The 230686-nt window shown below is 52.3% G+C and carries 204 protein-coding genes, 1 rRNA gene, 2 pseudogenes, 1 riboswitch and 1 other annotated feature (1 of these 209 cut by a window edge); of the genes and pseudogenes, 62 read left to right on the top strand and 145 right to left on the bottom strand.

The window, feature by feature from the left end:
* Positions 1–485: 485 nt before the first annotated feature.
* From GQY55_RS04310 to GQY55_RS04330, 5 genes are all read right to left on the bottom strand, one after another.
* Positions 486–965, bottom strand: coding sequence for a peptide ABC transporter substrate-binding protein (locus GQY55_RS04310; RefSeq protein WP_160038590.1), 480 nt, complete (start codon positions 963–965; stop codon positions 486–488).
* Positions 966–1129: 164 nt separating this feature from the next.
* Positions 1130–2500, bottom strand: coding sequence for an NCS2 family permease (locus tag GQY55_RS04315; RefSeq protein ID WP_160038592.1), 1371 nt, complete (start codon positions 2498–2500; stop codon positions 1130–1132).
* 157 nt (positions 2501–2657) lie between these two features.
* A riboswitch (purine riboswitch) is annotated at positions 2658–2759 on the bottom strand.
* 110 nt (positions 2760–2869) lie between these two features.
* Complete coding sequence (locus GQY55_RS04320; protein ID WP_160038594.1) at positions 2870–3331, bottom strand: RidA family protein; 462 nt, start codon at positions 3329–3331, stop codon at positions 2870–2872.
* A 62-nt stretch (positions 3332–3393) separates the two neighbouring features.
* The gene (locus GQY55_RS04325; protein ID WP_160038596.1) at positions 3394–5010 is read right to left on the bottom strand and encodes an N-acyl-D-amino-acid deacylase family protein; all 1617 of its coding nucleotides are present in this window, start codon (positions 5008–5010) and stop codon (positions 3394–3396) included.
* Between the two features lie 17 nt (positions 5011–5027).
* Positions 5028–6131, bottom strand: coding sequence for an alanine racemase (locus GQY55_RS04330; protein ID WP_160038598.1), 1104 nt, complete (start codon positions 6129–6131; stop codon positions 5028–5030).
* Positions 6132–6347: 216 nt separating this feature from the next.
* On the opposite strand from GQY55_RS04330, the gene GQY55_RS04335 reads away from it, so the two are divergent.
* Positions 6348–6620, top strand: a complete 273-nt coding sequence (locus GQY55_RS04335) for a hypothetical protein (protein WP_160038600.1) — start codon at positions 6348–6350, stop codon at positions 6618–6620.
* A 184-nt stretch (positions 6621–6804) separates the two neighbouring features.
* Here GQY55_RS04335 and GQY55_RS04340 read toward each other — a convergent pair whose 3' ends face one another.
* The 6 genes from GQY55_RS04340 to GQY55_RS04365 form a co-directional block, all read right to left on the bottom strand.
* A complete protein-coding gene (locus tag GQY55_RS04340) occupies positions 6805–7842 on the bottom strand; it encodes a YdcF family protein (RefSeq protein WP_160038602.1) in 1038 nt (345 codons plus the stop codon).
* Between the two features lie 255 nt (positions 7843–8097).
* The gene (gene guaA / locus GQY55_RS04345; protein WP_160038604.1) at positions 8098–9636 is read right to left on the bottom strand and encodes a glutamine-hydrolyzing GMP synthase; all 1539 of its coding nucleotides are present in this window, start codon (positions 9634–9636) and stop codon (positions 8098–8100) included.
* Between the two features lie 78 nt (positions 9637–9714).
* On the bottom strand, positions 9715–11919 hold the full coding sequence (locus GQY55_RS04350; RefSeq protein WP_160038606.1) for a transglutaminase family protein: 2205 nt from the start codon (positions 11917–11919) through the stop codon (positions 9715–9717).
* Positions 11920–13233, bottom strand: coding sequence for a DUF58 domain-containing protein (locus GQY55_RS04355; protein WP_160038608.1), 1314 nt, complete (start codon positions 13231–13233; stop codon positions 11920–11922).
* Positions 13230–14198: an AAA family ATPase gene (locus GQY55_RS04360; protein ID WP_160039771.1), complete on the bottom strand. Its 969-nt coding sequence runs from the start codon at positions 14196–14198 to the stop codon at positions 13230–13232. Before GQY55_RS04360 ends, GQY55_RS04355 begins: the two co-directional genes overlap by 4 nt.
* A gap of 151 nt (positions 14199–14349) precedes the next feature.
* A complete protein-coding gene (locus tag GQY55_RS04365) occupies positions 14350–15600 on the bottom strand; it encodes a polysaccharide deacetylase (protein WP_160038610.1) in 1251 nt (416 codons plus the stop codon).
* A gap of 127 nt (positions 15601–15727) precedes the next feature.
* Here GQY55_RS04365 and GQY55_RS04370 point away from each other — a divergent pair, with 127 nt between their 5' ends.
* Positions 15728–16384, top strand: coding sequence for a DedA family protein (locus tag GQY55_RS04370; RefSeq protein WP_160038612.1), 657 nt, complete (start codon positions 15728–15730; stop codon positions 16382–16384).
* 163 nt (positions 16385–16547) lie between these two features.
* Here the strand turns inward: GQY55_RS04370 and GQY55_RS04375 are convergent, their stop codons facing one another.
* The 5 genes from GQY55_RS04375 to bcp form a co-directional block, all read right to left on the bottom strand.
* Entirely contained in the window at positions 16548–18071 is a 1524-nt protein-coding gene (locus GQY55_RS04375; RefSeq protein WP_160038614.1) for a DHA2 family efflux MFS transporter permease subunit, read from the bottom strand.
* The gene (locus GQY55_RS04380; protein WP_160038616.1) at positions 18064–18519 is read right to left on the bottom strand and encodes a MarR family winged helix-turn-helix transcriptional regulator; all 456 of its coding nucleotides are present in this window, start codon (positions 18517–18519) and stop codon (positions 18064–18066) included. The genes GQY55_RS04375 and GQY55_RS04380 overlap by 8 nt, the downstream gene beginning before the upstream one ends.
* 262 nt (positions 18520–18781) lie before the next feature.
* On the bottom strand, positions 18782–20056 hold the full coding sequence (locus GQY55_RS04385) for an ABC transporter permease (RefSeq protein WP_160038618.1): 1275 nt from the start codon (positions 20054–20056) through the stop codon (positions 18782–18784).
* Positions 20057–20085: 29 nt separating this feature from the next.
* Positions 20086–20553, bottom strand: a complete 468-nt coding sequence (locus GQY55_RS04390; RefSeq protein WP_201452095.1) for a MarR family winged helix-turn-helix transcriptional regulator — start codon at positions 20551–20553, stop codon at positions 20086–20088.
* A gap of 254 nt (positions 20554–20807) precedes the next feature.
* Positions 20808–21269, bottom strand: a complete 462-nt coding sequence (gene bcp, locus GQY55_RS04395; RefSeq protein WP_160038620.1) for a thioredoxin-dependent thiol peroxidase — start codon at positions 21267–21269, stop codon at positions 20808–20810.
* A 183-nt stretch (positions 21270–21452) separates the two neighbouring features.
* On the opposite strand from bcp, the gene GQY55_RS04400 reads away from it, so the two are divergent.
* Positions 21453–22517 (top strand): LCP family protein, encoded by a 1065-nt coding sequence (locus GQY55_RS04400; RefSeq protein WP_160038622.1) that lies wholly within the window; start codon positions 21453–21455, stop codon positions 22515–22517.
* Between the two features lie 72 nt (positions 22518–22589).
* Complete coding sequence (locus GQY55_RS04405; protein ID WP_280517168.1) at positions 22590–23906, top strand: glutamate-1-semialdehyde 2,1-aminomutase; 1317 nt, start codon at positions 22590–22592, stop codon at positions 23904–23906.
* 96 nt (positions 23907–24002) lie between these two features.
* Here the strand turns inward: GQY55_RS04405 and GQY55_RS04410 are convergent, their stop codons facing one another.
* Positions 24003–24608, bottom strand: a complete 606-nt coding sequence (locus GQY55_RS04410) for a VanZ family protein (protein WP_160038624.1) — start codon at positions 24606–24608, stop codon at positions 24003–24005.
* A gap of 173 nt (positions 24609–24781) precedes the next feature.
* Between GQY55_RS04410 and GQY55_RS31770 the strand changes: the two genes are divergently transcribed.
* Positions 24782–24913: a hypothetical protein gene (locus tag GQY55_RS31770; RefSeq protein ID WP_268894990.1), complete on the top strand. Its 132-nt coding sequence runs from the start codon at positions 24782–24784 to the stop codon at positions 24911–24913.
* A 79-nt stretch (positions 24914–24992) separates the two neighbouring features.
* Positions 24993–25292: a binding site (T-box leader), on the top strand.
* A gap of 354 nt (positions 25293–25646) precedes the next feature.
* On the top strand, positions 25647–26660 hold the full coding sequence (gene trpS, locus GQY55_RS04415; protein WP_160038626.1) for a tryptophan--tRNA ligase: 1014 nt from the start codon (positions 25647–25649) through the stop codon (positions 26658–26660).
* Positions 26661–26731: 71 nt separating this feature from the next.
* Here trpS and GQY55_RS04420 read toward each other — a convergent pair whose 3' ends face one another.
* The gene (locus GQY55_RS04420; RefSeq protein ID WP_160038628.1) at positions 26732–27622 is read right to left on the bottom strand and encodes a LysR family transcriptional regulator; all 891 of its coding nucleotides are present in this window, start codon (positions 27620–27622) and stop codon (positions 26732–26734) included.
* 185 nt (positions 27623–27807) lie between these two features.
* Between GQY55_RS04420 and GQY55_RS04425 the strand changes: the two genes are divergently transcribed.
* Positions 27808–28722, top strand: coding sequence for an NADP-dependent oxidoreductase (locus tag GQY55_RS04425; protein WP_160039777.1), 915 nt, complete (start codon positions 27808–27810; stop codon positions 28720–28722).
* 112 nt (positions 28723–28834) lie between these two features.
* Here the strand turns inward: GQY55_RS04425 and GQY55_RS04430 are convergent, their stop codons facing one another.
* The 8 genes from GQY55_RS04430 to GQY55_RS04465 form a co-directional block, all read right to left on the bottom strand.
* Positions 28835–30094 (bottom strand): stalk domain-containing protein, encoded by a 1260-nt coding sequence (locus tag GQY55_RS04430; protein WP_160038630.1) that lies wholly within the window; start codon positions 30092–30094, stop codon positions 28835–28837.
* Between the two features lie 74 nt (positions 30095–30168).
* The gene (locus GQY55_RS04435; RefSeq protein WP_160038632.1) at positions 30169–31767 is read right to left on the bottom strand and encodes a response regulator; all 1599 of its coding nucleotides are present in this window, start codon (positions 31765–31767) and stop codon (positions 30169–30171) included.
* A gap of 15 nt (positions 31768–31782) precedes the next feature.
* A complete protein-coding gene (locus GQY55_RS04440) occupies positions 31783–33144 on the bottom strand; it encodes an ABC transporter substrate-binding protein (RefSeq protein ID WP_236575419.1) in 1362 nt (453 codons plus the stop codon).
* A 31-nt stretch (positions 33145–33175) separates the two neighbouring features.
* Positions 33176–34900 carry a cache domain-containing sensor histidine kinase gene (locus GQY55_RS04445; RefSeq protein ID WP_160038635.1) on the bottom strand — a complete coding sequence of 575 codons (1725 nt, stop codon included), beginning with the start codon at positions 34898–34900 and terminating at the stop codon, positions 33176–33178.
* Between the two features lie 137 nt (positions 34901–35037).
* Positions 35038–35907 carry a carbohydrate ABC transporter permease gene (locus GQY55_RS04450; RefSeq protein ID WP_160038636.1) on the bottom strand — a complete coding sequence of 290 codons (870 nt, stop codon included), beginning with the start codon at positions 35905–35907 and terminating at the stop codon, positions 35038–35040.
* On the bottom strand, positions 35904–36860 hold the full coding sequence (locus GQY55_RS04455) for a carbohydrate ABC transporter permease (protein WP_160038637.1): 957 nt from the start codon (positions 36858–36860) through the stop codon (positions 35904–35906). The genes GQY55_RS04450 and GQY55_RS04455 overlap by 4 nt, the downstream gene beginning before the upstream one ends.
* Before the next feature lie 205 nt (positions 36861–37065).
* Entirely contained in the window at positions 37066–38415 is a 1350-nt protein-coding gene (locus GQY55_RS04460; protein ID WP_160038638.1) for an ABC transporter substrate-binding protein, read from the bottom strand.
* 211 nt (positions 38416–38626) lie between these two features.
* Entirely contained in the window at positions 38627–38989 is a 363-nt protein-coding gene (locus GQY55_RS04465) for a winged helix-turn-helix transcriptional regulator (protein WP_160038639.1), read from the bottom strand.
* Positions 38990–39266: 277 nt separating this feature from the next.
* Here GQY55_RS04465 and GQY55_RS04470 point away from each other — a divergent pair, with 277 nt between their 5' ends.
* Positions 39267–39806, top strand: a complete 540-nt coding sequence (locus GQY55_RS04470; RefSeq protein WP_160038640.1) for an NAD(P)H-dependent oxidoreductase — start codon at positions 39267–39269, stop codon at positions 39804–39806.
* A 204-nt stretch (positions 39807–40010) separates the two neighbouring features.
* Here the strand turns inward: GQY55_RS04470 and GQY55_RS04475 are convergent, their stop codons facing one another.
* From GQY55_RS04475 to GQY55_RS04500, 6 genes are all read right to left on the bottom strand, one after another.
* Complete coding sequence (locus tag GQY55_RS04475; RefSeq protein ID WP_160038641.1) at positions 40011–40277, bottom strand: hypothetical protein; 267 nt, start codon at positions 40275–40277, stop codon at positions 40011–40013.
* A 111-nt stretch (positions 40278–40388) separates the two neighbouring features.
* Complete coding sequence (locus GQY55_RS04480) at positions 40389–41258, bottom strand: inositol monophosphatase family protein (RefSeq protein WP_160038642.1); 870 nt, start codon at positions 41256–41258, stop codon at positions 40389–40391.
* A gap of 297 nt (positions 41259–41555) precedes the next feature.
* A complete protein-coding gene (gene uvsE / locus GQY55_RS04485) occupies positions 41556–42557 on the bottom strand; it encodes a UV DNA damage repair endonuclease UvsE (protein WP_160038644.1) in 1002 nt (333 codons plus the stop codon).
* 32 nt (positions 42558–42589) lie between these two features.
* Positions 42590–42910 (bottom strand): hypothetical protein, encoded by a 321-nt coding sequence (locus tag GQY55_RS04490; RefSeq protein ID WP_160038646.1) that lies wholly within the window; start codon positions 42908–42910, stop codon positions 42590–42592.
* Between the two features lie 121 nt (positions 42911–43031).
* Entirely contained in the window at positions 43032–44126 is a 1095-nt protein-coding gene (locus tag GQY55_RS04495) for a D-alanine--D-alanine ligase (RefSeq protein ID WP_160038648.1), read from the bottom strand.
* A gap of 66 nt (positions 44127–44192) precedes the next feature.
* Positions 44193–45212: an amidase domain-containing protein gene (locus GQY55_RS04500; RefSeq protein WP_160038650.1), complete on the bottom strand. Its 1020-nt coding sequence runs from the start codon at positions 45210–45212 to the stop codon at positions 44193–44195.
* A 446-nt stretch (positions 45213–45658) separates the two neighbouring features.
* Here GQY55_RS04500 and acnA point away from each other — a divergent pair, with 446 nt between their 5' ends.
* Entirely contained in the window at positions 45659–48373 is a 2715-nt protein-coding gene (gene acnA / locus GQY55_RS04505) for an aconitate hydratase AcnA (RefSeq protein WP_160038652.1), read from the top strand.
* Positions 48374–48568: 195 nt separating this feature from the next.
* Here the strand turns inward: acnA and GQY55_RS04510 are convergent, their stop codons facing one another.
* The 4 genes from GQY55_RS04510 to GQY55_RS31220 all read right to left on the bottom strand — a co-directional run bounded on the left by GQY55_RS04510 (position 48569) and on the right by GQY55_RS31220 (position 51788).
* The gene (locus tag GQY55_RS04510; protein WP_160038654.1) at positions 48569–49537 is read right to left on the bottom strand and encodes a hypothetical protein; all 969 of its coding nucleotides are present in this window, start codon (positions 49535–49537) and stop codon (positions 48569–48571) included.
* 16 nt (positions 49538–49553) lie between these two features.
* A complete protein-coding gene (locus GQY55_RS04515) occupies positions 49554–50555 on the bottom strand; it encodes a hypothetical protein (protein WP_160038656.1) in 1002 nt (333 codons plus the stop codon).
* On the bottom strand, positions 50555–51460 hold the full coding sequence (locus GQY55_RS04520) for a helix-turn-helix transcriptional regulator (RefSeq protein ID WP_160038663.1): 906 nt from the start codon (positions 51458–51460) through the stop codon (positions 50555–50557). Before GQY55_RS04520 ends, GQY55_RS04515 begins: the two co-directional genes overlap by 1 nt.
* A gap of 112 nt (positions 51461–51572) precedes the next feature.
* Positions 51573–51788, bottom strand: a complete 216-nt coding sequence (locus GQY55_RS31220; protein ID WP_160038665.1) for a hypothetical protein — start codon at positions 51786–51788, stop codon at positions 51573–51575.
* Between the two features lie 668 nt (positions 51789–52456).
* On the opposite strand from GQY55_RS31220, the gene GQY55_RS04530 reads away from it, so the two are divergent.
* The 6 genes from GQY55_RS04530 (at position 52457) to GQY55_RS04555 (ending at position 60044) form a co-directional block, all read left to right on the top strand.
* On the top strand, positions 52457–53041 hold the full coding sequence (locus tag GQY55_RS04530) for a TetR/AcrR family transcriptional regulator (protein ID WP_160038667.1): 585 nt from the start codon (positions 52457–52459) through the stop codon (positions 53039–53041).
* 125 nt (positions 53042–53166) lie between these two features.
* Positions 53167–54372 carry an MFS transporter gene (locus tag GQY55_RS04535; RefSeq protein WP_160038669.1) on the top strand — a complete coding sequence of 402 codons (1206 nt, stop codon included), beginning with the start codon at positions 53167–53169 and terminating at the stop codon, positions 54370–54372.
* A gap of 311 nt (positions 54373–54683) precedes the next feature.
* Positions 54684–55082 (top strand): GntR family transcriptional regulator, encoded by a 399-nt coding sequence (locus GQY55_RS04540; RefSeq protein WP_160038671.1) that lies wholly within the window; start codon positions 54684–54686, stop codon positions 55080–55082.
* Positions 55082–56179, top strand: coding sequence for a DUF1648 domain-containing protein (locus tag GQY55_RS04545; RefSeq protein WP_160038673.1), 1098 nt, complete (start codon positions 55082–55084; stop codon positions 56177–56179). Before GQY55_RS04540 ends, GQY55_RS04545 begins: the two co-directional genes overlap by 1 nt.
* A 118-nt stretch (positions 56180–56297) precedes the next feature.
* Positions 56298–57935 (top strand): alpha/beta fold hydrolase, encoded by a 1638-nt coding sequence (locus GQY55_RS04550; protein ID WP_160038675.1) that lies wholly within the window; start codon positions 56298–56300, stop codon positions 57933–57935.
* A gap of 108 nt (positions 57936–58043) precedes the next feature.
* Positions 58044–60044, top strand: coding sequence for an alpha/beta hydrolase family protein (locus GQY55_RS04555; RefSeq protein WP_160038677.1), 2001 nt, complete (start codon positions 58044–58046; stop codon positions 60042–60044).
* Between the two features lie 165 nt (positions 60045–60209).
* Here the strand turns inward: GQY55_RS04555 and GQY55_RS04560 are convergent, their stop codons facing one another.
* Positions 60210–60950, bottom strand: a complete 741-nt coding sequence (locus GQY55_RS04560) for an IclR family transcriptional regulator (protein ID WP_160038679.1) — start codon at positions 60948–60950, stop codon at positions 60210–60212.
* 385 nt (positions 60951–61335) lie between these two features.
* On the opposite strand from GQY55_RS04560, the gene GQY55_RS04565 reads away from it, so the two are divergent.
* Complete coding sequence (locus tag GQY55_RS04565) at positions 61336–62367, top strand: alpha/beta hydrolase (protein WP_160038681.1); 1032 nt, start codon at positions 61336–61338, stop codon at positions 62365–62367.
* A 151-nt stretch (positions 62368–62518) separates the two neighbouring features.
* Here GQY55_RS04565 and folE read toward each other — a convergent pair whose 3' ends face one another.
* From folE to GQY55_RS04595, 6 genes are all read right to left on the bottom strand, one after another.
* The gene (gene folE / locus GQY55_RS04570; RefSeq protein WP_160038683.1) at positions 62519–63112 is read right to left on the bottom strand and encodes a GTP cyclohydrolase I FolE; all 594 of its coding nucleotides are present in this window, start codon (positions 63110–63112) and stop codon (positions 62519–62521) included.
* Between the two features lie 56 nt (positions 63113–63168).
* A complete protein-coding gene (locus GQY55_RS04575; protein ID WP_160038685.1) occupies positions 63169–63411 on the bottom strand; it encodes a YneF family protein in 243 nt (80 codons plus the stop codon).
* 93 nt (positions 63412–63504) lie between these two features.
* Complete coding sequence (locus GQY55_RS04580) at positions 63505–64539, bottom strand: HD-GYP domain-containing protein (RefSeq protein ID WP_160038687.1); 1035 nt, start codon at positions 64537–64539, stop codon at positions 63505–63507.
* A 54-nt stretch (positions 64540–64593) separates the two neighbouring features.
* The gene (gene queG / locus GQY55_RS04585; protein ID WP_160038689.1) at positions 64594–66369 is read right to left on the bottom strand and encodes a tRNA epoxyqueuosine(34) reductase QueG; all 1776 of its coding nucleotides are present in this window, start codon (positions 66367–66369) and stop codon (positions 64594–64596) included.
* Positions 66370–66408: 39 nt separating this feature from the next.
* Positions 66409–67014 carry a signal peptidase I gene (gene lepB / locus GQY55_RS04590; protein ID WP_160038691.1) on the bottom strand — a complete coding sequence of 202 codons (606 nt, stop codon included), beginning with the start codon at positions 67012–67014 and terminating at the stop codon, positions 66409–66411.
* 206 nt (positions 67015–67220) lie between these two features.
* Entirely contained in the window at positions 67221–67649 is a 429-nt protein-coding gene (locus GQY55_RS04595) for a GNAT family N-acetyltransferase (RefSeq protein ID WP_160038693.1), read from the bottom strand.
* Between the two features lie 481 nt (positions 67650–68130).
* Here GQY55_RS04595 and GQY55_RS04600 point away from each other — a divergent pair, with 481 nt between their 5' ends.
* Positions 68131–68745 (top strand): superoxide dismutase, encoded by a 615-nt coding sequence (locus GQY55_RS04600; RefSeq protein WP_160038695.1) that lies wholly within the window; start codon positions 68131–68133, stop codon positions 68743–68745.
* 265 nt (positions 68746–69010) lie between these two features.
* On the opposite strand, the gene GQY55_RS04605 is transcribed toward GQY55_RS04600, so the two are convergent.
* The gene (locus tag GQY55_RS04605; RefSeq protein ID WP_160038697.1) at positions 69011–69559 is read right to left on the bottom strand and encodes a TetR/AcrR family transcriptional regulator; all 549 of its coding nucleotides are present in this window, start codon (positions 69557–69559) and stop codon (positions 69011–69013) included.
* Between the two features lie 130 nt (positions 69560–69689).
* Between GQY55_RS04605 and GQY55_RS04610 the strand changes: the two genes are divergently transcribed.
* The 3 genes from GQY55_RS04610 to rrf all read left to right on the top strand — a co-directional run bounded on the left by GQY55_RS04610 (position 69690) and on the right by rrf (position 71000).
* Positions 69690–69902 (top strand): hypothetical protein, encoded by a 213-nt coding sequence (locus GQY55_RS04610; RefSeq protein ID WP_160038699.1) that lies wholly within the window; start codon positions 69690–69692, stop codon positions 69900–69902.
* Positions 69899–70765, top strand: coding sequence for a ketopantoate reductase family protein (locus GQY55_RS04615; protein ID WP_160038701.1), 867 nt, complete (start codon positions 69899–69901; stop codon positions 70763–70765). The genes GQY55_RS04610 and GQY55_RS04615 overlap by 4 nt, the downstream gene beginning before the upstream one ends.
* 119 nt (positions 70766–70884) lie before the next feature.
* A 5S ribosomal RNA gene (rrf, locus tag GQY55_RS04620) occupies positions 70885–71000 on the top strand.
* Between the two features lie 105 nt (positions 71001–71105).
* Here rrf and mutY read toward each other — a convergent pair.
* Entirely contained in the window at positions 71106–72278 is a 1173-nt protein-coding gene (mutY, locus tag GQY55_RS04625; RefSeq protein ID WP_160038703.1) for an A/G-specific adenine glycosylase, read from the bottom strand.
* A gap of 41 nt (positions 72279–72319) precedes the next feature.
* On the bottom strand, positions 72320–72715 hold the full coding sequence (gene acpS / locus GQY55_RS04630; protein WP_036707416.1) for a holo-ACP synthase: 396 nt from the start codon (positions 72713–72715) through the stop codon (positions 72320–72322).
* A 196-nt stretch (positions 72716–72911) separates the two neighbouring features.
* Here acpS and GQY55_RS04635 point away from each other — a divergent pair, with 196 nt between their 5' ends.
* Positions 72912–73472 (top strand): PadR family transcriptional regulator, encoded by a 561-nt coding sequence (locus GQY55_RS04635; RefSeq protein WP_160038705.1) that lies wholly within the window; start codon positions 72912–72914, stop codon positions 73470–73472.
* The gene (locus GQY55_RS04640) at positions 73441–74229 is read left to right on the top strand and encodes a CPBP family intramembrane glutamic endopeptidase (protein WP_160038707.1); all 789 of its coding nucleotides are present in this window, start codon (positions 73441–73443) and stop codon (positions 74227–74229) included. Before GQY55_RS04635 ends, GQY55_RS04640 begins: the two co-directional genes overlap by 32 nt.
* 102 nt (positions 74230–74331) lie before the next feature.
* Here the strand turns inward: GQY55_RS04640 and GQY55_RS04645 are convergent, their stop codons facing one another.
* The 9 genes from GQY55_RS04645 to GQY55_RS04685 form a co-directional block, all read right to left on the bottom strand.
* On the bottom strand, positions 74332–76407 hold the full coding sequence (locus tag GQY55_RS04645) for a beta-galactosidase (RefSeq protein WP_160038709.1): 2076 nt from the start codon (positions 76405–76407) through the stop codon (positions 74332–74334).
* Between the two features lie 20 nt (positions 76408–76427).
* Complete coding sequence (locus tag GQY55_RS04650; RefSeq protein WP_160038711.1) at positions 76428–77468, bottom strand: glycoside hydrolase family 53 protein; 1041 nt, start codon at positions 77466–77468, stop codon at positions 76428–76430.
* 12 nt (positions 77469–77480) lie between these two features.
* The gene (locus GQY55_RS04655) at positions 77481–78359 is read right to left on the bottom strand and encodes a carbohydrate ABC transporter permease (RefSeq protein ID WP_160038712.1); all 879 of its coding nucleotides are present in this window, start codon (positions 78357–78359) and stop codon (positions 77481–77483) included.
* 18 nt (positions 78360–78377) lie between these two features.
* Positions 78378–79274, bottom strand: coding sequence for an ABC transporter permease (locus tag GQY55_RS04660; RefSeq protein WP_160038714.1), 897 nt, complete (start codon positions 79272–79274; stop codon positions 78378–78380).
* A 227-nt stretch (positions 79275–79501) separates the two neighbouring features.
* Positions 79502–81193 carry an extracellular solute-binding protein gene (locus GQY55_RS04665; RefSeq protein WP_160038716.1) on the bottom strand — a complete coding sequence of 564 codons (1692 nt, stop codon included), beginning with the start codon at positions 81191–81193 and terminating at the stop codon, positions 79502–79504.
* Positions 81194–81297: 104 nt separating this feature from the next.
* The gene (locus GQY55_RS04670) at positions 81298–82938 is read right to left on the bottom strand and encodes a response regulator (protein ID WP_160038719.1); all 1641 of its coding nucleotides are present in this window, start codon (positions 82936–82938) and stop codon (positions 81298–81300) included.
* A complete protein-coding gene (locus tag GQY55_RS04675; RefSeq protein ID WP_160038721.1) occupies positions 82935–84701 on the bottom strand; it encodes a sensor histidine kinase in 1767 nt (588 codons plus the stop codon). The genes GQY55_RS04670 and GQY55_RS04675 overlap by 4 nt, the downstream gene beginning before the upstream one ends.
* A gap of 526 nt (positions 84702–85227) precedes the next feature.
* On the bottom strand, positions 85228–85662 hold the full coding sequence (locus GQY55_RS04680) for a BrxA/BrxB family bacilliredoxin (protein WP_160038723.1): 435 nt from the start codon (positions 85660–85662) through the stop codon (positions 85228–85230).
* Positions 85663–85780: 118 nt separating this feature from the next.
* On the bottom strand, positions 85781–87535 hold the full coding sequence (locus tag GQY55_RS04685) for a two-component system sensor histidine kinase NtrB (RefSeq protein ID WP_236575421.1): 1755 nt from the start codon (positions 87533–87535) through the stop codon (positions 85781–85783).
* Positions 87536–87803: 268 nt separating this feature from the next.
* Here GQY55_RS04685 and GQY55_RS04690 point away from each other — a divergent pair, with 268 nt between their 5' ends.
* Complete coding sequence (locus GQY55_RS04690) at positions 87804–89081, top strand: NAD(P)/FAD-dependent oxidoreductase (RefSeq protein ID WP_160038725.1); 1278 nt, start codon at positions 87804–87806, stop codon at positions 89079–89081.
* A gap of 70 nt (positions 89082–89151) precedes the next feature.
* On the opposite strand, the gene GQY55_RS04695 is transcribed toward GQY55_RS04690, so the two are convergent.
* Positions 89152–90420: an ABC transporter permease gene (locus GQY55_RS04695; RefSeq protein ID WP_236575422.1), complete on the bottom strand. Its 1269-nt coding sequence runs from the start codon at positions 90418–90420 to the stop codon at positions 89152–89154.
* A gap of 54 nt (positions 90421–90474) precedes the next feature.
* Positions 90475–91194 carry an ABC transporter ATP-binding protein gene (locus tag GQY55_RS04700; protein ID WP_160038729.1) on the bottom strand — a complete coding sequence of 240 codons (720 nt, stop codon included), beginning with the start codon at positions 91192–91194 and terminating at the stop codon, positions 90475–90477.
* Positions 91195–91428: 234 nt separating this feature from the next.
* On the opposite strand from GQY55_RS04700, the gene GQY55_RS04705 reads away from it, so the two are divergent.
* Positions 91429–91896, top strand: coding sequence for a MarR family winged helix-turn-helix transcriptional regulator (locus GQY55_RS04705; protein WP_160038731.1), 468 nt, complete (start codon positions 91429–91431; stop codon positions 91894–91896).
* A gap of 136 nt (positions 91897–92032) precedes the next feature.
* Here the strand turns inward: GQY55_RS04705 and GQY55_RS04710 are convergent, their stop codons facing one another.
* From GQY55_RS04710 to GQY55_RS04725, 4 genes are all read right to left on the bottom strand, one after another.
* Positions 92033–93571 (bottom strand): MDR family MFS transporter, encoded by a 1539-nt coding sequence (locus tag GQY55_RS04710; RefSeq protein WP_160038732.1) that lies wholly within the window; start codon positions 93569–93571, stop codon positions 92033–92035.
* A gap of 198 nt (positions 93572–93769) precedes the next feature.
* A complete protein-coding gene (locus tag GQY55_RS04715) occupies positions 93770–94351 on the bottom strand; it encodes a GNAT family N-acetyltransferase (RefSeq protein ID WP_160038733.1) in 582 nt (193 codons plus the stop codon).
* A 179-nt stretch (positions 94352–94530) separates the two neighbouring features.
* Positions 94531–94980: a disulfide oxidoreductase gene (locus GQY55_RS04720; protein WP_160038734.1), complete on the bottom strand. Its 450-nt coding sequence runs from the start codon at positions 94978–94980 to the stop codon at positions 94531–94533.
* A gap of 30 nt (positions 94981–95010) precedes the next feature.
* Positions 95011–95742 (bottom strand): DsbA family protein, encoded by a 732-nt coding sequence (locus GQY55_RS04725; protein ID WP_160038735.1) that lies wholly within the window; start codon positions 95740–95742, stop codon positions 95011–95013.
* A 309-nt stretch (positions 95743–96051) separates the two neighbouring features.
* Here GQY55_RS04725 and GQY55_RS04730 point away from each other — a divergent pair, with 309 nt between their 5' ends.
* Together GQY55_RS04730 and GQY55_RS04735 are read left to right on the top strand one after the other, a co-directional pair.
* On the top strand, positions 96052–97068 hold the full coding sequence (locus GQY55_RS04730) for an alpha/beta hydrolase (RefSeq protein WP_160038736.1): 1017 nt from the start codon (positions 96052–96054) through the stop codon (positions 97066–97068).
* Positions 97069–97305: 237 nt separating this feature from the next.
* A complete protein-coding gene (locus GQY55_RS04735) occupies positions 97306–97785 on the top strand; it encodes a GAF domain-containing protein (RefSeq protein WP_160038737.1) in 480 nt (159 codons plus the stop codon).
* A gap of 110 nt (positions 97786–97895) precedes the next feature.
* Here the strand turns inward: GQY55_RS04735 and GQY55_RS04740 are convergent, their stop codons facing one another.
* Positions 97896–99944 carry an endonuclease MutS2 gene (locus tag GQY55_RS04740; RefSeq protein WP_160038738.1) on the bottom strand — a complete coding sequence of 683 codons (2049 nt, stop codon included), beginning with the start codon at positions 99942–99944 and terminating at the stop codon, positions 97896–97898.
* Between the two features lie 574 nt (positions 99945–100518).
* Entirely contained in the window at positions 100519–102210 is a 1692-nt protein-coding gene (locus tag GQY55_RS04745; RefSeq protein ID WP_160038739.1) for a glycoside hydrolase family 13 protein, read from the bottom strand.
* Positions 102211–102519: 309 nt separating this feature from the next.
* Here GQY55_RS04745 and GQY55_RS04750 point away from each other — a divergent pair, with 309 nt between their 5' ends.
* A complete protein-coding gene (locus GQY55_RS04750; protein ID WP_160038740.1) occupies positions 102520–103800 on the top strand; it encodes an ArsB/NhaD family transporter in 1281 nt (426 codons plus the stop codon).
* A gap of 96 nt (positions 103801–103896) precedes the next feature.
* The gene (locus GQY55_RS04755; RefSeq protein ID WP_160038742.1) at positions 103897–104187 is read left to right on the top strand and encodes a hypothetical protein; all 291 of its coding nucleotides are present in this window, start codon (positions 103897–103899) and stop codon (positions 104185–104187) included.
* Between the two features lie 40 nt (positions 104188–104227).
* On the opposite strand, the gene GQY55_RS04760 is transcribed toward GQY55_RS04755, so the two are convergent.
* Positions 104228–105157, bottom strand: coding sequence for a hypothetical protein (locus GQY55_RS04760; RefSeq protein WP_160038744.1), 930 nt, complete (start codon positions 105155–105157; stop codon positions 104228–104230).
* Between the two features lie 193 nt (positions 105158–105350).
* On the opposite strand from GQY55_RS04760, the gene GQY55_RS04765 reads away from it, so the two are divergent.
* Both GQY55_RS04765 and GQY55_RS04770 read left to right on the top strand, forming a co-directional pair.
* Positions 105351–106091, top strand: a complete 741-nt coding sequence (locus GQY55_RS04765; protein WP_160038746.1) for a peptidylprolyl isomerase — start codon at positions 105351–105353, stop codon at positions 106089–106091.
* Between the two features lie 320 nt (positions 106092–106411).
* The gene (locus GQY55_RS04770) at positions 106412–107146 is read left to right on the top strand and encodes a ZIP family metal transporter (protein ID WP_160038748.1); all 735 of its coding nucleotides are present in this window, start codon (positions 106412–106414) and stop codon (positions 107144–107146) included.
* A 29-nt stretch (positions 107147–107175) separates the two neighbouring features.
* Here GQY55_RS04770 and GQY55_RS04775 read toward each other — a convergent pair whose 3' ends face one another.
* The 3 genes from GQY55_RS04775 to GQY55_RS04785 form a co-directional block, all read right to left on the bottom strand.
* Positions 107176–108357, bottom strand: coding sequence for an MFS transporter (locus tag GQY55_RS04775; RefSeq protein ID WP_160038750.1), 1182 nt, complete (start codon positions 108355–108357; stop codon positions 107176–107178).
* 204 nt (positions 108358–108561) lie between these two features.
* Entirely contained in the window at positions 108562–108873 is a 312-nt protein-coding gene (locus tag GQY55_RS04780) for an ArsR/SmtB family transcription factor (protein WP_160038752.1), read from the bottom strand.
* Between the two features lie 52 nt (positions 108874–108925).
* Complete coding sequence (locus GQY55_RS04785) at positions 108926–109402, bottom strand: MarR family winged helix-turn-helix transcriptional regulator (RefSeq protein ID WP_160038754.1); 477 nt, start codon at positions 109400–109402, stop codon at positions 108926–108928.
* A 181-nt stretch (positions 109403–109583) separates the two neighbouring features.
* Between GQY55_RS04785 and GQY55_RS04790 the strand changes: the two genes are divergently transcribed.
* Positions 109584–110849, top strand: coding sequence for a serpin family protein (locus tag GQY55_RS04790; RefSeq protein WP_160038756.1), 1266 nt, complete (start codon positions 109584–109586; stop codon positions 110847–110849).
* Positions 110850–111009: 160 nt separating this feature from the next.
* Here the strand turns inward: GQY55_RS04790 and GQY55_RS04795 are convergent, their stop codons facing one another.
* The 3 genes from GQY55_RS04795 to GQY55_RS04805 form a co-directional block, all read right to left on the bottom strand.
* On the bottom strand, positions 111010–112959 hold the full coding sequence (locus GQY55_RS04795) for an ATP-dependent DNA helicase (RefSeq protein ID WP_160038758.1): 1950 nt from the start codon (positions 112957–112959) through the stop codon (positions 111010–111012).
* A 153-nt stretch (positions 112960–113112) separates the two neighbouring features.
* Positions 113113–113988: a YwqG family protein gene (locus GQY55_RS04800; protein ID WP_160038760.1), complete on the bottom strand. Its 876-nt coding sequence runs from the start codon at positions 113986–113988 to the stop codon at positions 113113–113115.
* 235 nt (positions 113989–114223) lie between these two features.
* A complete protein-coding gene (locus tag GQY55_RS04805; RefSeq protein ID WP_160038762.1) occupies positions 114224–115162 on the bottom strand; it encodes an AraC family transcriptional regulator in 939 nt (312 codons plus the stop codon).
* Positions 115163–115344: 182 nt separating this feature from the next.
* On the opposite strand from GQY55_RS04805, the gene GQY55_RS04810 reads away from it, so the two are divergent.
* Positions 115345–116082 carry an SDR family oxidoreductase gene (locus GQY55_RS04810; RefSeq protein WP_160038764.1) on the top strand — a complete coding sequence of 246 codons (738 nt, stop codon included), beginning with the start codon at positions 115345–115347 and terminating at the stop codon, positions 116080–116082.
* 189 nt (positions 116083–116271) lie between these two features.
* On the opposite strand, the gene GQY55_RS04815 is transcribed toward GQY55_RS04810, so the two are convergent.
* The 7 genes from GQY55_RS04815 to GQY55_RS04840 form a co-directional block, all read right to left on the bottom strand.
* Positions 116272–116640 carry a VOC family protein gene (locus tag GQY55_RS04815; RefSeq protein ID WP_160038766.1) on the bottom strand — a complete coding sequence of 123 codons (369 nt, stop codon included), beginning with the start codon at positions 116638–116640 and terminating at the stop codon, positions 116272–116274.
* Positions 116641–116683: 43 nt separating this feature from the next.
* Positions 116684–117076: a VOC family protein gene (locus GQY55_RS04820; RefSeq protein ID WP_160038768.1), complete on the bottom strand. Its 393-nt coding sequence runs from the start codon at positions 117074–117076 to the stop codon at positions 116684–116686.
* A 126-nt stretch (positions 117077–117202) separates the two neighbouring features.
* A complete protein-coding gene (locus GQY55_RS04825; RefSeq protein ID WP_268894991.1) occupies positions 117203–117736 on the bottom strand; it encodes a GrpB family protein in 534 nt (177 codons plus the stop codon).
* 42 nt (positions 117737–117778) lie between these two features.
* A complete protein-coding gene (locus tag GQY55_RS04830; protein WP_160038770.1) occupies positions 117779–118378 on the bottom strand; it encodes a DJ-1/PfpI family protein in 600 nt (199 codons plus the stop codon).
* Between the two features lie 55 nt (positions 118379–118433).
* Positions 118434–119273 carry a serine hydrolase domain-containing protein gene (locus GQY55_RS04835; protein WP_236575424.1) on the bottom strand — a complete coding sequence of 280 codons (840 nt, stop codon included), beginning with the start codon at positions 119271–119273 and terminating at the stop codon, positions 118434–118436.
* Positions 119236–119481 (bottom strand): hypothetical protein, encoded by a 246-nt coding sequence (locus tag GQY55_RS31225; RefSeq protein WP_236575425.1) that lies wholly within the window; start codon positions 119479–119481, stop codon positions 119236–119238. Before GQY55_RS31225 ends, GQY55_RS04835 begins: the two co-directional genes overlap by 38 nt.
* The gene (locus tag GQY55_RS04840) at positions 119478–119924 is read right to left on the bottom strand and encodes a GNAT family N-acetyltransferase (RefSeq protein ID WP_306434059.1); all 447 of its coding nucleotides are present in this window, start codon (positions 119922–119924) and stop codon (positions 119478–119480) included. Before GQY55_RS04840 ends, GQY55_RS31225 begins: the two co-directional genes overlap by 4 nt.
* 95 nt (positions 119925–120019) lie before the next feature.
* On the opposite strand from GQY55_RS04840, the gene GQY55_RS04845 reads away from it, so the two are divergent.
* Positions 120020–120433 carry an SRPBCC family protein gene (locus tag GQY55_RS04845; RefSeq protein ID WP_160038772.1) on the top strand — a complete coding sequence of 138 codons (414 nt, stop codon included), beginning with the start codon at positions 120020–120022 and terminating at the stop codon, positions 120431–120433.
* A 79-nt stretch (positions 120434–120512) separates the two neighbouring features.
* On the opposite strand, the gene GQY55_RS04850 is transcribed toward GQY55_RS04845, so the two are convergent.
* Positions 120513–121661 (bottom strand): AI-2E family transporter, encoded by a 1149-nt coding sequence (locus GQY55_RS04850; protein ID WP_160038774.1) that lies wholly within the window; start codon positions 121659–121661, stop codon positions 120513–120515.
* Positions 121662–121664: 3 nt separating this feature from the next.
* The gene (locus GQY55_RS04855) at positions 121665–122975 is read right to left on the bottom strand and encodes a hemolysin family protein (RefSeq protein ID WP_160038776.1); all 1311 of its coding nucleotides are present in this window, start codon (positions 122973–122975) and stop codon (positions 121665–121667) included.
* A gap of 150 nt (positions 122976–123125) precedes the next feature.
* Here GQY55_RS04855 and GQY55_RS31230 point away from each other — a divergent pair, with 150 nt between their 5' ends.
* Positions 123126–123275: a hypothetical protein gene (locus GQY55_RS31230; protein WP_236575426.1), complete on the top strand. Its 150-nt coding sequence runs from the start codon at positions 123126–123128 to the stop codon at positions 123273–123275.
* Between the two features lie 24 nt (positions 123276–123299).
* On the opposite strand, the gene GQY55_RS04860 is transcribed toward GQY55_RS31230, so the two are convergent.
* The 22 genes from GQY55_RS04860 to GQY55_RS04965 all read right to left on the bottom strand — a co-directional run bounded on the left by GQY55_RS04860 (position 123300) and on the right by GQY55_RS04965 (position 150418).
* Entirely contained in the window at positions 123300–124799 is a 1500-nt protein-coding gene (locus tag GQY55_RS04860) for a DHA2 family efflux MFS transporter permease subunit (protein WP_236575427.1), read from the bottom strand.
* A 37-nt stretch (positions 124800–124836) separates the two neighbouring features.
* Positions 124837–125463, bottom strand: coding sequence for a TetR/AcrR family transcriptional regulator (locus GQY55_RS04865; RefSeq protein WP_160038778.1), 627 nt, complete (start codon positions 125461–125463; stop codon positions 124837–124839).
* A 163-nt stretch (positions 125464–125626) separates the two neighbouring features.
* On the bottom strand, positions 125627–127234 hold the full coding sequence (gene metG, locus GQY55_RS04870) for a methionine--tRNA ligase (RefSeq protein WP_160038780.1): 1608 nt from the start codon (positions 127232–127234) through the stop codon (positions 125627–125629).
* A 405-nt stretch (positions 127235–127639) separates the two neighbouring features.
* Complete coding sequence (locus GQY55_RS04875) at positions 127640–128299, bottom strand: response regulator (protein WP_160038782.1); 660 nt, start codon at positions 128297–128299, stop codon at positions 127640–127642.
* Positions 128277–130652: a sensor histidine kinase gene (locus GQY55_RS04880; protein WP_160038784.1), complete on the bottom strand. Its 2376-nt coding sequence runs from the start codon at positions 130650–130652 to the stop codon at positions 128277–128279. The genes GQY55_RS04875 and GQY55_RS04880 overlap by 23 nt, the downstream gene beginning before the upstream one ends.
* Positions 130653–130705: 53 nt before the next feature.
* The gene (gene comX, locus GQY55_RS04885; protein WP_160038786.1) at positions 130706–130879 is read right to left on the bottom strand and encodes a competence pheromone ComX; all 174 of its coding nucleotides are present in this window, start codon (positions 130877–130879) and stop codon (positions 130706–130708) included.
* 167 nt (positions 130880–131046) lie between these two features.
* Complete coding sequence (locus GQY55_RS04890) at positions 131047–131967, bottom strand: polyprenyl synthetase family protein (RefSeq protein WP_160038788.1); 921 nt, start codon at positions 131965–131967, stop codon at positions 131047–131049.
* A gap of 222 nt (positions 131968–132189) precedes the next feature.
* A complete protein-coding gene (locus GQY55_RS04895; protein WP_160038790.1) occupies positions 132190–132975 on the bottom strand; it encodes a hypothetical protein in 786 nt (261 codons plus the stop codon).
* 16 nt (positions 132976–132991) lie between these two features.
* Positions 132992–133819 (bottom strand): SagB/ThcOx family dehydrogenase, encoded by an 828-nt coding sequence (locus tag GQY55_RS04900; protein WP_160038792.1) that lies wholly within the window; start codon positions 133817–133819, stop codon positions 132992–132994.
* Positions 133803–134717 (bottom strand): thiopeptide-type bacteriocin biosynthesis protein, encoded by a 915-nt coding sequence (locus tag GQY55_RS04905; protein ID WP_160038794.1) that lies wholly within the window; start codon positions 134715–134717, stop codon positions 133803–133805. Before GQY55_RS04905 ends, GQY55_RS04900 begins: the two co-directional genes overlap by 17 nt.
* 16 nt (positions 134718–134733) lie before the next feature.
* Entirely contained in the window at positions 134734–136671 is a 1938-nt protein-coding gene (locus GQY55_RS04910) for a TOMM precursor leader peptide-binding protein (RefSeq protein ID WP_160038796.1), read from the bottom strand.
* Positions 136668–138002, bottom strand: a complete 1335-nt coding sequence (locus GQY55_RS04915) for a hypothetical protein (RefSeq protein WP_160038798.1) — start codon at positions 138000–138002, stop codon at positions 136668–136670. Before GQY55_RS04915 ends, GQY55_RS04910 begins: the two co-directional genes overlap by 4 nt.
* Entirely contained in the window at positions 137983–139083 is a 1101-nt protein-coding gene (locus GQY55_RS04920) for a hypothetical protein (RefSeq protein WP_160038800.1), read from the bottom strand. Before GQY55_RS04920 ends, GQY55_RS04915 begins: the two co-directional genes overlap by 20 nt.
* Entirely contained in the window at positions 139064–141643 is a 2580-nt protein-coding gene (locus tag GQY55_RS04925; protein ID WP_160038802.1) for a lantibiotic dehydratase, read from the bottom strand. Before GQY55_RS04925 ends, GQY55_RS04920 begins: the two co-directional genes overlap by 20 nt.
* Positions 141615–142805: a M20 metallopeptidase family protein gene (locus GQY55_RS04930; RefSeq protein ID WP_160038804.1), complete on the bottom strand. Its 1191-nt coding sequence runs from the start codon at positions 142803–142805 to the stop codon at positions 141615–141617. The genes GQY55_RS04925 and GQY55_RS04930 overlap by 29 nt, the downstream gene beginning before the upstream one ends.
* A gap of 5 nt (positions 142806–142810) precedes the next feature.
* Complete coding sequence (locus GQY55_RS04935) at positions 142811–143536, bottom strand: ABC transporter permease (protein WP_160038806.1); 726 nt, start codon at positions 143534–143536, stop codon at positions 142811–142813.
* A complete protein-coding gene (locus GQY55_RS04940) occupies positions 143533–144396 on the bottom strand; it encodes an ABC transporter ATP-binding protein (RefSeq protein ID WP_160038808.1) in 864 nt (287 codons plus the stop codon). Before GQY55_RS04940 ends, GQY55_RS04935 begins: the two co-directional genes overlap by 4 nt.
* A 107-nt stretch (positions 144397–144503) precedes the next feature.
* On the bottom strand, positions 144504–146345 hold the full coding sequence (locus GQY55_RS04945; RefSeq protein WP_160038810.1) for a YcaO-like family protein: 1842 nt from the start codon (positions 146343–146345) through the stop codon (positions 144504–144506).
* On the bottom strand, positions 146342–147439 hold the full coding sequence (locus tag GQY55_RS04950; protein WP_160038812.1) for a hypothetical protein: 1098 nt from the start codon (positions 147437–147439) through the stop codon (positions 146342–146344). Before GQY55_RS04950 ends, GQY55_RS04945 begins: the two co-directional genes overlap by 4 nt.
* Positions 147440–147461: 22 nt before the next feature.
* On the bottom strand, positions 147462–149972 hold the full coding sequence (locus GQY55_RS04955; RefSeq protein ID WP_236575428.1) for a hypothetical protein: 2511 nt from the start codon (positions 149970–149972) through the stop codon (positions 147462–147464).
* Positions 149973–150023: 51 nt separating this feature from the next.
* A complete protein-coding gene (locus GQY55_RS04960; RefSeq protein ID WP_160038816.1) occupies positions 150024–150194 on the bottom strand; it encodes a thiazolylpeptide-type bacteriocin in 171 nt (56 codons plus the stop codon).
* Positions 150195–150247: 53 nt separating this feature from the next.
* The gene (locus tag GQY55_RS04965; protein WP_156124501.1) at positions 150248–150418 is read right to left on the bottom strand and encodes a thiazolylpeptide-type bacteriocin; all 171 of its coding nucleotides are present in this window, start codon (positions 150416–150418) and stop codon (positions 150248–150250) included.
* A 329-nt stretch (positions 150419–150747) separates the two neighbouring features.
* On the opposite strand from GQY55_RS04965, the gene GQY55_RS04970 reads away from it, so the two are divergent.
* Both GQY55_RS04970 and GQY55_RS04975 read left to right on the top strand, forming a co-directional pair.
* Entirely contained in the window at positions 150748–151326 is a 579-nt protein-coding gene (locus GQY55_RS04970; RefSeq protein ID WP_160038818.1) for a DUF6609 family protein, read from the top strand.
* A 243-nt stretch (positions 151327–151569) separates the two neighbouring features.
* Positions 151570–151911, top strand: a complete 342-nt coding sequence (locus GQY55_RS04975; RefSeq protein WP_236575429.1) for a hypothetical protein — start codon at positions 151570–151572, stop codon at positions 151909–151911.
* Here the strand turns inward: GQY55_RS04975 and GQY55_RS30970 are convergent.
* The 3 genes from GQY55_RS30970 to GQY55_RS04985 all read right to left on the bottom strand — a co-directional run bounded on the left by GQY55_RS30970 (position 151898) and on the right by GQY55_RS04985 (position 154310).
* Entirely contained in the window at positions 151898–152068 is a 171-nt protein-coding gene (locus GQY55_RS30970; RefSeq protein ID WP_201452096.1) for a hypothetical protein, read from the bottom strand. The genes GQY55_RS04975 and GQY55_RS30970 overlap by 14 nt on opposite strands.
* Before the next feature lie 3 nt (positions 152069–152071).
* Positions 152072–152446 carry a hypothetical protein gene (locus GQY55_RS04980; RefSeq protein WP_160038822.1) on the bottom strand — a complete coding sequence of 125 codons (375 nt, stop codon included), beginning with the start codon at positions 152444–152446 and terminating at the stop codon, positions 152072–152074.
* A 163-nt stretch (positions 152447–152609) separates the two neighbouring features.
* Complete coding sequence (locus GQY55_RS04985) at positions 152610–154310, bottom strand: DUF4127 family protein (protein ID WP_160038824.1); 1701 nt, start codon at positions 154308–154310, stop codon at positions 152610–152612.
* A 683-nt stretch (positions 154311–154993) separates the two neighbouring features.
* Here GQY55_RS04985 and GQY55_RS04990 point away from each other — a divergent pair.
* The 3 genes from GQY55_RS04990 to GQY55_RS05000 all read left to right on the top strand — a co-directional run bounded on the left by GQY55_RS04990 (position 154994) and on the right by GQY55_RS05000 (position 158389).
* Positions 154994–155692: a collagen-like protein gene (locus tag GQY55_RS04990; protein ID WP_236575482.1), complete on the top strand. Its 699-nt coding sequence runs from the start codon at positions 154994–154996 to the stop codon at positions 155690–155692.
* Positions 155693–155971: 279 nt separating this feature from the next.
* On the top strand, positions 155972–156640 hold the full coding sequence (locus GQY55_RS04995; RefSeq protein WP_160038826.1) for a M50 family metallopeptidase: 669 nt from the start codon (positions 155972–155974) through the stop codon (positions 156638–156640).
* Positions 156641–157057: 417 nt separating this feature from the next.
* Positions 157058–158389, top strand: coding sequence for an Nramp family divalent metal transporter (locus GQY55_RS05000; protein WP_201452114.1), 1332 nt, complete (start codon positions 157058–157060; stop codon positions 158387–158389).
* 219 nt (positions 158390–158608) lie between these two features.
* On the opposite strand, the gene GQY55_RS05005 is transcribed toward GQY55_RS05000, so the two are convergent.
* From GQY55_RS05005 to GQY55_RS05030, 6 genes are all read right to left on the bottom strand, one after another.
* Entirely contained in the window at positions 158609–160033 is a 1425-nt protein-coding gene (locus tag GQY55_RS05005; RefSeq protein WP_160038830.1) for an extracellular solute-binding protein, read from the bottom strand.
* Positions 160034–160118: 85 nt separating this feature from the next.
* Positions 160119–161045, bottom strand: coding sequence for a carbohydrate ABC transporter permease (locus GQY55_RS05010; protein WP_236575430.1), 927 nt, complete (start codon positions 161043–161045; stop codon positions 160119–160121).
* Positions 161046–161048: 3 nt separating this feature from the next.
* Positions 161049–161993 (bottom strand): carbohydrate ABC transporter permease, encoded by a 945-nt coding sequence (locus GQY55_RS05015; RefSeq protein WP_160038832.1) that lies wholly within the window; start codon positions 161991–161993, stop codon positions 161049–161051.
* A 132-nt stretch (positions 161994–162125) separates the two neighbouring features.
* Positions 162126–163343 carry a GntR family transcriptional regulator gene (locus tag GQY55_RS05020; RefSeq protein WP_160038834.1) on the bottom strand — a complete coding sequence of 406 codons (1218 nt, stop codon included), beginning with the start codon at positions 163341–163343 and terminating at the stop codon, positions 162126–162128.
* Positions 163344–163458: 115 nt separating this feature from the next.
* Positions 163459–165474, bottom strand: a complete 2016-nt coding sequence (locus tag GQY55_RS05025) for a GxGYxYP domain-containing protein (protein WP_160038836.1) — start codon at positions 165472–165474, stop codon at positions 163459–163461.
* A 234-nt stretch (positions 165475–165708) separates the two neighbouring features.
* Positions 165709–167721, bottom strand: coding sequence for a glutaminase domain-containing protein (locus GQY55_RS05030; protein WP_306434063.1), 2013 nt, complete (start codon positions 167719–167721; stop codon positions 165709–165711).
* 47 nt (positions 167722–167768) lie between these two features.
* On the opposite strand from GQY55_RS05030, the gene GQY55_RS05035 reads away from it, so the two are divergent.
* The 3 genes from GQY55_RS05035 (at position 167769) to GQY55_RS05045 (ending at position 171491) form a co-directional block, all read left to right on the top strand.
* On the top strand, positions 167769–168581 hold the full coding sequence (locus tag GQY55_RS05035) for an AraC family transcriptional regulator (protein ID WP_160038840.1): 813 nt from the start codon (positions 167769–167771) through the stop codon (positions 168579–168581).
* A 287-nt stretch (positions 168582–168868) separates the two neighbouring features.
* Complete coding sequence (locus GQY55_RS05040) at positions 168869–169960, top strand: RNA-guided endonuclease InsQ/TnpB family protein (RefSeq protein ID WP_160038842.1); 1092 nt, start codon at positions 168869–168871, stop codon at positions 169958–169960.
* Between the two features lie 178 nt (positions 169961–170138).
* On the top strand, positions 170139–171491 hold the full coding sequence (locus GQY55_RS05045; RefSeq protein ID WP_160038844.1) for a sodium-dependent transporter: 1353 nt from the start codon (positions 170139–170141) through the stop codon (positions 171489–171491).
* 164 nt (positions 171492–171655) lie between these two features.
* Here the strand turns inward: GQY55_RS05045 and gndA are convergent, their stop codons facing one another.
* The 3 genes from gndA to zwf all read right to left on the bottom strand — a co-directional run bounded on the left by gndA (position 171656) and on the right by zwf (position 175371).
* Positions 171656–173074, bottom strand: a complete 1419-nt coding sequence (gndA, locus tag GQY55_RS05050) for an NADP-dependent phosphogluconate dehydrogenase (RefSeq protein WP_160038846.1) — start codon at positions 173072–173074, stop codon at positions 171656–171658.
* Positions 173075–173107: 33 nt separating this feature from the next.
* Positions 173108–173773: a fructose-6-phosphate aldolase gene (fsa, locus tag GQY55_RS05055; protein ID WP_160038848.1), complete on the bottom strand. Its 666-nt coding sequence runs from the start codon at positions 173771–173773 to the stop codon at positions 173108–173110.
* Positions 173774–173838: 65 nt separating this feature from the next.
* Positions 173839–175371 (bottom strand): glucose-6-phosphate dehydrogenase, encoded by a 1533-nt coding sequence (gene zwf / locus GQY55_RS05060; protein ID WP_160038850.1) that lies wholly within the window; start codon positions 175369–175371, stop codon positions 173839–173841.
* Positions 175372–175510: 139 nt separating this feature from the next.
* Here zwf and GQY55_RS05065 point away from each other — a divergent pair, with 139 nt between their 5' ends.
* Positions 175511–176389, top strand: a complete 879-nt coding sequence (locus tag GQY55_RS05065; RefSeq protein WP_160039791.1) for a LysR family transcriptional regulator — start codon at positions 175511–175513, stop codon at positions 176387–176389.
* 183 nt (positions 176390–176572) lie between these two features.
* Here the strand turns inward: GQY55_RS05065 and GQY55_RS05070 are convergent, their stop codons facing one another.
* Positions 176573–177427, bottom strand: coding sequence for a hypothetical protein (locus GQY55_RS05070; protein ID WP_160038852.1), 855 nt, complete (start codon positions 177425–177427; stop codon positions 176573–176575).
* A 313-nt stretch (positions 177428–177740) separates the two neighbouring features.
* Complete coding sequence (locus GQY55_RS05075) at positions 177741–177959, bottom strand: peroxiredoxin family protein (RefSeq protein WP_160039793.1); 219 nt, start codon at positions 177957–177959, stop codon at positions 177741–177743.
* A gap of 329 nt (positions 177960–178288) precedes the next feature.
* Between GQY55_RS05075 and GQY55_RS05080 the strand changes: the two genes are divergently transcribed.
* Together GQY55_RS05080 and GQY55_RS05085 are read left to right on the top strand one after the other, a co-directional pair.
* Entirely contained in the window at positions 178289–178768 is a 480-nt protein-coding gene (locus tag GQY55_RS05080) for a GyrI-like domain-containing protein (protein WP_160039795.1), read from the top strand.
* 27 nt (positions 178769–178795) lie between these two features.
* Positions 178796–179257, top strand: a complete 462-nt coding sequence (locus tag GQY55_RS05085; RefSeq protein ID WP_160038854.1) for a phage tail protein — start codon at positions 178796–178798, stop codon at positions 179255–179257.
* A 148-nt stretch (positions 179258–179405) separates the two neighbouring features.
* On the opposite strand, the gene GQY55_RS05090 is transcribed toward GQY55_RS05085, so the two are convergent.
* Positions 179406–179837, bottom strand: a complete 432-nt coding sequence (locus GQY55_RS05090; RefSeq protein ID WP_160038856.1) for a hypothetical protein — start codon at positions 179835–179837, stop codon at positions 179406–179408.
* A gap of 172 nt (positions 179838–180009) precedes the next feature.
* On the opposite strand from GQY55_RS05090, the gene GQY55_RS05095 reads away from it, so the two are divergent.
* Positions 180010–181314, top strand: a complete 1305-nt coding sequence (locus GQY55_RS05095) for a bifunctional DedA family/phosphatase PAP2 family protein (RefSeq protein ID WP_160038858.1) — start codon at positions 180010–180012, stop codon at positions 181312–181314.
* Positions 181315–181580: 266 nt separating this feature from the next.
* Here the strand turns inward: GQY55_RS05095 and GQY55_RS05100 are convergent, their stop codons facing one another.
* The 4 genes from GQY55_RS05100 to GQY55_RS05115 all read right to left on the bottom strand — a co-directional run bounded on the left by GQY55_RS05100 (position 181581) and on the right by GQY55_RS05115 (position 192474).
* Positions 181581–181901 carry a hypothetical protein gene (locus tag GQY55_RS05100; RefSeq protein WP_160038860.1) on the bottom strand — a complete coding sequence of 107 codons (321 nt, stop codon included), beginning with the start codon at positions 181899–181901 and terminating at the stop codon, positions 181581–181583.
* Positions 181902–182876: 975 nt separating this feature from the next.
* On the bottom strand, positions 182877–183659 hold the full coding sequence (locus GQY55_RS05105; RefSeq protein ID WP_160038862.1) for a hypothetical protein: 783 nt from the start codon (positions 183657–183659) through the stop codon (positions 182877–182879).
* Positions 183660–183675: 16 nt separating this feature from the next.
* Complete coding sequence (locus tag GQY55_RS05110; RefSeq protein WP_160038864.1) at positions 183676–188493, bottom strand: RHS repeat-associated core domain-containing protein; 4818 nt, start codon at positions 188491–188493, stop codon at positions 183676–183678.
* Positions 188494–188589: 96 nt separating this feature from the next.
* Positions 188590–192474, bottom strand: coding sequence for a hypothetical protein (locus tag GQY55_RS05115; protein ID WP_160038866.1), 3885 nt, complete (start codon positions 192472–192474; stop codon positions 188590–188592).
* Between the two features lie 431 nt (positions 192475–192905).
* Between GQY55_RS05115 and GQY55_RS05120 the strand changes: the two genes are divergently transcribed.
* Positions 192906–193280 (top strand): winged helix-turn-helix transcriptional regulator, encoded by a 375-nt coding sequence (locus GQY55_RS05120; RefSeq protein WP_160038868.1) that lies wholly within the window; start codon positions 192906–192908, stop codon positions 193278–193280.
* 73 nt (positions 193281–193353) lie between these two features.
* On the opposite strand, the gene GQY55_RS05125 is transcribed toward GQY55_RS05120, so the two are convergent.
* Positions 193354–194427: an SDR family oxidoreductase gene (locus GQY55_RS05125; RefSeq protein ID WP_160038870.1), complete on the bottom strand. Its 1074-nt coding sequence runs from the start codon at positions 194425–194427 to the stop codon at positions 193354–193356.
* A gap of 155 nt (positions 194428–194582) precedes the next feature.
* Positions 194583–194912, bottom strand: a complete 330-nt coding sequence (locus tag GQY55_RS05130; RefSeq protein ID WP_160038872.1) for a four-helix bundle copper-binding protein — start codon at positions 194910–194912, stop codon at positions 194583–194585.
* Between the two features lie 217 nt (positions 194913–195129).
* Between GQY55_RS05130 and GQY55_RS05135 the strand changes: the two genes are divergently transcribed.
* Positions 195130–196227 (top strand): hypothetical protein, encoded by a 1098-nt coding sequence (locus tag GQY55_RS05135; RefSeq protein ID WP_160038874.1) that lies wholly within the window; start codon positions 195130–195132, stop codon positions 196225–196227.
* A gap of 24 nt (positions 196228–196251) precedes the next feature.
* Here GQY55_RS05135 and GQY55_RS05140 read toward each other — a convergent pair whose 3' ends face one another.
* The 3 genes from GQY55_RS05140 to GQY55_RS05150 form a co-directional block, all read right to left on the bottom strand.
* Positions 196252–196503 (bottom strand): DUF2164 domain-containing protein, encoded by a 252-nt coding sequence (locus GQY55_RS05140; protein WP_328803728.1) that lies wholly within the window; start codon positions 196501–196503, stop codon positions 196252–196254.
* Positions 196504–196631: 128 nt separating this feature from the next.
* Positions 196632–197231 carry a flavin prenyltransferase UbiX gene (locus GQY55_RS05145; RefSeq protein WP_160038878.1) on the bottom strand — a complete coding sequence of 200 codons (600 nt, stop codon included), beginning with the start codon at positions 197229–197231 and terminating at the stop codon, positions 196632–196634.
* A 43-nt stretch (positions 197232–197274) separates the two neighbouring features.
* Positions 197275–198744, bottom strand: a complete 1470-nt coding sequence (locus GQY55_RS05150; RefSeq protein ID WP_160038880.1) for a UbiD family decarboxylase — start codon at positions 198742–198744, stop codon at positions 197275–197277.
* 133 nt (positions 198745–198877) lie between these two features.
* Between GQY55_RS05150 and GQY55_RS05155 the strand changes: the two genes are divergently transcribed.
* From GQY55_RS05155 to GQY55_RS05175, 5 genes and pseudogenes are all read left to right on the top strand, one after another.
* Entirely contained in the window at positions 198878–199777 is a 900-nt protein-coding gene (locus tag GQY55_RS05155; protein ID WP_160038882.1) for a LysR family transcriptional regulator, read from the top strand.
* 76 nt (positions 199778–199853) lie between these two features.
* Positions 199854–201029 carry a sensor histidine kinase gene (locus GQY55_RS05160; RefSeq protein WP_201452097.1) on the top strand — a complete coding sequence of 392 codons (1176 nt, stop codon included), beginning with the start codon at positions 199854–199856 and terminating at the stop codon, positions 201027–201029.
* A complete protein-coding gene (locus GQY55_RS05165; RefSeq protein WP_160038884.1) occupies positions 201016–201660 on the top strand; it encodes a response regulator in 645 nt (214 codons plus the stop codon). Before GQY55_RS05160 ends, GQY55_RS05165 begins: the two co-directional genes overlap by 14 nt.
* An 84-nt stretch (positions 201661–201744) precedes the next feature.
* Positions 201745–202638 (top strand): CPBP family intramembrane glutamic endopeptidase, encoded by an 894-nt coding sequence (locus tag GQY55_RS05170; protein ID WP_160038886.1) that lies wholly within the window; start codon positions 201745–201747, stop codon positions 202636–202638.
* A 12-nt stretch (positions 202639–202650) separates the two neighbouring features.
* Positions 202651–203141 (top strand): annotated as a pseudogene (locus GQY55_RS05175) (IS3 family transposase); the annotation flags it as partial.
* A gap of 97 nt (positions 203142–203238) precedes the next feature.
* Here the strand turns inward: GQY55_RS05175 and GQY55_RS05180 are convergent.
* On the bottom strand, positions 203239–204399 hold the full coding sequence (locus GQY55_RS05180) for an epoxide hydrolase family protein (protein WP_160038888.1): 1161 nt from the start codon (positions 204397–204399) through the stop codon (positions 203239–203241).
* A gap of 135 nt (positions 204400–204534) precedes the next feature.
* Here GQY55_RS05180 and GQY55_RS05185 point away from each other — a divergent pair, with 135 nt between their 5' ends.
* Positions 204535–205353, top strand: coding sequence for a helix-turn-helix domain-containing protein (locus GQY55_RS05185; protein WP_236575433.1), 819 nt, complete (start codon positions 204535–204537; stop codon positions 205351–205353).
* Between the two features lie 254 nt (positions 205354–205607).
* On the opposite strand, the gene GQY55_RS05190 is transcribed toward GQY55_RS05185, so the two are convergent.
* Positions 205608–206405 carry an SDR family NAD(P)-dependent oxidoreductase gene (locus tag GQY55_RS05190; RefSeq protein ID WP_160038892.1) on the bottom strand — a complete coding sequence of 266 codons (798 nt, stop codon included), beginning with the start codon at positions 206403–206405 and terminating at the stop codon, positions 205608–205610.
* Positions 206406–206644: 239 nt separating this feature from the next.
* Here GQY55_RS05190 and GQY55_RS05195 point away from each other — a divergent pair, with 239 nt between their 5' ends.
* The 3 genes and pseudogenes from GQY55_RS05195 to GQY55_RS05205 form a co-directional block, all read left to right on the top strand.
* The gene (locus GQY55_RS05195) at positions 206645–207517 is read left to right on the top strand and encodes a helix-turn-helix domain-containing protein (RefSeq protein ID WP_236575434.1); all 873 of its coding nucleotides are present in this window, start codon (positions 206645–206647) and stop codon (positions 207515–207517) included.
* Positions 207518–207613: 96 nt separating this feature from the next.
* Positions 207614–208486, top strand: a complete 873-nt coding sequence (locus tag GQY55_RS05200) for an SDR family oxidoreductase (protein WP_160038896.1) — start codon at positions 207614–207616, stop codon at positions 208484–208486.
* A 166-nt stretch (positions 208487–208652) separates the two neighbouring features.
* Positions 208653–208985: pseudogene (locus GQY55_RS05205) on the top strand (IS110 family transposase); the annotation flags it as partial.
* 313 nt (positions 208986–209298) lie between these two features.
* Here the strand turns inward: GQY55_RS05205 and GQY55_RS05210 are convergent.
* Complete coding sequence (locus tag GQY55_RS05210) at positions 209299–209901, bottom strand: TetR/AcrR family transcriptional regulator (RefSeq protein WP_160038898.1); 603 nt, start codon at positions 209899–209901, stop codon at positions 209299–209301.
* 431 nt (positions 209902–210332) lie between these two features.
* On the opposite strand from GQY55_RS05210, the gene GQY55_RS05215 reads away from it, so the two are divergent.
* The gene (locus tag GQY55_RS05215; RefSeq protein WP_160039799.1) at positions 210333–211109 is read left to right on the top strand and encodes an SDR family NAD(P)-dependent oxidoreductase; all 777 of its coding nucleotides are present in this window, start codon (positions 210333–210335) and stop codon (positions 211107–211109) included.
* 355 nt (positions 211110–211464) lie between these two features.
* Here the strand turns inward: GQY55_RS05215 and GQY55_RS05220 are convergent, their stop codons facing one another.
* From GQY55_RS05220 to GQY55_RS05290, 15 genes are all read right to left on the bottom strand, one after another.
* Positions 211465–212679: a TraB/GumN family protein gene (locus GQY55_RS05220; RefSeq protein WP_160038900.1), complete on the bottom strand. Its 1215-nt coding sequence runs from the start codon at positions 212677–212679 to the stop codon at positions 211465–211467.
* Between the two features lie 59 nt (positions 212680–212738).
* Entirely contained in the window at positions 212739–214031 is a 1293-nt protein-coding gene (locus GQY55_RS05225) for an ABC transporter permease (protein ID WP_160038902.1), read from the bottom strand.
* Positions 214024–214926, bottom strand: coding sequence for an ABC transporter ATP-binding protein (locus tag GQY55_RS05230; RefSeq protein ID WP_160038904.1), 903 nt, complete (start codon positions 214924–214926; stop codon positions 214024–214026). Before GQY55_RS05230 ends, GQY55_RS05225 begins: the two co-directional genes overlap by 8 nt.
* 3 nt (positions 214927–214929) lie before the next feature.
* A complete protein-coding gene (locus tag GQY55_RS05235; protein ID WP_160038906.1) occupies positions 214930–215844 on the bottom strand; it encodes an ATP-binding cassette domain-containing protein in 915 nt (304 codons plus the stop codon).
* A complete protein-coding gene (locus GQY55_RS05240; RefSeq protein ID WP_160038908.1) occupies positions 215845–216255 on the bottom strand; it encodes a GntR family transcriptional regulator in 411 nt (136 codons plus the stop codon).
* Between the two features lie 93 nt (positions 216256–216348).
* Complete coding sequence (locus GQY55_RS05245) at positions 216349–217068, bottom strand: hypothetical protein (protein WP_160038910.1); 720 nt, start codon at positions 217066–217068, stop codon at positions 216349–216351.
* A gap of 243 nt (positions 217069–217311) precedes the next feature.
* Positions 217312–218193 carry a DUF4850 domain-containing protein gene (locus GQY55_RS05250; protein WP_160038912.1) on the bottom strand — a complete coding sequence of 294 codons (882 nt, stop codon included), beginning with the start codon at positions 218191–218193 and terminating at the stop codon, positions 217312–217314.
* Positions 218194–218489: 296 nt separating this feature from the next.
* The gene (locus GQY55_RS05255; protein WP_160038914.1) at positions 218490–218954 is read right to left on the bottom strand and encodes a DUF420 domain-containing protein; all 465 of its coding nucleotides are present in this window, start codon (positions 218952–218954) and stop codon (positions 218490–218492) included.
* A gap of 32 nt (positions 218955–218986) precedes the next feature.
* Positions 218987–219895 (bottom strand): cytochrome c oxidase assembly factor CtaG, encoded by a 909-nt coding sequence (gene ctaG, locus GQY55_RS05260; RefSeq protein WP_160038916.1) that lies wholly within the window; start codon positions 219893–219895, stop codon positions 218987–218989.
* 100 nt (positions 219896–219995) lie between these two features.
* Entirely contained in the window at positions 219996–220316 is a 321-nt protein-coding gene (locus GQY55_RS05265; RefSeq protein WP_160038918.1) for a cytochrome C oxidase subunit IV family protein, read from the bottom strand.
* Between the two features lie 3 nt (positions 220317–220319).
* A complete protein-coding gene (locus GQY55_RS05270; protein WP_160038920.1) occupies positions 220320–220937 on the bottom strand; it encodes a cytochrome c oxidase subunit 3 in 618 nt (205 codons plus the stop codon).
* A complete protein-coding gene (ctaD, locus tag GQY55_RS05275) occupies positions 220934–222784 on the bottom strand; it encodes a cytochrome c oxidase subunit I (protein ID WP_160039801.1) in 1851 nt (616 codons plus the stop codon). The genes GQY55_RS05270 and ctaD overlap by 4 nt, the downstream gene beginning before the upstream one ends.
* Positions 222785–222865: 81 nt before the next feature.
* A complete protein-coding gene (gene coxB / locus GQY55_RS05280; protein WP_160038922.1) occupies positions 222866–223909 on the bottom strand; it encodes a cytochrome c oxidase subunit II in 1044 nt (347 codons plus the stop codon).
* A 395-nt stretch (positions 223910–224304) separates the two neighbouring features.
* Positions 224305–225054, bottom strand: a complete 750-nt coding sequence (map, locus tag GQY55_RS05285; protein ID WP_160038924.1) for a type I methionyl aminopeptidase — start codon at positions 225052–225054, stop codon at positions 224305–224307.
* Between the two features lie 170 nt (positions 225055–225224).
* Complete coding sequence (locus GQY55_RS05290) at positions 225225–225413, bottom strand: hypothetical protein (RefSeq protein WP_036651115.1); 189 nt, start codon at positions 225411–225413, stop codon at positions 225225–225227.
* Positions 225414–225811: 398 nt separating this feature from the next.
* Here GQY55_RS05290 and GQY55_RS05295 point away from each other — a divergent pair, with 398 nt between their 5' ends.
* From GQY55_RS05295 to GQY55_RS05310, 4 genes are all read left to right on the top strand, one after another.
* Positions 225812–226831, top strand: coding sequence for a serine hydrolase domain-containing protein (locus GQY55_RS05295; protein ID WP_236575436.1), 1020 nt, complete (start codon positions 225812–225814; stop codon positions 226829–226831).
* Positions 226832–226887: 56 nt separating this feature from the next.
* Positions 226888–227172 carry a transposase gene (locus tag GQY55_RS05300; protein ID WP_160038928.1) on the top strand — a complete coding sequence of 95 codons (285 nt, stop codon included), beginning with the start codon at positions 226888–226890 and terminating at the stop codon, positions 227170–227172.
* Positions 227173–227290: 118 nt separating this feature from the next.
* A complete protein-coding gene (locus GQY55_RS05305) occupies positions 227291–227632 on the top strand; it encodes a DUF4870 domain-containing protein (RefSeq protein WP_160038930.1) in 342 nt (113 codons plus the stop codon).
* 101 nt (positions 227633–227733) lie between these two features.
* Positions 227734–228630 (top strand): diacylglycerol/lipid kinase family protein, encoded by an 897-nt coding sequence (locus GQY55_RS05310; RefSeq protein ID WP_160038932.1) that lies wholly within the window; start codon positions 227734–227736, stop codon positions 228628–228630.
* Positions 228631–228785: 155 nt separating this feature from the next.
* On the opposite strand, the gene GQY55_RS05315 is transcribed toward GQY55_RS05310, so the two are convergent.
* Together GQY55_RS05315 and GQY55_RS05320 are read right to left on the bottom strand one after the other, a co-directional pair.
* Positions 228786–230126 (bottom strand): nucleobase:cation symporter-2 family protein, encoded by a 1341-nt coding sequence (locus GQY55_RS05315; protein WP_160038934.1) that lies wholly within the window; start codon positions 230124–230126, stop codon positions 228786–228788.
* A gap of 77 nt (positions 230127–230203) precedes the next feature.
* Positions 230204–230686: the 3' portion of a xanthine phosphoribosyltransferase gene (locus tag GQY55_RS05320; protein WP_160038935.1), read on the bottom strand. 87 nt of this gene lie beyond the right edge of the window; only the last 483 of its 570 coding nucleotides appear in the window; the start codon falls outside the window, past its right edge; it ends in the stop codon at positions 230204–230206.

Below are 230686 nucleotides of genomic sequence, written 5' to 3' on the forward strand. Positions count from 1 at the left end.
CGACCTTGCAAGCAAGGTCTAATCTCACTCGTTGTTCAGTTTTCAAAGATCAAACTTCATTCGCCATCGCCGAAGTTCTTATCGGCGACAACTTTTATATTATAACATGTCCGACTGTTTTATGCAAGCTCTTTTTAAAACTTTTTTTGAAGCACTGCTTGCTTCGAATTCATGAACATTGTTCATCCCATTTCGTGGTTCGCAACCTCATGTTTTCTTGGCCGGAATTAGAATATACCACGTACAGAAACATAATGCAACACTTTTTTACGAAAAAATTTAAACCACTGTATTTACCCGATTATGGTTGCCCTGTACCAAGAACAGCAAGAGCGAGCTCATGAGCTTCAATCATTTAAGACATACTTGCGATCCACTTTATTTCTTTTTGGATCAGAACAAGTACTTTTAAAACACACTTTGCTTTCGCTAAAGGTAAAAACGCCCCAATGATTCCTTGGTGCTCACATCCCCGTTAACTATAATTAACTTATCCAAGTGCCGTCTGCTTTTGATACTTCCCATTTCCCATTTTTGTATTCAATAATCACTTTCGTTCCAATTGCTCCATCACCAGCTCTATATTTGGATCCTTCGATAACCATTTTATTGTTTGAAATTCCAGTCTTTTCGACACGCAACAATACGCCATTAAGCACCATGGTTTTAGGGTCATATAATCCCTTCTCTTTAAGTTGCTCATAAGTCGCTTCCATTACATCAACATTGTATTTCTCAAAATACTTTAGAATTTGTTTCTTGTCTGTTTCATCCATATCATTCAAATTGCTCATGTCTATTGCAATATACTTCATACCTCCATTTAAGCCTTCATCAATCGGCATGTATGCATCTAATGCTAAACTATACAATTCCCCCATATCTTTTGAGGGATTGGCGTTTGAACATGCAGTTGTTAACGCGCAAAGTAAGATCAACCCGAGAAACAGCTTTTTAACTCTCATTTTCATCCCTCCCTTGCTTCATTAGACGGAATACTTCTTATAAATGTTTCCAGCCATCATACGAAGGAGGATAGGAAGCAGCGCTCTCTCAGATAAACCTACATAAAACAAAAAGGCCGCTCTCCACACAAAGGAAAGCGACCCTTTTCTTCTATATATATGTTTTATTCGGTTCCCAAGAACACAAAGCGGATAATTACGATAACCGCAAGCACCCACATCAACCAATGGATTTTCGCTTTGCGCTTCATAACGACGTTGGCGAAGACCGCCAAAATGACGTAGGACAAAATCCCTGCCGAAATACCGTTGGCGATCCCGCCCGTGAAAGGCATCAGGATGATGGTCAGGAACGCAGGGAATGCTTCGAAGAAATCGTCCCATTCGATGTTGCGGACCTGGCTCATCATGAGCACACCTACGACGATCAATGCCGGCGCCGTTGCCGCCGAAGGAACCACCAGGGCAAGCGGAGCGATAAACAAGGACAAAATGAACAGCACACCCGTCGTTACGGCCGTCAGGCCCGTACGCCCGCCCGCTTCTACGCCTGCGGTGCTTTCCACGAAAGCCGTAACCGTACTCGTGCCCAAAACAGCACCTGCGCTGACGCCGACAGCGTCGACCAGCATCGCTTTTCCGATCGTTTTTTCGCCCTTTTCCTTGTTTTTCATCAGTCCGGCGCGAGTGGCCGTTCCCACCAACGTTCCGAACGTATCAAACAATTCGACAAACGTGAAGATAAATACGATATCAAATAAACCGATATGAAGAGCGCCTTTAATGTCCAACTGGCCGACGGCCAGGTTCGTAAAGGAAGGAATCCAATTCGCGTGCGCCAAACCGCTCAGGTCCGTTACACCCATCGGTATGCCGATCAACGTCGTAACCACGATTCCGATGAGCAGCGCCCCCTTTACGCGCAGTACCATCAGAACAGCGATGAACAGAAGCCCGATCAAAGCAAGAAGAGCGTCTTTATGCGTAAAGAAATCGCTAAGCATCAGATTGAAGTTCGCGCCGCCAACCGGTTTGGTGGCATCCGTGCCCGCATTAACCGAAATGGAGATCAAATTGCTCAGTTTGAAGCCGACAATGGCGATAAACAAACCGATCCCGACGGTAATCGCGCTTTTCAGGTTTTGCGGCACGGCCGTCATCAGCATTTGCCGAACTTTGGTCACGGTCAAAATGATGAATACAATACCCGAAATAAATACGGCTCCAAGCGCGGCCTGCCATGTAATCGCCCCGTTCGAGCTGAGGACTACCGTCATGAAATAAGCGTTTAGCCCCATGCCCGGCGCCAAGGCGATCGGAATGTTGACGAACAAACCCATCACGATCGTAACAAGTCCCGCGCCTACCGCCGTCGCGAAAAAGACCCCCTCATTCGGGATGCCGGCTCCGCCTTCGCCCAAAAACAGACCGTTGACGAAAAGGATGTACGCCATGGCCATAAAGGTGGTGAGACCGGCAATGATCTCTGTTCTTACGTTGGTTCCGTGTTCCTTTAACTTAAAGAAACGCTCCATTTTTACAGAATCCCCCTTAGAAAATGTGTCAGGACGACAAAAAAAGCCCGCAGACCGTCATGGATCCGCAGGCATTATGCAAAAGGAAGAAAACGCCGGAATGCATGTCCTGACAAACAGCCTTAAAAATAAGGTTTGCCAAGCGCAGGCATGTTATCCGCGTCTCTTCTTTTTTCGTAGCGCCAGATCATTACGGTGATCTCGTAGAGACTCCCGGGCCAATTCCCGGGATTATACGAAAAATGATGATGTATTGTCGTTTCTTACACCATTTATTCTAGGGAGACGCGCGAAAATTGTCAATACAAAAAACGAATATTACGGCAGTTCAAACTAATTAACGTTCGGAATTAACAAATTTTATTAAATTTATTCGATTTCGACGATCAATTCGATTTCTACCGGCGTATTAAAAGGCAGCTCATTCGCGGAAATCGCGGAACGGGCATGTTTGCCTTTTTCCCCGAACACTTCGACCAAAAGCTCGGACGCTCCGTTAATGACATACGGCTGCTCGACGAAACCGTCGGCGGAATTGACGAAAGCAAGCATTTTGACGACCTGCTTCACCCGGTCCAAATCGCCCAAATGCTCCTTCAGCACGGAAATCAGGTTGATCATAACTTGGCGAGCGGCATCATACCCCTGTTCGACGGTCAGGTCGCTGCCCACTTTGCCCGTATATTTCAGCTTGCCGTTGACGCGGCAGTCATTGCCGGAAGTGTAGACGAGATTGCCGACGGTTTTGGCCGGTACGTATTCCGCGACCGGAGTCGGCACCTTTTCCAGGACGATCCCTTTTTCTTCAAGAATTTTTTCGATTTTTGCCATGATGGTCATCTCCTTTAAAATTTAGCATGTTCAATATCCAACAAATATCGTCCATAACCATATCATATTCCGAATCCATGCCTGCAGCAGTGCTGCACGGGGATAAATACGCCGGGGCGTTCATGCGTGTGGCGCCGTTGGTCCATCGTTTTGCGGCCGTTGACGAGCACAGCCGAAATCCCTTCGGGATGCCGGATCGGGTCCTGGTACGTGGCGGTGTCGGCTATTTTATCCGGATCAAAAATGACGATGTCCGCGGCATACCCCGGAACGAGCAGCCCTCTTTTGCCAAGCTTAAACCGCTGGGCCGGGAACGAAGTCACCTTGCGTACCGCTTGCTCCAGCGTAAGCATTTTGCTCTTGCGGACATACTCGGCGAACAACCTCGGGAACGTGCCGTAGGAACGGGGATGCGGTTTGCCGGTGACGCAGCCCAGGCTGTCCGACGCCACCAGCGAATAGTCGTAGCGAATGACCTCCCGCACATCATCCTCGGACATATGAAAATATACGATGGATATCTGTCCGTTTTCCCTGAGCAAAAGCTCCAGCGCGGCATCCTCCGGATCCATGCCCCACAGCTCGGCGATCTCCATCATATGCTTCCCTTCGAGCAGCTTGCCCGCCGCCGACGGCACGGAGGATACGAAAACGCTCTGCCAGCCGGTCGAGCACACGAGATTATCCCAGGTGGTCTGCTCTTCCCGCAGCTCTTGTTTGATTTTGGCCCTAACGGATGGGTCGGTGATCCGCCCCAGCGTAGCCTCGATTCCGCCTTCCAACACCCATGGAGGGAGCACCGTCGTGAGCGTGGTAGAGCCCGCGAAATATGGATACACGTCGCAGGTGACGTCCATCCCCCGGCTTCTCGCCTCGTCGATCAGCGCCATCGCCGCACCGGTTTGGCCCCAATTGATCCGGCCCGCCGCTTTCAGATGGCTGATGTGGAGCGAAACGCCGCTTTGCTCCGCGATCCAGATCACTTCCCGGACGGATGCCAGCAGATTATTGCCTTCGCCGCGGATATGGGTGGAAAACAAGCCGCCGTAAGCGGCAACGACCCTGCACAGCTCGGCCAGCTCTTCTTTTGGCGTGTAGCTTCCCGGGGCATAAAGCAGACCGATGGACAGTCCGATCGCTCCCGCTTGCAACCCGTTTTCCAGCAGCGTTTTCATCCGGTCGAGCTCGTCCTTGGTGGCCGGGCGGTTCTCGAAACCCATGACTGAAATCCGTAGAGCGCCATGCGCTACATAGGTCGAGACGTTTTCCGACGCGGGAGATTGCGCCAGATGCTGCAGGTATTCCTCGATGCTTTCCCATGGCCACGGCCAATCGGTACGCCCGATGACGGGTTCGATGTAGCTTTTCAGTTCGGCGGCTCTGTCTTTTACATATGGCGCGGGCGCCAGGCCGCAGTTGCCGACGACTTCCGTCGTCACGCCCTGCTGCATTTTGAATTCGCTGTCAGGCTGATCGAGTACGAGCAGGTCGGAATGGCAGTGCCCGTCGATGAAACCCGGGGCGACCACCTGTCCTTGGGCGTCGATCCGCTCCAAAGCTTCGGCATCGGCTCTGCCGACATGCGTGATGTTCCCGTCCTTGATGCCAATCTGTCCAAAATACCACGGATTGCCGCTGCCGTCCACGATTCTTCCGTTTTCAATGACGATATCGAGCATCTTGTCTCCCCGCTTTCTTAAGCCAGTTTGCCTCTTGCCAATACCGGTACGGCGCGAATCGCGCCATCCTTGCATACGAACACTTCATTATGCAGATTGATCGTCGGACAAATATGATTCGGAACGATTTCGAGGATGTCTCCGACATGCAAACCGTGCGGCCCCTGGGTGCGGATCATGCCATGCTCCTCGTTCATCTTTTCGAACACGGCGTCCGGATGGCCGACGATTTCGCCAAAACCTTTCAAATGGAGCGGATGCTGCCCCGGCTGAACATCCGTCGCGAAGGTTTTGCTGCCCCCGTCAACGACGAGCCGGTCCTCGGAGGGAACGCTTACAACCGTAACCAGCACTTTCGCGGCCCAATCCTCTTTCGTGCAGGCACCCATCACGGCAAGCATCCGGTCGTAAAAAATATAAGTGCCCGGCCGAATTTCGGTAACGCCTTCCACGGCGGCCGCAAAAGGAGCGGTTGGCGTCGACCCGACGCTGACGTCGCGGATGGCTATGCCGGCAGCGCGCAGCTTTTCGGCCGTTTCGACCATGATGCGTCCTTCTTCCCGTCCTGCAGCTTCGAGGTCCAGCGTCCCTGATCCCTCAAACACGGCGCCTTTAAACGTAAAAATGCCGCTCAGGTTCAGTCCCGGCAATGCGGCAATCCGCTTGGCCAACTCCACCGCTTTGTCCGGACGCACCCCCGTGCGCGCCAGCCCCGTGTCAATTTCAAGCCTGACCGGCAAGGTCATTCCGGCTTGGGCGGCTTCCTTGGAAAGGCGACTTGCGCCTTCGGCGCTTTCGACGCCGACGATGACGCGAATTTTTTCGGCCAGCGCGATGATCCGCCGGATTTTGGACGGCGACACGACCGGATAGGCGAGAAAAATGTCGTCGATCCCGTGTTCGGCCATGATTTCCGCTTCGCTCACTTTGGCCGCCGTGATGCCGGAGGCTCCGTGGGCAAGCTGGTTTAAGGCAAACTCGGGAATTTTGTGGGTCTTGATATGCGGACGGAGCTTCACCCCGTTTTGGGCAGCGATGTCAGCCATACGCTCGATGTTGCGCTGCAAAACATGTTCGTCGATCAGGATACAGGGCGTTTCCAGCGATTCCTTGGTAAGCATGCCTTTACTTCTCCCCTCTCGCGTGCGTCGGTATTTTAAAAAATCCTCACATAAACCCATTATATAGGATAAACACAACGCAGTAAGGAATGAAATAATAAAAATCAACAAAATCGGATGGATTCCCGCCGATTTTTGCAAGAAGGAAGAGGATAGGAACGTGGCGCAGCGGGGACATTACTCCTGAAACTCCTTCAGAAAGGCAGGTGTCGAATCATGAGCCCACACCGTTCCGAACCCGAATACAGCGACTTTTCCAACGTCGAGTCCCAGCGTAACGACCTGACAGCCGAGGAGTTTCCGGAAGGGCCGTACGGTTCAAGCCTGGAGGCGGAATCGATCGGCAAAAGCGCCCCGTGGGGAAAAGGCCAAAACGGACCTCGCCCCTACGGCTACGAAAACCTCCAGCTCCACGAAGGTTCGGGCCGCGATTATCCGGCCGAGGACTTGATGACGGACGAGCAAAACGAACGCGGAGACGGCGAGTAACCGGCGGGGCGATAAAAACGGACCAGCCGCATGCCTCAGTGATGCGCTCCCTTAAGGCAGGCAGGACAAACATAAGTCCAGCTGCCTTGAGGGAGCCTTGTCATGTAAAGCCTCGCGCGGCAGAAAAGCCAAAAAGAAAAAGCCATTCCTCGTCAACGATGAATGACTTTGACTTTCAAAATGGTTATTCAATGAACAAAGAAATAAGAGTGACGAGGAGCGAAACCCCGAAAATGCTCCCCACCACAAGGGTATGACGTTTCCGCTGCATGACGACGATGGCTATGTATTCGCGAATCATGGCATTCGGCCAGTAATAGAACGCCGTTTTCGAACCGATTCCCTGACTCTTCAAACCGACCTTTTTCGCGTACAGGCTGGCTCTGAACAGGTGGAAATTGTTCGTCGTAAAAATGCTGTTATATTCGCGTCCCTTTAACGACTCCATGATTCGTTTCGAAAAAAGCATATTCTGGTATGTATTTACGGATTCCGTTTCCGTTAGGGTGTGCTCCAAAGGAATTCCGCGCTCCAGCGCAAATTTTTGCATCGCTTCCGCCTCTGAAATGTTCTCATCCGAGCCTTTTCCGCCTGAAAAAATGATCGTTGGCGGAAAAGCCGCCGCCGCTTGCTTCCGGTAAAAATCGATGGCTTTTTGAATTCTGCTGGCCAAAAGCGGCGGTACCTTGTCGTTAATCAATCCACTGCCAAGAACGATAATAAAATCCTGATTATATTTAGGTCTGTTAAATTGATACAGCAAATACGCGGTCAAAAAATTGGTTAGGTGCAAAAAGAAATACACCACAATGAGGGTCACTCCGGCGTATAAAGGTTTAAAGTGAATGGACAGAAAACGCTCCGGGTTGATGATTTGGATCAACGACAACACGAGAAGGGCGATCCCTAAGATCAGCGTCAGGCAGTTGGAAAATTTCCGGCCTTCTTTTTTCAGCAAAATTTTTGCGTTTAAAAAAAGTCCGATACTTAAAGCCAATAAACCGAACGAAGAGATAATAAATACGAAAACGAGTGCAACGAAGGCAAAGATCCCGAAAATCAAGAGATTCGACTGATACCCTAAATAACCGCAAAAAAGAAGAAGCGAACAAAAAAACACGTTAAACAAAAAACCGTTTAAAATGCGTCTCGGATCCGTCAAATAAAAGGCCAAGAACACAATAAATAACGCAAGAGAAGTCAGTCCAAGGGCTGCAAGCATGTAAATTAAACCTCAATTTTTATAAATTTATTTTAATATGTCAAATATATCTTAACCCTTTCAGAGCGAAAAAAAACGAATAAACCTGAACGATAAAAAAACTCCCTTTTATTTGCCAAAAAAGCAGATAAAAGAGAGTTGTTGTTTCAGATGATCGCTCGCAGGTAAACAAACTGCCGCACCGTCATGCCATCCCCCTTACTCGTAAAAGGAGGACTAGCATCTAACGTGCATTTAGACGTGCATTTACCATTCCTACTCCCATTCGATCGTTGCTGGCGGCTTGGAGGTAATGTCGTACACGACGCGGTTGACGTTCTCCACCTCGTTCACGATGCGCACCGAGATTTTCTCGAGCACGTCCCAAGGAATGCGCGCCCAGTCCGCGGTCATGCCGTCGATGGACGTCACGGCGCGGATGCCGACGGTGTAGGAGTACGTACGCGCATCGCCCATGACTCCAACGCTCTTCATGTTCGGCAATGCCGTGAAGTACTGCCAAATTTCGCGGTCGAGGCCGGCTTTGGCGATTTCTTCGCGCAAAATGTAATCGGAATCGCGCACGATCGTAAGCTTTTCTTCCGTCACTTCGCCGAGGACACGGATCGCAAGTCCAGGACCCGGGAACGGCTGGCGCCATACGATGGCTTCCGGCAGGCCGCATTCCAAGCCGACTTTGCGCACTTCGTCCTTGAACAAGGTTTTCAGCGGTTCGATCAGCTTGAACTTCATGTCTTCAGGCAAGCCGCCGACGTTGTGGTGCGATTTGATCGTTTGCGCCGTTGCCGTGCCGCTTTCGACGATATCCGTGTACAGCGTGCCTTGGGCAAGGAAATCGAAGTCGTCGAATTTCGCGGATTCTTCGTCGAAGACGTAAATGAACTCGTTGCCGATGATTTTACGTTTTTTCTCCGGATCGTCTACGCCGGCCAATTTGCCGAGGAAACGGTCGCGGGCGTCGATTTTGACGACCTTCATATCGAATTTGCCGACAAAGGTTTCCATGACGCTTTCAGCCTCGCCTTTGCGCAGCAAGCCGTGATCGATGAACATGCAGGTCAACTGATCGCCGATCGCTTTGTGGACGAGCATGGCCACGACGGAAGAATCCACGCCGCCGCTGAGCGCGCACAGCACTTTACGGTCGCCGACCTGTTCGCGGATATCGCGCACCGCGTCTTCGATGAAGGTTTCCATGCTCCAGTTGCCCTCGCAATGGCACACTTCGTACAGGAAGTTGCGGATCATTTCGTTGCCGTTCACGGAGTGGCGCACTTCCGGATGGAACTGAACCGCATACAGCTGCTTGTCCAGGTTGGTCATGGCCGCAATCGGCGCCGATTCCGTGCCAGCATCCAGCTTGAAGCCTTCAGGCAGCTCGACGACATGGTCCCCGTGGCTCATCCAAACGGTTTGTTTAGCATCCAGACCTTTGATCAAAGTCGTGCCCGGATTAAATTCCAGATCCGCTTTGCCGTATTCGCGCTTGGCCGCGCGTTCCACTTTGCCGTTCAACTGGTGGGCCATCAGCTGCATGCCGTAGCAAATGCCGAAGATCGGCACGCCCAGGTCATAAATCGCCGGATCCACATGGGGTGCGTCCTCCGCATATACGCTCATCGGTCCGCCGGAAAATACGATTCCTTTCGGAGAAAGCTCGCGTATTTTTTCGATCGGCGTATTGTAAGGCAGCAGTTCGCTGTATACCCCCAAATCGCGAATGCGTCGTGCAATGAGTTGATTGTATTGTCCACCGAAGTCCAAAACAACGATGATTTCATTTGGTTTATTCATTAACGTGCCTCCCTCAATTGTTGAAATTAATTATACGCAACGACAATTCATACCGTCAAGGAAGCCGGGGCGTCAAGCTTATGCCACTTTTTTGGAGATCCGGAAACAGCGGCGTAAAAAGGCGATGCATCTGCTCCGTTCCATCGGACCTTCGTCATAAGCTATCATTTCCCAATCGGCGGCAAAATCGTACAGCATTTTGCGTATTTCTTCTTTTTCAACCGGGAGGGACCGGATATACTCCCGTGCCGTGCATCCGGCCGGAGCGGCGCCAAAACGGCGAGTCAGAGCTTGCCAGACCGGGTTCGCGCTCTTTAGAAGCTCGTTGCGGCCGGGAAAATGCCGGCGGGTGACATACAGCTGCAGCCATAAAGGCAAGAGCCCGAGCCAAGGAAGCAGCCCAAGGATCGCTAGCGCAAACGCGCCGGCCAAAACCGTTCCGATGGCAAAAACAAGCTTATGCTCCAGCACGAGCTGAAGCGTCAAACGAAAGCCTTCAAGGGCGTATGCCGCCACGTTTTTCAGGAAATCGCCGCCTGCGGCAGCCGCATGAAAAGACGAAGCCGGCTTGGTGGAACCGCCCGTCAGGGCGATGCCGGGAGTCGGATCAAACGGAATCCAGCCGGATTCCGGAAAATAGACTTCCACCCAGGCATGCGCGTCGCCTTCGGTGATCAGGTACGTCCCGCTTTTACCCGCCTCCTGCTTTCCCGGAGCAAAACCTTTCACGTACCGCGCGGGGATGCCTTCGCTGCGCAAAAGCACGGCCATTGCGGTAGAAAAATGGTTGCAATACCCGGCATGGGTCGCGAACAGGAAATCATCGACGAAGTCCTTGCCCGCTGGAGGTACTTTGGTGTCGAGCGAGTAGCTCTCATGCTCCTTCAAGTAATTTAGTACGGCGTAAACCCGGTCGTAGCGGTTCCCGGCGCCTTTCGTAATTTCGGCGGCCAAATCCTTCACCCGCTGCGGAAGCTCCCCGGGAAGCTGCAAATAACGTTCCCGCACATGGAGCGGATCCGCTCCCGACTCTTGCTTCAGCCGTTCCGGGTTCGGATCCGGAACCGCGACCTTCACGGTATAACCTTCGATTTGCGGCTGCCCCCCGTCAAGCATCACTTTGACGGTACCTGCATCGACGTTTCTTTCGATTGCGGCAGGCAAAGCGGCCCCGTCCGGAGACAGCTGCATGTCGACGATTTCCGCGACGCGGCCACCGCCGAACAGCGGGAAGCTTTGGCGAAGCGGCTGTTCAAACGTAATCTTTTGCGTAATCGTCCGTTGTTCCGGAGCAAGCTTGTCCGTTTGTTCCGGGAGCGTGCCGGGGGCATAACCCGTTTTGACGTCCGACTGGACTTCCGACCATTTCCTTCCATTATATTCGCTGAAGGTTTCGCCCCGCCAATACGTCGGGAACGGGGTTTGGGCCGTGAAATAGACCCGGCTGCTTTGCTGCAGCGGAAGTCCCATCTCCTCTTCTTCGCCGGATAAATTGTAGCCCGTGACAGCCGCCGCTTCCCCGGTCCCGTATCCGGTTTTTACCCAGTTGGCCAGACGATCCGCGGCTTGCTGCAGCGAGAACGCTGCCGCAGCCTTCGGCTGCGCCAAGCTTCCGGCCAACCAGCTCACGCCCACGACGAAAAGAACGACCGCGGCAAGCGACAGGCCCCACCTGCCGTACTCCGGCTTCGGAATACGGAAAACGGGCCCGCTTTCCCGGAGCCTGGAGAGATGGACCATACCCTGCAGCAAAAGCACAAGAGCGCTGGTTTTGATGATATCGCCATAGACGGACAGGCTAAGCAGCGTCTCGAGGCAAAAAAGGTACAGCAGCGTGGCGCCGGCGAACAGCAGGACGCTGCTGCGCAGCAGCGCCAGCGATTGAACCGAATAAACAAGCAGCGCCCAGCCGATCATGAGCACCAGCATCCGCGCATCCTGGCTCAGCGCCCCAAAACTGCCGGTCGATGCCAGCAGCTCCACGTCCTGACGCAGCAGCGAAAGGGACGACACCGGATCGAAGGGCTCCCCGCTTCTGTCGATGACGACCGCCCAAAATGCGAGCGTACAAAATAGATAAAGGGGCCCCAACAGCGGCAGCCGGAGGCAAAAAGCGCCAAGCAGCAAAAGCGCCCCGGTGAACACATACATAACCCCGAACCATTCGCGGCTGACGGACAGCACGTCAAGCGGCTGCAGCGGCATAAGCCATTCGAGGAACAGGCCCATCAGGAGCGCTGAGATCCCCAGCCGGAACCATAACGGATCTTTCCCGTTGTCCATCTACACCGCCCCCTCTCCGGAACGAAGCGGACCGATCGGGCCCATCCTCGATACCCTGTCGGGATCGACGGCATAGATGCCCGCTCCCATCCGGGAAAGACGGATCGCAGCCGCAAAAGCCGAATTTGTTCCAGCATGCTTCTCCCGCTTGCCGCCAAGCTCCCCGGTACCCGCATTCAAGGCCGTGCAATACACGTCGACCAACACGCCGCGGGCAAGCAGCCGGGCCGCAGCCTCGGACAACGATTCGTTCAACCCGCCCGTAATGACGATAACCCGCGTGCCGGATTTCGCATGCTTCAGGTTTTCCTCCAGCATCGACGCAGCGGACGGGCCTTCGGATAAAGCAAGCGGGGCTAGTGCCGCCAGCATGGCGGAATAACCCGCGCTTTCACCCGGGAGCCGATCCTTTGCGGATGCGGCGGAATTCGCGGCATCATCCATGCCCCGGTTCGACGACCCGCAGATCAGCTTGCTTTCGGCCCCGTAACGCATCATCTCGGTCAACATGCCTGCGGCGGCCGATACGGCGCGTTCAAAAGCGGGCTTGGCCTGCTCCCGGCGCTGCTCTTCCGTTCCCTCCGGCGGGGCATAGCCGTCATACGAGCGGTCAAGGACGATCATGCAAAACGGGTCGCGTTCCTCCTCAGGCAAAAAGGAGTGAAGGCTGCCGCGTTTGGCAAAGCTCTTCCAATGAATCCGGCTCGAAGGATCGGTCGGAAGATACGGCCTGACCTCGGGCCCTTTGACCCCCTGCCTGCATTCCGCCGTTAGGGCCGGCTGCGCCGTCCCGTCGGCAACCGCAGAGGGCGATCCGGCACCCAATGCAGGCAGCGGCTTGGGCAACACCAACAGGCGCCCTTCCGCCTTTTGCGCCCGCTCCCCTTTAAACCAGCCAAAGAGCCCGCCCCATTCCAGCAGGCAGGCATCGAAGGAATACACGCCGCGCGGCAGACTGCGCAGCTCACAGCTGTATGCCAGCCGGCGCCGGAATCCCGGAAATAAAATCTGCCGGCTGCTGCCGCCCGTGTAATAGTCCTCGACGGCTAACCACGGAACGGGAAGCAGGGAACGAAACCGGATCTCAACCTGCAGCATTGCGGTTTCACCCGCCGTAATGACAGGCTCGGACAGGCGGCGTTCGATGATGATCTTTCGCGGCCCAAGCCATTGCAGCAGCATGCCGGAGAACAGGATCCAGCCCGCCAGGAGCACCAAATAAAGCGTCGACGCCCCCCCGTGCCAGTGGTGCAGCGCGCCCAGGGCGCCAACCACGCAAACCCCCGCCAACCACTCTTTAAGCCGCCTCTTCATGATGTCGCTCCTTTGCGGGGAGCCACGGGAATCGTCAGGCGCGATAACAGCTCCCGCACCACATCCTCGCTTGGCGTCCCGGCGAGCAGCGCCTCATGGCTGAGCACGAGCCTGTGCGCGAGCACGGGCTCGGCCACAAGCTTCACGTCGTCCGGGATGACGTAGGACCGTCCGGCCATATAAGCGGCGGCCTGCGAAGCCTGCATCCATGCCAGCGTTCCGCGCGGGCTGATGCCGAGCTGAAGCTTCGCATGGCTTCTTGACGCGACCGCCGTCTGTACCAGCATCAGCTTGATCGCATCGTCCACGAACACGTTTTTGACTTCGCGCTGCATGTTTGCCATCTCCTCGGCCAGCATGACCGGTTTGATCCGCTCCAGCGGATCCGCCCCCGCCATGCGCGACAAAAGCTCGACCTCCTGGTCCGGATCGGGATAACCAAGCTGAATCCGCATCAGAAAACGGTCGAGCTGCGCTTCGGGAAGGCGGTAGGTGCCTTCGAACTGCAGCGGGTTTTGGGTCGCCAGCAGCAAAAACGGGCGCGGCAGCGGATGCGTATGGCCGTCCACCGTAACCTTGCGTTCCTCCATCGCTTCGAGCAGCGCCGACTGCGTTCTCGGCGAAGCCCTGTTCAGTTCGTCGGCCAGCACCAGATTGTTCATGATCGGGCCCGGACGGAATTCGAACGTCCCGCTTTGCTGGCGGTATACCGACGTTCCGGTCACGTCCGCCGGCATCAGGTCGTAAGTGAACTGGATTCGGCCGAAACTCGCGCCGAGACAGGCGGCCAGCGTGCGGACCAGCATCGTTTTCCCCACGCCGGGGATGTCCTCAAGCAAAATATGTCCGCCGCAAAGCATGGACATCAGCGTCAGCCGGATTTGGGCCTCTTTCCCGACAATGACGGAACCGACGCGGTAAATGACCCTTTCGAGCAGTTCGGGAGCAAAATCTTGATTCGACAAGGAAGAAGCAGACAATTTCAAAACCTCCGATTCATTGTGGAGTGAATCCCTATAAGGAATCTATGAATATAGCTTTTCCACAATGGAAAGGAAGTAGACATCGGGACCTGTCAAAAAATCCAGTGAAAAGGGCGCTTCCCTTAACAGGCATTTACATTACTTTGATTCGACGCTCCTCGCCGGTTTCGGAAGCCGTCACGCGTTTATACCCGGCATTCGCGAACAAATCGCGAACCGGAACCCAGACGGCATCGTTGATCATTCGAACGGATGTCGCAACGGAAGAGGCGTTTTTCCCGGGTTCCGTGACCGTCAGCAGCCCGGTGCGGATCTGGATTTGCAGCGCGGTGACCGATTCTGCCGACAACGTCACCTTCGCCGTCTGCGTTTTGGCCTCCCAAACGGCGGTTCCGCCAAGCCTTTCGGCTACGGCCCGGGCCGGAACGAGATAATGGCCGTCCTCGTACAGGTATTCCCCGGGATTTAATGTCGTTTCCATCGGTCCGACTTCCAGACGCAGCGGTTTGCCGCTGGCGAACAAAGCGCTATTCCCGGCCACATGGGACTGCACCCATGCCTCGCTTGGCGCGCCGCGCTGAAGTTTTCTGGCCTTGTCGTTCACTTTGAACTGCACGGGTTCTTCATCCGGAGACAACACGCCGAATTGATAACCTTTGTTTTTGTAATACGCGATGATTTGCGGCAGCGCCTTGACGCTTTCGGCATGGCCGCCGCCGTCATGCATCAGCAGCACGACCCGGTCCGATTTGACCGGCGTTTCGGCGCCCTTGACGATTTCGGCCGCGGGCACTCCCCGCCGCTTCGAATCGCCGCTGTCCACGTTCCAGTCGGTCACGACGTATCCGCCCAGCTTCATCAGGCGAAAATAGGTATCATCGAAATGCCCGGCCGTGCCGCCGGGTGCCCTGACCAATTGAGGCCGAACGCCCGTAATGCCGTAGACCTCCGCCTCGGTCCGTTTGATTTGGCTCCAGAAGGCAGGAAATCCGCTATAAAGTTCGGTATAATTATGGTCATAGGAATGATTGCCTATGGCATGCCCCTCGTCGTATATGCGCTGCAGCAGCTCGGGATACCGTTTGACCTGCTCGCCCAGCACAAAAAACGTGGCGCGGATATTATTTTTTTTCAAAATATCGAGAACTTTGCCGGTTAATGCGCTAGGTCCGTCGTCAAACGTAAGGAAGACTGTTTTTCCGGCTGAAGTCGGCGTTTTCGGTTTCGGGGATGAAGTTGTCGATGCATACGCCGGCGCCGTCTCCCTCAGCGCCTCGGCATGGACCGATGCCTCCTTGGTGAAAGGCTGTTGCAGCAGATCGTACCGGAACGTAAACGCAAAGAGCATTAGAAGCAGCAAAGCCATCATGAATCGTTTTACCATTGGGAAAACCTCCACTATTTCTATGAATTCCGCTTTCTGGTAGATTATATGGTTGGAGGTTCGAAAATAGACTTTACGGATCAGTCTTTTGCAAGAACATCTTTGGATCTGGTTTGGAGTGAGAATATTGGAACTGCTGAAATGGATACAGCTGTTGTTTGGGGATTACGGTTATCTTGTTCTGTTTTTGGGACTGGTTCTGGAGTTTATTGCGCTTCCTTTTCCGGGTGAGACCACGATGGCCTATGCCGGCTATCTATCTTACGCGGGAAAATTGCATTTCGGCTGGCTGCTCGTGCTCGCGTTCCTCGGGACGACCATCGGCATGACCATCACGTATTTCATCGGCCTTAAGGCCGGCCTTCCTTTCATTCAACGGTACGGCAAATGGGTCTTGCTCTCCGAAAGCAAAATCGATCATGTGCAAAAATGGTTCAACAAGTACGGGCAAAGCTTGATTTTCATCGGCTATTTCATCCCGGGCGTCCGCCATTTCACCGGATATTTCGCCGGGATCATCGCCGTTCCCTTCAGGAAATTCGCCTTGTATGCGTACAGCGGGGCGTTGTTTTGGGTGGTGTTGTTCATCAGCGTGGGCAAGCTGTTTGGTCCTCAATGGAACCTGGCCTTTCATATGGTCGAAAAATATTCCATTTGGGTCGTGGCGGCCATCGTCCTGATCGTAATCGCCCTTCTTGTTCTCCGGTACCGCAAGCCGCTTTCCGCATTGATGAACCGGTTGATCCGCAAAAACAAGACGAAGACGGTATCGAAAACGCGCTAAGCAAACGAAGATTCCCCACGAAGCGCAGGGGCGTCCATAACAAAAATAAAAGGGTATCCCGAAAGGTATGAAAACCTTCAGGGATACCCCTTTTTTATAATATCCGAAAAGATAAACTACAGAGCCGTTGCTTCCTGACATTGCAAGAAAAACTACATTACCATTACCCTTTGGCGTTGACGGTTTTGCCGACGTTTGGCAATTCCGTTTTTTCCGATTTCATGTTTTCGTCCTGCGGCTTGGTTTTTTTGATGAAGAAGGCCAAAACCAGCGAGACGGCGCTCAGCCAGGTGGCGATCACGAACGCGTCGTTGATGCCGTGGACCATGGATTGGGCGGTCAAGGCCCCCATTTGGGCTTTATCGGTCGCTTTGGCGACGCCGGCTTTAAGCCCTTCGGTCACGTAATGTTTCGTTTGCGAAGTCATGACCGTCACGAGGATGGCCGTACCGATCGAACCGGAAATGGTCCGCAGCGTGTTGGACATCGCCGTACCGTGCGCGTTCAGGCTGCGCGGCAGTTGGTTGAGACCCGCCGTTTGGATCGGCATCATCATCAGCGACATGCCGAACATCCGGATCGTGTAGATCGTGATCAGATGCGCGTAGGTCGTCTCTACGTTCAAACGGCTGAATTCATACGTCATGTAGGTCGTGATGGCCAGGCCGATGACCGAAAGCCATCTTGCGCCGATTTTATCGAAAATCGCTCCGGTAATCGGCGACATGATCCCCATCAGGATCGCCCCCGGCAGCATCATCAGGCCGGACTGCAGCGGCGTAAAGCCGCGGATGTTCTGCAGGAACAGCGGCATCAGAATCATGCCGGCATACATCGCCATCGTGACGATCACGTTAATGAGCGTGGTCAATGTAAACATGTTGTATTTGAAAATACGGAATTCGAGCATCGGGTTTTTGGACACGAGCTGCATCCATACGAACGCGATCAATGCCACCGTGCCGACCGCAAGCGACCAGATGACCTGCTGGCTTCCCCAGCCGTCCGTGCCCGCGTCGCTGAAGCCGTACAACAGGCCGCCGAAACCGATCGTCGATAAAATAACCGACACTGCATCGAATTTCGGTTTGGTAACCCTGGTTACGTTTTTCAGGAAGAAAACGCCGATCAGCGTGGCCAACACGGCAAACGGAAGAATGACGTAAAACAGGACGCGCCAGGAATAATGCTCCACGAGGTAACCGGAAAGCGTCGGTCCGATCGCCGGGGCGAGAATCATCGCGATCCCCATCATCCCCATCGCGGAACCGCGTTTTTCAATCGGGAAAATGTTCAGGAACACGACGGTCATCAGCGGCATCAAAATGCCCGCTCCCCCGGCCTGGATCAGCCGCCCGACCATGAGTACTCCGAATGACGGAGCCAGGGCGCAAATCAGCGTTCCGATCGAAAACAGGGTCATCGCCGATATAAACAACTGACGGGTCGTGAAACGTGCGATCAAAAAGGCCGTAACCGGAATCAACACGCCGTTGACGAGCATGTAACCCGTGGTGAGCCATTGTCCCGTCGCGGCTTGGGTAATTCCGAGGTCTTCCATGATTTTAGGCAGGGCCACGTTCATGAGCGTCTGGTTCAAAAACGCCACGAAAGCGCCGATGAGCAAGGCGGCGATAATCGGCCCTTTCTTTATATGCTCCAATGACTGAGCTTGGCTGCTATTCATATGTCTTTCTCTCTCTCCCTTTTTCGGTTAATATGTCGATAATCTGCCGATGCGTCCGCAATAAGTGGCACCGGTCCTCTTCCCGGATATGTAGCAGAGGTTCAAGATAGTCTTTGCAAATGGCTTCCGTCCGTTCCCGCAGCTCATCCCCTTTCTCTGTAATGCGCAGCGTAATCGACCTCCGGTCCGCTTCGGAGCGTTTGCGTTCCACCATGCCCGCCTTGACGAGCCGGTTGACAACGCCGCTGGTCGTGCTGTTGCCTATTAGAATAAAATCCGCGAGCTCGGAGAGTCCGATGTCCGGATGCTTCCGAAGCGTTCGCAGCACCAGATATTGAATCCAGGTGGTTCCAAGCATATCCGCGTCTTTCCAGAACAACTGATAGAAGCTTAGATGCACTTGGCGAAAAGAGTACAGCAATTCGATAATTTGTTCCTGCGAATTCAACAACCGTCACCCTGTTTCATCGATCTAATATTTCGCATACGAATTAGTTTAATGCCAACATGTTTTCATGTCAATAAAAATATACGAATAAATTTACATATGTCTTTCATGTTAATTTCAAAAAAATCCTGAAAAATGTTATTCCGGTTTAGACATGACTTCTTCCGGCGAAAAACTCTTTATATACAAAAAAAGCCGGTCTCCGGCAACCGCTGAAACAGCGGTTCGAAGATCCGGCTGGCTTGATGAACCGACATAAACATCATTCCGCGGCCAAAGCGCCCATTTCCCGCCCGTTGGATGCGGGCTTTTCATGATTCTCTTGATCGGCAGCGCCTTTTTTGTCTTTGTTATGAGCCATAATGACCTTGGCCCCGCAGAGGAACAGAAACATGATCAGGTAAGTCACGATATATTTAAGCGCCGTACCGAGCCCCGCTTCCATATGGCCTCCGTAATAAAACAAAGCGCGGAAGCCGTCTACCATATACCGCGTCGGCAAAAACGAACTGAGCGCGCGGTGGAATTCGGGCAGCGTCGTGACGGGGAACGCCCCGCCGCTGCCGAAAATCCCCATGATGTTGACGGGAAACATCGCCAGCATTCCCCATTGGCCGAGGAACAGGCTGAGCATTTTGAATAAGAAAGACATCGTGAGGGAACTTAACAGCAGGAACAAATAAATCCGCCAAATGCTTGCCGTGTGCACGCTGCCGAATACGCCGAATATGAAAATCATAATGACCGTGGTCACAAGCACCGACGTGATGGCCCCGAGCAGAAATTCGGTCAGCAGCTGTTTGACATGGCTGAGCCGATGACCTTTGCTTCTCATGCCTTCGGCGATTTTGCCCACGTAGCCGTGGATCATGTTGACGCCGAGCAAGCCGCTGATCGATGAGATCATGACGACGACGAATGGCGTCATCCCCTTATTGATTTTTCCCGTCAGACCCAAAGCGTTGACGGTTGTCGCCTGAACCGGGTTGTCCAGAAGCGATGTCGCTTGCGGCGACACCTCCAGGCCAAGCTTCGTCATGCCCGCCTTGATCTGTTGGCTTACGCCGGTATTTACGGCAGAGGCCACCGTTTGCAGTGCGTTCGTAGCGACGGACGAGGCAAGCTGTCCGCCCGCTTCGTTAATCAAAATTTCCATATGTGCAGGTTTTCCGCCGGCTTGTCCGGTCATCAGCGATTTCTGCACGCCCGCCAGCGAAGCGGAGTAGTCGGCCGGGATGACAAGCGCCCCGTATGCCTTGTTGTTTTTAATTTCTTCGACGGCTTTTTCCTTGCTCGACTCGATCGTCCATTTAAAGGAATGGCCGTCTTGCGTCTCGATCAAATGGTTCATGATCTGTTGCCCCATGTTCACCGATGCTGCCCCCTGATCCTCATTGACCACGATCAGCGGAAAATCCGTTAATCTTTGCGTCGGCCCGCCGAATACGGGCAAATATATGCTAAGCATGCAAAGCATGAGGAAGGCGGTGCACCATACCGGGAACCAGGCGATTTTTACCTTCAATAGCCTTTTCAAAATAACACTTCCCTTTTATTGATAAAAATTTATGGGTTGGGCGTATCGTTCGATTCCGCATCCAACTTGCGGTTCATAATCCGCATCATGACGTACATCACTTCGAGATCATCCTGGCTGAGCTTCTTGAATAGATCAGATGCGAAGACATGCTCGAACGGAAAAGAGGAAACGGCATGTCCTTCACCGGTCAGGCTGATGAAATGGCTTCGCAGATCGCTCGGATTCTCCGTGCGGGCGACCAGTCCCCTTTTCTCCAGCGAATCGACCAAATACGTGATGGATGCCGCCTTCAGCTTCAAGTGGCCGGCCAAATGGCTCGACAGACATGCGCCGCCCCGTTCAATGATGTTCAAAATAAAAAACTGGTTCAGGGACAATTCATGCTTGCGCAGATGATCCATCAAGGCACGAATGCGCTGGCCAGTCATTTTTCGGGACAGCTCGCTATATACATCAAGTAACATATCCACCGTGATTTCAGGCTGTTTATCCATACGCAATGCTCCTCTTTCCTAATCGGAATGATTCTATTATACTTCGAACATTCTAAATTGTAAATGGATAATGATGTGTTTACATTTGTTTTCATTGGAAAATAGCCGTGAATTAATTCGAATTTTCTAAATTCACGCCATGGATTGTTTCTTGAAGCTCGTCACCTTGAACTTGGCGGAAAGCGCAAAAACCCCGGCCCCTCCGATCATGGACACGGTGCGTGGAGCCGGGATTTTTGGAATTTTTCGGGCGATCAGCCCAAAGCGGCCAGAACGTCCTCGGTATGGCCTTTCACTCTGACATTGCGCCATTCCTTCAGCAGCTTCCCTTCTTCGTCAATGAGGAAGGTGGAACGGACGATGCCCATATATTCGCGGCCGTACATCTTTTTCAGCTGCCATACGCCGTACATCTCGCTCACCCGGTGGTCCTCGTCGGACAGCAGCAAAAACGGCAGGCCGTATTTCTCCGTAAACTTGCCGTGGGATTTGACCGGATCGGGACTGACGCCCAACACCACCGCGCCTTTAGCCTCCAAAATATGGTGCGAATCCCGGAAGCTGCAGGCCTCCTTCGTGCAAGCTTCGGTCATGTCTTTCGGATAAAAATACAAAACGACCTTTCGTCCGCGAAAGCCGCTTAACGTTACGTCTTCGCCGCTGGATGCCGGAAGGGTAAAATCAGGAACCTCTTGTCCGATCGTCAGCTCCGCCATATTCGTTCGACTCCTTTCGACAAGAATTCCATGCCGACATGCTCGGATACAGAATCTTGCAAACTTATGCCAAATTGATTGTATTGTCAAAAAAAATTATAATAAATGAATCCTTAACCTACAAATGTCGAATTGTACAGCCAAAGCCTCCTTTATTCAGGATAATTGAAAGGAAGAGAAGGAATGACTTCAAGGAAGAAAGCGATATTGTGGATTATAGCCATCATTCTGGTAGCTGTGATCGGCTACGCGGCATATTATTTTACTTCGATTTACAATGGTCTGCAGGGTTTGCAAAAAACCGGCGAAGCTTCCCCTTTTAAAAACGTCACCACCGTGGAAACGAAAGTTCCCGAACCTCCCAAATGGGAAGGCACCGAGCCCGTAAATATCCTTCTCATGGGCGTCGACGCGCGAGGCATCACCGAAGGCGAGATTCCCAGGTCGGACAGCATGATGGTCGCTTCCCTCGACCCGGTCAAAAAACGGATTCATTTGTTCTCTATTTTGCGCGATACCTACACGGATATTCCGGAGCACGGAAAAGATCGAATCAACACCGCGATCACCCACGGCCCGAATACGGCGATGAAAGCGGTCGGCGATTTGCTCGGCATTCCGATCCAATATTACGTCTATACCGATTTCCAAGGCTTTATCAAGCTGGTGGACGCGGTAGGCGGCGTCGACTTTTACGTGGAAAAGGATATGTATTACCCGAGCGCCGCCGACAAGCACGAATACGACATCGACCTGAAAAAAGGGATGCAGCATCTCGACGGCAAAACGGCGCTGCAGTATGTCCGTTTCCGCCACGACGCGACCTCGGACTTCACCCGGACCGAACGCCAGCGCGCGTTCCTGAAAGCTGTCGCCGAGAAAATGCAGTCCACCACCTCCATCATGAAGCTTCCGGATATTTTGGAGGGAGTCAGCCCTTACATCGATACCAACCTGTCCGTCAACGACATGTGGAAGCTGGCGACGGTCGGCTATAAAAGCCAAATGGCCGGCAGCGAGCAAATTCCTCCGATGAAGCTGCTGAAGGAAAGAACCATCGGCGGGGCGGCCGTGCTTACCGTATCCAGCGAATCGGCGCTGAAGGACTACATTAAAGACATTTTCGATAAACCGACCCCGATTCAAGTCTCAAGCGACGGGCAAACCGAGTCGCAAACGAACAATACAAGCACACAGGACAAGGACACTCCGAAGGACAAAAGCGGCAGTACGGGCAGCAGCGATTAACGGCTGCCCGCTGCTTTTTCTAATAGAGGATTTTGCAAAAGTCCCGAATGAAGAAAGGAAGTTGAAATCAACATGAATCGTTCTCGTTCCGAGCAGCTTTACCAGGAAGCACTTCAACACATCGTCGGCGGCGTCAACAGCCCCTCCCGTTCGTTCAAGGCGGTAGGCGGCGGGGCCCCCGTATTTATGAAACGAGCCAAAGGCGCTTACTTCTGGGATGAAGACGGCAACCGCTACATCGATTATTTGGCGGCCTACGGTCCGATCATTACCGGACATGCCCACCCTCACATTACGGCGGCCATCACGCATGCCGCGGAAAACGGCACGCTGTACGGCACGCCTACCGAACTCGAAATCCAATTGGCCCGGATGCTCAAGGAAGCCATCCCTTCCATGGACAAGGTCCGCTTCGTCAATTCCGGCACCGAAGCCGTCATGACGACGATCCGCGTCGCCCGCGCCTATACGGGGCGCAGCAAAATCATCAAATTCGCCGGATGTTACCACGGCCACTCGGATCTCGTGCTGGTGGCGGCAGGCTCCGGTCCTTCCACGCTAGGCACGCCGGACAGCGCCGGCGTTCCGTCCAGCATCGCGCAGGAAGTCATCACGGTGCCCTTCAACGATTTGGACGGGCTTCGCAAAGCGCTTGATACCTGGGGCAAAGACGTCGCCGCCGTCATGGTCGAGCCGATCGTCGGCAACTTCGGCATGGTCATGCCGAAACCGGGTTTCCTCGAAGGGCTTTGCCAAATGGCGCATAATAACGGCTCGCTGGTCATTTACGACGAGGTGATCACCGCCTTCCGCTTCCATTACGGTTCGACCCAAACGTTTGCCGGTCTTGCCAATCATGAAGCGATCAAACCCGACCTGACCGCCCTCGGCAAAATCATCGGCGGCGGGCTGCCGATCGGCGCTTACGGCGGCAGCAAGGAAATCATGGAGCAGGTTGCGCCGCTCGGCCCGGCTTACCAGGCGGGCACGATGGCCGGCAACCCGGCTTCGATCGCGGCCGGCATCGCCTGCCTTGAAGTGCTGCAGGGCGAAGGCGTTTATGAGGAAATGGACCGCCTCGCGGCCAAACTCGCGGACGGGCTGCAGACGTCGGCCGACCGTTACGGCGTTCCGCTAACGATCAACCGTATCCGCGGTTCGCTGTCCACCCATTTCTGCGATCATCCCGTCACCAATTACGATGAGGCGCAGGATACGGACGGCGAAGCATTCGCCGCTTTCTTCCGTCACATGCTGGATCGCAACGTCAACCTGGCGCCGTCGAAATACGAAGCTTGGTTCCTGACGACAGCCCATACGGAGCAGGATGTCATCGATACGCTTGAAGCGGCTGATGCTTCCTTCCGCGAAATGTCCAAAAGCAAATAAAAGGCGCAAAACGGCTTCGGCCCGAAGCGTGCCGCCTACTGAAAAGAGCCGTCCCGAAAGGTCTTCTTGGACCCGGGACGGCTCTTGCTATTTTTTTTAGTAGCGTTGATTCGCGTTCCCCTGCGCCCCATGCTTCAGAATAAAATACAGCACAAGGTACACGGCGTACCCCAGCACCCCTCCGGCGGTATTCATGATGATGTCGTCGACGTCAAAGGTGCCGATAAACAGCGCCAGCTGCAGCGATTCCAAAGCCAGGCTGACGCCAAAGGAAATCAGGATCACTTTCAGCGGCGACATGGAACGGATCCCGCAAACCAAAGGCAGCAAAAATCCGAGCGGCATAAACGCGGCAATATTCCCGAAAAAGTTGATGAAGCTCGTGCCGTTCCCCAAGTTACGGAGATAGCCGCTGATCTCCCGAAGCGGTACGAGATTCCCTGCCGCCCGGAGCCGGTCCGCAATCATCCCCGGATGCATGACGTGATCGACCAGCTCCCGCAAATAATAGACCGGGCTTATGCTTCCGAACTTGAACAGAATGATTTTGACGAGCGCATAAAGATAAACGATGAACAGCAGGATTACGCCCACCTTGATCGCCGCGTAGGCCGGATGGTCGTCCGACGGACGGGTTCCGTTACCGTTTCTTTCGTGTCTTTCGTGGCCGTATGGTTGATGACGCCGATATTCGTCGTACATGGGCAGTACCTCCTTGAAATGCTTCTTTCGCTAATGGCGCGCCTGACCGCGCCGCCACGGCGTTGGCGATATCGTCATACGCCGTTTTCTGTTGTCTGATTCCAAGGATACGCCTCAGGTCTTAGCTATTTTTCAAATAAAAATAAAGAATCCTAAAGAATACCGTTTTTTCAATGGCGTATTCATTTTACGCTACGGAAAATGGCTGGGGACCTCTCGGCAATACGATTTTCGGTTCGGTGCTCATTAACGGAATCGGATGGTATCTGATGAAAAGAAACCGAAACAAAGGAGCGGCAATGTAAGCGATCAATTGGATCGATGCCCCTTCAGCGATAAACCGGCCTATTCCCTTTTGCCTGCAAATGCGTTACAATGGTTCCCATATTCGCGATGATGAAGAAGAGTACGCGGACAGCGAGCCTCAAGAGAGCCGGCGGGTGGTGCAAGCCGGTGGCGGCGTGCGCGGAAGTGGGCTTCGGAGCGACCGGTCTGAACAAAGCCGCTATTGGGATCGCGGCGCAAGTAGGACGGGCGGCATGTCCCCACCGTTAACCGGGGCAGGGTATCGAGGAGGCGCAATATGAGCTGCCGAATCCGTACCTGTTGAGAGGGCTGCAGGTTACTTTTATGCAAGGCAGCCAAACAAGGTGGCACCGCGAAGCTGACGGCTTCGTCCTTGGAAAGCGATATGTTCGGAGTTGAATCTCCGGCATCTTGCTTTTCGCAGGACGAGGCCTTTTTTGCAATATCAGAAAGTATAAACTACAGAGCTATTGCTTCCTGATATAGCAAGAAAAACTACCTTTAAACGCGGTCTGTCTACTTAGAAAGTACTTCGATATACGTTTTTCTTATGTCGAAACATACAGCTTCAAGGAAACAACTTCGGTCATTTTCGGAATCGCGGACTGCCGCTTCGAGAGCACCATTCATTAAACGGATGATTTTTCAAGGAGGTGATGGCCATGGATGACGGCTGGTGGTGGCAAGGCAAAGGAACGGATGTTACGAATAGAACCTTGAGGAGGAATTCCTATGACAACCCTATCCCCTGTTCCGACCCAACGGGAGATCGTATTAACCGGAGACCGCACGACCGGAAAGCTGCATCTCGGCCATTACGTCGGCAGCTTGAAAAATCGCGTGCAGCTGCAAGAGCGATACGAAACCTATATCATGCTCGCGGACGTGCAGGCGTTGACGACCCATTTTGACAGGCCGGCCATGCTTGCCGAAAGCGTCCGCCAGGTCGCGCTCGACTACTTGTCCGTCGGCATCGACCCGGAAAAATCCACCATCTTCGTACAGTCGATGATTCCCGAAATCGCCGAGCTGACGGTCATTTTTTCGATGTTCGTCACGGTCAGCTCGCTGCGTCATAACCCGACCGTCAAACATGAGGCCAAGGAACGCGGCTATGACGATTTGTATTACGGCTTTCTTGGATATCCGGTCAGCCAGGCGGCGGATATTGCCGCCTTCAAGGCGTCGCTCGTTCCGGCGGGCGAAGACCAGATTCCGCATATCGAGCAGGCGCGCAAAATCGTGCGCCGCTTCAATGAATTGTACGCCCCGGTGCTCGTGGAACCCGAAATCCTTGTCGGTGAGCGGCTCAACGGCCTGGACGGCGGCAGCAAAATGAGCAAAAGCCTCGGCAATGCCATCAGCCTGGACGCTTTACCCGAAGAGGTGAGCGCTCAAATCCGCAAGGCGAAAACCGACCCGGCGCGCATTCATAAGACTGATCCGGGCCATCCCGAGATTTGCACGGTGTTTGGATACCACTCGATTTTCCGGCAAGAAGGATGCGAGGAAATCCGGGAAAACTGCATGAAGGGACGGCTCGGCTGCGCCGCCTGCAAAGCGATGGTTACCGAAGCGATCGAGGAAGTGATGAGACCGGTGCGCGAACGGCGCGAGCTCTACAGGCACCGCGAGAAGGACATCGACGAAATCGTCATGAGCGGCACCGCCAAGGCGCGGGAGGCCGCCCGTCGGACGATGGGCGAAGTGCGCGGCGCGATGGGGATCAACTATTTTAATAAGTGATCGATAAAATAATGGGATGCCCGCGGTCGGTTGACGGCCTAGGGCACCCCTTTATTAAAGCCATGACAATTTTACGGTTTTAAATTCGGATTCGGCGCAAAACGCTGCACGATAAAATCGCGAAATTCCTTTGCCGCCGCCGAAAGGTACCGATTCTTCGCCCAAGCGATTTGATAGGTGCGGAGACACTCCGGCTCTTCGATCTCCAGAACGTGAAAAGGAGCGTCGAATTTTTCCAATAACGTCTCCGGCAAAAAAGCAATGCCGATTCCGGCACGCAGAAAATGCCCGACCGCGGAATGCTCATCCACCTCGCAGACGATGTTCGGCGCAAAGCCGGCTTGCCTGCAAAATTCATCGGTCATTTGCCGGAACGGGTTTCCCGGCCTGATGCAAATAAACGGTTCCTCCGCCGCTTCCGCCAAACGGATGCTGCCGCGGCCCGCAAATGGATGCCCAAGCGGAACGGCCAGCATGATCCGTTCGGTCAAAAAGGCTGCCCCCTCGATGTCCGGCTGCTGAACGGGCGGGAACGTAATGCACAGATCCAGTTCCCCCCTGCGCAGCTTTTCGGTTTTCTCCGCTTCCGAAGCCTGGGATATGTGCAATCTTGCGCCGGGACGGCGGGCGATAAAGTCGCCGATCGCATCGGAAAAACATTTATGCGTCGTCGTGGCCACGTAAACGCGCCCCCGCTCAAGCCCCGCCATATCCTCCACTTCTTTCCGTCCATCCTCCAGCGCCTGCAGCGCGGTTTCAACCTTCCGCAAAAACGCTTTGCCGTAAGCGTTCAACCGGATCTGCCTCCCTTTCCGGTCAAACAGCGGTACGCCCACGTCCTCTTCCAGCCTGGAAATCGTCTTGCTTAACGCCGGCTGGGCAATCCGCAGCTCCTCCGCCGCTCTGGTCATATGCTCCAGCTCCGCTACCTTCCGAAAATACTGCAGCTGCAAAAGCTCCATCCCATTCGCCTCGCTTATATACTAAAGGTTATTAATAAATATGATTATATATATTATTCATTATGTATTATTCATTATAAAATAGAACCTGCAGCAATGCTATGGCTTGACGACAACTTACAGAAGACGGCCTCGCCGGATCACATAAGAAAGAGAAAGGCGGATGATGAAGAATGAGCAAACAAATGAAAGCGATGGCTTTTTATTCGACCGGATCGCCCGATGTATTGCAACTCGTAAATTTCGATATTCCGGAAGCCGGGCCGGGGGAAGTCAGGGTGCGCGTCAAAGCAGCCGGCGTCCAGCCTTTTGATACCGCGGTTCGCAAAAACGGATGGGCTCCGCCCGGCTATCAGATCAAGACTCCTCAAATTCTCGGCAATGAATTCGCGGGAACCGTCGATCAAATCGGCGAAGGCGTCACGGAGTTCGCCCCTGGCGACGAGGTGTTGGGCTGGGCTGTTCTTTCGTGTTACGCGGAGTATGTGGTCGTTCATGCGGATCAAATCGTTCGTAAGCCCAAGAATATGCCATGGGACGAAGCCGGGGCTTTTACGGCAGGCGGGTTGACCGCGTACACGGCATTAAAGGAGCTCGGCGTGGGGCAAGGTGACACCGTCCTGATCCATGCCGCCGCGGGAGGCGTCGGATCGGCGGCGGTGCAGCTTGCAGCCTTGTGGGGAGCCACCCCGATCGGCACGGCCAGCCCGCAAAATCACGAATATGTTCGCTCATTAGGCGCCATCCCCGTCGCCTATGGGGACGGTCTTGCCGAACGGGTGCGCACCCTGGCTCCGGGCGGCGTGGATGCCGCGCTGGATGCCGCCGGGGAAGACGCCCTGAGGGCCTCCGTCGATCTTGTGTCCGATAAAAACCGGATCGGTACGATCGTTTCCTTCGAGCTTGCCGGACAGCTAGGGGTGCGCATGATCCGCAATCAGCGCTCGGCCGAACGTTTGGCGCAGCTTGCCGACTGGTACGAGCAGGGAAAACTCCGGGTTCATATCCGGCAAACGTTCCCTCTCGAGCAAGCCGCGGACGCCCATCGCGAAATCGAGCAGGGCCATGGCCGCGGAAAAGTGGTTCTTGTCGTCGAATAGGACGGGAAAAACATTCATCGACGGCGTACCCGACGGAAGCAAACGCCTTTCATAATAAAAACCAGCTGCATTCGGCCGAATGATGACCGAATGCAGCTGGTTTTTGCCGTTATTATGGATTGATGAATACCGTTCTAAGTTTGGGCACGAATTGCACGTCGAGACCCAAGCCCGACGCCAGTGCCGCAAGCGGCACGTAGGTTTTGGATTCCTTGCCGATTTTGTTCAGAAATGCCTCCGCATCGATCGGCACACCCGTACCGTCCACTTGGACCGTCTTGGAACCGATCGTGATCACGACCTTATGTCCTTGGTGCGTGATCGTCGCGCTCGAAGTTTTATTGTCCCAAGTGGACGTTGCTCCGATCGCATCGACGATATCCTTGATCGCCACGAAGTTCAGATTTTCGCGAATCACCGGTTTGTAAGGCGTGTTCAGCTCTTTTCCGCCCACATATATCCCCATTGGAGTTCCCGCTTCATGCACCGCAAGCTTTGTATAGCCGCCCCAAATCGTTTCGGAGAACACCTTGGCTATCGCTTCGTAACCAAGCTGGTTCGGATGGAAATCATGATCCTTGATCATATGGGTCATCGTGCCTTCCCCGCCGACGAATTCCTTGGCGACATGGGCCACCTTCACCTGAACCCCTTTCGCCGTAAAACCCGCGGCCATTTGGTCGATGACGCCGGTAAAGGCTTCGGCCGCTTTGCCAAGCTTCGGATACAGCGCTTTGTCCGCAATTTCCGGCAGCGGCTGGTACTGATCGGCAACGACGATAAGCGCGTCCGGATTCAGCTCATGCAGGTCCGTCACGACCACGCCCACGCTGTCGGTATACAGCTTGAACAGCTCCTGCAAGCGCGTCTGCAGGTCGGCTTCGCTCATCTTGCCGGCGGTCGTCAGCAGCTCGGACATGTCGTTGCCGCCGATCGTGATCGTAATCGCATCCGCGGTTTCCAGAGCCGCTTTCGTTTCTGCCGCTGCAGCGCCGATCCGGTCCGCGCGCGGGTCGGGGAGCTTCGGCTGGATGTCGTCGGCCGAGATTGCCCGACCGTTTTTGACGGCTTCCACAAAGTTTTGCAGCCCTTTGCTTTTCAGTCCGGCGATGCCGACGTTGACCGTTTCCGCACGTCCGTGCAGCAGCGCCTGCTCTTGAAGCCGGTCGACGAATCCGTAAGGGGCCTCCGTCCCGCTTTTGCCCGGTTCATACCCGACCGTCAACGAGTCGCCCAGGGCCACGATCCGGTACGGCTGCTTCGTTCCCGCTTCCCCGGCATCCGGGGCGGCCGATGCCGCCCCCAGCAGCATGGTAGACATCAGAACCGCAGCGGACAATGCCGATATGTACTTTTTGAATGGCTTGCGCATTGAATCACTCCTTCTCGCAAATGAAAGCCCTTGCTCCGATCGGTGCAGGGCTTCTTCCATTTTACCATCTTCTGCTAGACGAGATAACTGCTTTCTTCGCGATATTCGGACGGCGTGCGTCCCGTCGTTTTTTTGAACACCTGCGTAAAATACTTCGGATCCTGATATCCGACCATCGACGCGATTTGATAGACCTTGACGCCGGTATTTTTCAGGATGTATTTGGCCTTTTCCATCCGGCATTCGGTCAGGTACTCCAGGAAGGTGTAGCCCGATACCTGCTTGAACAGCGTGCAGAAATGGCTGATGCTCAAATCCACCACCTCGGCCACCTCTTCGATGCCGAGATCCTTGTGGTAATGGTTCATGATATACAGCTTCGCCTTTTCGATCAGCGAGCGGCCGTCCTCCTTGGCCTGGCTTCGCCTGCTTTCCTCCATTTGCCGGGCTGCGGCATTCTTCAATAAGCTGATCGCTTCCTGCAGGTTTTCCGCCTCGTGAAGCGCCTGCAACAAGCCGTCCAGCGGCCAATCCGCCAGCAAATTCGCGTACTCCAGCTGCCTGTAGAGGACGACGGCGATTTCCACAAGGAGCCGCTCGGCCGTTTCTTTCGCAGCAGCATGGCGTTCGATGTACAGCTTCAAATCGTCAAACGCCGCCTCCATCCGCTGCAGGTCCAACGTGCGGGCGCTTTCCAGCAAGTCGCTCTCGACCTGTTTCGGATACTTCAAATCCGTCGGCCGGGCCTCGTTCGGCTGCTCCTCCCGCTCGGCGAAAACTCCCTCCCGCTCGGAATAAAACCGCTGGTACAGCGCCTGCGTGGCGCTCCGGTACGCTGCGCTCAGCTGCCCGATCCCCTTGAAGACGCGGCTTATGCCGACGGAACAGCTCAATTTGGCGTACTTATTGATTTGAAGGATCAAATCATTGCCTAGACGAACATGATCCGTTCCGCCGTCTGCCGCAAACACGACGATCCATTCGCCGCTGTGAAACGGAAATACGGTCAGCGCCCCATGCTGCAGCGACCATTCCTCCAAAATGTTCCGGACGGCAAACAGCCATAAACGCTTCTCGTCAGGCAGCCACTGTTCGTTCAAGCGGAGAAAGCGGTCAAGCTGCACGACGGCCATGACATAGTCCTGCTCCAGCTCGCTGTTTTCCATCCACTGCATATGCCCGAGCGGCCGGTCGTTGCCTTCGATCCATTCGGAAAACATCCGCTCGCGCGCCATGACGGACAGCGCTTTGACCGAATGCAGCAGCCGCTCGTTTTCCGCGCGGGCGTCCAGCTGCGCCGCCGCACGCTGAAGCATGCCGGTCAACTCCTCATGGTCGATCGGCTTCAGCAGGTAATCGAACGCCCCCTGCCGCAGCGCCTCCCTCGCATATTCGAATTCGCCGTATCCGCTGATCACGATGAAGATCCGCTTCGGGTTGCCGGACAGCACTTCCTTCATCAACGCGATACCGTCCATTCCCGGCATGCGGATGTCGCTGATTACCATATCCGGGGAATGCTCCCCGATCAGCTTCAGCGCCGACTCCCCGTTGCGGGCCGTTCCGACGACCGTAAGCCCCAGCTCCTCCCAGCCGATGGCGGCCTGAAGGCTGCGGAGAATGATCGGCTCGTCATCGACGAGAATCACTTTATACTTGGCCGCTGTCCCCATCTTGCTCCCCCCTGTTCACTTTGCGGCGGAGCTGCGCCGCAGATTCCAATACTGCCGCAGGGAATCATCCAATCGGACCAGCGCGTCCCCGGGAGCCGTCTGCCCGTTGATCGCTTCCTCCACGACGGCCAGGAACGACCATTTCACCTCCGGCGAAAGGATGTTGTCGTACGGCGCGAACGTCCGCGCCGGCTGCTCCATCAATCCCGTCACCTGGGTAAAAACCGGACCCGTTTGCCGCGCGTCGAAATCGATCCGCATGGACGGAATGCGCAGGCCTTCATAAACGATCCGTTTCTGCACGTCCTCGGAATAAAACGACTGCATCAGCTCCAGCGCCGCCTTCTGCTGTGCCGCCGTCAAGTTCGAAGAAAGACTGATGCCGAACGTATAACCTCCGGCGATCGATCGCTCCCCGCCCGGGTGAAGCGCCGGAAACGGAAGGACGCCCACTTTGTCTTGAAACTCGGGCGGAGCTTTCTCGTTGTGGAACAACGTAATGTCCCAATTCCCGTTCAAATACATCGCGGCCTTGCCGTGCGTGAACAGATCGATCGCTTCCTCAGTCGACAAGCTGTTCGGCGACGGCCCGAACGCCCCTTCCTTGCCCCATTCCGCGAGCTGCTCGAATGCTTTTAAATACCCGCCGTTGTCAAAAACGGCCCCTGCTTCCCCCTGAACGATTCCGTCGATCTGGTTCGGGCCGCTGAAGCGGTCCATCAAATAATGCGCAAACACCGCCGCCGGCCACCGGTCCTCATTCCCGAGCGCAAACGGGATGTACCCGTTCTCCTTCAGCACCTTCACGGCCTCGTTCAGCTGAGTAAGCGTTTCCGGCAGCGCCAGGCCCAGCTTGTTGAAAATTTCCGTGTTTACGTACAGCGGCTCCGCGTTGCCTTCGATCGGCAGGCCGTAGATCCGCTGATTGTAGGTCCACAGCTTCAAATCCTTGAATTCCTTCTCCAGGTGGTTGTTTTTCACGAATTCGGTCAGGTCCATCAGCCGGTTGGACCGGATATACGGCTCGATCTCCGCCCCGCCGAACAAAACGAACATATCGGGCGGCGTGCCGGTCACCATTTCGCTTTTCAGCTTCTGTTCCCGGTGGATCGTCTGGTCCATGCCCTCAAAATTGACTTTGACGTTGGGATGGCTGCTTTCGTACTGCCGGACCACATCCTCGAAAATGTTCAGCATCGGGCGGTCATGCTCGGCGATCCAGAAGTGGCGGAAGGTCAAGGTCGTTTTTTCCGCGGTTTCCTCCTCGATCCCGCCGTGATTGCTCCTGGCCACCAGCGTCACCGTAACGGTAAGCACGGCCGCGTACAGCAGCGCCCAGCTCCAGTTCAGCCATTTTTTCAACCGCACACGTTTCACGCTCATTCCCCCTTCCCAGCGTCCCCTAAGCTCACGGCCCGATTTTGGGCAGCCGGATGCGGATGACCGACCCGCAGCCCGGAGATGAGCAGATCAGAATGCCGTAAGGGGAGCCGAACCGGATGCGCAGGCGTTCATGCACGTTTTTCAGGCCGACGCCGCTGTCGCGGTATTTTTTGGCCCCGCCGGGGTGTTCGTCCCCCAGATGCAGCAGCGTATCCTCGTCAAAGCCCGGACCGTTGTCGCTTACGTCTATGATGATGTCGCCGCCGGCATCCTTCGCTTCGATCCGGATCAGGCCTTTTTCCTCCATCGGCTCGATCGCGTGGTACAGCGCGTTTTCCACGATCGGCTGAACGATCAGCTTCTGCGTCATATACGGTTTCAGCTGTTCCGGCAGCGCGATCTCGCATTCGAACCGGTCCTCGAAGCGGTATTTTTGGATGTTCATATAATGGCGGACATGCTCAAACTCCATGTTCAGCGCGATCAGCTCGTGGTTTTCGCTGATGCTGATGCGCAGCAGCTTGCCGAGCGAAACGACCATTTTGCTGATATCCCGGTTCCCTGCGAGCACGGCCATGGAATTGATCGACTCCAGCGAATTGTATATGAAATGCGGGTTGATCTGAGCCACCAACGCCTGCATTTCGGCTTCTTTTTTGCGGGTCTGCTCGGTCTCCACCTGCTGAAGCAGCTCCTGGATCTGCCCGCTCATGCGGTTAAAGCCGTCGATCAGCAGATCCGTCTCGTCGAATCGCTCCACATGCGCCTGGATCGGCGTAAAAATGCCCTGCTTCACCCGTTTCATGCCGTTGACGGCGCTGATGATGCTGCGGACGAGCCTGCGGATGAAAAACTGGTCGAACCATAACGCCGACAGAAGCGAAAACAACACCAAAATGACGGCGATGTTGCGGATCGACACCGATTCGGAGCGGATCAGCTTCAACGGAGTGACGGCGACAAGATACCACCCCTCGTTATGGGACGGCAAAAAGGTAATGAGCGATTTTTCGTGCTGGTACGTATCGACGTAGTAATCTTTATTCTGGTGGAAACCGCCGGCAAGGAACGGAAAACCCACCCTCTCGCCGACATGACCTCCGGATTTGTTGAACACGATGCTGCCCTCTTGGTTGACGAGCAAAATATCGCCGCTTTTCAGCGTTGCGGATTCCCAAAACACCTGGTCCAATATATCCGGTTTGACGTAAATGACGAGATACCCGATGTCCTCCAGCGAGTAATAGTCTTTGATGACGCGGGCGTGGATCATGACCGGCTTGCCTGCCTCCGCGGAGCCGTTTTCCCCGGGGCCGGACCAGATCGGCCTGCCTTCGGCCTTTTCCATGTTCGCAAACCACACTTGGCGTTTCATGTCGCTGTAGGACATGGGGGCGTTGTACTGGTATACGAGATCGGTTTTCGAATACAAGCTGAACGAAGCGATCATCGGATGATTGATGAGCAGATTGTTGATCTCCTGCTTGCGGTCGTAGGTCATCCCGGATCCTTGGTTTTTGAGCGCCTGCTGGATGGCCGGCTGCGTAATCGCCGCATTCGAGATCGAGTTGATTTCGCTGAGGGCGAATTTCAGCTTCCGGTCGGTTTCCAGCAGGGATATCCAGTAAAAATTGCTCGACTTTTTTTCCATCGCGCTCGAAAAGTTGTAATAGGAAACGGCGCCCATGACAATGACGGGTATAAACACGAGAAGAATAATAGCAAGCAGGATTTTGCGGCGGAGCTTCATGGCCTATCCTCCTGCGCCTTGGTCTGTGGCTTTACTCTATTATTCTTCATCATGCCTGATATTCCTTGCATGAAAACGCGGATGGCAAATCGCAGGCTGCAATCCGGCCGGGGTGGCCCGGACCAAAACGGAGCACCTCAGCTTTTGACCGCACCGGAAGTCAAGCCGGCGATAACCCAGCGGCTGAACAGCAGGAAGACGATCAGAAGCGGAAGCGTCGCCGTAAAGGTCGCGGACATGATCATGCCGTAATCGAGGCCGTCGCGGTTGGAAAAAAGCTGCTGCAGCGCGATCTGGATCGTAAAATGCTCGCTGTTTTTCAGGACGACGAGCGGCCAGAAAAAATCGTTCCACACGTTCATGAAATTGAGAATGCCCAGCGTCGCCATGGCCGGCGTGATGACCGGAACGGCGATGCTCCAAAAAATACGGAAATGACCGCCCCCGTCGATCCGCCCGGATTCGATCAGCTCCGAATGCACGGCCGTCGCCGCATACTGGCGCATCCAAAAAATGCCGAAGGCGTTGACCATCGCCGGCACGATCAAGGCGCGGTACGTGTCGATCCAATGCAGCTTCGCCATGATGATGTACGTCGGCAGCACGCTTAGCTGGGACGGAACGAAGAGCGTGGCGATCACGAAATAAAAAAGCGCGTTTTTCAGCGGAAATTCATATTTCGCAAACGCATACCCCGCCAGCGTGCAGAAGAAAACGACGGACAACGTCACCATCGACGAGACGAACAGGGAATTCAGCAGCGCCTGGAAAAAATCCGTCCGCTCCAGCACGCGCTGGAAATTGTTGAAGAACTCCCCTCCGATCGTAAGCAGCGGCGGAATATGGAACACCGCGCCGCGGTCGTTCGTGGCGATGACGAACATCCAATAAAACGGGAAGATCGATATCAAGGCGCCGATGATAAGGAGCACATAAAATACCGTTTTGCCGAAAACCCCGGCTCCGCCGGGCGCTTTCGAAGCTGGGGTCCAACTGCTAGCGCTCATGCTTTGCCACCTCCCGTGTCGCCTTCCATCCGGTTCGATACCCACATGTTGATCATGGAGAAAATGATCGTAATGATGAACAGCATGACCGCGGTCGCCGCCGCCGTGCCGAAGAAGCCGTTGCGGAACGCTTCGCTGTACAGGTACGTGACCATGGTGATGCCTTCCTGCCGCGTGGAGCCCGTTCCCGATTGCCCGAGATACACGTAAGGCTCCGTAAAGAGCTGCAGCGCCCCGATGGTCGAAATAAGGGTGACGAACACGATAAACGGCTTCAAAAGCGGCATTGTGATATACAGCAGCTGCTGGCGCCGGTTCGCGCCGTCGATGCGCGCCGCTTCATACAGGTCGAGCGGTATGCTCTGCAGGCCGGACAGAAAAATGATCGCGTTGTAGCCCGTCCAGCGCCACATGACCATCGTGGAGATGGCGATCTTGACCCCCCACCAGCCGGAGTTGAAGGCCACGCTTTCAGCCCCCATCTGATGGAGCAGCCAGTTGATCATGCCGTTGTTGCCGAACAGCGTGCTGAACACGAGCGTTACAGCAACGATGGACGTAATGTTCGGCATGAAAAAGAGGACTCGGAACGTTTTTTTGAACCGGGTCATCGCCGAATTCAGCATGACCGCCAGCAGCAGCGCAATGATCAGCTGCGGGACGGTACCCATGACGCCCATAATGAGCGTGTTCACAAACGATGTCCAAAACAGGGGATCGCTTGTGACCAGATCATAGTTTTTCATGCCGACGTAGGACATCGGCCCGAGCGCATCCCATTTGAAAAACGACAAATAAATGGTGAAGAAAATCGGGTATAAGCCAAAAATCGCAAACAAAATAAAAAAAGGCGATATGAACGTATAGGCCGTTAACCGGCTTCGCCTTTGCTCGGTCCAAAAAGGCCGCCTGCCTGCCGAAACAGGCCGCGCGGCGGTGACGGGTTCTGCCATGACGCACCTCCGTGAAGTCTCTTGAAAATCATCCGAATCCGCCGGGGAGACGTCTGCCTAACGCCCAGCGGATTCGGGGATAAAACATTGCATCCTATCATTGGTCGCAGCCTCAAGCGGCCGATGAGCGGGGGATCGGTTCACGATCCCCGGCCAAACCGTTCCGGTTCGATGGACTCACCGAGCCGCGCGCCGCCGCTTGCTTCTAGCTGCGGGCCGCCAGCGTTTTGGCCTTCTCGACCGCCGCATCCCATTCCTTGGCCGGATCGGCTTTTTTCTCAAGCACGTTTTTCAAAGCGTCCTTGAAGAAGGTGTCGGTTTGGTCATGCAGCGGGCCGTAATAGACCGGTTTTACGCGCTGAGCCGCTTTGCCGTATTCCACGGCCGTCGCCTGGCCGCCGAAAAATTCGTCCTTGAAGCCGGTAAAGGCTTCATCCGTATACAACGCCGGAATCGAGGGCATGAGGCCTTTGGATTTAAACGACTCCAGCTGGTTCTCCTTGCTGTCGAGCCATGCGATGAATTCGTACGCTTCCTTCGGATGTTTGCCCTGTTTCGGCAGCGTCAGGAACGAACCGCCCCAGTTGCCCGCGCCTTCGGGAAGCTGGGTGATTCTCCATTTGCCGGCGGAATCCGGCCCGTTGCTCTTGATGTTGCCGGCCATCCATGCCGGACCGAGCATCACTTCGAAACCGCCGTCGTTTGTCGCTTGCCCCCATTCCGGAGACCACAGCAGCGTGTTGCCGATCCACCCTTCCTGGATGCCTTTGACGGTAAAGTCGAACGCTTTTTTCACCTGCGGATTTTTGTCGCCGATAAAGGAACCGTCCGCTTTGCTGAAATAGATCTCCCCGTCGGATTGGTCCCGAACGCCGTTGTAGACGAGGTCCGTCAAATCGGCGAACGGCTTGCCGGTTTTTTCCTTGAACTGCTTCGCCACGGCGGCGAATTTATCCCAAGTGTCGATCGCTTTGCCGAATTCCTCCGGATCCGTCGGCAGCCCGGCCTGTTCCGCCAGGTCGGTGCGGTAGTAGGCGACGGTCGGGCCGATATCCGTCGGCAATCCGATCTGGAAGCTGCCGTCCTTGGAAGACCCCTGTTTCCATTTCCAGTCCAGATAGTTGCCGGCGATATCTTTCGCGCCTAAATCGTTCAGGTTGTAAAATTTGTCCTCGGCCGTAATAAAGCGCTCCATGAATCCGATTTCAAGCATGAAGATGTCGGGCGCCCCGGAACCCGCGGACAGCGCCGTCGTCAGGTTGTTGTGGTGGGCCGTCTGGTCGGACGTATTTTGAAATTTGATCGTCACGTTCGGATGTTCCTTCGTGTACTCCTTGCCGAGCTCCTCGTAGTTGGTCGTTCCGAGCGACCAGAAGGTGAGCTCCACTTTTTCGCCATCGTCTTTTTGGTCATTGGTTTGCGCGGCCGCATTGTCCGTCGTCTTCTCCGGCGTCGTTTGGGCGTCCTGCGTGCCGCTTTTCCCTCCGCACGCCGCCAGCGACGCCGTCAGCAGCAGCGAAAGCAGCAGCATCGGCCATGTTTTGCCTCGTTTCATTTTTCTTTTCCCCTCTCGAAAATAGGTTTGACGTTTGACAAGGTTCAGTCTACCGGAGCGGGCGGGAAATTTTGAGGAGGCAATATTTCGATTTCTGGTTGAAATTATTACGGCACGAAAAAACGCCGAGGGATTCCCACGGCGTTTTTGGCGTTCTTCATTATTTTTTCGGGTTTGAAAACGGCCGGTCCCGGCAAAGGAAAGAGACAAGTCACCTGCTCATCCGTTCCTCCTCGAAACCGTTCATGAACTCCCGATGATTGTACCCCCATCCGCACATATCTTTAAGCACAGAGCTTAACGACTTTCCGTGCTCGGTCAGGGAATATTCGACCTTGGGCGGAATTTCCTGATAAATCTTCCGGGTGATCAGCTTGTCGCGCTCCAGCTCGCGAAGCTGGTTGGTGAGCATGCCCTGCGTTATGTTGGGGAGCTGCCTCCGCAATTCCCCGAACCGTTTGGTGCCCTCATGGAGCAATATGAACAAAATCAGCGGCTTCCATTTGCCTCCGATCGCCTGCAGCGTCGCCATGATTCCATCCGTGCCCCCGGGGCGGCGATCAATCGTGCTCATGCTCCTTCATCCCCTTTCCCTTAATGCGGCGATTTCGGCCTTTTTGCCATTTTATCAAAACGCGCCGTGATCTTACAGTACTCTTATTTCTCGGACATAGTACGTTTTTTGGTACTATCCCGCAACCCGCGTCCGAACCGATGGTACGGTTTGAGAGACCTGGTATGAAAAAAGAGCGTACTTTTCAGAAAACGGAAACGGAACCATACTGGAGATGAATCAAACGAATTCAGCATTTTAAACCCATGTTACCCAACCAACGAAAGGATGATTTCATATGAATACGATGATCATTGCGGCGCACCCCGATCTCGCCGCTTCCAAGACCAATCAAGCGCTCATTCAGGCGGTAAAAGGAGAGCAAGGCATTATCGTCCGCGACCTTTATAGAGAATACCCCGACTGGAACATCGACAGCACCCGCGAGCAGCGGCTGTTAACCGAACATGACCGGATCGTGCTGCAGTTTCCTTTTTACTGGTACAGTTCCCCGCCCCTTCTCAAAAAATGGTTCGACGACGTGATGACGCCCGGTTGGGCTTACGGCCCCGGCGGGGAGCATTTGAAGGGGAAAGAATTCATTGTGGCTACCACGGTGGGCGGAACGGAGAAGGCCTACCAAGCAGGCGGCGACAACTGGTATACGATCAGCGAATTTTTGAAACCGATCCAGCGAACAATCACCAAATGCAGCGGCACTTTCCTCCCGCCGTTCGTCGTTTACGATGCCAATCAGGCGGATCCCCAGCGTTTGCAGCAAGAGGGAGGCCGCTATGCGGAACATATCCGGACGCCTTATCGTGTCTTGGTTCATTAAAAGCGATTATTAAGCCGTTAAAAAATGGGCCGCATAAAAAATTCAGCCTATAAAACGATGTCTATCGAGGGATATTCATTGAAAGGAGAACTGCATTGCGCCGAATTTTTTTGCGATGCTTAGCCGAACGTGAGGCATAATCCTTTCTCCTATTATCTAAAAAAAGCGGACGCAAGTGAAATATCCACTCCGTCCGCTTCTCCTCTATTCCTTATCCAGCCCGGATTCGGGCTTGGATTCCCTTTGTTTCGTCCGTTCCAAATAACGGTCGTACCGGTCGTCCAGCTCGCGCGCGATGCTGCGGTATTTCAGCGTCTCTTCCACGATCGGATCCATTTTCGTCTGAATCCGGATTTCGTACCGGGGCGAGATGAGCTCCCGCTCCTGCTCCTTGCGGTGATGCTGATCTTCCATTTCGCCTTCGGTTAGCATCTCACTAAGCTGACGCTCCAGTTCGTGTTTTTCGCTCATAGCAGGACACTCCTTTTTGCGATAGATTCAGCACCCGAACATCGGTGCCGCACGATATTTGTTATCCCGAAAACCGGGGGATGAAACGATTCTTCATAGGCTTCAAGACAATCAGGCGTTTTCGAGCCCGGTAGCCGCGGCTTCTTTCAAAGCCTGCACAAGCTCCGAATGTACGGCCCCGTTCGTCGCGGCAATATGGCGCGTGCGGAGGGAATAAGGATTCCCTGCCGTATCGGTAATCTGTCCGCCCGACTCCATCACCATCAGCGCTCCCGCCGCGGTATCCCAGGCGTTCAGGCCGATTTCCCAGAATCCCGTCAGCCGGCCTGCGGCGACATAGGCCAAATGCAGCGCAGCCGATCCGCCGGAACGGATGTTGCGGACCTTCGGCGCCAAATAAGCCAAGCCCGCCATATTTACCGGCAGCGTGCCGGCCAAGTCTACCGGGAACCCGGTAGCCAGCAGGCTTTCCTCCAGCTTGGCCTCGTCCGATACCTGCATGCGCTTGCCGTGAACATAGGCGCCTTTTCCTTTTTCGGCGACGAACATTTCGTCGCGCGACGGATCGTAGATGACGCCGACGATAATCTCCCCTTTATGCGCCAGCGCAATCGATACGGAGAAAAACGGAAAACCGTGCACGAAATTGGTCGTGCCGTCCACAGGATCGACGATCCATAAGTATTCTTCTTCCGCATATTTCTCGAGCGCTTGGGCCGAAGCCTCCGGACCGGGGGCGACGCCTTCCTCCCCGAGAATGGCATGATCCGGGAAATGGGTGAATATCAGTTTGCGGATCATCGATTCCGCTCCTTTATCCACTTCCGTCACCAGATCGCTGACCGCGGATTTGGTATTTAATTGTTTTACGGTGCCCAATCTGCTTTTAATCCATTCTCCCGCTTTGGAAGCGGCATTGATCGCCACAGCGGTATAGCTTTTGCTTGTCACGACATAAGGAGTTTTTTCCTTTTGGTTCAAAGCGCTCACTCTACTTTCTGTGTTATCGTAAAAAACATCGATGTCTGTTCAATGAAGAGACCGCGTATAGCGGAAGCTTTCCCATGAAATAAAAACTCGTGTCCTTCATCCCGATGCTTGCATTTCTCTGCTTATCCTCGGCACCTCGGAAGGCCCGATTCTTGCAGCTATCATCTTTAAAATATACGTAGTGAAAGATTTAAAGTTTCGCCTGTTTTCGCAGGGGAAGGCAAAACCCGCGCGAGCCCGGAAAGCTTTGCGCAGAGCCGTTTTCGCCCGTCCCGTCGTTCCTTTGAATCAACCCCGGACTTCAATGCTCGCTCCGTCCAGAATCCGGACTCCTTCGGATGAATAACCGGCCAAATGTTTCATCAAGTTAAAAAGGGCCGCGTCTTTATGTTTGGCTTCGATCATCACGTCGACCGCAGGCGTGTTATCGGCAATGCGGCGCAAAAAGGCAAGCAACGGCTCCGGATCGACCAGGTCGGCATGGCTGCGCGGATCGCTTTCGCTTTTCGGGCTGGAAACATGGATTTTCGGCGGCAGCGAACGGTTCCGATCCGCATCTTGCTGCGCAAGAGGCCCGGACCACGTCCTCAGAATGCCGGGCCAAAGCTCCCATGGCTGCTCGCCGTCATTGTTCACCCATTGGTGGTGCAGGTCCAGCACCATCGGCAGGCCGGTCGCCCGGCAAACCTCCAACGTTTCGGCCGCCGTGAACGTCTTGTCGTCGTTTTCGAGCGTCAGGCGCTCCTGGATCTCCCGGTCCAGCATGCCGAAATGCTCTTTGAAGCGTTCGGCCGCAGACGGCTTGTCTTTGTAGGCTCCTCCGATGTGGATATTGTTTTTCGCGGTAGCGTTCAGCCCCATCGCCTTCAGCATCGCGACATGGTGCCGAAGGTCCCGGACGGAGTTCCGCAAAACTTCCTGTCTTGGCGTACTGAGCACCGTAAAATGATCCGGATGGAAAGACACCCTCATGCCGTGTTCGCGAACGTATCGCCCCACTTCGCCAAAAGCGTCTCCAAGAGCTGCAAACGGGTCCCAATCCTGCAAATCCTCGTGGGTCGCAAGCGGGATCAGCTTGGAAGAAAAACGGTAAACCCGGATGTCATGGGCGTAATTGTGCTTCAGCAGCCTTAGCGTATTGTGCAAATTCCCTTCCGCAATCCGCTCCAGCTTCCGAATGGCCGCCTCCCGGTCACTCAGCTTGCGAAAACTCGTCAGCGTCATCGTTTTGGACGGGGAAGCGTCCTGAACCGACATCGACATGGCCACATAGCCGAACCTTACGATCATATTTCCGCTCCTTATGGTCTGTAATGAACACCTTAAGGATTATGTTCCCCAAAAAACATTTCGTAAGCCAAGGCGGTCTGAATTCGCGATTCCTCGTCGTTCAGTTTGCGGATCAGCTCCATTTCGACCTCGGTCACCTCTTGGCCCTGGAAGTTGATTTCCGCGATGCAGCCCACGATTTTGACGATGGCCACGGCGACGTTTTCCGGCGTATACGCAATCACCTTCTGGCCCGTCGGAAAAACGCGGAAGCCCTGCTTCACCATTTTGCCGCGCCCGTATTCCATCAGCTCGTACAGCTCCTGCTCGCTCTTGAACTTGCATACGGAGTTGAATTCCGTTTGAAATCCCATCCATGCACCCTCCCTTTCGGCGTAAAATCGGCCTTCCCATGCTTAAAAGGTGCCCGGGCCTTCAACTGCGCCGGCCGGACACCTTATGAAACGTTTGTTCATCCCCAACGGGCGCCGCCGCTTACGCTTCGTTCGTGTAGCTCAGCGCCTGTTTGCTTTCGTAACGCTCGAACGCCAGCCCGATCATCCGGTCGAGCAGCGCCTGATAGCTGAGGCCCGTTTCCCTCCACAGCAGCGGATACATGCTGTACGGGGTAAAGCCCGGCATCGTGTTGACCTCGTTGATCAGAATCGCGCCGTCCGACTTGCGGAGGAAAAAGTCCGCGCGGGTAATGCCGCTGCCTTCGATCGCTTGGAACGCGACCAAAGCCGCCTCGCGGAGACGGTCCGCCACGTCGGGGTCCACCGGAGCCGGAATGATCATTTCCGATTGCCCGTCGGTATATTTGGCCGCGTAATCGTAATAATCCGCCGAGGAGACGATTTCGCCCGGAACCGAAGCCATCGGCTCCTGGTTGCCGAGAACGGCCACCTCCACCTCGCGGGCGTCGACGAATTCTTCGACGATGACCTTCAGGTCGTACCGGAACGCCAGCTCAACCGCGCGCTCCAGCTCTTCACGGTTTCTCGCCTTGGAAATCCCGACGCTTGATCCGAGATTGGCAGGCTTGACGAAACATGGGTAGCCCAGTTCGTCTTCTACGCCCATGATTAGATGGAAGCTGCTTTGTTCCCATTGATGTTTGGTGAAATGGCAAAATTTGCACTGCGGAAGGCCGGCTTGGGCGAACAGCTTTTTCATCACGACCTTATCCATTCCGGCCGCCGACGCCAGCACGCCCGCTCCGACATACGGAATGTTCGCCATTTCGAACAGACCTTGAATGGTGCCGTCCTCGCCGTACGTTCCGTGAAGGAGCGGAAACATCAAATCAACGGCCGCTTCCCCGCCGTACATCCGGCTGAAAATCGCTCCAAGCGCCGCTTCCGTGCCTTCCCCGCCGTGCTCGAGCTTCAGCTTCTCCACCTTTTCTAAAGGAGCGGATAGCGAAGAGCCTTTTCTCCATTCCCCCTGCTTCGTGATGTAAAACGGGATCAGCTCGTATTTATCGTAATCAAAGGCGTTCATGACCGCAAAAGCCGTCTGCAGCGACACCTCGTGCTCGCCTGATTTGCCGCCGTAAACCAGCCCTACGGTTGTTTTGTTGTTCCCCATGCCTAACCTCTCTCTTTTTCGCTGTATTGCAGGCTGCTCCTGCTGTCGTACTTACATGATAACGCTCTAGAAGTAGTCCGGGATATGCAAAAAGCGGTATGCGGTGTTTTCGGTCCACGCATAGGAATCCTTGTAATCCCAGTAGCGCTGCCTGCTGCTGACCGTGTGCGCGTTGACCAGCGGCTGCCCGCCGGCATCGAAAGCGGTCACAATGGTCGAATGCTGGAAGGAGCCGTCCCCGTCCCAGTCATAAAAAATGAGGTCGCCGAGCATAAGCTGCTCCGGGCGCTCCACGATTTCCCCGCGGGTTCCCCACGCGCTTCCCGCCAAAAAAGCGGCCATCGCGTTGGAAACGGCCCAGCTGTAGCTCCACCATTCTTTGCCGCCGACGTATCCCTTGTACCACCAGCCCGTTTCCCTTCTTCCAGTATAGTTGATTGGCGCGCCGCCTGCAAAGAGACATTGGGAAATGTAATTGGTGCAATCGACGTCGAATACGGCGAATTCGGGGTTATTGGAATTCCACCATCTGTCGGCATACGCGGCCGCTTCCTCCCGCCGGTACCGGACGGATTTGCGCCCGATGCCGCCGCCAAGAATATACGGGTTCAGGTAAGGCTGCGGGCTGCCGTCGTATGATTGCTGGTAGCCGATCTGCTGCGGCCCGGCATAAACGTCCAGGCCCGATGCGGGCGGATGTTTTTCGGGCGTCAGATGCTCCACGGACACGATGACCCACTCGTCCCCGTCGCGAACAAGCGTCAGGCGCTCCCGCTGAATGATTTCTTCGGCATGGGTCACGCCGCCTTTTTCGTAAAAAAGCTGCACGTGCAGCAGCACGTCGATAACCGCCTCATCCGGCGAATCCTGGATCGTCCGCAGCAGCTTGGCCCTCGTTTCGCTGCGAAGGGGCCGGGCTCCACGCTCCGCGTACCACTCGGAAAGCCGGGCGGAGCGCTCCGCTCTGGCCATCAGGTAGGCCGGATCGGCCACCACCTGCTGCGTATGCTGCGATCTGTAATCGACCTGCAGCTGGTTATATTGATTCACATAGGTGTAAAGTGTCTGCTTCCATTCCTTCTCCATTTGCTTGATTCCCCTCTCGTTTCCGTTACTTGCAGCCGTTTCAGCCCGAGACGGGCGAACCATGAACAAGCGATGCAACGGCCTCTTATATAACGTATATGAACCTGAACGAGCCGCTATGAGCTTCAGTTCGTTCACGGTTGACCGGAGCGGTATGGGGAAAGAATGATAGGCAGCGGGTTTGGCGAGCCTAATTCATTGGCGGAACAAGGATCGTCGGCCCTTTGGGCGGTTGTTCCCGCGCCTTGAATCCATCTTTTCGTTTCATATAAATAGACGCAAAAAGTTCTTTACTCACCGGCTTGTAAACGGTATACTAAAAACAAACCTCACTATTTTGAAATTATGTTTCATCTAGTGAAACAGGAACGGCAAAGTGATGGCTTATCGCTTACCGCATCCCACCGAAAATGTTCACAAAAGCACATTCTCAAGGAGGTACATGTATGACAGCAAAGGATCAATTCTCCACTGCCCGCAGCCTGGAAGTCGGCGGCAAAACATACCGCTATTACAGCCTGCAGGCGCTTGAAGAACAGGGACTCGGCAACATTTCCAAGCTCCCGTTCTCGATCAGAGTGCTTCTGGAAGCCGCTGTCCGCCAGTTTGACGGCCGCGCGATTACCGAGGAGCATATCAACCAGCTGGCCAAATGGAGCGAAGGCGTCGGCCGCAACAAAGAGATTCCGTTTATCCCTGCCCGGATCGTGCTCCAAGACTTCACCGGCGTGCCGGTTGTCGTCGACCTTGCCGCGATGCGCGACACGGTGAAAAAAGCGGGCGGAGATCCGAAGAAGATCAACCCGCTCGTACCGGTCGACCTCGTTATCGACCACTCCGTTATGGTTGATGCCTTCGGCACACCCCAGGCGCTGAACTACAACATGGAAGTCGAATTCGAGCGCAACGAAGAGCGCTACCGCTTCCTGCGCTGGGCGCAAACGGCGTTCAACAACTTCCGTGCGGTTCCTCCGGCAACGGGTATCGTTCACCAGGTCAACCTGGAATACCTCGCTTCCGTGGCAGCCACTAAAACCGTTGACGGCGAAACCGTCGTATACCCTGACTCCCTCGTCGGAACGGACTCCCATACGACGATGATCAACGGTCTTGGCGTCGTAGGCTGGGGCGTCGGCGGCATCGAGGCTGAAGCCGGCATGCTCGGGCAGCCGCTTTATTTCGTCACTCCGGACGTCATCGGCTTCAAGCTGACGGGCAGCCTGACGGAAGGCGCAACCGCGACCGACCTGGCCCTGACGGTAACCGAAATGCTGCGCAAAAAAGGCGTTGTCGGCAAATTCGTCGAATTCTTCGGCCCCGGACTTGCCAACATCAGCCTGGCGGACCGCGCGACCGTAGCCAATATGGCACCGGAATACGGCGCAACCATCGGCTTCTTCCCGGTTGACAGCGAAACGCTGTCCTACCTGCGCAACACCGGCCGCTCCGACGAACAAGTCGAACTGGTCGAAGCCTACTATAAAGCACAAAACATGTTCCGTACGGCCGACACGGAAGACCCTGAGTTCACGGACATCATCGAACTCGACCTGGCTTCCGTCGTACCGAGCCTTGCCGGGCCTAAACGTCCGCAGGACCGCATCGAGCTGACGAACATGAAAAAAGCCTTTAACGACATCGTGCGCACGCCGATCGAAAAAGGCGGATACGGCCTCAGCGATGCCAAAATCGAAGAAAAAGTGACCGTGAAGCATGCGGACGGCACCACCAGCCAAATGGGAACCGGCGCCGTCGTGATCGCCGCGATCACAAGCTGTACCAACACATCCAACCCGAGCGTTATGCTGGGCGCGGGCATCTTGGCGAAAAAGGCGGTTGAACGCGGCCTGAAAAAACCGGGCTACGTGAAAAGCAGCTTGACGCCGGGCTCCCTGGTCGTTACCGAATACCTGGAAAAAGCAGGCCTGCTTGAGTCCCTGGAAGCGCTCGGCTTCTACGTTGCAGGTTACGGCTGCGCGACATGTATCGGCAACTCCGGTCCGCTTCCGGATGAAGTCAGCCAAGCGATTGCCGACAACGACATGACCGTTGCCGCCGTATTGTCCGGCAACCGGAACTTCGAAGGCCGCGTCCATGCGCAGGTCAAAGCCAACTACCTGGCTTCGCCTCCGCTCGTGGTGGCATACGCGCTGGCCGGAACGGTCAACATCGACCTGCAAAACGACCCGATCGGCCACGACCAACAGGGTGAGCCTGTATATCTGAAAGATATTTGGCCGACTTCCGCGGAAATCAAGGAAGCGATGAACCAATCCATGAACGCGGAAATGTTCCGCAAAAAATACGCGAACGTCTTTACCGCCAACGAACGCTGGAACGCGATTCCGGTTCCGGAAGGCGAACTGTACGAGTGGGACGAAAAATCCACTTACATCCAAAACCCGCCGTTCTTCAAGAACCTGGGAACGGAGCTGGATGACATTAAAGACATCAACGCCGCAAACGTACTGGCGCTGCTTGGAGATTCCGTCACGACCGACCACATCTCCCCTGCCGGCAACATCTCGCCGACCAGCCCTGCAGGCCTGTACTTGAAAGAACACGGCGTCGAACGCAAAAACTTCAACTCCTACGGCTCCCGCCGCGGTAACCATGAAGTCATGATGCGCGGCACGTTCGCCAACATCCGGATCCGCAACCAGGTTGCGCCTGGAACCGAAGGCGGCGTCACGACTTACCTGCCGACGGATGAAGTGATGTCCATTTACGATGCTTCCATGAAGTATCAAAGCGAAGACCGCAACCTGGTCGTCATCGCCGGCAAGGAATACGGGACAGGAAGCTCCCGCGACTGGGCGGCTAAAGGTACGTTCCTGCTTGGCGTCAAAGCCGTCATCGCCGAAAGCTTCGAACGGATTCACCGCAGCAACCTCGTCGGCATGGGCGTGCTTCCGCTGCAGTTCCAAGAAGGAGCCGGCTGGAAGAGCCTCGGCCTGACAGGCAGGGAAACATTCGACATCGCGGGTCTGAGCAACGACGTGCAGCCTGGCCAGTCGCTGACCGTGAAAGCGACGCGCGAGGACGGCACGACCTTCGAATTCCCGGTTACGGCACGTCTGGACAGCATGGTGGACGTGGATTACTACCACAATGGCGGCATCCTGCAAACGGTGCTTCGCCAAATGATCGCAAACCAATAATCGTTTTATTGGAGGATATTGCAAAATTCAAATCGCGACTTCAAGCGAATTTTGCAATATCCCAAATGTAAAAAGGCGTTCCTGAAGCCATGGTCAAAATGGCTTTGGGAACGCCTTTTTGGCTGTATTTCTTCATTCATCGCCAGCTTATAACATTTACAATGCCGTACCGCATTACCAGCGTGCATACGCCGACTAACGCAACCCGATATGATCAAATCGGTTTCGGATCCGCTCTTGCATAAATGTTTTGATCTGACCGATCGCTCCGTGCTCCGCCTGCTGCGCTTCATCAAATAGAAGAACAAGGCTTTGCTCCTTGCGCTTCATTCTGTTGTGATCACCGTCCATGGCTCCCATCACCTTCTGAAAGGCGTCCGCCACTCTCCGATACCCATCAGCCGCCGGTTCAAGCTGTGGCCACAGGCGGCTCAGCATTTCCATATATTCACTGACGTCTCGTTTGGCAGCCGCGTAACTTTCGAAAACGCCGGCAGCCTGCACGGGATCGTATACCCCATCGGATAAAGCTTGCTTAATTGCATCATAAGCGGCAAATCCGCAGGCATAATCGGCTTCCGGCAGTACCCGGTCAGGTGTTTCCCATTTGTAGGCGGCCTGCATCAAAGATTCTTTATATATTTCGAGCGGATCGAGCTCCACCGTTCCTTCGAAGACCTGATAGTACCAATATGGGGACTCGTTTTGTCCGAATTCATCGTATGGCAGCCGCTGCAGCCCAAGTCCTCCGCCGTCGTCATAATACAGGGTCCCTTCCTCGTCATCATACCCTGCCACAATGGCAAAGCCATCTTTCCAAATCACGGCTCCAACTCCCCGATCCAGCGAAGCCTTGATTTGCCCAATCGCTGCATCCCTGTAGAGCGGAAACGTCGGATGAAAAGAAAATCCGGCCGATGACGAAGCCGTGACCCCCACAAAATCCGCGGCAAGAAAGTTTTCCGCCATCCAATTGTAAGCCGTCGGCGATTCGGCGGTTAAACGCCGATGGACCGCAAACCGGAAACCTGTGACGGTCACTCCGGACAGCACAGCCTTGGAATACGTCGTCCAACCGGCATGGGTTAGCACCGCATGCATGGCATCGACATAGGATCGGGACTCTATGGTCATACCCAAATTCTTCAGAATCTTTTTCCCCATCCCTTTCCCCCTCCTTTTATCTTGCGGAATGCAGTCCCCAGCGCGGAACCGTGGACCGGCTCAAATCGGGATATTGTCCGGATATTTTTTTGAAAATCCTCATTGCATGCTCTTCCAGCCGCTCAGCCTCTTTCAATATATCGACCAGAGCCGGAACAACGTGAGGACTCCATGCGCGTCTCCTGTTTTCGGCATCAACCCACCGATCAGGCGCTCCGAAGTTGCATACTAGCTGCTCATAACACTTTACCGCTTCATTTAAACCTGGGAATAAAATCGCTGTGTCTTGCAAAAAGAGCATGATTTCATTTCGTGAAACCCGGAAAGAATCCAAAATATAAACGGCTCCGTGCGCATCAAAATCCCCTTGCTCGAGCGCAGAGATATAATATGAATACGCCATCCTGCCGGATGCGATCTTGCGGTCAGGCGGAACGGAATAGGGGGTTTCCCAATCGTCCAATGCCATGCGGAGCGCTTCGAGGGTCATGTCTTTTACCGGAATATCCACTTTCCCGCCAAAAATTTGAGCATACCAAAAAGGAGTGGAATTGATGCCAAAGTTATCGTATAAAACAATTCGGCTTTCCGAAGAGAATCCATCCTGTACATAAAAAATCCGGTCGGCATCGTCATATCCATGGATAACGCCAAACTCAGGCAGCCAATACACTGCCGCGAGTCCGCGGTCGAGGCTTGCTTTGATCCATTCAACGGCATCCTGCTGATACGACTTGAAGGTGGGATGCCGCGTCCTGCCTGCATCCGTCACCGTGAAAATGCCCAGATTATCGGCAGCGCGTTTATGTACCGTCCCCCATTCCCCGTACGCACTAACGCAAAACGGCAGCAGCCTCTCGTGTACAGAAAAAATGGAAGCCATGCCGCTCAGCGCTGATAGCATGTATTTCGGCCCGGAAAACAACCCTGCTCCCGTAAGGATCGCATACAGGCTATCTGTAAATGACTTCGATTCCCTTTTCATTTCGAGTTCGAGAATCACTTCGGACACTGGCATCATTCCTCCCCATACAAGCATCTTAATATTTGTTCGCATCGGTTCTGCAGCTTTGTTTTCAGCCATTTGGGGGATTCCAGCCTCTGCCATGATCCGAGCACAAGCTGCTGCAAAAATGCATCCGCATCATAAAACTCGATGTCGTAAAGACCATCTCCCGCCGATCGGGCTTTATAACCATGCCACGTATCGCCTTGAAGCTCCGAATTCAGTTTAAGCCTGGCCGTAAAAGGTTTGAGCCCGGGAGGCCCGGCTTTTGTGAGCGGAACCTCTTCCCCATCGTCTTGTTCGAAAATACGTCCCGTTATATGCAAGTTTTCGATGCGGTCCAGCCGGTAAAGCATCCTCCCGCCCCCATGCTCCCCATAAGCGGCGACATAATCGGCGTTGTATTGGGAAAGCAGCCGCACAGGGCATACGTTTTCCCGGGTCTGCCCGTTTTCGTGCCGGTAATGGAGATGCACGACCCTTCGGTGCGAAATCGCAAACGAAAGCTGCTGACTGATCTGAATAAGCCGGGGATCGGCTTCGAAAAAAGGGAGGCGGCGGGAATCCTCCCCTCCCTCTTCACCCGCGAACCTGCCCAGCAAATGGGCGACCCGCTGCACGCCGGACGGTGAATCGCTGCTGTACTCCCCGTATTTCCGGGCCAAAAACTTCAGCACCGACTTCTCTTCTTCCGTCATGTACAAATGCGGCAGCACATAGGTTCTGTCCTCGTAGCAGTAGCCGCGGTATTTGGCTATGTAAAGAAGCGGAGCCCGCAAGGAAACCGCAAGGTATTCGATATCCCGCTGCGCCTGCCTTCTGGAAATTTCGAATTGAAGGGCAAGATCTTTGCTGCTCGGATAATGCCCTCCCCTAATCCGCTGGTCAAACCAGTGAATCCTGTGCATATTGCTCATATCTCGCTTCCCCTCGCAACAAGAAGTGATGCCCTGCCATTTTATTGAAGCATTCGCGGGCTTTCCGATACAAGCGGTTTTTCAAATTTTCCCCGGCCGCAAAACGCCCGATTTACTCCTTCCGAATTGCGGATTCCGGCTTTCTACTGGCGGCGTCGACTCGTTCCTGCTCGGCTTTAAAGCATTTTTTGCACACCTTTAGAGCCGTTCCGTCCGTAGCCGTGCGCGTATACAGGAGCTTGATCCGCGTGCTGCGGCAAACAGGGCATGTTCCCCGCCCCCTGGACGGCAAACTCCATAATGCGCGACCTCGTTTCGTTTTTGCCATAGACATTCAACCTCATTTCATTTTTCCAAGTTACAGGACCATTATAGAAGACATGGTACGACATAAAATGTCGCATCAATTTCCGCCTTGAATTTTTGCAAAATTTAAATTTTCAAAATATGATGTTTATAAAACGCGCGAAACGGGTAACAGATGGTAAGAAACTGCGCCGAACCCACGGCGCTTCCGGTTTGCCCCGCTGCCCGACAAGCTCAAGGCCGGCAAACCTTCGGAAGGAGAGATCAGGATGAACGTCCCGCGGATGATGCCCTTTCACCCTTCATATCCGAGACCTCAGGTCATTGCGCCGAAGAAAAAGGAAGATTCCCTGGAGCAAAACGCGACCTTTAAAGAACTGCTCAAAAAGAAAATGAACCAAAAACAACAACGTTGATATACGCTGCTCAGACAAAAGCGACTGCTTTCGGGCAGGCGCTTTTTGGCATGAAGCCGGCCGCATGTTTGCGGTCGGCTTTTTTGTCTTTTCCGTACGCCGATCCCCTCATGCATAATGAATTCGATCTGCCCAAACGCCTCAGACTCTGCATGCCTCGCTGCATCAAACAGGCCTATGAGATTTCGCGCGGTGCCCACGCAAGCATGGAACAAAAAATACTGGACTACTCGTTCCAGTTCGTATATACTTGTGCTCAAAGGAGGTGGCGCCGATGGGCCGCACCAAAGAATTTGACCGGGATCAAGTGCTCCGCAAAGCTATGATGGTGTTCTGGGAGAAAGGTTACGAGGCGACGAGCATACCGGATTTGCTGGAAGCGATGGGTCTTAGCCGTTCCAGTTTGTACGAAACGTTCCAGGATAAGCAGTCCCTGTACTACGAGGCGATCCAGCACTACAAAAAAATGTCGCAAAGAAAGCGGGATCTGTTAATCGCCGCTCCTGCCGCCATTGAGGGCATCCGGCAGTATTTCGAGATTCATATCACGAATGCTTTTGCCGCGCAGGACGAAGTCCTTCCCAACGGGTGCCTGATTACGAACGCAGCCCTGAGTATCGACGCCATGGACGAACCGCTGCAAAACATGGTCAAGAAGAGCTTTGAGGAACTGGAACAGCTGTTTTACGAAAAATTAAAGAGAGGACAGGAGACCGGAGAAATTTCTCCCGACAAAGACATTCGTCTCTTATCGTTCATGCTGCTCAATCTCAACCACAGCGTTAACGTGATGGCGAAAATTCAGCAGGACGGCGCCAAAGCGCGGGAAATGATGGGAATGGTGCTAGGCATGCTGTAATTTTTTTAACCATACTGGAACGAATGTTCCGAAAAGGATTTTATCTATAACCATATAGGCTGCCTGCACTCATACTGGAATGATCGTTCCGATAAAGGATGCCTTATAAACAAAGGAGAAATGTTATGAATACCATCGCAAAAGGAAAGCCTCACGCCGCTTCCGTTTCGTCCTGGATCAACCTGATCCTCGCCGTCGCTTGCGGCATCATCGCTGCCAACCTGTATTATGCCCAGCCTCTCGTAGGATCGATCAGCTCAGCCCTGGGACTATCCTCCGGAGCGGCGGGATTGATCGTCACCTTAACCCAAATCGGTTACGGAATCGGCCTGTTATTGATCGTTCCTTTGGGGGATTTGCTCGAAAACCGCAGGCTGGTGGTCACGCTGCTGCTCCTTAACGTGATCGTGCTCGTCGTCGCTGCCGAAGTCCGCAACGCGGCTTTGTTTCTTGCGGCATCGCTGTTTATCGGCGTAGGGTCCGTTGCCGCCCAGATCCTGGTTCCGTATGCAGCTCATCTGTCTCCTGAGGAAACGCGGGGGCGCAACGTGGGAAATGTCATGAGCGGCCTGCTCCTCGGCATCATGCTCGCCCGTCCGGCTGCAAGCCTAGTGGAAGACTTCCTGGGATGGCACGCCATCTTTATTTTGTCCGCCGTTCTGATTCTGGTGCTTGCGCTGGTTCTGGCCAAGGCGCTTCCGGCAAGACGTCCGCAGACATCCATCAGCTACCCGGCCATCCTGTCGTCGATGGTGAAGCTGCTGAAGACGACGCCGATTTTGCGGCGCAGAGCTCTTTATCATGCGTTCCTGTTTGCTTCCTTCAGCCTGTTTTGGACGACGGTTCCCATGCTGCTGGTCAGTCCGGCATTTCACTTTTCGCAAACAGGGGTTGCCCTGTTCGCTTTGGTAGGAGTATCCGGAGCAGCGGCGGCGCCGGTTGCCGGCCGCCTTGCCGATAAAGGATGGATCCGTCCCGGTACAGGGATCGCCCTTGGGCTCGCGGTCATTTCCATGCTCCTGCCCCTTCTGATCCATGGCGGTTCCCTGCTTTCGATCATCAGCCTGGTCGTGGCCGCCATTGTGCTGGACATGGCGGTGTCCGCCAACCTCGTGCTCGGGCAGCGCTCCATTTTCGCTCTGGGCGCAGAGCTTCGCAGCCGGCTGAACGGCTTGTTCATGGCGATCTTTTTTGCCGGCGGGGCCATCGGTTCCGCAGCGGGGGGATGGGCGTACGCGCAAGGCGGATGGGAAGCGGCCATATGGCTTGGCGTTCTGTTTCCGGTGCTGGCCTTGCTCTACTTTTTTACGGAGAAAAGGGAAGCGAGATAAGAGGTTTGGTGCAATCTAGAAGATCTCTGTTGATGTCTCAAAAGAGCAACCGTACAAGTGAATTTTTGCGTGCGGTTGCTTTTTTTATTGAGGTTTGTAAACAACAACGTTGATATACGTACACGAACAAAAGTGTCTGCTTTGGGCAGGCGCTTTTTGGCATGAGGCCGGCCGCATGTTCGCGGTCGGCCCTTTTCCTTTTCCTTTTCCTTTTCCGTACTTGGGTTAAATGTTTATTTACAGCATTCGTTCTATCTGTTATATTTGTTGTATAACAGAAGTGTAATTCATATCCGAAAGAAGGTCTTTGTATGATCATCCGCCTGGATATGCAGTCGGATCTCCCCATTTATACGCAGCTGATTAACCAGATTATCGAAGGCATCGCGAGCGGCAGCCTGCAGCCGGGCGAAGATCTTCCCTCCGTCCGCAACCTCGCGGCCGATATCGGCGTTAACTTGCATACCATCAACAAAGCTTACACGCTGCTCAAGCAGGAAGGTTATATCCAGATTCACCGGCAGAAAGGCGTGGTCGTCAATCCGGACGGCATGCCTCCCGTCACTCCGGAGTTTGAACAGAAGCAGGCGGAACAGCTTCGGCCGCTCATTGCCGAGGCGATTTGCCGCAATATGGATAAAGAAAGGCTGCTTCAAATGGTCGATTCCATTTATGAAGATATTTCACACGGCAAAAAGGAGAATGCTTAATGTTCTGGATCCCCGCTATTATGATCGTCGCCTTGTTTATCCCGATCTCCATTGCGCTGGTCGCCATGCCGTTTCTCAGCAGGGAAACCGTCAGCTTTGGCGTTTCGGTCAGCGAAGAGATGTACCACAGCCCGCAGCTGCGGCGGATGAGAAAGCAATTCGCCTGGATCAGCGGCACGGTGTATACCCTCCTGCTTCTCGTTTGCCTGTATTCGTTGATGCATGCAAGCGAGCAAGGCCAGGCGTCCGTCTTGACCGTCTATATCACTCTGGTGATCCTTTGCTCGGCGGCGATCAGCTTCATTTTTTACCTAAGAATGAAAAAGGCGAAAGCTTCCTTGCCGGAAGTCCGCCGGCCAAGCGGAAAAGTAGCGATCGACACGAAGTTCCGCAGCAAAAAGATCACGATTTCCAACCGCTGGTTTGCGCTGCATATCGCCGTCATGCTGGTCAGCGCCATCCTTGCGCTCGTCTATTACGATCAATTCCCGTCATCCATCGCCATGAAGTTCAATTGGCAGGGTGAAGTCACCCGCTCTGTCGGCAAGTCGCTGCGAACGGTTCTTGGGCCGAACCTGATGCAGCTCGTCATGATTGCGCTGTTCATGTTCATCAATCGGATGATCCGGAAAAGCAAACAGCAGCTTCATCCCGATCATCCCGAACTGTCGGCGCATCGAAATGCCGTCTTTCGCCTCAGATGGTCGATGTTCAGTGCGGTTTCCGGCATGATCATCGTGCTCATGCTTTCGTTCATTCAATTAAATATGCGTTATTCGCTGCCGAGCGACGTGGTCTTTCTCATCACGCTCCTAATGCCATCGATCATCGTCATCACGGCTTTGGTTCTTTCGTTTACGACCGGGCAAGGAGGACGCCGCATCGGCCGCCCAACGGGCGGCGCCAGCAATACCGCCGTCAATGACGACCGTTTCTGGAAGCTGGGCTTCATTTACTACAACCCGGACGATCCGGCGTTATTCGTAGAGAAGCGAATGGGCATCGGGTGGACGGTCAATTTCGCCAGACCGGTCGCATGGATCGTCTTTGCAGCGACCTTGCTCGCCATCCTTGTTGCCAGCCTTATCACAGGTTAAGCATTCCATCGCCACAGGGTTGTTTTGCGGCATCGGACACCGAAGATACCAGCATCCCTTGCATATGATGCCTTTAATCCATATACCGGAGCGAAGACGCTCCCGAGGAGGAACCTTCATGAAAAAGAATCCGAAAACATTCCGCAACATCGCTGCCGCTTCCCTTGCACTTGCTCTCACCGTGCCCGGCGCCGCTTCCGCGGCGGAGACGGCCCCAGCCGAGGCGGCTTACGCCCCCGTGCGCGACGCTGCCGCCAAGCTCGGCGTGCAGGTCCGCTGGGATCAGGCTGCGCATACCGTGACACTGACAAAAGGCGACACGATGCTTGTTCTGACGCCGGGCAAAGCCCAAGGGCTGTTAAACGGCAAAACCGTGCAGGTCGGCGGCACCGTTCAGCTCGTTTCCGGGAAAACGCTTGTCCCTGCCGCTTTCCTTTCCGGCATTTTCAGTGAAACATCCGGTACGGGCGGCGGTAAGGAGCCGGTAGCTTCCAAAAACGCCGCCGATCTCTTCCTTCAAGCGCTTGAAGCCGGAAACGGCGCCAAAGCGGCCGAATACATGAGCCCCGCTTTCCAGAAAGCGCTGCCGGTTCAAGCGATCAATGCTTTATGGGGCAATTATGAGCAGATGTATGGAAAAACGTCCTCGAACCCTCCTGTGCAAACGGAGCGAACCGATGCGGTCTACCGTAACGTTTCGTACATGCTGCAGCTGGGCCAGGTGCCCGTGAACGTGACGCTCCGGCTGAACGCCGACGGCAAAGTGGATGACATGTATTTGGGGCCGGTCAGCGCCGCGGGGTATCAAAAACCGACCTACGACAACCCCGCCGCCTATACGGAGCAGGAAGTGCGCATCGGGAACGGCGAGATGGCCCTGCCCGGCACGCTGACGCTGCCGCAAGGAGAAGGTCCTTTCCCTGCCGTCGTGCTCGTCCATGGCTCAGGGCCGCAAGATCGCGATTCTTCGATGGGTGCCGCCAAGCCGCTGCGTGATCTGGCCGTCGGCTTGGCCGCCAAAGGTATCGCCGTTCTCCGTTACGACAAGGTTACTTATGAGCATACCTTCAAGGTAGCGTCCGATCCGAAATTCACGCTGAAAAAAGAAAGCGTGGACGACGCGGTCTCGGCCGTCAAGCTGCTGAAACGGACTTCGAAAATCGATGCGGACCGGATTTTTGTCGCGGGCCACAGCCAAGGCGGTTTCGCGATGCCGCTCATTATCGATGCGGACCAAGACCATGACGTTGCAGGCGCGATCGTGCTCTCCGGCCCGAGCCTGGGATTTGCGGATACGCTGATCGATCAGCAGCAGGAGCTGGTGGCGCGCGTCAAGAAGTTAGGCCAGGACGCGGCGCCGTATGAACAGCAGGCGGCCGCATGGACGGGAATCGCCAAGCTGGTGAATGATCCGCAGTACACCGTGGACCATATGCCGGAGAACTTCCCGGCGTCCCCCGCTTACTGGTGGTTTGAGCAGAAGAACTACAAGCCGGTCGACCTGGCGGCCAAACAGCATACGCCAATGCTCATCCTGCAGGGGGAAAACGACTGGCAGGTGACGATGAAACAGTTCAACGGGTGGAAAAACGCGCTTCAAACCCGCAGCGACGTCGAGTTCAAATCGTATCCGAAAATGAACCATGTGCTTGCGGATTACGGCGGCCTTTCGATCGGAACGGAATATGCCGCTCCATCCAACGTATCCGCGGAACTGATTTCCGATATGGCCGCATGGATTCAGAAACATAAATAAGCGGTACCGGGCCCTCGGCCTTTATCGAAGCGGGATGGAATTTCCGTCCATTCTCTGGGATAATGAACTCATGCAATGGTTCATCATTTTCATGGGAGGTCTTTTTCGATGAGTGAGAAACGCTTCATAACGGCCGAGGACCTGTACCGCATGCACTGGGTTAGCGATCCTGCCGTTTCGCCCGACAACGGCGCGACGGCATACATACTGAAAACCGTCAACGACAAGCGGGACGGTTACTTGAACCAAATCCGCCTCATCCAGCCGAACGGAGGCATTGACGTTCCGTTTGCGGCCGGCGAGCAGGACGGGGCGCCGCAGTGGTCCCCCGACGGGTCGCAGCTCGCTTTTCTCCGCAAAAAAGGAGACGCGCGCCAAGTGTGGATCATGTCCGCACATGGCGGCGAAGCGCAGCCTGCTACTGAGCTCAAGCATGGCGTAAGCGCCTTCAAATGGTCGCCGGACGGCAAGTCTCTGCTGCTGAAAGCCGAAGCGCCGGATACAATTGAAGAGCAAGCCGAGTCCTCCAAAGCTAAAGACGAAACGAAACTTCCCGAGGAGAGAATCGTGGACCGCATCCGTTATAAAGCCGACGGAGTCGGTTTGAGAAGCGTCCGCCGGTCGCATTTATTCGTGTTCGACCTCGAAGCCAAAAGCAGCGTGCAAATTACGGAAGGTGCGTTTGACGTCGGCTCGTTCGCCTGGTCGCCGGACGGCAGACGTATCGCATACACGGCGGAGCTGCCGACGGAGGAATATGCCGACCCCGATTTGAGGCCGACGGGCGATTTGTACGTGACGGACCGCGCCGGCGGCGAAGCGCGGCGGCTAACGGACGGCAAAATCCGCATCGGCGCCGTCAGCTACACGCCTGACGGCCTCTCCATCCTGATGCTTGCCGACGATCTGTCCTGTGGTTACGCGACGCTGACCCGCATCTATCTCATCCCTGCCGAGGGCGGCGAATACCGCGCCCTGTACACCGAGCTCGACATTCAGCTCGGCCACAGCTGCGTCAGCGACATGCGTGCCGGAGCCGGGACGCCTCCGGTTTTCAGCCACGACGGAGCATACGTCTATCTTCAAGTAAGCCAGAACGGCCGCGTCGAAATCGCCCGTTTTGCCCTGGACGGCGACGATTTCGAAATCGTCGCCGGCGGCGACCGCGAAATTTACCAGTTCGCGCTGACGCCGGAGGGCAGCCTGGTGTTTGCCGCCGCCGACCCGTTGAATCCCGGCGATTTGTACCGGATGGAGCTGCCGGGCGGAGCAGAGACGCGTTTGACCGAATGCAACAAAGAGCTTTGGAGCGAGCTTGCGCTGAGCGAGCCGGAGGAGTTCCAATTTACGACCGGCGACGGTTGGCCGTTCCAGGGCTGGATCATCAAGCCGATCGGCTTTAAGGAAGGCTCCAAAGTTCCGGCCGTCCTTGAAATCCACGGCGGGCCGCAAGCGATGTACGGCCATACGTTCATGCATGAATTCCAGCTGCTTGCCGCTTCCGGTTATGCCGTGTTCTACACGAATCCGCGCGGCGGGCACGGCTACGGCCAGGTCCATGTCAACACGGTTCGCGGGGATTACGGCGGACGGGATTATTTGGACCTGATGGAATTTACCGATTACGTGCTCGAGCATTACCCGTTCGTCGACGCCTCCCGTCTCGGCGTAACCGGCGGCAGCTACGGCGGGTTTATGACGAACTGGATCGTCGGGCATACGAACCGCTTCCAGGCGGCCGTCACGCAGCGCTCCATCAGCAACTGGCTGTCGTTCTACGGCGTCAGCGACATCGGGTACCATTTTACGGAGGATCAGATTTGGGGCAATGCGTGGGACGACGTCGAGAAGTTGTGGAAACACTCGCCGCTGGCCTACGTGAAGGACGTAAGCACCCCGCTGCTTATCCTTCACGGCGAGCAGGATCTGCGCTGCCCGATCGAACAAGGCGAGCAGTTGTTCGTCGCCCTGAAACGGCTCGGCAAAGAAACGCAGCTCATCCGCTTCCCGGGCGCAGACCATAATCTTTCCCGCAGCGGCAATCCTTATCTTCGCACGCGGCGCCTCACCCACATCGTGCGCTGGTTCAAAGAGCATATCGAGGCCTGAAAAGTAAAAATTCTATCGACGTACTTCAATAGAAGACAAACCGCTATTAGCGGCAGTTTTGCTTGCGACTAAGGCAAGCAGAGGCTCCGGAACTTTTATTTTCTTATACGATCAAAAGCCCGCTTGACCGTTTAAACGGTCAAGCGGGCTTTTTGCCGCCTATGCCTATATCATGAGGCCCATCTCATGGGTCGCTTCGATCAGCACCGGCGCAAACTCATGCAGCGTATCGACGCCGATCCGGCTGATCGGGCCGGACACGGAGAGGGCCGCAGCCACCTCGCCCCTCCGGTTTACGATCGGCACGGCTACCGCGGCCGCGCCCGGCTCGCGCTCCTCGAAGCTGGTCGCGTACCCGCGCTCCCGGATCTCCTCCAGCATGCGCAGATAACCTTCCGGATCGGCCATTTCCGGCCACTCCGGATCGCGGAACAGCTCCTGCCGGTCGTCCTCCGAAGCAAAGGCGACAAGCACCTTGCTGGAGGCGCCGACGTGCAGCGGAAGGCGCGCGCCGACCTGCGCCACCCGCCGGATCGCCTGGTTGCTCTGTACGGCCTGAATCCGCAGGCGGTCTTTGCCGTCCCGCAAATACAAGCTTACCGTCTCCCCAAGTCGGTCGCGCAGCCGTTCCATGGCCGGAAGGAACAACACGGCCGGGTCATCGCTTTTGGACAAATGGGTGGACAACTCCCATACCTTCAGGCCCAGGCGGTACTTCTCCGTAGCCGCATCCCGGGCGACGAAACCTTTCTCCTCCAGCGTCGTCATCAGGCGATGCACCGTGCTTTTATGCAGGCCGATCTGTCCGGCGATTTCGGTCAGCCCCAGCTCGCCGCTTTTGGTAAAACACATCAATATATCAAGCGCACGCTCGACGGCGCGCACCGTTAATTTGCGGTCTTCCATTCTTGCTCCCGCCCCTCTTAATGTTTCACTAAATGAAACATGGTTACAATAATTATAAGAAATTCAGCCCTCAAAGTCTACTTTTTCGCTAAAAATACGCGCCTCGTCCCAAAAGAAATAACGCAACCGATCTGCCGGCGAAGGAAAACCTCGTTTAGCCCATGTTCCCGCCATTCCAAGAATGCGCAAGCTATATTGGAGCCACCATTTTCACGCCTCAAAAAAAGCCCCCGATCGCAAGCCAGGCTGTTGACTTTAGGCAGCAGAGCGCATAGGATATAGAGTAAAATTTTTTCTGTTTCCGAATCGGGTGTATAATAGGTAAACTAGAAATAGAACTCGAAATTTGTAGAATCCTGAAATTTGATATAAAGGAGGGGCAAGCATGAATATGGCAACCCGGAACGACGCCCAAATTTCTCCCCCCCTAACCGAAACACCCATACCGCTCTCTCCGCGGCTGATCCGCCTGAAGCATGTTCTTGTCGCTTTGCTGTTGTCCGTCGTGTTTTTCCTGCTCTTTTGTTTTATCGCTTTGCACGCCTATATCGCCTGGGTGCTTTCGAACCCGACCGTCGCGCCGCTGTACTCGAATCCGATGCAGGCAAAACATATGTCCTACGAAAACGTCACCTTTCCCGCTTTGGACGGAAGCCGGATGATGCAGGGCTGGTACATTCCCGCCGCAGGATCGAAGAAAACGATCGTATTCAGCCATGGATACGGCGCCAACCGCGAGGAAACGTGGATCCCGATGTATGACCTGGCCCATTACGCGCACCGGATGAATTTTAACGTCGTCATGTTCGATTACGGCTTCGCGTCGCAGACCAGCAAGGCGGTGGCCACGGGCGGCAAAGCCGAATCGCAGCAGCTGCTCGGAGCGATCGAGCTGGCCAAAAAGCGCGGCGCAAAACAGATCGTCGTGTGGGGCTTCTCGATGGGGGCGGGCACGGCGCTTCAGGCCGGACTGCAGACCAAAGATGTCGACGCCATGATTCTGGACAGCACCTTCCTGCTTGAGCCGGATACGCTGTACCATAACATCAAAAACCAGATCGATCTGCCGCGGCATCCGTCGCTCGAAATATTGGAGCTGCTGTTCCCCGTGCTTAACGGAACCAGCCTGCATCAAATCCCGTATCAACAGGTCAAAAAGGAGGATTACCCGTTCCCGATCTTTTTCGTGCACGGGACGGAGGATGAAAAAGCGCCTTACCCGATTGCCGAAAAATTGGCGGGGAACCAGACGAACCCTTACTCCGATGTATGGATCGTCCCGGGCAGCCATCATGAGCTCATTTTCCGCGAACACCCGCGCGAATATCTTCGCCGCGTGTCCGCCTTCCTTGCCAATGTCAAGCTGGCCGAGCAGAAGGACATCGACAATGACCCTATGATCAAAAACAAACCGTAAAATAACCCCACAAAGTGCTTTGGCTTCGAAGCTGATCCAGGTACTTTGCGGGGACCCCGAAATTTATAAACTCTATAATGTAAAAAAAGGCATCATTGAAGATCCGATTCAGGTCTTCAATGATGCCTCTTTCGCTTATTCGGTTACACGATCATTCTTTGATCAAAGACAGAAACTCGGCTCTGGACGCCGGGTCCTCACGGAAAATGCCGCGAACCGCGGATGTGACCGTTTTGCTGCCCGGTTTTTTCACGCCGCGCGCGCACATGCACAGATGTTCGCCTTCCACCACGACCATGACGCCATGCGGCTCCAGAACCTCGACCATGATGTCGGCGATCTGCGACGTGATGCGCTCCTGAACCTGCAAACGGCGCGTGACGGCTTCAACGAGACGGGCCAGCTTGCTCAGTCCCGCGATTTTGCCGCTTGGGATGTACCCGATATGGACCTTGCCGAAAAACGGCGCCATATGGTGCTCGCATTGGCTGTAATAAACGATATCTTTGACGATAACCAGTTCCTCATGGTTTTCATCAAAGGTAACGCCAAGGACATCCCTCGGGTCTACTTCATATCCCGCAAAAATTTCCTCGTACATCCGAGCCACGCGCGCAGGGGTTTCAAGCAATCCCTCCCGCTGCGGGTCTTCGCCGATCAGTTTCAAAATTTCCGCGATATGGTGCTCGACCTGCTCGCGGTTTTGCTGAACCCGGGTATTTACGTAATCTTTAACGCCAGCCACAGCACTTCCCTCCTCTCATGACCTCTTATTTCTCTTGCGGATGTTCGTGATCCGCCTTATTTGCGTTTGCCTCCGCCAGGCTTCTTTTTGCCGCTGAACTGCGGATTGTTTTTCATCATTTGCTGCGCTTTCTGCATTTGACGATTGTTTAGATTATACCCCATCTGTTTGGCCATTTTCTGCAGCATTTGTGGATCACTCTGCATTTTCTCCATTTGCTTGCGCAAATAATACACGCCGATGAAAAAACCGCCGACCAAGCCGACGATCAGCGTAATCACAGGAATGACATATTGCATGTTCCGCCACCTCATAGTTATAGATCAATACTTTGCGTGTATAGCAACACGAACCTATCATAGCATTTCCCCGGGTGGCTCGCAAATGGATTTCTAAGATAACACCGCCTCGATAAACACCGTCGTTTCCTGCGCCAAATCCAGTTCCTTGACATCGAACCTGCTGGCTTCGCCCTGCACGATCCGAATCACCGGGCGGCCGGGCAGACCGCGATGCTGGCGCACGACAACCCCCGTTTCCTTGGTGGACAAGCGAACCGCGGTGCCGTTGGGGTAAACGGATACGATCCGGTTAAATTGCGAAAGCACCTCGTGATCGAGCTGCTTTTCCGACATGGCCATCATTTCTTCGCAGGCTTCGTGCGGCAGAAGCTTCTTGTCCTTTGGCTCTAGCGGATGGATCAGGCGCTCATAGGTGTCCGCCGCAGACACGATTTTGGCGTACAGATGAATTTCATCGCCCGTTAGCCCTCGCGGCAGCCCGAACCCGTCGATCCGTTCATGATGCTGTAAGGCCACATGGGCGATCAGCAGGCTGAGCTCCCTTTTGCTCTTCAGCTTTTCGAAACCTTTCCAGGTATGATGGTTTTTGAGGTCGGAAACCAGCTGGTCTTCCTCCCTCATCCCGGTTTTTCCGATGTCATGCAGCAGGGCGCCCGTCGCCAGCTCCTTCAGCTGCTGATAATTGAGCCCCATGTTGATGCCGATCACGGAAGATATCAAGCACACATTGATGGCGTGAATATATTGGTTGTTGTCCTTTGTCCGAATGTCGGTCAATTGAACCAACAATTCCTTGTTGTTCATGATGTCCGTCAACAAGTTGTCCACGTTGCTCCCGATCAGTTGGGTATTCCAGTCCTTTCCGGAACGGATCGCTTCAAACGCATTGTTCATGACCTGGAGCACGCCCTGCTTCGTTGCTTCGCTAAGCATGTCGTCGGTCTCTATATCCTCGAACATCGGATCCTGAATATACAGCATGGTGACGCCGATCCGGTTCAACGTGCTGATCATGTACACCGTCAACTGGACGCCTGCGCCCAAAAGCACGGTGCCGTTGCCGGAATAGATCGTTTTGCCCAAAAATTGCCCGGGCTCTACATGGTCTATGCTAACATACCTCATGAATCTTCCCCCGATTTTGAAGCGGCTGGAAGCGAAAGAGCGCTTTTTGCCGCCTTACTCTTCGATCCGCTTGTTTCTTTCGGGGAGTGCGTTTTCGTGGCTCAAAAGTTTGCGCTTCGTTTCAAGCCCTCCGCTGTATCCGGTCAGGCTTCCGTCACTTTCAAGCACGCGATGGCAAGGGACGATGATCGGAACCGGGTTTTTGTTCACGGCTCCGCTGACGGCCCTCATCGCTTTGGGTCTTCCTATGGCCTCTGCGATCACCCCGTAAGAACGGATCTCTCCATAAGGAATATCGGCAACTGCCGCCCAAACCTGTAGCTGAAAAGTCGTGCCCCGCAAATCCAGCGGAACGTCGAAGGCCTGCCGTTTGCCCGCGAAATATTCGCCAAGCTGGCGTTTGGCCTCCTCGAGCCGCTCGTCGTCATGCTCCAGCTCGCCGCCGCCGCACCAGGTACGGGACCATTTTTGCAGCACGGCCTCCTTCACGCTGAAGCTGCCGAATTCGATCAGGCACAGCCCTTTGTCGGTGGCGCATAACGTTAAGGGCCCGATCATCGACTGCATTTCGTCGTAGTAGATCGTTTCCGGTTCTCCGCCGAGGGCCGGCGAAAATTCCGATGTTTCGTTTTTGTTTTCCGCTGCGTCCGCTTTCGTTTGCGATTGAAGTTGTTCTTTGGCTTCGACGAGCATTTCCCTTACTTTCTCGTCCTGCTCTTCGGCCAAAGCTTTATTCATGATGTCCAATGCCTCTTCGCCTCCTATGCGTCCCAGCGACCAGGCCGCGGTTCCCCGCAGTTCCGGCCGCGGATCTTTCAGCAGCACCTCTCCGAGTTTCGGCACCGCAGATTTGTCTTTGTAATTGCCGAGCGCAATCACCGCGTTGCGCTGGATGGGTTTCCGGCCCCGCCAGGCGGCGGCGCTTTCCCCGAATTTTTCCTTGAACTCGCGGTTGGTCATATCCAAAATCGGCAGCAGCAGCGGTCTGTCTTTTTCCGGATCCGGCAATAGCTCCGGATGATGCGTCCAATGCTTCCCTTTATTTTTCGGGCAGATGACCTGGCATGTGTCGCACCCGTACAGCCGGTTGCCGATTTTCCGCATGACCTCGTCCGACAGAAACCCTTTCGTTTGCGTCAGAAAAGAGATGCAGCGCTGCGCGTTCAGCTGCCCGGGACCGACCAGCGCCCCCGTCGGGCAAGCGTCGATGCACAAGGTGCAGTCCCCGCAATCCTCGGTTACCGGCGTATCCGGCGGAAACGGGATGTTGGTCACCATGTCGCCGAGGAAAATCCAGGAGCCCCATTTCGGGGAAATAATGCAGCAGTTTTTGCCGCTGAAGCCGATTCCGGCCCGCTCCGCGACGGCCCTGTCCACCAGCGCCCCGGTATCCACCATGCTCTCCAAGACGGCATCCGGCACCCGTTCCCGGATAAAAGCCTCCAGCTTCCCCATCGCCTCGCGCAGCACATGATGATAATCCTTGCCCCAAGATGAGCGCGATAAGACGCCCCGGTATTTGCCGGGTTCGTTTTTTGGGGGGTTTGGCATTTTGGAGGAATACGCGACGGCGATGGAAATGAGGGAGGCCGGCTCTGCGGAAGGCAATGCGGGGGTGATGCGTTTATCCAAATCCGGCTCCTCGAAGCCGGACTCATACCCAAGATCCCGGTGATTTTGCAAAATGGCTTTTAATGATACGAAAGGGTCCGCGGAAGCGAAGCCGATCTCGTCGATGCCGAATTCGGCCGCCGCTTCCTTGATTTCCCGCTTCAGCTGCTCCCACCGGGAAGGCGGAGGAGCATAAGCGGATGCATTCGTCGTTGTCAAAAGCTTGCGCCTCCTTTCCCAGCAATCGGCGTTTTCGATTTACAAACCTCTGATTTGGGAGACCGGCCAAAAAATGAATTCGGCCCTGCCGACGATGTCTTTGGCGCTGACGCTGCCGAAGGAACGGCTGTCTTTGCTGGCGCCCAAGTGGCGGTTGTCCCCCATAACGAAGTAGTGATCCTTGTCCAGCTTCAGCGGCCCGAAATCGGGGTCCTGGATTTCGACTTCGGTATACGGCTCCGTTTGGGGCTCGCCGTTGACATAAAGCTTGTGGTTTTTCACTTCCACCGTATCGCCGGGAACGCCGATGACACGCTTGACCAAATATTCTTTTCTATCCGGCCCGTTGCTCGGATCATGCAGCACCACGATTTCGCCCCGGCTCGGCGTCTTAAAATCGTACACGATTTTATCGATAAAAAGCCGCTCCCTTTCGTGCAGCGTCGGCTGCATGGATTGGCCCTTGACCATCGACAGGTTAAATACGAACAAATTGAGCAGCATCATGATGACAAAGGCAATCACGATCGTTTTCGCCCAGTCCCACACTTCGGCGGCAAAACTGCGTTTTTTCGGTTCAGCTTCGGTTTTTGCTTTTTCGTCGTTTTCGGAATGTCCGTGCTCTTGCAGTCGAACTTGATTCATGCTACACCTCATTTTTAGACAAATTCCCCTTATATACAGAAAAGCATATCTTGCGCGGTTTTGCAACGGCAGCCAAGATATGCTCAATATAGAAAATATTGTTTGTTGACAACAATAATGAATTTGCTGTTTTTACTGTTTCTGTGTTCGGGGCATGTCCGGTTGATCGAGACCGGCATCGATTTTATAATGGATTAAAACGAAAATTAGTGCTGCGGGCTAATGATGCTAAGCTTCTGGATAGCTTCCCAAACTTTGTTGGCACCGTAACCCATCGCTTCGTAAAGGGGCATCGCCGCTTTGTTGTGCTCGTCGCCTGCAATCCAAATCCGGCTTACCTTCCGGTTCTGGAAACGCTGCTCCATGGCGGATACGAGCGCTTTGCCCACGCCTTGGCGGCGGTAATCGGGGTGAATGGCAATGCGGTAATAGCAGCCGTGGTTATGCTCGATCGTGCCGATCAGCGCACCCACGATTTCATCGTCTTCCTCTGCGACCAAAATCAGCTCCGAATCCCAGGACAGCTGCCTGGAGAACGGCCCCATCGTATTCCGGTAACATTCCTCGGACAAGGCAATCTTCATTAATTCGGTCACGTTGGTACAATCACTTAACTGAAAGGAACGAACATGCATGATTAAATCTCCCTTTTTCGTCAGCTTGTTTGGATCCTCGGAAGATCAAGCTCCTCTTTATAATCCAGAATATAATTACGACAAAAAACGTTAAATTCCTTCTTTATCATTCATTAAATCATAGTTTTCTTTAAAAAACACGCTTTTTCTTTTGAAAGCGCTTTATAGCAAGCGTTTGCAATGAAATATAAGTTTAAATATCCATATACTGTTAATTTCAGCGCATAAAAATACCATAATTGGGAAATGGATAATATGGGTTATAGGCCTTTCGACCTGATCCTGTGCTAGAAGCGACTTTTTAAACATAAATGTTGATTTAATTGAAAAAATACGGTTTAATTGTACTTGGAAGCATTACTGTTTGAAACCGGTCAATAAAGGATGTCTTTGCCGAAGCGGCGAAAGCTTCCTTTATGAAGAGGATCAATTTCATTGATTCCTTGATAAAAAGAAACCACATTACAGGAGGTATTTTATCATGGCATTTCAATTACCTGCACTTCCTTACCCTAACAATGCGCTCGAGCCTCATATCGACGCACAAACGATGGAGATCCACCACGACCGTCACCATAATACTTACGTAACGAACTTGAATGCAGCTTTGGAAAATGCTCCTGAACTGCAAAATAAAAGCCTTGAAGAGCTTTTGACGAACCTGGACAGCGTGCCTGAAAGCATCCGCACCGCAGTCCGCAACAACGGCGGCGGCCATGCCAACCACAGCATGTTCTGGGAAATCATCGGACCAAACGGCGGCGGCGCTCCGACCGGCGCTTTGGCTCAAGCGATCGACAGCGAGCTGGGCGGATTCGATAAATTCAAAGAAGACTTCGCCAAAGCGGCTGCAGGCCGTTTCGGCAGCGGCTGGGCTTGGCTCGTTGTAGGCAAAGACGGCAAACTTGCCATCACAAGCACGCCGAACCAAGACAACCCGATCATGGAAGGCCAAACTCCGGTTCTCGGCCTGGACGTTTGGGAGCATGCTTACTACCTGAAATACCAAAACAAACGCCCTGACTACATCGCTGCATTCTGGAACGTTGTAAACTGGGACGAAGTCGGCAAACGTTACGACGCTGCCAAAAAATAATAAGGGTTACGAGGTGACGGGCCGTTCCGTTGCCGCCTGATCCCTAGAGAAGCGGTTCAAGCATAAGCTTGAACCGCTTTTTTTATTGCTGCGGCAAAATCATTTGGAAACACGCCTCTCAAGACCCATACCGGGTTCCGGTCCATTTTTTGCGAAATACTGACGACGAGACCGCGGAATTCCCGGGCAGCCATATTGCATCATTCAATCAGCATCTCAATGGCAGTGGGGTGAACTCTTCCAAAAAAAGCAAAAAGCAAGCATGCTAACTGTTCTTTACAACAGACGATATTCCCGAAGTAAATAGCTTATCTATCAAACCAATTAGTTCATCTGGGGGCAAATCTTTTTGCCTGCGCTGCCAAAGACGAAGCAGTGAAAATGAAGTTGATAGGTGAAACTCTAATAAATAGGGCGTCACTAAACTATCTTTAGGGAAACAATATTTCTGTTCATCAGAAAAAAATTCGCCTTTCAACTTTTCTATAAAGCGGATATTACCGTAATCACCTAATAAAGCATTTAGATATGCCCCTTTTTCCTCAAAAAGTAAAAGTAAATCCCGTGGTTTTGTGTCAACTTGCTCTGTGTTTATCAATTTCTCCCGGATAAAATCCAATATATCGTTTTCGACGAAGCGAAGTAAATCGTAAACATCGGAAAAATACTGATAAAAGGTACTTCGGTTATATCCGGACTTGTTTGCGATTTCCTGTACCGTGATTTTCTCGATCGGTTTTTGGCAATAAAGTTCGCAAAAAACACTGATAAATGATTGCTTTGTTTTTTCCGTTATTTCAGGCTGCTTTCTCATCTCCTGCCCCTTTCCAGCAACTTATGATCCGACAAATCAAATACATTTGTTGGTTGTTGAATTTAAAACAAATTCGTATTATTTATCATACAACACGTTGTCTAATAGTCAAAATGTAAGGAGGATAAGAATGAAAATAGCCGTCAAGTATCCGTTCATAGGGCGGGTTGACGTTTTGTTTAACTGCGGTGACACCTATCAGTATGATTTCGATCGTCCCCTTAAAAGCTATTTGAAAAAAATAGATGCTACCACGGTCAAACTTGTGGCTGCATTTTCCAATGCGTTTGAATCAATCGAACGTGTGACTGAAACGAACGTACGAAAGAGGGTAGTCATATGAAACTGCTAGTGTACGGCGCCGGGGTTCTAGGCAGCCTGTTTTCCACCCGCATGCATGAGGCCGGGCACGACGTCTCCCTTCTCGCCCGGGGCGAGCGACTGAACGCTCTGCGCCGGCACGGCGTGCAACTGGCCGAGGGAGGCAGCCCGGCAATAAGGCGGGTACCGGTGCCAGTGGTCGAGCACCCTACCGGCAGGTACGACCTGATCGCCGTCTTCGTCCGTACCCATCAGGTGGAAGCGGTGCTGGAGACGCTCACTGACGTCGAAGGCGACGTGCTGTTCATGCTCAACTGGGCGGCCGGCGCGGAACCGCTGGGCGCGGTGATTGGTCACGAGCGAGTGCTGCTCGGCTTCCCCACCGCAGCCGGCACGATGGACGGCGACGTGGTCCGCTACCGCGCGACCAACATCATAACCCGCCTGTTCCCGACCCCGATCGGCGAACCCGACGGCCGTGCCACCCCGCGACTGAAACGGATCGTGCGGGAGTTCCGCGCCGCCGGGATCAACGCCAAGGCCGAGCCGCAGATGGATGCCTGGCTCAAGACGCACGCCGCGTTCGAGGTGCCAATCTTGCAGGCGGTGAACGCGGCGGGCGGCCCGGTAGCACTGGCCAACGATCCGGACACGATCCGCGGCATGATCCGCCTCATGCGGCAGAATTTGACCGCATTGCCAACGCCGCTCGTTCCTCGCGGGTTCGTTGCGTTGCAGACTCTGCCGGAAGGGCTGCTATTGGCCATGCTGCGGCGTTTCCTGCGGAGCCCGACGGCCGCACAGCTCGACGGCCCCTCACCTGCGGCGAGGGCCGAGCTCGAGCGGTTGGCTGAACAGATACGGGTTCATACGAGGGTCTGGTAGGCGATAGCGGATTAAACTACCCTGAAAATAACGAATAATGTAAGGCTAAAAAAGGCAGCAGGAAACTACCGGGATACGATAGTTCAAAACAATAAAAGCTGCAGCCGGCAAGACGCTTGCTTGGTAGTGATGGCGGAGGGGTTCCGCGCGTACCATCCCGAACACGACTGTTAAGCTCTCCAGTGCCAATGGTACTTGTGCCGAAAGGTCCCGGGAGAGTAGGACGCCGCCAAGCAACGAACAAGCACTGCCGACAATTCGGCAGTGCTTGTTGTTGTGTGCAATGCGATGCAACCTTATTTTTTCGGTATGATTAAACTCCGCACTTCCACAATTCGCTTTAAGGCCGCTTCCCCTTAAAATGCTCCCTGAGGATTCTCAGGAACACATTCGGAAAAGCGTACAACTCCATCTCTTCTTCGCTGATCCAGCGGTACTGCGGGCGTTGCGCGCCAGCGTCAGCGTCAAGATCAGCATCAGGCGCGTAAGCCTCTTCGGATTCGGCCACGGCCACGGATAGCAAATCCTCTTCGCGGCAGCGATACACCTGAAGGTTCCAATGAATATGGCTGAACGTATGCTCGGCATCCATCATGAACCCTTCCGGCCGTGCATAGATTCCTTCCTCCGCCAGCATGTCCGCCACAATATCCATTGCCGGCTCGTCCGGCAACCGCCCTTTGCGGCTTTGCGGAACCTGCACATGCGGCAGCTCCCACATGCGGGCGAGCAACCCTTCCTGCGGACGCTGACGGATCAGCACCTTGCCCGCATGCTGCCCCGCTCCTTCGACCAAAGCCACCATCCGGTACTCCGGACGCGGCGGCTTCGCTTTGGTCTTCACCGGCAGCGATTCCTCCACTCCCTCGATCCGGGCGGCGCAATGCTCCATGACCGGACAAGTCAGGCAGTGCGGCGATTTCGGCGTACATACGAGCGCGCCAAGCTCCATCAGCGCCTGGTTGAAATCCGAAGCCCGTCCCTCGGGGATCAATTCGGTAACCAGCCCTTCCATCAGCGACCTCGTGCCAGCTTTCATAATGTCTTCTTCAATCAAAAAATAACGCGACAACACACGCATCACGTTGCCGTCCACCGCCGGCTCCGGCTTGTTGAAGGCGATGCTGAGGATCGCCCCCGCCGTATACGGGCCGACGCCTTTAAGCGCAAACACCGCCGCCCTGTCATCCGGCACCCGTCCGCCGTGCAGGTCTTTTACCTGCTTGGCCGCCGCCTGAAGGTTTCGTGCGCGCGAATAATACCCAAGGCCCTCCCAGCATTTCAGCACGTCCTGCTCCGGTGCGTCCGCCAAAGCCTCGACGGTCGGAAACCTTTCGATAAACCTGTTGAAATAAGGGATCACCGTATCAACGCGCGTCTGCTGCAGCATGATTTCCGATACCCAAATATAATAAGGATCCCGGTGGCGGCGCCACGGCAAATCCCGTTTATTTTCCATGTACCATTCCAGCAGATGCCCGCTGAAAAAACTTTTCCGTTCCGATTCGTTCATACAGCCGCTTCAAATCCTTCCGCTTTCTTCTCCCTCATGCTTTACAATCTTTTTTCGACCACCGCAAACGCCGAAGCCAGCTCGGTTTGGTGGGATATGGTCAAATGGATCGTATACTCCGGTTCGCCCGGAAGATTCAGGCGTTCCCATGCTCCCCGGCTCAGAGCAGCCACGGGTTTCCCGCTGGAATCCGGCAAAATTTCGATGTCGCCAAAGCCGATTTTACTGCCGATGCCGCAGCCGAAGGCTTTGGAAATCGCCTCTTTGGCGGCAAAACGCCCGGCGACGAACTCCGTGAGCTTCCCGCCTCTTTTTCTGGCTTCCTCCCGTTCCTTTTCCGTCAGCACCCGTTCCATGAACCTGAATCCGAGCTGTCCGCTTAACAGAAGAGCAAGCCGCTTGATTTCCAGCACGTCATGCCCGATTCCGTGAATCAATGGACCACACCTTCCTTCCGTGACATACAAGTCCTATTGTAGCAGGAGACCTCCCGCGATGCGAGTCCGTGCAGACCATATTTCCAACGGAACGGGTCCGGAAATTTTTGTGAAAATTCCTTGACGATGCGATTGCTCCTCCGTTATATTTATATCAAATCGATACATCGAATTGATACATTAGAGGTGAACGGCATTGATCGAATACATTATTTTGGGATTATTGATGGAGGGAGACATGAGCGGGTATGAAATGAAGAAAACCATCGACCTGTCCGTAGGCATGTTTTACAAAGCAAGCTACGGCAGCCTGTATCCGGCGTTGAAGCGCATGACCGAAAAAGAATGGGTTTCCGTCACGGAAGAAGAAGGCAGCAGCAAAAACAAAAAGATATATTCCATTCTTCCCGAGGGACGCATCCGCTTCATGCAATGGCTCAAAGAGCCGCTCACGCTGGACCGGAACGAATTTTTGCTGAGAGTCTTTTTCTATGATTATTTGGACGATGAAACCCGCAGGCTCCGCCTCCATGAATGCCGTTACAATTTGAACCGGGAGATCGGCCGCTTGCAGGCCGTCGAAGAGATCGTGGCCGGGGAGCTTGCGGAAATTCCCGACCCGCAGAAGCATTACTTCAGGGTTTCGGTGCTGTCGTACGGAAGGCATTTTTTTCTTATGTTAAAAGATTACGTGGATGAATTGCTTAAAGGAGAGGAATCGAGCCATGAAAACAACGGTCAAACCGGTCAACCTTAACGTCCCTTTTTCGGAAAAACGCCCCATCCTCAGCGTCGTCCTGATCGAACTGCTGCTCCTTGCAGCCATGTTCGCCGCCGGAGCCTACGCCACCGTTCAGAAGCTGAGCTACACCGCGCCCGTGCTGATCGCGTTTATACCGATTTCGATCGTCCTGCTGATCGGCCTGACATGGAAAAAAAGCTGGCGTCGTTACGGCTTCCTGCCGTTAAACGCCATTCCGGGACAACATTGGATCTATTACCTCCCGCTTGCCCTGGTGCTGGGATGCATCGCTTTGAACGGGTTTAGAACCGTTTCGGTCCGCGAGGCTCTGTTTTTCGTCTTTTTCACCCTGCTGGTCGGTTTCGTGGAGGAAACGGTGTACCGGGGTCTGATCCTGCATATTCTGCTGCGCAAAAAAAGCATTGCCGCCGCTGTCATTACCTCAAGCCTGCTGTTCTCCGTCACGCATGTGCTGAACATGCTGTCGGGCCAAAGCGCCGAAGACACGGTGGTTCAGCTTGTTTACGCCCTGCTGACGGGCGCTGCCCTAGCCCTGCTCATCGTCAAGAACAAAAACATCCTTCCGCTGATTTTCTATCATTTCATCCATAACCTGATCCAATTTCTCGGCCCTGACGGCCGGTCGGTTTCCGTAATGGATTATGTCGTGCTCGCGATCCTGCTTCTTCACTGCTTGTGGCTGATCCTCAGCCTCAACAAAGAAAAAGGCGCAGCCCGTATTTCGGGTTCGTTCGAACGAGTGGCGCCATAAACGAAAACTTTGACGGCGTATTCGCCGCCGGCTTATGCCAGGCTGCCGCATCCCCATCGGGCATGCAAAAAGCGGAGCCATGGACGGCCCCGCCTTTCATCCTTAAAGCAAATTTCCCGTCTTCCTTTTCAATATCCGGACGCCGTGAACGTCCAGCTCGATTCCGCCTTGCACGGCGTCTCCGCTCAGAACGTCGGTATATGCCTCCGAGTCCAGATTGACCTGCACCTTCCGGCCGCTAAAGTTCAGAACGAACACGTAGTCCGTGCTGCCGTCCGATCTCAGCTGCGCCGTGACCCCTTCGGGAAGCTCGGTCTCGATCGCCTTGCGGATTCCCGCTTCCCGGATCAACCGGGCATAAAAGTCGGCATAAAACGGTTCCTTCGCCCGGGATGCCAAATAATACGCTTTGCCTTCCCCGTACGCATGAACCGTCAAGGCCGGACGGCCCGCATAAAAATCGGCGCCGTATTCAGCAAGCACCTGGGCCCCTTCCGGATGGATCAAATCGCACAGGTCGTACAGCTCGTACGATCCGTTCAGCCCTAAGGCATTGCCTGTCAGGCACACCATCGCGTTCCGCTCGCTTTCATGCAAGCCGTCGATTTCCTCGGACCAGATGCCGAGCACTTTCCGCAGCGGTCCCGGGAATCCGCCCAAGTGGCACAGGTCGCTTTCATCGACGATCCCGGACCAATACGTCGCGACAAGCGTGCCTCCCCCGGCGACAAACGCCTCAAGGGCGGCGCCGGCCTTCTCCGTGCACAAATACATCATCGGTGCCACGATCAGTTTATACCTGGAAAAATCGTCTTCGGAGCCGATGACGTCCACCGGTATGCCCATATTCCACAACGCCCGGTAGTGCTGCATCACCGTGTTTTCGTAGTCGACGCCCCGGTTCAGCGGCCCTTGCGCGTCCTTCACGGCCCAGCGGTTGTCCCAGTCGGCGATGATGGCTGTCTCCGCCGGAACGCCGGAGCCGGTCACCTCGGCGATCGTTTCCAGCAATCCGCCCAGCCCGGCCACGTCCTGAAATACGCGCGTATGCTCGTGACCGACATGGTCCACGACCGCTCCGTGAAATTTCTCGCTCGAACCGCGGCTTTTCCGCCACTGGAAATACTGCACGGTATCCGAACCGTGCGCCACCGCCTGCAGCGACGACAACAGGTGCATGCCCGGCCGTTTCAGCTTGCTGACCGGCTGCCAGTTCGTCAGGCTCGGCGTGCTTTCCATCAGCATAAACGGCCGCCCGCCCTTCAACGAACGGAAAAGATCATGGTTGAACGAGAACCAGGCGGCAAGTTTGCCCGGCTCCTGCGTATCATGCCAAGTCGGGTATGCGTCCCAGGAGATGACGTCCAGCATGTCGGCAAACTTGCGGTAATCCAGGCCCTCGAACCAGTCCATCATGTTGGTCGTAACCGGCAAATCCGGACGGATCGCCTTGAGCGGGGCGATTTCGGCCCTGCAAAAATCCGCCGTTTGATCCGTCACGAACCGTCTCCAGTCCAAATTATGCCCGTGAACCATCTTCTCCCCGTGCGGAGCGGGAGATTCGATTTGGGACCAGTCCGTGTACGTATGGCTCCAGAACGCCGTCCACCAGGCGCGGTTCAACGCTTCAAGCGTGCCGTAGCGCTTCTTCAGCCATTCGCGGAACGCATCCTGGCAATAATCGCAGTGGCATTCTCCGCCGTATTCGTTAGAGATATGCCAACCGACCACGGCCGGATGGTTGGCGTACCGCTCCGCCAGCTTCGTGTTGATGATGCGGGTTTTCTCCCGGTAGACCGGCGAAGTGTAGCAGTGGTTATGCCGTCCTCCATGCAAATTGCGCACGCCGTTCTCGGAAACGCGCAGCACCTCGGGATACCGCTGCGACATCCACGCCGGCCTTGCACCGCTTGGCGTTGCAAGCCACGCGTAGATTCCGTTCTCGGCAAACCGGTCCAGCACCCGGTCCAGCCATTCGAACGTAAACGTCCCCTCTTCGGGTTCCAGAGCGGCCCAGGCAAAAATGCCGACGGCCATCACGTTGCATTTCGCCAGCTTCATCAGCCGGATATCTTCCTCAAGCACTTCCGGGGCATGCTGCCATTGGTCCGGATTATAGTCGGCCCCGTGCATAAACCCGGCAATTTTCGGGCTGATGGGCGGATAGGATTTTATCATGAATAAATACCTCTTTTCTGTTATGGAATGTACAACGCGGGCAGCGGATAACCGTCGTGATCGAACAACGTGAGATTGCTCCAATTATTCGCGTGGCCGACCGACCACTCCCTCTGCGACGGGATCCAGCACGGCTCCCAATAATAAAACCCGATCCCGCGGCCGCCCTTCGTCCGGCGAATCACGTCCGCGAACTCCTTCATGTACGCCGCCTGCCCCTCCGGCGTGGCCGGATACGCGGCGGGCAATGCCTCATCATTCTCTACGATGAGCGGAAATCCCTCCTTGGCGCAAAAGGTCCACGGATAGGCCGTTTCCACGACAATCAGATCCCGGCCGTACCGCGCCGACAGCTCGTCCAGATTGCGGCTTAGCTGTTCCAAAGGGCCATGCCACCACGGGTAATAAGACAAACCGATGATGTCGTAGTCAATCCCCGCCGCTTCGATCCGGTCAAAAAACGACCGGCTTCCTTTCGGATCGCCGCCCCGGTCGATATGCAGCATGACCCGGACGGACTCGTTCGTATCCCGGACGGCAGCTACGCCGGCTTTTAACAAGCCGCAAAGTCGGGTCCACTGTCCATCGGCCGCGCCAGGATCCTCCCCGGTTTCGATCCTGCCGTCCGGCCATAACATGCCGTTCGTGATTTCATTCCCGATCTGCACCATGTCAGGCAGCGCGCCCCCCGCGCGGAGTACCGCGAGCACCTCGTACGTGTAGTCGTAAACCACCTGCTCCAGGCCGCTGCCTTGCAGATCCGACCATGCTGCAGGTTTCCATTGGTTCGCCGGGTCGGCCCAGCGGTCCGAATAATGGAAGTCGAGCAAAAGATGCATTCCGAGCGCCTTGACTCTTTTGGCCATCAAAAGGGTCCGTTCCAGATTGCAATATTCTCCGGGCGGGTCGTTCCAGATCCGCAGCCGGATCGAATGAACGCCGCCATTTCGGAGGACGCGCAGCGCATCCGCGCTTTCGTCTCCGTCATGGAACACGCCCCCTCCCTGCTCGATTTCGTCGAGAAAGGACACGTCCATGCCCTTGATCCACTTCGGCTCCATGCCCGGCCCCCCTTATTCTTTAACCGAGCCCAAAACCAGGCCCTTGACGAAATATTTCTGCAGAAACGGATAAACGAGCAGCACCGGCAGCGCACCGATGAAAATTTGGGCGGCGTTGACCGTTTTTTGCGACAGCAGCGCCGCTTCCTTCGGGTCGATGCTCATCGAGCTCATGTCCTTCTGGACTATGACCGTCTGCAGGAAGGTGGCCAGCGGAAACGACTTGGAATTGTTCAGGTACAGCAGCCCGTCGAACCAGGAATTCCAATGGAACACCATGCTGAACAAGGCGAGCGTCGCGATGGACGGAAGCGAAACCGGAAGGTAAATCGAAAAAAGCGTGCGAAAATGTCCGGCCCCGTCGATAAAAGCGGCCTCCTCCAGCTCCTTCGGGATGCCCCGGAAAAAATTCAGCAGCAGAATCGTCAGATAGACGTTGACGGCTCCCGGCAGCACCAGCACCCAGAAGGAATCGATCAGATGAAGCTTTTGGATGACGATATAAAAAGGCACCAGCCCCCCGCTGAAAATCATCGTGAACACGAAGATCCACGAATACGCGGTTCTCGCCTTAAACACGCGCGATTCCTTGGACAGCGGATACGCCGCCAGGAAAGCAAGCAGCAGCGTCAAGCCGGTCCCGATGACCGTCCGCTTGACGGATACCCAGATGGAATGCAAAAAGATCGGATTGTCGATCGTTTTTTTATAGGCTTCGGTCGAAAATTGAACCGGCCAGAGGCCGACCAGGTTGGCGTCCGCCGCCGACTTGGCGCTGAACGAAACCGCCAGCACATGCAGCAGCGGAATGATGCACGCGAGCGACAGGAACAGCAGCAGGATCGTGTTGAAAATCGTAAACAAGCGGTATGATGCGGTTTTATGATACATCCTTTTTATGTCCCCCTCTTAGAAAATCCGGTAGTTCGCCAGCTTATACGCCAATCGGTACGAGATAAGGATCAGCACCATCGAAATGGCGGACTTGAACAATCCGATCGCCGTTCCGAGCCCCATCTCCCCGTTCAAAATCGCCGTGCGGTACACGAAGGTATCGATGATGTCCCCTTTTTGGTATACGAGCGGGTTGTACAGGTTGAAAATCTGGTCGAAGCCCGCGTTCAAAATGTTGCCGAGGGCCAGCGTGCCGACAACGACCGCGATCGGCAGCATCGACGGGATGGTGATGTGCAGCGTCTGCTTCCAGCGGGACGCGCCGTCCACTTCGGCAGCCTCATAGAGGGACGGGTTGACGTTCGACAGCGCCGCCAGAAAAACGATCGTCCCGAAGCCGAATTCCTTCCAAACGTCCGAAACGATCACGGTAAAGCGGAACCAGTTGTTGTCGCCGAGGAAAAAGATCGGCTGAATGCCGAACCAGGAGCTTAAAATCCGGTTCAGGAAGCCGCCGTCCGTGGACAGGAAGTCCAGCAAAATGCCGCCGAGGATAACCCAGGACAGAAAATGCGGCAAATAGACGAGCGTCTGAACGAAACGTTTGAAAAACGCCCTTCTCACCTCGTTGAGCAGCAGCGCGAACGTAAACGGCGCCACCAGATTCAGGACGATTTTGAACGCTGAAATGATCAGCGTGTTCCAAATAACCTCGATGCTGTCCTGCCTCGCGAACAAGGCCCGGAAGTTGTCCAGCCCGACCCACTCGGAATGGGCGAAGCCGAGCCAAGGCTTGAAATTTTGAAAGGCCATGACGATCCCCGCCATCGGCACATAGCTGAAAATAATGAGAAACACCAGCGCCGGCAGCACCATCGCGTGCAGCGGCCAGGTTTTTTTCAAACGGTTCATGCGCGTTTTCCCCCTCATGATTGCTCTTTCTTCTTCTAGGTACCGACATTATAGCAAGGGGGCCGAAGCCGTCTGTAGCCCATAAAACCAACATAAATGGCACTATTGCAACCAGTTGCGGAACACCTGCCTTGACGGCCGAACGTGGATCCGCAAGCCGGACGAATCTCCGCCAAACACAAGAAAAACGGCATGCTTCCGCATGCCGTTCGTTTGCCTTCGCCGACTTATTTGCCCAGCTTGGAATACCAGTCGTTCACTTCATTCGTCATTTGATCTCCGCCCGAGGCTTTCCACGTCTCGACGAACTTGTCGAACGCATCCACGCCCTGCTTGCCGTAGATGATTTCGTTAAAGGTCTGGTTTTCGATTTTGTTGAGGTAATCCAGCTTGGATTTCATCGTCGCCGTCGTCGGGCCGGTGTACATGTTCGGATAGGCGATGCCTTCCTGGGACATCAGCACCTTGGCCGCCGCCGGCGTTTCGAGGCCGTAGTTGAGCTTCACTTCTTTTTCCAGGCGGGTTGCCGCTTCCTTGCCGTCCGCCAAATTCAGGAGCGCCTTCATCTGGGCGTCCGGAATCCGCGCGCCGTCCCGCACGAGCAGATAGCGCAGGCTGTTGACGTAACCGCCCGGAATTTGGTCGTACCGCAGCGGTTTTCCGCTCGCGTCGAAATCGTAGTCATAGCCTTTGAACAAGCCGTTTTCGAATACGCCGCCCGGTTTGGAATCGGCGAGATTGTCATACATGTAGTTCTGGTACGTAAAAAACGCTTCCGGATGCTTCATGTTTTTGTTGATCAGCGTCACGCCGTTGGTAAACAGCGTACCGTGCCGCCCGGCCTTGCCGTCCGGGCCGGTCGGCAAAGGAATCGGCTCCCAGACCGCCGTTTTTACGTTTTTCACCGTGTCGGAAAGCGGCCAGCCGCTCATCCAGTACGGCCCCGGGATCATCCCCGCCTTGCCTGCAACCGCCGGTTCCGAGGTTTTGTTTTCGTCCCAAAGCGCGGCTTCCTTCGGAATATACCCTTTGTTGAACCATTCGTTCAGCTTTTGCAGCCCCGGCTTCATGGCCGGATTGATCGAGCCGTACTCCAGCTTGCCGTCCTGGCCTTTGTTCCACTGCTGCGGAATGGTGCCATAGGCGCCGAAAATCCAGGAAGGGTCGCCCATCCATGTATTCATCTTCGTTTTGAACCCGATGCTGAGCGGGATGACCTCATCCGGCTTCAGGCCGTCCGGGTTATTGTTCTTGAAAGCGTCCATGACCTTTTCCAGCTCATCGATCGTTTTCGGAGCGGGCAGGCCGAGCTTGTCGAGCCAGTCCTTCCGAATCCACATCAAATAGTCGTGGTTGTACGCGTAATCGAGCACCGGGATGCCCATTTTTTTGCCGTCGCGGATATACGGATTCCATACATTGGAATCTTGTTCCATCGCTTTCTTCCAGGTGTCCGACGCATATTCGTCGAACAGCGAGCCCACCTCCCGGAACATGCCCGAATCGATCAGGTCCTGCGCCAGCTGCGCGTCGCCGATCGTCACCACGTCCGGCATTTCCTGGCCTGAGGACATCGCGAGGCGAAGCTTGGTCGCAAAAGCGTTGTTCGTGTCGGTCACGGACCAAAGCGATTTGATGTCAACGCCGAGCGTATCCTTGGCCCATTTGGTGGCCACGTTGTTTTCGATCGATTCCCCGTTTTTGAACTTGAGCTCCGGATCCACGCCCCATACGGTGGTGATGGTGACCGGCGGATCGTATTTGTCTTTATAAGCGTTTTCATTTCCGGATGCGGCCGGCGGATTCTGCGCCGAATCGGCAGCCTCCCCGCCCTTCGAACCCGAACATCCGGCGAACAGCGCGCTGACCAGCACGAGGCTGGAAGCCAGCGTCAATGCTTTTTTCGTATAAGCCTTCATGTCGCTCCCCCTTGATATATATCTTGCTACATGTTCCATTATAGAAGCGCAAGGTCCGGTGTCCCATGTCATTCTTCGAACATTTCTGCACCTTTTGCAACCTGTTACTGATCCCTGAACTCGTTCGGGTTGAGACCGTAATGTTTTTTGAACATTTTGCTGAAATACTGCGGGTTCTGGTATCCAAGCTCCGCGGTGATCTCGTAGATTTTTTTGTTCGTTTTTTTGAGCAGGTACAGCGCCCGTTCCATTCGCATGCGGATAATATAGTCCCCCAGGCTTTCACCCGTTTCCGCCTTATAGATTTTGGACAAATAGACCGGGTGCAAAAAGACCTTGTCGGCGATCGTCTTTACGGACGTATCCTGCCCCAGATCCTTGGAGATCAGCTCCTGCACCTGATGAATGATGTAGCTTCTTGTATATCGGTCGCTCGCCGACAGCTCCGTCCGCAGCTTCTCCAGCATGGCGCCGGCCCATCCTTTCAGCTTGTCGAGCGACAGGATCATGCTTTGGTCATGCATCAGGTCAAATCCCGACTGGTCGATCTGATATGCAAACTGCCCCTGCTTGTGGGCCATGTACATAAACGCATTGGTCATCAGCAGATACACCTCGTACAGATGCTCCCGCGAATAGTTCGTGTTCCGCAAATCTTCAAACACTTCGTCCACCTTGCTCTGCGCGGCGTCCCATTGCTTCGATTCCAGCAGGTGGATCAGCGTCGGCGGTTTGTACAGCGATTCGATGGATTGGACCGGATGGACATGCCCGGCCTGCAGATCCTCCAAATACATAATGGCTCCCGCTTCATCGCCGCCGGACATCATGATGCTGCCGAGGCCCGCCCGGTAAGCCTGGGCGATCCCGTCCGGGAACCGGAACCAGTCCGAAATAACGATCCGGATGTCGCCTTTCAAATAACGGCTCACCTGCCTGCGGAAGCTTTCGGCCATCTCGTGCAGCCTCCTTCTTCGCAGCGCTTCGAAGTCCGGCAGCCGCTCGATGTTTTCCCGGAGGGAAGGCTGAAGCGACGCCAGCATGACAAGCCCGTCATGCGGGGCTTTGCAGGCCCAAACCGCAAAAGATTCGGCAAACACCTCTTCGGCGATATTGCCGACCGCGTACTCCATCAGCGACATGGAATGATGGTCGTAATGCGCAAATTGCTCGCCGAGCTGCATCATCAGCAGCACCGCGTGCTCGTCCACCGGAATGCGGATTTCGTATTGGGCCAGCTTGTCCGCCACCGTCCGCTGCGACCACGTCCGCCCTAACACCAGGTCATGCATCAGGCTGGCTTTCAGCACGGCGGAATCCGATTTGATCGTATAGACCAGCTTATGGTATCTCTCGGCCGCCTCCCATTCGTCCTTTAATGCCTCGATCGCGCTCGAAAGGCTCCGGATAAACTCCTCGTCGTCGACCGGCTTGAGGATATAATCGAACGCCTGCAGCCGCAGCGCCTTTTTCGCATAGTCAAAATCCGAATACCCCGTAAGCACCATGCAGCGGATATGCGGCCATTCCCGTTGAATCCGCTCGATCAATTCCAATCCGTCGGTCTCGGGCATGCGGATATCCGACACGACGATATCAATGGATTGCTCGCGGAGGATTGCCAAAGCCGCTTCCGCGGAATCGGCCTGATATACCTTCTCCACCCCAAGATCGCTCCAAGGAATCGTGGCTTTAATGCTTTCGGTAACATAGGATTCATCATCCACCAGCAGAATTTCGATCATGAACGTTCTCCCCTTTGCGTGACTGCCGGTTCTGTTTGCTGCCCGGCGGGCCAATAAAGCTCCGCTTTGACTCCGCCCAGCGCGGACGGCATAAACCTGAGGCCCGCGTCTTCGCCGTAACGGATCAGCATGCGCTGCCGCACGTTCCAAAGACCGCAGCCCGTCTCTTCATTCATCGGCCGGGACAAGGATCGGCGCAGTTCCTCCATTTCCGGACCGCCCATGCCTTTGCCCCCGTCCTCGACCCATATCCGCATCTCGTTTGCTCCGATTTCGCCCGCGATCCGGACGCATCCCCCGCCGGACCGGGGTTCGATGCCGTGGAGCACCGCGTTTTCCACAAGGGGCTGAACCACCAGCAGGGGCAGTTCCCAACGCCGCATCGTTTCCGGCACGTCGATCGAAAAATCAAGCTGCGGCTTGCGCATCTTCTGAATCTCCAAATAATTGCGGACGAAAGCCAGCTCCTCCGCAAGCGGGACGACCTCCCGCTCCTGCCGGGTCGTGTACCGGTAATAGCTTGACAGGTTTTGCGACATCGCCACGACCGCCTTCATGTTCCCCAGCTTCGCCATGCTCGAGATGAAGGAAAAGCAGTTGTAGAAAAAATGCGGGTTGATCTGCGACTGCAGCTGCTTCAGCCTCGCCTCCCTGGCATGAATCCGTTCCATGTACACGTTTTCGAACAGCTCCTGGATTTGCTCCACCATGGAGTTAAAGCGCTCGAACACGAATCCGAATTCGTTGTTCCCTTTGGCCTGCAGGCGGATGGAGTAATCCTCGTGCTGAAGTTTTTTGAAAGCGACGACCAGCTTTTTCACCGGAACCTGCACCTGGGCATACAGCATGTATGCCGCCAGGCACCCCAACAGAAGCGTGAGGCCTACCGAAAAGTAAAACAGGCGGTTCGATTGCTCGATCGGCGCCACGATATCCTGCAGCGGCATATAGTCGACCAGATACCAGCCCGTCGTAGCCGAAGCGGCGACATTGACCAGGTAGGTCTGCCCGTTCAGCTCGAGCCTCCGGTTCTCCGCATCCTGCAGCGGCTCCTTCTGCAGCTGGCGCAAAATCGAATCCGTCAGCGGCTTGTCGGCCGAACGGTTGTAAATGACGCCGAGATCCGGCTTGAAGTATACGGGATCCCTTCGTCCGTCGCTTTTGAATTTATCGAGCATATCCTGGATGTTGCCGCTTTCGAACTGAAGCTCAATGATCAGGTTGGCGTCCTCCGGATGATTAAACGAGGAATAAGGATAGGCCGTAAACAACGAAAACACGTAATAAGCTTCATCGCCCTGTCCCATTTTTTTCACCTGCCAGCCCGGCTTCATCCGCTTCTTGAGATCATCGTTGTCATAGTCGTCCACATCGTTATCGGAGACCACCCTTCCAAGCGACGGCGAGAATATGTAAAGCTTCGTTTTCCAGTTCGAGGAGCTTTCCTGAATATTGAGCTTCGTCTGGATCCGTTTCACCAGGTTAATGATATCGAGGTTAAAATATTCGCTGCTTAAAAAAATGTCCTTAAACCCGAAAATGTCGGGATCCTGAATCAGCAGGTTCGGCCAAAGGGAAAACAGGTCGATGTTCGTGTTGACCTGCGTCTGAAAAAAATTCAACTGGTTTGCGTTCGATTGGTTCAGCTCCGTCCCCAGCACTTCCGTGCTCGTCCGGTTGGAATAATAGTAAAGCCCCACGATCGGGACGAGCATCACGATGAGCAGAAGGATCATTTTGCGGAACAACGTATGTCTGGGCACGGATCAATCACACCTTACGTCAATGTTTTATCTAATGAATCGTTTGCGGAGCGCATCCCGAAATCATAAAAAGCAATCATCATTATACTGTAAACCGGCGAACTCTAGTAGAGTCCGTTAAAGAAAGGCCCCCGGTCTGAAAAAAACGCAAAAAAGAACCGCCGGCGCGTTTCGTATTGAAAGCACTTTCATTAAGTGCTAAACGCCGGCTTTTTCCTGATCTCATTGTAATGGGCTTCCCGGAAGGGAAAAAGGATACAACCGCAACATTTCCGCACTTTTTGCAACTTTCGGCCCGTGCCCCGCATCCCATGTTTGCGCAAAAAAAGACAAGCCGCAGCTGCGGCCTGTCCTAACCATGACGCTCCCATAATTCACCGTCGGGCAACTCACTTCCAAAATATAACGACGTGCGCATTCGTTCGAATCGGCATGTATTCCGGCGCCGCGAAACGCCCGCATCAAAAACGAAAGCCCCGTGATCGGCTGATGCCGATGAACCGGGGCGAATGGAACGCGCGGCCGATTAACGGCACACGCGGTCAAAAGCTTCAATTAAATCTTCGGCGATTTCTTGAGCGGAACGGTCTTCGATCTGATGGCGCTCGATGAAATGGACAAGCTCCCCATCCTTCAACAGCGCGATGGAAGGCGAAGACGGCGGGTACGGCGCAAAATATTCTCTGGCCTTGGCCGTAGCTTCCTTGTCTTGTCCGGCAAACACCGTGTACAGATTGTCGGGCACCAGCTCGTTTTGCAGTGCCAGGGCTACGCCCGGACGGCATTGTCCCGCCGCGCATCCGCATACCGAGTTGACAACGACCAGCGTCGTGCCCGGCGCGTCCGGCAAATGCGTCTCCACTTCTTCCGGAGTTCTGAGCTCTTTAATGCCAAGGCTGGTCAGCTCGTCTCTCATCGGTTGAATCATATCTCTCATATATCTGTCAAAAGACATCGACATTTCTTTAATCACTCCTCGATCCGCAAAATATCAGACTGTGTTCAATACTATTATACCTTCCCAAGGTCCGAAATCAAGATAAAGCGCGGTACGGTTACCCCCAACCCCTTCTTTCGGGCTAGGATTCGGCAGCCGGAAGCGAGATGATGAACGTCGTTCCTTTCCCTTCTTCCGATTCCACCGCGATTTTGCCGCCATGCCGCTCCACGATGCTCAGGCAAAGGGCAAGTCCAAGCCCCGTCCCTTTGGCCTTCGTCGTAAAAAACGGCTCGAACAGCCGCTCCTGGCGGCTTTTGGACATGCCCACACCGGTATCCTTGACGATCAGCTCCACCGTGTTGTCCGTTTCCCTGAACCGGGTTTGGATGGTCAGCTTCCCTTTTTCGTCCATCGCCTCCATCCCGTTCCGGGCCAGATTCAAAAGCACCTGCTTGATCTCCTTGGCATTCAGGTGTAGTTTCGGCACTTGCTCGTCCAGCAGCAGCTCGATCGTTTGCCCCCGCAGGTTTGCGTCCGCCCACAGCAGCGGGCTCAGATCGTTGATGATCTGATGGAGATGCCACTGCTCTTTTTCGGCAATCCGGTTTTGGGCAAGCGACAAAAAGTCGTTGATAATGCCGTTCGCCCGGTCCAGCTCCTCCATGACGATCCGGTAATAATGATCAAGCGAATCGGGGCTTTTTTCCTTCATGAGCTGTAAAAAACCCCGCACCACCGCCATCGGATTCCGGATTTCATGCGTAATGCTGGCCGCCATCTGCCCGACCAGGCTGAGCCTTTCCACATTCACCAGCTCGGTCCGCAGCCGCTCCAGCTCCGTAATGTCCTGGATGACGAGAACGGCTCCGAGAATCTCGCCGGTATAGCTGTTCGTGAGCGGCGAGGTGCTCGTATAGTGGATCTGCGATCCGATCCGGATCAGCTCGTTGTCCATTTTAACTCCGTTTAAGGCTTGGGCAATCCGGCTTTGGATATAATCCTCCTCGTCCATGTCGACAAACGCGCTGAGCGGCTGCCCCAAAATATCGTTTTTGGTCAGCTCCGGCGACCGGCTTTTGAACAGTCCCATCATCATTTCGTTTACGCTGGTGACCCTCCCTTCGGTATCGACCGACACCATGCATAGCGGCGCCACGTCCATCACCTGCTGAAGTTTTTCTTCCTCCCGGAGGTATTTCTCCGAGATGCCTTTGATTTGTTCGGTCAGGAGCAGCTTCTCTAGCGCGAATTCGATCATATAGATCAAGGCCGCGCCGGCAAAAACGGTGATCAGTATGTAAAACAAAAACATCAGAAGCGGACCCGCATCGGAGAAGCTGAGGTTCGGGTCTTCGATAATCGGGGACGACGTAAGCAGAAGCATCGCGGGCAGGAGGCACACCCACAACTTGTTAATTTTGTCGTTAAGGGTTCCCATCCGGAATCTGGGGGACATCCAAACCAGCAGCGGATAGAATAACAACCCCGTATGCAGGATCGCACCCGAATAAGACCAGTTTTCGTTTGAAAAGTAATCGCAGAGCAAATACAGTCCGGCCAGAGGAAGGCCGCTTTTGTATCCCCCGTACAACATGCCGATAAACAGGGGTAAAATGCCCAAATTCAAGGGGATCAGATGAAACAACGAAGAAGAGAAAAAAGAACACATGATAATGCTGAGCGCACTGGATATGATGATAACGACTTCGAACCCGGCGGCCCGCAGTCTCTTCTTCCTGCCGAGCAGACGGACGTATTTGTCCAAGCTCAGCGGAAACAAAAACGCGAAAGACCCCGCCATGAGCACCTGTGTTATAATGTTTTTCAGCGCATAGATAATCGCAATCCATCCTCCCTTCGGGGTGGCGTATACAATCCATTCACTTGAGGACACGGGCGTTATTCGGTTTTTGCGACAAATGGCGACAAATTTTATTGGTTTAGTAAAGTATAAATCAGAACGCTGCGAAAATCATGAGGTTTATGTATGAAAAAACGCCTAAAATCGCGCTTTTCTGGAGACGGTGCGCTGCTTCGAAAAGCAATGTACATGTAGATTAAAACATAGGCTACACTATATTACAATATACCCTGAAATATCCTATAAAGGTACAATTAAAAACAAAGATTCACCAGGTTTTGAGAACAAAGGAGAGAACGATTTGAAGCAATATGATGTCATCGTCATCGGGGGCGGATCGGCCGGGCTGATGGCCGCCGTTGCGGCCGCAAAGTTCGGCGCATCCGTGCTGCTGCTCGACAAGGGCGCCAAGCTTGGGCGCAAACTGGGGATTTCCGGAGGAGGGCGTTGCAACGTGACGAACGCCAAGGAAACCGAGGATCTGATCGCCCATATCCCGGGCAACGGCCGCTTTTTATACAGCGCATTCCAGCACTTTAACAACAGAGACATTATGGCGTTTTTCGAAGGGCTGGGGATCGCCCTGAAGGAAGAGGACAACGGAAGGATGTTCCCGGTTTCCGACAAGGCGGCAAGCGTCGTCAACACGCTGATCGGCGAAGTCCGCCGATTGGGCGTGGACATTCAAACCGACACTCCCGTATCGGAAGTCCTTTATTCGGAGGGCCGCGTGTCGGGGGTAAAACTCGCCGCGGGCGATATCCGCCGGGCACACGCAGTCATTGTCGCGACCGGCGGCAAATCGGTGCCGCATACCGGCTCGACGGGCGACGGTTATCCTTGGGCGGAAGCCGCCGGGCACACCATTACCGAGCTCTATCCTACGGAAGTTCCCATCGTGTCGCGCGAAAGCTGGATTGCCTCCCGGGAGCTGCAGGGATTGTCGCTTCGCGACGTCGAATTGTCGGTATGGACACCCAAGGGGAAAAAGCAGATCGGGCACCGCGGGGACATGATTTTCACCCACTTCGGCCTTTCGGGTCCGATCGCCTTGCGCTGCAGCCAGTTCATCCGGCAGGTGAAAAACAAATTCAAGGTCAATGAGGTCGACATGGCAGTCGATCTTTTCCCCGACCTGCCAACAGGCGAGCTGGACCGGATGCTGCGGGACAAGCTTGAATCCGAACCGAAAAAAGCGATCAAAAACGTGCTGAAGGCGCAAATTCCCGAACGCATGCTTCCGCTGCTCCTGAACAAAGCCGGACTGGACGGCGACGCCACCTTCGCCCATCTGCCGAAGCAGCAGTGGTCGGCTTTTATCGATATATTAAAGAAGTTTGTCATCAAGGTGACCGGCACCAAATCGATCGAAGAGGCATTCGTCACCGGCGGCGGGGTCAACCTGAAGGAAATCAATCCGAAAACGATGGAATCCAAGCTGATGGAGGGACTTTTTTTCTGCGGGGAAATTCTCGACATCCACGGCTACACCGGCGGCTATAACATCACGGCGGCCTTCTCCACCGGTTATACCGCGGGAATGCATGCGGCGCGGCTGGCGCATCCCGCTTCCGGCTAATCGTTCTAGCCAAGAACGCCGAAAACCTCCCGGGTTTCGCTTTTGCGATGCGGGAGTTTTTTTGACGCGTTCACATCTTTTTGTTCAACAGGAACATGCGCATGAGATAAGGCACCGCCCAACTGGCCGCCACGCCCAGCGGTATGAAGCCGACCGCCGCGAGCCATGGATTCAGCCTGGTAAACAGGACAAGCGCCGAAGCCCAGACCGAGTAAGGCAGCAGCAGCCCCTGCATCGCCGTCAAACCGGCCTGCATGCCGTGTTCATCCGGCCAAGGAAGCAAGGACACGAAGGCGTCCTCCCGAAATGCCGACCACTGCAAAAACAGCCAGTACGCGATAAGTGCGTGAAGGGCGAGAAACGCTAGAATTTGAATTTTGACCGGCAAAGAAACGAGAACCAATGCGGTAACCCCGGCGAAACGCAAATATAGAGACCGATGTCCCGGATGGCGGAGCAGCGCTTTGACCATCGCGCCGGCGATTCTCTTGGCGGGCTTCCGGGAGCGGAACACAGGGCGTGACTTCCGGAAAAGCCATGTTTTGCTGCGGACGCGGCGCGGCTTATCCACGGAATGGCTCAACAGCAGACCCGTCAATCGGGTGCGTTTGACCAGATCCTCTTGCACGTCATGCATAAACGTGCCGCGCAGTCCGAGCCTGAACTTCAGCAGCAGCAAGCTAAGCAGCGCCATCACGAGCGCCCCGCTCCAAAGAACGGCCCCCTGATGCCCGAATTTGACCGCGAAAGCGAGAAAAGCCGCTGCGGGCAAAACGGCGAACGGAACGTAAAGCAGCCACCTGCGCACACCCTTGGCCTGCACCTTAATCAGATGCCGCGACCACATCAGCACCCATTCAAAAGCGACGGTTAGAGCAAGCAGCCCTCCTGCAGCCAAGCCGTCCGCATGGAAATGCCTGAACAGGAAAGGGAGCAAAACAAGATAACAAACGGACGTTTTGACGGCTGCCGCGGCCATGCTGTACAAACCGCTCCGCAGCATGATTCCCCGCAGCCATTCCCTGCGCTGCACCAAAAACAGCACGTCCCCTTCCCGCACCAGCAGCAGGATTTCTCCCAATGAGGCGATGAGTAGCAGCAGGACCGGAACCAGCGCAAACGGAAGCATGCCCGCCCAATCAGGCAGCGGTTCCTTCCATAACCCGTAATACAGCCGTCCGCCAAGCAGCAGCGCGGGAACGAGAATATACAATAATACCGTCCAATCGTCCGCAACGGACCGCAAGGCGGCCGCCGTTTCCTTCCAATGGCTCCGGAGCCTTCGCCGGAACAAGCTTGCGGGATCCGGGAATTGATATCCTTCTTTTTCCTTGGTCATCATCGTACAGGTCCTTTCCGTCCGAAAGAAACGGCCCTTCCGGACAACGAAGCGTTATGTCAGTGCGTCGAAGCAGTCGAACAGCGACGCTTCGGGAAGCCCGGCGGTTTCCCGGATGTCGGACAGCGTCCCTTCCGCAACGGTAGCGCCTCCGGAAATCATGACGAACCTGTCGCAGATTTTCTCCGCCGTATCGAGCACATGCGTCGACATCAGCACCGCCGCGCCGCGTGCGCGCTCTTCGTCCAGCAGCCTCAAAAAATCCTTCGTCGCGCGCGGATCCAGCCCGATAAACGGCTCGTCCACAATGTACACGTCCGGTTCGCTCAAAAATCCGAGCATCAGCATCATTTTCTGCTTCATGCCTTTGGAGAAGCCGCCGGGCAAATCATGCTTGACCTCCTCCATGCCGAACTGGCGCAGCAGCCTGTCCGCTTCCCCGCAAAACTTTTCATAATCGAGGCCGTAAACGGCCGCGGCCAAATCCATGTGCTCCCACAGCGTCAAATCGTCGTGGAACACCGGCTGTTCGGGAATGTACGCGTACCTTCCCGCGCTGCCCAGGAACGCGACGTCGGTTTTCGCGTATTTCAGCAGGCCGAGCAGCGTTTTGATCGTCGTGCTTTTGCCCGCCCCGTTCGGGCCGATCAGTCCCAGCAGCTCGCCGGCGTACACCTGAAAAGCGATATTTCGGATCCGCGGATGGCCCTCCTCGTATCCCGCCTCCTCAATCGCGACGTCCAGCAGCGGCTGTTTCGCGTGTTCCGTTTCCATGCCAATCTTCTCCCTTCAAAAAAACCTCACCGGCTTAAGCGCATTCTACGATGTGTTGCGAAATAAACGTCAATCGGGCGGGTACCCGCATTGCCGCAAATTTTAATGTTTTAAAGCTGACGGATTGTGACAAATCGCATGTTTTTCGGGCGGGCCGAACGTTTATGATATAGATACAATACGATTCGGGCTGCGGACATGTTTCAAAAATCGAACAAAAGGGCGGGATTGAGGATGATTCACGCGCAAAAACGGGACACCGAACTATCATTGCACCTGTATCGGGTGTTCGCCAAAAGCTTCAAAAGCGTAAGCGAACACGCCGTCATCGGCGCCAAGTCCGAAGGTTTTCACCCGACGGCTTTTGCCGTCATGGAAATGCTGTATTGCAAGGGAGCGCATCCCATCCAGCAAATCGGCTCAAGCCTGCTGCTCCAAAGCGGAAACGTCACGTATGTGATCGACAAACTCGAAAAACGCGGATGCATTCACCGCAGACCCTGCCCGACCGACCGCCGCGTCATTTACGTCGAGCTGACGCCGGAAGGCGAAGCTCTGATGAGCGAGCTGTACCCCAGATACGGCAGCCGGATCCATCATGCTTTCAGCGGCCTCGATGACGAAGAAAAATCCGAGCTGATCCGGCTGCTGAAAAAAATGGGGATGCAGGCGGAAAGACTTATGCCTTCATCCCAGAAATAACCCGCATACATAGGCCATAGCCGGGATATCTCCTCCCTGTCGGCCTCTTTTTTTTGCCCGAAGCGCTTCACGGAAAAAAAGGACACCCCTTGAACCGGACAATTTCATCCGGGGGGTGTCCTTTCCTGCCGTTACCTTATACGCCGGGGTTGTCCCCGGCTTTTGCCGTTTCGGGCTCCTCCTCCGGCGACGGAACCGTGTTCCGCAGCGCCAGAACGGAAATCAGGCTGATCACCGCGATGACCCCCATGACGACGTACAGCGAATGGAGACTGCCCTCCAGCACATGCTTCAACTGATTCCACAATTCCTTCGGCATATCGGCGCTGCCTTCCGGCGTCAGCAGCCGGTTGATATCCTCTTGTTTCACATGTTCGAGGCCCGGCTGACGGGAAATCCGGCCAGCCATGCTCAGATTGATGTACGTTCCGAACACGGCAACGCCGACCGTCTGCCCCAAGGAACGGACGAACGTGTTCAGCGCCGTGGACGCTCCCCGCAGCGAGTACCCGACCGAAGACTGGGCGATGATCGTAAACACGGTGGTCGAGTACCCGAATCCCAAACCGTAAATGAAGGTGAAAATCAAAAGCACATAGTGCGGGGTGGATCCGTTAATAAGGGCAAGTCCGACCGCGCCGATCACGATGCCGGCCAGGCCGATGGCGCTTGTCTTGCGCGAGCCTGCCGTCAGGATCAACCGGCTTCCGAACACCGAGCCAAACAGCCAGCCGATCGACATCGGGGCCATCGTCAGGCCCGACAGCGTCGCGTTTTTGCCCATCACGCCCTGAATCCAAAGCGGCGTATAGGTCGTTAACCCGATCAGCAGGGCGCTGGTCAGAATGCTCGCCACCGTGGACACCGAGATGTCGCGGATGCGGAACAGCTTCAAGGGCAGCATCGGCTCGGCCGCGCGGTTTTCGATGAAAATAAACATGACGAGCAGAACGGCCGCCAAAACAAAACATCCGATCAACAGCGGCGAGCTCCAGCTGAAATATTGCCCGCCGGTCGCAAGCGCAAACAAAAGCGCGGTCATGCCGACCGTAAATGACGCCGCTCCCGCCACATCGACGGATGTTTTCTCCCGCTTGTCCCGGCTTTCATGGAAATAGCGGGCGATCAGCCACATCGAAATGACGCCGAACGGAACGTTAAAACCGAAAATCCAGCGCCAATTCAAATAATCGACGAAATAACCGCCGACGAGCGGCCCGATCAGCGAGGATATGCCCCATACGGAGCTGATCAGCCCCTGGATTTTGGCACGCTCCTCAATCCGGTACACGTCGCCGATAATGGTAAACGTCACCGGCACGATGGCTCCGGCGCCGATCCCCTGGATCGCCCGGAACGCGATGAGCTGTTCCATGTTTTGCGAAAAGCTGCAGAGCAGCGAGCCGAGCACGAACAGCAGCGAGCCGATCTGGAATACCGGCTTGCGCCCGTACAGATCGCTGACTTTGCCGAAAATCGGCGTCGACACGGCCATCGTCAGCAGAAAAGCCGTAAATATCCAGCTCAGCAGTTTCATGCCTCCGAAGCTGCTGATGATGGCGGGCCCTGCGGGCCCCGTGACCGTCCCTTCAATCGCCGACAGGAACGTCGATACCAATATACCGATCAGAATGAGCTGGCGTTTGGAATGTAGAACTTCGGATTGAACAGACATGGGTTTCCTTTCTGGACGACGAGGAAAAAGAACCGCTGCGCCCGGTTACGCACCGTTCGCCCTGCGCCCGCGCAGCTTGCGGGGAACCCAATGGCGGCTCCTTCCGCTGCGCGAGTTCCCGCTCGTCATCATATATGTTGTATTCGCATCAGGCGGTTTCTATTTGATTTTGATAAGGTTTCCATTCCATGTCAACTCCTAATCCTCAAAATTTCCGAATGAAACCTCCCAATCCGAGCGCAGCAGCGCGTGCATATCGGCATCCACGAAGCCCTGATCCGTATGCCGATACTGCCGGAGCCGCCCTTCCAGCGTAAATCCGAGCGCATGAAACAACCGTCCGGCACGTTCGTTGCGGGGATCGGTCAACGCTTCGAGGCGATTTAGCCCCATCTCTCCGAAAGCGTAGTCGATGAGAAGGCCGACGGCTTCCCGCATGTAACCGCGGCCCCAATAAGCGCTTGCCAGCTCGCAGCCGATTTCTCCTCGGTAAGCTCCCTCTAGCTGCCACCAGTTCAAACCGCAGCTGCCGATCAATCCGCCGTCCGACGCATGAATCCCCCACCGCAAGCCGTCGTCGGTCAGGGATAGACGGTTAAGCAGGCCGATCAGTTCCGCCGCGGCCTCCGCATTCGGCATGTCGGGAAGATCCGCATACCGCCTCACCTCGGGGTCGGCCCAACATTCGTACATCGCTTGCGCATCCCGGGCGGAAAGACGGCGCAGGATCACGCGCCCCCCCTCGAGTTCCGGAATGCTGCCTTCGCAGCGGTATAGCATATCTTGTCCCTCCTTAGATAAAAAAATGGCTGGATGCGCGCCACTCGCAAATAAACGAACTTCCCCCATCTGTGACCCCAGCCGCGATAGTTTTCAACGGCTGTATGCGCCGGCACGTTTGAAAAAAGCGCTTGTCCCGTCCGGTTTCGCCGGTTGGCGGGCAAGCGCTTGCGACATGCTTAGGCTTCCTGTGCGTTATCCTTCGGTTCGCGTCCCGCCCAAAGCAGCAGGACGATGAGGATGAACGCAATCAAGGCGAGAAGCGGAATGGTGATGAATCCGAACCAGTTCAAATAATCGAAATTACACGGAATCCCGACGGTGCACGGAAGGGCTTTGGCCAGCGCCGGAATTTTCTGCTCCAGATAATGGTAGATGGAGATGCAGCCCCCGATGACGCTGAGCGTCATGGCATAGGGGATGATTTTGCGGTCGTTCTTGTAGCTTGCGATCCCGAGCAGGATGACCTCCGGATACATGAAAATCCGCTGAAACCAGCACAGCTTGCATGGCTCGTAACGCATGACTTCGCTTAAGTACAAGCTTCCGCCCACAGCCACGATGGATACAATCCAAGCCATGTACAGGGCATACGGACGAATAGACGCCAAGAAACGATTGCCTTCCATCGTTTTAACTCCTTTTTCTTCAAAGTTTCGTCATTCTTTATTTTGCTCGGCCAGCTTCTTCTCGATGAACGGCTTCAGCACGGAATAGTTCATGGAGGCTTTTTCGGAAGCCATCTCCCCGTTAACGAACAACGTCGGCGTGCTCATGACGTTCAGTTTCCGCGCCAAAGCGTTTTGGCTGTCGATTTCTTTTTGATATGTTTTTTCGTCGATATCCTTGCGGAGCTGGTCGTAATCAACCTTGATGTTCTCCGTGCGGGCGAGGTTCACCAGGAAATCCGGCGTTGCCCACTCGGTGTTTTCGTCTCCTTGGTTTCTGTAAATCGCCTCGTAATATTTCCAGAATTCATCCTTGTTCTGATGGAACACGGACTGCGCGGCCAACGCGGCGGTATTGGAATCCGCTTCCGGACTGATAATGAGATAATTGCTGAAGTACAGGGCGGCTTTGCCCGTATCGATGAAGTCTTTTTTCAGCTGCGGCGAAATCTCTTGGGTGAAATACTGGCAGCTAGGACATTTGTAATCGCCCATTTCCACGATTTTGACCGGTGCATCCGGATTGCCGAGCACAGGCATGGAGCTGTAGTCGAAGTTGCCTTCCTTGGACGATGAACCCGGTCTGATGATGATCAGCAGCAGCACCAATACGACGATGCATGCGCCCGTGATCCACATGACCCGCTTCATGCGCTTCTCCTGCTGCTCCCTTTGGGCCTGTCTCTGCGCGATTGTATTTCCCGGCTTTTTCTTGGCTTTCATAAATTGCCGACCCTCTCCTCTCTTCGAACCAAAGTTCGAGGCGACTTGGCATGATTTTTTGGTTTCTTCCTTATATTAGCTGCATAATGGCTGCAAAAAAATGCTGCATGTCCACTTTATTCTAGCATCTTGCTCTTTGAAAGGCTATATCATTGGGAAAGGATCTTGCCGTTACAGACGCCCTCTTCCCGAATTCGTCAGATTTTATCCATTTTTCGGTAGGCGGCGTCGCCTTTTGCGGTTAAAATTGGTTAAAAACGCATATACTAATGCCCTACCGATCAATAGCCATCATGGAGGTGAGCGGAATTGGAATGGTGGGTCATCGTCCTGATTGCAGCGGTTGCCGCGCTTGCGGCCGCAGGTATTACCCAATATGCATTCATACAAATGACGCAAATGAAAGCGTTAAGTTACCAGCAGATTTTTGAAGCTTTCGAACGGGCAGGCGCCCGCTTCCGCGATTATTACGAGCCGCTTAAAAAGGAAAACGTCGAGATCAGAAGCCATGACGGCCTCCGACTGAACGGAGTTGTCGTCAAAACGGAGCAGCCTTCGGCCAAATGGGTTATTCTCGTGCACGGGTATACCACTTCCCTGCCCGCATCCATTCCGTTTATGGAAATGTTCCGCGAGGAAGGATTCAACCTGCTGCTCATCGACCAGCGCCGGCACGGCAAAAGCGAAGGCAAATACACGACATACGGCTACCATGAAAAACACGACGTCGCGGCCTGGGTGCGATTCATTAAAAAAACGCACGGCCAAAACTGCATCATCGGCCTTCACGGCGTTTCGCTTGGAGGAGGCACCGTGCTGGAATATTTGTCGCTGCCGGAAGCCGACGCCAAATTCGTCATCGCCGACTGCCCTTATTCCGATTTGACGCGTCTGATGCACCATCAAATGCAGCGCTTAAACCACATCCCTGCCGCCGTGTTCCTCCCTTTGGTCAACGTCCGGCTGCGCAAAAAGGCGGGGTTTTCGCTGAAGCAGGTCAGCCCGGTCCGCACCGTGCAAAGCAGCAGCGTGCCCGTCATGTTTATCCATGGCACCAGGGATGATTATATCCCGCCGTCCATGAGCGAGGATCTGTTCGCCGCCAAAACGGGAACGAAAAAGCTTCTGCTTGTCCAGGACGCAACGCACGGCTTTGCGTTGGATGCCGACCCCGTCCTGTATAAACGGTCGGTGCAGCAATTTGTGCGCGAAGCGCTGGCGGGCGCAGGCAATCCGGCGGAAGCCCCGGAGCAGGCCGTGGTGCTTCCATGGCCGGAAAAAGCGGATTATGGCGGATTCGAATTGACGGAAGCCCCTAATGGTTAGGCCCGGCTTGGTATTTATCCGTTCACGCGCAACAAATTGCCGCAAAAAAATCCCCCTCCGTCATATACCGAAGGGGGATTTTTGCTGCATCGGCCGAATAATTACAGCCGTACATGGAATAAATATCCATAATTTGATCCCCGCTTCAAGCGCATAGCATCTTTTGCTTGACGCGGAGGCCATTCCTGTATACTATCTTTTATAATTAACCAACGGTTAAAAGAAAGGTGGAGTATGATGTTTCAAGCACTTCCCTATGAAGGAAACCGGAGCGAGCAGTTTGCGGCCGTTCTGGAACAACTGAAATCTCTCATTCACGATGAACCCAGCTCCATCGCCAATCTGGCCAATGCATCGGCGCTGCTGAACAGCTTTTTGCCGGATATCAACTGGGTAGGCTTTTATTTGTACGACGGGCAAGAGCTGGTGCTTGGTCCATTCCAAGGTCTTCCGGCATGCATTCGCATTCCGCTGAACCGCGGCGTATGCGGCACGGCGGCAGCCGAACGCAGAACGATCGTCGTGGACGATGTTCACGAGTTTCCGGGACATATTGCCTGCGACGCGGCATCGAACAGCGAAATCGTCGTTCCGCTCGTCAAGGACGGAAAGCTGCTGGGCGTACTCGACATCGACAGCCCGCTCAAAGGGCGCTTCGATCGCGAGGAGCAGCAGTTTTTGGAGCAGTTTGCCGAAGTCATCATTTCAACGTTGTAATTTTCCGTTTTAAGAAGCGGCCTTTCGCGTCAGCGAAAAAGCCGCTTCTTTTTTGTTTGATTTCGGGAAACCCGCATAATATGGATCACGCGTCCCCTGCCTGACGCCAGTTACATGTCTTCCGGTTTGCGAATGATCGTTAAGCCCTCCACATGTTTTTTCTGCATCAATTTGCTTTTTTTCCGGTTTTCCTTGCTGTCGAAAATGATGTCGAAGTCATAATCCTCCGGGTAAAGATTTCCCTTCTCAATATACAGCTTCAGCCGCTTCTGGTTGATCTTCAGCTTTTGCTTCTGGACCATGACCCCCACCATGCCCTTTGCGTCTTCTTCCTGGTACACGATCCCGACACGCTGAAGCGAGCTGACATATACCGCGTCTCCCACTTCAAGCTTCCGCGGTTTGGCCGCTTCTTCCGCTTCAGCCTCCGCTGGGCTCACTTCCGGCTGTTCCCTATTTCGATCGCCTTTGCCCTCCCGCTCTACCGGATGTCGGTTTTCGTCATCTCCGGGCAGCGGCCCTTCTTCATGATGCTGAGGCCCACCCCCGAGGTCGTCCGCCATCGGGGCTGTGCTGCTATCCGTAACCGTGGCGGGCGTTCCGCCTTCTGTTCCCGGCGCTGCCAATACCGTTCTTTGGCTTTGCAAAATATTTCTGGACCGCTGGGTGATGCCGTAAGGCATGCCGAGTTTGGTGGCGATTTCGATCGCGTAACTTTGGCCGGATTCGCCGATCGTCAGGCGGTAGAGCGGTTCAAGCGTGTTAACGTCGAATTCCATCCTTGCGTTTTGAAAACCCGGGGTGCGGGAAGCAAACCCCTTTAATTCGTTAAAATGGGTCGTGACCATCATCATCGCCCCTCTCCGGTTCAATTCCTCCAAAATCGCGATCGAAAGCGACATGCCTTCCCCAGGATCGGTCCCGGCGGCAAGCTCGTCGATCAGCAGCAGCGTGGAACGGTCCGCCGCCTCCACCATCGCGATCAGCCTGCGGATTTGGGCGGAGAACGTGCTAAGCGATTGCTCGATGCTCTGTCCGTCGCCAATCGCCGTCATGACCTTATCGAATACGGCGAATATGCTGCCCTCCTCCACGGGCACAAGCAATCCCGATTGAACCATCAAGGTCAGCAGCCCGAGCGTCTTCAGCGCTACGGTTTTGCCCCCCGTATTCGGTCCGGTAATGATCAGCGAGCGGTAGCCGTTTCCGAGCTCCAGCTGAAGCGGCACCATCGTTTTCAGCATAAGCGGATGTTTGGCTCCCCGAAGCCGGATAAATCCCCTGTCACTCAGCTGTACGATCCGCCCTTCAATGGAGCGGCCATATTTGGCTTTGGCGAAAATAAAATCGTAGTTTCCCGTAATGTCGATGTTTAGCAGCAGATCCGCGCCCGAAGCTTCCAGCAAGCCCGTCAGCATGCTGAGCACCACGCCTTCCTCCCGGGCCTCATCCGCTTCCAGCATCCCAAGCTCGGTCTGAAGCTGCGAAATTTCCTCCGGCTCGACGAACACCGTTTGCCCGCTGGTGGACTGGTCGAGCACCGCGCCTTTGATTTGCTTATGGTACTCCCGCTTGACCGGCACGACGTACCGCCCGCCCCGGACGCTGATCAGATGCTCCTGCAAAATCGACCCGTGCCGGGACAGGATCGAGCTCATTTTTTTCTGGATCCGTTCTTTGACCACGGCGATCTTTTTCCGGATCTTCTCGAGCTGCTTGCTCGCCTGGTCATCCACCTTGCCGAAGCGGATGCAGCGTTCGATCTCGCTTTTCAGCCGCGGCAGCTCCTGCATCGATAAGGCGTAACTGCTGACGGTAGGCGCAACGTCCCGTTTGCCCGCCATATATTTCATCAGCTGGCCGCAGCTGTGCAAAAACGTCTGCACCGCCGCAAAGTCCTGCTCCGTAAACAAATACCCCGTGTGCAGCAGCGAAACGATGTGCTCTATTCCTTCCAGCGACGGCAGCGGCACGCTCGCCCCTTTCTCCAGCAGCGCCTTCGCTTCCGCCGTTTCCTTCAGCGCCGCTTCGATCGCCCGCAGGTGATTCCCGGGCATCAGTTCGTCGATATGTTTTCTTCCTGCGTAGGACACCGCATATTCCCGCAGCATTTCTTTCACTCTGTCATACTCCAGCATGTTCATTGTCATGTTATCCATAACATGTGAGCCTCCTAATGAATGGTTTCGATTCGGAACAGGCGCTGCGACAGCCCCGTCCCAAAATGAACAAAGGGACAAAGAACGTCACGCGCGAGTTCTTTGTCCCTTTGTTCGGCCGCTTCATTTTCCCTGTTATTGCGACGGGATCGCCGGCTTGATTATGAATCAGCCGCTAACGATAAAACCCCTGGAACGCAAAAAGACCGTGCTGCAAGAGCACGGTCTTCAAAAAGTTCCTCGCTGCCGCAATCGCCGCATAACGAAGACACTTTTATGAATAACAAAGAAAGAAACAGCAGCCAAGGCGCCGTTTGATGCTTCGCGTGTTCTTAACTATTTTCCATGACCGCGCGAACCGAACAGACGTAAGGCATGCATACAGCTTCGTCCTGCCGTTCAGCTTGAAAAGGCGCAAGGAAATAAAGCTGCCTTCACAGGCAAGCTTGACCTGGTCTTTTCGTGCGGTCTTCATATGGAATTGAATTAGTTAAGAACAACCACCGACATCAAAATCTCTCCTTTGGTTTAGGATGAGGTAAATTTAACAATATTTTTCATCGATGTCAAGCCTTTAAGCCCGAAGCATGTACACCCGCGCTTCATATGGGCGCAAGCGGAAGGTCAGGCCGAGATCGTCGTCTCCCGAAACGTCGTAATTGGAGATTAGCAGCTCTTTCCCTGACAGGTTCAGTCCCTGCGGCAGCTTCAGCTCGGGTTCTCCGCCGAAAAAATTCAAAATGACGAGCAGCTTCGCATCATCCAGCGTGCGCGTGTATACGTATATTTCCGGGTCGTCCGGCAGCAGCAGCTCGTATTTCCCGTACACGATCACCTCATGCTCCTTGCGAAGCGCGATCAGCTTTTTATAGTAATAAAAAATGGAATCGGGGTCCTTCAGCGCCGCCTCGACGTTGATTTCGCGGAAATTCGGGTTCACGGCAATCCATGGCTTGCCTTCCGTAAACCCCGCTTTTTCGGTCCCGTCCCACTGCATCGGCGTTCTGGCGTTGTCCCTGCTCTTTTTACGGATCGCTTCCATCACTTTTTCCTTGGGCGCCCCCCGCTTCAATTGATCCCGGTAAAAATTATGCGTCTCCACGTCCCGGTAGTCGTCGATCGAATCGAAGGCGATGTTGGTCATGCCGATCTCCTCGCCCTGGTAAATGTACGGCGTCCCTTCGAGCATATGCATGTAGGTCGCCAGCATTTTGGCCGATTCCACCCGGTATTTGCCGTCGTCCCCAAAACGGGAGACCGGGCGCGGCTGGTCATGATTGCACCAATAGTTGGCGTTCCAGCCCTGGTCATGCAAAACGGTCTGCCAATGGCTCATGACCTTTTTCAGGTCAAGCAGGCTCCACGGACGAATGTCCCATTTTCCCGAACCTCCGGAGAGGGCGTCAAGCTGCATATGCTCGAATTGAAACACCATGTTCAGCTCTCCCCGCGTATCGCCGACGTAGCACAAAGCCTCTTCCGGCCCCAGGCCGGAGGTTTCGCCCACCGTCATAATATCGTAGTGGAACAGCACCTGCGTATACAGCTGATGCAGCAGCGTATGTACATGCTCCAGGTTGGAAAACAGCTCGTAGGCCCGGACCGTCGGCAAATGATGCGGATTGTCCCCGTCCGGCAGGCCGACGGCTTTCGCGATATGCGCGATGGCGTCGAGGCGGAAGCCGTCCACTCCTTTTTTCAGCCACCACTCGACCATCTCGTGCATGCAATCGACAACCTCATGGTTTTCCCAGTTTAAGTCCGGCTGATGTTTCGAATACAGATGCAGGTAATATTCGTCCGTCGTTTCGTCGTATTCCCAGACCGAACCGCTGAAATACGATTCCCAGTTGTTTGGAGGACCGCCGTTTTTGCCTTTGCGCCATATGTAATAATCTCTTTTCGGGTTATCCTTCGACGACCTCGATTCGATAAACCAGGGATGCTCGTCCGAAGTATGGTTCAGCACGAGATCCATCATGATTTTGAGGCCTCTGGCATGGGCTTCCCGCAGCAGCTCGTCAAAATCCTCCATCGTGCCGAATTCCTTCATAATGTCCTTGTAGTCGCTGATGTCATACCCGTTATCATGGTTCGGCGACTTATAGATGGGACAAAGCCAAATGACGTCGATCCCGAGTTCTTTCAAGTAATCGAGCTTCGACAGAATTCCGCGCAAATCGCCGATCCCGTCCCCGTTCGAATCCATAAAACTGATCGGATAGATTTGGTACACGACGCTTTCCTTCCACCATGTTTTCTTCATATCCGTCTCCTTCCTTGCGCGTCAGGCGGCAATTCTTTACAACCCGGCCGAATCCGTTTATAATAGATGTACACTGATTTTCAGATTCCCTTTCACTTGAAGGGCAACTGGTGTTTCAAATCGCATAGAATAACATTTGGAGGAGCCTGCCACGCGCGGGCTCCTTTTGTCTTTTTTTGGCCTTCTCGTCCTTTTTTTGGAGTCCGTATGCGGCATTCTTCTCCTGTGACCAAAGGAGGAATCGGATCACGTTCGAATGACCACTCTATTTTTACGGACTGCATCTAGAAAAAAACGGGGAGGAACCTTATGGAACAACAAGCAATTTGGGCTATCGTCATTTTTTTGGTTGCGTATGCACTGATTATTTCGGAAAAAATCCACCGTACGATCATCGCCATGATCGGCGGCGTGCTGATGGTGATTTGCGGGATCGTGAGCCAGGAAACGGCCATCCGCCATATCGATTTCAACACGCTTGGGCTGCTCATCGGGATGATGATTATCGTGAACATTACGGCGGAGACGGGACTGTTCAAATACATCGCCGTCTGGGCCGCGAAAAAAGCGAAAGGCCGCCCGCTCGCCATCCTGATCGCACTGATGCTGCTGACGGCGCTCGGATCGGCGTTTTTGGACAATGTGACCACCGTCCTGCTGATGGTGCCGGTTACGTTTAGTATTACACGCCAGCTTCGGGTCAATCCGCTGCCTTTTCTGATCACGCAAATCATGGCCTCCAATGTCGGCGGCACGGCCACCTTGATCGGCGATCCGCCGAACATCATGATCGGAAGCGCGGTCAAAGAGCTGACGTTTATGGCGTTTATCGAAAACCTGGCGCCGATTGCAGTGATTATCCTTGCGCTGTTGGTGCCGATTTTCGTCCTGCTCTTCCGCAAGCAGATCAAAACGAAGCCTGAACTGATGCAAAGCATCATGGATCTCGATGAAAAGGAACTGCTGACGAACAAAAAGCTGCTGATCAAATGCCTTGCCGTGCTTGGGCTGACCATCGCCGGATTTTTTATCCATCAGCTCGTGCACATCGAATCCGCCACCGTCGCATTGGCCGGCGCTTTCCTGCTTTTGATCCTGACCGGGGAACATATGCTGGAGGAAGCATTCGCCAAGGTCGAATGGCCGACGATCTTTTTCTTTGTGGGATTGTTCGTGCTTGTTGCGGGATTGATCGAAACCGGCGTCATTTCCACGTTGGCCGAAAAAGCGGTCGCCCTTACCGGAGGCAACGTAACCTCAACCTCGATGCTTATTTTATGGTTAAGCGCGATCGCCTCGGCGTTTGTCGACAATATCCCGTTTGTTGCGACGATGATCCCGATGATTCAGGATATGGGCAGCATGGGAATCAGCAATCTTGAGCCGCTCTGGTGGTCGCTCGCGCTTGGCGCCTGTCTGGGCGGAAACGGCACGTTGATCGGCGCCAGCGCCAACCTGATCGTGGCAGGCATGGCTGCCAAGGAAGGATACCCGCTGAAATTTACGACGTTTTTGAAATACGGCTTCCCGATCATGATTTTGTCGATCGTTTTGTCCAGCGCATATGTATATCTCAGATATTTAATGTAATTCGATAGCGAGTCATGCCGACATACCTTGATTTTAATCGGCGGGATGATGGGGATAAATGAAGGAGAACAACTTGACCGAAATGGAGGCGCCCGCATGCTGATTTACCGCTGCAACGAGGACGTTGCCCGCATCACGGAAACCGTCAACGGAGAGGATGTTGAATTTCGCATCCGCCTGCTTCAGGAAGAGCCTTATCTGAACCGTCTGCGTGAGATTCGGAAGCACTTTGAAGACAACGACGTATACACCGACGCGCTGTTTTACGTCTATAAAAACCATGAGTATGGCGCCATCGTGCGAAAAGACTATTACGTCGATTTCGTGCTTGCGCTAATGAAGCACGGTTTGCTCCGCAGCGTCGAATGGAAGGCAGATGTAACGTAGTTTGGAGGGCAAATCGCCCTCCTTTTTTCATGCGTGCAGGTCATTCCGCCGATTCGATCACGTATTCGTATCTTCTTTTCACGTCTGCCAGGCGCGCCTCCAAGCTGCGCTGCTCCGCTTCGATCTGGCGAACGATCCCTTTGACCGCATCCAGCTTCTCCTCTACCTGCGACAGCGTATCGTTGATCCTTCCCTGCACCATCCAGTCGGAAATGAACCCGTCGAAAAAATAATCCGAAAACCGTAAAAAGCTGCCGATGTCGATTTCGATGGACAGATGCATTTCTACGTCCTTCAGCTCTTTGCCGAACCGGCGCAAGCTGGTCTGCGCATCATGAATGTAGCCCATGGCTTCGTCGATTTTGTTATGTTTGATGTGCGTGGACAGCATGCCGCCGCCAAGCATGTCGTAGGTGCCCCAATTGCGGGCGGACTGCAAATAATCCCGAGCTTGTTCCAAATCATGGAGGACGGAGCGGCCCGCCTGCACGGCCTCCCTCATTTCCTTCAGATGCACCGTCAGGTCCGCCTGCCGCTCCGCCAGCTCCGACAGCTCCCCGTGCTGCCGCAAAATGGCTTGTTCTTTTTCCTGCAAAATCCGTTCATATTCGAATTCCGAATAACGCACTTCCCGGAGCAGCTTATCGGTTTCCTGGCATTGCTTGGTTATGTCTTCGACGGCCCGCACCGCCGCATCGTATTTTGCTTTCGCCTCCAGCACCTCGAGCTGTTCGCGCTCCAGCTTTTCCTCTTTTTTACCGATGAGGCCGAAGAACAATCCGGATAAGGAAGCTCCGGTCAACCGTTCCACGTCCTTTTCCTCGTCAGCCAGCCTCTGCTTCCAGCGATCCGCTTCCCGTTCGCGTTCCTCCCGCTCCGCTTCCAGCTCCTGAAGGCGTTTCTCCCATTTGGTTTTGTTCCTCATGCTCTCCTTCAGCTCCGTCAGACGGGCATTAGCCACCTCAAACATCCGCATCCCTCCATGTCAATTTTTACATTCATTACCTGTTTAAACGTTACGTCTTGGGGAGAAGTTTCAAGAAAAGCGGAAACAGCCGTTTTTTGCCGAAGGAACGGGCCCAAAAGGGGCGCGCTAGATTTTGCCGCGAAAAATCGCTATCATAAGACATAGTGAAAATGCATAAGGAGTGAACATCCCATTCATGAAACTAAAAAAAGCTTATTTCCCGCTCATCATCATGATCGTGGCCATGCTCGTTCTCGGCGGCTGCGGCAAAAAACCTGAAGCATCGTCCGAGGCCAGCCAGAATCAAACGCAGGAAACGCAGCAGCCGCAGGACAATGCGAAAGATAAGGATAGCAACGCATCGCAGGAAACAACGGATAAAGATACGAACGCATCGACAAAAACAAAAAGATGGACAAGCCCGCCGGCGATGCAAATTAATACGAGCAAAACCTATGAGGCCGAAGTCAAAACGTCGAAAGGCACGTTTACGATCCAGCTGTTCGCAAAAGACGCGCCGAAAACCGTCAACAACTTCGTGTTCTTGTCCAAGCAAGGCTTTTACGACGGCGTCATTTTCCACCGCATTATCGAATCGTTTATGATTCAAACCGGCGACCCGACGGGAACCGGCGCGGGCGGCCCGGGATATGCCTTCGAGGATGAAAAAACGAGCTACAAATACGAGCCGGGAATCGTCGCGATGGCGAACGCCGGGCCGAACACGAACGGCAGCCAGTTTTTCATCTGCACGGGCGAGGACAGCAAGGATCTGAACCAGATTCCGAACTACACCATTTTCGGCAAAATTACAAGCGGCATGGACGTCGTGAAAAAGATTGCCGCCACGCCGGTCGAAGTGAATCCGGACACGGATGAAAACAGCAAACCAACCGAAAAAGTAACGATCGACGGCATTACAATCAAAGAGAAATAAATGACCAAAAGCGCCGCCCTGCAGCCATTGAGCTGCGGGGCGTTTTGTAGATTATAGCGTATAAGAATCTCGGGGCTCCCCGCAAAGTACATGAATCAGCTTCGAAGCCAAGGCCCCGCTTTGTAGGGTTGTTTTATTTGGATTGCGATGGAAATCTACAAATCTGCCATGCCCTATCGGAATTTGCGCCTTGCGCCGCAACTCCCCAAAGAATCCCGACGATCATGGAAGAATTTCTTTTGCGAATAGAGTCCGACGCTGGATCATATGGTTGTACAAGTGAGATTTTCGGCAGTCAGCCATACCAAAAGGAGGACAAGATGAACACCATTTTGCTGGGAAGTCTGGCGACTTCCATCTGCACTGCCGTAGGCGCGCTGCCGGCGCTCCTGTTTAGCAACGTCACGCATCGGGGAAGGGATATCCTGCTCGCGTTTACCGCAGGCATCATGGTGGCCGCTTCGACGTATGGCCTCATCCCGGCCGCGCTGAAATTATCGAACCTTTGGATTCTGACTGCCGGCACGATTCTGGGAACCGTGATACTCACCTTGATGGAGCTGCTTATTCCCCATCAGGATCCGGGGCATGCCCTGCACGGCGAAAATAACGACCGGACAAGCTCTCTCATGTTCCTTTCCGCGATGGCGCTGCACAACCTGCCGGAGGGGCTTTCCGTCGGAGTCAGCTACGGCAGCACCAACCAGGATCTGGGGACGATCGTCGCGCTCAGCATCGGTCTGCAAAATATTCCGGAGGGCTTTCTCACCGCCTTGTTTCTGATCACCCATGGGATGCGCCGGCGTTGGGCGCTGCTCTTGGCCGCCTTTACCGGCGTGCTGGAGCTTGCCGCCTGCTGGGCCGGACTTCGCTTCACCGAAACCTTCCATGCCGTCGTCCCTTACGGCCTGGCCTTTGCCGCCGGGGCCATGCTGTTTGTCGTTTATAAAGAGCTGATTCCCGAAAGCCACGGGGACGGCAATGAACGGGCAGCGACGTTTTCTTTCATTTTTGGCCTGCTGACGATGATTGGGCTGACCCATCTGCTGCGTTAAGGCGTTCGTTCATAATATAGCCGGTACGCTCAATCGATGACCGCAGCGGACGGCCTCCGGGATACGCCGAATATTTTCGCCTTGGTTACGATCAAAACGAGCCCCATCGCCGCAAAAAGCATGCCGCACCAAATGAGCTGGTGGATGCCGAAACGGGAAATGAACCAACCGCCCGCGGATGAGCCGAGCGTAATGCCCAAATTGGAAAATGAAACAAACAGGCTGTTGCCGAATTCGGGCGCTTCCTTGACCTCGCTCATCAGCCACGTCTGGCTCACGATCAGACCGCCGGAATGAACGATGCCCCATAAAAAAACGACCGGCAGCATCGGAAGAAAAGAACTCCCGAAGACATAAACGAGCAGATACAACACGAGGTACAGCAGCGGAAACGCCATTGTCGTGCCAAGCATATTTTTTTGCAGCAGACCGCCGAACAGGAAGTTGCCGCCGATCATGATCACGCCAAAGGCCAGCAGCATGGCGCTGACCCAGGTGCCGTTCATGCGCGTGACCTGCCCCAGGTATTCGGCAAAATAGCTGTAGACCGAAAACATAGCCGCAAACATGCAGCAGACCGCCGCAACGTTCAGCCACAAGGCCGGTTTCCGCAGTACGCCGAGCTGCTTGGCGTAAGACATTTTTTCTTGGGCGGGCATGGACGGCATCAGCGCCAAAATGCCGATGAACGCGACCAAATTGACGGCAGCCGCAAACAAAAAGGCCGTTTCCAGCGACACCTGCTCCGCCAAATACGAAGTCAGCGGTACGCCGAACGCGAAACCGACCGTGATGCCGGCAAAAACCTTCGTCACCGCCTGCCCGCTTTTTTCCGGGGAAACCAGCTGCGAAGCCGTGACAAGCGCAATCGAAAAAAACACCGGATGGAACATGGCCGGAATAATCCGGAAAACCATCAGCACGTCAAACCGGCTTGTCAGCACGTAAAATACGTTAGAAACCGCAAACATCAACACCGCCGAACTTAAAACCGCTTTGCGGTTCAAGCCGGATGCAAGCAATGTGGCAAAGGGACCCGAAACGGCGACGACCAGCGCAAAAATGCTGACCAGCAGCCCCGCCTGCGATGCGGATACATGGAATTTCTCCGTTACCTGGGGCAATACGCCGACGATTCCCATTTCGGTCGTAATGATGCCGAAAACGCCCAAAGACAAAATCATAATCAGCATCGTTGTTTTACTTTTCATGTTGTTTTCTCTCCAATTCACTTTAAGTCGTAGCTACATATCCATATATATGGATATATCAACGCAAAAAAATCCCACTTACGTGTTTGATCTCCTCCCGACCGTTCGACCTGCCGTTGAGTCCTCCGACATTATACATCTATTTATCTAGATATGTAAATACAATAGCCCAAAAAAAAGGAGCTTCCTCCTTTTTCTTGGGCATTACAATTCATTCCGGATATAATCGGCGAAAGCCTGGATGGTTTTCTCGTTGCGGCGGTAAAAGGTCCATTTTCCCACCCGCTCCATTTCAAGCAAACCGGCGTTTTGCATCATGAGCAAATAACTCGAGACGACGGATTGGGCAAGCCCGGCCTTTTCCTGAATGTCGCTTACGCAGGCGCCGATGCGCTGGGGCACCCCGTGCTGAAGGTAAGGCGTTTCATCGAAATGCCGTTCCGGATGTTTTAACCAAGTCAATATTTGACGACGTGTTTCATTCGATAAAGCTTTTAAAATTAGAGACGGTTCCATTCATTTTTCGATCCTTTGGCATCATATTTTTCAGGCATTCGCGAACGATGGTTTACCAGGAAGGCCGAAGCTTCTTTGGCAAATCCCCTTCGCTTACGCTCTGGATAATCCGTTTCAAATCCGAACGCATCATTTGCAGCCGATCGTTGCCGATCACGGCTCCCCACCGGCTTTCAATGTGGTTATAAATGCTTTCCTTGGCTTTCATCAATGCCTGGCCGCGTTCCGTAAGCACCACCAGCTTGCCTCTGCCATCCGAAGGATGCGGTTTGCGGGCGACATAGCCGCGCTCCTCCAAGTAATCCAGCATCTGGCTCACCGCCTGCTTGGATATACCCAAAAGCTCAACCAGCGTTTTGGCCGTGGCCCCGTCCGGAACCAGCCCCTGGAACAAAAAACCGTGCGTGGGCCGGATATCTCCGAATCCAAGCTCGTTCAGCCGCTCATGCAGTTCCTCATTCAACGCGCTGAAGGCGAGCGAAAACAATGATGCCAAATCCTCTTGCTGTCGACGGGGTGTTTTGGGCATAAGTAGCACAACTCCTTGTTATGAGTAAAAGTTAAAAATTGGTCAGTTTAGTTGACTTCTATGTTCATTATACCGCCCGGGATCAGGGAGAATCAAATCGGGAACGGGTTTTTGAGGCGCAACTTCCTAAGATCTGGAACGTCTATGAATATCATGTGAACATGGAAGGCGGTTTAATCCGATGATCCGAAAAAAATTTTCGCTGCTCCCCGTGCTCTGCGCTTCGCTGCTCCTGTTGTCGTCCTGCGCCGGCCGGCAACCGGATTCCGCGGAAAAGGCAAAAAACGTCCATGTCCTCTCCTTCGCCGAAAGGCAGACGGTGGCAGACAAGCTCGATCCCGCCTTGATCCGGGCGCAAAATCGGCTCGGTCTGCGGCTCCATGAAAAGCTCGCGGAGTCGGCAAAAGATAATATCCTATTGTCCCCGTACAGCATTTTTACCGCTATATCGTTAGCCTATCAGGGCAGCGGCGGACAAACCGCCGAAGAAATGGCGCGGGTGCTCGGCATCGAAAAAATCGGCAAGGAGCAGGCGAACGCCTCGGTCCGGACGCTGTATACGCTTCTCGGGGATGCGGGGTCGGGGGTTCGATTGAATTCGGCCAATTCCGTCTGGTACCGCAAAGGCATGGAAATGAAAGAACCTTTTATTCAAACGGCGGAAAACAGCTACCATGCCGACGTTCAGGCCGTGGATTTTGAAAACGGGCGCACCGTCCAGGAGATCAACGGCTGGGTAAACGAACATACGGGCGGCAAAATCCCGGCGATTCTCGAGCAGGCTCCAGATCGGAACACGGTGGCGATTCTGCTGAATACCGTCTATTTTAACGGCGCTTGGCAGAATCCTTTCGATCCGAAAGACACAACGGAGGGCGACTTTACGCTAAGCGATCAAACGACCAAACAAGTGCCGATGATGAAGCGGACCGGTATGTTCGAATTCAAGCAAACGCCCGAAGCTCAGGCGATTCGCCTGCCCTACGGTGACGGGCGGCTGAACATGCTGATCGTGCTTCCCGCAGGCGGGCATTCGCTCGCCGATGTCATGAAGGGCATCCGCAAGGACCCTTCCACTTGGCAAGCCCGTTTCGAACATGCCTCCGGCGAAATCCGGCTTCCTCGCTTCAAAGCGGAATCTTCGCTAGAGCTAAGCGATGCGCTGGTCGCCATGGGCATGAAGCAAGCTTTCGACCCGGCCGCCGCCGATTTTACCGCCATGTCCGACGCCAAACCGCTGTTTGTGTCCTCCGTGCTGCACAAGATGGTCCTTGACGTGAATGAGCAAGGCACGGAAGCGGCGGCCGTCACGGAAATGGCCATGGCGGGTTCGGCTCCGCCGGCGGGCCGGTTCGAGATGAACGTGGATCGTCCTTTTTTCTTCTGTATCGAAGACGGCCAAACCGGGCTTTGGCTGTTTATGGGGACGATCGGAAATCCGGCGTAAAACAGAACCAATCATCAACGTATAACAAGGAACGCAGTCACGGGTTACGGAATATCTATTGAGATGAAGAGCTCCGCTGGACGCTTTCATAGCAAAGAGCCGCGCAAATGCGCGGCTCTTGCCGTTTCTACGATGTATCTTTTAAGCAGTCTTGAAACCTTTAAACCTGTTCACACAGCTCCACGCCCTCCGGCAGCACGGCCAGCACCTTTTCCTTGACGCCGGGATTCGTCCACAGCTCTTCGCCCAGCAACACGACGATGCCGCGGTCATCCCGGGAACGGATTAGCCGGCCGATGCCTTGGCGCAGACGCAGCAGCATGTACGGCAGGTCCACTTCCGCGAACGGATCGGCGGCCGCCTTCCGTTTGGCGTTAAATACCGGATCATGCGGCGGAAACGGCAGCGACCAGATGATGACGTTCGACAGCGACGGCCCCGGAACGTCAAGGCCTTCCCATAGGCTGAGCGCGCACAGGACGCTTTCCTCTTCGCGCTGGAAGGCCGAAATCAGATGGCTGATTTCCCCGTCGCCTTCAAAATAAAACGGTATCCCGGTCAACAAAGGCTCGTCCTTCGCCATATGTTTGAACCGGCGCAGCTCCTCCCGGGTACGGAACAGAATCAGCGCCCTGCCGCCGGTTTGCTGCAGCAGCCGTACCGCTTCCTTCATTTTGCCTTCAAAGCCGTCTGCGAGATTCCATGCCGGCGCCAGCACTTGCATCTGTTCCGGATACGCATAAGGCGAAGCGACCGAAAAAGACAGAGAGCTTTCAATGCCGAGGCTGTCCGCGAGGTAACGGAACGAACCGTCTACCGACATCGTAGCCGACGAAAACACGATCGGCATGCGCGGGCCGAAAACATGCGTCTTCAGCACATCCTTGACCGTTCCGGGCATAATCGAAAGCGTAAGCCCCTCCGGACTGTCCTCGACCCAGCAGATCAATGCCTCCGAACGCTCGAACAGCATAAGCGCCTGCTGCATCATGTCCAGATGCTCCTCCACGATCCGGAGCTGATATTCGTCCAGCGTGTACAGTTCGCCTTCAAATACCAGCTCTTCTTCAATCGCCGTCAGCAGCCCCCGGAACCGGTGCACTTCGCCGAGAAGTTCCTCCGTCAGCATAATTTCTTTGCGGTCCGAACCCGGAATGAGGCGGCTGTGCCGCCCGAATGCGCCAAACATCGCTTCGGATTGCACGATGGCATCGTCGATCCGAACGGCGAGCGATTCGCGGATTTCGTTTTGCAGCAGGCGCGTAATCAGTTCCTCGAATACCGTATGTTTCATTTTGTAGCCAAGCGCCTTCATGGCCGCCGACTCCAGCAAATGCCCCTCGTCAAACACGACGGAGGAATGCTCCGGAAGCAGCGGCAGCTGCCCCTCGCGTTTGCGGCCGTCGTACGTCCACACATGCTCCAGGTAATAATCATGCGAGCAAATGATCACGTCGGTTGCGCGCCGGTAATGGTCCCGCGACAAGGTCTGTCCGCAGCGGTGGCGGCGGTCGCAGGTAAAGCAGTCCTGGAAGGGATCCCAGCTGATTTTTTTCCACTCTTCGTCGCCAAGCTGCGGATAATCCCGCCGGTCGCCGTACGTATGGAAGGACTGCATCGGCGCAGAGGAATATACAAAGTCCGGCAAACCTGCCGCGATGTCTTCCCATACCATCTCCTCATCGCCTTCCACGCGCGCGTGATCCAGCTTTTTGAGGCATAGGTATTGATCCGGCGATTTGCCGAGCCGCGCGTCGATCACCAGGTCCAAATGCCGGGCCAGCTTGGCGATATCGCCCTCGGGTTTGACCAGCTGCTCGATCAGAGACTCGTCCGCGCAGGCGATGACCGCCGGCTTGCGCGTATAACGCGCATAACACACGGCGTACAAAAGATAGGCCAGCGTTTTGCCCGTGCCCACCCCGGCTTCGGCAAAAATCGTTTTTTTCTCGGCAAACGCCTTTTCCAATTGAAACGCCATATAAATCTGCTCGTCCCGGACTTCAAAGCCCGCTTCCGGCAGCAGCTCGTAAAAAACATCCGCTACCCAGTCCGCCGCTTGCTGAATAAAAGGCTGGGAAGGATCATATGCAAAAGGGTACCGTTCCACGTTCGAATTACCTCAGCTTTCCAGTTCAAAAATCGTTGTTTTTCCGTTGATCTTCTTGAAACGAACACCCCATTATCACATGCTCCTTCCGTAATTACAATGGGTTGGCGGGAAATGCCCTAAAAAGCAAAATCGGCCAATCAAAATCCTGAACTATGTACACTGCATCTCGCAAACCACCTGGTCAAAGCGCAGCGCCGCAAGATCGTCTTCATGGATCCAAAAATATATCCGGCCGACATCCCCCCACATCATTCCCGTCTTGTCCTCCTCGGAATCGATTTGCAGCAGCAAACGCCATTTTACGGCCGCATTCACGATCTGCTTGCGTTTTTCGGAATTCGCCATGTCATCCCAGCCGTACGCGCCGCGGGCCAGCTCGCAGCCGACTTGCATATCCCCTTGAATTTGATCCGGATGTCCCATCAAACGGTTAATATAGTCGTCCTTCCCCCATGCCCGTTCAAACTCCGGCAAAAATACCTCCCAGTATTGATCAAAATGCTCACGGTTGCCGCTCCAGCCCAGGTCCAAGCTTTCCAGGAAGGCGGACTCCGAATCCGGGACGGATAGAGATGATTCAAACGAAATGCGGTTAGGCTTCACCCTCGAAGCCGCATTCAAACGTTCGGGGATATTTCTGCGCGAAATTTGATCAAGCCGTTCAGCGTCGAAATAGAGGACACGGCAAGTATCAGGGTCCCCATAAAAGTCATCATCGTCGAACATCGGCTCTACGGCATAGAAAAAAGATAGAAGGCCGCTCTTTGGAAGGGCCAGGTCCCGGGGACATTCCGCCAGGTTGATCTGGGCGATAAAGGTCATTTCGTAGTCCTTCCACGTCGGCCATTCCGCGTCTTCAGGCAGATCCGGATGACCTCCGACCTTGCTGCTCCCCACAGGGATCGAAGAATCATGCGCAGGCTGCAAATTCAGATATGCCGTCGGATAAATCCATCTGGCGATAGCCTGCTTATAGGCTCCCAGCCCTGCCTGTTCCAACATTTGAATGATCTCATCAATAGCCATATTTTAGACTCCTTTAAAAGCGGTATTTGCCGTATCCCCTTGCCCATTTTAAGGCAAAGGTTCATGTCATATATCGGATGCCGATTTTTCACCACTTAAGGTTTCATCAAGCATAACGAGTTTCACTGGCGTACTGCATGTTTGTTAAGCATGAAAAAGCCCCCTTACGCTAACAGTTTTCTTATTTCGCCTGTCTGCCGTAACGGGAGCATATCACAATCTTTTTATCCGATTTTCAGTGGACAATCCTGTTGCCGCTAGCGACCAAGCCGTGAAGCTCCTGAACATCCCGCGCCGGCGGTTTTCCGTACATGCGGGCGTATTCCCGGCTGAATTGGGACGCACTCTCGTAGCCGACGCGAAAAGCCGCATCGGAGGCTTGCAGCGATTCCGTCAACATTAACCGCCGGGCTTCTTGCAAACGCACCGTTTTCTGGTATTGCAACGGGCTCATCGCCGTGACGCGCTTGAAATGCTTATGAAAAGCCGACACGCTCATGTTCACGGTCTTTGCAAGCTGCTCAACCGCCAGCGGGTGGTCGTATTGCCGATTGATCAAACGGATGGCTTGGGCGATGTTGTAGCCATGGCTGCCGCTGATCGCGAATTGGCATAGAAGCGCGGCCTGCTCGCCCTGAAGCATGCGATACAGAACTTCGCGGATGGCAAGCGGCGCAAGAACCGGAATGTCCTCAGGCGCGTCGAGCAGCTGCACAAGCCGCACAAGGGCTTCGAGCAGCGCGGGAGACGTCTGGTTCACGGCGATCCCGCGGGCGGCTTCCGCGGGCGCGGGAGCGGGGCGGTTCGCCTTTTCCATGATCTCCAGGATGACGTCGATATCGAAGCCGAGTTTCAAACTTAAATAGGGAATCTCGGGGGAAGCCTCGACAATTCGGCCCATCATCGGCAATTCGACGGAAGTGACCAGGTAAGTCGAAGGATCGTACCGGTAGGATTCATCTGCCAGCGCGGCTACTTTAGCCCCCTGCGCCACAACGCAAATGGATGGCTTGTAGATGGATTCCAGCGGTTCCGACAAGCGCGTCGCATGCATCAGCGTCAACGAAGGGATCGCCGTCCGATGAATCCCGCCCTCCGGAGCATGGCGGCGTATTAAAAACGCCAGTTGCTTCAAAGCATGTTCCAGGCGTTGCGGTTCATCCGTTTTGTCCATGTAGGCCGGCCCCCTTTCCAGGTAGGATGTTACGTCTATTATATGGAGACGGAAGAGAATTAGGCAAGATTCGGACAGAAATGATCTAACGGCAAGGTAGCGATCCTTCCTATAATGAATTTGCAAGGTCGAATTCGGCGAACGACCGATCGGCCCATATCGGATGAAGGAGTGGAGAAGAAATGAGTTTGAATGGAAAAGTTGCAATCGTCACCGGGGCGTCGCGGGGGATCGGACGGCAAGTAGCCATCCAATTGGCGAAAGCCGGAGCAAAAGTGGTTGTCAATTATTCTTCGAGTCGGGAAAAAGCGGATGAGGTTGTCAAGACAATTGAGCAATTTGGCGGCCAAGCGGCGGCCATCCGGGCCGACGTGAGCAAAGTGGCCGAAGTCGAAGCCTTGTTCTCGGAAACGTTGGAGCGGTTCGGACGCGTGGACATTTTGATCAACAATGCAGGGGTTATGGCAAACGTTACGATCTCGGACGTGACGGAAGAGATATTCGATCGGCATTTCGCGCTCAACGTCAAAGGTACTTATTTCGCTTGCCAACAAGCGATGAAACATATGGCGCCAGGCGGAACAATCATTAACTTCTCGACGTCCATCTCGGGTGCAATGCTCCCGACCTACAGTCTATATGCCGCAACAAAGGGCGCGGTTGAGCAGCTGACACGGCAATTGGCCAAGGAATTCGGTCCCAAAGACATCACCATCAACTGCATCGCCCCCGGGCAAGTAGCGACGGAATTGTTCCTGAACGGCAAATCGCCGGAGCTGGTCGATTCGTACCGCCGAATGAATGCGTTCGGACGGCTTGGCGAACCGGAGGACATTGCGAATGCCGTCGAGCTGTTCGTCAGCGATCAAGCCCGTTGGATCACGGGGCAGACGATTCGCGTCAACGGCGGGTTCAACTGATTTTGCAGATAGACGGAGGATGCTAGGTGAACAAACGGTTCACCGGCGCCGGCTATCGCCTTGTCAGATGACCCGTCGATTTCCCGCCGATCACAAGCGCGGCAGCTTGATACGCCCCGCAAAAAGAGGCCGTCCAAAAGATCTTGAGGGCGGCCCCATTTTGCTCTGGAGAGACGCTGCGGATACGAATCATTCCCCTACCTGTATAATCGTTAAAATATTGCCGTCCGGGTCGAAAAAATCAAATCTCCTAGGCTCGCCGTCCCGGTACCCCGACATGACGACCCCGCGCTCTTCCAGCTTGGCCCGTACCGAATCCAGGTCATGCGCGGCGAAGTTAGAAGGGCAATAATTTTGATTCGCCGCGTAATCCTTTACCTCCACGAGATGAAAACCGACGTTGCTGCCTACGTCCAAGCCTGCAAATCTCTGATTCCGCCAGCGAACCTCCAGGCCGAAAATATCCGTATACCAATCGACCGCTTTGCCCAAGCCTTTTACCGGCAAAAATACGGCATCGATTCTTTCAACCAACTTCACTTTCCGCTGCTCTGTCACAGGCTTCACCTCGTCGATATTTTTGAATTAGGGCATATCCTCCTTATCCGTTGGTGGCACCGAGCGAATTTCCGTCAGGGTCAAAGAACCCGAATCCGCTAATCTCACCGGGCTTTAACTCGATCGTTTCGCGGTTGGTTGAAACCCCGAGCATTTTCAAGTGGTTGTGGAACCCAACCAGGTCATCCGTATAAAAATCGATAACGCTTTGCGTATAGCCATGATTCGTGTTCTGAAATTTCAGCCTGTCTTTCGAGTCGGTCTGAACAAGATATATTCCCGCCGGGTGATTCGGGAAATCAAGCATGGCCTCCGTGGAGGATTCATCGAACCCGCCCACAACCTTTACGCCAATGACCCGCTCGTACCAATCAACGGCTGTCCTTAGGTTGGAAACGGGAATTTCAACGCCGGCGATTCTTGAAATAAAGCTCATGTTCTCACTCCTATCGTTTCGTTTCATACGAAATTAACGATGGAAAGGAACAAAACCAAACACATTTTCAAAAAAAGTACTTGATCATCGATCAAACACTTTTCGGGACGGGATGGAAAACATGCATCATGTCCATCCGGCGAGTTTCAGTATCCCATTCACGAAATCGCTTTTGGCACGAGTATAAGACTTGCGGTCATCGCGAAACCTCTCTGCAAGTTCTAACTTCAAATCACCGTATGCTTTTGCGTCCTCGGGATGGCTCCTCAAATAATCACGAAACAAAATATGACGCTTATATTCCTCGTTTTCTGCCGTACAGACGTATAAGTGATGCCAAGGTACGTGATCCGGAGGAATAAACGCTTCCCGCCCGGCGATGCCCAAATTGCCCTCATGAAGATATCCAAGGGAAGTCAGCCTTTGAACGGCTGTTTGAACCTCGGCTTCCGTAGGCACGACTACATCCATATCCACGATAGGTTTGGCTGCCAACCCTGGAACCGATGTGCTCCCAACATGCTCGACGGCAACGATCATGTCGCTCAACGCCGGCAGCACGAAATTACGCAAGTCTTCAAACAACCTGACCCAATCCGGAGCATATTCCCTTATTTCCCCAACTTCATTTACAAGAAATCGATCCTTTCTTACAGGCAATGGGTTAACCGACCTGAAACATCCATTGCATGCTAAGTAACATTACTTGATTCTCATGTAAACATCGCTCAAATTGCCTGCCTGATAATACGGATATTCCAGGTTTTTCTGCACCTTAAGCGCTGTCTCGGTATTCGTCAGCCATTCGACCGTGTACAAACCCAGATCCACGGATGCCGTCACGCCGCCGCCGGTGATGGTTTGACCGTCACGAACGACCCGAGCCTGGATGACTTCGGAACAATAAGGAGCCAGCAAATCGTAAGCCGACGAGTTGGTCGTCGCTTTTTTCCTCTCAAGGAATCCGGCTGCTCCCAGAAGCAATGCCCCCGTACAAACGGATACTTTATACGGAACGGCCTCTGCTGTCCGAATCCAATTCATAAAAGCCTCATTGAATCGAAGCGTTCTTGTTGGCAGACCGCCCGGGACAAAGATAAGATCGAATTCTCCCAAATTCGGCAGCACCCTGTCCGCCTTCATTTTCAGCCCCCGGTCATCCGTCACTTCGGCCTTATCGGCACAAAAGGCCCAAGTTACGTTTTCCTTAGCCTTCAGGATGGCCAACCAGGTTATGGCTTCATAAAAACCGGCAAAGTCCATGCTTGTCATTCCATCGAATAATACAAATGCCATTTTCATTGCGCACCTGTCCCTTCTGTATTTGAAAGTAAACTTTCCGTTACCAATTCAATAATCAGTGCTTGGCAAACCCGAAAAACGTCATCTCTCCATTTTCGTTGGGAGTGATCCTGTAGGGATGGATCTGATCGGAATATCTGCGAACGAATTTCCCCTCGTCTACGGGATAAATCTCGATATGTAGATTGCCGGAGAATCTCGTAAAATATAACTTGCCGCGAATGAACTCCACCTGGGTCTTATCTTTCAAGTATGTTCCACAGTACTCCTTGAACTTGGTTTCGCTCATGGGGAATTCTTGATGTTTCCCGGGAACATCGACGTCGACGCCATGCAAAATATCCGAGATGGCATTCCCCAACCTGTACTGATTTACAGCCTCATTATTGGAGAGAATGATAATGCAAATATCTTCTTCAAAATAACTTTGCATATAAGCGCTGACTCCAAGGTGGTCTCCCCCGTGGGAATAGCGGTCCGTTCCGTAAACATGATGGTGTTCCAGCCCGTAGCAGTAGTTGTTTTTGTTCACATTAAAAAACCGGGCATACGTCTTCCGCGACAGCATTTTCCGGTCCCGCAAACAGGCATGCCAAAGGTATAAATCTTCCCCGTTCGAAACGACGGCACCTGCACCGATGCTGAATTTCTCGTTATGGTATGGACTTTTGACGTATGCGTCAAAATCTTTTAAGTAATTGGAGGAACTGTTGATAAGAGGCTTAGCGCCGTCATCAACGTCGCTGTTCATCATCTTCAAGGGCAGGAAGATATGGTTTCGCATAAAATCCGCGTACTTCTCCCCGGAAACATGCTCGATGATCCATGCAAGCAAATTATAGTTTGAGTTGTTGTAATCAAACACTGCGCCTGGCGCCGCCGTAGGCTTTTTCAAAAAGCACTTTGCCTTTTTGGATGACCTGAATAACGCCGTAAAAGTCCCATAATTCCAAATACTTGTTTATGTATGCTTCCAGTTTCATCTGCATGGATTGCACGGATCCCTCTCCTCGTATTTTTTTGTATAAAAATCGGCGGCTTCGTTCATTTCCGACACAATCCACTTGTCCACGACTACGGATGCCGGTTTTTGTGCGGTTCATTCCCCTATTCTTTTCTTCAATAAAAGTTCATCGTCTATAACATAACGGTTATGTTCGTACGTTCTAATTGCGGCGTCGTTCTCTTTTCCTGTAAGTACTTTTATATCTTTTACGCCACGCTCCCTAAGATTGTCTTCCAGACAAGAAAGTATGGCGGCTGCAGCCCCTTTTCTTCGGGCGTTTTCTTCTACATACAGTTCGGTTATTTCCCCCTGCGGCTCTTCATAGCAAAATGAATCAAAACTTTGGGCACAGCCAAAACCGACGATTCTGCCATTAACCTCCGCCACGGCAACCAATTCGTTGTTGGTGTTCAGGCTTTTCATGATTTGGGCCGGAGGTCTTCTGTCGCCTCCGTTAAACTCTTGATTTAGCCTCGACAGTTCCTCCGCATCAGTTAAGGTTGCCAGTCTTGCCCTTATATCCGCATTCATTCTATTCATCTCGTCCTCTCACGTATAATTACAGATTCTACCACAATTACTGATTGACCATGAATTCACCCTAAAATAAAATAACCTCAAGGAGCGTGATCTTTTTGCCAACGATTCGTAAGGAGATTTTGATTGAGGCCACACCTGAACATGTTTGGGATGCAGTAAGCGATGCCGGAGCAGTTCATCATCGTTTGGTTCCCGGCTATACCGAAGATACGATCATGAACGGCTACGAAAGGACTCTGGTTCTGCCGAATGGCGGGATCACCCGCGAATTCATCGTCTCTATTGATGACAAGGAACGGCGGATGGCTTATGCGGTAAAAGAAACGCGTTTGCCCCTGTTGCATCATCATGCGTCCTTTCAGGTTTTCCCTCATGGCGAGAACGCTTCTAAGCTCGTGTGGATCACCGATTTTCTGCCGGAGCACCTTGCCCCCGAGATTCAAGCACGCATACATCGCGGAGCGGAAGTGATGAAAGAAACCATCGAGGCGGGGGTCAAAGGAGACTGACACTGAGATTTCCCTTCATTGCTGCTCATACGAAGATCTATGAAAAAAGCCGCAGGACTCGCCTGCGGCCTTCTCTTGCTTATTGCTCCGGATTCACCGGTTCATACAAACGGGAGCGGACTTTAAACCATTGATAAATGTGGGAAACGATGACCTTCAGCACCGCGTATCCCGGAACGGCCAGCAATACGCCGACGATGCCGAACAGATTGCCGCTCGTTAAAATGACGAAAATGATCGTGATCGGGTGAATCTTCAGCGTTTTGCCCATGACCTGCGGCGAAATGAACTTGCCCTCGATCAGCTGCACGACCGTCCAGACGATGATCATTTTCAGCAGCATGATCGGAGAGGTGACCGCAGCCACGATCAGGGCCGGGGTAATCGCGATGGCTGGCCCCAAATACGGCACGACGCTGGTAAATGCCGCAATCACCGCCAAAATGAGCGAATACTTCAGGCCGATAATAATATAGCCGATAAACAACAGCGCCCCGATGCAAAAGCTGACGATGATTTGCCCGCGGATGTAAGAGCTGATCTGATGGTTCATCTCTTTCATGACGCGGTTCGTTTCGCCGCGCAGCTTCGTGGGCACGAAACCGAGAATGAAGCCGGGAAGCTTTTTGCCGTCCTTCAGCAAATAAAACAGAATGAACGGCACCGTGACGATGGCCAGCACCACTTCAATGACGTTGCCGACGAATCCGCCGATCCCGGTCCATGTTTTATTCAGGAAAGTAGAAGCCTTCTCCGAAACCGTCCGGATCATTTCCTGCGGATCGAAGTTGATGGACTCCTGAATCTGGTTGATCAATTTGCTGCCCATCAAATGCTCGAACTGCACCCGGATCATTTCGCTGTACGCGGGAAAATTCGTTACCAGATCCATGATTTGTTCCCGGATGACCGGAATGACAAGCGTCAGCAGCACCGCAACGATGCCGATGATCAGCACGTACAGCAGCAAAATGGACTGAAGCCGCCCCACCTTGTGCCGCTCAAGAAAATCGACGATCGGATTCAGCAGATAGTACACAATCCCCGTGAGAATAATCGGCAAAATGACGGTTTTCAGCAGCACGATCACCGGGTGGAAAATAAACGATATTTTACTGAGCACCATAATATTCAGGCCAATCAAGAGCAGAACCAGCAAAAACAATACGAAACGGTTGTTCAGAAAAAATTTTTTGAAGCGGCTCGCCCAATTCACGGAGTTGTCCATCTTTTATTCCTCTCTTTGCGTTTCCTTGATAATTTCCAGCTTGCAGAAACGGTTGTTCTCCCTCTCCAGCAGCGTAAACGTTACGCCTTCATGCATGTAGGATTCTTTCTCTTCCATCTCGTTGTTTTGGCTGTAAAGCCAGCCGCCGATCGTATCCCATTCTTTCGTGTCCAGATCGAGATTGAAGTAGTCGTTGATTTCCGAAACGGAGACCATCCCGTCTACGATCAGATGGTTTTTCTCCACTTCCTGGATCTCCTCTTCTTCGTCCGCATCAAATTCGTCGCGGATCTCGCCGACGATTTCCTCGATGATGTCCTCGATCGTAACGATGCCCGACGTACCGCCGTATTCGTCGATCAATACCGCCATATGCGTGCCTTCGCTTTGCATCCGCTGCAGAAGCACGCTCACCGGCGTCACTTCCGACACGGCCATGACCGGGTGGATCAGCGTGGATACGTCAACGTCCGGGTTGTCCTCATATGCGAGGAAAAACTGCTTCGTGTTGATGATGCCGATCACGTTGTCCTTGCTGCCGTCGATCAGCGGAAACCGGGTATACTGCTGCTCCTTGATGATTTCCACGTTTTCGCTGCGCGGCTTGTTTTTGTCGAGACAGATCATGTCGGTGCGCGGCACCATAATCTCTTTTGCCAGCATATTGTCAAACGCAAAGATCCGGCTTACGTATCCGAATTCGTTGTCGTTGATTTTTCCGCTTTCGTAACTTTCGTTCAAAATGATTTGCAGCTCTTCTTCGGTATGGGCTTCTTCATGCTCCGAGGCCGGCTTGACGCCGAACAAACGAACGAGCTGGTTGGCCGAACTGTTAAGCAGCCAGATGAACGGGTACATGATTCTTTTAAACCAGATAATGGGGGCCGAGAACCAGAGGGCAATGGTTTCCGCTTTGCGGATCGCCACCGTTTTCGGCGCGAGTTCGCCGATGACCACATGCAGGTACGTAATGACGACAAATGCGATCAGGAGGGATAAAAAAGAACTTAACCCTTCGGAAAAATGCCATTTTTCAAACAGCGGATGCAAAATTTTCTCCACCGTCGGCTCTCCGAGAAAGCCCAGCACAAGCGACGTAATCGTAATTCCGAGCTGGCAGGCCGACAAATAGCCGTCCAGGTCTCCGAGCACCTTTTTCGCGGCGTGCGCGCCTTTGCGCCCTTCGGCGATCAGCTGGTCCACGCGGCTGGCGCGGACGCGGATCACCGCAAATTCCACCGCTACGAAAAAGGCCGACAATCCAATCATGAGTGCAACCAAAACCAAATTTAAAACATACCTGTCACTGTCCATTAAAGCTCATCTTCTCCTTTGAAAAAAATATGATCATGACTATTTAAGATGCTTATACGATAATTCAGCTGCTTAGGTTTCAACCGGAGCCTAAAAAAATTTTTCCTGTTTTCGAAAAAATGGGGCTCCCTATCCTACATCTTTTCCGGAATGAACGCAGACATTCCCTTCGATCCGCGCATTCTGCGCCTTGATTACCGGATGGGCTTACCGTCAGCCGGAAAGCACCGGCGAATGCCCATGGAGGAAAAAAGCCCGAAGCCAAGTTCCGGCAAGAACGGGCTTCAGGCTCTTTTTTGAAGGTGGTACAGGGGCCTAGCGGGATCAGTGGCCGATCATAAGCGACGGATCCGGCTTGGTTTCGCCTTCCGGCTCCGATCCCACGGCCATTTCCTTCGGCTTCCGCAAAATGAGGCAGACCGCGACGCCGACAACGGCCATCCAGGCCGACAGCAAAAAGACGTCGCCGAACCCGAGGACCGAGGCTTCGAGCGGGTTGCCGCCTTTGCCGGCCGCTGCGACATGATGGTTGATGCGGCTCGTCAAATAGCCGGTCATGCCGGCCACGGCAAAGGACACGACCACCTGCTGCAATGCCGACGTAAGCGGCGTGACGCGGTTGACCCACTGGCGGGGCGCCGCATTCAGCACATGCGTATTCAGCGGCATCATCGACAAGCCCATGCCGAAGCCCATCGCGCCCAGCAGCGGCATAATGACGTACAGCGACGTATCCGCATGGATTCCGCTGAGGAAAAACAGCGATGCGGCAATGATCAGAAGTCCGACAAAGGACACCGGGCGGGCGCCGTACTTGTCAAAAAACCGGCCGCCGATCGGCATGGCCAGAGCCGAGCAAAGCGCCTGCGGCAGCAGGATCAGGCCGGTCTCAAGCGGCGTGAACTGCCGGATATTTTGCAGGTACAACGGCACGAACAGCATACAGCCGAACAGCGATGCCTGCATGATCCACGTCAAAATAATGCCGCGCGTAAAATCCGAGGAACGGAAAACCCGCAGCTCGAGCAGCGGATTTTTATGCATCAGCTCCACGATGATAAACAACACGAGCGCAACTCCGCCAATCGCGAGGCCGAGCTCGGCTCCGCGGGAGGTCCAGGACACGCTGCCGCCCTCATTGACGCCGTATGCCAGCATGGCAAACGCGATCGGGGCGAGAATAATGCCGAGCAGATCCAGCTGTTTCGCCGCATTGCGGTCTGCCTTCGGCAAATAGGCGATGCCGAGGATGACGGCGACGATGCCGATCGGCACGTTAATGAGGAAAATCCAGCGCCAGTTGGCGTATTCCACGAGCCATCCGGACAATACCGGACCCAGCGCAGGCGCCAGCAGCATCGGCACGCCGAGCATCCCCATGATCGCGCCCCGTCGTTCCGGCGGCGCCAGCTTGAACACCATCGCCATCCCGATCGGTGCGACCATGCCGCCTCCGAGTCCCTGAATGACGCGGTAGATGACCAACTGCGTTGCATCTTGCGCGATCGAGCACAACGCAGATCCCAAGACGAACAGGACGACCGTCGTCACGAAAACCTGCTTCGCTCCAAACCGGTCGGTCATCCAGCCGGCAAGCGGAATGACGGCCGACAGCGCCAGCGTGTAGCCGGTGATCGCCCACTGGATCGTTTTTAGATCCGTATGAAAGAAGTCAACGAGCTTGGGGACGGCGACATTGACGACCGTGCCGTCCAAAATAACCATAATCATGCCGACGATGATCGCCAGAAGGGGCGGAAGGATCGCTTTCAGCGAAAAAGGGGCCTCTCCTGCGGCGGGATGTCCCGCCATTGGTTTAGACATAGGTTTCTCCACTCATTTCTGTAGTTAGTTTGTTTCTCTATCTCTCGTATTTGTGAAAATAGTGACTGAACAACATGTCGACCTGGGCTTCCAGATCCGGCAGGTGAATCTCCGGCGCGGGCTCTTCCCCGTTGATCCCGAGGTAAGAGTTCATAATGACGGGGTAAAACAACGCTCCGTAGAGCTGAGCCATCATGCAGCGTATTACCGTTTCATCCGTTTCGCCCGTGATTTCCACCAGCGTATCCATCAGCTTTTCCGTCTTCATGACTTTGCTGTAGCGGACATATTCGTTTTGGGAGCAGAGAATCAGCCGGCTCTGGTCGAGCAGCTCCTTGGCGAGGCCCGGGTACTCCTGAAGACGCTTGATATACCGGCAAAAAAACTGCTTCAGCCGCTCAATCGGCCCCATGGTACGATCGTCAAGCAATGCGAAGGCGTCCTCGAAAGTGCCCACGATGCTTCCGATGGCCTGGGCGATCAGTTTTTCCTTCGAGCCGAAATGGTAGTTGACCAGCGCCAAATTCGCTGCCGCCTTGTCCGCGATTCTGCGCAGCGTGACGCATGCGATTCCTTCCTCCCGGATCAGCTCGACGGTGGCTTTTAACAAGTCTAGTTTTGTATCGGTTCCTGGTGTGTTTACCGAGCTGTCTTCCTTCGTCAATGCGGGTTCCTTCCCCCTTTCCGCATGAAATTAAACAATGTTTAATACATCGTTTAATTTAACCGCCCATGCTTTGATTGTCAATCATTTTTCCTGAGAAAACTTGTTGTTATTCGAAGCCGTTTCCGCCCGATGTCGGTTTTGCCGATAGACGCTCCATCTCCTACTCGATCCGGGATGCGTCGATTCGTTCGAACAGCAGCTCCGGCGGATTCAGCTTACGTCCGGCCGGCACGAAATCCACCTGCCATGACGGTTCGGGCAGAGACAGAAAATCCCGGATTTTTTGGCAGGAAAAAGGGATAAACGGCGTAAGCAGACAGCTCAAGTTGGCTATGATCTGGATGCAGCTGTGCAGGGTGGCGCCGCAGGTTTCCCGGTTGTCCTTGATCTGCAGCCACGGCTTTTCTTCGTCGAAATATTTGTTGGCCTTGCGAACGGCGGAAAAAATGTCTTCCAACGCTTCCTTCAGCCGGCCGGCTTCGATGTTGTCACCGGCGCTTTGGTATAACGCCGACAGCGATTTTCCCCATGGATCCGGAAGCTCTCCTTCCGGCACGATCCCGTCAAACGATTTATGGACGAAAGCAAGCGTCCGCTGCACGAAATTGCCGAATGCGCCAAGCAGTTCCCCGTTATGGCTATGGATGAATTCCCGCCACGAAAAATCCGCGTCCCGGCGCTCCGGCCCGTTGGCGATCAGGAAATACCGGATGGAATCCGGATGGTATCTCGCCAGCAGATCCGGAACCCATACGGCCCAGTTGCGGCTGGTCGAAAACTTCTTGCCTTCAAGAGTCAAATGCTCGCAGGATAGGATCCGGTCCGGCAGATGCAGCCCGCCTGCGCCAAGCAAAATAGCCGGCCAAATGAGCGTATGGAACGGGATGTTGTCTTTCCCGTGCACGTAATAGGACGTAATCTTCCCCTCCTCCTCCAGCCAAAACGGCTCCCATCTTTCCCCCGTTTGCGCAGCCCACTGCTTGCTGGCGGACAGATAACCGCTAACGGCCTCGATCCACACGTAAATTTTTTTATCCCCGAACCCCGGCAGCGGCACATCCACGCCCCATGTCAAATCCCGGGTGGCCGCCCGGTCCTGCAGCCCTTCCTTCAAATACCTTTCCGTCGTCTGCACGGCGTTGTCCCTCCAGCCCTCCGCCTGACCGGCATAACGTGACAAAACCTCCTGGAACCGCGACAAGGCCAAATAATAATGCTCCGTCGGCCGCTCCACCGGCGCATGGCCGCACAGCTTGCAGGCCCGCTCCTTAAGGTCCGAGGGCTCCAGCAGCGTGGAGCAATGGTCGCATTGGTCTCCCCGCGCCTGCTTGCCGCAAACCGGGCAAATGCCCTCGACGTACCGGTCCGGCAAAAAGCGGCCGTCCGTCTCGCAATAGGTTTGCATGACCGTTTTCCGGTATAAATACCCTTGCTCCAACAGCTTCAAAAACAAAGCCTGCACCGTCTCATGATGGGCCTGCCGATCCGTGCGCGTGTACAGGTCATAGCTGAACCCCAGCTTTTCGAAGCATGCCTTGAATTCCTCATGATACCGTCCGGCAAAATCTCCCGGCTCCATGCCTTCCTGCGCGGCTTGAACGGCCACCGGCGTTCCATGGCAGTCGCTGCCCGAAACGTACAGCACCTTCTCCCCCTTGGACCGAAAATAACGCGCCAACACGTCCCCGGGCAGCAGGCTGGCCAGCCTCCCCAAATGAAGCGAGCCGTTGGCATAAGGCCAAGCTCCCCCGATAAAAATATGCGCCATCTTTTACTCCTCCTTTTTTTGGCATCACAAATATAAAAAAGCCCTCATCCCTTAAGGGACGAGAGCTCGCTAGCCCACGTGTTACCACCCAAATTCATCCATGCCTCGCGGCACTCACCTCGTCAGGTACGCCGCAGCCCATCCGCGGTTATACCTTAGCACGTTAACGGGTGCGGGCTTCCGGCGCAGTCTACATCCCTGAGGCGGGATTCGGTGCGCAGCTCCAAGACCATGTTCCCGCGGGTATTCCCTGCTCCTTTTCAGCTCCCGGAGCTCTCTGCAGAAGGCGTCGCCGCGGTACTCTTCTTTTCATCGCTTTTAGTTGTCGTTTGAAGTTATTGGAAAAATTATAACAGAGGGTGAGGAGTAGTCAACAACAAAAAGCCCATTCCACAAAGCCAGGGATTACACAAATTCCCCATTATGGATCAGACCGAGCCTTTTAGCCTCTACAATCGCCTCGGAGCGCGAACGCACGCCCAGTTTTTCGAAGATCCGGGTCAAATTGTACTCGACTGTGCGTTGGCTCATGAGCAGCTTCGCGGCGATATCCTTGTTGCTGCTGCCCCCCGCAACCTCCTGTAATATTTCCTGCTCCCGTTCATTAATGGACACGTCTTCCATCGTTTTATCGTTGCGTACAGAGGACAGCCTCACCTCGCTTCGCCGCAGCTGCCTCAAAAGCGAAACAGGTATTACCGCTTCCCCGCGGAGTGCGCAGCGAATCGCATTCAACAGCTGCTCCCGGCTGGCCGTTTTGCTTATGATGCCCGAAACACCGGCTTCCACCAGCAAATTGAAATTCGAGCTGATCTCGTAGCCCGTATAGATCAGAATCCGAAAATCCGGATTGATGCCCATCAATCGTTTGGTAAGCTCCAAACCGCTGATCACCGGAATGTTGAGGTCAAACAGCATGACGTCAAATTCCTGACTTTTGGCTATTTCGAGGGCCTCCGGCGAATGATAGGAAACCGTTACTTCCATATCGGGGTCCTGTTCGATCATCGTTTTCGTACCCTCACATACCGAAGGATGGTCGTCAACTAGCAAAATACGAATCATCGTTCTCTCCTCCTTCTTCACTGTGGGGATTCATCGGCAGCGTCAACTGGACTTCAAAGCCTTTGCCCGGTTCCGAATGAAACGCAATATCCCCGTCAAGGCTGCGGACGCGTTCCTTGATACCCGAAATCCCCATATGTTTGAACGAATCGGTAAGTTCCGTCAACTGAAGCCCGCGGCCGTCATCTTTATAGTAGAAATACAATTCGCTGTCGCGCTGCTCCAGCTCGATCAGGATTTGGGACGCCCTCGCATGCTTGTCGGCGTTTCGCAGCAATTCCTGCACGATGCGGTAAACCGCCAAAATTTGCACGTCATTAAGCTCGATGACGGACGGTTCCGCCCGAAGCGTCACGGAATAATTGGAGCGGATCTGCTCCTGCTGAATCAACTGTTCCAGCGCCTCCACGATCCCCATCTCCTTCAAGAGGGGCGGGCGCAGCTCGTTGCAGGTCTGCCTGATCTGATGAATAACGTCGAGAAGTCCTTCTTTGATCTGGTCCAGTTGTTCCAGCAAGCCGTCTTCCATCGGGTAATCCAGCATCAACGACTCCAGCTTCCGGTACCAGATGAGCTGATCCTGCAAAGCCGCGTCATGCAGATCCGAAGCAAGCCGTCTACGCTCGTTTTCGGAAAGGGTAAAAATCAGGCGGAGCACCCAGGAAGGCGCCTCCTTCTGGCTTTTCATTTCCGTTTCCAGGTTCTCGATCAACCCTTCGATCAAGTACAGGTTTTCGTATACGATCCCGCTGTAATGGGCAATCGTTTTGAGCCAGTTCTTCTCGTCCATGTTGAGGCTCGTATGGTTAACCTTTTCGTCGATCCACAATACGTGCTGCGTCGTTCCGTAATTGCCCGTCACCAGCCCGGTGCCGGCCGGCAGGCGAATCATATCTCCTACCGCCGGCTTATAGCCCAGTTTTTGCAGCGCGGCTTCGATCTCCGGATCAGCGTTCCCGTCCCCCGAAACCGTAGGACGGTCCATGCTTTTATCCTGAACGATTTTAAGGAAAGACACATTCCGAACGGGCAAAATCATGCAGACCTCCCGCTCCAGCAGCTTCTCCAGATCGGAACGTTTCATCACCTTCGAAATCCTCTTGGAAAAGCGGTCGATGCTTCCTTGAAAATCATGGGTTTCCTTAAGAAAATGAGGCCTCAGCCTATAGTCCATAAACTCCTTGGCGAACAAAAACAGCGTAATCATGAAATAGACCAATAGAAAAGACTGAATCCACTTGACCCAGGTATATTGATTCTGATGCATAATGACGGCCATCAGGCCGATGATGACCAAAGCCGGAATAAAAGAAATCGTCGTATAATAAAAGAAGCGATTCAGCACAAAGTCGATATCGAACAGCCTTTTTGTAATAAAGAGATAAAAATACACGACCGGAATGGCCACCAGAAAAATCGCCGTCAGCTTTGCCGGGGCAAAGGACAGGCCGAAAAAACCGGGAATCGCGTCAAACAGCAAAAACGGCAGAAAAGCAACCGTATGTCCGGTTAACGTAAATTTGAAAAGCGATCGGAGCTCCCCGGAACGGTGCTTTATGAATTTGCTAATCAATTTGTAAACGATGACCACATTGGCGTACACGAAAAATGCCAACAGCGCCGTCGTCTCATACGGATGGATCGGGATTCCGGGAATGACGCTCAGCACCATCATCATACCGACCAACGAGGCGAACAGGTAAAAAGCTCTAAGCCCCGTCCTGGTAATAAATCGTTCTTGATAGTTCCGAAGATAGGCTTCCATGAAGTGGATGAAGAAGACCGGTATGCTGGCGAAGCTGATCCCGAGCGTGATTCTTCCGACGGGGTTCAGCAGCCCCGAAGCTGCCGAGCTGAAATAACTTAAACCAATGCTCAGAAAAAACAGGATCAGGAGCTTAGCAGCCCGGTCTTCTTTTTCCTTCTTATATACATACACCGAGAAAATCAGCAGCAGCACCAGAGATAAGCCGGGGATGACCAGATAAAATAACGTGCCGTACGCCGAAACGCCATGATCAACGGGAAACGTAATCGTATACGAAGAACCGTCAGGCGCTTGGCGTTCGATCTCGATATGGTCTGCGCCTACAATGACTCCATACGTCCGGATCGCTTCCGATTGGAGGGGATCGGCTCCGTCCACATTGACCACGATGTCGCCGGGCTTAATGATGCCTTTGCCCCAGCTGTCCGGCTCGATGGCCGTCACGGCCATCCGGCCGTCCGCATTCGGTGCGACGTCGATCCCCATGTCCCGTTGGCTTATGATAACGCCTGCCAAATATGCGACCAATACGATAAGTGCAATCCATCCTGCTGCAAGTTTGATGTTATTCGTCCATTTCGACAATGAAGTAGGCCTCCAGATCACTTAATGTTGTATGCGGTAAAGCAGCTGAGAATTTAAGCCCAATATGCGCTTTTGCGGAGGGAGTCATCCGGTTTGCGCTCTTGCATGACATCCATGAATGCGCGCTGTTCCAATGCCGACATGCCGGCCAGCTGCAGCTGTCCGTTTTGAATCCGGGCCATAAATTCAGGTTCCGTTACGATTTTACGAATCATTTCTTTCAACATTGTCGTTTCCTCCCAATGGATCAATTTGCTTCCTTTGATTTCAATATATCAAGGCAGCATCCATTGCAAAACGACAACATATCACGTATTTCCCGCAAATCGGTTGCGTGGGAATTGCGGCATCTTTGCGGTACCCGGAACGTGTTCACCGGGTTATATCCGGATGGTTACCGCGCGGCTTCGATCATTAAGTCACGCCATTTCGGGTCCATCTCCATGCCCTCGATGATGTTCAAAAACCGGTAATAGTGGGATCGCATCCGAACGGAAGTATATAATGCGGTGCCTGTCCGCTCGACCACGGCGCAAAACTCCTCTTCGCGATGCAGCACCTCCTCCGGTTTGAGGCGGCCCGCAAAATAGTCCACGATCCAGCGTTCATCCTGTTCTTCCGCAGTAGAAAGCAAAAACAGTACCGGGAGCGTTTTTTTGCGGCGCAAAAAATCATTTTTGTTTCCCCAATCCAGCAAATCCCTATAATCGTTTTTAATCTGAGCGGCGATGCCGACCTCCCGGGCATATTCGGCCACCCGTTCATCGGCCTGTCCGGTAGCCAAAATGACTCCAATCATGCAGGCGCACACCAATAGGGCCGCCGACTTTTGCTCCACCATCTTCAGATATTCATCCTCGTCGCGGACGGCATTCAGCAGATCCAACGTTTGGCCGTTAATGGCCACCAGCATTTGCCGGTTTAAAAAGGCTCCGGACTCATGCACCCTCTCCAGCGGAAAGTCGCTGTAAAGCAGCGTCTCCTGGGATAAGGTCAAAAAGCCGATGGCGAGGTTTAGCGCAATATCCTTCGAAAGCCGGTGCCAGGGCATTCCTCCATGGTCTTCATCTTGCAAATCGTCGATGATGTCCAGGCCAAGAATCATCAGTTCCACCGCTGCCGCAGCCTTGTAGACGGCGTCGCCTTCCCCGCCGAACATCCGGTAATGCAAAACGGTCATTTTGCCGAATAATAGGGATTCGGCTTGCTTCACCCGCAAAGACGCCAAAGCAGCCTCAAGCAGCATTTCCACTCTAAAAAACGCCTTTGCTTGGCCTTCCAATTCGGACATGATCCTGGGTTCAAATTGCTCCACGAACTCCCCTCCCGAAATTTCGCAGTTTCCACCAATATTTAACTCTTATTTTAATGGATGCTAGAATCCGTTTCCATAGTTTTCCTAAAACAACCCCGCAAAGTGGGGCTTTGGCTTCGAAGCTGATTCAGATACTTTGCGGTGAGTCCCGAAATTGATAAACCCTATTATGTTGAAAAAAAAGCATCTGCAGGCCCTGGATCGGCCGGCAGACGCTTTTATTCAGCTTATTAGGCAATGACAGCGGGAATAACGCGGGGTGATCAGACTCGTAAAACCGATCTCCTGATCGCGAAGCAGCATTTTCCGCTCATGGACGGTAGAGAGCAATGTAATGTATGAACTGTAGTGGTCGATCAGCGATTTAAGGAACTCCTCTTCCAGGAGCTGTCCGGCAGGCACCGACAAAGGACTCGACCAACGGATATGATAAGCTTCGAGCTTGCGGACCATGCAGTCTAGGCAAAAGGTTGGGTGAGTGACGTACATCGGTCCAATCTCGGCGATCCGGCCCTGCATGACACGGCACAGAAACAGGGTATCTCCCCGCTTGGTATCCATCTCCTGCTTCAGCTGCCGAAGCTGTCCGGGCTCGCGGTACAAGACCAGATAGTTTCTCGGAGCGTTAGCGTCTTTAGGCGACGTGGTCTGCCACAACCGAAAGTCCAAGTCCGCGTCCTCGTATACGATGACGGCAAACTCCGACCGCAAATATTCCCTGGCGACGACCAGCGACAATGAATAAAGATCCACGTCCGGGCCAACCTGCGAAAAGAACCGTTTGAACCTTTCCAGCCCTTCCGAGCGCACCCGGTCCACCAAAATCCCTTTATGGTACAAGTTTTGGACCCCTTGGCCGCCCGCAGGCAGGTCTTGATTCTCCAATATCCGCTTCAGCTTCTCGGGTTCTTGATGGGGAATCGTGTAAAGCGGATGGTCGCGGCGGTAACGGTTCATGATCCGCAAAGTCTTGTCGGCCGGCTCAAGTTCGAAAAAGGCGTTAATCACGGAATGTCCTCCTCCTTTACCCCAGCAGCATGGCATACACGCAGTGCTGGTATTTTTGTTCACGCACCTGCAGCATTTCTTCTACCTTATCGGCAAAAAAGCCGCAGATGGGCAGCGTTCGTTTATCGAGCGCGGTACTGATCAGTTGGATGTTCTGGGCGATGTGGCCTGCCTCGATCAATGCAAGCTTGTAAGACAACCGCCCATATTTCCGGAAACTGTACTGCAGGTCTGCAATGAAAAACAGCAAAATCGAAACGCCTTCCAGCACGGAACTGCGGGCATCCGTTTTGTAAAGCGTCATCGGAAGCATCCGTTCAAGCTCGCCTATTTCAAGAGAACCCCGATATCGATAAAGCTCCTGCTGTATCGGCGCGTAATAGTACACGCCTTCCTCCAGCCCTTCCACGCCGCGGATATACATGTACAGCTTAATCGGATACATGGCGCCGCCCGAGGGATATGTACGCATCGCAATCACTTCTTCCGTTCCCCGGCTGCCCATATGTCGGTGAGTATCGCGGATTCCCGCCGACCAGGTCAACAAAGCGTTCACGTCGGATAAGGTCCACGTCTGCCCCATGCCGTTAATAAAGGTTGATCTTCGTTTAAGCAGCAGCCGGGCCAATTCGGCCTCCGCGTTTTCGGGAAACGCCGCTCCCCGCTCCAGCTCAATTTTCTCCAAATATTCAGGCAAGGGCACTTCATGCTTGGAAAAAACGTAATCGTCCAGCGGCCGCTGGTTAAACCGCCATGCGACGGACCGCGGTTCCTGACTAGCCAGCTCCTCGAACAGCACGTCGTAATCATAAAATTCGGAAAGCTCGTTATGAGACGGTTGCATTTACGTTCGCCTCCTGACCGGTATGGAGTCTCCATAAAACCTCATAAAGCGCGTATTCATATTCTGGACCCATCCCGAGACGGTTGTTCAGCATATGAAGATGGGAATAGAATATCGACCTGACCTTTTGATCGTCTTCGATCGCATCCGCAATCGCAGCGCAGCCGGCAATCAGCCTTTCGCTTAACCTGACGTACTCCTCATCCGAATGAATCAGGCGGGAGGCCGCTTCTTTCAGCCGGGAATAATCCTTCCCTGCTTGAACGAAACGGTCCGGAATCGACATCCGTTCAAATCGATAGAGGCGTTTCCAGCTGTCCGCGCTTTTGCGGTAATAGGAAACCACGCCGCCAAGCCGGACGTTCCGGGCGAAAAAGAGATTCGCCAAATCCTCCACGGCCGCCATGGCTACCAAAAAACGGGCCGTAAACGAAGATTGCTGCGTAAGGCGGAGAAGCCGAACCGCGATTCTGCTCGATTCAAGAAAAAGCGTCTCCGTCAACGGCATCAGCTGCACCCCGCCGTACCGCTCGTATTCCGGCTCATAAGGCTTTGCCACGATGTCCCCTTCCTCGTACCAGCCCATTTGATCAAGCGTCAACGGCACTCCGTCGAATTGATGGTTGCGGAAGTACTCCTGCTTGGTGAGCCGGCGGCTGGCGGGATGCAGCCGTATCCACGATTTGGCCTTTTCAAACAGTTCTTCCGCATCCCGCCCTTCCGGACCGAGATAACGGATGCGGATATGCGGTCCGTCCTCCCAATATCTGAGAAAAAACCATTTTGAAATGTTCCCTTCGGCCATCCATCTCTCCATAAGATCGGCAAGCAGCAGGATAAGTCCGTCGTACATGGCGTAATTTTGATAATAAATCCGATAACTTTTCCAGGTTTCCATGGAATATCTCCTCCTTTCAAGGAAAAGGATGCGGCTCAGGATTCACTTCAAACTCCCCGCCAAAGCCCCGCCGCATTCGCTCGCGGCTTAGCCGCTCAGGAATAACGCGCCGATGCTGGTGACCGAAAGTCATCGGGAGCATGCCGGGCACAAGCACCTTGGCTGCATAAAGGCCGAAATCTGCAACCTCGCCTGGCGTCACGTCTGCCACGTATATATTTCCGTAATGCTGAAGCACTTCCGACGCCAATTGCTCCAAATCGTCCGCCAAATCCTCATGGGTAAAGCGGGAACTTTCATAGAAGATCTCCCTATACGCTTGCCGGACCGGAAGTTTGGCGGATGCGTCCCGGTTCAACAAGAACCCCAGACCGTTCCTGCAGTTTTCCTCGCTTGCATAATAAAGCACATGGTCCTCAAATTCCGTTACGGCTTCCGGCCGGCCTACCAGCTGCCGCACCCGCTCGCGCATCGCGTCATCCCGGCGCAGCGCATCTTCATAAATCGGAAGCGACGTAATGACCTCCATGGCGGCCGATTCAATGGCTTTTTCCGGAATAAAATGGGCCGCCGCCGCATTATAGGCTTTCATGAGCGCATTCTTTCGGGTATCGTAGGCCACGGCCCATACGCTCGGCACCCGCAGCTCCATCGTAATATCGAAAAATCGGACTTGAATCCCTTCCAGCTCCAGGAAGTAAAGGATCTGTTTCAACTCGTCCAGGCCGGTATCCTCGATGTCAAGCTCCTGCAACGGGAGCCGGTTGTACCAGGCGCAGAGGAAATGATCCCGTTCGATCAGTTCGAACAATCCGTGAAGCACCGCCTCTTCGCGGGAGCTTCCTAGCGCGAGTCCGTTCGAGCTGTCATACACAAACCGATTGGTCTGGTCTCTGAAATGCCCGTCGGCGTAATAAACGAGCTGTTCGGGGACAAGCACCTCCCGCCTCTCCTTCATCGAATAGGCCGGCGTCCAGTAAATAGGCAGTTCCTCCGTGTATTGCTTCAGCCGGAATTCCGGATGTTCCAGATCGGCCTCGGCATGCAGACCGAAATCCGCGGGATTCGCCGCCATGGAGCGCACTTCGGCATAACTCTTCTTCTCGGTTTCAGGCGCTTCGCGAGCGCACATGCCGCAATACCGCTCGACAGCCTCCAGAACGGCCACCTTCTCGGCATCCGTCCGACGATAGGCTCTTCCGAACCCGGTCTCAACATATGCCGGATTCACCCGAATTTCGACGCCGCCCGCTTCGATCATGGAAGAGCGAAGCTCGCGATAGCTGTGCGTCGCCGTTCCGCTGTCCCTGTCGAACCAACGCTTTAGGACCGCGTCGGTATCCGGGCCGGAATTCAGGCGGTATATTCGGGGGTCTGGCTTAAATCCGCTTTGAAAACCATGGATGAATGGAATTTCGCGCTTTACGTCCGGCGAGCATATAGGGCAATATCCGCTTCGGCTCAACACATAGGAATCGGCCCGCAATGCATCAAACTGGATATGCTCCGCCCGTTGGTTATAACGTGCAAGCAGTTCTCCCGAAAGCTGAAATGCCTCCATCATGTCCACGACAAATTCCGCGGCTTGGGGATGCGGCGAAGACAGGCTCGGCTCCCCGTATGCGAGCGAAACGATATTTTCCCGGCCGTTTGCCTGCAGCCTATGCTTTAAACAGGCAAAGCATACGCCGGACCGATCTGCGACAAACGGGCCTACCAGGAGCGTATTCAACAGTTGATGATAGAAAAATACGCCCCCGGCGTGCTGAGGAGCCGGTTGGAAAAACGGCGCGAATTCCTCTTCCTTGAGGCCGTCAGAGATGACGTGAAGGGTCATCTCCGGCTTGCCGGTCCTCTCGCGGGTCAGTCGGTACAACATGCCGCGGCGGTCCATCTCGCCCAGGACTTGCCGGAGCAGCATGCCGCCCGTATCGTATAGCAGCAGCTCTTTCATGCTTGCTTCCCTCCTTTGCGGCGCAATTGAATCACGGATATCCCGCTGTCTTTAAGCAGCGGAATCCGCATCGCCCTTACCTCATACATGCGGGTGATCAGCCGGTACAGATCCCCCGCCCGGCAAATCTCCGGACGGCTCAGGTTAACGGCGTTTTGCGTTTCGATCATCCGGAAACGATCCGGACCCGCGGCGCGGATTCCGTTCTGGCGGACTAAGGCATAATAACGGATCAGCGCATCCTCAATCGCCCGTTCGGACGTGGTGCCGTATACCCTATCCGTCCACGGCTCCTCCTTCGTGCCCGCGGCCGCGCTCCACAGCGAAGTTCCAGGAATATGGTCCACATGAAGATACAGCTGTGCCTTCTCCTTTACGAAGCGGTTGATCATGGCATCAATTCGCCGCCCATTCGGGATGAGTCCTGCATAAGGAATGACCTCTCTTTCCACCGGCCCCTGCTCCCACGCATAGGTTGTCATCAGAAATTGGGCGAGCCGATGAAGCCCGTGCCGGGATCCGGCCACCACCAACCAGGCTGCCTCCGGATCCATCCTCTCCAATCGCAGTTCCAGATTGCGGCAGGATGCGTATACGATCTGCTCCGCACCTGATTCCCCGGAAAAGAAACTTCCGTCCTCCGCATTCGCCAATTTGTAAGGCACCTGAATCCATTCATTCCGGCGGAATAGAAAGCTCGTAATGATGCGGCTTTCGAGGCGCTCCATCGCATCGATCATTCCGGTCCATTCGAAACGGTCCTCTTCGGCGAACCGTTCCCGCAAATCAAATTCCTCCAATGCATAGTCGCTTAACAGTTCTTTTTCTTCCGCGATCCGTTTGGCATCCTTGGCAATCACAAGAACCGTCTTGGCTTCTTCATTTCCTGCATCCCCCGCATGGGCCCGGCTTGCGGCTGCCATATGCCCTGCGTAAATGTCGAGCAAGAAATCGTCCTTTTCCTGCGGGCCGGCTTCGGCAGCTGCCATCAGCTCCGCATAGTTTTGTGGAGTCACGTTTCGGAACAACACCGACGTTGCTTCGTCAAGATGCAGCATCTGCCACTCGCCGGAAGCCGGGGGAAGCGCCGTTTCCAATATTCTGGTTTCAGCCGCGGCAGGGGCCAATGGCTGGACGGGGCTCCCGGATGTTTTTCTTTTTAGAAGACGGTCCGCCAAGGTCTGGTCGATTTCGGCCATTCCGCCCGGCTTGCCGCCAAGCACGGCCTCTTCCAATATCCGCTTGGTCTCCGGGGGCATTTGCAGGCGGTGAAGCCCCTTTTTTTCATACACATAAAGCCGGTCTTCCTTCTTAATCAGCCAGTTTGCCATAATCGGTATCACCTGCCATCTTCATTTCCAAATAACGATATGCAGCCCGCCAGTCCATGTCGAAGCCGCTCTCCACGCATTCCGCCACCAGTCCCGTAATCCGCTGCCTCCGCAGCGAAGACATGCCCAATAGCGGCATCAGCGAATACAAGGCGGAAGCCACGAACCGGTATACAATAAATCCTTTATCGCGGTAATGCTGCAAAAATTGCGGATTCGAATAAAATGTCCGGTGAAATTCGCTCGCCTCGTCATGACGCTCAAAAAAATCATCGCCATGCGTCAGCTTCTCCACCTCCAGCTCCCCCTCGTCATAGGCCTGCGCCAGCATCGCCGAAAGCGAATGGACGAAGATCTTGAACCGCCCGAAGAGGAACTCCCGCTCAAAGATGCCGTTCGAAAATTTCCGAACCCCCTCTGCGATAAATTCTTCTTCGGCTTCCGTCCGGCCCAGCAGCGCTGCCCGGATTTTCGCTTCGATGGCCGGCTTCTTTTTCATGGCTTCGATCTGGGTTTTAAAGTATTCGAAATTCGAACGCAGGGATAAGTAGCCGATTTTGAGCCCTCCCGGACTGCCGCTGCCCGTAATGAGAAATATTTTGGCGAATTCAACGTTTTGCCTGTCCTCTGAAAGCTTGTTCCAATCCTCGTAAATGTCCGCGAGCAGCTGGCTTTTCAGCAGCTCCATCCCGTAATTGATTCTGGGGCTGCACAGCGGATTGCCGCCCGTCAACCTCTCTTCCTCTTTCACAACCACTTCGCCGTCGCGGCGCAAGGGCAAATAATCGCCGGAGTACCCCTCCATGCCGGCAAGCTTATGAAGCATCTTCTCGTATTTTTCATATTCCTCCGCGCTGCGCGGTTTGGCATAACGTTCCGCGGTCCGCCGGATCATCCGTTCAAGTCCGTGGTCGGCCTCGGACACGGGGAGCGTCGTTTTGACATGGAAGCCGTTCACCCAGCTTTTTTGCAATATGGCATTTTTCAGGCTCCCCGCTTGGATATACCGGACAATACCTCGAAGCAACGACGCCGACGCCTCGCTGTCGTACAAAAAGCAGCTAATGGTTCGCAGCCGCATCGCCGTACACCTCCCCGCAAGTAATTTCGTAAGTGTACTCCCTGACGCACTCCTGTTTCGGATCAGCCACGGGAAACTCTTCTTCGAGCATCAGGTACCCGGTCTTACCCGCCAGCTGAATCAGCAGGTGGAACAACAATGGCGATGAGAGGTTAATGAATTGCGGCTTGCGTTCTCCCCCTTCCGTGACTTCCTCCATCTCCGTCATGAATGCGCGGACATAAAACCGGCTCGGCACGCCATGTTCCTCCATGAAATCAAGCACCCGCTTCCAGGAGCCGAACCGATCCTTTTCTTTATACAGCTCGAGCAAAGTTCTGGCAGGAATCAGCCATTTGGCGCGGGAAACGATTAACTCGGAATCACCGAAGCTGATCCGCGGTACGCGAATGATTGCATCATCATGCTCCTTCCGCTCTTTCAGCCGTTCGCGAATGACCAGCTCCCCAAGGTCAAAATAACTCGTTCCATGGGAAGACAGCACGTCAAAGGTGGTTAAAATAGCCGGTGCGGCGACCAGGACGAGCGTTCCCAAAAATTGCGGGCGCACAACCTCTCCGGTATCCTTCTCAAAAAATTCCACGCTCCCTGTCGAAGCATTGTATCTCAGCCCCAAATCCAGCCAGGAAAGGAACCGCTCGGATTCCGTCATCGATTGGATCGGCAGCGCGATTTCCCTTTCAACCGTTTTCCGGCGGATGTTTGCGTTAAAGCCGAACGTGTTGCGTATATCCGCCACCCGGTTGCCGTCGAAGCATTCGCTCAGGTATTCGCCGTACGCGGGTCCCGTATCTTTCAAATATTTGAGGAATCTCGCAAAATAGATCGAGAAGCCTTTATACATATGGTTAACGACCATACGTTCACCGTCTTCCTGCACGAAAAAGGAATGGGAAAGCAGCCGCTTCCCGAGCACCTTCTCGATTTGCCGCAGCCACCCGGAAATGCAGTCGTCCGGAATAACGATTTCCTGTCGCTCCGCTGCCCCTGCCAGAAAGGAAGCCAGCTCCCCGGCAATGTCATGCAGGCTGCGAATGCCTGGATGCATATACGCTTTGTTCCAGTTGAAAAAGCCATAGGTCTCTTTCATCAGTTCCGTATCCGAAAAGATCACTTGGGCCATATCCCTGAGCACTCTCGAAGCTTCCTGCGAATTGCTTGGCACATAGGATCTGCCGTAACGCTGCCGGAAAAATTCGCCTGCGGCAAACTGCATTTTGACGACCGTGTCAAAGCACATCATCAGCCATTGATATTGCGACAGCCGATTCAGCTTATGCTGCTGCTCGCGATAGCTGCGAGCGGTCACCTTTTCGTCGATGCCGTCAATATACAGCATGCTCCGCCGCGGCATCGGATCCATGCCGAACATCGCGGACAATCCCTCAAGGGCTTCATACAGCCGTTCCGCTTTGGTACGGTCGAAGGACGTCTCCAGTTCTGCGGTCAGCTTGCGCAATTGCCGAAACGCGTTCAGGCACGGGTGTACGATGCCGTAATGCTCAAGCTTACGGATGAGTTCGGCCAACAGCTCGCCCGATTGCTCGTTGAGCACGTCGGTACGTTCAAGAACGCCGCTTCCGATCAGGTGGCGAAGCGTGCCGTCCGCCTGATCCCCTTCAATGCCGAGGCCGGTAAGGGTTGATTTCAATTCGTCGTACGACAACGATCCGCGATCCGTCAATTTGCCGAAAAGAGCCCTGAGAGCTTCGCCCGAACGCAGCGTCACAAGACCCTGTCTGGATTTGTAAAGCTGCCGCTCCCCCTTCGCATTTTGCAGCACCGTAATGTAATATTTGCCTTCCAGCTCCACGCATGTGGCGTTCAGCCGGTAATGCAGCCGGGTCATAAGCTCGGGCTCCAGGCACAACCTGTCGAATGCTTGAAGGATCAGCGAATCGTTGATCCGGGGATACAATTTTTTGCAGCCTTCCTTTCCCGCGCCGTCGAAGCTGCCCATCCCGGAGTACGTCAGGTTGGCGAAAGGGCTCGTCTTCATGCTGGCCCGGGTTAAAAATTTGATTAAGGTATAGTCGAGCTTTCTCAAGCTGCGGTCATGCTGCTCCACCGGCGTCTGCAAATATTTTTCCAATTTAGGCACGATGGCGCTGTTCATGAACATGACGGCATCGCATAGTTCCGAATCTTCCCGGTAGACGTCATGCAGCCATTTCCGGTCGGCACAGGAAAGCGCGCCAAATTCTTCTTCGATCCCGGCCATATCGGACTGAGCAGCTTCACGGGCGGCAAACACGCCCTCCACCTCTTCCCGCAAGCCTGCAGGGAACAAATGCTTTACCCGCTCGTAGCGGCCCCGGGCCGAAGGCCGGGCGTTAAAGAAATCACGTTTGAAGCGAATCGCCTCCATGCGGTCTTGACCCTCCGTAATGCCGGCGATCGCATGCTCCATTTCTTCGATAACTTCTGTTGCCCGAGGTTCAAGCCGGGTTGCCCGTGCTTTGGCTTCCGCATACCTTTCCGCCAAATCGCCTAAATAATGAGAGACCCGCTGCAGCGGAAAGTGGGTTTCCCTATAGATATAAAGGGGGGATACTTTCATCGTTTTCACTCCCGTTTTCGAAAAGTCGTGTTCTTTCGGCCCGTTCCCCGGCCTGCTCGAACATCCGGACAATCGCCCGCAGGCTTTCATATCCGTACAGAAGGGCCTCTTCGCCAATATCGAACGACGCCGTATGCACCGCGTTATGTTCCCTTATATAGGCGCCTATAAAGAAATAACAGGTCCGAAGGCCCGGCAGATCCCTGGCATAGAAAGCAAAATCATCGCTTGAAAATAAAAACGGCGAGTTTAACACCGACTCCTGACCGAATCTTTTGCCGAGCAAGCCCCGGATCCGTTCCGCCAATTTAGGGTCATTGGCATTTGCAGGATACTCTGAGACGACCCGGTTCCGCAAAACGCCGCGGACGGAACCGTTGTGCTGCATCCGGTGGAGCAGCTGGCCGTATCCGCTGCGGTTCGCCTCTTCGTCCGCCGAACGGAACGATAGGAAAAACGTTATCCGGTCAGGAACCGCATTATAGTAGCCGTTCGTTTCGATATGCGTAACTTTGCAGATCCGGCGCTCGTCGTTATATTCCCGCTGGAACGCATGGACTTCGGCCAACAGCTCCATAAAATCCTGCTGATCCGCCGCATGGCCGGAGGCGAGCTCCAGCCCGATCTCGGCCGTCAGGGCGCCGGCAAGCGCCGTGCCGCCCCGCAGCGCAAAGTATCCCGGATACAAATCGGGCGTGACATGGACCGCGAACATATAGCCGATATTCCGGCCCCGGAGGAGCGGAACAAGCTCCCGCGCGCCTCCCAGCACTTCCTCGGCCGCCTGAAAGATGAAGACAAGATTTCTGCGGGGGGCGGTTTCATCCGCCCATCGCAGCAGCTGCAATAAAATGGACATGTGGGCATCGTGGCCGCAAGCATGATTCATGCCGGCATGGCGGCTTCTATATTCGAGCTCCTTATCGTCCCGGATCGGCAGTCCGTCCAGCTCGGCCCGAAACGCTACGGCCGGAAGCTTCGACCCGCCGTCATAAGATGCGATCAAGCCTTTGTCGGAATGATGGTCGATACGAATCCGCCGGGTATGCTGCCGGATGTAATTCTCGACATAAGCCCGCGTTTTGATTTCCTTCCCTGCCGGCTCCGGAATCCGGTGGAGTTCTCTCCGAATTCTTCGCAGTTCTTCGAATACGTCCGGCATGGCGGCTACCCCATTATCGCGCTTCTTTTATATCGGTACACGAACAACGTGACCACGAGCAGCGCCGCAATGTTAAGCGTCAGCATCCCGATGTCCTGCAGCGCGTTACCGCCGGCCGATATCGCTCCGACGGCCTTGTTCAAATAAAATCCGGGGAAAAACTTTTGAATATGGGCCATGAACTCCGGCATATGAAGTCCGAGATCGTTCGTCAGATTCATCGCCATAAATCCCATGTAGAGCGGGAAGGAGAGGGATTGAAGCGAAACGACATCCAGCAGAAATCCCAGGCTCAGCCCGATGAAAATGTAGTAGAGGCTGGAGTAGACCGCAAGCAGCTCCATTTTCAGCAGCATTCCGTCGATGTTCAACCTGAAAACGGCAAGGCCGAATACAATGATGACGGCGGCGATCAACACGTTGAGCAGCAGCTGGACAAACGCCGTCACAAAAATGAATTTTCCCGGCGAATACGGCGTGACGGCATAGATGCTGCCAATGTAGGACTTTTCTTTGGCGACGCGCGTGCTAAGCGTGTTCAGTCCGCTCCCCGCCGTTCCGAACAACGTGCAAAATACGGCAAGATAAGTAATGTATTGCCCTTGGTCGCCTTCCGGCTTGGCAAAAGCGTTCAAAACCACCAAAAACACCAGCGGCAGCACCAACGTAAAAAATACGAAACGTTTGTTGCGCAGCACCTTCAATATTTCATAACGAATGATCGTGATCATGCCTGTTTCACTCCTTCTTCCGGATTCAGATCATAAATTTCCCGGTAACAATCCCTGACTTCCTTCAGCCTTTCCTCAAACGTCATGCCCCGCTGCTGCAAATACGCGCAAAGCACGGAATGTTTATTCTTGTCGGTGACATACAGCTTGCGGTCTTCCATCAGGCCGCCGAATTGGCGCTGAAGATCGAGTGCTTCCTCCGCCGTCTCCAGATATACGACGATCACCTTTTGAGTGTTCAAATCCTCTTTGCGCACATCGGCGATAATCTCGCCGTTCTTCAGGAAAATAAACCGGCGGCAATAGTCGTTCAACTCGTCGAGATGATGGGAGGTTACGAAAATCGACTTGCCCTGCTCCTGAATTTCCCGGATTTTATTCCAGAACATTCGGGAGGCCGTCACATCCATCCCTACCGTCGGTTCGTCCAGGAACAGCAGCTTGGGATCCGCCGCCAGCGAAAGTGCAAAAGACAGTCTCCGTTTCTGGCCGCCGGAAAGGTTTTGAACCATCGAGCGAGCTTCTTTGACAAGATCGCCGGCCTCGAGCAGGGCATGGGTGCTTACGTTTGATTTGCTGTAGCTTTTGTGCAATTCGATCACTTCCCTGACCCGCAAATGATCCGGAAACAAATCGTGCTGAAGCATGACGCCGACATCTTTCCGCGTATTAAAGTTCCGGATGATCTCGCCGCCATCAATCGATGTAAGGCCTAATACCGAACGGATCATCGTCGTTTTTCCGGCGCCGTTCGGTCCGATCAGCGCGATGCTCTCCCCTTCGTCGATCCCGAAGCTTACTCCGGACAATACCTGCTTTTCCTTAAAGCGCTTTTCAACCTGGTTAAATTTCAACAGCATCAACAATCTCCTTCTTCCCTATTAAAATTTGGCCTGCGTTAAATATGCCATGTCTCTGTTTCGGGCTTCGTACGAGGAGCTTTAGAACCTTTTTAAACCCTTTCCTTTTAAGGAAAAGGATGAGGCGCATGTTGAATGTCTCCCGGCGTAACGCCCCAGAATCGGGCAGCTTGTTCCAACCGCTTCCGGCTTAACATCCGATGTTCCTCTCCAAACCAGAGCTGCTGCAAATGGGGGATCAGCACTTTGACGACCTCCAGGCCCAGATGCGTATATCCCTCCGGCGTCTGACGAACCAAAATGACGTCGCCGAAAATGGCTTTCAGCCGGTCAAGGAGCCCCGAAGTTTCGCTGGCCATATCAATGGCGGTGTATCTGAGATTTTCGTAATAACCTGCAAAGCGTTCCATGAGATCCACATTGCCGCCTCCGAACAAAAAGTCGAAATGATGCCTTTCTTCCGGCAAGAAGTAGAAGATCGGGTGATCTTCGACTTCCCGAACGCCCTGCTGCTGGATGCGTTTGGCCTTCTCACGGATGACGCCGGTATGCGTGTCGTAATATTCAAGGGCGAGCAGCATTTCCTCAAGCGCGTTTTGAATGGCTTTCTCCGGGTCGGGATGCGCCGCGGACGTCGAATATGCCGCAAACTTATCTGGCGTCCTTCCGAAGCAAAGCGCCCAGATGACCGGGATTCCGGTATCCATGGTGATGTCGAACAACCTCACGTCGTAGTCCAGTTGCTCCAGCCTTCCGCACATGTAACGGGCCTTGCCGTTCGTAACGGATTCCGGCCGAATTTCCGGGGGCGCATGCCGTAAATACCAATGATTCAGAAAAGCATCCCTTTCGATCAATTCGAGGCACGCATAATACACGCTATCCAGAAGGCCGGTACCCAACGCGTTACCGTTGGAGTTCCCTTTATAAACCCGCAGCGCGCCGCCCGAATAATTCTGATCCATTTTGTAGTAAGCCAAGCTTTCGGGAATATGCGTTAGCGCTTTTGAGCTCCAGGAATAGGCGGGGATCCATGGCAAATCGCCATTTTCGTCAAAGGGAACCAGACTCTCGCTTGAACCTGCAACATCCCTGATAAAGAGACGGGGATCCGTCACATGCCCAGACTGCCGCATGGCGTTAAAACTGGCGCAGGTAACCGTTCGCTCCCGGCCTCGCGGATGCATGCCCGCATACCTTTCGAGCGCTTCAAACAAAGACTTGCGCTCGCTTGCCCGATAATCGGTCGTACTTCCGATCCCCATTCCATATTTTTCTTCCCTATTTACCCGGAAAAAGGTGGAGACCGAAAAGAAGGATCGCGTATTCCGGTCTTTATAAACGATAAAATTCGAGTCGGTATTATCCGTCCTGAATACATCGCTCGGAATTGAAGCCCCCTCCTTGCGGTAGCTGTCTCCATACGGGTAAACCGCCTTCTCCCTAAAAGCCGCCGCAAACGCTTCGGCGTCATCCGGCTTCCCGCCTTCCGAGCAATTGGAGCATCGTTCCGCCGGCCAAAAGGTTAGCCGTTTCAACAACCCGTTTCCGTTCATCCGGTAATAGTCCAGCAGCCCCGGCCGCCTGCGCTTGCGGAGCAGCATGCCGAAGCATTCCATCACGAGATCCTCGGGGACCTGCAGGTCCCCGACCAGCCTGCTGGGCGCCCCTTCAAGCCGATATTCATGCTCCCGAAGATTGGAAGCCCTTCTTTTCAGGAAGCAGGAAGGACAGCCTATTTCTTCACGGCAAAAAACCGGCCCGACGATGCATTCATGCGCGTCCACGTGCAGCAAGGCGAATTTCGGAAGCTTCCGTTCCAAATATCCGTTTGCTTCCGGACGGTCGCCGTACGTGATCAAGCAGGGCAGCCGTTCCCCCTCAACCTCCAAAAGCGTCCATTGTTCTCGCCGGTTCAATACCTCGTTCAACGCGTGCGTTGCGATCATGAATCGTCACCTCCCCCTAATAAAGCAAACCCGTATTTGCGGGAAAACCCGTCTTCATATCGAAAAAGAGGAAGCTCGCCATTCTGCCGGTCCCGTGTATGAAAGCCCCCCGCCAGCCTATTTGCATCCCTAAAGGATCCTGCATTAGCCTCCGTGGATTCTCCCTTCTCACGAATTCTGTTCCATAACCGGAACAAGGCATCCTCCAGATCCTCTCCGAAGGCCCGCAAAAGAACTCCGCCGTTTTTCCATTCAACGCCGTATACCGGCATCAAGCCTTCAATGATTCTGTAACTCATGGCAGGCGGGAATAACACGGGGCCAGGCATCCAAAACGAAAATTGTCCGGGATCGAATATCCGCTGCTCTGTTTCTACCCCGCCATTCAATCCGTAACGGTTGATATGATTCAGATAAGCGGCGCGAACGGTTAATCCGGGAGAAAGCGTGCGGTAGCTGCAATAATGGGTAAGCATGTATGCATACATATCCTCCAGCACCCGGCGTTTGCTCGGGCCGTCAAATCTGCGGACTCGATCTCCGAAATCCGCTGTTAACGTCCAGTATGTTTCGAAATCGATATCTATTTGCCGCACCCGCTCCTGAACCAATTCCTGTTCAAGCACGCTTTCATCGCGTGTTTCTTCTCCCAGCATCAGAAGTCGGCTTCGGACCCGCGGGCAGCACTCCGCATGAGCGGTTTCGGGCAGCGGAGCAATGGCCACAAGACCGTCAGCATCCATCGTAATGATGCGATCTCCCTCCCATAACTGCGTTTCCAACAGCTTGGGAAGAGGAAACCTGTTCAAAGAAGACACCGGATATTGCCGCCCAAGACAGCTCATGCACACCCCATCGGCGAATATGATCCGGTCTCCCAACTCGTAACGTTCCTTCGGCCGTGGCCTTTCCGGCTCCCCCAGCAGGCTGCGAACGCGGGCCACCCACTCCGCTTCCCGAGGGTTCGGATCAGGCTTCGCAAAAAGATGGACGATATCGTCATAACTGGCAGCTGCAAAGCTGATCATCCGGCTGCGTCCGAGCAATTCAACCCTTTCAGGGCCGCCAATGATCCGTATTGGACTTTTGTCCACCGCCTCTTCCTCCTTTCCGGCATTACATTTCGTACACATATTCAGCCGCATAATCCGTCTCGTACGGATCCGGCAGCGCTTCTTCAAACACAACGGCGATTTCCCCATATTGCTGCCGGCTCCGCTGGACATGCTTCAGCATTTCGATAAAATAGAGCGGCTCTTCCGCATCAAAAAAAATCGGCTTGTGAATGGCCGTCGCCCCATATTCGATATGGAGCTTTCCTTCGCGGACTGGAAAAAGCCTGACGAAAGAACGGAGCGGAATGCCATGGGACTCAAGAAGCTCATGGAAAGAGCCGTATCCTTCAAAGTCGAAGTTCAGACTTGAGAAAAGGCTGGAGTGCAATATGTTTTTGCGGCGCTGCAAAATAAGATCCCCGAAGCTGATTCTTCCCAGCTTCCTGCTCTCCCCGAGGGAAATCTCGTTATACTCGAATCCAATTCCGTTTAAAAAGCCCGATTGACTTAGAAGGGCAATATTCCTGTAATCTTCCGGAAGATATGCCGGCGCAAGGCTGCCCGTGTAAAGCGCGATCCCCCGAACATCTCCGGCTCGCAGCTCAAACCGGTTCATGTCCGCGTTCCACTCCAATGTGCAGCTGTTTAGGGCAATCAAACGGGATGTTTCCGATTGTCCCCCTTCCTCCGGGTCGTGTACTTCTTCCGTCAAGGAATACGTTTCCGAAAAATCGTTCGTGTTCGGATTAAATCCGCAGGACGGCGAATACGTCAGCAGCAACGCCTCTTTGCATCCCAAAGCGGATCTTATTTTATGGAGCACTTGCTCATGGCGCCCCGGGTCATGGTAGATGGAATACGCCAGGTAACCGTTTTTGCAATCATTGACGACGTATTTCCCGTTCATCGCCGGCTGAATTAATAGCTGCAGCGTCCGCTGCGGCTTGATGCCGACCTCCTCAAGCTGCGCTTTAAGATCCATAAGTTCATCTTCCCCGATATGCACGTCCTCGCCGTTTTCAGCCGGTTTGATCCGTTCCCGATAAACGTCCTTCAAATCTTCAAGGCGGGTTACCTGGGGCGATGCGGCAAACACTGTATTTCGGCTGGTCCGGCGCAAAGCTACCTCTTTTTCGTACATGCCGGCGTATTCCGAAAGAGACTGGCGAAGCGACTCATAGGAAGCAGGGAGCCGTTCCTTAAGCAATTCTTTCATAAACAGCCTGAACTTTAATCTGTGATCGAATAAGGGAAGAATATCTGCCCATTTGTCGATCGTTCTTCTGGCGGGAGCCTGAATCTCATCGGAGCCCCCAGGAATATAGCTGTCTTCATGAAACAGATCCAAGGGACGTTTCCCTTTCCACAACACCGCATCGCAGCATTCTGCCGCATGCTTCTGCGCGGAATGGATCAGCGACTCCCGTATATGAAGATCCGTGGCGTTTTCCATCCGGGTAGCAATGAGATGCAGTGCCTCCAGATGTCTGACGAAACCGTCGACTCTCCCGGAAACGTTCCGGAAAGAAGACGCTTCGTCAATCAAGGCGGTTAAGGTAAGGGTGTCCGCCTTGCGCTCCAGCACATTTCGAAGATATCCGGCTGCCAACAGCTTCGTGGTCCGGCTTTCAACCCAATCCGTTCCGACGCCCAAGCGGGAGGCGAGTTCCTCCCATGTAACGATGCTGCCGGAAGGGAGATTTCGCAGACGGGATTCCTTTAATGCGAATCGCCGTTTGTCACGTTGGTATAGACCCGGCCGGACTTCTATAGGCTCCCCGGCGCCGACGGTCCAAACCGCTTCTCCAACCGGATCGGCTTCATATTTGACTCGAAAACGGCTTGCCCGGACGACTTCCGGCAGCAGGAGAAAATAATTAAACCATGCAAGCAATATCCACTGGGCCAAACGGATCCGGCTGGTCGATGCCCGGGCACCCGGCCTGCCGATGGAGGTAAACGTGGATAACGGGGCGGTTTTGGCAAATGAACGCATCATAATCTTCCAAACCTTTCCTGTTTTTTTCGGGCTATAGGAATTGTTCAGCGAACAATACATTTCAAAGTTGGTGAACAGCAATGCATTTTGTACGTTTGACTGCTCCCGGAACAGCTCATAAAGCTCTTCCGCTTGCCTTTTATATTCTTTTTCAAATTGTTCCCGCAAAAGATCCTCACGCCGCTGAAGTTCCTGTCCACGGATTAGATGGGACCGGATGCTTTCCAACAGGACCGGATCAACGAATTCAAGCTTGGGGATCTTTTCGAACTGTATTTTGCCTCTTTTCATCCCCTGCTGGAGGCGTATGTATGCAATTCTGGCTCCCGGCTCACGTTCAATGGATCCGGATAATTGTTGGCGCAGCTCCTGCTGCTGCGTTGCAAAGGCCGAGCGCTCTTCGCGATAGTTGGCGAATCGAAGGTAGAAATGATCCTTCAGGCGCTGAATAGAATGTGAAGACAAATGATTTTGGCGGATGAATACGTGGGGCTCCGTCACCAATGTTCCTCCTCCGGAAAATCCCTTGGATGAAGCGGCCGCTACCGCCCCATCCAAGGTTTTTGAATCCATCTTAGGAAAGTAAGTCTTGCGTAAGCGAATGGTTTGCTCCGCTGAATGTGCTCAAGCACAGGAAGAAGAGCAGGAAGAACAGGAAGAGGATCCGCAGGTGGAACTGCTGCCGCTGCCGCTCGAAGCCGCAGTGGAAGGGATCGCTTCCGCTTGATCAAGTTCGATCAGCTCCAGATCGAGATTTTCCAGTTCTTTGTTCAATTCCTTGTTCAATTGGTTCATGTTTTACATCTCCTTTAAAATTTTTAATGAGTTCGATCCGATTCGCTTCAAGCTTATGCACAAGATGAAGAGCAAGAGGAGCAGGACGAAGATCCGCAGGTGGAGCTGCTGCCGCTTCCGCTCGATGCTGCAGTGGAAGGGATCGCTTCCGCTTGATCAAGCTCGATCAGCTCCAGGTCGAGATTTTCCAGTTCTTTGTTCAATTCCATGTTCAGGTCGCTCATGACGTTCACCTCCTTTTTACGACGATTGGGTACGGGGCAAGTTAACGTTCAAGCAGTTTCCCAAAGGAATGTCTCCCTTCAAAAGTTCTTGGTGCATTTGTTAATTGCTTCCTGTAAACAGACTAACACAGCTTTTATCCGGCTTCACCGAATACGTGTTTAGGGTTCTCCACAATTGTCTTGCGGCTGGTTTTGCGGAGCCGGTTACGGTCGTTACGAGTGGCCGCAAGGGGCAAAAGAATTAGGATTTTTAGGTTTATGGGCAGGGTTTCAAGCTGAATATCCTGGTCTATAATGGTTACTGAACCAGTTGTTAGGGAGGGAAACAAGTGACAGAAAAGGCTTTATCGGGGGGATTATGGAACAAATCGAACTTTTTGAACAAAAGGGTTTGCGGATTGTGGTTGATTTGGGTCGCTTTGGTGATTTTCGCCGGACTGATGGCGGGAGGAAAGCAGCTGATCATGATGCCCGTTTTTTCCTTCGGGTACGTCATCGGGATTTTCGGCATTCTGGCGAATAAATCGTTAAGCCGCAAATTGTCGTACGGAAGACCGACGAAAGGGCAAAACCGGATGCTTTTATTTTCGATCATCCTCATGTTTGTATTGATGGTGCTGATCGGCGGGCCGCATTTCGCGGATGAAAACTACCGGCGCATATGGCTTGGTGCGTTTCTTGCTATAGGCATTCATTTTATCCCAATGGCTTGGGTTCACGGTCCTTCGATGCTCGTGCTCGCCGTGCTGCTGATCGCGGATGCGCTGCTTGGCATGCTGGATTCGAGCCTGAACTTCCGGCTGATTGCGTATATCGATATCGGCGTCAAGCTTCTGTTCGGCATGTACCTTCTATTGACCGGAAAACCGTTGAAAAAAGCGCAGACCGAAACGCCTTTAAGCCATTAAGCGATCCGCCACAGCTGTCGGAATCGATCGCCGCTAAAATAAACAGGGATTCGACCTCCATATCGGAGGGCCCGAATCCCTTATTTTGCGTGGAGCAGAATCATTCATTTTTGGCCGAAGAACAAAGCGAGACGCCTATGAAACGCGCCCCCTCTTCCAATCTATAGAAAAACACGCTTAACATAGGAACATATGTTTGGTATAATTTGAAAACGAAGGAGATTTCGCGTTGCGGATTGGCTAATGAACTACAAGAAACGGGGTGGATTGGGCTTGACGACGATCATTCAAAAAATGAATCCGGAAACGGGTCTCTCCGAGTTAAGATGCCGGCTGCCCAAACAAATGAGACAAGCGGTAACGGATCTGATCGAGGCCGATTCCGGATCGGAGTATTTCTATAAGCTGCTAACGGATCACGCTCAGATTCAGCTTTTGCTGATCGAACATAACCCTCAAGAACATTATACGGAGTGCCACTGCTTTTCGACGGATATGGGCGACCCGGGGTATGCTTATGAAAGCCTTCCGCTTTTCAGCATCCGGATGTTTGCCGAAATGGCGGGCAGCCTTAATCTTGCTTAGACTCTTGCAAGGACTTTACGCGGATATATTCTTCCTCGATCGTCTTGGAGAGGAGCTCGGTTGCGGTCATGTTCAATTTTTTAGCCGTGTCCGCCAGCATTTGTTTAATATAGACGGGAACGTCATAGTGAAATTTGACTTTGTTTCCGTAAGCCATCGTTCAGCCTTCCTTCCCGAACACGCTTTGGTGTTTTCTTTCAATCAGGCGAATCAGAAGCTGCGTTGCGGACATATCCTGCAGTTCCGCGGCTTCGATCAGCTTTTCTTTGATTTCGGGCTGGAATTCGTAAGGGAGCTTCAGCTTCGGCTCGCTTAAATGCCCGTTCATGCCCTTTTCGATCTCGATCGCGTCCCGAACCAGGTTTTCCAGGCTGTCCTGCGGCCCGGGCTGCCGTCCGTATTTGACCAATACCCGCAGCAGGTAGGCCCGCAATGCGGCCTGATCTTCATCGTCAATGTGAATCCGCATTTTTCCGTCCGGAAAATCGATCCGGCAATCGATCGCGTATCCGAATAAGTTCAGCGTGTATTTCATGCCACATCCCCCTTCTCACCGTTTTGATTATAGTATGCTTTGTATCGTTACGCAATATAAGCCGCTTCTAGCGAATCTATCATTCGCCAAAAGAGCAGCCCGTTATGGAAAACGGACTGCTCTCTTTTGAAGATTTATGCTATATGAAAGGAGAATAAGTGCTTCATGATTGCAACGTGACGCTTGGACGAAGGGTTATTTCAAAGGCGCGGCCCCAAATAAATCCCGGATTTTCGTAAGCCAACGCCGCTCCGTTGTATGTCGAACAAATCCAGCCGCCGGGACGTTTGATCTGCCGGATCGCCTGCGAGGCGCATGGCAGAAACGCTTTTCTTTGCGAAAGTGCTTCCGTGTTTGTCTGCATCCGGTCCCGAAGCAGCTTGACGATCGCCTCGTAATCCTCCGGCGAGTTAAACAAAAGCATGTTCTGGTCGGCATACGGAACGTTGGCAAACAGGGTATGCGCCCTGGAATAGGTTCGCACTTCAGCAATCGTCAACTTTTTGTAACAGTAATCCTTCAGGAAACGTTTGAATAACAGCGATCCATGCGCGTCTACGGCGGTATCCAGGGCATGCGGGCGCCGTTCCGTCACCAGGAAGGCATGCCTGGAATGGGCCATGCCGAGCGCCATCCCGATTTTGTTCCCTGCCGTGTTCCAGCCGCTGTACCCCAACAGCAGCCCTGTCGACGTTTGATCCAGCAATGCTTGGGTGACGGTTTCATCTGCTGCGCCGCCGCCGACGAAGTCGATGACGACGGTAAGCTGCCGCTTGCGCGCATTGGCTGCGGCATGGTCTGCAGCTTCCGCTGCCCGATCCGCCCCCGTCACGGCAACGATTTCCACGTCGCAAGGCCCGGAATCGACAAAACGTCCGCCGATCAGATTCACGTGATACCGGATATTATCATGCACGCTCATATACTCATAAGGATTGATGATTGTCGAACCGTCCGGCCCGAAATACCGAACGCCGTAACGCGGTTTGGAGCCGCACTGGTGCAAATGGCTTGCCATACGTCCCATCAACGAATAGCCGAGCCCGTCCGCATCCGGAAGAAGGATGACACGGTCCGGATTCTGGCCGTCCGAGCCGTTCAGGTGCCGATCCACGTAATCTTCCAGGAAGGCGATTTCGTTCGCCTGCACGCCTTGCGTATACGAGTCGTCGACGCCTACGGCAAGAAAATCGATCGCGCCGGTGCGGACCAGCTGGTCCAGTATATAGTAATTCGTTTTGAATTTATGGCGGCGGGCATTGTAATACTGCTCTTTGTCAAAATGGACCGGAGTGCCGAAATGGGTGCCGTCGGGCTTGATGTCGTATCCGTCCAAAATCGCTTCAAACTCCGAAGCTTCGACCCGCGGCTGCTGCGCAAACGCCCGCGCCTCGTCGTACGCGCTTTGCGTCAATCCTTCGACGAATACCGTCGTGGCAAGCCTCATAATCGTGTCGAGCACAAATACGGGCTTATGGGGACAGGTTTGCTTGATTTCCCGGATGACGTCCAGCAGCCCGGTGGTATCCGGATCATAGTTCGGATAGGCACCGCCGCCGTCGGCCCGGAAGCGCCTGCTGCCGATCAGCCCTCCGTAAGCCAGCATATCGGATGAGATAATGAATCCGTCCGCCGACCGGATATGGTCCCGGATAAACTGCCGGATATGTCCGGTGTTTCCGAATACCGGCGCATACGTTCTAACGAGCGTGTTCCCTTCGGAATCGGCCTCGGTATCGAGCCGGTTTTTGACGTCGTCGGCATCCGGAATAATGACATGAATCCCGGCTGCTTTTGCCTGCGTAACAACATCATCGAGGTTGCATGGACGATCGTCGAGCGGCACATACAAAACTTTTTTCATAAATACATCTCCTTTTCGTTTCAACAATAATATATGACGTCACGTAACGCTATATGATCGATTAAAAAAATCAATCCTTTCCTGTATCGATACATCGGCCATTCACGGGATTTACTTTCGGATATCCGGATATCCATGACGACTTCCCGCTAAACCGAAGGGAGCATCCTCGCGGGATTCCTTCGTTGAAAATAATGGTAACATGTTACGTAACGATACGCAATATTTTTTTGGTAAAATCTATCGATTATTTTTCTAAAGGTAGGCTCAATAGGCCAGCGTGCCTTTCCAGACCAATGGCGACGGCAAGTCATTTAAAGAAAATTTCCGGACCCGTCCGGAATCAAACTCATCAATATTGGTGTAAAAGCCTTAACGGCGGCTCCGACAGCTGCAAGCTTGTCCTAGTAGACGATTTCCCCGTATCATAAGCCCGTTTTCCCGAAAGATGGTCGTAAGTCTACCAAACGATAGTTATCCGTCCATGCCAAAATGAGAGTAGACCCGTATGCTGTAGACAAATCTACAGGAGGTGCATATCATTGCATTGTGCAGAAAAGCGCTGCAAAGGCAGAATCAAAACGGTTGTACACCCCCATCATCGTTGCCATCACCATAAGAAAAAGAAACAAGTTATCGTTAAAAAAATAGTAAAAGTAAACTGTCCTCCTCCCGAAGTTAATGTGACGGCTCCCCAAGGGCCACAAGGGCCACAAGGACCTCAAGGACCTCAAGGACTTCCGGGGGCACAAGGGCTTCCGGGACCGCAAGGCATTCCAGGAGCGCAAGGGCTTCCAGGGGCGCAAGGTCCTCAAGGGCTTCCGGGGGCGCAAGGTCCTGAAGGACCTCAGGGACCTCAGGGACCCGCGGGACCACAAGGCATTCCCGGCCCCCAAGGACCCCAAGGACCTGCCGGACCTGCCGGAGGCATCGCTTCGTTCGCGTTTTTATGCAGCACCGTTGATCAAAACGTCGCAGCGGCCCCTACCCCCGGCGGACAGGGCGGTGCAGTCACCTTCAACGACTCGTTAATTCACGGAACGGCGGTTTCCTTCACTGCCCCTTCGACGCTCAACATTCTGGAGACCGGAACCTATAAAATCAGCTGGGAAGTGTTCCCGACTCCGGGAAACAACGCCTTCGGGCTGTTCTTTGATCCGGATGCCGCCGGACCGCTCCCCGCTACGCTCGTTCGATGCAGCAACTATGGCACCAACGCAGGAAACCAACCTTATCCGGGTCAGGTCGTTGCCCAGTTGACGGCTGGAGGCACCCTGACGCTGAACCGGATCGATAACACGGGAAATTTGGTTCTCGAAAGCACAATTGGCGGCGGAACGCCTGTCGTAAGCGCCTCGATCGTGATTGAAAGATTGGCGTAGCCCTAAGTTTCATTTCAACGAATCTCAAATTGCGATTTCATAAAATATGAGATGTATCAGTATATGCACGGGAAGCCGCACCTTGACACTAAAGGAGTGGTTTCTTGGCTTTTGACGAATGTATATTTCATCTTTCGGTTCGGTTTTCTGCAGCGAGACGCAATCTGCACACTGAATCTCGCTTCTTTCAGATTGATTCTGGAATTTCCCGGCGCCGGCATGTAAGATAGAAGCAAATCGTACAGAAATGAGGGAGCGGCCATTCAAGCTTGGTTAAAAATGATCGCGGTCGTCGTGCTGACCGGCATTTTAACGCGTTTTCTCCCGTTTTCGGCATTTTTCCGCAACGTGGACACCCTGATTCACGAGCTGTCGCATGCGCTGGTGACGCTCGCATTATCGGGCAGGGTCAATGTGATCCACTTGTACAGTAACCAGGGCGGAGTGACCCTCTCCACCTTTTCCAGCAACTGGATGGCGATTCCGATCTCGCTTGCCGGATATGTCGGTTCCGCGCTGTTTGCGGTGCTGCTGTTTTACCTTTATGCCAAACGAAATGAACGGGCCGGGCTGCTTACCGTCATGATTCTTGCCATTGTCGCGGCGGCATTGTTCGTCCGCAACGGCTACGGGCTCCTCTGGTGCGTCGGCTTTGCCGTCTTAAGCGGGCTCGTGGCTTTCATGGCTCCGCCCTTACTGCAAAAAAGCTATTATTTGCTCATCGCTTTTATCTGCCTGGTCGAATCCGTTATCAGCCCGTTCGTCATTTTGGTCCTGTCGGTCACACGTCCCGCTTCCGCCGGAGATGCCGCCAACTTGGCCCAAGCGACGCATGTTCCGGCCGTCATCTGGTGTCTCGTCTTTATTGCGGTTACCCTATGGTGCGCCAAGCTGTCGACGTCGCTCTTGTTTAAACGGGGCTTCGGCTCCGGCGCGGCCAAGATCTGAAAGTGGATATTCCATCATTGCAAAAAAACCGGAAATCCCTTCTCGCTTAGCGGGAATGGAGCCTTCCGGTTTTTTTATGTTTTGGCGGAAGACGAGCTGCTTCTCAGCTTCGCCTCCGACTTTTTCATTCAGACGAACGCCTTCCCCGAAAACGCCTTGAAGTCCCGCGGTACGCTGGGTTTTGCCGAATTCCGCTAACCGCGGCTTCTTCTACCGTCTCAAAACTTGTACTGAAACAATTAATTTATATAGATCAAATTATATTTGCCATTGACAAAAAAGTTTACCTGATGCAAAATAGCGTTGTAAGAAGCAAAATGTCCGGATCATGAATAACTAATATTATGAATGATAGAAGGGATGAATATGGAAAACTTAACTGCAGTCCAAAAAACAGCGAAACAAAAGCAGCATAACATGTTTACTTCCACCAACGGTTTGAGCCTTGCAGAAGTAAACAATACCGTTTCGCTCCCGAAAAACGCGGGATTTTGGAAAAAACTCGCCGCTTATAGCGGCCCTGGCGCTTTGGTTGCCGTCGGTTATATGGATCCGGGAAACTGGATCACTTCCATCCAAGGCGGGTCGCAATTCGGATATACACTGCTCAGCGTTATCCTGCTCTCAAGCCTCATCGCCATGCTGCTGCAAAGTATGTGCGCCAAGCTGGGCATCGTGACCGGAATGGATTTGGCCCAAGCAACGCGCCAAGCGACCAGCAAACCCGTTGCCGTCGTCTTATGGATTTTAACCGAGCTCGCCATCATGGCTACCGATATCGCCGAAGTCATCGGAGGCGCGGTAGCGCTGCAGCTGTTGTTCAAAATTCCGCTGCTGGTCGGCGTGCTGATTACAACGTTGGACGTACTGCTGCTTCTGCTGCTGGCGAAAGTCGGCTTCCGCAAAATCGAGGCCATCGTCGCGACGCTGATCGCAACGATTTTTATCGTATTTTTGTACGAGGTGCTTTTGTCGAACCCTAGCATCGGGCCGCTGCTGCAAGGATTTATCCCAAGCCCGGAAATCGCGACCAACAACGGCATGCTGCTGATCGCGCTCGGGATCGTCGGGGCGACCGTCATGCCGCATAACCTGTATTTGCACTCGTCGATCGTCCAATCGCGGCAATTTGCACGGACGCCCGAAGGCAAAAAGGAAGCCGTCCGTTTTGCGACCATCGATTCCAACATCCAGCTGAGCATCGCGTTTGTGATCAACTGCCTGCTGCTGGTGCTGGGAGCGGCCATGTTTTTCGGTTCCACCAGCGATTTGGGCCGGTTCACCGACTTGTACAACGCGCTTGCCGATAACGCAATCGTCGGCGCCATCGCCAGTCCGCTGCTCAGCACGCTGTTTGCCGTAGCGCTGCTGGCATCGGGCCAAAACTCGACCATAACGGGCACCTTGTCCGGCCAGATCGTTATGGAAGGTTTTATCCGAATGAAAATGCCTTCCTGGCTGCGCCGGATGATTACGCGGCTCCTCGCCGTCATTCCCGTCATCATCTGCGTCATCTTGTACGGCGGACGGGAAAATGCGGTGGAGCATCTGCTCCTTTACACGCAAGTATTTTTGAGCGTTCAACTTCCATTTGCCATCATTCCGCTGACCATTTTCACCAGCGACAAAAAAATGATGGGGGAATTCGCAAACCGGGCATGGGTCAAATATTTGTCCTGGACCATCGCGATCATCCTGACGATCTTGAACGTGTTCTTGATCTACGGCACGTTTGCAGGCATCGAATGAGCCGCTTTCGGCTCGAAAACGGCATCCGCCCCGGAAAAATCCGGGGCGGATGTTTTTGCGTTTATCATAGAGAGCTTGGGGTATATGAACGGCAGCCCCCTGTATATACTATACCTACGTCATCGCCGAAAAAGGCCGCCGATTTCGCTGAGATCGTTTTTGCATTGAGCTTTTTCGTATGGCCAAGCGCTCTCTTAAGTTCCTTTTCACCCTGTGCGCTTATTGCGTCACCGCCCCCGCCCTCTTCTGGGCGTCATCGAGAATCGCTTTCACGTCGCCTTTCGTCATCAAGGCTTTTACGACGGCGTCTCCCCAGATTTGCCATGCTTTCGAATTATCCTTGGCGAACGTCGGCAGCCCCTGCACGTTTCCGCCCATCGCCTGGTAATGGGTGTAGAGCTCCGGATGTTCTTTTTTGTACGTATCGGATTCCGCGATTTCTTTCAAAATCGGAGAGCGTACGTTGGAGTCGGCGATAAGCTGCTGAACGTCCTTGCTGTACATGGCCCGAATATATTCGAATGCCGCTTCTTTATGCTTGGAATCCTTCGGAACCGAGTGGAATGCGGCGCCGATCGTAATGTTGCCGGCTTTGCCGTTTGGCGACATCGGAATCGGCGCCATGCCGACATCGATCTTTTTGTCTCTCGCCTGCTGGGACTGCCACGGTCCGTCGATAATGTAAGCGAGCTGCCCTTTGTACCAGGCATCGAAATAGGTGCCTTCGTTCGTATTCACCATCAGGCCCGGAGCGTTGCTTGCATTCAAGTCCCGAAGCAGGGTGACCGTTTCGACGTTGGCGTCGCTGTTGAACACCGGTTTGCCGTCCGCGGCAAACGCCCCGCCGTTGATCATCATCAGCGCGCCATAGCGCAGGTAACCGCCGAAGTTCGCTCCGGCGTAAACGCCGCCGCCGTAAAATTTGCCTTTGCCGGCTTCCGTCACCTTTTTCACGTTGTCGGCCAGCTCCGCCCAGGTGGCGGGCGCTTTGTCCGGATCAAGACCGGCCTGCTTCACCAAATCTTTGTTCCAAAACAGGCTGCTTACTCCCGGCTGCGCGGCTAGGCCATAGATTTTGCCGTTGTACTCCATCGGCTTCCAGGCGGCATCCGCCACGTTTTTCCGGATTTCGTCCGCCATGTCGTCCGGGAACGGCTCCAGCAGTCCCTGCTGGGCGAAGCCGTTCATCTGCGTCTCGCCGACGATGATATCCGGCATATTTTTGGCGAGGAATCCCGCGGTTTGCTTTTGGATCAGCGGTTCTCCCCATCCCCAGTCCTGCATGTTCACCTCAATGTTTTTTTCCTTCATCAAGTTGTACATGATCGTCTGATAGTGAAGGCCAAACGCATCCGCCGGAAACTGCTTTCCGGGCGTATACGCCGTATCCAGCCCTTTCCCTTTCAGCTCCTTCTCTTTGGGCGCCAGCAAATCTCCCAGCTTTCCGGTTCCAACGTTTGTCGCCCCTTCCGTTAACACCGTAATCGTCGTGCCCTGCGCAGGCGTCGTTGTATCCTTAGATTCCGGTTTCTCCGCCGGCGGACTTTCGCTTACCTCGCTTTTTCCTCCTCCGCCGCCGCAACCGGCCAGCGCCGCAATAAGAAGCGCGGATATTCCCCATTTAGCTGCTGTTCCGAATTTCATACGAATCCCTCCATCGTAAATGAATTGAATCAATTGAATGAAACGTCATCAGCCGTATGTAGCTTTTAAAACGAATGGGCTGCGATCACCCCTTAATGCCCGTATTGGCTAACCCTTGCACGATGTACTTCTGGAAAAAGAAGAAGATCAGCAAAGCGGGAACGGTCGTACCCAGGCCCAGCGTAATCATCATCGGATAGTTGGGAGAACCGCCGGGGCCTACGGCCGCGGACGATAACCGCGTAATGGCGGAAGGCAAGGTCTGCATGTGGTCGCTGGTCGTATAAAAGAATGGGGTCGCAAAGTCGTTCCAGGTGCCCAGCGCCGTCGTAATGGCGATAAAGGCCATGATCGGCATCTGCAGGGGCAGCAGGATCTGGAAAATGACCCGGAGCGTCCCCGCACCGTCCATTTTCGCCGCCTCGTCCAGTTCGAACGGAACCTTTTCAAGCGACTGCTTCACCAGAAACATCCCCATAATATTGATCGCAGGCCCGCCCAGGAGATAAACCCACCAGGTATCGAGCAGCCCTGTGCCTCCGGTAAATATGTCGTTTCCGCCGGCAAACGGCCAGCGCGCAAGCTGAAGATAGGTCGGAATGAGAGCGATGGTGCCCGGAATCATTTGCGTCGCCAGCAGCGTCAGAAACAGCGCATCCTTCCCCTTGAATTTCAATCGGGCGAATGCATATCCGGCCAAAAACGAGGTCAACATGGCAAAAAACGTGCTGTATAAGGTGCGGTAAAGCGAGTTCATAAAATACATTCTGGTCGAAGTATCCGACGAGCCTTTAAACAAAACGAGGTAATTATCCAAAGTTGCATGTTTGGGAATCGGTAAAAATCCGAGAACGGTGGTCGTAAATTCGTCTTTCGTAAAAAAGCCGGCCAAAATCATGAAGATGAGGGGATAAAACAGGACAAGCCCGACGCCGGCCAACACCAGATGCGCCAGTACATGGCTCAGTTGCAGCTTTCGCCTCGGCGATGAATGCGCGGATACAGAAACCACGGTTTACGCTCCCTTCTTTAAAGGTATCGTGTTGCTTCGATCGGCTTTCGTGGACCTGCGGTAATAAAGAACGGTGGCCGTGAACACGATGACGGCCATGATGAGCGAAGAGGCCCCCGCCATGCCGAGGTTGAAATCCCAGAAAGCGTCGCGATAGATGCGGAAGACCAGCACTTCCGTCTGCCCGTAAGGACCGCCGCCGGTAATAAACATGACCTGCTCGTATATTTGGATCGCTCCGATCAGGCTGGTGATCACGATGTAAGTGGCGATCGGCTTCAAGCCGGGAATGGTCACGTACCTCAGCTTCTGTAGTCGCCCCGCGCCGTCAATTTCGGCCGCTTCATACAAGGATACGTCCACGGATTGCAGACCGGCCAGCCAGATCAAGGCCGCGCCCCCGACCCCCTTCCAGACGGAATAAACCACGATCCAAAACACGCTCCAGCCGGTGGAAAACTGCCAAATGATCGGCTCATGCCCGATCGACTTCAGGAAGTTATTGATGACCCCGTTGCTTGGATCAAGCAAAATATTAAAAATCTGGGTCGTGGCTACCGTAGACGTGACGGCCGGAATATACCAAATGGACCGGTAGATGCCCTTGCCGAACAGCGGCATATTCATCAGGAGCGCGGCGCCGAATCCCGCCAAAAGCGTTACCCCCGAAACTAGGCCTCCCATCCAGATGGACCGCCATAAGGCGTTGTAATATAGGGGGTCCTCGAAAAAGCGGATGTAGTTGCCCAGCCCGATGAACTTCGGCTGCCCCTGGATGCCGATCCATTCGAAGAAACCGAGAATAAAGCCGAACAGCGTAGGAAAACCGGACACGACAAGCCACCAGAAAATCATCGGCCCGAGGATCGCCGTGGCGATCAGGGCATCGCGATGCCGTACGAGAAAGCGCTTTAGTTTTGTTTGTTTGAATGGAACGGTTTGTTCCATTTCTCCCCCTCCCATCATCCTATATGCAATATCAAATATATATAATATTACTATTCATGTCAATTGCTTTTCGGCACAAAAAAAACCCTGAAACCAAGTTCAGGGTTTTTTGGAGTCCAAACGATAGGACAATTACTTTTTGGCAGGGCCCGTTGAGGATCTTTCGACCAGCTCGGGCTGCATGATCAATTTGCTGTATTTGACGGCCGGATTCGGGTCTTCCAGCAGCCGGATCAAAATTTCGGCCGCCTGCCTTCCCATCCTGTACTCCGATTGGGAAACATGCGTGAAAAACCCGAATTCGTCATACCCCGAAGACGGGTCGTCAAACGTAAGGATCGAAATATCCTCCGGCACTTTCAGGCCGATTCTTTTCGCAATGTTGAAAATATACACGCCCAACCGGGCGTTAAGCGTAACATAAGCCGTTGCCATTTGGTTTCGGATAAACCGGTAGAGCGGGTGCGCCTCGTTGATTTCGGAGTAGTCCACCTTAAAGTCCGTCAAAATAAGCGCCGGGTTAATCATCGCTCCCTTTTGCTTCAATGCCTCCATGTAGCCGGTGATCCGGTCTTCGACGGTGATGGTGGGAAGCGGCGTATCCGAGCAAATGGCGATATTGCGGTGGCCCAGATCCCAAAGACGGTTCAGCGCAAGCTTCGCGCCTTCCAGGCTGTCCGTGCAGACGAAATTCGTTTCCACGCCGGCAAGGTAGCGGTCGATCAGCACAAACGGATAATTCCGCATTTTGAGCGCGAGAATTTCTTCGTTGTAGGTCTCCGCATCGGACGGGAAAATAATGAGCCCGGACGTGCCCGTCGACAGGCATTCCAAAATCAGGCTTTTTTCGGTTTCGATCGAGTTGTTGCTGAGGACGATATGCATATGGTATCCATGTTTGATCAGCACCTCGTTGATGCCGGAGATAAGGCGGATCGCAAAAAAATCTCCCAGCGTCGGGATGATCAGCACGATCTTTTTCTTCCTTGGGCCGTCCCCCCCCTGCTCCGGATACATGGACCCTTCATGCCCGCCGTCCCTTAAAACCGGAAACACCCCATGCCCTCGTTCATCCTGCATCGAGGAAGATGCCGGGGCGTGTTTGCCGCCGCTATAGGGCTCGCCCGCGATCCCCTTCACGAAGCTGCCGCGGCCGGGAATGCGATAAAGCCATCCCTCCTTGGCCAGCTGGCCCAGCGCCGTCGCGACCGTAATCCGGCTGACCTCGAACTGCTTCATCAATTCTTTTTCCGAAGGGATTTTATCGTTAATCTTCAATTTCCCCGTCGATATTCGGTCTTTAAAATAATCCTGAATTTGAATATATAAAGGCTGTCGATCATTTTGCATAGTGAATTCTCCCTAAAACGCTATTCTGCATCATCATTTCAGTATATCATTCATGTCTTTTAGCATCAATTTAGCGAAATGACGGTCCAGCGGATCAGCATCCCAACGTTACTCCTTATTCCTTCGCCCCTAACGGATCGATCGGCAGGCGGCTGTTCTCGCGGATCAATTCGAAATAAACGTCGGGCCGTACGACAACGATGTCCTTATTCTCTTTAAGCTGGCGATAGGCATTGACGAAGCTTTGATAATGAACCTCCCATGGATTCGCCTGGATGCATACGAAGAGAGGGGAGCGACGGTCCCAAGTTTCGATCGCTTGCTGTACCGGGAAAATAAGATCCCCTTCCGAAGCGCCGTACACCACGTTCAGCTCTTGGCCGGGCATCGTGTTGTTGTAGGTCGCAACCGCTCCGGTGCCGCCCTGGGAGGTAAAACCGAGCAGCGACGGGGCATTGGCCGCAATGCTGTTACCGACGTTCGGATTCGTTTCGCCCTTGACCGTGTTCCATACGGTTAATACCCGCAGCCCTGCGCGCTGCATATAATCGTCCGTCCGGGCAAAAAAGCGGTCCAGCCCCTTCTCATCCTTCCAGAAATTCGGGTACGTGTATCCAAGGCCCGACGGGCCGGAAATGAGCGCGTCGTTTTCCGTCGCCGTCCTGTGAAGGACATCCAAAATGCCCGGCATCGCATCGACCATCAGCGGCGATACGGTCCAGCCGATCGGCACTTCGCCCCGGTTCGGCAAAAACCATAACTTGCTGAAATAATGCTCCATGTACTGCAGGTTATCCCCGTCGCTCATGATATAGGAAACGTATACTTTATTCTCCAGCGGCGGTTTCTGCGGGATTTGGGCCGGCGCAATGGACCGTGAGGTGCCGCTGAGCACGGACAGGTTGGAGGAATAATCCGCCGCAACGGTTGCCAGCCCGAACTCCGACGTTTTCGTTACCCCTTTCCCTTCATCAGGCCACCACCCGACGTATAACCCGCTTCCGTAAGGCATGTCTTTCATGAATTTGTTCAGGAGCGCCTCTTCCTCCGGGATGTCCGGATTGAGCCACACGACCGCCGCCTCCATCCCCATGGCGTAATCCCTCAAAAACGTTTTGATGTCAGGGGTCAAACCGACAAGAACGCGATGGGTCGTTTGCGGCCAATACTTCTCGTACAGAAATTCGTATACCTCGATATTCGTTTTGAATTTTCCGCGCAAATCCTCCGAAACGGGAAGACGGTAAGGATCGCCGGCGAGTTTGCCTGCAAGCGAAGGCGAAACGACGATGGCGTTTTCCAAGCCGGCGATGGTCGTCGCCAAATTGTACGTATCCGCCACGTCCGGATCGTAAACGATCATGCCGCGAATTTCGTCCTGGTATTTGGACAAAAGCTCCCAGTTGTCTTTTACCTTCCGGTATTCGAGCCCGAGCGCGGTCAGCCATTTCGTGCCTTCGTCGCTGCGGGTGTCGTCGTAAATACGCGGCTTGGTTTTGTTGACCACTCCCTTCACGGTTTCGAACATGGCGACGTCTTCTTCCCTCGCTGGCGAACCGATCTGGACGTCGTACAGTTTCAGCGTCGATTTCCCGGTCCAGGCTACGCTGATTTCGATCTCCCGCCCCTCATCCGGGGAAGTGAACGGAACCGCGAACTCCTGCGATGCGTTTTCGTTCCGAAAATCCCAATTCGTCGCTTCCAAGGAACCCAACACCGCCCCCGTCGACGGCTCGCGGATTTCCAGCTTGGCCACGCTTCCGTTTTCGTCCGCAAACCGGTCGACGCTCATGCGAAACACTGCCTGATTGTCGCCTGCCGGTACATCGGCGATCCGCGGGACGCGCAGCATGACGCCCGTTTTATCCGCTCCCGCCTTGGCAAGCCAGCCATCCCCGTCCGCCGTTCCGGTCTGATGTTCGTATTCCGCATCTTCCGCTTCGTAGACCAGCTTGCTGCTCAAGTTAATCAGATCCAGCGTCGCCGCAGGCTCCGGGAAAGACGGCAACGCCTGATCTTCCGGCCAACGGATCCCCTCCTTTTTCTCGGGCCACATCCAGTAGCCGGCGGCAAAAATGGCCGCGGCCAGCGCGCATGACATGATGCCAATGCCGATGGTTTTCCTTGACAACTCGCTTCCTCCTTTGTGCACATGGTTACGCCCCACCCGCATCTATTCGGGAAATGCAGCGGATTTGCACGGAACCGACAGATTGGACGAGACGGATGATCTGCGACATCATTTTCCATTCCTTAAATGCAATAATAAATATATCAAATATATTAGTCAAATCTTTTTTTGAAGCCGCAGCAAAAAAAGAAGACGATCCTCAAGGATCGCCTATCGTTCAGCCATGGTCGTTATTCACTTGTGAAATTTGCATATTTCCTTGTCCATGAGAAGTTTAATGAATAAACCGCCCTGCACCGACCGGTTTTGGAAATTCACCATTTTCGCGTCGGCCGTCGAATAAAAATCGGTCATCGGCACGCGGCTTTCCGACCGGTCATACGCATGCCACAGGCGGTCCACGATGGACGTGAAATCCTCCTTGTTACCGCAAAGCGTGGCGCTCCACACCAGCCAATCGGATTTGGTATACGTGTTGCGGTTATCCAGCATGAGCCCGTACGGGCCGGAATGCTTTTCGATATAGGCTTTCGTCTCCGCCCTGAACGCATCCTCGGGGAATAAACCCAGTCCGAAGATGCGGTCCCAGACCGCATTGTATTTCATGCTGAAGGAGCCGGGCCGGTCAAAAGCGAGGCGGAACGTTCCGTCTTCGTTGGCGGCCATATCCAGCCATTTTTCCGCCATGGACGCGGCAACTTCCATCAGTTGCTCCGCCTTTTCCCCATTCCCTGCCATGCGGTTCAAAATGGAAAAGCCGGCAATCCCCATGATGGCCTTGATCGACAAATTGCAGTTATGAGCCAAATGCCCCGCGAAATCGTCGGTGCACAGCTGATTATCCGGATCCACGCCGTTTTGGATCAAATAATTGCACCATGTTTCAAGATGGCTCCAATGCTCCCGCGCAAACGAAACGTCGTTTTCCGCAATCGCGACGGCCGCCGTGCAAATGAGCATGTTGCCGCATTCCTCCACAGGCATTTGCCACGTCGGGCATGTGCCATGGCTGTACACCTGCCCGTTGAGGAGCGGGTACGTACCTACATCATGCGGAGCAAAGTCATAATGCCAAACATCCGTCCCGGCATATTTGAAAATCGGTCTAAGCATGCCCTTCACCAGCTCCGGGTTGTAGATCAAAAATTGCGGGATGGAAGGGTAAGTCACATCGACGGTAGCCGCGCAGCCGTTACTGAAATTTTCCTTGGAGATAAATAGCACGTCCCCGTTCGGGTCCGCGCAAATTTTATGCGCCGCGGCCGCTTGCCGGTAGGCCAGGGATACCAGCTCTGCGTACTTTTCGCTGCCCGCTTCCGCGGCTTCCCGATACAGCTGCGACGAAAACGTCTCGCATTTCCCATATAGATCGCCGTACTCTCCGAGCGCCTGCTTGATCGCTTCTTCGATGGTTTCCCCGTCTTTTCTCCAATAGGCATCCAGCGGCTCATGGAAATATTCGATGGATTTGATATCGTCATAAGCGACGGCAATCAGCCCTTCCGAACGATCTTCCGTATCCAGCGGGACCGATAGCCCAATCGTATGGTTCACGGTGCCGTATTCGTTGGTGGCGGCTGCAGCGGTCACAGCGGCATGTTCATGATTCGAAGCGAGATAAAGGTACCCCCAGTTGATTCTAAGGTCATCTCCGCATTTGGTTAACATCCGCTGAATTTTGCTCCCCACCCTGCCGCAGGCAAATCCCGGTTCGCTGAGATCGGCGTACACGGTCGGAAACTCGTATTTCAAATTTTGGCATAACTCGTCATCCACCGTGATGGTGATCCTTGCATCATGCTTTTTCCCGTCATTTGTTCCGGCTTTCACGTGAATGTACGATACCGGCCTCGACATCCGCTTCAAATCATCCATCAAAAGAGGCGTAGTAAACGTCACTTCCAGCCGGATCTCATCGCAAGCAAAACGGTACCGGGTGGAAAGCGCCGTCATGTCGAGGCCCATTTGCTCCATTTTCACCGCGTTTGGCTTCAAGCCCATAAAAACATATTCTTTGCCGTCGACCGATGCGGTGCCGATCATGCGATGGGGTTGACCCGTCCAATGTTTGGTGTCCGATTCATTCAGTTTGTCCCCCATCGACCAGACGGAGAAATAAGGATCGACGGTAATCAGCGGAACGGCCGGAGCGCGCAGCTTCATTTCAATTCCTCCTGTTTTCGCTTTGGATTCGGTATGTTCGCGGGTCCTCTCTCGTTGATTATGGTTTAATTTATCATGGTATATGGCGTAATATAATAGGAAATATCATAACAAATGTGAGGATTATCACCATGCATGAAACCATTCACAGCTTTTGGCATATGTGCGATCCGAAACTTCCGTTGAACGTCGTCATGTCGGGCATTTCTTATTGCGATAAAAATTACCGGATCGAGCGGCACGGGGAAAACCTGTTTTCGTTCGAATATATCATCGACGGCAGCGGCGTTCTGGAGATTAACTCCCAAACCTTGTATCCGCAAAAAAACGACGTTTATATGCTGACCCGAAACAGCGACCACGTATATTATTCCAGCGAAGAGCACCCGTGGACCAAAATTTGGGTCGTCTTTTACGGGGATTTGGCCGAATATTTGTTTAAGCGGTATTTGCCCGCCGATACGTATATCGTAAAGGACTGCAACATCTTTTCTTACATGAATGAAATCCTCAACCTTTCGTCCGCCGGCCATAAAAGTTATCCCGATTTGGTCGACGAAGTCTCCGTCCTGCTGCTCAAAATCGTTTTGCGCTTAAAAAACCATCTGGAACATAAAGTGCTTTCCCCCGCCGAGCAAATCAAATTATGTTTGGACGTCAACATCGAAAACAGGATGGATATCAACGATGTGTGCGTACAGCTCGGATATTCGAAAAATTACATCATCAAGCTGTTTCGGGAAACGTACGGGATCACTCCCTATGCCTATTTCCGAAAACGCAAAATCGAGCTTGCCCAGCAATATTTGCTGAACACGCACCTTACCGTCAATGAAATTTCCTCCAAGCTGAACTTCGCGGACCAGCATTATTTTGCTTCGTCTTTTAAAGCCATTGTCGGCGTATCCCCGTCGGAATATCGAAAAACGGCGAAAAGCCGGTGAGATGGTTAGCGTCATAGATTATATGTAAATAAAAAATATCAAAAAAATAGATATAAATAGCCTACTAAACTATACTTTATGTATAAGAAATCTACTATAAAACATGCTCGAATCAAATCGTCTGGTTTGTCAAAAATCAAAGGAAAGCGCTCATTTCCCAAGCCAAATGCTACTAGAAAGACCTTTTTTCAAGAAATCGAGCAGGAAAAGCTTTAGTGGTTTCTAATCGCAGTTTTGGGAAGGTGTCGTTCGTAAGTACATCGATATTCAAAAGAAAGGAGATCCTCATGCTACGCACGTATAAGTTCCGTATTGAGCCAACAAAAGAACAGCGGGAAACAATAAAGGATACACTCATGTATTGCCGCCGACTCTATAATGCTTTGCTTGAACAAAGAATGGCGGCATACAAAAAGCGTGGCATATCTCTAACTTTCTACTCTCAAAAGAAAGAGCTGCCTACACTTAAAAAGGAATGCGAAGAGTATAGAAGTGTTCACTCTCAAGTTTTGCAAAACGTAGTCGAACGTTTGGATCAAGCTTATAAAGCTTTTTTCAGACGATTGAAACGTAATGAAAAGGCAGGGTTTCCTCGTTTCAAAGGAGAGAATCGTTATCACAGCTTCACATACCCACAATCAGGTTTTTCACTGGAAGGTAAATACATCACACTGTCCAAAGTTGGAACCGTTCGAATCAAATTGCATCGACAAATAAAGGGTACGATCAAGACCTGTACAGTGGTGGCCAAAAATGGACGATACTACGTATGCTTATCTTGCGAAATTGAAGCGGGAGGATTGCCGACAGGGAAAGTGGTCGGTGTTGACCTGGGCTTGAAACATCTGGCGGTTACATCGGATGGTGATTTTCATGATGCGCCTAAGTATTTGCGTAAAAGCGAGCGGGAGCTTAAGAGATTACAGCGTATCGTATCCAGACGCATGAAAGGGTCAAGGAGGCGAAAAAAGGCCTTGGCACTTCTTGCCAAGAAACATGAACATATTGCAAATCAACGCAAAAATAATGCACACCATGTATCACGCCAATTGATTAATCGCTATGATTTGATCGCCTTTGAAGATTTAAAAATCACAAACATGGTGAAAAATAATCATCTGGCAAAGAGCATTACAGACGCAGGATGGAATCAACTGGTACACTTCACAACTTACAAGGCTGAAAGTGCTGGTAAACGTGTTGTTCTGGTTGACCCACGAAACACAAGTCAGCAATGCTCCAACTGTAATGAAATAGGAAAGAAAACATTGGCAGTGCGGACACATCGTTGTCCTACCTGTGGCTTTGAATGTGACCGTGATGTAAATGCCGCCAAAAATATTCTCAAGCGGGCAGTGCAACAATCAAACGTGTCGTAAAGACATGCTGGGCTAGGAACTAGCCTTTGTGGAGAGTGCGGCAAATAGCCGGCTCAATGAAGCGAGAAGCTCTCCAAAAAATTATTGGAGAGAGGTTCACGAACATTTTCATATGCCATTGAACGCAAAATACAATATAATAAAAAGAACTTTCAAAAATAAAACTGGGGGAACATCTATGACAACACCACAAAAAAACCCAGCGGCAGCAGGAAAAAACGATCGTTTTTCTTCGGCAGGGTTTATCCTCGCCGCCATCGGCAGCTCCGTGGGTCTCGGGAACATGTGGAAGTTTCCGTACATTACGGGCAAATATGGCGGGGCAGCTTTTTTTCTTCTTTTTATCGTCTGCTTGATCGTCATCGGTTTGCCTGTGCTGCTGGCCGAATTGGCCATCGGCAGAGCCGGCAGGGGCAGCGCGGCCACCTCGTTCGTCAAAGCCGGCGGCTCCAAAATTTTCGGCCGTCTCGGCTTGCTGCAAATCATTGCCCCGTTTCTGATCTTGACCTTCTACGTCATCGTGGCGGGCTGGACGCTTCATTACGCGGTGCAATCATTCAGCGGGCATTTGTACAGCAATACGGATTTCAGTGGACAATTTAGCGGCTTTATCGGCGGCTATATGCCGATCGTCTGGCAAGTCATCGCCATTGCGATCACGGGTTTTGTCGTGGTTAAAGGGATTTCCGGAGGCATCGAAAAATTCAACAAGATCCTCATCCCCGGCATGATTATTCTGCTGATCGTGATGATGATCCGTGCCGTCACCCTGCCGGGTGCGGGCGAAGGCGTAGCGTTTTTCCTGAAACCCGACTTTTCCAAATTAACCACCGAATCCGCGTTGGTTGCGCTTGGACATGCCTTCTTCTCTCTATCACTGGGCATGGGTATTTTGCTGACGTACGGCGCTTACGTGGACAAGCGTCAATCGCTCGGCGCGGCGACGATCGCCATCGGGGCAGGCGACCTGATTTACGCCTTCGTTGCCGGGCTCATCATTTTCCCGACGACCGCTTCCTTCGGGATTGCGTCCGACTCCGGACCGAGCCTCGTGTTCATCGCTCTGCCGGCGGCCTTTTCGGCCATGCCTTTCGGCGCGTTTTTCGGCGGAATATTTTTCATTCTGCTGGCGATCGCCGCGCTGACGTCGGCGGTATCGCTGCTCGAGGTTCCCGTCTCCTTTGCGATGGATCGCTGGGGCTGGAGCCGCATGAAGTCCGTTCTGATCATCTCGGTGCTGGTGCTGCTTGTCGGCCTGCCTTCGGCTTTGTCCTTCGGCATCGTGCCGGCCTTTACGCACATGGGCAGCAAAAACTTTTTTGACTGGCTCGATTTTATCGCTTCGAATATTCTGCTTCCGGTAGGCGGTTTGATCACCACGCTGTTTGCGGGGTATTTCTGGAAAAACGCCGCGGAGGCGGCGGGACTCAAATCCGCATGGTTCCGGGTGTGGCTGTTCACGCTCCGGTACATCGCACCGATTCTCGTGGTTCTCGTGCTTCTGCACACGACGGGAGTCATCCGGTTCTAATAGCAAAAAGGCAATCTCTATACGGTTCTGTCAGGGCAGACCGAAGAGATTGCCTTTTTTAACATTATAGGGTTCATAAATTTCGGGGCTCCCCGCAAAATACCTGAATCAGCTTCGAAGCCAAGGCCCCGCTTTGCGGGGTTATTTTATTGGCTTAATAGCGCTTATTCAGCAGACTCCATCCATTGAAAATGGAAGGTGCCTTCCTTGTCGACGCGCTCGAACGTATGCGCTCCGAAATAGTCGCGCTGGGCTTGCAGCAGGTTGGCCGGCAGACGCTCCGTACGGTAGCTGTCAAAATAGGCCAGGGCCGATGCAAATGCCGGAACCGGGATCCCGCGCTGCATCGCGATGGACACGACGGTTCTCCAGGCTTCCTGATAGTTGTTCACGACCCAGCCGAAATAATCGTCGAGCAGCAAGTTTTTCAGATCCGGATTTTTGTCGTAGGCTTCCTTGATATTTTGGAGGAAACGGGCACGGATGATGCAGCCCCCTCTAAAGATCATGGCAATGCTGCCAAAGTTCAAATTCCAGTTATACTCCTCGGATGCGGATCGCAGTTGGGCGAAGCCTTGGGCATACGAAGCGATTTTGCTCGCGTAGAGCGCTTTGCGCACCGCTTCAATGAACTCTCTGGAATCGCCGGTGTACGGAGTTTTCTCGGGACCGCTCAGAACCTTGCTGGCCTGCACGCGTTCTTCCTTCATCGCGGACAAAAAGCGGGAAAATACCGATTCGGTCACGATGGAAAGCGGTACGCCCAGATCCAAGGAGCTTTGACTCGTCCATTTGCCCGTCCCCTTTTGCCCGGCGGCGTCCAAAATGACATCGACCATCGCTTTGCCGGTTTCGGGATCCTTTTTGGAGAAAATATCCGCCGTGATCTCGATCAGATAGCTGTCCAGCTCGCCCCGGTTCCACTCCGTAAAGATGTCATGCAGTTCTTCCGTGCCAAGATCCAGCACATCCTTCAGCAGGTGGTACGCTTCCCCGATGAGCTGCATGTCGCCGTATTCGATCCCGTTGTGCACCATTTTAACGTAGTGGCCGGAACCGCCTTCGCCGATGTAAGTCGAGCATGGGTCTCCGTTTACTTTTGCAGAGATGGCTGTCAGAATCGGCTCCACCAATTCATAGGCGTCCTTCTGCCCGCCCGGCATGATGGCAGGACCTTTGAGCGCCCCTTCTTCCCCGCCGGATACCCCGGCTCCGATAAACCGGATGCCTTTGGCCTGAAGCTCCTTATACCTCCGCTCGGTGTCCGGGAAATAGGCGTTGCCGCCATCAATCAGAATGTCTCCCTCTTGCAAATGCGGTACCAGCTGCTCAATCAGCGCATCGGTCGGCTGACCCGCTTTGACCATCATCATGATTTTGCGCGGCGTCTCAAGCGACTGCACGAATTCCTCGATGCTGAACGTGCCGACGAAGTTTTTGCCTTCGGCTTCCGCCAGAAGTTCCTTCGTTTTTTCAGGGGAACGGTTATATAAAGCGACCGAGAAACCCTTGCTTTCCATGTTGAGGGCCAGGTTTTTGCCCATGACGGCGAGTCCGGCCACTCCGATCTGTTGTTTGCTCATCGTTTCTCTTCTCCTCCTATGTCTCTTTACCGGTTACTGAACGCTGTTTTTCCAATCAGCCGCAAATTTGACGAGGCCTTGGTCGGTCAGCGGGTGTTTCGCAAGCTGCGCAATGACGGAGAACGGCACCGTCGCAATATGTGCTCCCGCCATCGCTACGCGGGTCACGTGGTCCGGATGGCGGACCGAGGCGGCGATGATTTGCGTGTCGAGGTTATGCGCGCGGAACAGCTGCGCGATTTTGTCTACCAAAAGTACGCCGTCTTCCGAGATGTCGTCCAGCCGTCCCAGGAAAGGCGATACGTACGTGGCGCCGGCACGGGCCGCAAGCAGCGCCTGGTTGACGGTAAAAATGAGCGTGACGTTCGTTTTGACCCCTTTGCGGGACAAATAACGGCAGGCTTCCAGACCCGCAAGGGTCATCGGCAGCTTGATCGTGATTTTCGGATCGTTGCCGTTGATTTTGATCAGCTCGTTGGCCTGCGCGATCATCTCTTCGGCCGTTTCGGCATCCGGCGTCACTTCGGCGGAAACGGATTCGACTTCCGGAACCGCCCGGCAAATTTCAGCGATACGGTCCTCGAATTTCACGCCTTCCTTGGCGACCAGGGAAGGGTTTGTCGTTACGCCGGACAGCACCCCGATTTTGTAGGCCGACTGAATGTCTTGCAGATTCGCGGTATCAATAAAAAATTTCATGAATTACAACCTCCCATGAGTTTTGTTTTCGTCATTTACTGCTAAAAACGCCTTGTTAGCCCGGCTCAGCTGGCCGTGACATGCTCGACAGGCTTCCGCCCTTCTTCCGCATTTGCCGCCTCATGTTCGGACGGCTCGTCGAACCACCAATGGAATCCGTCCTGAGCCAGCAGCGCATTGGCGGCTTCCGGACCGTGGGAACCGGCCGCATACGGATAAAGCGGCACTTCGCCCGCTTCAAACGCTTCGAGGATCGGCTGCACCCACTGCCAGGACAAGTCGACCTCATCCCAATGGACGAAAAACGTCGAATCGCCGTTCAGCGCGTCATCAATGAGCGTTTCGTAAGCTTCCTGGCCTTCGATGCGGTCCGGGAACATGTCGATATGAACCGGCTTGAATTCGCCTTTATGGTTCGGGTCCTTCGTATTAAGCTGCAGCGTGATGCCTTCGTTCGGTCCGATTTCGAAAACGAGCAGATTCGGCACGCTCGTATCCTCGGCAGCGGCCGAAGAGCGGAGCGGTTCCTTGAATTCGACCACGATGCGCGTATTTTTGGACTTCAGGCGTTTGCCCGTCCGGATATAAAACGGAACGCCCCGCCAGTAATAGTTGTCGATGTTCAGCTTGGCGGCGATAAACGTATCGTTTTTCGAATCGGGCGAAATGCCGGGTTCCGACGTATACCCTTGAACCGGTTTTCCTTGGATGGCTCCTGCGGCATATTGTCCCCGGACGATCCGCGTATGCACGTCCTGCCGCGCCAAAGGCTCGAGCGCTTCCAGCACGTTCTTTTTCTTCAGCCTGATATCCTCGGCCGTCGCGTTGGTGTTCGGCACATGGATCGAGAGCATCATGAGCAGCTGCATCATATGGTTCTGGAACATGTCCCGAATCGCTCCCGCCTGGTCGTAATACCCGGCGCGGTCTTCGACGCCGACCGTCTCGTCGGCCGTAATCTGGACGTTGGCGATATAACGGCTGGTCCACAACGCCTGAATGACCGGATTCGCCTGCTTGAACGCTTCAAGCCGTTGAACCATCGATTTGCCGAGGTAATGGTCGATCCGGTAAATCTCGTCTTCGGTAAACGCCTGGCTGAGTTGGCTGTTGAGTTCCCGCGCCGAAGCGAGGTCATGCCCGAAGGGCTTCTCGATGATGAGCCGTTTCCAGCCGGTTACGCTGCCGAGCCCGCTTTGCTCGATTTGGGTCGCGATCGTGCCGAAGAAGTTCGGGGCGACCGACAAATAAAACAGCCGGTTGGCCGCTCCTCCCGCTCCATTTTCCCAGCTTTCCACCCGTTCTTTTAATTGGACAAAATGCTCCAGGCGATCGATATGCAGAATGTTAAACCCGAACAAATCCAAAAAGGACCGCAGGGTGTCGTCTTCCTTCACGTCCAGCCGGTAAAACTCATGCAAGGATTGCTTGACATGCGCGCGGAACGTCTCGTCGGTCAGCTCTTTGCGCCCGAGTCCGATCACGGCAAAAGACTTCGGCAGTTTCCCATGAATATATAAATGATATAAGGCCGGATAGATTTTGCGCTTGGCCAAATCCCCGGTGGCTCCAAACAATACAAAAGTGGTAGGATTCATTTTGATTTCTCCCTCCTTCAGAGTTTCGGGACAAGATTCGCCGCCCCCAACTCTGGTTTCTATGTCTTGGATTCACTATAATACAAATAAGTACCATACACATAATTAATATATTTCTGAGGAGATATAGATCATGTCTATGACCAACAATTACGAGCTGTACAAAGTGTTTTATTGGGCGGCCAAAACGGGCAGCCTGACGCAAGCGGCCAAAACCTTGTACCTGACCCAGCCCAGCGTCAGCCATGCCATCAAGCAGCTCGAGGAACGGGTTGGCCTCACCCTTTTTTACCGGAACGCCAAAGGCGTCTCTCTTACACAGGAAGGAAAAATTCTTTTTTCATATATCGAGCAGTCCCAAATTCTCATCACCTTGGCCGAAGAAAAAATGGAGGCGCTGAAAAGCCTCGAAAGCGGCGAGCTTCGCATCGGCGGCAGCGATTCGCTGTTCAAGCATTACCTGCTTCCGTATTTGGAAGACTTTCACGTTCGTTATCCGGGCATCAAGCTGCACTTGAAGCATGGCACGACGCCGGAGGTCATCTCGTACCTGAAGGAAGGGCGCATCGACCTCGGGGTCGTGCGGATGCCGATCGTGGACTCTCAACTGGAGGTCACCGAAAGCACCGAGCTGCAGGACTGCTTTGTCGCCGGCGAGCGTTACGCCGAGCTGAAAGGGCAAACGATGACCATGGAAGAGCTGATGGAATATCCCATCATCTTGTTTTCGCGCAACAGCCGGGTCAGAATGGCGATCAACGAGCTTTTCGAAAAATACGGGCATGAGCTGAAGCCGGATATCGAAGTGGGCAGCGTCGACCTGCTCATCGAGTTTGCGCGCAGGGGGCTCGGCATTTCCTATGTAACGCGCGAATTCGTGTCCAAGGAATTGAAGGAAGGTTCGCTGTTTGAGGTCAAGCTGGATGTCGAGATCCCTCCTTCCAAGGTGGGGATCATGATCATGCGCAACCTGCCGATCTCTTCGGCAGCAACCAAATTCATCGGCATGGTTCCGTAAAGGCGGTCAGCCCATCACTCCTGCACTCGTTTTTTTCTTACCCATTTATCGAATATGGGACGACCCTTTTTTATATGGGAATCCTGCCGCCCGTAAATTAAGAAAGGCAGCCGACCAAATAAGGCCGGCTGCCTTCAACTGTCTATATTGTGTTATCGTTCCTATTAGCGTAATAGACTCTCGTTAGTTTGTTGAGCTAAAATATGCTGATAAAATCCCCGCTAAAACTTGCTTATGTTCGCTAATATCATATGAAGAATTGTCCACTTTTTTCTTAGCTATATTTACGCCATTAAATATTTCTTCTTCTAATTCCCTTCTTGCCTTAAGAACCTGCAGCGTTCCATCTAATCCTTTGTAACTCTGCTTTTTTCCATACCCTTGGCTTGTATAATATTCCATAAACCCCTCTGACCATTCTTGAGGTCTTTCCTTTACGGCCTTTCTGAAAGAATGTTCGAGATCGTTCTGTTCCACGTAAATCAACAATGGATTTAGTCGCTCCACAATTGTTGCCAGTTCTAGAACATAACTTATAACGTCTTCCTTCTTTGCGGCATGTTTAATCATTCCGATGGTTACAGGATTTTGTATAAAACAACAATCAAAAACAAAGGTGTCCGTACCATTCAAAACGCTCTCCGCAAACTTCTTCCATCTCTCTGTTATCAGTTTCCTGTTTAGATCAAGTGACAATTCATAAACATCATTTTTGAAAACTGCATGTAGCAATTCTTCCGGCAAACTTGACTCGTATTCGTTTTTTAATTTCCGATATTCCAGAAAACAATCGTTACCGTGTTTAATCATACAATTACTTAACAAATCTTTAAACTTTTCATGGGTACTCAGTAATTCATCGATTTCATTTTTCTTAAAAAAGGCGACTCCATCATAATCAGCAGGATGTTCTGGATTTCCTTCTAAAAACAGCTGAGATTTAATGTTCATTTCCGTAAGAATTTCATGAACTAGTCGGGCGGTTGTTGTTTTCCCGAATCCTGGTAATCCTTCAATCAAGACTAACTTAGATCTCATGATATAGTTCCTCCATTCGCAATTAGGAGGGGAAGCAGGTAAGAATCAATAGAGATGCGGTTTCCCACGAAAATTAAAAGCGGATACCATCAGGTATCCGCAGAATGGGTTTTGATACACCTTTCCCTGCATACCCTGTAAGATTAAAGAAAAGCATGCCTAATAAAATAGTGTAGTCACTATTACAGGCATCTTTTCGAACTGTTAATCTTTACAGAGTAATCCACATGATAAGGTTTATGCTCCTTTGTTTGCATCTCTATCGTTTAGATTAACATTGCGTATTAATAAATACAATCAAACCTGCCGTTAGTTAAGAAAAAGGCAGCCGACCAAAAAAGCCGCCGGCCCTGTCGGCGACACCGCCGTTCAAATCGCTCAGCACCTGGAAGGTCAACTCTTCCTTCTCCTTATTCGACAGCCAGTTGTCAGGGCTTTGCAGAGAAACGGCAATCAGTTGGCCGCCAAGTTTCTTAATATCCGGCAGCAATTGTTGGTAGCGATAAAGTCTTCCTTCGCTTGGTCGAATAATTCTTTAATCGCCATTCCCGCAACACTCCTTTTACGTTTTGCCCATATAACAATGTAAGGTTTTGATTTGTGACATGGGGAAGATAAAAAATTAGCGTGAGCCTGCCCGTTTACAACTTAGCGAGTGTGTTAAAGCTGTTTTACTAGATTATGATAAAAGAACTAGATCCTATTTCTATGAGTTTATTTTTTGCGGGTTAAATTGGGCGCGGTTGTTAACTTATTTTTTATCGGGTCCTAAACAGTATCATTTTTTGACATGATTTAAAGCTATGATAAAACCAAGTGAAAGAACAAAACACTAATTTTAAGAAAAGGCAGGTTTTGAATATGGCAAACTATACGATTGAAGAAAAAGACAGCTTTACCGTTTTGGGCATTGGTACGGAGCTTAAAAGCCATTACACGGACTATGCCGGCATAAACAAGGAAAAGGCGGACTTTTGGTCTGCCGTCGAACAAGACGGAAGACTGGACACTTTAAAATCCATCGCCGCAAACAACTACATTTTTGCCGTGAACGAAGCGGTGAATAACAAGATGATGTATTATGCCGGCGTCATGACGGAGGCATCGCTACCCGAAGCATCGAGAATCATTCAATTCCCTAAGGGGGAATACCTCGTGGTTAAAGGAGAAGCGAAGACTTCCGAAGAGTTGAGTAACACGCTTGCCGGCATTGCCTTTGGTCAAGTCCTGCCGGAAGTAAAGGATTTTGCCTATGTCGGCGGACCAAATGCGACGGTTGAGATGGGTCAGCGAAATGACCACGTTTTTGGCGAAATGTGGATTCCTGTGGTTAGAAAATAATATTGAACCCTAAAAGGAGGAATCGAAATGTCCTATGTCGTTGATTTTAAAAATGTATCTACGGTTGGTTTGGAGTCTTCACCCGTAGCGGAAGCGCTTGCCGGTTTGCGTGCGAATGAAGCCCGCTACCTGATGAACAAATACAATCATGAATTTACGGTTGTACCCGCTAGCGAAAGCCAAGAGACCCTTGACTATGTAAACCGGATTTTGAAAGAAGAACGTGGGATTGAGTTTGCGGCCAAACCATTGGAAACGTCGCGTTTTCAATTGGAAAACATCCAATTTACTTACGTGTTTTATGAGGATGGCCTTGGCCTCAATGTCATGTATACGGTGGATGACCCGAAGAAGCGGGCGGTTGGTTTTAAGCTTTCGGAGGGAATGGAGGTACCAAAGGAGTTAGGGAATTTTAAGTTTGCCCGGCAGAAATCCAAACTGGCTGGAACCATCCGGGGGTCGTTTTTTGTCATTAAAGGTGAATATTAAATAATGAACAGCACCTCTCCGTCCAATTCGAGGGTGCTGTTATTTTTTTTCGCCCGTTTGCTCAATTCATACCCGTAACATGAACAAAGCAACAAGAGCCTATGGTTAGTTAAAAAAGGCATCCCTGTGCAACTAGAACGAACCGGACTTAGTGACGGATGGGTTGCTTTCTAAAACTAGCGATCAGAGAATGCCCCATAATGATGCAGGAAACGATAACAATGTAATGATTTGTTGCGATATATGCAGCGATCGATGGATTCCATTTAAATAAACCTAGATACACCCAGACATAACTCAAAGAAACGACCAGAGAGGGTAAAGTCAGCAACAACAACCTTGATTTATCGATCCATATCGTTCCCTCAGTTCGCCGATCCATGCCGCCAAGGCCCAGCAAAACGCCAATGCCTCCAAAAAACACGATGGAGACGATCGTCACATATACAGGACTAAAGCGATAGGTTGTTTTTACTTGCTCAAGATGGTTTTCTATTAACATACTTCCTAATGCGAAAAAAGCGACAATAAAAACAAGGTAAATAAAATTTTTTAGGATGCCCCGTTGGTTTTTTTTCATAAAGGTTATCCCCCAATTTTTTCGGATGAACAACTTCATTTTAACTATATATGGATAATAAATCCATTCCCCTGTATACCCAAAAAAATGTAAGAACACTCCGCCCTTTTCGCCTTCCTGTCCGGATGGAATGACGATCCTCCGAGCAAACTACTGGAAAGGAGGGCATTCCATGGTAAGCATGACTTCTTGGCTTGAGCATTACGGTTACGCGCTGATTTTTACGGCCTTATTTTTAGAGATGCTCGCTCTGCCCATTCCCGGCGAAATGATGATGAGCTACACCGGTTTGCTTGTCTTTGAAGGAAAATTGAACTGGCTGTTAAGCATCGTTGCGGCGAGCTTGGGTGTATCTGCCGGCGTTACGTTATCTTATTGGATCGGCTACCGTTTCGGCAATACGCTCGTAACCAAATACGGCGAACGCATCCATTTGGGAGAAGAACGGCTTGCCAAAATGACCAGCTGGTTCGAGAAATACGGAAACAAACTGCTGTTTGTCGTATATTTTATCCCCGGCGTCAGGCATATCACCGGTTATTTTTGCGGGATCACCCGGATGCCGTTCAGAAAATACGCGGTATATGCGCTACCCGGCGCGGTGTTTTGGGTCAGCCTGTTCATTTCGCTCGGAAGAGTGCTTGGCCCCAAGTGGGAGATGTATCACAAAACCGTAAACCGTTATATGGTTATATTCGGGATTTTGTCCGCTGTATTGGGCGCCTTGATCTATATATACCGAAAAAATAAACAACGTTTGCTGGAATCGATCCTGTCTCTAATTCAAAAGGGAATACGCCATTTCAACTCGCTGGGCAAAGTCCGCTTTCTGGTTTTGGTCGCGTTTGTGGTGTTTGTGACATGCGTTTCATTGATGCTCGGGCTCATTCAGGACTTTTTGGCGCAGGAATTCAGCCAATTCGACGAGATTGCTTCCTACATTATCCTCACGCTATTCGGCCCGGAGTGGCGGCAGCCGATGGAATTTTTCGCAGTGCTGGGCTCCGACGTTCTTTATGCTTCCGTGATCTTGGTGACGGCGTTATGGGTATTGTTCAAATCCCGGAAAAAGCTGCTGGAGCTGTCGTTTTTCCTTTGGGTTCTCGTCGGAGGCGAGCTGCTTGATGAAGGGCTGCGCGCGTTGTTCCATCGTCCCGGCCCGGTCGTTTTCGGCCATCAATGGATCAACACCTTCCCGAGCGAGGATACGATCACAGCGGTGACGATCTACGGCTTTTCCGCCTTTCTGCTGCTCCGTCATGCGGGCAAAAGCGCGGTGGCGATTCCCGTAACCCTAATCGTCATACTGGCATGCGCGCTGATCGGAACGAGCCGCGTCTATTTCGGTACGCAGTTTCCAAGCGACGTGGTTGCAGGGTACGTTTTTGGAGGGGTGTGGATCAGTTTAAACGTCTTGCTGCTCGAAATTTTGAGGATGCTCCAAAAGAATAAAAAAAACGGCCGGAAAACGGAGTGACCCCAAAAAGTTAGACAGGTTATATTATTAGATGGCTTTTTGGGCATGAGTACGGTACAGTACCGGACGCATGCCCTTAGCTTTGTTTTAGTTCGCTTATTATTGTTAATAATCGATGTTTTTCGGTCTTGATCCGCACCAGCGATCGCCATGTGACGCCTGCCCGATTCTCCTCCAAAAGAATTAATGATAATTTGGCCGAACAGAAGCTTATTGATGGAATCAGAAATCCTTGTTTAATCAAATTGTCCATCCTGCCCTTGACCCTAAACAAAACTTAAAATATCATCCATAATGTCACCATTTAAATGCTGAAGGTAATGATAATGTGCTATTAATCGATCATCCAAGAAAACATTTAGTGTTGTTTGGATATACTCAACTGGTTCGTCAAAACGATAATTAATTACAAGAGCAATTTTTTCTTTTGTTAATGATATTTCAGATGTATCCATAGTTTTAAATGCTTGGTGAAATTCAAAAGGTTCCTCTTCCTTCCAACAATTTGTATATTCCCAAAATCCCACTATAGCCTTTTCAAATGATCTTTCCCTCTCCCCAAAAAGTTTCAAGCTGTTTGCATCCATTTTTTTCTTCAGCCCTTCATAGTTTTAATTCAACGTTCTACCAAAATAATCAAAAATAAAATTTTTGATTATCCACAAATTCCAAGATTCTCAAATCAACCATCTCCTTCACCATTATTTTCATGGTATAGTTTTTCCTTCGGTCGACGAGTGTCCGTTGGTAGCGGTTAGTGGCCTATCGCTCCACAGATAGTCAAGTACGGTTGTATCGATATCAGGCCACCTCAACCCATATACCAAGAGAGCCATAACAACTAGCGCTTACCTGATTAAACATGATTCGTATAACATCCATTGAGTCGATTTTTAACCCTCTTAGTACCACGATTAACACTTGCAAATGATTTGGAGTAAAAATTATCCCCTAATCAATTTTCGGATTATTTTTTTAATAAATCACCAAAGTAGATAGCTATATCTAATGCAACAGCTTGATACAAATTAACTTTTTTCCAAAAGTCAAAATGAACCAAGCGCAGGATGCAGTATATATAAACTTTTTGAATCAAAATTATATTCTTTATGTTATAGAACAGGTATTTAAGTAATAGGAGTGAATTTGTTATATCGGCTTATGGAACCACCTGTAGCTATTAAAGATTACGCTAAACTAAGTAAAAAACTTGCTAAAACTCATTTCAACTGGTTTATAAGTCAAGTGCCATCAAGAATAGACCAACTTAAGGAGTTCACACGAATTGGAAAAGAAAAATCCACATGGAGTTGTTACACTACATTGTGGATAAACTATTCAAACCATACTCGTTTTTAAGGAAAGGAATTCACCTTGTGCAATTCTTCTTTAAGTGATGTTTATATAGCGATGCCATCCATCAGCAACCTCGCCAAATTCCTCTATAATTGATTCTAGATTACTAAAGCGAGGTGTCCATACATCGACCTTGTCATTTACTAAATTTTCGGAGGTTACTTCAACTCTCAAATGTAAACTTATGTTGAAACTTTATACGGGGATCATCTCCTATTCTTTTCTATCTCTTTAACAATAATTACTATCTCATCAAACATTTCCTTAATTGTGGTATCTTTAAGACTGATCACCTCTTTGACCATAATATAAGAACTCCGGATATAGTTTGGAACTCCAGCGATATTCTTTATAAAGGGGCCATCAATGATATCGTAGTCCCATTCTCCTCCAAAAGTGTTGATGATAATTTGGCCGAAACAGAAGCTTATTGATGGAATTTCCTCGCTAGAAACACCTTGTTTAATCAACCTGTCCAAAACGAACAGTGAGTTGGCATCGTGAAGATCAATTTCATGGGCTTGTATAAATCTCTCCAACTTAGGTTTCCAAGACGGATTCAAAAAATTATCATCTTCGGGAAATTTCTCAGGAGGATTCTGCTCAAACCATTGCATCCCGAATTGTTCAACGATAACTAAAATCTTGTGCAATTCTTCTTTAAGTGATGTTATATCACTATAGCGATGCCATCCATCAGCAATCTCACCAAATTCTTCTATAATTGATTCTAGATCACTAAAGCGAGGTGTCCATACATCGACCTTGTCATTTACTAAATAAATGGTATTCGTTGATGCTCCGCTCTGAACATACAAATTACAACGTATCGCATTTTTAATCCAATCACTTTTATCAATCTCAATAAACTCTTTATATCCATTCGATGAACGTACAAAAAGCCACTGAGCAGGTGATTTTTGATATTCGAAGCCGAATTCTTTGAATTTATCAACTAAAATCTCTTCAATATACTTTGATATTCTCATCATAAGTCTCCTTTTGCTATAGGACAGGGATCACTGGTAAACCTGGAGGAAATGGAATAAATCCTCCACTTTTCTTTTTTCCGCCTCCAAGAGATGGAAGCCCATGTGGCCCAGGCACTCCATCAGTCGGATAATATTCCGCTGAGAAAAAGTCCTTAATCTTATCCCATACCGTCTTAGGATCTACTTCAGGTACACTTTCTTTACTTTGTTTGTTCCTTTCCCCATAATATAACATGCCCGGCTCTAATGCATAATTACTGTAAATGACTATTTCTTTTTTTGGGTTGAATGGGCTCATCATAACCAGCCCATTCGGATTCCATGTCGTTCCGACTTTTGCCCTTGCTTTGGAATCACCTCTAAAGCCATTCATATTAATACCATTAATATACCCATTCAGCTGATCATGAGCTGAAGCATTTAGTTCCGGATTTTTTTCTTTCATCCATGATACCGGCTTAAGCTCATATATTTCAAACCTATGTTCCGACACTTGTAATGCGTAATCCAGTCTTCCATTTTTCCCATTAACTAGTTTAACATTTTGCTCTGTAAAGGCGACCTCTTTTCCTAAATAATTAACCAGTTTAAATATAAAACCAAGTTGTTGATGGACATAGGTCCCATAAGCAGTTGAACCAAACTCAGGATCGTAGCCACTCGGATCCACATAACTCAACGGATTATTCGCAACATACGTATACAAATTCAACGAAAGCGGGTCGGATAGTTCCCCTTTATACGTATCCTCACCCATAAACCGTGCCGTTCCAGGGTCATACCATCTCGCCCGCAGATATTGTAGTCCTGTTGTATTATCCCAATATTCGCCTGAATAACGCAGCACATTCGGGACTGTTTCTTCCTCGGTAAGCGGACCGCCCCAGATATCGTAAGTGTAGCTATTCAGCGTATTACCGTCAGCATCCACCAATCCAATGACATCCCCATGGCCGTTCAGCTGGTAATATTGGAGTTTTCCGGTTTTCTTGTCGAGTCGTGACTTGAGTTCTCCGTTCAGGTCGTAGACATAAATGTAAGTTGTCTCCGGTTTGCCGGATGCGGAAACATTGGCTTCGGCAATCAGCTTGGCTTCGTCGTCATAATAATAACGGGTTGTTTCATCACCTTCAGTTCGTTCGTATAGCAGTCCATCTCCATCATAGCGATAGGTTACCTTTTTTCCTTCCCCCTGAACCTGCGTCAGTCTGTTTTGGCTGTCATAGGTATACTCGGCATTTTTAAGTCCATAAATTTTCCCGCTGCCATGGTCCACTCGGTTGCCGTTTGCATTATAGGAATATGTTTCGTTCTGGCTGCCGGATTCGCTTTTGATCCGGTTTAACGGATCGTACGTATATTGATCAGTTACGCCGTTTTGAGTTCGTGAAATGATGTTTTTGTTATTGTCATACGTATATCCGAATTGGTGCTGCGTTTTGCCGTTCTGTTGAATCTGCATTCCGGATAAGTCATAACCGTTATATTCGTATCCTGTCCGTAAACCGTTGCCGAAAGATTGACCTTTCAGCATACTGTTGGCGCCGTAGTCGAATGTCATTCGATCCAGCGGGGACGCCGCTGCCGCTCTGAATCCGCTGCCTCCCGAGCCTACCGTAACGTCCATGGCAATGACCCGGTTCATGTTATCCAATTCACTGCGTACCTGTAAAGCTGCATCTTTGGACCCCGTCACAGAATAGCCGATTCGCTGCTGCTTGTTATTTTCATAATCGATCCGTGTCCCGTCCGGGTAACTCAAGCTTTGCAGCATTCCGTTCGCAGCCGAGTAATTGTATGAGGTGATGCCATGTTCATCCGTCATTGATTTTCTGCGACCCATATCATCATACGTATAGGTTACCGAAATATCTGGACCTTTGATGCCTGTCAACATATCATCGTTGGAATAGGTATATTCGGTCGCACGGCCTTGTCTGTCAATCAGTTTGACCAAATTGCTGCGTTGATCATAGAAATAAGTAGTTGTCTGTCTTTTCGAATCCGTTTCCTTGATTAACCGCCCCAATTCATCATGTTGTTTGAACACGGTCTCATTGGTCGGCAACATGATGCTCGTCAAATTACCTGTTTTGCTGTACATATAACGGAAAACACGTTGATCCGGAGTCGTGACGGTTGATATATTTCCAAGCGCGTCGTACGTGTACTGAGTACGCTGCCCATTACCATCAATTACAGCCGTAACGTCGCCAGCTAAATCATATTCCCGTTTTTCTAAGGGTGTAAACGCACCATTTTTCCACTCTTCTGTTGCCAGCGGACGCCCAAGCAAATCCCTTTTTTCTCTGATTTTATTTCCTGCCGCATCCGTATAGGTTGTGGTACGTTCCACGACATTATAAGTAACGTTACTGCTTGTACCATCAGCGTAATTCGTTTGGGTCAAGTGCCCAAAAGCATCAGTGTCATATTTAGTTATATTGTTTTCCGCATCCGTTGAGGACGTGATATTCCCTTCATTATCATACGTATACTTATAGACAGAATCGGCTGTTTGTTCTTCCGCAAGCAAGCCAAAGGGATTATATTGTTCTTTGGTTATGATTCCGTCTGGAGCGGTACGGGTAATTCGGTTGTTGAAATCGTCATAAGCAGTGGTAGCTTGGGTTCCATCCTTAAAAAGGATTTTGGTCACTCTGCCACCAGCATCGTATTCATAAGTTTGTTTCTGTCCAGAACCGTCCGTTAGCGTTTGGAGCTGTCCAGCCGAAGTATAGTCGAATTTGTCTGTGACCGTCTCCGTTTTTGAAAGCGCATCATGCACAATAATGGAACGGGAACTCGGCAAATAGCTTCCATAAGGAGATTCATACGTAAATGACGACTGTATATCGTTAGTCTCATCTTTGGTTGTGGTCTTTATGATTCTGCCTTTACTATCCACGACCCGATCTGTTTGAGCTAGCAATAAACCGGCCCAACCATTATTAACAACAACTTGGGTTTCCGTTCCTTTTGGATCATAGCTGTATTGGGTAATCCGTCTTAACGTATCATTTACTTTTACTTCTGTCCACAGAGGCAATTTCCAATGATATGGAGCTGCGGAAGTCTTATAATTATAGTTTATCTCTTGTCCCGTACTAAGCTTAGCGGAAGTTATCAGGCCAGTATCGTCATACGCATATGTGGTCACAAGCTTTTCTGAAGCTGAACCCGATTGCTCCTTGGATTCCTCTACCTGTGTAGGGGTATTTCGGTTTACCTTTTCATCATAAGTGTAGCTCGTCTTGTAGGAGTATCCGTCACCTTCCTGAAGATTTTGCTTTAAACGCAGTAATTCAGGCTGATTGTCTCCGCCAAAAGACTTGGAAAAATTGTATACTTCCTTGACTCTTCCATCTTGGACCGTTGTGGTCCAATCAGCAGATTGGCCGTAGGAGTTCAAATCTTCCCCGGAATAAGCCAAGGTAACATTTCTTAGAATCTGTTCACCGGATGTCGTGCTGTACGTATTTTTTCGGCTTCGTACTTTAAATACGTATTCGGTTGCGGATGACCCGATTTTTTTTAACGATGTCTCATAATTCAATTCCAAAGCCGCAGACGAGGGAGATATCATCTGTACCAACAGAGCGGTTCGATTTACGCCCTGCTTCTCGAAATCCCCTGATAAACCAGGCAAAAAGTTAAATCGTGAATTCTGAATGGAATATACATATCTAGTAGAACGGTTTAACGAATCTGTGACCTTGCTTAATATAGTGAACTCGCCTGGCGTCTTTTCATATACTATTTTACGATCCGTTCCCTTTTGCTGAACCGTAACCGTAAGACTATCATAAGAAAAGCCGATCGAGTTGCCTTCATTATTTGAAATTTCTTTTAGAACGGATACTCCATTTATCGTTGTATATTTAAAATCAACATGGTTGTCGTACCCGTCTTTTATTTGGAGCAAGTTGCCTTCCCCGCTAAAGAAGTAATCATACCCATTCAGTACAGAAAGCCGGTAAGCGCTCGAGATACCGTCAACCGTAATCGAAGTATCCGTCAAGATTGTCAAGTCATTCCATCCGTATCCTTCCAACTTCAAGGAATCTGACAGGTTATAGGTACCTACTGAAGGAATATAAATCTGCCGTGATCCTGCACGATTTGTGATGAAAGGAAGATCCCAGCGCCACCCCCGTCCAAGTGATGACATCAATTCCTCTTTCCGGACAGAGGATTCGTTTTGGTATGTCCCGCTTCCTTCATCAAATCGTACGCCAATTTGTTCGTTGGCCCGGGAACTGTCATATGTTCGAACGAGATCAAAAGGAATCAATCCCGGCAGGGTCATGTCCACATTGCTTATCTGGACATCACCAGTAGCGGTTGCGATTGCCTCTTCACCATATGCATTCAAATACAGGGAAGAAGCATCCTGCAAATCCACATGTTTCAACGCAGCTTCGTCCACGGAATTTTCCAATGCAGTAGACCTTTTGATGCCTGTATCCTGTGCATCGTTTTTTGCATTTGGCTCCTTATCTTCCTTGTTCGAAGATTCCTCAGTCCTTGCTGTGACCTCCGTGTCTCCAATGACCGGTGGATCAACCTTTTGTTGTGCCAGCCACGCCTCGGCCGTAACTCCCCCGTTTTTTTCCGCTTCTAGTGCTTTGTGTATCAGGTACAAAGAATATCCGGAAGCCAATTGCTGATCTAACCATGATTCTTCTTTGCCGTAACCTTCAAGCAAACTTTTTATTGTAATCACCGGAGAAGAAGCTTGCGTTTCTTCTCCGGTTTGAACTTTCGCTTGCTCTCCGTAGACACTACCGCTAAACTGACCAAATAGAATTGTTAAAGATAGCAGTATCACGTATAACCTTCTCAACCATCATCACTCCTGCAATTTGATATATTTAGTGTTTGTTCCCCAAGAAAATTCCCCATTAATGAACTCGTAATGAAACGGTTATTTAAAATATGGGAATATATTTTTTGTCCTTCTTGTCAAATTGCCATTTTTGTCATATTCGAAAAGAATCTGATCTCCTGTAAACAGCGTAATTTTGGTCAACTGGTCAGACTGTCCGTACTCATATACGCTTTTTTCCTGCTTATTCATTTTTGAAGCTTTAATTGCGGCATTCAGTGCTTTTCCATCCTTCTCATCGAGTTTGAGATAATAATAGCGTCCAGCTTCCAATACCCACTCCATTGTCGTGTATTCTTTTCCGTAATTTTGTTCCACATCTTTAGAGGATATAAGCTGTTCTGTCATTTTTTGGTCGTTAAAAAGAACCATTTGAGGTGTTTCATCAGTTGTACCTTTTTCTTTAACGGCAAAACGGTATGTTCCAGTGAAGAATGGTTTAAACCGGTAATAAACGGCTTCAGCCTTACGTTCTGGGACTTGTTGTTCAACGGTATCAATCAAGTCGATAAACACCATTTCAATCTCCCCTAACGTAAAAATACGGTAAGGACCACCAAAATCAATGGATGCCGATGAAGTATTATAAAGCTGAATATCTGCAGAGGCCGGGACGGATTGGTTCCCGAAAACATGCTCTCCAGTTTTCAATATATTTTGTTTGGCGTCTAATATTTTGAAATCATAGAAGTTGTTTGCTCCTGATACTGCATTGCTTAGTATGGTTCCCTCATAGTAAGTTTTGTTATGGAATGCAGCACTTTGACCCGCTGCTACAGTTTTTTTAATTAATGCAGGTTCTGTACTAAGTTCGGCAGTCACTGGCTTTTGAAACTGAAAGGTAATCGGCTCTACCGAAGTGACTGTCACTACCGCTGAACCTACAGGTGGAATTTTCACAGTTGGAGAAGCACCGTTCATATTGGCTTCGACCGCTCGGTTTGAGCCGTTATAAACGGCCAGATCGTAAGCGACGTTTTTCCCAGAAGAAGCATCATTTCCAATCGTCGCTTCGGTCGTACCTAAATTCTTAAAGACATAACTTTGCCCTTGCCTGATCGTTACTTGATTATCTGACGGCGTTTCGATTGGGATGGCTTCAAAAAGTCTGTACACAGCACCGAAAGTTACAGGTGAATCCGAAGCACTTGTCATGATTGCGCGCTCCCCAACATAGACAATAGGTGCTGTAATCGTATCGTTAACCCGGTTTTTCTCCGTTCCATCTGCCCTATATACGATATAGTCAAAGCGTTTGTTATTTGCTGGTAAAGCATCACTTTCTAATGATTTATTTTGACTGCCAATATTTTTAAATTGATAGCTAAGGCCTTTATTCAAAGTTATCCGATGATAAGCTGGTTCTGAGGAAATTTCGGCATTTACAACATCGGAATGCTCAAATACTACATTTTCAGCAGACACATTTGTTACGATCGCTTCTCCGCCCGAGGAAATGCGAGGAGACGATAATGATCCAAAACCATCAGAGGACAAGATACCTTTTTGATCATATACCGCAAAATCAACAATAAGATTCGTGCCGCCCATCTTCTCGAGATTAAGCGATCTGGAGCTAGAATTGGTGAACATATAAGACTGCCCGGGACTAATTGTCGTCCGGATGAGATGCTCTCCGGAGTCGTCGCCTCCACGGAAAGAGCGATAAATGGCCCCAAAGGTCACCGGATTGTCGGATACAGTTGTAACGACTACTTTTTCTCCTGGCTGCAAAATTGGATTGCTAGCGGTAGCTTGATGTCGATTTCGTTCGGTTCCATCCACTTTATAAACCACGTCATCGAATAATCGTTGTTTAGTAACTGAGGCGTTGCTATCCAAGCCTTCCTGAACGCTGCTTACATTTGTAAAGGAATAGCTTTCTCCTCGATTAAGCGTCACCCTTAAATAAGCCGGTTCATTGCTGCTTTGCACAGTAAAATCATCCACATAGTCAAATACGATAGGCTGGTCGGCAACAACTGTTACCACAGCATCCCCTCCTGCGGGGATGTAAGGGCCGCTGTTGCTTTGATTAAAACTATCCGAATACTTGCTACCATCGGCCCTATACATGACATAATCGTAAATTCCACCGACTTTGCTAGCATTATTTTTGATAGGATGAGATCTGGATCCTCCATTATGAAAGATTGCGGATTCTCCTGGATAGATGGTAATATGACTAATCGCTTCATCCGGCCGATCCTCTACTTCGAAAGCAGTATACACCGCCCCCATCGTAACGGGTATATCCGATACACCTGTTACTACGGCTTTATTACCTGATTCGACCACAGGATTTACTGCAGTTGCTTTACCCCGACTGCGTTCTGTTCCATCCGGATAGTAGGTTACATAATCAAACAGTCGCTGATATGTAGTAGAAGCATCGCTATTCAAAAAAACACGTGTATCGCTAATATTCTTAAAGGTCACACTTTCCCCTTTATTTAATGTTACTCGGTGGAACGCAGGGTCAGCAGAATATTCAACCGAAAAATCATCCGTATAGTCAAAAATTACAGGAACCATACCAGCTACGGTAAAAACTCCGTAACCAAGTGAAGGAATATACGGTTTGGATGTGCTATTAAAGCCTCTGGAATAAATGGAGTTATCTGATTTATAGATTACGTAATCAATCAACCGGCCATTTGTAGAACTTATATCACTTATTATCGGATTGCTTAATGAGCCATTGTTATGAAATATGACAGACTCCCCAGGGTACACTGTAATTCTGCTAATGGCATCCCCATCGGCAGGGCGGACATCAAAAAGGCGATAAGGTACTCCATAGATTACCGGATTTTCTGTTACTTGCGTTAAAACACAGTACTTGCCGGCTTCTACAATCGGTTTTGTGGATGTATTGCTTCCTCGCTTACTCTCCGTCCCATCCGGATTGTAAATGACATAATCGAATTTGTCCTTGGTAGATCCGTTACTTGAAATTGACTTCTGGGTATTTCCAATATTCGTAAATCGATAGCTTTCCCCTTGATTAATTGTCACTCGAGCAAAAGCGGGCTCGTCACTCACTTCACCTCTGAAATACTGAGTTGGCATTGCTACAACAACAGGTTCAGGCCCAGCTCCCGTTAAGATGATTTCTTCACCTTTAGGAACACTTGGTGTTCCGTTAGCTTCAAAATTAGCCGTACGTAAATCGCCATTCTCTTTATAAATGACATAATCAAATAATTTACCTTTGGTGGGAGATGAATCGTTTAACAAATCTTGGATTTTGGAGCTTTCATTCACAAAACGATAACTTTCCCCAAATGACAAAAGAACACGGTTTAAAGCTGGCTCGGGTGAAACCGAATAGGAGATTTCTGGTTTTAATTTCAAGTTGATCGGGTTCGAACCGGTAGCGGTCATAACTGCTGTATACCCTGAAAAGACTGAGAAAGAACTACTGTGATCCATATACGTGCTGACGATGGATCCATCAACATTAAAGGTGACATAGTCATATCGGTTATCTTTTGTAGATGACGCGTCAGTACTGATGGAAACCGACTTACTTCCATTATTGGTAAATGAATACGACTCTCCAGGATACATGACAAGAGTGATGTCATCTACTGCCAATGGCGATATTTCGTTTTCATCAATATTGTTGGCATCTGTCTGTGACTGCGACGGTGAAGTAGCCTCTCCTTCTGGCTGATCAACTATTGGATCTTCGAGTAAAGGCTCCTCATCTTGTTCACCTGTTTTTGTTGAGGGGTCCTCTCCCGACTGTTCATCTGGCGATAAAGATGGGGACTCGAATAATGTTTCAGCCAAATTAGAAGATAATGCGCTAATCTTTGAAGCTGCAGTCGTTTCTCGGACTGCATACATCGGATTCGAATGAATGCTCAGAAATAACATGACCACAAGAGTAACTATAAATACTTTTTTCCACTTCATTGAGTATAATACTCCTCCTTTACCATTAAAGAAGATTTCATTCTATGTTACTTGAATTTATCTTCTTTGGAAAAATAAACTCACCTATTTTATCGATAAAATTCCATATTTTTGTAATAGTTATATGGTACCAATGGGTCTATTTACCTAATTCTGATATATTGGTGTTTAAAGTTCATAGTAATGATTTTGCTGGGAAAGAGTCATATTCATTCAAATACGGTCAAATAGATTTCATTCAAAAATTGCAGCGTTCTACGCTCATTCTTTCATTTTAAAGTTCCACCCCCAAGGTTTCGTGTCCCGATTCAGGGGCCGAGGCCATCGACTCGGTAAAAAAACGCAATCCCGGTACGGGGGATCCCGCCATAAAAGGTCATTTTCATGCTATATTGGATTTATCATGCTCCGATCGGTGGGAGGCGTTATGCATGGAAGAACCCGTAAAAGTATTCAATACGGCGGTGGAAGCAACGCTTGAGGTGATCGGCGGCAAGTGGAAGCCCGTGATCCTTTTTCATCTGACATTCGGAAAAAAGCGCAACAACGAGCTCATGAAATTGATTCCCTCCATCACCCAAAAAATGCTGACGCAGCATCTTCGGGAACTGGAGGAGGAAGGCGTGATATCCCGGATCGTCTATAACGAGGTGCCGCCCAAAGTCGAATACGAGCTGACCGAATACGGTTGGACGCTCAAAGAGATCCTGTACATGATGTGCCGATGGGGCGACACCCATATCGAACAAAAATACGACGGCAAAGCCACCGTCCTGCAGAGCCCCGAGCTGGAAGCCGCGCAGTAAACATCACAAGAGGCTGTTCCCGGATGAAATCCGCTTGGGAACGGCCTCTTGTCTTGTAGTCTCGTATTGTTTTTTATGGAATAACTTTTAAACGGCGCAATTCGTCGAAAATGCCCATAAACATCTCTTCCGTATCCACGAATTCATGAAAACCGAAACGGCGGGCTTTGGAGCCGTCGGCGAAAAAGTCATAGTCCCAGGAAAAAACGAAGTCGCCAAACCGCCAGGAGGACACTTCCTGATAGGCATGCGGCGCAAGTCCGTACTTCTTCACCATTTCATTCCACAGCGGTTCTTTGTCCGCCATGACGACTTCCAGCGACATTTGCAGCGGGGGAGCCGTCTCGAGACCGAAGTAACCGGCGATTTTCGGCCACATTTCGTTCCAGCGGAATAAGTCCCCGTTATTGATATTAAAAGCCTGATTGGCGCAGCGCGGATCCGTCGCGGCCCACACCGTCGCTTTCGCGAGCAGCCCCGCATCCGTCATTTCCATTAAGGCGTGATATGCCCCCGGCTTGCCCGGGAAGCGGAGCGGGATGCCCAGCTCTTTCGAGATGGAAGCATATACCGCGATCACCATCGCAAGGTTCATCGGATTGCCGAGCGCAAATCCCGCAACGACGGAGGGGCGCAGCGCCGACCAAGTCCAGGACTTCCCTTGCTGCCGCTTTTCCAGGTAGTTTTGCTGATCCACGTTAAACTCGGGCGGCATATGGCCGGCATCCGTTTCCCGGGCCGGGGTTTTGAACGGACCCAAATGCGCTCCGTACACTTTGTATCCCTGCATCAAACTGATATGCCGCAAGCCCGGAGCGGCCGCTTCGACGGCCTCCACGCTGTTCGTCAGCATAGCCAGATTCGGCGCGACAAGCTCCGCCCAGGTCGGACGGTCTTGGAAAGCCGCGTAAAACAGATGGGTAACCTCGGACAAACCTCCCAGCTTTTTTCGCGTATCCTCCGGATCCAGCAGGTCGGCGGCCACGTAGCGGACCCGTTCGGTATTCTCCCCTCCCCTGCGGGATACGCCGATAATATCCCAATCCGGCAGCGTCTTCAGATAATCGATCAGGTTGCGGCCGATGACGCCGTTGGCGCCGACGACCAGCGCGACTTTTCGTTCTTGGTGGACAGATGGGTGATTCATGGCAACTCAGCTCCTTTTTGGCTGTGCTTGATATGCTCCTATTGTGCAACGAAAATTCCGCCTTGCGAAGTACGCACTTTCATGTCATATAAGCACTATTTTGTAACCATGGAGCGCTGCGCCGCCAAGCCGATTCCACCTTTCCTTCCCGCACGTTAAGCCGCCATTCTCCGGCATGTCTGCGCGCACATTACGCAAGCTTCCGCGCAGCGTCGGCAATGCTCATGCGTATGTTTTGCGCACTCTTTGCCGCACGCGTCACAAATATCGGCGCATAAAGCGCATATTTCCCTTACAAAAGGACTTCCCTGGGATATGGATTTGGCTGCAAGCTCACACATATCCGCGCACTCGCGGTCCAAGCGGATGCAGTCTCTCATCATGCCGATATCGCTTTCCTGCAGGCAAGCATCGTAACAGATGCTGCAGGCGACCATGCACTGCAAACACGCATCGATACATTGTTGCATTTGCTCGTGTGACATTCCTAAGCACCTTCCTCGTTCCCGAATTTTTCAGCCTGGTCATTCAGGCCCTCTCCGTTGGTTTTTACCCAAAAGTCGGATGAGCAAAAACGAAACGTAAAAATTCATGCCGTGAAGTAACCGGGCAAATTTTATGTATGATTTTGAAGGATTGGAAAGGTAACTTTATACTTTTAATTTCGTTATATAAAGTAAATTCTCTACCGGAGGTCATTCAATGATAAAAACAAACATGGTCAAACTGGCCGCAATGCTCGTTCTTTCGGCATGCATTGTCGCTTCGCCCAAGCTTTCCGCCGCTGCGCCAAGCAAATTCACACCCGAGCTCATGCAGCCTAATGTCTCTGTGTTGAAAATTGGCGCAGGCAAAAGCCTTATAAAAAACGAGAACGAGGTTCAGCTGCTGGACGTTAATCAGGAAACCTTATCGAAACCGCTGGATCTAAACCAAAAAGTGCTGGATGTCCATGTGTTGGCAAAACCAACCAAAGTGGTCATTTTAACGGAAGGGGCCCCTGGCCGCATCGAAAAGCATGTTTTTAACGAAAACGGCGTCCGGCTGAGCAAATCGGAATACAAAATAAAGGCTCCGGAACGGGGAAAAGTGAAATGGATGGCTCCGGCTAATGGCGTCAACGAGCGTTTCATGGTTCAGGAAAGCAATCAATTCTCTCTATACACTTCGTCCGGCAGTCTGGTTGCCAAGTATAACGCACAGCCTAACAACAGCATCTATGAGTATGTGAACGTAGTGGATTGGGATGTTTCGGCTTATCCTTACCTTGCCGTAAAATATATGGGGCAGCGGACCATGGCGGACGATTACTTCATAAACATCGTGAATCTCTATAGCAAAACCACCACGGAGGTTCCCGGGCTGGAAATCAACAGGCAGCTGCGTATAGATCCACAAGGGCGACTAAACGTATGGAACTCCTACAATTATGAAAACATAACTCCCGCCAATGCCGCGCAGCCCGATCCAACACAAAAGCAGACTTTTCATTCCTTATACAACATCAGCTCGGGTAAGGCATTAGCCCATCACCAGTCGCTTTTTCAGCAGGTCCCCGGTCAGGCGTCCGGCGGCTGGGATACGCAACTCGCGGGCGATACCGTTTTTGTTCAGGATCTGGGTACCGGGCTGTGGAGTTTATATCCCACCGACGGTCCTGTCGCCATAGCCGCGCAGCAGACGGGGCTTGGGAAGGGTGCAAAATTTATCGGTTATGAACCTGAAGCCAAAGCGGCCTTTTTCCTTGTCAAAACGGATGGCTCGGCCGCTCCCGAGTTAAAAAGGATTCCTATCGAATAGCTTTGCTTCGTTAACGGCCCCTCCCTACTTTCTCCGGTGAAGGACGGGCTTCTCCAGCACATACAGTTCGTCGTCGATCTGAGCCATTTTCTCGGCAATCATCGCCCTTGCATCCGTAAGCGCCTGATTGTAAATATACGGCCCCAGCTCGCCGATCATAAAATCGATCAACTGCTCGGCCGCCAGCTGCCCGATGCTTTCGGAGCGTTCCTCTTCGAAATAGGCCTGTACCTTTTGAGCCATGTTCGTTTTTTGTTCTCTAGAGATTTTGATCACCAATATCAGCAGCCTCCCATTCAGCCATGTTTAAAGCAGGCATATCCAACTAAATTTTCCTAACCATAATACAAAAAAACAGCGGGATCAAGAGTTTGATCCCGCTGACGTTTCGTGCGCCGATGCACCTATGAAAGTCGCTTTACGTGTACTTCCTTGCTTTTTAAAATCCCATTCCAGCGTTTTTCTTCCGCTTCCGGCAGATGTATGCTGAACTGATCCAGCGTTCGAAATACGATGTGATTGACCAGATCATCTAAAGATTCGGGATGGTTATAAAACGCAGGCATTGGAGGAAGTATAACGGCTCCCATGCGAGATAAAGCCAACATATTCTCAAGATGAATATCGTTCAGCGGGGTTTCCCGCGCCACCAATACTAACTTTTTGCGTTCTTTTAATACCACATCTGCTGCGCGGGAAATTAAATGATCACCAAGACCTACACGAATCGAAGCTAATGTTTTCATTGTGCAAGGAGCGATAATCATCCCGTCAACTCGAAAGGAGCCACTGGAAATCCTGGCACCCAAATCTTTATTTGAATATGAGTAATCGGCTAGCTGTGAAACTTCCTTTGCTGTATAAGGTGTTTCATCTTGTATGGTTGCAGCCGCCCATGATGATAAAACCAAATGCGTTTCAATGTTTGTATCTTTAAGAAACTGTAAAAGACGAACACCAAACATGGCTCCCGTTGCTCCAGTGATTGCTACAATTAACTTCACCTTGTTCAACCTCCTTCTTATAAACAAAAGCTCTCTGTCATCATCAAAATCCGTATTTTCCCCAATTCTTTATGACATGCTTACGCAAGTTCTCGGGATAACTTTTAAATGATGCTTCTATAGGTTGTTTTTCTTTAGGCCAATGGTTTAAAGGCAATAAACAATTATAAACGGCCTTTGTAGTAACTCCATCGCTCTTTTCTTTTTCATCTAAATAGGCCACAAGAGGCAAGACGTTTTGGCCTGCCATTGCTATTCTTCGATCCGGATGATGACGGGTAGCCAAAGCCCATACGACTTGATTGATGTCACTTGGATTAATGTCATCATCTGTAACAATGACTTTCGGCACGTAAGAACCGGCTCTAGTTGCAAACACGGCTTCTCCGATTCCAAAGGCCAGCCTTTCATTATCCTCTCTTGGATGGCTGCGATCTACGGTGACAACAAGCCAATGTACTGCGGACTCTAATGGAATAAAGCATTCTTTAATAGGAAATCCTTGTTTTCGCAGCGTATTTTGAATGCTTGCAGCAATAGCAACGCCCCAATTGGTATGATTTTCTTCAGGCGGAATACCGGCTGCAGTTACCGGCATGATGGGATTATTTCTATGAGTCATCGCCGTCACATGAAAGCGTGGCACTGATTTCTTATGACCAACCCATGTATACCCGGCATATTCACCCATTGGACCTTCCGGGATCATCTCTTCCAGGGAGGCGGTTCCTTCAATAACAATCTCACTCGTAGCCGGCACTTCTAAATCACTCGTCTCGCATTTGACAACATCGATGGGCTCTCCATACCATCCCCCGATCATTTCACCCTCGTTAACATGATCCGGAAGAGGATATCCCGCAATCATAGCGATGCCGGGATCTACACCTAGGCATAAGGCGAACGGCATCTTTTTACCTATCGCTTTCCATTCCCTGTATATCTTGCCTATATGTTGAGAAGCTATAACAACGCCGGCCATTGAACGGGGACCCTCGAGCATTACACGCGAAATAGACCAGTTAACCCATGATCCATCTGGTGTACGCACAATAAGGATACCGTAAGTATTGATGTATCGCCCTCCATCTCCAACATGAATAAATGGCACAGGGAGTTTGGTAAGGTCGATTTCATCATTAAACAATTTGTTCTCCTTGCACTCACCGGTTGTGACTAAGCGAGGAGGAATGGGATTAACGTCGGGAAGATGCGACCAGGCTTCGACAAGCTCAGGGGCGGGAGTGTTTATGGGCAACCCCAGGGAGAGAGCTACACGTATATATGGGTGTTCCTTATTTGGGCTCATTCCTACAGGCGCTCCTAACACTTCAAATCCTGGTGTACTGTCTTTAATGCTTTTAAACAGCGGTGCCGGAGCAGGCAATTCATAAGCACGTCGAATGATGGCACTCATTTCTAAGTTCCAATCCACCTCTTGATGAATAGAAACGATTTCGTTATGTTCTTTTAAAATTTCTACATATTCACGAAAACTTTTTAATGGCTTCATATCCAATGCCCTCCTTAAAAATCACCTTTTGTCTTATATATTTATATTAATTTCATGCATAAATATCTGTAAAATATATATAATAGTAGGTATACATACGAAAAATATATGATAGATAAAGGACGCTGAAATCTTGGACTTAAAGAAACTCATTTACTTTGTAACCATTGTAGAAGAAGGGCAAATTACGCGTGCAGCTAATCGCTTACACATGGGTCAGCCCCCTTTAAGCATGCAATTAAAAGGATTAGAAGATGAGCTCGGAGTCATACTCATAGAGCGCAATAATAAAAAATTCGAATTAACCCCCGCCGGACAGACGTTTTATAAGAGAGCGAAAGAGGTTTTAAATTCAATTGATGGAATGGTTACAGAAGTAAAGGAACAACAGGATGGAAAAAGAGGGAAACTTTCAATAGGCACCGTCATGTCCTGCGTACCCTACCTTCCACCGCTTTTGAAGATCTTTAAGGAGAAGTATCCTCTGATCTCGTTTCAGCTTTGGGAGGAAGATTCACGAAGAATTGAAGAGCTTTTACAAAATAAAGACATTGAATTGGGCATTGTAAGATTGCCATTGCAATCTAAAGAAATGACCGAAATGAGGAACCTTTCAATCCACCCTATCCAATCCGAACCTCTTGTCGCTCTTCAACCTTCTAACGGCACTTTTTTCAAGGGAAAAACGATATCGATAAAAGAATTAGAAAACCAGCCTCTTTTAGTTTTGCACGGCCAAGGCGATTATAATGTTTTTCACAGGTTTGTTGAGACATGCAACAGCTTTGGGTTTAATCCAAAAATCATTTGTGAAAGCCCTGATGTGACAACCTTGATGACTTTAGCGGATTCAGGACTAGGCATTGCCATCGTTCCTAAAATCGCTTTGCAGATCAAAATGCATAACAACTTATCTTTTGCTGAAATCATACCGAACATAAACTCTGAAACGGCCCTCATATGGATAGAGCATCGATATTTATCCAAAGCAGCACAAAATTTCAAGGACATTCTGATCAAACATTTAAAGTAAAGGATATTTCACCCAAAAGGTCTTGTTTTTTCATTCCTGCCTCCAAGTTTTTTTGGATTTCCTGTATGATGATGCTATGAAAAAAATATTATCTTTCATGGATTGGGGTATATTCGCTCTCCGTTTATACCATTATATTTTGCTGTTGTCCCGGGTTCTGGCAGGAAGCGAGTTTTCGAACCGGACGTTACTGAACGTGATCTGGCTGAGCATAGCCCTTGTCGCCCCTTTGCTGTTCTGGTTTCCTGGGCGCCGGATGAACAAAGTCTGGTTTTGCATATTGGAGCTATTGCTTGGCGGTTCTTATTATGTGAATTCTGTCATTCATCCGGATCTGACTTCAAAAGCGGACTATTTGCTGCCGAGTCTTACCATCGGGTACTTATTGACGAAGCAATCCCTTTGGATCATTCCCTTACTTGTTTTCATTCCTTTTTCCTTTCAGTCTTCCCTAAGAATGTCTTGGGAGCATGCCCTAAGCATCGGAACAGACAATCTGCTGTTCTGCTTCATCGGCATGTGGGCAAGCTCCGTAGCCAATGCGTATGATCAGAAGAATAAACTGGTAGCCGAAGTGGAACATCAAAATAAGCTCTTAACTCACTACTCGGCCGAGATCGAGAAAATGACTTTGCTTGAAGAACGCAACCGCATGTCCAAGGAGCTTCATGATACATTGGGGCATTCCTTCATCTCACTCATCCTGAGCCTTGACGCTACTATTGCCCTTATGGATAGCAAGCCTGCCGAGGCCAAAGAACGGTTAATTCGCTTAAGAGCATTGGCTGAGAAAAATCTGGACGATATGAGAAACATCGTACACGAGATGGGCGAAGAAGAGGAATCCAGCCTGATCCGACAGGTCGAATCCCTTGCGGCCCGTTTCCGGGAGCACACGGGTACGGCCCTGACTTTGAGTCTGCCGGGAACAGAGCGGTCCATCCGTTTTGAAGTACGGCAAACGATCCTTCGGGTCATCCAGGAATCCTTCACGAATGCACTAAAACATGGAAAGGCAACTCGGCTGCATGTGGAGCTTGGATTTTCTGAGAGCCATCTGCAACTGTCCGTTCAAAATAACGGCAAGCCAATCGACAAGCTGAATTACGGCTTCGGCTTGACCACGATGAAACATCGGGTTGAGCGGTTGGGAGGCAGCTTGCACCTGTCATCCGGGGAAGGAACTCCGGTGATCACCGAAGTCAGATGCGAAATCCCGCTGAAAGGAGTGATACCGCATGGAGAAGATTAAAGTGCTGCTTGCTGATGATCAAAAGTTAATTCTCGAGAGCTTGCATATCGTGCTGTCCATGGAACCGGATTTGGAAATTGTCGGTTTAGCCAGGAATGGAGAAGAAGCCATAAAAAGCTGCGAGCAGTTTATGCCGGATATGGTGTTGATGGATGTCAACATGCCAGTCATGGACGGCGTCGCCGCAACAGCCCGGATTAAGGAGCGAATGCCTGCAACCAAAATCATCATGCTGACCTCCTATAAGGAAGTAGAATATGTGTTAGCGGCGTTAAGCCATGGAGCGGAAGGTTATCTGCTCAAAGCCATTCACCCGAGAGATCTGGCTGCAGGCATACGGGTGGTTCAGGCGGGAGGGACTTTAATTTCGCAGGAAATGGCGAGCAAAATGATCAAGAGCATGAACAGTACCACCCCTGCGAAAAATAATGAATTCGGGCTCACTGCCCGTGAAATCGAAGTGCTGCATAAGCTGGCTGCCGGCCTGCGTAATCAAGAAATCGCCGAGGTCTTGTTTCTTAGCGAAGGGACGGTTAAAAATTACATCTCATCGATTTATTCTAAACTTAATGTGAAAGGAAGGCGGGAGGCCGCCCGTAAAGCCCGGGATTCGGGAATGATGGATCGTTAAAATTGATGACCAAAGCGCACTGCCTCTTTATGACTTTTTGAGCCTATACTCATAACATCAAACAACAGAAGAGGCGATATAAGCATGAAGAAAAAAATGTCCGGAAATAAAGAGCTTCTGCAGAATGGCAGGAAGTTCAGTGCTTGGAGTTCGTTTTGGCGCTTTCCCATCGTCTGGATGATTGTGGGGGCTATCGGGATTGTTCTCATCGATACGTTATTCCGGCAGCTGACAGAGCGATTAGAGGGGATAGTCCCCCTTATATTTACACTAGTGATGGGATTTCTGGCCATGTTGGTCTATAAGCTCACGCTGACATACCTGGCCCGGCGGTCTACTCCAGAGATATCCAGACGGCGCGCAGGGATCGAAACGGTTCTAGGCGTACTAACCGGGGCGATTTTTATCACAGCGTCCGCTTTTATTATTATGGCTCTGGGAGGGTACTCCTTCCAGTGGGCAGGTTCCGGGAATACGAGTTTTGTTCTAATATCCACTATTCAGACAGCTTTAGGAGCAGCCATTGTCGAGGAGCTTATCTTTCGTGGACTTATGTTTCAAGCTATTGATCAATTTGGGGGAAAACCGCTCGCACTTGCTGTGACCTCTCTATTCTTTGGAGTTGCCCATCTTGGAAATACAGGGGCAACATTATGGAGCGCGTTCGCCATCGTCCTGGAAGCAGGCGTTCTGCTCGGAGCCGCTTTCTTGTGGCGACGGAGCTTGTGGTTCACCATGGGACTGCATTTTGCTTGGAATGCCATGGAAGGCTTGCTTGGCATTCCTGTTTCCGGACACGTTGCTGCCGGTCTATTTACTGTAAAAGTGAACGGTGACGCACTTCTCACAGGTGGCGGCTTTGGGCTTGAGGGCTCTATTGTTCCGGTTATAGTCAGCCTTCTGATCTCTATCCCTATGTTATTTGCGACTGCAAGGAAGCGAAGGGTTGAAGCTGCGAACCTTCCTGTATCAAAGTGAACGGCAGACCCGAAGCCAAATGAGAAGTGGGTTACGGATATTACAGAGTTTAAATTATTTGGAGAAAAGCTGTATTTATCTCCAATGCTAGATCTTTATAATGGCGAAATTATTGCGTATACGATCGGTTCAAGACCGGTCTACTCGCTTGTTTCGACGATGTTGGATCAAGCATTTAAGCGATTAACGGATGAAGATAAGCCCCTATTCATTCTGACCAAGGTTGGCACTATCAGATGAAACAGTATTGTCATGCCCTCAAAGAACGTGGCATCAAGCAAAGTATGTCTCGAAAAGGTAACGGCTACGACAACGCCGTCATGGAGAACTTCTTTGGCATCATGAAATCTGAATTCCTGTATTTAAAGGAATTTGAAAGTATCGAACATTTTAAAATAGAGCTTTCAAAATACATCGATTATTACAACAACAAGCGAATTAAGGCAAAACTAAAAGGCATGAGTCCGGTACAGTACCGAACTCATGCCCAACAAGTTGCCTAAAGATATAATCTGTCCAACTTTATGGGGTCACTTCAATCAGCTGTTGTTGTTTATTGTGTAGTAACGGGAAATCCACCGGTTCGGATCTTGATGAATTTCAATGATTATTTTCCACCCTAAACTGCTTGTAGAAGGCACGAATATCCTGGGCCAGAAGCTCGGGTTCTTCCATAGCGGTAAAATGTCCTCCGCGTGGTAGCAAAGTCCAGCGAGTTACATTTAGGTTGCGCATAACCCATTCCTTAGGTGGCAACAAGATATCTGCTGGGAATAGAGCGATGCCTGTCGGTACTTCGATATAGCCCAATGGGGGTAAAGAATGAGAATTTTCATAATACATCCGTGTTGATGAACCCATCGTGTTCGTAACCCAGTATAACATAATGTTGGTGATTAGTTCATCCTCGCTGAATCTATGCTGGAGGTTACCATGACAATCGCTCCATGAACGATATTTTTCAATGATCCAGCCAGCCAAACCTGCCGGTGAATCGGTAATTCCATAGGCTAAGGTTTGAGGGCGTGTCGATTGAAGGGACATATAGCCTCCTTCCTGTGCAATCCATTCCGAAGCGTTTTTCTTGTATCGCAATTCTTCTCCCGAAAGCTCTGCCTGATCAGATGAAGTCATGAGACTTCTTATTATGCCGACGTCGGTTAGGTGGATTCCAAATAACAGTTCGGGATGGTTTGATGCCAGGTATCTTGTAACACCAGACCCAATATCCCCGCCTGCAGCAGCAAATTTATTGTAGCCTAATTCTTCTGTCATTAGCTTAGCCCACATTTCTGAGACGCGATAATTGTTGACGCCAGAATGTTTGGGATGGCTAGAAAATCCAAAGCCGGGTAATGAAGGAACAATGACATCAAAAGAGTCCTCAGGGTTACCGTCGTGGCTGGCTGGATCCGTAAGCAGAGGGATGATCTTTTCGTAACGAAGATAACTGTCGGGCCATCCATGGGTAAGAATGATGGGAATAGGATTGGGTCCTTTACCACGCTCATGTACGAAGTGCACGTCTATGCCGTCGATATTGCAGCAAAATTGGGACAAGCGGTTCAACTTGGATTCTTGGGCGCGCCAATCATAATGGTCCTTCCAATACGAAACGAGCGACTTTAAATAACATAGTTCTGTGCCTCGTTCCCACCTTGCGTTTTCTATTTGATCCGGCCAACGAGTGTGATGCAGTCTGTATTTTAGATCCTCAAGGATCTCGTCAGAAACATGAATATGAAAGCGTTCAATAGGCATTGTGTGTTCCCTCCTTCTTATATCGCTATTTTATCCCACATACTTGTCTGGTACACTGGCTTTAATGAAGGATTTAACTATAATATTTGATAGGTGATTGCTATGCCACAAATAGATCGACACAAAAACCGAACCGTGAATATTGAATTTGCCGCAGTAGAGGATTTTAGCCTGCTTCCTTATCCTGAACGCCTTACTCTGATTCTCATTACGTCAGGAAGTATAAACGGGATATTAAACGAACGACCCATATCCGTTTTCGCCCCAGGTGTTTTTTGCTTAGTCGAAGATGATGATTTTAAAGTCACTATGAAACATAATGTTGCCGCACAATCTTTTCGTTTTCATCCTGAATTTCTGAACACCATAACGCTTTCCGAAACGCAGGGCTACATCCCGACGGGTCCGAGAATACAAACAGGTCTTTCACTTTTTCAAAAAGATAATCTATATGCTGTACCCCGTGTCACCGAAAAAGCATATCCGCTTCTATTTGAATGGTTTTTTATACTAGGAATGGAAGTGCAGGCGCAAAGTGATGCACGCTGGGTGTGCAGGATAAAAAAATACTTGATCCAAATTTTAGGCTTGTTAGAGGATTTACATCAACATAGCGAACAATCACCAGTTGATTTGGTTTTAGAATATATACACACGAACTATTCCAGAAAAATTTCTTTAGAAGATCTAACGAATTGCGCTAAATTAAACCGTGTGACTCTTAATAAGCAGTTCCAGGAAAGATTCGGAAATACAGCAATAGGTTACTTGCTCTCACACCGTTTGAAAATTGCCTGTGATCTTTTAACTCATACAGGTATGAAGCTTGATGAAATTGCATGCGCTACGGGCTTTGAGTATGACACTTACTTTATCAAGCAGTTTACCGCCAAAAAAGGTATATCACCTACAAAGTATAGGAACATCACTCGCAAATTCGCCGTGGCCCAATAGAAGATATTTGTTTTGCTTAGGATGTGTCTACAGTCTAAATGGTGATACATGAGTTCAATATGTGAGATGAATACACGATACGAAATCAAAGGGACGCTTTACTTTAACAAAAGCTGCAGCAGATCCACCCGGTCTGCTGCAGCTTTATTGATTGAACTATAGTTCCCAACTAGCTTAGTGGTAAGTTTGAAGACCATCTTTTGGCCTTTGTTCGAATTGTACAGGAGCACTAAGTCAAGAACCCGATCCCGCTATCAGTGCCTTTTTGGCCTTGACATGCGTTCCATGATCAAGGCTACCCTGCGCCTGCTAAAAAATCGGATGATTTGAGCCATAAGGTAATTGTTGCGGCCATCAATGATGTAGCTGCGTCCCTGGTCAATCCCGCGAAATCCGGCCTGTATAACCTTTTCCGGGGTCGAGAGCTTTTGGCCCGCCCCCATTTCCTCGCTGCCGACCGCATCGAAAAACCCCGTTTCGGTTGCACCCGGGCACAGTGCGAGCACGCGAACGCCTCGCCCGCGCGTTTCTGCCCATAGCGCCTCGGAGAAGGACAACACAAATGCTTTGGTAGCCCCGTAAACTGTAGAATAAGCACAAGGCATAAACGCGGCCATCGAAGCCACGTTAACGATGACTCCGTCCTCTCGCCTCAGCATATCGGGCAGCAACCGATGCGTAAGATCGACTAGCGCAGCCGTATTCAGCATAATCTCTTCCTGCTCGCGCTCCGGGTCTATTTCCTCGAAACGGCCATATGTGCCGACGCCTGCGTTGTTGATGAGAATATCGACCGACAAGCCCAGTTCGGAAATTTGTTCGGCCAGCTGACGAGGGGCATTCGCTTTGGACAAATCACAAGCGAGCGCATAAGCCTGCACGCCGTACCGGCGGGTGATTTCCCCAGCCATTGCATCCAGTTTGTCCTTTGAGCGCGCTGCCAGAACGACATGACAGCCTCGTGCCGCCAGTTCTTTGGCATACGCTTTGCCGATTCCGGATGAAGCACCGGTGACTACTGCCAGTTTGTTTCTATATCCATACTTGTTCAAGATACGAGTCCTCCTATCGATAGCACTTTTCTGTCGTAAATTATCTTAATCGTACCGTCGATCGAGGAATGATAACCACATCATGTTTATACTATTAACGGGATTAACAGCATCGGTACTCGTTATGGTTCTTTTTTGTGGCAACCGACAATTGACAGAGATTATAATGATCGTGTAGGAAGTGCTTTTGGTCCATTTGGTTAATGGCAATAGGCATTCTTCCACATGAGTAATTAGAGGTGACCTACTTGAAAACAAATCATTCCTCATCCGCATTGGGTGAATTCATTAAATCGCGCAGGGAACGGTTGCAACCTTCAGAGGCGGGGATCCAGCCACTGCCCGGACGAAGACGCACTCCGGGGCTTCGAAGAGAAGAAGTCTCTTATCTTGCCCATATAAGTGTGACTTACTATACCTGGCTTGAGCAAGGCAAGGAAGTTAATCCTTCGCCGGAAGTGCTGTTTAGTATCAGCAAAGCGCTTCAACTTGACGAAGATGAACAGAAGCATCTGTTCGATCTGGCCAACGTAGACGTGGCGAGCGTCGTCACAGTGCCGAACAACGGAGGGCCGGATGCGGAAGTTTTGCAGAAGATCGTAGATCAACTGCATTATCCTTCTTTTATCACGGACGAAGGTACGGATGTTATCGCCTGGAATCGGGCAGCCGAACTGATCGTAGCCGATTTCGGCAGTCTGCCGAAGAGCGAACGGTATATGATGAACATTATGTTCTTAAAGCCGGATTACCGCGCAAGACTGGTGAATTGGGAAGGCTTCGCCCGTTACTCCGTAGCGGTTCTGCGGGCAAGCTTCGACCTTTACAAGAACAACCCGTTGCATATGGAACGATTCGAACATTTGAGACGGGAAAGCGAGGAATTCTCGCATTTCTGGGAGCTATATGAGATCAAGCAGAAGCGCTTAACCACCGCTTTATTTCGTCTTCCTGACGCGCAGGAGATGGAGTTCGTGCTCCATTCCGCGGCTGCAATCGATAACGACCCGGGACTGCACTGGTGCTTCTTTGTTCCGGTGCCCGGTTCGGGAACGGAAGAGAGATTATTGCGTTTGCTGGAGCAGGACAGGGAGAAAAGGCAGCTCCCGTAGACTGTTACTCCCGTTAATAGAATAGACGTGCTGTGGCTAGCTCCCTCCAGTTGTTTGTATGATTCAGTGGAAGACAACGATTGGAGGGTGTTTAGCATGCAAACATGGTTCATTACAGGAGCGTCAGGAGGCTTGGCTTCACGTATAACTCGCCGGTTGCTTGATAGGGGGGACCGTGTAGCCGCAACGGTACGCAAGCCGGGTGTGCTGGATGATCTGCAGGCACAGTATGGTTCCCAACTATGGCGGGCGAATTTAGATCTGACAAACTCTCAGCAAATTGCTGAAGTGGTGGAACGTGCATTTTCAGAATTGAGCACGATCGATGTGTTTGTCAATAACGCAGCTTATGGATTGTATGGCGCGGTGGAAGAAGCAAGCGACAGGCAAATTGAGCATCAGTTTATGACCAATGTGCTTGGCTCCTTGCGTGCAGCGCGTGCAGTCCTGCCTTATTTCCGCAATCAGGGTGGCGGCCACATTGTACAGATTTCGAGTATGGCGGGTCATTATTCTATTCCGGGTATGGGGCTGTATTGTTCTTCGAAATGGGCGGTCGAAGGAGCCTTTGAAGCGCTGGCTAAGGAAGTGGTTCCGTTCAATATTAAGACCACTATAGTGGAGCCCGGCGGAATCCGAACGAATTTCATTACAAGCAACGCTGTATTCGGTGAGCGGATGGACGAATACCGGGATACGGAGGCGGGCCAATTCGTTAGCCTGATGAAGGGGGAACTGCCAGGTATAGATATGAGCATGTTCAACCAAATGGTTGTCGGTGATCCGGATAAAATGGCGCAGCAGATTATCCGCCGTGTCGATCAGGGAGAGGGTGCGACGCGTATGGCGTTGGGTAGTGACGCTTATGAGCAAATCCGGGCAGCCCTACTAGACAGACTGGCCGCTCTGGAAGCGCAGAAAGAGCTGGCTTATTCCACTGATTCAGATGATGTGGTAAAACCATTTTAAAGGACGCCAAAGGACTTTTTGGACATTGTACAAAAAAGAGCGCCTCTGTAAGATGGGAATTGGAAACGGGTCTACAGCCCTTTTAATCTCACCATTTAGGAGGTCGCTCTACTATGAAATTTAAAGCTCAAGACAAGCAAAGTCAACTCATTGAAAATATTTCCTCGACTTGGCGCAGCACCAGCTAGAACAAATTGAACATGAGCTCCATCTTATCCTTGAGCGTATTCCCTATGCGCAAAAGCTGCTTGAAATACGAGGTGTTAATGCAATGAGTTTAGCCGGAATACTGGGCGAAGCCGGTGACTTAAGTGGTTATGCACATGGGAACGCTCTACTGCGGCATGCAGGATTGAATTTAGCTGAGGCAAGCTTAGGGAAATGGCGAGGAAATATGTTGCTTAGCAGACGCGGTCGTCCGCGTCTTCGGCATTTCCTCTATCTCATGACGATGTGTATGGTCATGACGAATCCAGACATTAGAGCCTTGCACAAACATCAGCCGTATCGCATACTTAGACGTTATTGAATTTGAGGATGAAGACAACGACGACGATGATGGTTTTAAGCCAGGCACATTGATTATTGGTGCTTCTAAGAATAAACACGACATGTCGGAAGACAAGAACATACAACGTTTAACAGCTGCGCATTGCGCGGTTTTCTTTTTTTTATGGATGTAAGTTCTTGTCCTTAGCTCAGACAAGAATTACATCCATTACCGATTAAGGACAAGGACATGCAGTGGTTACCGAATACGTAGCTTTGAGATAACGGCTTCTGGCCTAGTGGTTACCGATAATCTATTGAAGTTATATGAAAGTAGAGCAAAGGTTTTCCAAAATTTCATCCGGTGAATAACCCCGAACATCTCTTTGAAACAAATACGAATCAATACTTATGGCCGTCATCAGCATATCTGCTCTAAATAAGCTCTTAGGGCTTGAAAAGTCCCCCGCTGCCATCTCATCGAATAATCCGACTGTAATTTGATGCATTTTGTTATATAGAGGGTTCTGTGATTGATACGGAAGCCGTTTAGCTGACGTGGAACCTGCACCTCCGGTAAGTAGTTGCGCTTTCTTCTCAATGAAGGGCATGAAAATTCTGAGAATTCCTTTTAACCGTTGTTCCGGCGGCTCTTGCTGATTCTGTAATAGATACCTCTCTATATCCTCAAAGAGTTGAAGAACGCTCTCTTTTATTAAATCCAAACACAATTCACCTTTATTTGCATAACGACGATATAGTGTGCCCGGGCCGATCTGGGCTTCCACGGCTATCTGATTCATGCTTACCTGAGCCACACCATTTTTCTCAAAAAGTTTATGGGCAGCAATCAATATTCGTTGGCGATTTTCGGCGGCATCACGACGTTCAATACGCGGCTGAATTTCCTTGATATTCTCCAACATTGAAACACCCCTAATGTTAAATTTCGACCACATTGACAAGTGGAGAACTATCCGCTTAATATAAAAAGGAGAGCTCTCCGTTTAATTTTAATCTATATTGAGTGCAGATTCAACAAAACTATGGTCGAAGGAGATTGACAATGGATTCTACCGCAAAACCTATACACGAAAAGCATGATTAGCCCTTTTATTAAATTGCCACTGCCAATAGTCTATCAATCAACATATGTCAGTTCTCGTTGTTTTCTGATAATGCCTAAATCCCGCAAGGGTTGAAGAGCGTCTGACGGTGGAAGATCCGGTTGCCTCTCAATCTCGCCCCATCTCAGCAATATGATAGAGCATTGAACGGGCATGAAGGCACTTCCACCAAAGTGACAGCTCGTTGCGTAACCGTGCGCACTAAATTTATATGTTTTGGAGGGACCATGATGAAGCGATTAGAGGGAAAAACAGCAGTGATTACAGGAGGAAGCGATGGGATCGGATTTACCATCGCTTCGACATTTGCCGAAAATGGCGCGAGCCTTATCTTAGTCGCTCGCAATCAAGAAAAACTGTTCCATGCAAAGCAAATATTACAGAGGAAAGGTGTCTCAGTCGAGACAATCTCTGCCGATCTCAATAATCTCGCAAGCATTCCACATTTGACAGCAACGCTGCTTGAGCGAACAAATGGCCAGATACATGTGTTAGTCAACAACGTTGGAGTGGCATATTTCAAACCTCTTCCTGACCTTTCAGTGAGCCTCTTGGATGAAATGGTGAACCTCAATATCAAAGCCCCTTTTCTTCTCATTCAACACTTGCTGCCAGCACTGACTGCAACGAGAGGGAATATTCTCAATATTTCAACCTATTGGTCCCAAAAAATGATTGCCGGACGCCCCTCATCAGCCTACTCGATGACACGTGGTGCGATCAATACGCTCACAAAAGCGCTCGCCAACGAGTTGGGTGAGTTCCATATCCGCGTTAACGCTATCGCTCCTGGTTCTATTGACACATCGACTTTCCGGAAGTGGCTTGACACGATGAATCAAGAACAGCTTCTCGAATATCAGAACTACGTTCAAAGCGCATACCCGCTGGGGCACATTGGAAGTGAAGAGGATGTGGCGCATGCAGCAGTCTATCTGGCCTCTGACGAAGCAAAGTGGGTCACCGGAACCATTCTCAATATCGATGGCGGTTTAACTGTACGATGAGGGTAACGGTCATAGAAGGCATCCCGTTTGATCCTACATCTCCCTAGAAGTTGCTAATTCAACACAACGAAATAACGGGCAATACGTACAAAATTAGAGGACCATGTAAATTTCAACTCAAACTGCCCGATAAAATTGATCCCTTGGAAGGCAAAATATTGCACAACGATACCAGGCTGCCGTAATAATCGGCAGCCCCCGTTAGTGCAGCCCTCCCTCGTTTTAAATGACTTCGACATAATCAACTAAATGTTTTTAACAGACGGATTGTCAAAATCCCGATACTACTTTGTAATCCCAATCGCCTCTGGTCTTAATTTTGCAACAAAATAACTTACTGAAGCATACCGACTAATTACTTCCGTACGACGGTATATCCTTTATCCTGCAGCAGCTTGATAATGCCATGCTCACCCAAATAATGCGCTGCCCCAACCACGATAAAATACTCTTCCTTTTTGCCGTTTTTCAGATATCCGTCGATTTTATCGGCCATGCCGATGTTTCGGTCGATCAGCATCGCCTTGTTATATTCCGGTTCGGCGGCCATGCTGTTGGTCAGCTCGAGCAGCTGCTCGTCATTGCCCGTTTTCCACATTTCGGCCATCTTGTCTACACCGTCGTCCAGTACGTCAAAATTGTCCAGGGCCGTGTTGAGGTTTTTCTCCTGCAATTCCTTGGAGAAGCCATTAAACATGCTCAGCTGCGATTCGTAGGATTCCAGCTCCACGACAGGAATTTTGCGCTCGATCGCTTTTTGGATGAAATAGAGGTCGATCCCCGCTTCCGCTTCGTACCCTGCTTTTATCGATTTCAGGCTGCTGATCGTCGTTTCGACGACCCAAGGTTTGAAGGCGTCCAAGGCGTCCGGCTTCATGCCGCTTTGCTGCAGAATTTTGCCAAGCTTGGCGTACGTCTCGCCGGAAATATGATCCTTCAGCGTCGTCCCGTCCTGATACATGCCCATATCCATGACCTTTTGCTGCTGCGCCTCGTCGGCCGCTTTGCTCAAATCGATCTCGACGCCGAGATAGTCGGCCTCGGCAAACGCTTCTTCGAATTCCGGACGCAGCGGGTAGAAGCTGTCATCCGCAATATGCATCGAGCCTACCAGATACACCGTATTCCCGTTGTGCTCGACTTCCCACATGAAGCCGCGGCCGCCGGCCTTGGCGGTTTCGGCCGCTTTGGGTACCAGCAGAACCGTCCGCGTTTTGGCATCCCAACGAACCTCGTAGCCTGCTGCATCGCCAACGATCCGTATAGGGGCGTACGTCACGCCATTGATCCGTTTGAGCTTGCCTTTCAGCGTAATCGTTTTGCCGTCTACGACGACGTGAATCGTGTCGTCCGCCGCGCCCGTCAGCTTCGCGTTCATGGCCTGAAGGGTTGTTTTCAGCGGAACGTACGTTGTTCCGTGATCGATGACCGGCGCGCCGCCGGCATATTGAACGGCGTGGTCATTCACCTTAACCGCCGGCTGCTGCGGAGCAGCCATGGCAGGCGCAGCCGTGGCCATGAGCCCGGCCGAGATCGTGATGGATAAGAGCATTCGTTTCCAATATTTCATGTACAATTCTCCTTAGAATGAGATGATGAATGGATGAGTGATGAGTATTTGGATAACCGTCAAATCTTGTACGCCTTCATCGCTTTGCGAAGCTCTTTGAACGAAGGGCGTTTGCCGTACATCAGGACGCCGGTGCGATAGATTTTGGCCGACAACCAGCCGAAAACAAGGATCGACACGATCAATAGCGCCAAGGAAATCAGAATTTGCCAGGTCGGCACCGTCCCCATGCCGATCCGTACCAGCATGGCGGTAGGGGCCGTGAACGGGATGAAGCTCGTGACTTTGATCAGCATGCTTCCCGGCGTGCTGATGCTGAAAATGCCGATATAAAACGCGGCAAGCCCAAGCATCGTAATCGGCATAACCGCCTGCCCCAGCTCTTCGGTGCGGCTGACGATGGAACCGACGGCCGCATACAGCACCGCAAACAGGAAGTAGCCGACAATGTAAAATACCAAGCCGTACAGCAGCACCATACCATTGAGATCGGCCAGACTCAGATGGAATTCCTCAAGCATGCCGACATTGTTCGGCAGCATCAGGTTGGCGGCCACAACCACGCCGAAGACGGCGATCTGGACGAGACCTACCAGGAAGATCCCGATGATTTTGCCGAACATTTGGTTCAGCGGCTTGACGCTCGTGATGAGAATTTCCATAATGCGCGAGCTTTTTTCGGCCGTCACCTCTGCCGCGATCATGTTGCCCGTCATCATATTGGAGCTGAAGAACAAAATCATCAGGAAGTAGACCGTCACGTAATTCATGATTTTCTGATTTTTTTCCTTTTCCGTATCGCCTGCGGCACTCACTTTGGCTTCTTCGGAAAGATCAAGCGAATCCAGCGTGACCGGTTTATTGAGGGCGGCGATTTGCTCCGCGGTCAAGGAATCCTTGGCGATCAAAGCCGTCTTGATGTTTTGCAGCGCCCCTTGCAGGTACATGCCCAGTCCCTGGTCCATCCCGCCTTTGCCGGCGTACACCGCTTTCGGAAAAGACCGGTCCGCCGGATCTTCTTCAAACTTCACGTAACCTTCAAGCTTGCCGTCCTTCACGTCCTGTTTCAGCCGATTTTCGTCATTCCCTTCATACGGTACGAAGGCATAATCCTTGCTGCCCGAACCGGCCGCGTACTTTTCCAATTCGGATGCCACCGCCTGCCCGCTGCCGGATAACAAGCCGATTTGCGCAGGGCCGTCATCCCCGCCGCTGAATTGCTTGATGAAATAAGGCACGTTCATCCCGATCGTAATCAAAATGGCCAGCACCAGCGTCGTAATGAGAAATGATTTCGTTTTGACTTTATTTTTGAACGTAAAACCGATAATCGTCCCCAGATTGTTATGCATTGGATTCCCCCACCTCTTGAATGAAGATTTGGTTCAACGTCGGCTCCTTGATTTCGAAACGCTCAATGGCCGTTTGCGCCATCGCATGCTGCAAAATGAGCTGAGCCGTATCCGGCGTGCCGATCTTGATCTCGTATCCCCGGTCGACGCGCTCCACCGACTTGACGCCCGGAATAGAGTCCAGCTTTTCCACTTCTCCCTGGGTGTGCAGCACGACTTCCTCCCGCGGGTAGCGGCTTTTGATTTCTTTGATATCCCCTTGTACTACCGTATTAGAGCGATGAAGAATCGTGATGCGGCGGCACAGCTCCTCGACATGTTCCATGCGGTGGGTGGAGAACAAAATGCTCGTTCCGTTGTCCCGCAGTTCCTTGACGGTGGCCTTAAGCAGTTCCACATTGACCGGGTCCAGGCCGCTGAAGGCTTCGTCCAAAATCAAAATTTGCGGTTTGTGCACGATGGCGGCGATAAAACCCATCTTTTGCTGATTGCCTTTGGACAGCTCTTCAATCCGCTTGTCGTAATATTCCGGCACTTCAAAACGGTCGAGCCAATAGCGCAGGCTTTTGTCCGCGTCTTGTTTGGACATTCCGCGCAGCCGCGCCAAATATACGATCTGCTCGCTGACTTTGATCTTCGGGTACAACCCGCGTTCTTCGGGCAAATAACCCATGACACGCGTCAGTTCGCTGCTGTACGGTTTGCCGTGGTAGCGGATCTCGCCGCCGTCCGGATAAATGAGTCCCAGCACCATCCGCATCGTCGTCGTTTTTCCCGCGCCGTTTGCGCCCAAAAGCCCGTAAATTTCCCCCTGCTCCACTTGCAGCGAAATGTTGTTCACCGCCGTTTTATCCCCGTATTGCTTGAACACGTGATCCAATTGCAACGATACCATGCGTTAATCCCCTTTCCCTGACTGCATTCCCGCAGGCAGATGCCCTTTTAGCCACAGGCTTAATATTTCGTCAAGCTCAAGCGATCTCGTCTTTAACACCGAAATGCCCGAGTCATGCAAAATCTGCTCCGTCCGCATACACTCCGTCGTAATCATGCGCACCACGCCCTGGATTTCCTGCTGAACCTGAATGATTCCGGGCAAATCCCCGGCAAGATCGGCGCTGCCGCTGACCCAAAGCTCTTTCCAGTTGTCCATCAGACTGTCCTTTTCCGCCACGCCGTGCAGTTTGCCGTGATGCAGAAGCACCACGTAATCCGCCAGGCGTTTGATCTCATCGACGATATGGGTCGACAGCAAAATGGTGGCTTCCCCTGATTCCATAAACTGCCGTAGCTCGTCGATCATCAGCTTCCAGGCAAACGGATCCAGCCCGGAGGAAGGTTCGTCAAGGAGCAGCAGCTTCGGCCGCGGTGCGAGCGCAGCGGCTATTTCGTATTTGCGCCGTTCTCCTTTGGACATCATTTTCAATTTGATATTCCGTGGCACTTTGAACTTTCCGAGCAGCTCCTCGAAATACGTCTGATCCCACTCAGGGTACCACTCCGCCCGAAACTCCGCCGCTTCCTCCGCGGTCAAATTGTTCTCTTCGCTGCTTGATTTTTCCGACACGAACCCGATTTGGCGCCGGACAGGCTGCGGAATTTCATGGGGATAATTTTCGCCGAACCAGGAAATGGCGCCCCGGTCGGGATGGACGATTTTCAACATCATATGAATGAGCGTGCTTTTGCCTGAGCCGTTTTCCCCGATCAGCCCGATGACGTAACCTTTCGGCAGCTTCAGGTTGATGGGTCCGATCAGCTTCTGCCGCATTTTTTTCTCGACGCCCTTCAGTTCGATTGCCGCCTGTTCCATTTATGCTTCACCTTCCTTCCCGTCCGGATGATATTTTCTATGCAAAATGGCCAAAAACAGCCGCTTAAGCTCTTCCTCTTCGCATTTGACGGATAGGCCGATGTCCACCGCCGAGATTAGCGCTTCCTCCACCGCTTCACGTCTGAACGTTTCCCGCTCAGCATCGCCGACCTTGGCGACAAACGTCCCGGTCCCCTGCTTCGTTCGCAGCAGCCCTTCACTCTCCAAATCCTGATACACCCGGCGGACGGTGATGACGCTGCAATTCAGTCCGCCCGCAAATTCCCTGATCGACGGCAATAGGGTTCCCTCCTTGATTTGCCCGCTGATGATCAGCGATCTTAATTGGGATTCGACCTGATGATAAAGCGGTTCAGCGCTGTTTTCATTTAATTGTATTGGAATCCACACCTTTTGCACCTCACCTCTTGCTTCCCGGTCAGTACGCCGCCGCTTTTGCGGACTTGTTGGCCGTCAGCCATAATCAATCTTTCGCTGCGCGGTTTACATCAGATCCCTGCTGCGAAGCGTACGGAGCGTCAACTTCGTAAATGCGGCCAGGCTAGCCGCCGCCGCCGCGAACATGACCCACATCAAGGGAGAAAGCAGCTTCCAGCGCGTTGCCGTTTTGACCGAATAAAGAAGCAGGTTCCCTCCGCATATTTTGATGACAATCGCCGCCACGATCGCTCCGGCAAACAAAATAAGCGTCGCCCGGAAATACGCTTTCCCGTGGTTTGAAAATTCAAAATACATGTACGGCCCCGACAACGCCAGCCCGTAACCGATCCACGTCAGCGAAAAAGCCAGATAACCGGCCAATGACATCCCGCTCCGCATCGGTTCGGCGACCCAATACATCAAGCCGAAAAAGATGATGCCGTTGAAGATAAAAGCCATAAACATCTGCAGCAGCCGATAAAGGATGATGACCCGATCCGGGATCGGCAATGCCCTGAAATACGCCAGCATTTGCGTATACGAATCCTCGCTCAAATATTTAAAGGACCTTCGGGAGAAATAAAATCCCAGCATCGGAATGAACAGCATGAACAAGCCGTCGGTCACCGGGCTGATGAATTCCGGCGCCTCCATCTGTCCCCGAACCGCCGATCCCACCATGACCGCCATATAAACGGCATACACGATGGACCAAACCAGATATTTTTTCTCGCTTCTCAGATCTTTCTGCATGATGTACCAAGCTTTTCTCGCGTTTTCCAAAACGGCTCTCCCCCGCTCCCGTCCGGACTTTCCCGTCAGGTCTAATTATTCAATCATCTCAGGTGTGCATAGTCACATGAACTGTGCTTACTGTGTATATCTTTATACACAGTATATAGGGTGATGCACGATCTGGCAATAGGCCTTTTGCAAAAATGATGGAAAATTTTATGGCACAAAAAAAGGCCCGGAAGCCGTCATAACGGGTTCCAGGCCTTGCAGCGCAAAGATATTCGCCGATTGTTAATATACCAAGGCAGTCGGATATTTGGCAAAAAAATCAAGCATGCTCTCCACGTCCTTCAGCCGCGGTTCAGGCGCCTCAACCTCCAGCATCGTGAACCTGTTATCGTCCTTGCCCTGAAACCGGTATGCCGCCCCGTACGTCCGATAAGCTGCGGCATCCTTGTGCAGGCGATATTGCACGATATGGTCGTTCACCACCGACTGTTTATCAAATGTCAGCGTGTCCGGAGTCATCCCCTGTTCCTCCGCCCATGCCCTCATATCCGGAAAATAACTGCCGATCATTTGGGTGGCGCATCCTCCGCAGGAGCCCGTATCCGAATACGTCGCGCGAATGAGCGGATCGGACGGGTCCTGCAATTCGATTTTAACCGAGCCGTTCATACCGATATCCGCCGTGACCACCTTCCAATGGCGCGGAGCCAAGAGAAGATAACCGTGATTGCTGCCCCCGTTCAGGAAAAACGCTCCCCAACGCGTCGATTCCGAAGCTGGAAGGGATATCCCGCGCAATGCGGGCAGATCCGCATGGGGGACATTCGGAGGCGCAAATCCGCCGTAAAATGTTCCCGAAATGCAGTACAGCGGAATTTGGCCGATGCCTCCCCCGGGCTGATCCAGCTTCAATACGCCGCATTGAACGGTGGCTGGCTGGTTAACGCTTCCGGATCCCGCACCGTTTGCGCCCAGGTCCGCTCCTTCGCCTGGAGTCGGATCCTGAACTTGATGGTTTTGGCCTTGACCATGCTGCTCATCCGCCGACATCGAGCCGGGGCCTGTGAGCGATGTTGTGCAGAGCAGGATGATCACGACGGCAACCGTCAAAATAAACAGCCTTCCTCTCATGCTTCCCGATGTTGTTATGCCGTTTCGTTTCATGTGGATCCCGGACCTTCTTTTTAGTGATTTGGAGTTTCACCGATATACTCTTTAGACGTAATCAGGAACCATAAAGTTATCATTTTTTTAATTTTCTTCTTTATCGATCCGTATGGCTGCACTCACCCCTTACCGTTGTCGTCCGGCACCCGCGAAAAAGCGCACAAATACTAATATGTAGCCGCAAAAACAAAAAGACCTTTTCGGTATACCTGCATGTTAACGGGATTTGGAAAAATCCCCAGGTAGACTGAAAAGGCCTCTGATGTTTATGCATGCCCATGCAAATCTCTCTTCTAAGCGCCCAAAATAACGTCCCAAACCGGCTTCGTATGGCCGCCCGGATACAATACGTAAAGCAGGACATAAACGACAACTCCCGTAATGGCCGTAATAAACCAGATGGTCGCCGTTACCCTTCCCCATTTCCGGTGCTTCGAGAATTTCTCCCTGAATGCAAGCACCAACGTCGTAATCCCAAATACCGCTGCGACCGTCGCAAGGGTAATGTGGAAGATGAGGAAGATTTGATAGTACACTTTAAGTTCATCCGATCCGCCCCAGGAAGTGTTTCCCACGAATGCGGTTCTGGATACATAAATGATGAAAAAAAGGAGCGCCGCAACGGCACCGAGAATCATCACTTTTTGATGGGCTTCGCGTTTCCCTTTAATAATGAGCCCCCAGCCAATCGCCACCAATATCGCACTGATGACAATAAACGACGTGCTGATCGTCGGCATCAGCGTATATAAATCCATCGAAATCCTCCTTACTTCACAAAAACGGGCGCTTACGCCCGGTTCAATGAACCCTCGTTAAACTCGGCGGGCGTAATGTCTTCTTCCTTATTCTCGGCACGATACCAGCGGAAAAATACTCTCCCTAGCATCGATGCGAAAATAAACTCCTGAATGAACTTCATGACGATGCCGCCTACTTGCTGATCGACTTTCGTGCTCATGATGTTAAAGAAGGTCGGACCGCCAAACACCTGCAGCAGCTTCGACGGATCGCCGGACACGCAGTATCCCATCGCCTCCGCCCATACATTCGGATCGCTGAACGTGGCGTACATCGGCTTTGCGGAGAAAATAATCAAACCGCAAGCCGGCGTCAGGAGCACCATATTTAGAAAAATGTATCCTATCTTGGCAAGCCCCGAAGTTTTGTCCTTTTCCGGCAGCGGATTGATCAGCGTCCACCACATCAGGATCGCGGCGATAAACAGCACCAGATAATAAAGACGGTGCACGGCAAAATGCAGCATGACATAGTCATGGACCGCCGGGAAATGATAGAAAGAAAACAACCCGTTAAACACAATCGCGGCCACGATCGGTTTGGCCAAAAAGCCAAGCTTCTTGAACGGGTTCACCTTCAAAATCGCTCTCCACAACCATGCCGGAATCCCCATCATCAAAAGCGGCGGCGCCACCAAATAGGAGAATGCCATCGTCGTCATATGAAACGTAAACATCAAATGCCCGAGCAGACTGATTGGACCGCCTTGAGCAAGGTATAAAACCAGCATACCGCAAACGAAGCTGATTTTTTTGCTTAATGGGACGGGTTCGCTGCCTGCAAACCTCTCGCTAAGCGGTCCGATCACGACGAAATATGCGGCCGTTACGAGCAGCATAAACGCCAGAAACAGCGGACTGAACAATTCGCTAAAGCTAAAATATTCTAACCCCAGCATGTAAAAACCTCCTCTCAAGCGGTATCAGTTCTGTCGAAATTGTGACAACTGCCTTCCATTGAAAAAAGAGGGGGCAAATAAGCCCACCTCTTTATCTATTTTACCACCATACCCAGTACAATGCCATCACGATGGCCGTACCGGCTACGAAAAATCCACCGATCATAAAGATGATGGGAATCATATGTCCCCGGTCTTTCAAGTGCATCCAGTAACCCATTTGCACCAGAACCTGAAGCACTGCCATAGCCAGGAGCAGCAGCACGGTAAACGCCGCGTTGACTCCACCGGCCATGACGGCCGCGAAGGCAATGGCTGTCAGAATGATGGAGAAAATGAAAACGATGATATGCTTCTGAGGTCCTTCATGGCGTTCGCTGTGCTTCACGATGCCATGATTCGCCTGATGATCTGTCGTCATATCTTAGCCCACCTTCCCGAGCAGGTAAACGACCGTAAAGATGAATACCCAAACGACGTCGATAAAGTGCCAGTAAATGGCCGACACATAAACCTTCGGCGCCGTTACGACCGTCAAACCTTTTTTAAAGAGCTGTCCAATCAGAATGGAAATCCAGAGCACCCCGAACGCAACGTGTGCGCCGTGGAAACCGACAAGCGTATAAAACGCCGAACTGAATGCACTGGTCGTCATGCCGAATTTCTCGGCATTGACGTATTCGGCAAACTCGTAAATCTCAAGGAAAAGAAAGCCCAGGCCCAAAAGCACCGTAATGGCCAGCCATACGCGAAGCGCAGCGACCTTGTGGCGGTGCATCGCCTGTACGGCGAACACGCTTGTCAAGCTGCTGACGAGCAGGATCAATGTCGCTGCCGCCGTCATCGGCAGTTGGAAAAGCTCGCCTGCGGTCGGGCCTTCATTCGTTTGATTGCGGAGCGCAAGGAATGTCGCGAACAGGGTACCGAACAACACGGCCTCTCCGCCAAGGAAGAGCCAGAAGCCGAGCACTTTATTGCGGCCTTCTAACGTCGCCTTTTCCGGTTCGTGCGGCAAAGCGCCTTCTGTATGCGTTGCACTCATGCTTTTACCCCCTCTTCCTCCAGCTCTTCTACTTCGATGTGCCAGCCGTGATCGTCATACAAGGAACGAAGCAGCATGGAACCGAAAGTGATGACCAAACCGATAATAACAACGATCCAGTTGTTGAAAATTAAGCTCATAAAAGAATTCGAGAACTGTTCTTTACTGAACATGAATCCCAGACCGGCAATGAAAATGCCGACGGACATGACGAAAGGCAAAATCGTTGGCGACGGCATGTGAATCGGACCGAGCGGTTCCGCAGGCGTCATCTCTTTGTTGCCGGCCATTTTTTCTTTCCAGAAAGCATCGATACCGCGTACGAGCGGAATTTGCTTGAAGTTGTATTCCGCAGGCGGAGACGCGATGGTCCATTCCAGCGTACGTCCGTCTTCCCACGGATCATTGGCAACGCCTTTCGGCTTCGCCGCAGTCGCAAACGCGTTGATCAGGAAGACGAGGATGCCGATGCCCATCAGGATGGCGCCGATCGTACTTACCAGGTTCAACGTGTCGAAATGCTGGTTAGGCAGGTAAGTAAATACGCGGCGCTGCATACCCATCAAGCCCAGGAAGTGCTGTACGAAGAACGTCAGATGGAAACCGATGATAAAGAACCAGAAAGAGATTTTGCCGAGCGTTTCGTTCAGCATGCGGCCGAACATTTTCGGCCACCAGTAATGCAGGCCCGCAAGCAGGCCGGATACGAGACCGCCTACGATAACGTAGTGGAAGTGGGCAACGACGAAATACGTGTCGTGGAACTGGAAGTCGGCAGGAGCCGATGCCAGCATAACCCCGGTTACCCCGCCCATAACGAATGTCGGGATAAATCCGATTGCAAACAGGTTCGGACTCGTGAAGCGGATCTGTCCGCCCCACATCGTAAACAGCCAGTTAAAGATCTTAATCCCCGTAGGCACTGCGATGAGCATCGTCGCAATCGAGAACAGCGCGTTCGCGACTGGGCCGAGGCCTGTCGTGAACATATGGTGCGCCCAAACCATGAAGCCCAGGAAAGCGATCAGGATCGTGGCGAATACCATCGAGCTGTAACCGAAAAGGCGTTTCCGCGCGAATGTCGGTATAACCTCGGAAATGACGCCGAATGCCGGCAGGATGAGGATATACACTTCAGGGTGACCAAAGATCCAGAAGATATGCTGCCAAAGAACGGGGTTACCGCCATTGGCCACTTCGAAGAAATTCGCTCCCAAAATTCGGTCAAACGAAAGCAATACCAGACCTACCGTAACGGCAGGGAATGCAAACAGGATCATCGCGGACGTAATGAAAGACGTCCAAGTAAACATCGGCATTCTCATGAAAGACATGCCCGGCGCGCGCATCGTGATGATGGTCGCCAGGAAGTTGATGCCCCCGATCAGCGTACCGAGACCGGCAATCTGAAGACCGACGGTATAAAAGTCGACGCCGTGCGACGTGCTGTAAGTATTTGTCGAAAGCGGGGTATATGCTGTCCAGCCCGCATCTGGAGCTCCGCCCATAACCCAACTCAGGTTGAGCAGCAAGCCACCGAACAAAAATGTCCAGAAGCCAAGAGAGTTCAGGAACGGAAACGCAACGTCCCGCGCCCCGATTTGCAACGGAATAACCGCGTTCATCAGCGCGAAGATGACAGGCATAACGCCCAAGAAGATCATCGTCGTTCCGTGCATCGTAATCAATTCGTTAAAGGTTTGCGCCGAGACGAAATCATTCATCGGCTTAATCAGCTGCAGCCGGATCAGAATCGCTTCGATACCGCCGATCGCGAAAAACAAACCGCCGGCCAGCAAATAAAGAATGGCTATTTTCTTATGGTCGACTGTCGTCAGCCAATCCATCAAGCCCTTATGGCGCTTGACACTATGAGCATGAGCCAAGGTTGGTACCCCCTCTTATAAAAATCTTGCTGTTGATATCGCTTAGTAATTCAACTTGTAGTTAGCCAAGTAATCGGCAATGCCATCGATTTGTTCGTCTGTCAGACCCAAATCCTTTGGAGCTGGCATTTTGTTGCCCGGTTTCACGGCTTGCGGATCTTCAAGCCATGTTTTGAGGTTTTCCTTAACCGGTTTGCCTCCGTCTTGACCTTCGTTCAGCAAGATACCCGCAACAGATTCACGCGAACCGATGCCGGTAAGGTTCGGGCCCACCGGACCGCCTTGGTCACCTACAGCATGGCAAGACAAGCAAGATTTTTTGAACGTTTCGGCCAAAGCTTGGTCTTTAGGCAGAACCGCAGGCGCTTTCATCGCGGTTACCCAATTTTTGAAAGATTCCGGACTTACCGCCTTGACCTTGAATTCCATCAGACCGTGCGAAGCGCCGCAAAGCTCGGCACATTTACCGCGGTAGACTCCTTCTTTGTTTGTGCTGAAAGCGAATCTGTTAATCGTTCCGTCCGGGTTCGTGTCCATTTTACCGGATAAGGACGGCACCCAGAAGGAGTGAAGAACGTCTGCCGTTTTGAGTTCGACGGCCACGTTTTTGCCTGTTGGGATCATCAGTTCCTGGGCGGTTTTCACGCCATATTGCGGGTATTCGAACTCCCACCAGTATTGGTGCGAAGTGACCTTCACCTGCAAGGAATTCTTATCGTTGTAATGATCGTCGCCAAAGGCAAAAATCTTTTGAACGGTCGGAACGGCCAGAATAAATACCAAGATAAGCGGAATAACCGTCCAGATAACCTCCAGCTTGAAGTTTCCTTCCACTTGTTTCGGCACTTCCGTTTGTCCCTTTTTCCTGCGGAACTTAATCAAAACGTATACCGCAATTGCAAACACGACGATCAGGACGACGATCATGATCGTGATCGAGAGCTTCATCAAATCGTACTGTCCTTCCGCCACAGGCCCCTGTGGTCGTAATGCCGACAAGTCCTCGCGGCCGCACCCGGCTAAAAGCAGAGAAAACACTGCGAGCAAGGGAAGAAGTCGCTTTACAGCCTGCCACCGTTTCATCATTGATCTACCCCACTTTGTACTTTTTCACAGGCGCCCGCCCTCAAGAAACATGCTATGCGCGGTTCATACCTGTGCAATAACGGATGAAATGCTACTGTCAACTAAAACAATCACCTATTTAATATAAGTTTAAGGTATTATTTTGTCAATGATTCTGACCTAGTTCACAAATTGTTCGAAAAGTCCCGAAAGTCGCGCCACACAAGCATTTGCAATCGTTTTCGACCACGCTCTCCCCCCCGTTCCTCCCTCCGGTTTGCAACCTTACCATTCCCTTTTCGTATACCCATTTTTCATTCCTTTCATTCATATTTAGCGGCGCTTGCGTTCATTGATTTGTCACCAAATCGTCAAATTTCAACAAGCGGCAAAAAAAAAGAAGCCTCTCCGGCTTCTTAAGCGGTTAAAATGTACGGCCCTTCCGCTGTCACCGCGACCGTATGCTCAAACTGCACGCCGCAGGTGCCGTCCGCCGTCCGGATGGTCCAGCCGTCGTCTTCCCATAAAACGGCTCCCGTGGAGCCCAGCGTGAAGAGCGGCTCCACCGTAATGACCATGCCTTCGACTAGGCGGACTCCATCCCCGCGCCTGCCGTAGCTGGGCACATCCGGCGGCTCGTGCAAACGCGTTCCGATGCCATGACCCCCGAGCGGCCTGGCGACGCCGAACCGGCCCTTTTTCGCGCATCTCTCGATCGCATACCCGATATCGCCGATGGTTTGGCCGACCCTGGCTTGATCGATGCCGGCAAAAAGCGCCTGCTCCGTCCGCAGCATCAGCCTCTGCAGGGGTCTGCTTAGCTTCCCCACCCCGTAGCTCCAGCCCGAATCGGCAAGCCAACCGTCTTTGTTGACGACGATATCGATGGTAACGACATCCCCTTCCGCCAGCGGAACGTCGGTCGGAAAACCGTGGCAAACGATATCATTGACGGAAGAACAGATCGCGTATGGAAACCCCCGGTATCCTTTTTGCTCCGGAACGGCTCCCTGTTTTGCGAGAAATTCCTCGACGAAGGCGTCGATTTGAAGCGGAGTGACTCCCGGAGCGATCATCCTTGAAATTTCACGGTGGCACGCGGACAGAATGCGCCCTGCTTCGCGCATATACCCGATTTCTTCCTTGCTTTTCAAACGGATCTCCATGCTGCTGCTCCTTTCGCCTATGCATACTGCCATCCGGATCGGATGGTACACTATATGCGCCGACAGGGGTATTCTGCAGCAGGTCTACAAAAAAAACCGTATTCGGCGTGAAGTTCATTCACAGAATACGGTTAAGATTTTCGCGAGTGTAATAGTGATTTTGCCAGTGATTAAGAAACGGAAGAATTCATTCTTCCCAGCTCATGTTCTACAACCGAGGTGAGTTCCTCTTCGTATCCTCCCATAATATGATACTTCCGGACATATTCCTTCACAAATTTCTTCGGATCTTTTGGCCGGAAAATCCGTGTCATTTCCCGCAGACTTTCTTTGACTTCGTTGTGACCTTTCGTTGCCATGATAGTTCCCTCCCAAGACACTTGAATGGATTGCTCCAATTAAGAGAATGCCGAAAAGACCTTACCTGACACCAAGAAGTAGTCGTATGCAGTTATTTAGGTTTGGGCTGAACGCTCCCGGCTGCTCGCTTCAAGGATCTGTAATGGTACATACCCTGTAAAAGCGTAAACTGAATCACTCCTTTCATTGTATCATATTCTTTCGAGGAAAACAGCTTTCCAAAAAAATGAATAGATTAACGTTTTTTACCTGCTGGACAAACGATATTAAAAAAATCGTTCAGGCCTGCGAAAACGCGCTAAAAATCCTTGTCTAATTAATCATCGGCAGATCGGGTTAAGTTCATAATAAGGGTAGCAATATATGAGATACCATCTGGCTTATGGAGGTGATCCGAATGCAGCCCTCGACCGCTTCGCATTTGGGCGAAACGGGCCGCAACGCCCGCTTGCTCGACCAAGCCGACGCAAAAATAATCGAAGCTTTCCCGAAAATGCGGAGCTTCCTGGTCACCCGGAGCGGAAAGCTCGTGTATGAAAAATACTATGACGGTCATGCCGCCGAGTCGCTAAACGACCTCCGGTCCGCGACCAAAAGTTTCACCTCCGTCTTAATCGGAATCGCATCCGGACACGGGCTGCTGCCCGGTCTGGACGAGCCGCTGCTCGGACTGATCCGGCATTATGCCCTCCAAGATGTGGATCCTGCCTTGCAGCGGTCTTTGACCTTGCGCAGGCTGCTCACGATGACCACCGGACTCGCCTGGCAAACAGGCAAAAAGCTCGGGGAACCTTTCATTCGGCGGCTGCATCGCGGCAAACGCTGGACGGCTTTTGCCCTTTCCCTGCCCGTTGTTCCCGATATGGTCGGCCGTTTTCAATACCGCAGCATCGATACGCATCTGCTGTCGGTCATTTTGAGCGAGTGTACGGGGATGAACGCGTACGCTTTTGCCAAAAAGAATTTGTTCGATCCGCTGGGCATCAAACGTTCGGCCTGGCTGGCCAGTCCGGAAAACCACAGCATGGGGCATGTCGGCCTGTTTCTTACGTCACGCGATTTGGTCAAGTTCGGCATGTGCTGCCTTCAAGGAGGAAGATGGGAGGGCAAGCAGGTCATTCCTGCCTCCTGGCTTTCCCAGGCGCTTCGGCCCCAGGTCGAGGGATATCCTGCTTTCGGCGATTACGGGTTCGGCTGGTGGTGCGGCAAAATGAACGGCCAAACGTTCAGCTGCGCGCACGGGCACGGCGGACAGCAGTTGTACCTGTTCCCCGAAAAGGAAACCGTCGTCGTGTTTACGGCGGACAGCAAGGTAAGCCGCTGGAAAAATCCGCGTCCGCTCCTTCAGGAATTTGTTCTGGGAGCCGTCGACCAGCCTTTCGCGCAGGATAATCCCGCGCCCGTCAGGGAAACTTAAAAATGCCTGCCTGCGATTACAGCAACATTTCAACAGCGACGAAGGAGGACTTATTCATGAAAAATAAAGACAAGGCCATGCTGCCGATCTCCCGCGAGGAGGTAGAAGTGGACGGGGTATACACCAATGAATGGGGCCGCGAAGAAGTGCTGCACCGGGGCGATGACTTTCCTTCGGACCCGATGCTCGGGACGACCGAATGGCAGTTGAGCGAATTTCTTTTCGACAACCATCACGAAGGCCGGACGGATCCTCGCCTGGTGCCCAAAGAAGACGACACCGACAAGATTGGAAAAATTACGCATCCGCGCAGACAACAACAAGGCGGGGACCCGCAATAACCATAAGGAAAAGCATCCTGCTTCCAGGATGCTTTTCGCCTGTTTGCTTCATAACTTGTCTCAGCCGGACATATGTTTAATACAACCATCCCGCGAGAAGACAAGGAGTGTGCAAACCATGTCCCCTTTTTTCAAATCGTCGACGGGCCTACCCGAAAATATCGCCGCCTCGCTTTGTTACTTGTTCGCTTTTATCGGCGGCATCGTATTCCTCGCCTTGGAGAAACGAAGCCGTTTCGTCATGTTCCATGCCCTGCAATCGGTACTCGCCTTCGGCGCCGTCATGATCGCCCATGCGCTATGCGGCTTTATCCCCCTGATCGGACCGCTCATTGCCGGACTGCTGTCCATTTTAACGCTCGTGATGTGGATCGTCCTTCTATTCGCCTCGTTGCAGGGAAAATGGCTGAAGCTGCCGTGGATCGGCGATTTGGCCGAAAAACAGCTTCATCGCCTGTAAACTTCCCTTCGCCCCCGGGTCATTTTTCGGGATTCCCTTTTGCCCTCATACTTCTTACAATAAAGCAAAAGGTTCTTTGAGATGACTTGGGGGAGACAGCAATGTATTTGTTCGTTATCAATAAAAAGGCGGGCAACGGCCAAGGCTACCGCGCCTGGATTAAGATCAGGGCTGTTCTGGACGCGCGTTTGATCCGCTACCGCTACGTATTTACCGAAAGCTCGAGCCACGCAGAGGACGTCATCGCCGCGATGCTTTCCGAGCCCGAGCCGTGGCTTGGCGTGGCCGTCATCGGAGGCGACGGCACGATTCACAGCGTCCTGCCGGTGCTGAAGGAATTCAGGATTCCGCTGGCCGTCATTCCGGCCGGATCAGGAAATGATACCGCCCGCGGCTTTGGCATTCCGCATGATCCGCTGTCCGCCCTCGACATCATGCTTGGGGGCCAAACCCGCGCCGCCGACCTGATCGCGACCGCAAACGGGCTGACGCTGACGGCGCTTGCCATCGGTTTTGACGCGCAGGTGGCCGAAAACGTCAACGCCAGCCTCTACAAAAAGATATGCAATGTTTTCAGGGTCGGCCGGGCCGCTTATCTTGTCGGCATCCTGCACACGCTGCTGACCTTTAAGCCCTGCGGCGTCACCGTGACCTGCGACGGCAATACAAGCACGTACCAAAACGCTTGGCTGACGGCCGTCTCCAACGTCAAAAGCTACGGCGGCGGACTGCATATTTGCCCGGAAGCCCATCCGGGCGACGGACAGCTCGACGTTTGCATCGTGCACGGCTGTTCCCGGCTGCAGCTTCTGCGGCTGTTTCCGACGGTGCTCACCGGACGGCATGTCCGCCTTCCGTTCGTGACGATTTTGCGCGGCAAAGCCGTGTCCGTCGCATTCGACCAGCTGCGGCTTGCGCTCGGCGACGGAGAAAACATGTCCGAAGGGACGTTGGACATTACCGTACAGCCAAATGCCCTGCAGGTGTATGCCGTTTAATTCGTACGAATCCGTATTTTTCGTTGATAAGAAAAACGAACGTCCAACGACGTACATTCACAGAAGACGACCGCGCTTAGCCGAAATTCCCCTTAAGATATAAGGAAGCAATCGCTACGAAACGTACACATATCTTCAAAAAAAGGACAAGCCGCTTATGCGGCATGTCCTTCTTTTATGGCAGCGTCCTTGGAGCTCGAGAGCGAACTTCCTTTAAGTCCGTTAAACAACAGGTTCAAAACGATGGCGGTGACGCTTCCGGCCACGATGCCGTTATCGACAAGAATGCGGGCCCAATCCGGAAGCGCGGCGAACAATTCGGGATGAACGCTGACGCCGAGTCCCATCCCGACCGAGCAGGCGATGATAAACAGGTTTTCGAACTTGTTCAGGTCCACCTGTCCTCCCAGCATCCGGATGCCGGAGGATACCACCATGCCGAACAAGGCCACCATTGCCCCGCCCAGCACGGAAGTCGGAACGAGCTGCGTCAACGCCGCGATTTTCGGAATGAAACCGATGACGATCAGAATTCCTCCGGCGACCACGATCACGTCTCTCGTTTTCACGCGGCTCATTTGGACGAGGCCGACGTTTTGCGAATACGTCGTGTACGGGAAGGAGTTGAACAGTCCCCCGAGCACGATGGCGAGACCTTCGGCGCGGTAGCCCCGCGCCAAGTCCTTCGAGGAGACGTCCTTGTCGACGATTTTACCAAGCGCCATAAAAACGCCCGTCGATTCCGCGATGCTGACGATCGATACCAGGATCATCGTGAGGATCGCGGATGCATGGAACGTAGGCGTTCCGAAATAAAAAGGTCTGACCGCATGGAACCAGCTCGCTTCTTTCAGCGGCGTCAAATCGACATGTCCGGCCATCGCCGCGACGATGGTGCCGATGATCAGGCCGATCAGAACCGAAATGGATCGGATAAAACCTTTGGCGAAGCGGTTCATCAAAACGATGAACAGCAGCACGCCGAAGCCGAGCCCGAGGTTCAGCAGGCTTCCGAACTCCCCTGCCGCTTTCGCGCCGTCACCGCCGCCGAGATCGTTCAGGGCGACCGGAATCAGCGTGACTCCGATGACCGTAACGACGGACCCGGTTACGACCGGCGGGAAAAAGGCGATCAACTTGCCGAACAATCCCGAAAACAATACGACGAACAAGCCCGATGCGATGATCGCGCCGTAAATGGCGGACACGCCGTCCTTCAACCCGATGGCAATCATCGGCGACACCGCTTGGAAAGCGCAGCCGAGCATCACCGGCAATCCGATGCCAAACCATTTGTTGCCCCATACCTGAAGCAGCGTTGCCAGGCCGCAGGCCATCAAATCGATCGAAATCAGGTACGTCAGCTGCTCTGTCGTGAATTGAAGCGAGCTCCCGACGATCATTGGCACGATGACCGCGCCGGCATACATGGCCAGCACATGCTGTATGCCCAACGAGAACGTTTTGAAAGGATTTCTCAATTTCGTCCGTTCCATACGGAATTCATTCCTCCCGAGTTTTTTCTATATTGTCTTTTAAGACTCAACCCAACTCACGAATATTCAGGCTTTCCTTACGCAAACGTAACTTTGCCGTTGTCGAGGGCGGCGATTCTGACGAGCGATTCGACATGGTAACCGGCTTCCTTCAGCAGGCGGCCGCCCGGCTGGAACGCCTTTTCGATCACGATCCCGATGCCGGCGACTTCCGCCCCGGCCTGCTCCACGATGCGCGCCAGACCAAAAGCCGCTTCTCCGTTCGCCAAAAAATCGTCGATGATCAACACGCGTTCCCCAGGCTGGATAAACTTGCGGGAGACGGTAATTTCGTTCGTTTCCTGCTTCGTGAAGGAAAATACTTTTTCCACGTAAATGTCCTCCCGAAGCGTCAGCGATTTTTGCTTGCGGGCAAAAATGAGCGGCACCTCCAGCTCGAGCGCGGTCATGATGCCCGGCGCGATGCCCGAGGATTCGATCGTCAGCACGCGGTCGATTTTTTGCCCCGCAAACAACCGTTTGAATTCTTTCCCGACTTCCTTCATAAGCACCGGATCCAT

The organism is Paenibacillus sp. USDA918EY (assembly GCF_009870825.1).
Classification (GTDB): Bacteria; Bacillota; Bacilli; order Paenibacillales; family Paenibacillaceae; genus Paenibacillus_AQ; species Paenibacillus_AQ albilobatus.

Coding starts and splice junctions, on each gene's coding strand:
- GQY55_RS04310 (WP_160038590.1), bottom strand. CDS start 965: ATGAGAGTTAAAAAGCTGTTTCTCGGGTTGATCTTACTTTGCGCGTTA.
- GQY55_RS04315 (WP_160038592.1), bottom strand. CDS start 2,500: ATGGAGCGTTTCTTTAAGTTAAAGGAACACGGAACCAACGTAAGAACA.
- GQY55_RS04320 (WP_160038594.1), bottom strand. CDS start 3,331: ATGGCAAAAATCGAAAAAATTCTTGAAGAAAAAGGGATCGTCCTGGAA.
- GQY55_RS04325 (WP_160038596.1), bottom strand. CDS start 5,010: ATGCTCGATATCGTCATTGAAAACGGAAGAATCGTGGACGGCAGCGGC.
- GQY55_RS04330 (WP_160038598.1), bottom strand. CDS start 6,131: ATGCTTACCAAGGAATCGCTGGAAACGCCCTGTATCCTGATCGACGAA.
- GQY55_RS04335 (WP_160038600.1), top strand. CDS start 6,348: ATGAGCCCACACCGTTCCGAACCCGAATACAGCGACTTTTCCAACGTC.
- GQY55_RS04340 (WP_160038602.1), bottom strand. CDS start 7,842: ATGCTTGCAGCCCTTGGACTGACTTCTCTTGCGTTATTTATTGTGTTC.
- guaA (WP_160038604.1), bottom strand. CDS start 9,636: ATGAATAAACCAAATGAAATCATCGTTGTTTTGGACTTCGGTGGACAA.
- GQY55_RS04350 (WP_160038606.1), bottom strand. CDS start 11,919: ATGGACAACGGGAAAGATCCGTTATGGTTCCGGCTGGGGATCTCAGCG.
- GQY55_RS04355 (WP_160038608.1), bottom strand. CDS start 13,233: ATGAAGAGGCGGCTTAAAGAGTGGTTGGCGGGGGTTTGCGTGGTTGGC.
- GQY55_RS04365 (WP_160038610.1), bottom strand. CDS start 15,600: ATGGTAAAACGATTCATGATGGCTTTGCTGCTTCTAATGCTCTTTGCG.
- GQY55_RS04375 (WP_160038614.1), bottom strand. CDS start 18,071: ATGAATAGCAGCCAAGCTCAGTCATTGGAGCATATAAAGAAAGGGCCG.
- GQY55_RS04390 (WP_201452095.1), bottom strand. CDS start 20,553: ATGGATAAACAGCCTGAAATCACGGTGGATATGTTACTTGATGTATAT.
- bcp (WP_160038620.1), bottom strand. CDS start 21,269: ATGGCGGAGCTGACGATCGGACAAGAGGTTCCTGATTTTACCCTTCCG.
- GQY55_RS04400 (WP_160038622.1), top strand. CDS start 21,453: ATGACTTCAAGGAAGAAAGCGATATTGTGGATTATAGCCATCATTCTG.
- GQY55_RS04405 (WP_280517168.1), top strand. CDS start 22,590: ATGAATCGTTCTCGTTCCGAGCAGCTTTACCAGGAAGCACTTCAACAC.
- GQY55_RS04410 (WP_160038624.1), bottom strand. CDS start 24,608: ATGTACGACGAATATCGGCGTCATCAACCATACGGCCACGAAAGACAC.
- GQY55_RS31770 (WP_268894990.1), top strand. CDS start 24,782: ATGGCGTATTCATTTTACGCTACGGAAAATGGCTGGGGACCTCTCGGC.
- trpS (WP_160038626.1), top strand. CDS start 25,647: ATGACAACCCTATCCCCTGTTCCGACCCAACGGGAGATCGTATTAACC.
- GQY55_RS04420 (WP_160038628.1), bottom strand. CDS start 27,622: ATGGAGCTTTTGCAGCTGCAGTATTTTCGGAAGGTAGCGGAGCTGGAG.
- GQY55_RS04425 (WP_160039777.1), top strand. CDS start 27,808: ATGAAAGCGATGGCTTTTTATTCGACCGGATCGCCCGATGTATTGCAA.
- GQY55_RS04430 (WP_160038630.1), bottom strand. CDS start 30,094: ATGCGCAAGCCATTCAAAAAGTACATATCGGCATTGTCCGCTGCGGTT.
- GQY55_RS04435 (WP_160038632.1), bottom strand. CDS start 31,767: ATGGGGACAGCGGCCAAGTATAAAGTGATTCTCGTCGATGACGAGCCG.
- GQY55_RS04445 (WP_160038635.1), bottom strand. CDS start 34,900: ATGAAGCTCCGCCGCAAAATCCTGCTTGCTATTATTCTTCTCGTGTTT.
- GQY55_RS04450 (WP_160038636.1), bottom strand. CDS start 35,907: ATGAGCGCTAGCAGTTGGACCCCAGCTTCGAAAGCGCCCGGCGGAGCC.
- GQY55_RS04455 (WP_160038637.1), bottom strand. CDS start 36,860: ATGGCAGAACCCGTCACCGCCGCGCGGCCTGTTTCGGCAGGCAGGCGG.
- GQY55_RS04460 (WP_160038638.1), bottom strand. CDS start 38,415: ATGAAACGAGGCAAAACATGGCCGATGCTGCTGCTTTCGCTGCTGCTG.
- GQY55_RS04465 (WP_160038639.1), bottom strand. CDS start 38,989: ATGAGCACGATTGATCGCCGCCCCGGGGGCACGGATGGAATCATGGCG.
- GQY55_RS04470 (WP_160038640.1), top strand. CDS start 39,267: ATGAATACGATGATCATTGCGGCGCACCCCGATCTCGCCGCTTCCAAG.
- GQY55_RS04475 (WP_160038641.1), bottom strand. CDS start 40,277: ATGAGCGAAAAACACGAACTGGAGCGTCAGCTTAGTGAGATGCTAACC.
- uvsE (WP_160038644.1), bottom strand. CDS start 42,557: ATGATCGTAAGGTTCGGCTATGTGGCCATGTCGATGTCGGTTCAGGAC.
- GQY55_RS04490 (WP_160038646.1), bottom strand. CDS start 42,910: ATGGGATTTCAAACGGAATTCAACTCCGTATGCAAGTTCAAGAGCGAG.
- GQY55_RS04495 (WP_160038648.1), bottom strand. CDS start 44,126: ATGGGGAACAACAAAACAACCGTAGGGCTGGTTTACGGCGGCAAATCA.
- GQY55_RS04500 (WP_160038650.1), bottom strand. CDS start 45,212: ATGGAGAAGGAATGGAAGCAGACACTTTACACCTATGTGAATCAATAT.
- acnA (WP_160038652.1), top strand. CDS start 45,659: ATGACAGCAAAGGATCAATTCTCCACTGCCCGCAGCCTGGAAGTCGGC.
- GQY55_RS04510 (WP_160038654.1), bottom strand. CDS start 49,537: ATGGGGAAAAAGATTCTGAAGAATTTGGGTATGACCATAGAGTCCCGA.
- GQY55_RS04515 (WP_160038656.1), bottom strand. CDS start 50,555: ATGCCAGTGTCCGAAGTGATTCTCGAACTCGAAATGAAAAGGGAATCG.
- GQY55_RS04520 (WP_160038663.1), bottom strand. CDS start 51,460: ATGAGCAATATGCACAGGATTCACTGGTTTGACCAGCGGATTAGGGGA.
- GQY55_RS31220 (WP_160038665.1), bottom strand. CDS start 51,788: ATGGCAAAAACGAAACGAGGTCGCGCATTATGGAGTTTGCCGTCCAGG.
- GQY55_RS04530 (WP_160038667.1), top strand. CDS start 52,457: ATGGGCCGCACCAAAGAATTTGACCGGGATCAAGTGCTCCGCAAAGCT.
- GQY55_RS04535 (WP_160038669.1), top strand. CDS start 53,167: ATGAATACCATCGCAAAAGGAAAGCCTCACGCCGCTTCCGTTTCGTCC.
- GQY55_RS04540 (WP_160038671.1), top strand. CDS start 54,684: ATGATCATCCGCCTGGATATGCAGTCGGATCTCCCCATTTATACGCAG.
- GQY55_RS04545 (WP_160038673.1), top strand. CDS start 55,082: ATGTTCTGGATCCCCGCTATTATGATCGTCGCCTTGTTTATCCCGATC.
- GQY55_RS04550 (WP_160038675.1), top strand. CDS start 56,298: ATGAAAAAGAATCCGAAAACATTCCGCAACATCGCTGCCGCTTCCCTT.
- GQY55_RS04555 (WP_160038677.1), top strand. CDS start 58,044: ATGAGTGAGAAACGCTTCATAACGGCCGAGGACCTGTACCGCATGCAC.
- GQY55_RS04560 (WP_160038679.1), bottom strand. CDS start 60,950: ATGGAAGACCGCAAATTAACGGTGCGCGCCGTCGAGCGTGCGCTTGAT.
- GQY55_RS04565 (WP_160038681.1), top strand. CDS start 61,336: ATGAATATGGCAACCCGGAACGACGCCCAAATTTCTCCCCCCCTAACC.
- GQY55_RS04575 (WP_160038685.1), bottom strand. CDS start 63,411: ATGCAATATGTCATTCCTGTGATTACGCTGATCGTCGGCTTGGTCGGC.
- GQY55_RS04580 (WP_160038687.1), bottom strand. CDS start 64,539: ATGAGGTATGTTAGCATAGACCATGTAGAGCCCGGGCAATTTTTGGGC.
- lepB (WP_160038691.1), bottom strand. CDS start 67,014: ATGAATCAAGTTCGACTGCAAGAGCACGGACATTCCGAAAACGACGAA.
- GQY55_RS04595 (WP_160038693.1), bottom strand. CDS start 67,649: ATGCATGTTCGTTCCTTTCAGTTAAGTGATTGTACCAACGTGACCGAA.
- GQY55_RS04600 (WP_160038695.1), top strand. CDS start 68,131: ATGGCATTTCAATTACCTGCACTTCCTTACCCTAACAATGCGCTCGAG.
- GQY55_RS04605 (WP_160038697.1), bottom strand. CDS start 69,559: ATGAGAAAGCAGCCTGAAATAACGGAAAAAACAAAGCAATCATTTATC.
- GQY55_RS04610 (WP_160038699.1), top strand. CDS start 69,690: ATGAAAATAGCCGTCAAGTATCCGTTCATAGGGCGGGTTGACGTTTTG.
- GQY55_RS04615 (WP_160038701.1), top strand. CDS start 69,899: ATGAAACTGCTAGTGTACGGCGCCGGGGTTCTAGGCAGCCTGTTTTCC.
- mutY (WP_160038703.1), bottom strand. CDS start 72,278: ATGAACGAATCGGAACGGAAAAGTTTTTTCAGCGGGCATCTGCTGGAA.
- GQY55_RS04640 (WP_160038707.1), top strand. CDS start 73,441: ATGAAAACAACGGTCAAACCGGTCAACCTTAACGTCCCTTTTTCGGAA.
- GQY55_RS04645 (WP_160038709.1), bottom strand. CDS start 76,407: ATGATAAAATCCTATCCGCCCATCAGCCCGAAAATTGCCGGGTTTATG.
- GQY55_RS04650 (WP_160038711.1), bottom strand. CDS start 77,468: ATGGAGCCGAAGTGGATCAAGGGCATGGACGTGTCCTTTCTCGACGAA.
- GQY55_RS04655 (WP_160038712.1), bottom strand. CDS start 78,359: ATGTATCATAAAACCGCATCATACCGCTTGTTTACGATTTTCAACACG.
- GQY55_RS04660 (WP_160038714.1), bottom strand. CDS start 79,274: ATGAACCGTTTGAAAAAAACCTGGCCGCTGCACGCGATGGTGCTGCCG.
- GQY55_RS04665 (WP_160038716.1), bottom strand. CDS start 81,193: ATGAAGGCTTATACGAAAAAAGCATTGACGCTGGCTTCCAGCCTCGTG.
- GQY55_RS04670 (WP_160038719.1), bottom strand. CDS start 82,938: ATGATCGAAATTCTGCTGGTGGATGATGAATCCTATGTTACCGAAAGC.
- GQY55_RS04680 (WP_160038723.1), bottom strand. CDS start 85,662: ATGTCGATGTCTTTTGACAGATATATGAGAGATATGATTCAACCGATG.
- GQY55_RS04695 (WP_236575422.1), bottom strand. CDS start 90,420: ATGACCAAGGAAAAAGAAGGATATCAATTCCCGGATCCCGCAAGCTTG.
- GQY55_RS04700 (WP_160038729.1), bottom strand. CDS start 91,194: ATGGAAACGGAACACGCGAAACAGCCGCTGCTGGACGTCGCGATTGAG.
- GQY55_RS04705 (WP_160038731.1), top strand. CDS start 91,429: ATGATTCACGCGCAAAAACGGGACACCGAACTATCATTGCACCTGTAT.
- GQY55_RS04710 (WP_160038732.1), bottom strand. CDS start 93,571: ATGTCTGTTCAATCCGAAGTTCTACATTCCAAACGCCAGCTCATTCTG.
- GQY55_RS04715 (WP_160038733.1), bottom strand. CDS start 94,351: ATGCTATACCGCTGCGAAGGCAGCATTCCGGAACTCGAGGGGGGGCGC.
- GQY55_RS04720 (WP_160038734.1), bottom strand. CDS start 94,980: ATGGAAGGCAATCGTTTCTTGGCGTCTATTCGTCCGTATGCCCTGTAC.
- GQY55_RS04725 (WP_160038735.1), bottom strand. CDS start 95,742: ATGAAAGCCAAGAAAAAGCCGGGAAATACAATCGCGCAGAGACAGGCC.
- GQY55_RS04735 (WP_160038737.1), top strand. CDS start 97,306: ATGTTTCAAGCACTTCCCTATGAAGGAAACCGGAGCGAGCAGTTTGCG.
- GQY55_RS04740 (WP_160038738.1), bottom strand. CDS start 99,944: ATGGATAACATGACAATGAACATGCTGGAGTATGACAGAGTGAAAGAA.
- GQY55_RS04745 (WP_160038739.1), bottom strand. CDS start 102,210: ATGAAGAAAACATGGTGGAAGGAAAGCGTCGTGTACCAAATCTATCCG.
- GQY55_RS04750 (WP_160038740.1), top strand. CDS start 102,520: ATGGAACAACAAGCAATTTGGGCTATCGTCATTTTTTTGGTTGCGTAT.
- GQY55_RS04755 (WP_160038742.1), top strand. CDS start 103,897: ATGCTGATTTACCGCTGCAACGAGGACGTTGCCCGCATCACGGAAACC.
- GQY55_RS04760 (WP_160038744.1), bottom strand. CDS start 105,157: ATGTTTGAGGTGGCTAATGCCCGTCTGACGGAGCTGAAGGAGAGCATG.
- GQY55_RS04765 (WP_160038746.1), top strand. CDS start 105,351: ATGAAACTAAAAAAAGCTTATTTCCCGCTCATCATCATGATCGTGGCC.
- GQY55_RS04770 (WP_160038748.1), top strand. CDS start 106,412: ATGAACACCATTTTGCTGGGAAGTCTGGCGACTTCCATCTGCACTGCC.
- GQY55_RS04775 (WP_160038750.1), bottom strand. CDS start 108,357: ATGAAAAGTAAAACAACGATGCTGATTATGATTTTGTCTTTGGGCGTT.
- GQY55_RS04780 (WP_160038752.1), bottom strand. CDS start 108,873: ATGGAACCGTCTCTAATTTTAAAAGCTTTATCGAATGAAACACGTCGT.
- GQY55_RS04785 (WP_160038754.1), bottom strand. CDS start 109,402: ATGCCCAAAACACCCCGTCGACAGCAAGAGGATTTGGCATCATTGTTT.
- GQY55_RS04790 (WP_160038756.1), top strand. CDS start 109,584: ATGATCCGAAAAAAATTTTCGCTGCTCCCCGTGCTCTGCGCTTCGCTG.
- GQY55_RS04800 (WP_160038760.1), bottom strand. CDS start 113,988: ATGGCTATTGATGAGATCATTCAAATGTTGGAACAGGCAGGGCTGGGA.
- GQY55_RS04805 (WP_160038762.1), bottom strand. CDS start 115,162: ATGGACAAAACGGATGAACCGCAACGCCTGGAACATGCTTTGAAGCAA.
- GQY55_RS04810 (WP_160038764.1), top strand. CDS start 115,345: ATGAGTTTGAATGGAAAAGTTGCAATCGTCACCGGGGCGTCGCGGGGG.
- GQY55_RS04820 (WP_160038768.1), bottom strand. CDS start 117,076: ATGAGCTTTATTTCAAGAATCGCCGGCGTTGAAATTCCCGTTTCCAAC.
- GQY55_RS04830 (WP_160038770.1), bottom strand. CDS start 118,378: ATGAAAATGGCATTTGTATTATTCGATGGAATGACAAGCATGGACTTT.
- GQY55_RS31225 (WP_236575425.1), bottom strand. CDS start 119,481: ATGAACCGCACAAAAACCGGCATCCGTAGTCGTGGACAAGTGGATTGT.
- GQY55_RS04840 (WP_306434059.1), bottom strand. CDS start 119,924: ATGAATAGAATGAATGCGGATATAAGGGCAAGACTGGCAACCTTAACT.
- GQY55_RS04850 (WP_160038774.1), bottom strand. CDS start 121,661: ATGGACAACTCCGTGAATTGGGCGAGCCGCTTCAAAAAATTTTTTCTG.
- GQY55_RS04855 (WP_160038776.1), bottom strand. CDS start 122,975: ATGGACAGTGACAGGTATGTTTTAAATTTGGTTTTGGTTGCACTCATG.
- GQY55_RS31230 (WP_236575426.1), top strand. CDS start 123,126: ATGAACGCAGACATTCCCTTCGATCCGCGCATTCTGCGCCTTGATTAC.
- GQY55_RS04860 (WP_236575427.1), bottom strand. CDS start 124,799: ATGTCTAAACCAATGGCGGGACATCCCGCCGCAGGAGAGGCCCCTTTT.
- metG (WP_160038780.1), bottom strand. CDS start 127,234: ATGGCGCATATTTTTATCGGGGGAGCTTGGCCTTATGCCAACGGCTCG.
- GQY55_RS04875 (WP_160038782.1), bottom strand. CDS start 128,299: ATGATTCGTATTTTGCTAGTTGACGACCATCCTTCGGTATGTGAGGGT.
- comX (WP_160038786.1), bottom strand. CDS start 130,879: ATGTTGAAAGAAATGATTCGTAAAATCGTAACGGAACCTGAATTTATG.
- GQY55_RS04900 (WP_160038792.1), bottom strand. CDS start 133,819: ATGCAACCGTCTCATAACGAGCTTTCCGAATTTTATGATTACGACGTG.
- GQY55_RS04905 (WP_160038794.1), bottom strand. CDS start 134,717: ATGGAAACCTGGAAAAGTTATCGGATTTATTATCAAAATTACGCCATG.
- GQY55_RS04910 (WP_160038796.1), bottom strand. CDS start 136,671: ATGAAAGAGCTGCTGCTATACGATACGGGCGGCATGCTGCTCCGGCAA.
- GQY55_RS04915 (WP_160038798.1), bottom strand. CDS start 138,002: ATGGCAAACTGGCTGATTAAGAAGGAAGACCGGCTTTATGTGTATGAA.
- GQY55_RS04920 (WP_160038800.1), bottom strand. CDS start 139,083: ATGCGGCTGCGAACCATTAGCTGCTTTTTGTACGACAGCGAGGCGTCG.
- GQY55_RS04925 (WP_160038802.1), bottom strand. CDS start 141,643: ATGAAAGTATCCCCCCTTTATATCTATAGGGAAACCCACTTTCCGCTG.
- GQY55_RS04930 (WP_160038804.1), bottom strand. CDS start 142,805: ATGCCGGACGTATTCGAAGAACTGCGAAGAATTCGGAGAGAACTCCAC.
- GQY55_RS04935 (WP_160038806.1), bottom strand. CDS start 143,536: ATGATCACGATCATTCGTTATGAAATATTGAAGGTGCTGCGCAACAAA.
- GQY55_RS04940 (WP_160038808.1), bottom strand. CDS start 144,396: ATGCTGTTGAAATTTAACCAGGTTGAAAAGCGCTTTAAGGAAAAGCAG.
- GQY55_RS04945 (WP_160038810.1), bottom strand. CDS start 146,345: ATGATCGCAACGCACGCGTTGAACGAGGTATTGAACCGGCGAGAACAA.
- GQY55_RS04955 (WP_236575428.1), bottom strand. CDS start 149,972: ATGGATTCAAAAACCTTGGATGGGGCGGTAGCGGCCGCTTCATCCAAG.
- GQY55_RS04960 (WP_160038816.1), bottom strand. CDS start 150,194: ATGAACCAATTGAACAAGGAATTGAACAAAGAACTGGAAAATCTCGAT.
- GQY55_RS04965 (WP_156124501.1), bottom strand. CDS start 150,418: ATGAGCGACCTGAACATGGAATTGAACAAAGAACTGGAAAATCTCGAC.
- GQY55_RS04975 (WP_236575429.1), top strand. CDS start 151,570: ATGAACTACAAGAAACGGGGTGGATTGGGCTTGACGACGATCATTCAA.
- GQY55_RS30970 (WP_201452096.1), bottom strand. CDS start 152,068: ATGGCTTACGGAAACAAAGTCAAATTTCACTATGACGTTCCCGTCTAT.
- GQY55_RS04980 (WP_160038822.1), bottom strand. CDS start 152,446: ATGAAATACACGCTGAACTTATTCGGATACGCGATCGATTGCCGGATC.
- GQY55_RS04985 (WP_160038824.1), bottom strand. CDS start 154,310: ATGAAAAAAGTTTTGTATGTGCCGCTCGACGATCGTCCATGCAACCTC.
- GQY55_RS04995 (WP_160038826.1), top strand. CDS start 155,972: ATGATCGCGGTCGTCGTGCTGACCGGCATTTTAACGCGTTTTCTCCCG.
- GQY55_RS05000 (WP_201452114.1), top strand. CDS start 157,058: ATGTTTACTTCCACCAACGGTTTGAGCCTTGCAGAAGTAAACAATACC.
- GQY55_RS05005 (WP_160038830.1), bottom strand. CDS start 160,033: ATGAAATTCGGAACAGCAGCTAAATGGGGAATATCCGCGCTTCTTATT.
- GQY55_RS05015 (WP_160038832.1), bottom strand. CDS start 161,993: ATGGAACAAACCGTTCCATTCAAACAAACAAAACTAAAGCGCTTTCTC.
- GQY55_RS05020 (WP_160038834.1), bottom strand. CDS start 163,343: ATGCAAAATGATCGACAGCCTTTATATATTCAAATTCAGGATTATTTT.
- GQY55_RS05035 (WP_160038840.1), top strand. CDS start 167,769: ATGCATGAAACCATTCACAGCTTTTGGCATATGTGCGATCCGAAACTT.
- GQY55_RS05040 (WP_160038842.1), top strand. CDS start 168,869: ATGCTACGCACGTATAAGTTCCGTATTGAGCCAACAAAAGAACAGCGG.
- GQY55_RS05045 (WP_160038844.1), top strand. CDS start 170,139: ATGACAACACCACAAAAAAACCCAGCGGCAGCAGGAAAAAACGATCGT.
- gndA (WP_160038846.1), bottom strand. CDS start 173,074: ATGAGCAAACAACAGATCGGAGTGGCCGGACTCGCCGTCATGGGCAAA.
- fsa (WP_160038848.1), bottom strand. CDS start 173,773: ATGAAATTTTTTATTGATACCGCGAATCTGCAAGACATTCAGTCGGCC.
- zwf (WP_160038850.1), bottom strand. CDS start 175,371: ATGAATCCTACCACTTTTGTATTGTTTGGAGCCACCGGGGATTTGGCC.
- GQY55_RS05065 (WP_160039791.1), top strand. CDS start 175,511: ATGACCAACAATTACGAGCTGTACAAAGTGTTTTATTGGGCGGCCAAA.
- GQY55_RS05070 (WP_160038852.1), bottom strand. CDS start 177,427: ATGAGATCTAAGTTAGTCTTGATTGAAGGATTACCAGGATTCGGGAAA.
- GQY55_RS05080 (WP_160039795.1), top strand. CDS start 178,289: ATGGCAAACTATACGATTGAAGAAAAAGACAGCTTTACCGTTTTGGGC.
- GQY55_RS05085 (WP_160038854.1), top strand. CDS start 178,796: ATGTCCTATGTCGTTGATTTTAAAAATGTATCTACGGTTGGTTTGGAG.
- GQY55_RS05090 (WP_160038856.1), bottom strand. CDS start 179,837: ATGAAAAAAAACCAACGGGGCATCCTAAAAAATTTTATTTACCTTGTT.
- GQY55_RS05095 (WP_160038858.1), top strand. CDS start 180,010: ATGGTAAGCATGACTTCTTGGCTTGAGCATTACGGTTACGCGCTGATT.
- GQY55_RS05100 (WP_160038860.1), bottom strand. CDS start 181,901: ATGGATGCAAACAGCTTGAAACTTTTTGGGGAGAGGGAAAGATCATTT.
- GQY55_RS05105 (WP_160038862.1), bottom strand. CDS start 183,659: ATGAGAATATCAAAGTATATTGAAGAGATTTTAGTTGATAAATTCAAA.
- GQY55_RS05115 (WP_160038866.1), bottom strand. CDS start 192,474: ATGAAGTGGAAAAAAGTATTTATAGTTACTCTTGTGGTCATGTTATTT.
- GQY55_RS05120 (WP_160038868.1), top strand. CDS start 192,906: ATGGAAGAACCCGTAAAAGTATTCAATACGGCGGTGGAAGCAACGCTT.
- GQY55_RS05125 (WP_160038870.1), bottom strand. CDS start 194,427: ATGAATCACCCATCTGTCCACCAAGAACGAAAAGTCGCGCTGGTCGTC.
- GQY55_RS05130 (WP_160038872.1), bottom strand. CDS start 194,912: ATGTCACACGAGCAAATGCAACAATGTATCGATGCGTGTTTGCAGTGC.
- GQY55_RS05135 (WP_160038874.1), top strand. CDS start 195,130: ATGATAAAAACAAACATGGTCAAACTGGCCGCAATGCTCGTTCTTTCG.
- GQY55_RS05150 (WP_160038880.1), bottom strand. CDS start 198,744: ATGAAGCCATTAAAAAGTTTTCGTGAATATGTAGAAATTTTAAAAGAA.
- GQY55_RS05160 (WP_201452097.1), top strand. CDS start 199,854: ATGAAAAAAATATTATCTTTCATGGATTGGGGTATATTCGCTCTCCGT.
- GQY55_RS05165 (WP_160038884.1), top strand. CDS start 201,016: ATGGAGAAGATTAAAGTGCTGCTTGCTGATGATCAAAAGTTAATTCTC.
- GQY55_RS05170 (WP_160038886.1), top strand. CDS start 201,745: ATGAAGAAAAAAATGTCCGGAAATAAAGAGCTTCTGCAGAATGGCAGG.
- GQY55_RS05180 (WP_160038888.1), bottom strand. CDS start 204,399: ATGCCTATTGAACGCTTTCATATTCATGTTTCTGACGAGATCCTTGAG.
- GQY55_RS05200 (WP_160038896.1), top strand. CDS start 207,614: ATGCAAACATGGTTCATTACAGGAGCGTCAGGAGGCTTGGCTTCACGT.
- GQY55_RS05210 (WP_160038898.1), bottom strand. CDS start 209,901: ATGTTGGAGAATATCAAGGAAATTCAGCCGCGTATTGAACGTCGTGAT.
- GQY55_RS05215 (WP_160039799.1), top strand. CDS start 210,333: ATGAAGCGATTAGAGGGAAAAACAGCAGTGATTACAGGAGGAAGCGAT.
- GQY55_RS05220 (WP_160038900.1), bottom strand. CDS start 212,679: ATGAAATATTGGAAACGAATGCTCTTATCCATCACGATCTCGGCCGGG.
- GQY55_RS05225 (WP_160038902.1), bottom strand. CDS start 214,031: ATGCATAACAATCTGGGGACGATTATCGGTTTTACGTTCAAAAATAAA.
- GQY55_RS05230 (WP_160038904.1), bottom strand. CDS start 214,926: ATGGTATCGTTGCAATTGGATCACGTGTTCAAGCAATACGGGGATAAA.
- GQY55_RS05235 (WP_160038906.1), bottom strand. CDS start 215,844: ATGGAACAGGCGGCAATCGAACTGAAGGGCGTCGAGAAAAAAATGCGG.
- GQY55_RS05250 (WP_160038912.1), bottom strand. CDS start 218,193: ATGAAACGAAACGGCATAACAACATCGGGAAGCATGAGAGGAAGGCTG.
- GQY55_RS05255 (WP_160038914.1), bottom strand. CDS start 218,954: ATGGATTTATATACGCTGATGCCGACGATCAGCACGTCGTTTATTGTC.
- ctaG (WP_160038916.1), bottom strand. CDS start 219,895: ATGCTGGGGTTAGAATATTTTAGCTTTAGCGAATTGTTCAGTCCGCTG.
- GQY55_RS05265 (WP_160038918.1), bottom strand. CDS start 220,316: ATGACGACAGATCATCAGGCGAATCATGGCATCGTGAAGCACAGCGAA.
- GQY55_RS05270 (WP_160038920.1), bottom strand. CDS start 220,937: ATGAGTGCAACGCATACAGAAGGCGCTTTGCCGCACGAACCGGAAAAG.
- ctaD (WP_160039801.1), bottom strand. CDS start 222,784: ATGGATTGGCTGACGACAGTCGACCATAAGAAAATAGCCATTCTTTAT.
- coxB (WP_160038922.1), bottom strand. CDS start 223,909: ATGATGAAACGGTGGCAGGCTGTAAAGCGACTTCTTCCCTTGCTCGCA.
- map (WP_160038924.1), bottom strand. CDS start 225,054: ATGGAGATCCGTTTGAAAAGCAAGGAAGAAATCGGGTATATGCGCGAA.
- GQY55_RS05290 (WP_036651115.1), bottom strand. CDS start 225,413: ATGGCAACGAAAGGTCACAACGAAGTCAAAGAAAGTCTGCGGGAAATG.
- GQY55_RS05295 (WP_236575436.1), top strand. CDS start 225,812: ATGCAGCCCTCGACCGCTTCGCATTTGGGCGAAACGGGCCGCAACGCC.
- GQY55_RS05300 (WP_160038928.1), top strand. CDS start 226,888: ATGAAAAATAAAGACAAGGCCATGCTGCCGATCTCCCGCGAGGAGGTA.
- GQY55_RS05305 (WP_160038930.1), top strand. CDS start 227,291: ATGTCCCCTTTTTTCAAATCGTCGACGGGCCTACCCGAAAATATCGCC.
- GQY55_RS05310 (WP_160038932.1), top strand. CDS start 227,734: ATGTATTTGTTCGTTATCAATAAAAAGGCGGGCAACGGCCAAGGCTAC.
- GQY55_RS05315 (WP_160038934.1), bottom strand. CDS start 230,126: ATGGAACGGACGAAATTGAGAAATCCTTTCAAAACGTTCTCGTTGGGC.